This is a genomic window from Mesorhizobium sp. M8A.F.Ca.ET.202.01.1.1 (genome assembly GCF_004791595.1).
In the GTDB taxonomy this organism is placed as follows: domain Bacteria; phylum Pseudomonadota; class Alphaproteobacteria; order Rhizobiales; family Rhizobiaceae; genus Mesorhizobium.
Genome location: NZ_SRUN01000004.1, coordinates 331,874 through 510,145 on the forward strand (window position 1 = coordinate 331,874; position 178,272 = coordinate 510,145).

General features: G+C 62.7%; 158 protein-coding genes, 1 tRNA gene and 2 pseudogenes (1 of these 161 running past the window's edge). 92 read left to right on the top strand and 69 right to left on the bottom strand.

Features of this window, described 5'->3' with window-relative positions; translation table 11 throughout:
* Positions 1-74, bottom strand: partial view of a GNAT family N-acetyltransferase gene (locus tag EN845_RS12235; RefSeq protein WP_127870151.1) — the beginning only. 487 nt of this gene lie to the left of the window's left edge; 74 of the gene's 561 nt are visible here — the first part of the coding sequence; the start codon lies at positions 72-74; the stop codon falls past the left edge of the window.
* Positions 75-257: 183 nt separating this feature from the next.
* Between EN845_RS12235 and EN845_RS12240 the strand changes: the two genes are divergently transcribed.
* Complete coding sequence (locus tag EN845_RS12240; RefSeq protein WP_127870150.1) at positions 258-563, top strand: hypothetical protein; 306 nt, start codon at positions 258-260, stop codon at positions 561-563.
* A 154-nt stretch (positions 564-717) separates the two neighbouring features.
* Here EN845_RS12240 and EN845_RS12245 read toward each other — a convergent pair whose 3' ends face one another.
* Positions 718-1,011 carry a UTRA domain-containing protein gene (locus EN845_RS12245; protein ID WP_127870149.1) on the bottom strand — a complete coding sequence of 98 codons (294 nt, stop codon included), beginning with the start codon at positions 1,009-1,011 and terminating at the stop codon, positions 718-720.
* 267 nt (positions 1,012-1,278) lie between these two features.
* Between EN845_RS12245 and EN845_RS12250 the strand changes: the two genes are divergently transcribed.
* On the top strand, positions 1,279-2,490 hold the full coding sequence (locus EN845_RS12250) for an alpha-D-ribose 1-methylphosphonate 5-triphosphate diphosphatase (protein WP_127870405.1): 1,212 nt from the start codon (positions 1,279-1,281) through the stop codon (positions 2,488-2,490).
* Positions 2,491-2,546: 56 nt separating this feature from the next.
* Here the strand turns inward: EN845_RS12250 and EN845_RS12255 are convergent, their stop codons facing one another.
* Both EN845_RS12255 and EN845_RS35475 read right to left on the bottom strand, forming a co-directional pair.
* Positions 2,547-2,747, bottom strand: a complete 201-nt coding sequence (locus EN845_RS12255) for a hypothetical protein (protein ID WP_127280059.1) — start codon at positions 2,745-2,747, stop codon at positions 2,547-2,549.
* 78 nt (positions 2,748-2,825) lie between these two features.
* Entirely contained in the window at positions 2,826-3,227 is a 402-nt protein-coding gene (locus EN845_RS35475; protein WP_167531336.1) for a hypothetical protein, read from the bottom strand.
* 33 nt (positions 3,228-3,260) lie between these two features.
* Here EN845_RS35475 and EN845_RS12265 point away from each other — a divergent pair, with 33 nt between their 5' ends.
* Positions 3,261-5,285: an amidase gene (locus EN845_RS12265; RefSeq protein WP_127870148.1), complete on the top strand. Its 2,025-nt coding sequence runs from the start codon at positions 3,261-3,263 to the stop codon at positions 5,283-5,285.
* A 98-nt stretch (positions 5,286-5,383) separates the two neighbouring features.
* Here EN845_RS12265 and EN845_RS12270 read toward each other — a convergent pair whose 3' ends face one another.
* Entirely contained in the window at positions 5,384-6,031 is a 648-nt protein-coding gene (locus EN845_RS12270; RefSeq protein WP_127870147.1) for a ThuA domain-containing protein, read from the bottom strand.
* A gap of 54 nt (positions 6,032-6,085) precedes the next feature.
* Positions 6,086-7,108, bottom strand: a complete 1,023-nt coding sequence (locus EN845_RS12275; RefSeq protein ID WP_127870146.1) for an LLM class flavin-dependent oxidoreductase — start codon at positions 7,106-7,108, stop codon at positions 6,086-6,088.
* Between the two features lie 189 nt (positions 7,109-7,297).
* Between EN845_RS12275 and EN845_RS12280 the strand changes: the two are divergent.
* Together EN845_RS12280 and EN845_RS12285 are read left to right on the top strand one after the other, a co-directional pair.
* Positions 7,298-8,319: pseudogene (locus EN845_RS12280) on the top strand (CaiB/BaiF CoA-transferase family protein).
* 78 nt (positions 8,320-8,397) lie between these two features.
* Positions 8,398-8,898 (top strand): peptide deformylase, encoded by a 501-nt coding sequence (locus EN845_RS12285; protein WP_127870145.1) that lies wholly within the window; start codon positions 8,398-8,400, stop codon positions 8,896-8,898.
* Between the two features lie 12 nt (positions 8,899-8,910).
* Here the strand turns inward: EN845_RS12285 and EN845_RS12290 are convergent, their stop codons facing one another.
* From EN845_RS12290 to EN845_RS12300, 3 genes are all read right to left on the bottom strand, one after another.
* Positions 8,911-9,189, bottom strand: a complete 279-nt coding sequence (locus EN845_RS12290) for a hypothetical protein (protein WP_127277247.1) — start codon at positions 9,187-9,189, stop codon at positions 8,911-8,913.
* A 101-nt stretch (positions 9,190-9,290) separates the two neighbouring features.
* Complete coding sequence (locus EN845_RS12295) at positions 9,291-10,787, bottom strand: aldehyde dehydrogenase family protein (RefSeq protein WP_127870144.1); 1,497 nt, start codon at positions 10,785-10,787, stop codon at positions 9,291-9,293.
* Between the two features lie 170 nt (positions 10,788-10,957).
* Positions 10,958-12,094, bottom strand: a complete 1,137-nt coding sequence (locus tag EN845_RS12300) for an FAD-binding oxidoreductase (RefSeq protein WP_127870143.1) — start codon at positions 12,092-12,094, stop codon at positions 10,958-10,960.
* Between the two features lie 145 nt (positions 12,095-12,239).
* On the opposite strand from EN845_RS12300, the gene EN845_RS12305 reads away from it, so the two are divergent.
* The 6 genes from EN845_RS12305 to EN845_RS12330 all read left to right on the top strand — a co-directional run bounded on the left by EN845_RS12305 (position 12,240) and on the right by EN845_RS12330 (position 18,500).
* Complete coding sequence (locus tag EN845_RS12305) at positions 12,240-12,908, top strand: XRE family transcriptional regulator (RefSeq protein ID WP_127870142.1); 669 nt, start codon at positions 12,240-12,242, stop codon at positions 12,906-12,908.
* Between the two features lie 127 nt (positions 12,909-13,035).
* Entirely contained in the window at positions 13,036-14,583 is a 1,548-nt protein-coding gene (locus EN845_RS12310; protein WP_127870141.1) for an ABC transporter substrate-binding protein, read from the top strand.
* 17 nt (positions 14,584-14,600) lie between these two features.
* Complete coding sequence (locus EN845_RS12315; RefSeq protein ID WP_127277257.1) at positions 14,601-15,617, top strand: ABC transporter permease; 1,017 nt, start codon at positions 14,601-14,603, stop codon at positions 15,615-15,617.
* Entirely contained in the window at positions 15,617-16,501 is an 885-nt protein-coding gene (gene ddpC, locus EN845_RS12320; protein WP_127277259.1) for a D,D-dipeptide ABC transporter permease, read from the top strand. Before EN845_RS12315 ends, ddpC begins: the two co-directional genes overlap by 1 nt.
* Positions 16,498-17,493 (top strand): ABC transporter ATP-binding protein, encoded by a 996-nt coding sequence (locus EN845_RS12325; protein ID WP_127870140.1) that lies wholly within the window; start codon positions 16,498-16,500, stop codon positions 17,491-17,493. Before ddpC ends, EN845_RS12325 begins: the two co-directional genes overlap by 4 nt.
* Positions 17,490-18,500 (top strand): ABC transporter ATP-binding protein, encoded by a 1,011-nt coding sequence (locus tag EN845_RS12330; RefSeq protein WP_127870139.1) that lies wholly within the window; start codon positions 17,490-17,492, stop codon positions 18,498-18,500. The genes EN845_RS12325 and EN845_RS12330 overlap by 4 nt, the downstream gene beginning before the upstream one ends.
* A gap of 123 nt (positions 18,501-18,623) precedes the next feature.
* Here EN845_RS12330 and EN845_RS12335 read toward each other — a convergent pair whose 3' ends face one another.
* Positions 18,624-20,093, bottom strand: coding sequence for a M81 family metallopeptidase (locus EN845_RS12335; RefSeq protein ID WP_127870138.1), 1,470 nt, complete (start codon positions 20,091-20,093; stop codon positions 18,624-18,626).
* Between the two features lie 152 nt (positions 20,094-20,245).
* Between EN845_RS12335 and EN845_RS12340 the strand changes: the two genes are divergently transcribed.
* Complete coding sequence (locus EN845_RS12340) at positions 20,246-21,505, top strand: amino acid deaminase (RefSeq protein ID WP_127870137.1); 1,260 nt, start codon at positions 20,246-20,248, stop codon at positions 21,503-21,505.
* A 115-nt stretch (positions 21,506-21,620) separates the two neighbouring features.
* Here EN845_RS12340 and EN845_RS12345 read toward each other — a convergent pair whose 3' ends face one another.
* The 5 genes from EN845_RS12345 to EN845_RS12365 all read right to left on the bottom strand — a co-directional run bounded on the left by EN845_RS12345 (position 21,621) and on the right by EN845_RS12365 (position 28,028).
* Positions 21,621-22,418, bottom strand: coding sequence for a M55 family metallopeptidase (locus tag EN845_RS12345; RefSeq protein ID WP_127870136.1), 798 nt, complete (start codon positions 22,416-22,418; stop codon positions 21,621-21,623).
* A gap of 105 nt (positions 22,419-22,523) precedes the next feature.
* Positions 22,524-24,194, bottom strand: a complete 1,671-nt coding sequence (locus tag EN845_RS12350; RefSeq protein ID WP_127278483.1) for a serine hydrolase domain-containing protein — start codon at positions 24,192-24,194, stop codon at positions 22,524-22,526.
* Positions 24,195-24,211: 17 nt separating this feature from the next.
* Positions 24,212-25,084 (bottom strand): ABC transporter permease, encoded by an 873-nt coding sequence (locus EN845_RS12355; RefSeq protein WP_056570727.1) that lies wholly within the window; start codon positions 25,082-25,084, stop codon positions 24,212-24,214.
* Entirely contained in the window at positions 25,081-26,088 is a 1,008-nt protein-coding gene (locus EN845_RS12360; RefSeq protein WP_245511725.1) for an ABC transporter permease, read from the bottom strand. Before EN845_RS12360 ends, EN845_RS12355 begins: the two co-directional genes overlap by 4 nt.
* Before the next feature lie 101 nt (positions 26,089-26,189).
* Complete coding sequence (locus EN845_RS12365) at positions 26,190-28,028, bottom strand: ABC transporter substrate-binding protein (protein ID WP_245511726.1); 1,839 nt, start codon at positions 28,026-28,028, stop codon at positions 26,190-26,192.
* A 207-nt stretch (positions 28,029-28,235) separates the two neighbouring features.
* Between EN845_RS12365 and EN845_RS12370 the strand changes: the two genes are divergently transcribed.
* The 7 genes from EN845_RS12370 (at position 28,236) to EN845_RS12400 (ending at position 35,888) form a co-directional block, all read left to right on the top strand.
* Positions 28,236-29,201: a LysR substrate-binding domain-containing protein gene (locus EN845_RS12370; RefSeq protein WP_245464375.1), complete on the top strand. Its 966-nt coding sequence runs from the start codon at positions 28,236-28,238 to the stop codon at positions 29,199-29,201.
* A gap of 240 nt (positions 29,202-29,441) precedes the next feature.
* A complete protein-coding gene (locus tag EN845_RS12375; protein WP_245511727.1) occupies positions 29,442-30,368 on the top strand; it encodes an ABC transporter ATP-binding protein in 927 nt (308 codons plus the stop codon).
* Entirely contained in the window at positions 30,365-31,312 is a 948-nt protein-coding gene (locus tag EN845_RS12380; protein WP_127870134.1) for an ATP-binding cassette domain-containing protein, read from the top strand. The genes EN845_RS12375 and EN845_RS12380 overlap by 4 nt, the downstream gene beginning before the upstream one ends.
* Positions 31,313-31,851: 539 nt before the next feature.
* Positions 31,852-32,283 (top strand): hypothetical protein, encoded by a 432-nt coding sequence (locus tag EN845_RS12385; RefSeq protein ID WP_127870133.1) that lies wholly within the window; start codon positions 31,852-31,854, stop codon positions 32,281-32,283.
* Positions 32,280-33,494 (top strand): glycosyltransferase family protein, encoded by a 1,215-nt coding sequence (locus tag EN845_RS12390; RefSeq protein ID WP_127870132.1) that lies wholly within the window; start codon positions 32,280-32,282, stop codon positions 33,492-33,494. The genes EN845_RS12385 and EN845_RS12390 overlap by 4 nt, the downstream gene beginning before the upstream one ends.
* A 1-nt stretch (position 33,495) precedes the next feature.
* Complete coding sequence (locus tag EN845_RS12395; RefSeq protein ID WP_127870131.1) at positions 33,496-34,740, top strand: glycosyltransferase family 4 protein; 1,245 nt, start codon at positions 33,496-33,498, stop codon at positions 34,738-34,740.
* Positions 34,737-35,888 (top strand): glycosyltransferase family protein, encoded by a 1,152-nt coding sequence (locus EN845_RS12400; protein WP_127870130.1) that lies wholly within the window; start codon positions 34,737-34,739, stop codon positions 35,886-35,888. The genes EN845_RS12395 and EN845_RS12400 overlap by 4 nt, the downstream gene beginning before the upstream one ends.
* A 37-nt stretch (positions 35,889-35,925) precedes the next feature.
* Here the strand turns inward: EN845_RS12400 and EN845_RS12405 are convergent, their stop codons facing one another.
* Positions 35,926-36,597, bottom strand: coding sequence for a class I SAM-dependent methyltransferase (locus EN845_RS12405; protein WP_127870129.1), 672 nt, complete (start codon positions 36,595-36,597; stop codon positions 35,926-35,928).
* Positions 36,598-36,778: 181 nt separating this feature from the next.
* Between EN845_RS12405 and EN845_RS12410 the strand changes: the two genes are divergently transcribed.
* From EN845_RS12410 to EN845_RS12420, 3 genes are read left to right on the top strand one after another with little or no spacing between them, the layout of a single operon-like run.
* Entirely contained in the window at positions 36,779-39,493 is a 2,715-nt protein-coding gene (locus EN845_RS12410) for an ABC transporter ATP-binding protein (protein ID WP_127870128.1), read from the top strand.
* A gap of 34 nt (positions 39,494-39,527) precedes the next feature.
* The gene (locus EN845_RS12415; RefSeq protein ID WP_127870127.1) at positions 39,528-39,974 is read left to right on the top strand and encodes a cyclic nucleotide-binding domain-containing protein; all 447 of its coding nucleotides are present in this window, start codon (positions 39,528-39,530) and stop codon (positions 39,972-39,974) included.
* 22 nt (positions 39,975-39,996) lie between these two features.
* Positions 39,997-40,845, top strand: coding sequence for an MBL fold metallo-hydrolase (locus tag EN845_RS12420; protein ID WP_127870126.1), 849 nt, complete (start codon positions 39,997-39,999; stop codon positions 40,843-40,845).
* Position 40,846: 1 nt separating this feature from the next.
* On the opposite strand, the gene EN845_RS12425 is transcribed toward EN845_RS12420, so the two are convergent.
* Positions 40,847-41,626: a polysaccharide deacetylase family protein gene (locus tag EN845_RS12425; protein ID WP_127870125.1), complete on the bottom strand. Its 780-nt coding sequence runs from the start codon at positions 41,624-41,626 to the stop codon at positions 40,847-40,849.
* Complete coding sequence (locus EN845_RS12430) at positions 41,623-42,711, bottom strand: glycosyltransferase family 4 protein (RefSeq protein ID WP_127870124.1); 1,089 nt, start codon at positions 42,709-42,711, stop codon at positions 41,623-41,625. The genes EN845_RS12425 and EN845_RS12430 overlap by 4 nt, the downstream gene beginning before the upstream one ends.
* Positions 42,712-42,785: 74 nt before the next feature.
* Between EN845_RS12430 and EN845_RS12435 the strand changes: the two genes are divergently transcribed.
* The 7 genes from EN845_RS12435 to EN845_RS12465 all read left to right on the top strand — a co-directional run bounded on the left by EN845_RS12435 (position 42,786) and on the right by EN845_RS12465 (position 52,340).
* Positions 42,786-43,964, top strand: coding sequence for a DUF3095 domain-containing protein (locus EN845_RS12435; protein WP_127870123.1), 1,179 nt, complete (start codon positions 42,786-42,788; stop codon positions 43,962-43,964).
* Between the two features lie 281 nt (positions 43,965-44,245).
* Entirely contained in the window at positions 44,246-45,586 is a 1,341-nt protein-coding gene (locus tag EN845_RS12440) for an adenylate/guanylate cyclase domain-containing protein (RefSeq protein ID WP_127275931.1), read from the top strand.
* Between the two features lie 157 nt (positions 45,587-45,743).
* Entirely contained in the window at positions 45,744-47,639 is a 1,896-nt protein-coding gene (locus tag EN845_RS12445) for an ABC transporter ATP-binding protein (RefSeq protein ID WP_127870122.1), read from the top strand.
* On the top strand, positions 47,636-49,534 hold the full coding sequence (locus tag EN845_RS12450; protein WP_127870401.1) for an ABC transporter substrate-binding protein: 1,899 nt from the start codon (positions 47,636-47,638) through the stop codon (positions 49,532-49,534). Before EN845_RS12445 ends, EN845_RS12450 begins: the two co-directional genes overlap by 4 nt.
* Positions 49,535-49,536: 2 nt before the next feature.
* On the top strand, positions 49,537-50,535 hold the full coding sequence (locus tag EN845_RS12455) for an ABC transporter permease (protein ID WP_127870121.1): 999 nt from the start codon (positions 49,537-49,539) through the stop codon (positions 50,533-50,535).
* Complete coding sequence (locus EN845_RS12460; protein WP_127870120.1) at positions 50,532-51,713, top strand: ABC transporter permease; 1,182 nt, start codon at positions 50,532-50,534, stop codon at positions 51,711-51,713. The genes EN845_RS12455 and EN845_RS12460 overlap by 4 nt, the downstream gene beginning before the upstream one ends.
* 147 nt (positions 51,714-51,860) lie before the next feature.
* A complete protein-coding gene (locus tag EN845_RS12465; RefSeq protein ID WP_127870119.1) occupies positions 51,861-52,340 on the top strand; it encodes a class I SAM-dependent methyltransferase in 480 nt (159 codons plus the stop codon).
* 80 nt (positions 52,341-52,420) lie between these two features.
* On the opposite strand, the gene EN845_RS12470 is transcribed toward EN845_RS12465, so the two are convergent.
* The gene (locus EN845_RS12470; protein WP_127870118.1) at positions 52,421-53,836 is read right to left on the bottom strand and encodes an adenylate/guanylate cyclase domain-containing protein; all 1,416 of its coding nucleotides are present in this window, start codon (positions 53,834-53,836) and stop codon (positions 52,421-52,423) included.
* 195 nt (positions 53,837-54,031) lie between these two features.
* On the opposite strand from EN845_RS12470, the gene EN845_RS12475 reads away from it, so the two are divergent.
* The 3 genes from EN845_RS12475 to EN845_RS12485 all read left to right on the top strand — a co-directional run bounded on the left by EN845_RS12475 (position 54,032) and on the right by EN845_RS12485 (position 56,930).
* On the top strand, positions 54,032-54,856 hold the full coding sequence (locus tag EN845_RS12475; RefSeq protein ID WP_127870117.1) for a hypothetical protein: 825 nt from the start codon (positions 54,032-54,034) through the stop codon (positions 54,854-54,856).
* Positions 54,857-55,029: 173 nt separating this feature from the next.
* Positions 55,030-55,551 carry a GNAT family N-acetyltransferase gene (locus EN845_RS12480; protein ID WP_127870116.1) on the top strand — a complete coding sequence of 174 codons (522 nt, stop codon included), beginning with the start codon at positions 55,030-55,032 and terminating at the stop codon, positions 55,549-55,551.
* Complete coding sequence (locus EN845_RS12485) at positions 55,551-56,930, top strand: hypothetical protein (RefSeq protein ID WP_127870115.1); 1,380 nt, start codon at positions 55,551-55,553, stop codon at positions 56,928-56,930. The genes EN845_RS12480 and EN845_RS12485 overlap by 1 nt, the downstream gene beginning before the upstream one ends.
* A gap of 16 nt (positions 56,931-56,946) precedes the next feature.
* Here the strand turns inward: EN845_RS12485 and EN845_RS12490 are convergent, their stop codons facing one another.
* Positions 56,947-58,716: an adenylate/guanylate cyclase domain-containing protein gene (locus tag EN845_RS12490; protein WP_127870114.1), complete on the bottom strand. Its 1,770-nt coding sequence runs from the start codon at positions 58,714-58,716 to the stop codon at positions 56,947-56,949.
* Positions 58,717-58,956: 240 nt separating this feature from the next.
* On the opposite strand from EN845_RS12490, the gene EN845_RS12495 reads away from it, so the two are divergent.
* Both EN845_RS12495 and EN845_RS12500 read left to right on the top strand, forming a co-directional pair.
* A complete protein-coding gene (locus EN845_RS12495) occupies positions 58,957-62,241 on the top strand; it encodes an adenylate/guanylate cyclase domain-containing protein (protein WP_127870113.1) in 3,285 nt (1,094 codons plus the stop codon).
* A 19-nt stretch (positions 62,242-62,260) separates the two neighbouring features.
* On the top strand, positions 62,261-62,941 hold the full coding sequence (locus EN845_RS12500; protein ID WP_127870400.1) for a redoxin domain-containing protein: 681 nt from the start codon (positions 62,261-62,263) through the stop codon (positions 62,939-62,941).
* 60 nt (positions 62,942-63,001) lie between these two features.
* Here the strand turns inward: EN845_RS12500 and EN845_RS12505 are convergent, their stop codons facing one another.
* The 4 genes from EN845_RS12505 to EN845_RS12520 are packed head-to-tail and all read right to left on the bottom strand — an operon-like array spanning position 63,002 to position 68,521.
* Positions 63,002-64,072 carry an adenylate/guanylate cyclase domain-containing protein gene (locus tag EN845_RS12505; RefSeq protein ID WP_127870112.1) on the bottom strand — a complete coding sequence of 357 codons (1,071 nt, stop codon included), beginning with the start codon at positions 64,070-64,072 and terminating at the stop codon, positions 63,002-63,004.
* Between the two features lie 3 nt (positions 64,073-64,075).
* On the bottom strand, positions 64,076-64,570 hold the full coding sequence (locus EN845_RS12510; RefSeq protein ID WP_127279821.1) for a Rab family GTPase: 495 nt from the start codon (positions 64,568-64,570) through the stop codon (positions 64,076-64,078).
* Positions 64,571-64,581: 11 nt separating this feature from the next.
* Positions 64,582-67,641, bottom strand: a complete 3,060-nt coding sequence (locus tag EN845_RS12515) for an OmpA family protein (protein ID WP_127870111.1) — start codon at positions 67,639-67,641, stop codon at positions 64,582-64,584.
* Between the two features lie 7 nt (positions 67,642-67,648).
* On the bottom strand, positions 67,649-68,521 hold the full coding sequence (locus tag EN845_RS12520) for a hypothetical protein (RefSeq protein WP_245464459.1): 873 nt from the start codon (positions 68,519-68,521) through the stop codon (positions 67,649-67,651).
* 650 nt (positions 68,522-69,171) lie between these two features.
* Between EN845_RS12520 and EN845_RS12525 the strand changes: the two genes are divergently transcribed.
* Positions 69,172-72,084, top strand: coding sequence for a trifunctional glycosyltransferase/class I SAM-dependent methyltransferase/polysaccharide deacetylase (locus tag EN845_RS12525; protein ID WP_127870110.1), 2,913 nt, complete (start codon positions 69,172-69,174; stop codon positions 72,082-72,084).
* 308 nt (positions 72,085-72,392) lie between these two features.
* On the opposite strand, the gene EN845_RS36765 is transcribed toward EN845_RS12525, so the two are convergent.
* The gene (locus tag EN845_RS36765) at positions 72,393-73,085 is read right to left on the bottom strand and encodes an AraC family transcriptional regulator (RefSeq protein ID WP_348631096.1); all 693 of its coding nucleotides are present in this window, start codon (positions 73,083-73,085) and stop codon (positions 72,393-72,395) included.
* A 987-nt stretch (positions 73,086-74,072) separates the two neighbouring features.
* Here EN845_RS36765 and EN845_RS12540 point away from each other — a divergent pair.
* The 4 genes from EN845_RS12540 to EN845_RS12555 all read left to right on the top strand — a co-directional run bounded on the left by EN845_RS12540 (position 74,073) and on the right by EN845_RS12555 (position 80,763).
* Positions 74,073-75,512, top strand: a complete 1,440-nt coding sequence (locus tag EN845_RS12540; RefSeq protein ID WP_245464379.1) for an arylsulfatase — start codon at positions 74,073-74,075, stop codon at positions 75,510-75,512.
* A 121-nt stretch (positions 75,513-75,633) separates the two neighbouring features.
* Positions 75,634-76,545 carry a formylglycine-generating enzyme family protein gene (locus EN845_RS12545; RefSeq protein ID WP_127278549.1) on the top strand — a complete coding sequence of 304 codons (912 nt, stop codon included), beginning with the start codon at positions 75,634-75,636 and terminating at the stop codon, positions 76,543-76,545.
* A gap of 168 nt (positions 76,546-76,713) precedes the next feature.
* Entirely contained in the window at positions 76,714-78,936 is a 2,223-nt protein-coding gene (locus EN845_RS12550; protein ID WP_127870108.1) for a mechanosensitive ion channel family protein, read from the top strand.
* A gap of 150 nt (positions 78,937-79,086) precedes the next feature.
* Positions 79,087-80,763, top strand: a complete 1,677-nt coding sequence (locus tag EN845_RS12555; protein ID WP_127870107.1) for a tetratricopeptide repeat-containing sulfotransferase family protein — start codon at positions 79,087-79,089, stop codon at positions 80,761-80,763.
* A 625-nt stretch (positions 80,764-81,388) separates the two neighbouring features.
* Here the strand turns inward: EN845_RS12555 and EN845_RS12560 are convergent.
* Complete coding sequence (locus EN845_RS12560; RefSeq protein ID WP_127870106.1) at positions 81,389-82,549, bottom strand: porin; 1,161 nt, start codon at positions 82,547-82,549, stop codon at positions 81,389-81,391.
* A gap of 420 nt (positions 82,550-82,969) precedes the next feature.
* Here EN845_RS12560 and EN845_RS36085 point away from each other — a divergent pair.
* Positions 82,970-83,250, top strand: a pseudogene (locus EN845_RS36085) (site-specific integrase); the annotation flags it as partial.
* Positions 83,251-83,428: 178 nt separating this feature from the next.
* On the opposite strand, the gene EN845_RS12570 reads toward EN845_RS36085, so the two are convergent.
* Positions 83,429-84,496, bottom strand: a complete 1,068-nt coding sequence (locus EN845_RS12570; RefSeq protein ID WP_127870105.1) for a cyclic nucleotide-gated potassium channel — start codon at positions 84,494-84,496, stop codon at positions 83,429-83,431.
* A 202-nt stretch (positions 84,497-84,698) separates the two neighbouring features.
* Here EN845_RS12570 and EN845_RS12575 point away from each other — a divergent pair, with 202 nt between their 5' ends.
* A complete protein-coding gene (locus EN845_RS12575) occupies positions 84,699-85,751 on the top strand; it encodes a RelA/SpoT domain-containing protein (protein ID WP_167531337.1) in 1,053 nt (350 codons plus the stop codon).
* Here the strand turns inward: EN845_RS12575 and EN845_RS12580 are convergent.
* On the bottom strand, positions 85,748-86,188 hold the full coding sequence (locus EN845_RS12580) for an Lrp/AsnC family transcriptional regulator (RefSeq protein ID WP_095771477.1): 441 nt from the start codon (positions 86,186-86,188) through the stop codon (positions 85,748-85,750). The genes EN845_RS12575 and EN845_RS12580 overlap by 4 nt on opposite strands.
* A 133-nt stretch (positions 86,189-86,321) precedes the next feature.
* On the opposite strand from EN845_RS12580, the gene rocF reads away from it, so the two are divergent.
* The 5 genes from rocF to EN845_RS12605 all read left to right on the top strand — a co-directional run bounded on the left by rocF (position 86,322) and on the right by EN845_RS12605 (position 94,638).
* On the top strand, positions 86,322-87,254 hold the full coding sequence (gene rocF / locus EN845_RS12585) for an arginase (RefSeq protein WP_127870103.1): 933 nt from the start codon (positions 86,322-86,324) through the stop codon (positions 87,252-87,254).
* A gap of 2 nt (positions 87,255-87,256) precedes the next feature.
* The gene (locus tag EN845_RS12590; protein WP_127870102.1) at positions 87,257-88,312 is read left to right on the top strand and encodes an ornithine cyclodeaminase; all 1,056 of its coding nucleotides are present in this window, start codon (positions 87,257-87,259) and stop codon (positions 88,310-88,312) included.
* A 583-nt stretch (positions 88,313-88,895) separates the two neighbouring features.
* Positions 88,896-90,002: an efflux RND transporter periplasmic adaptor subunit gene (locus EN845_RS12595; RefSeq protein ID WP_245511731.1), complete on the top strand. Its 1,107-nt coding sequence runs from the start codon at positions 88,896-88,898 to the stop codon at positions 90,000-90,002.
* Positions 89,999-93,202, top strand: a complete 3,204-nt coding sequence (locus EN845_RS12600; RefSeq protein ID WP_127870100.1) for a multidrug efflux RND transporter permease subunit — start codon at positions 89,999-90,001, stop codon at positions 93,200-93,202. The genes EN845_RS12595 and EN845_RS12600 overlap by 4 nt, the downstream gene beginning before the upstream one ends.
* Positions 93,203-93,552: 350 nt before the next feature.
* Complete coding sequence (locus EN845_RS12605; protein ID WP_127870099.1) at positions 93,553-94,638, top strand: ABC transporter ATP-binding protein; 1,086 nt, start codon at positions 93,553-93,555, stop codon at positions 94,636-94,638.
* 51 nt (positions 94,639-94,689) lie between these two features.
* Here EN845_RS12605 and EN845_RS12610 read toward each other — a convergent pair whose 3' ends face one another.
* The 5 genes from EN845_RS12610 to EN845_RS12630 all read right to left on the bottom strand — a co-directional run bounded on the left by EN845_RS12610 (position 94,690) and on the right by EN845_RS12630 (position 100,397).
* Positions 94,690-95,532 carry a carbohydrate ABC transporter permease gene (locus tag EN845_RS12610; protein ID WP_127870098.1) on the bottom strand — a complete coding sequence of 281 codons (843 nt, stop codon included), beginning with the start codon at positions 95,530-95,532 and terminating at the stop codon, positions 94,690-94,692.
* Entirely contained in the window at positions 95,529-96,413 is an 885-nt protein-coding gene (locus EN845_RS12615; protein ID WP_127870097.1) for a sugar ABC transporter permease, read from the bottom strand. The genes EN845_RS12610 and EN845_RS12615 overlap by 4 nt, the downstream gene beginning before the upstream one ends.
* 58 nt (positions 96,414-96,471) lie before the next feature.
* The gene (locus tag EN845_RS12620) at positions 96,472-97,746 is read right to left on the bottom strand and encodes an extracellular solute-binding protein (protein WP_127870096.1); all 1,275 of its coding nucleotides are present in this window, start codon (positions 97,744-97,746) and stop codon (positions 96,472-96,474) included.
* Between the two features lie 114 nt (positions 97,747-97,860).
* Positions 97,861-99,366: an alpha-N-arabinofuranosidase gene (locus tag EN845_RS12625; RefSeq protein WP_127870095.1), complete on the bottom strand. Its 1,506-nt coding sequence runs from the start codon at positions 99,364-99,366 to the stop codon at positions 97,861-97,863.
* 104 nt (positions 99,367-99,470) lie between these two features.
* Positions 99,471-100,397: a transcriptional regulator gene (locus EN845_RS12630; RefSeq protein WP_127276601.1), complete on the bottom strand. Its 927-nt coding sequence runs from the start codon at positions 100,395-100,397 to the stop codon at positions 99,471-99,473.
* A 910-nt stretch (positions 100,398-101,307) separates the two neighbouring features.
* On the opposite strand from EN845_RS12630, the gene EN845_RS12640 reads away from it, so the two are divergent.
* The 9 genes from EN845_RS12640 (at position 101,308) to EN845_RS12680 (ending at position 109,894) form a co-directional block, all read left to right on the top strand.
* Positions 101,308-101,541, top strand: a complete 234-nt coding sequence (locus EN845_RS12640) for an acylphosphatase (RefSeq protein ID WP_127870094.1) — start codon at positions 101,308-101,310, stop codon at positions 101,539-101,541.
* Between the two features lie 158 nt (positions 101,542-101,699).
* Positions 101,700-102,350 carry a Rieske 2Fe-2S domain-containing protein gene (locus EN845_RS12645; RefSeq protein ID WP_127870093.1) on the top strand — a complete coding sequence of 217 codons (651 nt, stop codon included), beginning with the start codon at positions 101,700-101,702 and terminating at the stop codon, positions 102,348-102,350.
* A complete protein-coding gene (locus tag EN845_RS12650) occupies positions 102,347-103,192 on the top strand; it encodes an aromatic ring-hydroxylating dioxygenase subunit alpha (protein WP_127276593.1) in 846 nt (281 codons plus the stop codon). Before EN845_RS12645 ends, EN845_RS12650 begins: the two co-directional genes overlap by 4 nt.
* Entirely contained in the window at positions 103,189-103,848 is a 660-nt protein-coding gene (locus EN845_RS12655) for a glutathione S-transferase family protein (protein WP_127870092.1), read from the top strand. Before EN845_RS12650 ends, EN845_RS12655 begins: the two co-directional genes overlap by 4 nt.
* Position 103,849: 1 nt before the next feature.
* Positions 103,850-105,229, top strand: a complete 1,380-nt coding sequence (locus EN845_RS12660) for an amidohydrolase (protein WP_127870091.1) — start codon at positions 103,850-103,852, stop codon at positions 105,227-105,229.
* Between the two features lie 39 nt (positions 105,230-105,268).
* Positions 105,269-106,363 carry a BMP family ABC transporter substrate-binding protein gene (locus tag EN845_RS12665; protein WP_189522870.1) on the top strand — a complete coding sequence of 365 codons (1,095 nt, stop codon included), beginning with the start codon at positions 105,269-105,271 and terminating at the stop codon, positions 106,361-106,363.
* 2 nt (positions 106,364-106,365) lie between these two features.
* Positions 106,366-107,889 (top strand): ABC transporter ATP-binding protein, encoded by a 1,524-nt coding sequence (locus tag EN845_RS12670; RefSeq protein WP_127870089.1) that lies wholly within the window; start codon positions 106,366-106,368, stop codon positions 107,887-107,889.
* The gene (locus EN845_RS12675; protein ID WP_127870088.1) at positions 107,886-108,986 is read left to right on the top strand and encodes an ABC transporter permease; all 1,101 of its coding nucleotides are present in this window, start codon (positions 107,886-107,888) and stop codon (positions 108,984-108,986) included. The genes EN845_RS12670 and EN845_RS12675 overlap by 4 nt, the downstream gene beginning before the upstream one ends.
* A complete protein-coding gene (locus EN845_RS12680) occupies positions 108,983-109,894 on the top strand; it encodes an ABC transporter permease (RefSeq protein ID WP_127870087.1) in 912 nt (303 codons plus the stop codon). Before EN845_RS12675 ends, EN845_RS12680 begins: the two co-directional genes overlap by 4 nt.
* A 75-nt stretch (positions 109,895-109,969) precedes the next feature.
* On the opposite strand, the gene EN845_RS12685 is transcribed toward EN845_RS12680, so the two are convergent.
* A complete protein-coding gene (locus tag EN845_RS12685; protein WP_127278478.1) occupies positions 109,970-110,641 on the bottom strand; it encodes a GntR family transcriptional regulator in 672 nt (223 codons plus the stop codon).
* 335 nt (positions 110,642-110,976) lie between these two features.
* On the opposite strand from EN845_RS12685, the gene EN845_RS12690 reads away from it, so the two are divergent.
* From EN845_RS12690 to atzF, 8 genes are read left to right on the top strand one after another with little or no spacing between them, the layout of a single operon-like run.
* Complete coding sequence (locus tag EN845_RS12690; protein ID WP_127870086.1) at positions 110,977-112,104, top strand: BMP family ABC transporter substrate-binding protein; 1,128 nt, start codon at positions 110,977-110,979, stop codon at positions 112,102-112,104.
* Positions 112,105-112,119: 15 nt separating this feature from the next.
* Entirely contained in the window at positions 112,120-113,244 is a 1,125-nt protein-coding gene (locus tag EN845_RS12695; RefSeq protein WP_127870085.1) for an ABC transporter permease, read from the top strand.
* Complete coding sequence (locus EN845_RS12700; protein ID WP_127278475.1) at positions 113,244-114,170, top strand: ABC transporter permease; 927 nt, start codon at positions 113,244-113,246, stop codon at positions 114,168-114,170. Before EN845_RS12695 ends, EN845_RS12700 begins: the two co-directional genes overlap by 1 nt.
* A 31-nt stretch (positions 114,171-114,201) precedes the next feature.
* Positions 114,202-114,903 carry an isochorismatase family cysteine hydrolase gene (locus tag EN845_RS12705; protein WP_127870084.1) on the top strand — a complete coding sequence of 234 codons (702 nt, stop codon included), beginning with the start codon at positions 114,202-114,204 and terminating at the stop codon, positions 114,901-114,903.
* A gap of 10 nt (positions 114,904-114,913) precedes the next feature.
* The gene (locus tag EN845_RS12710; protein WP_127870083.1) at positions 114,914-116,443 is read left to right on the top strand and encodes an ABC transporter ATP-binding protein; all 1,530 of its coding nucleotides are present in this window, start codon (positions 114,914-114,916) and stop codon (positions 116,441-116,443) included.
* A complete protein-coding gene (locus EN845_RS12715; RefSeq protein ID WP_127870082.1) occupies positions 116,443-117,111 on the top strand; it encodes a cysteine hydrolase in 669 nt (222 codons plus the stop codon). The genes EN845_RS12710 and EN845_RS12715 overlap by 1 nt, the downstream gene beginning before the upstream one ends.
* Complete coding sequence (locus EN845_RS12720; protein ID WP_127870081.1) at positions 117,104-117,454, top strand: cupin domain-containing protein; 351 nt, start codon at positions 117,104-117,106, stop codon at positions 117,452-117,454. The genes EN845_RS12715 and EN845_RS12720 overlap by 8 nt, the downstream gene beginning before the upstream one ends.
* Positions 117,451-119,271, top strand: coding sequence for an allophanate hydrolase (gene atzF / locus EN845_RS12725; protein ID WP_127870080.1), 1,821 nt, complete (start codon positions 117,451-117,453; stop codon positions 119,269-119,271). The genes EN845_RS12720 and atzF overlap by 4 nt, the downstream gene beginning before the upstream one ends.
* 179 nt (positions 119,272-119,450) lie before the next feature.
* Here the strand turns inward: atzF and EN845_RS12730 are convergent.
* A tRNA-Ile gene (locus EN845_RS12730) sits at positions 119,451-119,526 on the bottom strand.
* 134 nt (positions 119,527-119,660) lie between these two features.
* Between EN845_RS12730 and EN845_RS12735 the strand changes: the two genes are divergently transcribed.
* Positions 119,661-120,371, top strand: coding sequence for an SIMPL domain-containing protein (locus tag EN845_RS12735; protein WP_127870079.1), 711 nt, complete (start codon positions 119,661-119,663; stop codon positions 120,369-120,371).
* Positions 120,372-120,570: 199 nt separating this feature from the next.
* Here EN845_RS12735 and EN845_RS12740 read toward each other — a convergent pair whose 3' ends face one another.
* Together EN845_RS12740 and EN845_RS12745 are read right to left on the bottom strand one after the other, a co-directional pair.
* Positions 120,571-120,945 (bottom strand): hypothetical protein, encoded by a 375-nt coding sequence (locus EN845_RS12740; RefSeq protein ID WP_127870078.1) that lies wholly within the window; start codon positions 120,943-120,945, stop codon positions 120,571-120,573.
* Between the two features lie 246 nt (positions 120,946-121,191).
* Positions 121,192-121,638 carry a YcgN family cysteine cluster protein gene (locus EN845_RS12745; protein WP_127276920.1) on the bottom strand — a complete coding sequence of 149 codons (447 nt, stop codon included), beginning with the start codon at positions 121,636-121,638 and terminating at the stop codon, positions 121,192-121,194.
* A 193-nt stretch (positions 121,639-121,831) separates the two neighbouring features.
* Here EN845_RS12745 and EN845_RS12750 point away from each other — a divergent pair, with 193 nt between their 5' ends.
* From EN845_RS12750 to EN845_RS12760, 3 genes are all read left to right on the top strand, one after another.
* Complete coding sequence (locus EN845_RS12750) at positions 121,832-124,225, top strand: OmpA family protein (RefSeq protein ID WP_135931257.1); 2,394 nt, start codon at positions 121,832-121,834, stop codon at positions 124,223-124,225.
* Between the two features lie 397 nt (positions 124,226-124,622).
* Positions 124,623-124,862 (top strand): type II toxin-antitoxin system ParD family antitoxin, encoded by a 240-nt coding sequence (locus EN845_RS12755; protein ID WP_245511728.1) that lies wholly within the window; start codon positions 124,623-124,625, stop codon positions 124,860-124,862.
* Complete coding sequence (locus EN845_RS12760) at positions 124,859-125,152, top strand: type II toxin-antitoxin system RelE/ParE family toxin (RefSeq protein ID WP_127870075.1); 294 nt, start codon at positions 124,859-124,861, stop codon at positions 125,150-125,152. Before EN845_RS12755 ends, EN845_RS12760 begins: the two co-directional genes overlap by 4 nt.
* Here EN845_RS12760 and EN845_RS12765 read toward each other — a convergent pair.
* From EN845_RS12765 to EN845_RS12780, 3 genes are all read right to left on the bottom strand, one after another.
* A complete protein-coding gene (locus EN845_RS12765; protein WP_127870074.1) occupies positions 125,149-126,015 on the bottom strand; it encodes an NAD(P)-dependent oxidoreductase in 867 nt (288 codons plus the stop codon). The genes EN845_RS12760 and EN845_RS12765 overlap by 4 nt on opposite strands.
* Positions 126,016-126,335: 320 nt before the next feature.
* Positions 126,336-126,968 (bottom strand): helix-turn-helix transcriptional regulator, encoded by a 633-nt coding sequence (locus EN845_RS12775; RefSeq protein WP_127870073.1) that lies wholly within the window; start codon positions 126,966-126,968, stop codon positions 126,336-126,338.
* Between the two features lie 8 nt (positions 126,969-126,976).
* Positions 126,977-127,849 carry a S1C family serine protease gene (locus tag EN845_RS12780; RefSeq protein WP_127870072.1) on the bottom strand — a complete coding sequence of 291 codons (873 nt, stop codon included), beginning with the start codon at positions 127,847-127,849 and terminating at the stop codon, positions 126,977-126,979.
* Positions 127,850-128,019: 170 nt separating this feature from the next.
* On the opposite strand from EN845_RS12780, the gene EN845_RS12785 reads away from it, so the two are divergent.
* Positions 128,020-128,970, top strand: coding sequence for a trypsin-like peptidase domain-containing protein (locus EN845_RS12785; RefSeq protein WP_127870071.1), 951 nt, complete (start codon positions 128,020-128,022; stop codon positions 128,968-128,970).
* 9 nt (positions 128,971-128,979) lie between these two features.
* Here EN845_RS12785 and EN845_RS12790 read toward each other — a convergent pair whose 3' ends face one another.
* A complete protein-coding gene (locus tag EN845_RS12790; RefSeq protein ID WP_127870070.1) occupies positions 128,980-129,405 on the bottom strand; it encodes a VOC family protein in 426 nt (141 codons plus the stop codon).
* A 66-nt stretch (positions 129,406-129,471) separates the two neighbouring features.
* Here EN845_RS12790 and EN845_RS12795 point away from each other — a divergent pair, with 66 nt between their 5' ends.
* On the top strand, positions 129,472-130,065 hold the full coding sequence (locus EN845_RS12795; protein WP_127870069.1) for a TetR/AcrR family transcriptional regulator: 594 nt from the start codon (positions 129,472-129,474) through the stop codon (positions 130,063-130,065).
* A gap of 44 nt (positions 130,066-130,109) precedes the next feature.
* Here EN845_RS12795 and EN845_RS12800 read toward each other — a convergent pair whose 3' ends face one another.
* From EN845_RS12800 to EN845_RS12810, 3 genes are all read right to left on the bottom strand, one after another.
* Positions 130,110-130,925 (bottom strand): oxidoreductase, encoded by an 816-nt coding sequence (locus tag EN845_RS12800; RefSeq protein WP_127276888.1) that lies wholly within the window; start codon positions 130,923-130,925, stop codon positions 130,110-130,112.
* Between the two features lie 103 nt (positions 130,926-131,028).
* On the bottom strand, positions 131,029-132,297 hold the full coding sequence (gene fabF / locus EN845_RS12805; protein WP_127870068.1) for a beta-ketoacyl-ACP synthase II: 1,269 nt from the start codon (positions 132,295-132,297) through the stop codon (positions 131,029-131,031).
* A gap of 76 nt (positions 132,298-132,373) precedes the next feature.
* Entirely contained in the window at positions 132,374-132,955 is a 582-nt protein-coding gene (locus tag EN845_RS12810; RefSeq protein WP_127870067.1) for a TetR/AcrR family transcriptional regulator, read from the bottom strand.
* A gap of 176 nt (positions 132,956-133,131) precedes the next feature.
* Here EN845_RS12810 and EN845_RS35480 point away from each other — a divergent pair, with 176 nt between their 5' ends.
* The gene (locus EN845_RS35480) at positions 133,132-133,230 is read left to right on the top strand and encodes a putative RiPP precursor (RefSeq protein WP_189343773.1); all 99 of its coding nucleotides are present in this window, start codon (positions 133,132-133,134) and stop codon (positions 133,228-133,230) included.
* A gap of 42 nt (positions 133,231-133,272) precedes the next feature.
* On the opposite strand, the gene EN845_RS12815 is transcribed toward EN845_RS35480, so the two are convergent.
* Positions 133,273-134,235 carry a LysR family transcriptional regulator gene (locus EN845_RS12815; protein WP_127870399.1) on the bottom strand — a complete coding sequence of 321 codons (963 nt, stop codon included), beginning with the start codon at positions 134,233-134,235 and terminating at the stop codon, positions 133,273-133,275.
* A gap of 108 nt (positions 134,236-134,343) precedes the next feature.
* Between EN845_RS12815 and EN845_RS12820 the strand changes: the two genes are divergently transcribed.
* Positions 134,344-134,976 (top strand): FMN-dependent NADH-azoreductase, encoded by a 633-nt coding sequence (locus EN845_RS12820; protein WP_127870066.1) that lies wholly within the window; start codon positions 134,344-134,346, stop codon positions 134,974-134,976.
* Between the two features lie 53 nt (positions 134,977-135,029).
* On the opposite strand, the gene EN845_RS12825 is transcribed toward EN845_RS12820, so the two are convergent.
* Together EN845_RS12825 and EN845_RS12830 are read right to left on the bottom strand one after the other, a co-directional pair.
* Positions 135,030-135,329 carry an AzlD family protein gene (locus tag EN845_RS12825; protein ID WP_127870065.1) on the bottom strand — a complete coding sequence of 100 codons (300 nt, stop codon included), beginning with the start codon at positions 135,327-135,329 and terminating at the stop codon, positions 135,030-135,032.
* On the bottom strand, positions 135,326-136,060 hold the full coding sequence (locus EN845_RS12830; RefSeq protein ID WP_127870064.1) for an AzlC family ABC transporter permease: 735 nt from the start codon (positions 136,058-136,060) through the stop codon (positions 135,326-135,328). The genes EN845_RS12825 and EN845_RS12830 overlap by 4 nt, the downstream gene beginning before the upstream one ends.
* A 171-nt stretch (positions 136,061-136,231) precedes the next feature.
* On the opposite strand from EN845_RS12830, the gene EN845_RS12835 reads away from it, so the two are divergent.
* Together EN845_RS12835 and EN845_RS12840 are read left to right on the top strand one after the other, a co-directional pair.
* The gene (locus EN845_RS12835; RefSeq protein WP_015316228.1) at positions 136,232-136,690 is read left to right on the top strand and encodes an Lrp/AsnC family transcriptional regulator; all 459 of its coding nucleotides are present in this window, start codon (positions 136,232-136,234) and stop codon (positions 136,688-136,690) included.
* Between the two features lie 228 nt (positions 136,691-136,918).
* Positions 136,919-138,121 (top strand): MFS transporter, encoded by a 1,203-nt coding sequence (locus EN845_RS12840; protein ID WP_127870063.1) that lies wholly within the window; start codon positions 136,919-136,921, stop codon positions 138,119-138,121.
* Between the two features lie 73 nt (positions 138,122-138,194).
* Here EN845_RS12840 and EN845_RS12845 read toward each other — a convergent pair whose 3' ends face one another.
* Entirely contained in the window at positions 138,195-140,201 is a 2,007-nt protein-coding gene (locus tag EN845_RS12845) for an EAL domain-containing protein (protein ID WP_127870062.1), read from the bottom strand.
* A gap of 286 nt (positions 140,202-140,487) precedes the next feature.
* Between EN845_RS12845 and EN845_RS12850 the strand changes: the two genes are divergently transcribed.
* Both EN845_RS12850 and EN845_RS12855 read left to right on the top strand, forming a co-directional pair.
* Complete coding sequence (locus EN845_RS12850) at positions 140,488-141,522, top strand: class I SAM-dependent methyltransferase (protein WP_127870061.1); 1,035 nt, start codon at positions 140,488-140,490, stop codon at positions 141,520-141,522.
* Positions 141,523-141,614: 92 nt separating this feature from the next.
* Entirely contained in the window at positions 141,615-142,502 is an 888-nt protein-coding gene (locus EN845_RS12855; RefSeq protein WP_127278826.1) for a hypothetical protein, read from the top strand.
* A 37-nt stretch (positions 142,503-142,539) separates the two neighbouring features.
* Here EN845_RS12855 and EN845_RS12860 read toward each other — a convergent pair whose 3' ends face one another.
* Positions 142,540-142,833 carry an HlyU family transcriptional regulator gene (locus tag EN845_RS12860; RefSeq protein ID WP_127278827.1) on the bottom strand — a complete coding sequence of 98 codons (294 nt, stop codon included), beginning with the start codon at positions 142,831-142,833 and terminating at the stop codon, positions 142,540-142,542.
* A gap of 44 nt (positions 142,834-142,877) precedes the next feature.
* On the bottom strand, positions 142,878-143,519 hold the full coding sequence (locus EN845_RS12865; protein WP_127870060.1) for a TetR/AcrR family transcriptional regulator: 642 nt from the start codon (positions 143,517-143,519) through the stop codon (positions 142,878-142,880).
* A 179-nt stretch (positions 143,520-143,698) separates the two neighbouring features.
* Between EN845_RS12865 and EN845_RS12870 the strand changes: the two genes are divergently transcribed.
* Positions 143,699-144,376 (top strand): PspA/IM30 family protein, encoded by a 678-nt coding sequence (locus tag EN845_RS12870; RefSeq protein ID WP_127870059.1) that lies wholly within the window; start codon positions 143,699-143,701, stop codon positions 144,374-144,376.
* 64 nt (positions 144,377-144,440) lie between these two features.
* Positions 144,441-144,701: a YiaA/YiaB family inner membrane protein gene (locus tag EN845_RS12875; protein ID WP_127280449.1), complete on the top strand. Its 261-nt coding sequence runs from the start codon at positions 144,441-144,443 to the stop codon at positions 144,699-144,701.
* A gap of 81 nt (positions 144,702-144,782) precedes the next feature.
* On the opposite strand, the gene EN845_RS12880 is transcribed toward EN845_RS12875, so the two are convergent.
* The 5 genes from EN845_RS12880 to EN845_RS12900 all read right to left on the bottom strand — a co-directional run bounded on the left by EN845_RS12880 (position 144,783) and on the right by EN845_RS12900 (position 147,839).
* Positions 144,783-145,466 carry a PadR family transcriptional regulator gene (locus tag EN845_RS12880; protein ID WP_127870058.1) on the bottom strand — a complete coding sequence of 228 codons (684 nt, stop codon included), beginning with the start codon at positions 145,464-145,466 and terminating at the stop codon, positions 144,783-144,785.
* A 157-nt stretch (positions 145,467-145,623) separates the two neighbouring features.
* The gene (locus EN845_RS12885; RefSeq protein WP_127870057.1) at positions 145,624-146,004 is read right to left on the bottom strand and encodes a DCC1-like thiol-disulfide oxidoreductase family protein; all 381 of its coding nucleotides are present in this window, start codon (positions 146,002-146,004) and stop codon (positions 145,624-145,626) included.
* Positions 146,005-146,007: 3 nt separating this feature from the next.
* Complete coding sequence (locus tag EN845_RS12890; protein WP_127870056.1) at positions 146,008-147,072, bottom strand: DMT family transporter; 1,065 nt, start codon at positions 147,070-147,072, stop codon at positions 146,008-146,010.
* Between the two features lie 79 nt (positions 147,073-147,151).
* Positions 147,152-147,370, bottom strand: a complete 219-nt coding sequence (locus EN845_RS12895) for a DUF333 domain-containing protein (RefSeq protein WP_245511729.1) — start codon at positions 147,368-147,370, stop codon at positions 147,152-147,154.
* A gap of 175 nt (positions 147,371-147,545) precedes the next feature.
* Positions 147,546-147,839, bottom strand: coding sequence for a GYD domain-containing protein (locus tag EN845_RS12900; protein WP_127280454.1), 294 nt, complete (start codon positions 147,837-147,839; stop codon positions 147,546-147,548).
* 281 nt (positions 147,840-148,120) lie between these two features.
* Here EN845_RS12900 and EN845_RS12905 point away from each other — a divergent pair, with 281 nt between their 5' ends.
* Positions 148,121-149,179 (top strand): TauD/TfdA family dioxygenase, encoded by a 1,059-nt coding sequence (locus tag EN845_RS12905; RefSeq protein ID WP_127870054.1) that lies wholly within the window; start codon positions 148,121-148,123, stop codon positions 149,177-149,179.
* Positions 149,180-149,238: 59 nt separating this feature from the next.
* Here the strand turns inward: EN845_RS12905 and rpoD are convergent, their stop codons facing one another.
* From rpoD to EN845_RS12930, 5 genes are all read right to left on the bottom strand, one after another.
* Complete coding sequence (gene rpoD / locus EN845_RS12910) at positions 149,239-151,263, bottom strand: RNA polymerase sigma factor RpoD (protein ID WP_127278332.1); 2,025 nt, start codon at positions 151,261-151,263, stop codon at positions 149,239-149,241.
* A gap of 427 nt (positions 151,264-151,690) precedes the next feature.
* The gene (gene dnaG, locus EN845_RS12915) at positions 151,691-153,631 is read right to left on the bottom strand and encodes a DNA primase (protein ID WP_127870053.1); all 1,941 of its coding nucleotides are present in this window, start codon (positions 153,629-153,631) and stop codon (positions 151,691-151,693) included.
* 107 nt (positions 153,632-153,738) lie between these two features.
* Complete coding sequence (locus EN845_RS12920; RefSeq protein ID WP_127278334.1) at positions 153,739-154,104, bottom strand: helix-turn-helix transcriptional regulator; 366 nt, start codon at positions 154,102-154,104, stop codon at positions 153,739-153,741.
* Positions 154,105-154,116: 12 nt separating this feature from the next.
* Complete coding sequence (locus EN845_RS12925) at positions 154,117-154,365, bottom strand: type II toxin-antitoxin system RelE/ParE family toxin (RefSeq protein ID WP_127278335.1); 249 nt, start codon at positions 154,363-154,365, stop codon at positions 154,117-154,119.
* A gap of 131 nt (positions 154,366-154,496) precedes the next feature.
* Complete coding sequence (locus EN845_RS12930; RefSeq protein WP_127870052.1) at positions 154,497-154,877, bottom strand: RcnB family protein; 381 nt, start codon at positions 154,875-154,877, stop codon at positions 154,497-154,499.
* A gap of 378 nt (positions 154,878-155,255) precedes the next feature.
* Between EN845_RS12930 and EN845_RS12935 the strand changes: the two genes are divergently transcribed.
* The 3 genes from EN845_RS12935 (at position 155,256) to EN845_RS12945 (ending at position 159,292) form a co-directional block, all read left to right on the top strand.
* The gene (locus EN845_RS12935; RefSeq protein WP_127278337.1) at positions 155,256-156,920 is read left to right on the top strand and encodes a Na/Pi cotransporter family protein; all 1,665 of its coding nucleotides are present in this window, start codon (positions 155,256-155,258) and stop codon (positions 156,918-156,920) included.
* A gap of 148 nt (positions 156,921-157,068) precedes the next feature.
* The gene (locus EN845_RS12940; protein WP_127870050.1) at positions 157,069-158,253 is read left to right on the top strand and encodes an MFS transporter; all 1,185 of its coding nucleotides are present in this window, start codon (positions 157,069-157,071) and stop codon (positions 158,251-158,253) included.
* 1 nt (position 158,254) lies between these two features.
* Positions 158,255-159,292, top strand: a complete 1,038-nt coding sequence (locus EN845_RS12945) for a P1 family peptidase (protein ID WP_127870049.1) — start codon at positions 158,255-158,257, stop codon at positions 159,290-159,292.
* Between the two features lie 2 nt (positions 159,293-159,294).
* Here EN845_RS12945 and EN845_RS12950 read toward each other — a convergent pair whose 3' ends face one another.
* Entirely contained in the window at positions 159,295-159,852 is a 558-nt protein-coding gene (locus tag EN845_RS12950) for a GNAT family N-acetyltransferase (protein WP_127870048.1), read from the bottom strand.
* A 287-nt stretch (positions 159,853-160,139) separates the two neighbouring features.
* Between EN845_RS12950 and EN845_RS12955 the strand changes: the two genes are divergently transcribed.
* Complete coding sequence (locus EN845_RS12955) at positions 160,140-161,123, top strand: hypothetical protein (protein WP_127279696.1); 984 nt, start codon at positions 160,140-160,142, stop codon at positions 161,121-161,123.
* A gap of 28 nt (positions 161,124-161,151) precedes the next feature.
* Here EN845_RS12955 and EN845_RS12960 read toward each other — a convergent pair whose 3' ends face one another.
* Positions 161,152-161,943, bottom strand: a complete 792-nt coding sequence (locus EN845_RS12960) for an alpha/beta fold hydrolase (protein ID WP_127870047.1) — start codon at positions 161,941-161,943, stop codon at positions 161,152-161,154.
* A gap of 100 nt (positions 161,944-162,043) precedes the next feature.
* Between EN845_RS12960 and EN845_RS12965 the strand changes: the two genes are divergently transcribed.
* Positions 162,044-162,970: a LysR family transcriptional regulator gene (locus EN845_RS12965; protein ID WP_127870046.1), complete on the top strand. Its 927-nt coding sequence runs from the start codon at positions 162,044-162,046 to the stop codon at positions 162,968-162,970.
* A gap of 61 nt (positions 162,971-163,031) precedes the next feature.
* Here EN845_RS12965 and EN845_RS12970 read toward each other — a convergent pair whose 3' ends face one another.
* Complete coding sequence (locus EN845_RS12970; protein ID WP_127870045.1) at positions 163,032-163,481, bottom strand: GatB/YqeY domain-containing protein; 450 nt, start codon at positions 163,479-163,481, stop codon at positions 163,032-163,034.
* Between the two features lie 275 nt (positions 163,482-163,756).
* Between EN845_RS12970 and carA the strand changes: the two genes are divergently transcribed.
* From carA to EN845_RS12985, 3 genes are all read left to right on the top strand, one after another.
* Entirely contained in the window at positions 163,757-164,974 is a 1,218-nt protein-coding gene (gene carA, locus EN845_RS12975; protein ID WP_127870044.1) for a glutamine-hydrolyzing carbamoyl-phosphate synthase small subunit, read from the top strand.
* 68 nt (positions 164,975-165,042) lie between these two features.
* Positions 165,043-165,309, top strand: a complete 267-nt coding sequence (locus EN845_RS12980) for a type II toxin-antitoxin system RelE/ParE family toxin (protein WP_127279691.1) — start codon at positions 165,043-165,045, stop codon at positions 165,307-165,309.
* On the top strand, positions 165,306-165,689 hold the full coding sequence (locus EN845_RS12985) for a helix-turn-helix transcriptional regulator (protein WP_127279690.1): 384 nt from the start codon (positions 165,306-165,308) through the stop codon (positions 165,687-165,689). The genes EN845_RS12980 and EN845_RS12985 overlap by 4 nt, the downstream gene beginning before the upstream one ends.
* A gap of 231 nt (positions 165,690-165,920) precedes the next feature.
* On the opposite strand, the gene EN845_RS12995 is transcribed toward EN845_RS12985, so the two are convergent.
* On the bottom strand, positions 165,921-167,186 hold the full coding sequence (locus tag EN845_RS12995; RefSeq protein ID WP_127870043.1) for a TCR/Tet family MFS transporter: 1,266 nt from the start codon (positions 167,184-167,186) through the stop codon (positions 165,921-165,923).
* A gap of 154 nt (positions 167,187-167,340) precedes the next feature.
* Positions 167,341-168,270: a neutral zinc metallopeptidase gene (locus EN845_RS13000; RefSeq protein ID WP_127870042.1), complete on the bottom strand. Its 930-nt coding sequence runs from the start codon at positions 168,268-168,270 to the stop codon at positions 167,341-167,343.
* Between the two features lie 188 nt (positions 168,271-168,458).
* Between EN845_RS13000 and EN845_RS13005 the strand changes: the two genes are divergently transcribed.
* Positions 168,459-170,522, top strand: coding sequence for a hypothetical protein (locus EN845_RS13005; protein ID WP_127870041.1), 2,064 nt, complete (start codon positions 168,459-168,461; stop codon positions 170,520-170,522).
* A 92-nt stretch (positions 170,523-170,614) separates the two neighbouring features.
* Positions 170,615-171,505 (top strand): polysaccharide deacetylase family protein, encoded by an 891-nt coding sequence (locus EN845_RS13010; protein ID WP_127870040.1) that lies wholly within the window; start codon positions 170,615-170,617, stop codon positions 171,503-171,505.
* A 41-nt stretch (positions 171,506-171,546) separates the two neighbouring features.
* Here EN845_RS13010 and EN845_RS13015 read toward each other — a convergent pair whose 3' ends face one another.
* The 3 genes from EN845_RS13015 to mntR all read right to left on the bottom strand — a co-directional run bounded on the left by EN845_RS13015 (position 171,547) and on the right by mntR (position 173,150).
* Positions 171,547-172,380 carry an alpha/beta hydrolase gene (locus EN845_RS13015; protein ID WP_127870039.1) on the bottom strand — a complete coding sequence of 278 codons (834 nt, stop codon included), beginning with the start codon at positions 172,378-172,380 and terminating at the stop codon, positions 171,547-171,549.
* A gap of 27 nt (positions 172,381-172,407) precedes the next feature.
* A complete protein-coding gene (locus EN845_RS13020; RefSeq protein WP_127870038.1) occupies positions 172,408-172,596 on the bottom strand; it encodes a hypothetical protein in 189 nt (62 codons plus the stop codon).
* A 104-nt stretch (positions 172,597-172,700) separates the two neighbouring features.
* On the bottom strand, positions 172,701-173,150 hold the full coding sequence (gene mntR, locus EN845_RS13025) for a manganese-binding transcriptional regulator MntR (RefSeq protein ID WP_127870037.1): 450 nt from the start codon (positions 173,148-173,150) through the stop codon (positions 172,701-172,703).
* A 214-nt stretch (positions 173,151-173,364) separates the two neighbouring features.
* Between mntR and EN845_RS13030 the strand changes: the two genes are divergently transcribed.
* From EN845_RS13030 to EN845_RS13040, 3 genes are all read left to right on the top strand, one after another.
* A complete protein-coding gene (locus tag EN845_RS13030) occupies positions 173,365-174,729 on the top strand; it encodes an Nramp family divalent metal transporter (protein WP_127870036.1) in 1,365 nt (454 codons plus the stop codon).
* Between the two features lie 54 nt (positions 174,730-174,783).
* Positions 174,784-175,626: a protein-L-isoaspartate O-methyltransferase gene (locus EN845_RS13035; protein WP_167531338.1), complete on the top strand. Its 843-nt coding sequence runs from the start codon at positions 174,784-174,786 to the stop codon at positions 175,624-175,626.
* A gap of 93 nt (positions 175,627-175,719) precedes the next feature.
* Entirely contained in the window at positions 175,720-176,370 is a 651-nt protein-coding gene (locus EN845_RS13040) for a dihydrofolate reductase family protein (RefSeq protein WP_127870034.1), read from the top strand.
* 45 nt (positions 176,371-176,415) lie between these two features.
* Here the strand turns inward: EN845_RS13040 and EN845_RS13045 are convergent, their stop codons facing one another.
* Complete coding sequence (locus tag EN845_RS13045) at positions 176,416-177,285, bottom strand: LysR family transcriptional regulator (RefSeq protein ID WP_127870398.1); 870 nt, start codon at positions 177,283-177,285, stop codon at positions 176,416-176,418.
* A 95-nt stretch (positions 177,286-177,380) separates the two neighbouring features.
* On the opposite strand from EN845_RS13045, the gene EN845_RS13050 reads away from it, so the two are divergent.
* Positions 177,381-177,980, top strand: coding sequence for a LysE family translocator (locus tag EN845_RS13050; RefSeq protein ID WP_127870033.1), 600 nt, complete (start codon positions 177,381-177,383; stop codon positions 177,978-177,980).
* Positions 177,981-178,272 lie beyond the last annotated feature (292 nt).

Consider the following 178,272-nt stretch of genomic DNA (forward strand, 5'->3'; position numbering starts at 1 on the left):
CATGCCGGGATATCCCGTTCGCCCGGCGCCCGAAGCACGAGCCTTGGTGTCGTGAGCCTGGGAACTGCTTTCATGGAGGCATTTTCGGCCCGAGGCGGCGCCAATGCAATGGCGCTGGCAGGGCTCGGCTATAGCCAGGCAACGCCGGCCCAATCGCCTCTTCATCAATGCTTCACCATAGCGGCAACGGTGACGGAACCTTCCTGATCGCGACGGACTTCTGGAGGCATTCTGAGCTCGATTGAAGAGGTCCCCGCATGAGAGTCACCGCAGCAGGCATCGACCGCATCAAGATCGGCAATGCGGACGCGAGCGGCCAGGGCGCGCATTTCGTCGTCTGGCTTTATCTTCAGGTCGACGAAGGGGGTACGCAGACCGGTCAGGAACTGGTGGTGTCGGTGCCGTACGATGCGCGGATGACGTTCGACGATCTCGCGACTCAGGCCTTCGAGAAGGCACACGCCATGCTTCGAGCCTGCTGCGAGATAGATGAGGCGATGTGGTGGAAGCAGTTCAACCGCAGCCTGGCGCCGCTGCCCGAATGGACGCCCGGCGCCCAGTAGTTGGCGAACCCGAACCAGGAATGGATGCTGCCTGGCGTGCGGGCGGTAGGCCGGCACCAGATCCGTCTCAGGTCGAACACCGACATTGTTCGCGGCCGCACGCCACCCGAGCCAGACCCGCGCCGATTTCATCCTTGACGCGTAACCCAGCCCCTCACCCCTCCGCGATCACAGCCTGCGCCAGCACGCTGAGCAGCTGGCTCGTATTGTCGATCGAGAACTGCATGCGTTCGCTCGCCCAGACCGTTTCGGAATAGGAGATCGGCGTGCCTTTCATGTCGACATCGACTTTTTTCGTCAGCATCACCGGCTGCGTCTCGGGTTGCGCGAGCCGTCGCGCCTCCTCCTTGGTCGGCAGCCGCACGATGATGTCGGTGCGCAGCCTTATGTAGTCGGTGACGCCGTATTCGGCGAGGATGACGCTGACGCTGTGGCCCTTGCTTCTCAAGGCCGCGGTAACGTCCGTCTCGTACCGTCACATCTTGCGGATATCTCCGGTGGCAGCACGACGGGCCGGCCTGTTTGTCCTACACAACCCTGTCACCAAGCCAAGTTATCCGGTCATCAGAAATGAAACATTCAAATGCACGCCTTGAAACCGCCTGGCCGGAGGGCGATCCGGAAATGCGGAATGTTGTTTTCGGAGACGACCATGCTTGAACGGGCAGACAAGGCCGCACCCCACCGCGGGGACGAACCGATGGAGCGGCGGAACATGTGGCTGAGTGAATTCCAGATTGTCCTGCGCGACCGTGTCATTGCCAATGGCGCCGTCAGGGTCGAAGACGGCCGGATCGCCGAGATCCGCGACCAGCCTGTCGAGAACGCCGACTTCACCGGCGGCGGCCGCCTGCTGCTGCCTGGTTTCATCGACATGCATGGCGACATGGTTGAGCGCGAAGTGGAGCCGCGCAGCGGTGTCCACGTGCCGATGGAAATCGGCATCGCCGAACTCGACAAGCGGCTGGCCTCCTGCGGCGTGACCACCGCCTATGCCGCGCTTTCCTTCATCGGCAACAGCGCCACCGCGGCTTTGCTGCGCTCGGAAGAACACACATCTTCCATCATCGAGACCATCACCGGGCTGAAGGACGACCTTCTGGTCGACCACCGCATCCACGCCCGCTTCGAGGTGACGTTCACCGCGGCCGTCGGCGTGCTGGAAAAACTGATGGATGCCGGCAAGCTGCACCTGGTCTCACTGATGGATCACACGCCCGGACAGGGACAGTACCGCGACGTCGAACTGTATATCGCCCGCCTGGCCAAGGAGCGCGGCATGTCCATTGCCGACGTCTCCGAGGTCGTCGGCAAGCGCATGGCCGATCGCAACGGGCATGGCGGCGTGCTCGGCACGCTGCAGAGCCTGTCGGCGTTTGCCCGCGCCCGCGGCATCGTGCTCGCCTCGCACGATGACGACACATTGGAAAAGGTGGAATTCGTCCACGGCCTGGGAACCGTGCTCAGCGAATTTCCGGTGACCCTGGAGGCGGCGCGGGAAGCCCGCCGGCTGGGCATGTATACGGCCATGGGCGCGCCCAACGCGTTGCGCGGAGAATCCTATTCGGGCAATCTTTCCGCCCGCCAGGCCTATCAGGCCGGGCTGCTCGACATGCTGGCCAGCGACTATCACCCGGCCTCGATCCTGCCCGCCGTGCTCGGCCTGGCGCAGTTGCGCGAGGATGGCCTGGCAGCGGCCGCCGCGCTGACCAGCGCCAACCCGGCCAAGGCATTGGGCCTGGCCGACCGTGGCGCCATCGAGCCTGGACTCCTGGCCGATCTCGTCGTCGCCGATGTCAGCCCCGTGGCCCGCGTGCGGGCCACCTTCCGTGCCGGCCGCATGATTTATGGCGACGGCACGCTGGCGCCGGCGCGCAAGGCGGAACGCTTTCAGGAGGTGGCGACCCACCCGTATCTGCAGGCCTAGAGCAATCGCCAAGAAAGGTGCGGGCTGCTTATCGTTCCCTGAGACGGTGAACCATCCTAAAGATCGAGCGCCACCATCATTCCGCGCACCTCCGCCATTTCCAGCAACAGATCCTGCAGCCTATCGATGGTCAGCGCCGCGCCGGCTGCCGCCGGCAGTTCCGCGATACTCTCCTTCATCGAAATGACGGCGACCCCGGTTCTCTCGGAAAGCAGCCGTGCGATGGCCGTGCGGACAAGCGCGTTCTGGTCAGGCATGATTCCCCTTTCATGCTGTGATGACGGCACCATTTTCTTTCGTGTTATATGCCATTCGCAACTTATGCGAGCATTCATTCACGCTTGCAAGTCGTCTTGTCGATCATTCCGGCAGGATCGGCAGCCACTCAGCAGCGAGAGCGACGGCATCCTGCTGTCATCGGGCTCCATGGCGGCGAGCAGAGCCAGCGGCACTTCGTGCCGGTAAAGACCGATGAAAGCCCTGCCTCCCACGGTTACCGGCAATTCGGTTGATCTGTCGAAAATGGAATACGTGCCTGTCGGCTCGTTCAGTATCTCGAAACGGTACAATGCAAACCTCACCCTCCCCCCGGGAGCCTTGTAACGCGCGTACCCATCAGAGGTTGCAAAAAAAATCGATTTTTTCGAGGACCGCGTGCCGCTGACCTGAAAGGCAGGAACAACAGGCTCGGCAAAGACCTCTGATTGGCTCTTGCCGAAGCCGGCGGCCTCGCTCATCCATGGCGTACGGACAACAGCCTGGGACCCGCGATGACCGACGCCAGCCTTCACCTCGTCGAAGCGACGATCGACGAACTGCGCCAGGCGCTCGACGAGGGCACGGTCACCAGCGTCGAACTCGTCGCGGCCTATGTCAGGCGCATCGCCCATTTCGACCGGCACGGCATCAGCCTCAACGCCGTGCCTGTGCTCAACCCTGATATGTTCGAGGAAGCCGCCGCTTCCGACCAGCGGCGCCGGCAAGGCAAGACGCTCGGCACCCTCGACGGCATCCCCTACACCGCCAAGGACAGCTACAAGGTCAAGGGGCTGACGGTGGCGGCCGGCTCGCCCGCCTTCGAGCATCTCGTCGCCAATGAAGACGCCTTCACCATCGCCCGGCTGCGTGCCGGCGGCGCTGTGCTGATCGGCCTCACCAACATGCCGCCCATGGCCAATGGCGGCATGCAGCGCGGCGTCTATGGCCGCGCCGAAAGCCCGTACAATGCCGACTACCTGACCGCCGCCTTCGCGTCGGGCTCCTCCAATGGCTCGGGCACCGCGACGGCGGCGAGTTTCTGCGCCTTCGGGCTTGGCGAGGAGACCTGGTCGTCCGGCCGCGCGCCGGCCACCAACAACGCGCTGGTCGCCTACACGCCCTCGCGCGGGGTGATTTCGGTGCGCGGCAACTGGCCCTTGGTGCCGACCATGGATGTCGTGGTGCCGCACACGCGCAGCGTGCCCGACATGCTGGAACTGCTCGATGTCATCGTCGCCGATGATCCGGAAACCAGAGGCGATTTCTGGCGCGCCCAGCCCTGGATCAAACTGCCGAAAAGTTCCGAGCTGCGCCCACCGCGTTACACCGATCTGGCGCTGGAGGGGTCGCTCAAGGGCAAACGGCTCGGCGTGCCCAGAATGTATATCGGCCGCGACAGCGAGGCCGACCGGCCGATCGAAACCCGCGCCTCGGTGCTTGATCTATGGGAGCAGGCGGCGACGGATCTGCGTCGGCTCGGCGCTGAGATGGTCGAGGTCGATTTTCCCGTCGTCTCCAACTACGAGCGCGACCGTCCCGGCGCGCGAACCATGGTCGAGCGCGGACTGGTGCCGGCGGACTTCGCCGACCGCGAAATCTGGGACCTCTGCATCTGGGCCTGGGACGATTTCCTGCGCGCCAATGCCGACCCTGCCTTGCCCGATCTCGCCTCTGTCGACGGCCCGAAAATCTTTCCGCAGCCGCCAGGCACCTTGCCGGACCGCTATGAAGGCGGCTTCGACCTGGCGGACTATGTCGAGCGGGCGAAGTCCGGCGTCACGCCCTTCAAGGACATCCCGACCATGGCAGACGGGTTGACGGGACTTGAGGCGACGCGGCGCATCGATTTCGAGGACTGGCTGGACGCCAACCGCCTCGATGCCGTGGTGTTGCCGGCCGCCGCCGATGTCGGCCCGGCCGACGCCGACATCAACGAGGCGTCCGCCGCGCTCGCCTGGCGCAACGGCACCTGGGTCGCCAACGGCAATCTGGTCTGGCGCCATTTCGGCATCCCGACCGTCACCATACCGATGGGCACCATGGCCGACATCGGCATGCCGGTCGGCCTGACCTTCGCCGGCAAGGCTTACGACGACGAAAGGCTGCTGCGCATGGCCGGCGATTACGAACGCTCCACGCAGCGCCGCACGAGCCCGCCGCGCACGCCTGAACTGGCCGATGATGTGTTTTCACGCGGTTCCGCCCAAGCCGGGAATGGCGAAGCGCCCGCGCTCACGATCAAGCTTGCGGCCGAGACGCGGGCTTCGGGCGATCAGGACGAGATCGCCATCACGCTTGATCTGCCCGGCGACGCAGAGGTGCAGAACGCCAGCGTCAAGCTGCATGTCAACGGAGACGCCGTCGCGATGCAACGAAGCGGGACGCGCTTCATCGGGCGTGCGCTCGTTCCGGCCGCCGAGCACCAGCGCCTCCATAGCCCCTGGCGCGGCGCGTATGGCTCGATCGTGACGGCGGTGGTGCGGCTGGAGGATGGACGCACCGCAGGGGCCTATGCGGTTACGGATGGGGTTGGGTAGCGAAGTAGTGAGAAGCGCAACGTCCACCGTCGAGTTCTGTCACGCCCCCCTTTGTCCTGCCGGACAGAGGGGGGCGCCGTAGAGCGCCACCGTTGCCGCTACCCCCGCGCGGCCCACAGCAAGCCGCGCTCGACCATCAGCGCCATTTCCGGCACCGCGAACTCATCCGCGGTGTGACCAAGCGAACTGTAAAAGACCTTGCCCGCGCCATACCGGCGCCTCCAGACGACCGGCATGACGACACCGTCGATGCCGGGGAAATGCGCGTCGGAGAATGTGGTTGTCGCCAGCACTTCGTTGCCCGGGTCGACATGCATGTAATATTGCTCCGACCTATAGGCGAAATCACTGACGCCTTTCGTGATCGGATCGTCCGGCCGGGTGATGACGACGGTATAGTCGATGATGTCGCCGGGGTGCGCGACCCACTGGCCGCCGGTCATGAACTGATAGTCGGGCTCATTGCGAAAGCTGTCGCCCATCGTGCCGTGGAAGCCGCCGAGCCCACTCCCTTGGCGAACGGCCTGCGTCAGGTTCTTCAGCTCGGCCTTTTCGATCGTCGACATGGTGATGACAGGCACGATGAGATCAAATGAGGCAAGGTCCGGGTCGGCGAACATCGCCGTGCCGTGGCCGATCGTCACCGCGAACCCGTTGCGCTCCAGCATGTCGCGCACGACATTGGCGCTGCGCTCAGGCGTGTGGCCTTCCCAGCCGCCCCAGGCAATCAGGGCCTTCTTCGCCATACCGTGATTCTCCGTGAACCGCCCGCAATGGCGGATGGTTACACGGAGCGGCCGTCAGCGCCACCCCAGCGCCGGCGCGACATGGGTGAGGATCGCTTCGATGACATGGGCGTTGTAGTCGACGCCAAGCTGGTTGGGCACGGTGAGCAGCAGCGTGTCGGCCTCGGCGATCGCCTCGTCCTGCGCCAATTCCTTGATCAGCACATCCGGTTCGGCGGCATAGCTGCGGCCGAAGATCGCCCGCGTGTTTTCCTCGATGAAGCCGATCTGGTCGCGGCTCTCATTGCCGCGCCCGAAATAGGCGCGGTCGCGATCATCGACCAGCGCGAAGATGCTGCGGCTGACCGAGACGCGCGGCTCACGCTTGTGCCCGGCCGCCTTCCAGGCCTCGCGATAGACGCGGATCTGCTCGGCCTGCTGGACATGGAACGGCTTGCCGCTCTCGTCGAATTTCAGCGTCGAGCTCTGCAAATTCATGCCGAGCTTGGCCGCCCATTCCGAGGTGGCGTTGGTGGCCGCGCCCCACCAGATGCGCTCGCGCAGGCCCTCCGAATGCGGCTCGAGCCTGAGCAGGCCGGGCGGGTTGGGGAACATCGGCCGTGGATTGGGCTGGCCAAAGCCTTCGCCGCGCAGCGTGTCGAGGAAGACCTCTGCGTGATGCCGCGCCATGTCGGCGTCGGTCTGGCCTTCCTGCGGCTGGTAGCCGAAATAGCGCCAGCCATCGATGACCTGTTCGGGCGAGCCACGGCTGATGCCGAGCTGCAGACGTCCGCCGGCGATGATGTCGGCGGCACCCGCATCCTCGGCCATGTAGAGCGGGTTCTCGTAGCGCATGTCGATGACCGCCGTGCCGATCTCGATACGGCTGGTCTTTGCGCCGACGGCGGCCAGCAGCGGGAATGGCGAGGCGAGCTGGCGGGCGAAGTGATGCACGCGGAAATAGGCGCCGTCCGCGCCAAGCTGCTCGGCGGCGACGGCGAGATCGATGGATTGCAGCAGCGCGTCCGATGCCGAACGCACCTGCGATTGCGACGAGGGCGTCCAATGCCCGAATGACAGGAAACCGATTTTTTTCATGGCCCTGAAGTATATGCCGACGGCACATGCTTCAATGGCGAAAGAGCGGGGTTACGCACCGTCGCCCTCTCGATACCAAACGTTCGCGATAACCAAGGTGCCAAAGGGTCGACCGCTGTGGAGGATGGGATGCTCAGGGGAATCCGCATCGTCGAGATCGAAGCGCTGGGACCGGCGCCCTTCGCCGGCATGCTGCTCGCCGATCTCGGCGCCGATGTCATCGTCGCCCACCGCAAGCACGCGTCCATGCCGGGTGCGCCGGAGCGCTCGCTGCTCGATCGCGGCAAGCGCTCTATCGCGCTCGACCTCAAGGACGCCGGGGACGTGGCCGTGCTGATGCGCCTCATCGCCACCGCCGACGGGCTGATCGAGGGTTCCGGCCCGGCGTGATGGAGCGTCTTGGGCTCGGCCCGGATGCCTGCCTCACGGTCAACCCGCGCCTGGTCTACGGCCGCATGACCGGCTGGGGCCAGGACGGACCGCTGGCCGCCACCGCCGGGCACGACATGAACTATATCGGCCTGTCGGGCGCGCTCTGGTACGCCTCCTTGCCCGGCGAGCCGCCCATGGCGCCGCCGACGCTTGTCGGCGACATAGGCGGCGGCGCGCTCTATCTGGTGGTCGGCATGCTGGCTGGCATCATCAACGCGCGCACCAGAGGTAAAGGCACCGTGGTCGACGCCGCGATCGTCGACGGCTCGGCCCATATGATGAACCTGTTGATGTCGCTCGGCCAGTCCGGCGCGCTCGCAACGGAGCGCGGTCAAAGCCTGCTGGATGGGCCGCATTGGTGCCGCGTCTACCGCACGTCGGAGGGTAGCTTCATCAGCGTCCAGTGCATCGAGCCGAAATTCTACGCGCTCTTCCTCGACAGGCTTGGCCTCGCCGCCGATCCAAACTTCGCCCGGCAGTTCGATCGCGAGCTCTGGCCGGAGCTCGGCGACCGGCTGGCGGCGATCTTTGCCGCGAAACCCCGTGACGAATGGATCAGCCTGTTCGAAGGGTCCGACGCCTGCGTCGGCCCGGTGCTGGGCCCGCATGAATCCGCCCTGCATCCGCATATGGCCGCGCGCGGTACATGGCAGGCGGTGGACGGCGCGCTTCAAGCGGCTGCGGCACCGCGCTTTTCCAGCGCGCGGTGGACGCCGCCCAAATGCCCGGCGCGCGGCGAACACGATGCCGAAATCCGTGCGGACCTGGCGGAGCCGTGATGGCGTCCGTGCTATGCCGGTATTCGCCGGTCGCACGGCCCCACCAGACGAAGATGATTGGCGGATAGGACGAGGTCCATGGCGGTTCGGTCGATCATAAAATTCCCCAATCCCCTCCTCCGTGCCGTGGCCGAGCCCGTAGAGCTGTTCGACGGCGACCTGCACGGTTTGGCCGGCGATCTCATCGACACCATGCACGCGGCGCCAGGGATAGGCATTACCGGCCCGCATGTCGGCATCTTGAAACGCCTGGTCGTGATCCAGCTTCCTTCCGCGGCAAAGCCGGGAATCTATGCAAATCCATCCGTCATCCAGGCCTCGATCGAGATGGTCCGTCACACGGAAGGCAGCGTTTCCATGCCCGGCGTCACCGAGGACATCGAGCGGCACGCCCGCATACGCGTCCGCTATCAGGATCTGGATGGCAATGAGCGGTTCGAGGATGCCGAGGGTCTGCTGGCGGTTTGCCATCAGCATGAGATCGACCAGCTCGACGGGCTGTTCTGGACGCACAGGCTGACGCGCCTCAAGCGCGACCGGCTGATCAAGCGCTACGGCAAGTTGATGCGAGCGTCGTAGGCGCCAGGCCGTCTACTTCCCGCAGTGGTGATCGTTGATCTTGTTTATCGCAAACCCATCCGGGCCTGTCCGCTGGTAGGAGCAGGCCCCCGCGGCCGTCGTGACCAACTGCTGGTCATAATAGCGCGGGCCGCCGAACAGGAAATCGATGAGATCGTCCTCGGCCGGAACATAGCGTTCCTGTTCGCCCTGTTGATTGTGGCGGTGCTTGGCCCCGGCGAATGCCGTGGAAGACATGCAGCAGCCCATTGCGAGGGCAAGAACACAAATCGCCAGCCGTTTGGTCGTCATCGCAAAACACCCTTCTGTTCGGTGTCCATCCTATATCCAAATCCTCAGATGACGAAAAGTTCCTGAACGCGGGCCTTGCCAGCACCTGAATACCAGCACAGCTAGTCGGTCTGGATCCAGACCGACTTGGTCTCCAGATACTCATGCAGATGCTCGATGCCGCCCTCGCGGCCATAGCCGGACATCTTCATGCCGCCGAACGGCACGGCGGGGTCGATGGCATGGTACATGTTGACCCACACCGAGCCTGCCTTGATGCGGCGGGCGAGCTTGTGCGCGGTGCCGAGATGGCTGGTGAAGATGCCGGCGGCCAGCCCGTAGGGCGTCGCATTGGCGCGCGCGACGGCCTCGTCCAGCGTGTCGAACGGCATCGCCGAAATGACCGGCCCGAAGATCTCTTCGCGCGCGATGGTCATGGTGTCCGACACCGCGCCGAAGACGGTCGGCGCGATGAAGTTGCCGCCATCATAGAGCGCGCCCGTCAGCCGCGAGCCGCCGGCGACCAGTTCGGCGCCTTCGTCGCTGCCGGCCTTGATGTAGCCCTCCACCTTGCCGGCCTGCCTGGCATTGATCAGCGGTCCGATTTCGGTTTCCGCCTCGATGCCGTGGCCGACGCGCAGGCTGCCGGCGAACTCGGCGAGCCGCCGCACGAACTCGTCATGGATCTCGCGCGCCACGAACAGGCGCGAGCCGGCAATGCAGATCTGGCCCGAATGCACGAACACCGCCATGGCCGCGATGGGAACAGCCTTGTCGATATCGGCGTCGCGGCAGACGATGATCGGTGACTTGCCGCCAAGCTCGAGCGAGACGCGCTTGAGATTGGTGACGCCCGCCCGCGCGATCGCCTGGCCGGTGAGCGTCGAGCCGGTGAAGACGATCTTGTTGACGTCGGGATGCTCGGCAAGCCGCGCGCCCGCTTCGGCGCCGGTTCCGGTGACGATGTTGACGACGCCGTCGGGCACGCCCGCTTCCTGCATCAGCCGCGCGATCAGCAGCGGCGTCAGCGATGCTTCCTCCGAGGGTTTCAGCACGATGGTGCAGCCCGTGGCGAGCGCCGGCGCGATCTTCCAGATCGAGGCCGCGGTGGGCGCATTCCAGGGGATGATCGCGCCGACGACGCCGACCGGTTCGCGTCGGGTGAAGGTGACGATCTCGCCCGGAATGGAATTGTCTATGGATTCGCCGTGCAGCGCGGTCGCCATGCCGGCGTAGAAGCGCAGCATGCCGATGACGCGGCGCCGGTTGGCCAGCGTGCGCGTGATCGGCAGTCCCATGTCGAGCGTGTCGGAAACGCTGAGTTCTTCCCAATGAGTCTCGAACAGATCGGCGATCCTGAGCAACACGCATTGCCGCTCATAGGGCGAGAAGTTCGACCATGGCCCTTCGAAGGCCGCGCGCGCTGCCGCCACCGCCGCGTCGACATCGGCGGCTCCGCCGCGCGGCACGGTCGCCAGCACATCGCCGGTCGCCGGGTTGAGCGCCCGCATCACCTCGCCGGACTGCGCCGCAACCCACTGGCCGCCGATGAACATCGGCCGGAATTCGCCGTGGTAGAGCGTCGCGGCCTTCGCCCTCGGGTCGAAATTCACCGTCATCTCGTCCTCCTCACGAATTCCATGGCGACTATTACTCCCGGTGGGAGCGACCTCAAGCAAGGAAAGCTGAAAGGGCGTTCTCGACCGGGAGCACGCAGCGCATCGCCCGGGCCCGGCGGTCCTGACGAGGCCACGCGCATGTCCGGCAACATGGGCGCCTCAACAGTCATTCACCTCGGTCGTGGCCCATGAAAGCGGGCCGGCGACAACAGGCTGGGATCGGCGCCTTCGCCAAGAAATGGCTTGGGCAGGTCGCTTCCGGTCACCAGGGCCGCGGTCAGTTGACCGAGCGCGGGTCCGGTCTGGATGCCGTAGCCGCCTTGTCCTGCCAGCCAGAAGAAGCCCTCGACATGGGGGTCCCAACCGACCGCCGGCGTCTTGTCCGCAAAGAACGACCGCAGCCCCGCCCAACTGCGCGACACATGCGTTACCGGCAGCGCGGCGGCCTGTTGAACGCGATCGACTGCGATGGCGATATCGATCTCCTCGGGCTGTGCATCACACGGTTCGCTCGGCGTCTCGTCGGCTGGTGAGAGCAACAGCATTCCCGAGGATGGTTTGAAATAGAACATCTCGTCGGCATCGATCACGCCCGGCCAGTCCTTGGCGTTGATGCCGGGTGGCGTTTCGACAAGCATTGCGGTCCGTCGTTTCGGGACCAGGCCAAGCGGCGTGGCTCCTGCCATGGCGGCCACCTGGTCCGCCCATGCACCCGCCGCGTCGACCAGGACGGGCGCCTCGAAGACGCCGGCCGTGGTCGTCACGGTCCATGTGCCACCAATCCGCTCGATCGCCTCGACCCGAGCATTGGTGACGACCTGCGCGCCCTGGCGGCGTGCGCCCCGCAGAAAGCCCTGGTGAAGGGTGTCGACATCGATGTCCATCGCCGAACGGTCCAGAAACGCGCTCGCCTCGTATTCAGGTCGCAGGATTGGAATGACCGATCGGGAAGCGTCGGGGTCGAGCCATTCGATGGCTGTTGCCGATTCCGCGACCCTCTCGGCAAACAGCGCCTCCAGCCTGGGCCTCTGCGCGGCCGTGCCGATCGACATTGTGCCACGAGGTGTCAGCAAGGGTACGTCGCAGAAGCCGGACGGCGGCTCGAGGAAGAACCGCCGACTGGCGCGCGTAAACGCGCGGATAGCGACGTTGCCGTAACCCTCGATGAAGAGAGCGGCGGACCGTCCCGTTGTGTGCATGCCGCAATGGGCTTCGGCTTCAAGCACGGTCACCTGTCGACCAGCCGCAAGAAAGAAAGCCGCCGAGGCGCCAGCCATGCCGCCGCCGATGATAAGAACGTCCTGCATGGCTTCCCTCTTGCAAGCGCCGGCAACCAAGCAGAATATTTCCGATCGGTCAAACCTCTTTCCTATGATAAAGGCGGCGCCGCTTGCGAGTCGACTTTGTCCAGTCCCAACCCTAGACTGCCGCCAATGTCGAAAAGGGTCCGCCATGAGCGATTCGAAGCCAAGCCTGGGAGAATGCCTCAAACTGCTGCGCCGGGAGCGGGGCTGGACGCTGACGCAGGTCGCCCAGATGTCGGGGCTCGCCATCTCCACCCTGTCGAAGGTCGAGAACAACCAGATGTCGCTGACCTATGACAAGCTGCTGCAGCTTGCCCAAGGGCTCAAGGTCGACATAACCGAGCTCTTCGGCGTGAGAAAGGCCAGCGCCTCCCCCATCGCGCACGGCGCGCGTGCCGTCAGCCGGCTTGAGGACGGGCGGATCGTCGAGACCCCCAACTATGTCTACCGCTTTCTATGCACGGAACTGTCGCGCAAGGAAATGATCCCCATGCTGGGGTCAATCACCCAGCAAAGCATCGAAACGTTCGGCGAGCTCATCCGTCACCCCGGACAGGAGTTCACTTATGTCCTCGAAGGCGAAGTCGAGCTGCACACCGACGTCTACGAGACGCTGAGGCTGAAAACAGGAGAGTCGGTCTACTTCGAAAGCACGATGGGACACGCCTATGTCAGCGTCGGCGACATGCCGGCCCGGATCCTGTGCGTGTGCACGTCGGCATCCGGCCAGTCGGAGCAGACTATCATCAACGGCGCCAAAAGCGTGCGGCCTCATGACGAGCGCGAGACTGTCGACACGGAAATGACACTTGGCTAATTAGAAAAATATCTTTCCTATCAGAAAAATCGGCTTGCCATCCGAAATGCGGGTGTTAGCGTGGGCGAAAGGCATCCCTCGGTCATCCCGTGAGAGATGCAAAACACAAGCTCGAGGGGAGCGCATCATGTTGTTACGTCGCCTGCCGACTTTTGCGGCATTTGCCGCTTTGACAGCCTTGACCTTTGCGGCGCCGAGCTGGGCCACCGACAAGGATGTCCTGGTCATCGCCAAGGCCGAGGATCCGCCCACGGCTGACCCCGGCGTCGAGGTCAGCAACAACGGCTATACGCTGATCTTTCCGGCCTACGAGCGTCTGGTGAAATATGACGGCGCCAAGACCGAGGTGATTCCGGAGCTTGCCGAGAGCTGGACCACTGCGCCCGACAACCTCAGCTGGACTTTCAAGCTGGCGTCGGGACACATGTTCGACGATGGTTCGCCGGTCGATGCTGCAGCGGTCAAATATTCATTCGACCGCGTAAAAAAGCTGGCGGCTGGCCCGGGCGACATGTTCCCGACCATCAAGGATGTCGTCATTGTCGACCCGCAGACCGTGAAGTTCGAATTGTCGGCGCCGTTTGCGCCGTTCCTGTCGGCGCTCGCCACTTCGGCCGGATCGATCGTCAATCCCAAGGCGCAAGAGCACGCGGTCAACGGCGACGACGCGAAGGCCTGGCTCGCCGAGCACAGCGCCGGCAGCGGCGCTTTCAAAATCTCGGGCTGGGAGCGCAACCAGCAGATCACGCTCGATCCCAATCCCCACTATGCCGGCAAGGCGCCGGCTTTCAAGCAGGTCATCTTCAAGATCGTGCGCGAGATGTCATCGCGCCGCCTGCAACTGGAGAACGGAGACGCAGACCTGATCGACCAGGTTCCGGTCGACCAGGCCGAGGCCATGAAATCAAGCGCGGGGGTGGTCATCGAGAGCAATCCCAGCCTCTATGTCGTCTATCTCTATTTGAACAACAAGAAAGCGCCCTTCGACAATCCGAAGGTCCGTCAGGCCATATCCTATGCGGCCGACTACAAGGGGCTGGTCGATGGCGTCATGCAGGGCCAGGCCGAACAGATGCGCGGGGCTGTCCCGGACGGCATGTGGGGCCATGACCCGCAGGGCATGCAGTACAGCTACGATCTGGAGAAGGCCAAGCAACTGCTTGCCGACGCCGGTGTTTCCAATCTGCACATCAGCTTCACCTATTCGCAGGCCGACTCCGCCTGGGAGCCGGTGGGTCTTGCGCTGCAGGCCTCGCTCGCCGAAATCGGCGTCACGATGGATATGAAGAATGTCGCCGACACGACCAAGCGCGAGCTGGTCGCCAAGGGCGACTACGACATCGCGACTGGCGCGTGGACGCCCGATTTCGCCGATCCGTTCATGTTCATGAACATCTGGTTCGACCCGACCAAGATGGGAGCCCCCGGCAACCGAGCCTTCTATGAAAACCCGAAAGTGACAGATTTGATCACCCAGGCGCTCGCGACCGTCGACCAGAAGAAGCGTGAGCAGCTCTATATCGACGCGCAGAAGATCACCAACGAGGATGCACCTTACGTCCTTCTGTTCCAGAAGAACGACATCTTCGCCATGCGATCCTCGGTGAAGGGGTACATCTACAATCCGATGCTGATCCAGGTCTACAACATCGCCGATATGTCTAAGTCCGAATAGAAATCGGCGCCGAAGGCATGTCGCTTATTTCAACAATCCTTCGGCGCCTCGTCTTGCTGGTCTTCGTGGTGGCTGGCGTCGCGGTCATCACCTTCACGATTTCGCATTTGATCCCCGGCGATCCGGCGCAGTTGATCGCCGGTGACAAGGCTTCAGCCGAGACGTTGGCGCATGTGCGCCAGGAGCTTGGTCTGGACAAGCCCGTCACCCAGCAGTTCGTCATATACGTCAAGCAACTCCTGTCGGGCGATCTCGGCCAGTCCTTGCGGACACGGCGCCCGGTGGCCGGCGATATTGCCCTGTTCCTGCCCGCCACGCTCGAGCTCGGCATCGCCGCGCTGGTGACGGCGATCATGATTGGCGTGCCGCTCGGTGTGCTTTCGGCAATCTACAAGGACGGACCGGTCGACCAGGCGGCGCGTGTCGTGTCGGTTGCCGGCATTTCAATGCCGGTATTCTGGTTCGGGCTGGCGCTCATCCTCCTGTTCTATGTCAAGATACCGATCCTGCCGGGCAGCGGCCGCATCACGCTTGGCATCGCCGCGCCGCCGCGCATCACCGGCTTCTTCCTGGTCGACTCGCTGGTCGCCGGCGACCTGAAAGCCTTCTGGTCGTCGCTCTATCACCTCATCCTGCCGGCCTTTGTCCTCGCCTTCGCCAATCTCGGCATCATCACGCGCCAGATTCGGGCCTCGATGCTGGATGTCCTGCAGGAGGATTATGTGCGCACCGCGCGTGCGAATGGTTTGTCGCGATCGGCGGTCATCCTGCGGCACGCCTTGCCCAATGCCCTGATCCCGTCGGTGACGCTGCTTGGCCTCGCCTTCGGTGATCTGCTCTACGGCGCGGTGCTGACCGAAACGATCTTCGCCTGGCCAGGCATGGGGAGTTATGTGGTGTCATCGATCCAGACGCTCGATTTTCCCGCGATCATGGGCTTCACCATCGTCGCCTCGCTGGGGTACGTGCTGATCAATCTCGCGGTCGATCTGACCTATATGGTGCTCGACCCACAGATCAGGGAACTCGGCTGATGGCGGCGGATGGCATCGTCACATCGCCCCGGCCGGCTGCGCGGCTTCGCGCGGGACGGTTGTGGTATCGCGTGAAGGAAAGTCCTCTCACTCTGGTCGGCGCCGCGATCGCGCTGGCGGTGCTGTTTGTGATCATGGCCGCGCCCCTGCTGGCGCCCTACCCGCCCGACAAGATCTCACTTGCAGCACGGCTTGCCGCGCCCAGCCCGCAGCACCTCTTCGGCACCGATGAGGTCGGGCGCGACCTGTTTTCGCGGGTGCTCTTCGGCGCGCGCGCGTCCTGCGGCATCGCCTTTGCCATCGTCATCATCTCGACCTTTATCGGCTCGATCATCGGCTGCCTGTCCGGCGTTGTCGGCGGCATCGTCGACACCGCGATCATGCGTCTGATGGATGTCTTCCTGGCGCTGCCGGCACTCATCCTCGCCATGGCGCTGGCCGCGGCGTTGGGACCGAGCCTGTTCAACGCCATGCTGGCCGTCGCCGTGGTGCGGGTGCCCGCCTATGTGCGGCTGGCGCGTGGGCAGACGCTGTCGCTGCGCAACCGCACCTATGTGAAGGCATCGCGCAGCTTCGGGGCTTCGCCCGCCTATATGCTGCGCTGGCACATACTGCCTAACGCCCTGTCGCCCATCATCGTTCAGGCGACCCTGGATCTTGGTGGCACCATCCTGACGGCGGCGGCTTTGAGCTTCATCGGCCTCGGCGCCCAGCCGCCGACGTCTGAATGGGGCTCCATGGTGTCGAGCGGGCGCAACTATTTCCTCGACCAGTGGTGGTATGTCACATTTCCCGGCCTGGCCATTCTGATCAGCGCCATGGGTTTCAACCTGCTGGGCGACGGATTGCGCGACATGCTCGATCCCAGGCTGGGTGGCCGATGACCGAACCGTCCGGCGATGTCCTGCTCGAAATCTCCGACCTTTCGCTCGAGTTCCGCACCTATCGCGGGCCGATCAAGGCGCTGAACGGGGTCAGCCTCAATGTCCGTGCCGGCGAGATCGTCGGCATCGTGGGAGAATCCGGGTGCGGCAAATCGGTGACCATGATGGCGGCGACGCGGCTTTTGCCCAAGGGCAGCGCGCACATCACCGGCGGCGGCATCCGTCTGTTCGGCAACGATCCGATGACACTCAGCGAGCGTGAACTCCAGCATGTGCGCGGGCGGCTGGTGTCGACCATCTTCCAGGAACCGATGAACGCCCTCAACCCGACCCGACGGATCGGCGAGCAGATCGTCGAAGTCATCCGCCGCCACCAGCGTCTCGACAACGCGGCCGCGACGAGCAAAGCCTCAGGGCTGCTGCGCGACATGCTGATCAGCGAGCCGGAGCGGATCATGCAGGCCTATCCGTTCGAGCTTTCCGGAGGCATGCGACAGCGCGTGCTGATCGCCATGGCCTTCTCCTGCGAACCCAAGCTCATTATCGCCGACGAGCCGACGACGGCACTCGACGTGACGGTGCAGGCGCTGATTCTGGGCCTCATCAAACACAAGGCGATGAGCACGGGAACGGCCGTTGTTTTCATATCGCATGACATGGCCGTGGTGTCGCAGCTTTGCGACCGGCTCTACGTGCTTTACGCGGGACGGGTCGCGGAAGCCGGAACGACCGCGTCGGTGCTGGCAGCGCCAGCCCATCCCTACACGCGCGCCTTGATACGCTGTCTGCCGGGGCTGGCGCCACCCAAGCAGCCGCTGGAGCAGATCCCCGGTACCTTGCCCGACCTGCTTGACCCGCCTGCCGGCTGCCTCTTTCGAGCGCGCTGCCGCGAGGCGAATGATCGTTGCGTCTCGGTACCGCCGCTGGCTGCCATGGAGCCGGCCCGCCGCGCCGCCTGCTGGCGCCGTATCGAGGAGACGCAAGCCGCGTGACCAAGCCTCCGCTCCTCTCCGTCGAAGACCTGGAAGTCCGCTACCGTGTCACCTCGGGCTGGTTCGGAGGCGCCGACGTCCATGCCGTCAACGGCGTGTCGTTCAGCGTGGCCGAAGGCGAGACGGTCGGCATTGTCGGGGAATCCGGCTGCGGAAAGACCACGCTTGGGCAGGCGATCCTCGGCCTGACCGACATTTCCGCCGGTGCCATCAAACTCAGGGGAACTGAACGGGACCGCGCACGGCGCACCCAATTGCAGATCATCTTCCAGGATCCCCAATCGTCGCTCGATCCGCGTCTTCCGGTCTGGCGCCTGATCACCGAACCTCTGCACATTCGCGGCGGCTACACCCGCAAACAACTGATCGGGCGCGCAACCGAACTGGCCGTCTCGGTCGGCTTGCGGCCGGAGCACGTCGATCGCTATCCGCACGAGTTCTCGGGCGGCCAGCGCCAGCGCATCGCGATTGCCAGGGCACTCGCCGTTGAACCGGCGCTGCTGGTCCTCGATGAGCCGACCTCGGCGTTGGACGTGTCGGTGCAGGCGCAGATCGTCAATCTGCTGCTGTCGCTGCAGGCGGAGCGCAAGCTATCCTACGTGCTCATCTCGCATGACGTGTCGCTGGTGCGCCACGTGGCCGATCGTGTCGCCGTCATGTATCTCGGCCAGATCGTCGAGGAAGGCCCGACGCTCGATGTGCTTGACGCTCCCAGGCATCCCTATACCAAGACGCTCCTCGATGCCGTTCCGAGTTTCGACCGTCCACTGACCTCGATCGCACCGCGCGCCGGCGAATTGCCGAGCAACCGAACACTGCCGACCGGCTGCTTCTTCCGCGAGCGCTGCCCTTCCGCGACGACCGGCTGCGAACTGCCGCAGGTTTTGGCACCCGCCGACGGGTTGCGAACAGTCCGCTGTCATCTGGTCACGCGCGCAACCGATACGGCGGTGCCGCGCACGGCGCCGCGACCGGTATTTTCCTCCCCGAATGATGCGATTGCTTAGAGCAATTCCAGGAAAAGTGCGTAGCGGTTTTCCCGGGAGAAGCGCGTAGCGCTTCCCCTTGGGAATTGCGTAAAAACAAGAAGCTAGAGCGGGTCGGGCGATTCTTTCAAACGCTGAACCGCTCTAAGCCGCGTCGGCCGCGAATGGATCTTCCACTTTCGGCCAATAGGGCGTCTTGAGCTTTGTGTAGGGGATCGCGGCGAAGTTGGGCTGGGTCGCACCGGGCGGCGCGCAGAACAGGATGCGCTTGGCGATCGGTGCGAAACCAGCCTGGAAATGGTAATTGGATTTGACGATGACGATGCGCCGCTCGCTTGGATCGAGACCGAGCGCGGTCATGCAGTCGGGATGGAAGACCTGCGTGCGTACCGTGTTGATGATCAGGTCGATGCCGCCGTCGGTGGTAACCCATGCCGCATCCCCGAGCGGCCATGGCATGGTGCCGAACAGCTGCGTCAGCTCGCGACCGAGGCCTTTTACCGTAACGCGCAGATCGACAGGCATACCCGAGAACACGCCACACTTGCCGCCGACCCGCAGGTTTATGGTACCGCCGACCCCGGCCTCGACGCAGAAGCGATAGGCGATCGGGTCCCAGTACATGGCGCTGGCCACGTTCCCGATGCCGCGCTCTGTCAGCCGGCGCAGGATGTAGGTGGAGTCCCCCGGCGCGCCGCCGCCGGCATTGTCCGAAACATCCGCGATGACGACCAGCCCTTGCGGCTCGGCGAGCGCGATATCGAGCGCCTCGTCGATGCCGAGGAATTTCGGGATCAGGTCGTTGCGCAATGCGAAAAGCTGCTTGCCGAACCTTTCGGCTGTGCGCTCGGCAAGCGACTTGTCATCGTTGGTGACGACCAGCATGCGGGCTCCGACATCCTCGACGTCGCCATGCGGAAAACCATGTCCGAGCGAGACTGATAGTATGCCAGGCTCGGCCTCGGCGGCGATCATGCCATCGACGAAGCCGCGCATCGGCTGCTCCTGCACCCGGAAGGTGCTGATCATGCGGCAGTCGAAGAGCGCCATCACCGGCCTGACCTTGCCCTCCACCGCGTCGACGACAATGCGGTAGAGCTCGCCGGCACGGTCCATGATATCGGTGTGCGGATATTCCTTGTAGGCCACGATGGCTGTGGCGTTGTCGACCATCTTCTGGGTTGTGTGGCAGTGCAGATCGAGCTCTGCCCCGATCGGGATCTCGGGCCCGACGACAGCCCTGACATGCGCGAGAAGGTCACCCTCGGTATCGTCATAGCCTTCCGCGACGAAAGCGCCATGCAGCGCCAGAAGCACGCAGTCGACCGGCATGGCGGCCTTGAGCTCGTCGAGGATCTCGTCGCGGAACTGCTCGTAGACATTGCGGATGGTTATGCCTCCGGGCTCGGCGCAGACGCACAGGCTTTCCACGATCTCGTGGCCGTCGGCCTCGCCGCGCTGACGCCACACGAACAGCTGGCAGGACGGCTCGTTCAATGCCTTCGAGGTGGCGTCGCCCCGCGCAATGCCCATTTCCTCGAAACTGCGGTAGCCGGTCGGGATGGGCGCGAACGTGTTGGTCTCCGTGTCCATGCCCGCTATGAAAATGCGCATTCTTTCGTCCTCAACCCAATTTTCGTTTAAGAAAAATCTTTTCTCATCATCAAACTATTATATGATTTCCGCAAGCACCTGGACCATGTAAAGAGCTGCGCCAGACCGCGTTCACGCGGCATCCGGCGGGTGGCACAGAATCGGAAATTCACATGCATCTTCACCCGCTCGACGATCTGGTGCTGGACGAAACCACCAAGGCCATTCCGCCAGGCGTTGCGGTCCGTCTTCATGATGTCGGTTCGATGGGCTGGAACCTCCTGCGCGGTGATGTGCCGCTGCCGGCAGCGGTCATCAGGGAGTCCGCGCTCGACCACAATTCGCGATGGATGCAGCGTTTCCTCGCCAAGCGCAACGCGGTCATCGCGCCGCATGTCAAGACGACGATGTGCCCTCAGATCATGCAGAGGCAATTGCGCGACGGAGCCTGGGGCGTGACCGTCGCCACGCTGCACCAGATGAAGGTTTGCCGTCGGTTCGGCATCGATCGCATCGTGCTCGCCAACCAGCTTGTCGGACGGCTGGAACTGGACGCTCTGGTCGCCGAGCTGAACGCTTCGCCCGGCCTCGACTTCTACATGCTGGTCGACAGCCTCGATGCCGTGCGGCTGGCGAGCGAGGCGGTCGGACGCGCCGGAACGGCCTCGCGGCCGATCCAGGTGCTGGTCGAGCGCGGCTATCCGGGCGGCCGCACCGGTTGCCGCGACAACGACACGGCGCTCGAGGTGGCGCGTGCCGCGCATGCGGCGCCGCAACTGCGGCTCTGCGGCGTCGAGGCTTTCGAGGGACTGATCAAGCCGAAGGACGGTGGCCCGGCACAGGCGGTCGCGGATTTCGTCGACGAGATCGGCGCGCTCTACGAAGCATGCGCCGGCGAGAACCTGTTCGAGCGCGCGCCACCGATCGTGACGGCCGGCGGTTCGTCGTTCTACGACATCGTGCTCGATCGCCTCTCCGGCAGCGGCGCGCAGGTGATGACGCGCAGCGGCTGCTATGTCAGCCATGACAGCGGCGTCTATCAGGCAGAGCAGAAGCGCATCCTTGCCGCGACCGGCGAGAATGAGGGGCTGATCAACGCGCTGGAGGTCTGGACCCATGTGCAGTCCTGCCCGGAACCCGGCCTGGCGATCCTGACCGCCGGCAAGCGAGACTTTGGAACCGACTCCGGACTGCCGGTACCGCTGCTCATTTCGCGCGGCGACGGTTTGCCCGAAACGCTGACGGGCTGTGCGATTTTCGCCAGCAACGACCAGCACGCCTACATGCGCGTCCCGGAGACGGTTTCGGTCAAGGTCGGGGATCGTATCGGGCTCGGCGTATCGCATCCCTGCACAACCTTCGACAAATGGCAGATTCTGTTTCTGGTCAACGACGATTATGACATCGTCGGCGCGCTGAAGACCTATTTCTGACTAACCCACCGACGCAGAACAGTCGCAGCGCGGTTGCGACGGCTCTATCGGGGCAAGTACTTGCCGGGGACGGCCCGTCACGGATCGGGCGGGCCGCGCCTATTCCGCTCAATGGTCAGACGACAAACCGTATCGCGCGCTGAATGTCGAAGAAATTGTCCGCCTCGAAACGAAGCGTGCGCGGGGCGGGATGCTCCATGCCCGGATACCAGCTTCCCCTGTAGGCTTCGATTGGGGTGGTATATTCCACGATGAGTTCGAACCGGTCGGCCAGTCTCAGCCGACATTTCGACAGATCGCGCGAAAGCGAGGCCTCCACGGTCTCGCGTATGGCCTTGACCGAGCCTTGCGGCGAGAGCGACGACGTCGCCGGCCCGAACCCCTCGCTGGTTGCAACGGTTGCGATCTCGGGCACCAGTGCCTTCGCCTCGCCGCACATGCCGGCATCGCCAGACAGAAAGACCGATGGCACGCCGTAACGGGCAGCGCAGTGCGCGTTCAGCGTATATTCGGATGCCACCTCCCCGTTGATCAGCATCCTGGACACGGTGCCGGTCAGCGTGTGTGCCAGCGGATTCGTGTCGGTGCCGGCCTTGTTGTGGTAGCCGGTATAGAGAGCGGCATCGAAGGTGTCATCGATGCCGAACATCATCGCATCCGGATGGCCGCTCCAGCCGCGCACGATGCGGACATAGGCTGGAAGCTTGGAAAGGATCAGGTTGCGCGCCGTCGAATGGGCGTCCTTGACGACAATTTCGGTCGCGCCCGCCGCCTTGGCGCCTTCGCAGGCCGCGACCAGTTCGTCGGTCATATATTCCCGGAACTCAGCATAGTCGGGATTGCCCTTGCGCGCCTCGTCCCAATTGGTGATGCCGGCCGTGCCTTCGATGTCGGCGCTGATAAAGACTTTCATGTGCTTGCCTTTCGATTTCAGAGAAAGTCGCCGCGCACGCGGCTTGAATGGCGTCCGGGCCCGTGCGGTTGACGCGGCCCGCGCGGCGATGGCTGCCCGGGCGTCTTAGGCCGCCATTTCGGCCTGCCGGCGCTCCAGAAACATGGGGCCGACGCGGATGCCGCGGCGTCCATTGTCGTCGATGGCACCCAGCTCGAGAATCTCCTCCTCGTAGAGCAGCCCGTGCATGCGAAACCGGCCCGCATCCACCGGCTCGCAGCTATGGGTGCAGAAATACTCGATCAGGCATTTCAGCTGGCCATGGCTGTAGGTCAGATAGGTGATGTTGAAGTCTGGCCCGTATTCGCCCAGGTGCGGCGCGATCTCCGGCGGCACCTTCTCGACCGGCAGACTATCGACACGTGACCAGGTCGCCCCTTTCCAGTCTAGCTGGTTGGCCTTCGAGAAGGACAGATTCATATGCGCATAGTCGGCGCCGCGACCGTAGATGCGTCCGTCGATGACGAAGTCATTGCCCGAGACCGGGCGGATCTGCAGCGGCACGCCCTCCCCCATCAGATAGAGCTTGCCGTCCTTGTTCTTCACCTCGACGACCTCGCCGCCCGCCTCGTGACGATAGAGGCCGGGCAGGCTTGCGAACTGGTCTTCGGTGATGGGCGGCGGGGCCTGGCCGCGAAGCGGCATGCGTCCCATGCCGCAATCTGCGAGGGCGATGCGCAAGCCATCGCCCGCCAGCCGGGAGGCTATCTGATTGGCGAAATCAAGCGTGGCGAAGATCAGGACGCCGAAGCCGGCCCTCGGCAGGAGCATCATCTGCGACGCATAGCCATAAACCGCGCCGCCATGGCCGACGGAGGTCCACCCGTCCATGTCGCCGACGCCGAAGCACAGCCCATACCCGTTGAGGTCCTTGTTGTGGCCTTCGGGGCGCTTGCCGATCGGGGTCCACATCTTGCGCAGCGATGCGGGGCTGACGATGGCATCGCCGTTGGGCGCGAAGCCGCCCCGCAGCAGGCACCGCGTATAGTTGGCCATATCGGAAGTGGTGGAGAATATGTTGCCGGCGGGCGATCCGCCCAGGTTGAACACCGGCGCGGGGCTATCCCCGTCCAACGTCCACATGTCGGCCGGCGCCAGCCTTTCGCGGATGCCGGGGGCCATGCCTGACGACGTGTCGTTCATGCCCAGCGGCCTCAGAATGTTCTCGGTGATGTAGTCGGCGTAGCTCTTACGCGTCACCCGCTCGATCACCATGCCGACCACGGCGATGCCGGCATTGGAATAATGCATGATGCCGGCGCTGGGATCCTGCTTCAGCGTGGATGTGGCAAGCTCGGCGACGGTGTCGGCCAGCGGCGGCTTGTGTGAATCCAGATAGTGTCCGCTCTTGGGTTCGCGCACGATCCCGGCGGTGTGGCTCATGAGCTTGGCCAGGCTGATCTGCGAGCCGTGGGGTCCGCTTTCACGCCCGGCGAACGGATTGACCGGGTGAAAACCGGGCAGATACTCCGAGACATCGACATCAAGGTCGACCAGCCCCTTCTCCACGAGTTGCATGATGGCAACCGACGTGAAGGTCTTTGTGATCGAGCCGATGCGGAAACAGGTGTCGTCCTTCATGTCGAAATGGCGATCGTGCCGCTGTATGTGGCCGTGCGCCATGAGGCCGTCCCGGTCGATCAGGGCATAGGAGATCGACGGGATCGCCTTGTCCTCCACCTCGTGGCGGATAAGGTCTTCAAGAAGCTCGATGGCGTGGGGGGAAAGCGAAGACACGAGGATACTCCCTGATTTCAATTTGTATGGCGGGGATCGAGAATGTCGCGCAAAGCGTCGCCGACGAGGTTCCACGCCAGCACGAACAGGAAGATCGCGGCTCCCGGGAAGGCAAGCGTGTACCAGTACTGGAACGGGTTGCCGGGCTGGCCGACGATCCAGTTGCGCGCATAGGCGATGAACTGCCCCCAGTCGGCGTAGCCTTCCTCCGTGCCCACTCCGAGGAAGCTCAGGGCGGACGCGGTGAGCACCATCGAACCCGTGGCCATGGTAGCCAGAACCAGCACGGGGAAGAACGCGTTGGGCAGGATGTGGAACACGATCAGCCGGAAATCGCCGGCGCCGTAGCTTCTCGCCGCATTGACGAAATCCATCTCGCGGATCCGCAGAATTTCACTGCGCACCACACGCGCGTAACCCATCCATCCGAACGTCGTCAGCGCGACGGTTATCGGCCCGAGCCCCTTGCCGAGCAGGGCAGTCAGCACCATGGCGGCGATGAGGAAGGGAACCGCCATGAAGACGTCGACGATACGCATCAGCACTTCGTCCACGATGCCGCCGTAAAAGGCCGCGAGCGATCCGATGATCGTGCCGATCAGCACGGAGATGGCGACGACGCCGAGGCCGATCTTGAAGGCCGTGCGGGTGCCCCAGATCACGGCGTAGTAGATGTCGTACTGGCCTTCGGTGGTTCCGAAGATGGCCTCGGGCGACGGCGGTTGCGGCGTTGCCAGGAAGCCCGCTCTCGGCGTGTCGTAGACCGACATCTGGAATTCCTGCGGCGGTGCGAGCACAGGCGCGAAAATCGCGATCAGCACGAATGCCAGCAACAGCAGCACACCAACCAGCGAGATCGGGTTACGCTTCAGATAGCCAAGGGCTCTCATCGCCTCTTCACCCTCGGATCGAGCAGCGGATAGATCAGGTCGACGGCCAGGTTCAGCACCACGAGAACGACCGCGAAGTAGAGGCCGAAGCCCAGCACCGCCGGAAAATCCAGATTGGCGGCAGTCTTGGCCGCGAACTGGCCGAGGCCGGCATAGTCGAAGATGGTTTCGGTGATGACGACGCCACCCATCATGGCGGCCAGCTCCATTCCGGCGATCGTCGTGACCGGAAGCAACGCGTTGCGCCTGGCATGATGCAGTTCCACCACGCGCCGGGACATGCCCTTCGCGCGTGCCGTGCGGACATAGTCCTGGCGCAGCGTTTCCAGCATCGACGTGCGCATGACACGCGTCATGTTGGCAAGATTGACGTAGGTCAGGGTGATGACGGGGGCAGCGAGATGCCTGAGCGTATCCCAGAAAATGGCCAGATTGCCGTTGAGCAGCGCGTCGATCGTGTTCGCGCCGGTGTAGCGGGTGAAGCCGGGCGAGGTGACGGCGGCCTGGGCCCACTGGCTGAGGCGCCCGGGCGGGAACCAGTCGAGCGCGGAGTAGAAGATCAGCAGCATCAGCAGTCCGAAGACATAGACCGGGAACGACCAGCCCAGGATGGTGAAGATGCGGATCACATGGTCCGGCCAGCGGTTGAGATGGATGCCGGCCCGCGAACCCAGGTAGATGGCGAGCAGAAAGCCAGGAATGAACGCCAGCAGGACCAGTTCCAACGTCGCGGGCAGCAGGGAAGCCAGCGCGTGGGCAACAGGCTGGCGCGCGGTCTCGGACCAGCCCAGATTGCCCGTCAGGATGTTGCCGATCCAGCGTCCGTATTGAATGTAGAAGGGATCGTTCAGCCCATACTGCTCGATCATCCTGCGAATGCTGTCCTGGCCGCCCTTGAGGAAGTCCGGGGACGGCGCGTACGCCGCCAGGCGCTGTGTCGGCGACAGCGACATCTGCAGCGCGAAAAGCATCAGCGACAGGGCGAAGAGAACGACGGGCAACATCAGGAGCCGCCGCAAAGCGTAGTTCAGCACATCAGCATCCGCACCATGAGGAATAGCCGTTTCACCGGGCGACGATGGCGCCCGGTGAAACCCGAAGCTCTTTAATCGGCCTTCTTGGTGACGGGATAGAAATCCCAGGCGCCGTAGAGGATCATGTTGTGCACGTAGCCGTCGATGTTGCCGCGGGTGACGATGTACCCGAAGTCCTCCCAGAGGAACTGCGTGGTGGCATAGTCGTAGGACATGTCCTGCAGCTTGGCATAGATCGGCTCGCGCACGGCGGGATCGCTCGAGGCCCAGGCCTGGTCGAGAAGCGGCTTGAACTTCTCCGCCATCAGGTCGCGGTAGCCTTGGCCGAGCATGCCGCCGACAAGACCGGTCGGGGACAGATAGTAGGTCGCGGCACCCAGCGGACCACCCGGGTCGGAATAGTCCGGTCCCCAGCCCATGTAGGTGAGCGGCGAGGCAGGCTTTTCACGGTTGTTGAGCTTGTCCGAGATCGAGGCCCAGGGCAGCGACTGGATCTTCATCTTGAACTTCGGATTGATCCGCTGCAGTCCCTGCTGGAGCGCGGAAAGTGCCGCCGTGCCTTGCGGCGTTCCTTCCTGCACATAGGCCGTGAAGGTGAAGCCGGTATCCCACAGCTTGCCGCCGAAGGCCTTCTTGAAGTGCTCCGCGGCCTTTTTCGGATCGTAACTGTAGATCGGCGAGTCGGCGCGGTAGCCCATGATGCCGCGCACGGTCGGGCCGCGCGCCTGCACGGTCTTGCCGAGCAGGGCCTGCTTTATCAGCGCATCGTAATTTTGGGCGTAGTTGAAGCCCTGGCGGACATCGATATCGGAGAAGAAGTCCGGCGGGATGCCGTTGCCGTCCAGCTTGCCGCTGCCGATGGCGGGGTTGTCGGCATCATCCAGCGGCCACGCGAAATAGAGGCCACGGCTGAACACCTTGGGCAGGCCGTCGATGACCTTGACACCATCCGTCTTGGCGAGCTCGTCCAGGAACTCGACGGGCGTCGTCACGAAGTCGGCATCGCCGGACAGCAACTGCAGCCGACGCGTGGTCCATTCCGGAACCGTGCGCATGACCACGCGCTCGAGCGAGGCCTTGCCCATGAAGTAATTGTCGAAACGCTTCAGCGTGATGCGGCGATCGGTGCGATCCCATTCGTCGAGCATGAACGGACCGGTCCCGTTCTCCTGGGCGAACAGCGGATCGTCGCCGAGTTCGGGACGGTAGTACTTCTTCCAGTTGTCCCCGTTGCCATCCCACCCGCCGACCGAGCCGACCCATTCCTTGTCGACGATCGAAGCACCGAACGGCAGCGCCAGAACGCCAAGCGTGGCGGGGAAGGATTTTGGCAGCTTCAGCGTGACATTGTCACCCTCGACGGTGATCTGCGACGCGAGTTCGTCATAGACCTTGCGTAGCGCTTCGGGGCTGGCATCCTTGATGTCCGATACCTTGCCTTCGGCTTCGACCCATTTGGCGACGTCGGTGTATTTGCTCGCCGTCACCACCTCGGTGATGGCGTTGGACATCCATGACTGGCCCATCAGGATGGCGCGCAGCAGCGAGTAACGCACGTCTTCGGCCGTGATCTCGCCATAGCCGGGCTCGATCTTGGCCTTCTGCTCGTCAGTCAGCCCGTCATAGTACTGCCAGGTGATCTTGCCGTCGTCGCCCTTGACGCCGACCTTGTGGGCGTGGACGCCCTTCCGGATCGGGAAGGTGTAGCTGACCGAACCGTCCGCGTTCTGCTTGATCAGGCCGTTTTCGAGGCTCGGCACTTGCGACGACAATGAAGGCACGAATTCGGAAATCTGGGAGCCGTTGTAGTTCAACAGGCGGCTGTAGACGTTGAGCACGCCGTAGGAGCTCGGCGTGTTTGCAATGTAGGCCGGATCGAACGACTGAACATCGTCAGTCCAAAGAAACACAAACGTTCCGGGATTCTTGGTTTCTGCAACGGCGGACGACGCAAAAGCGCCTATGCCCATGCAGAAGGCTAATGCCAAGGCACGTTTCATTTTCATGAATATGTTCCCACAATTGACTCGAGGTCTTTTTATCGTTGCGTGCGAAAGCTAGGAGCAGGCTTGCGCCACTGTCCAATGCGTAGATAGGATCGGTTATGCGAATAATGCATGAGGTCGACTGTGGAGCTGGCGTGGTTTGAAGACTTCCTCGAGATCGCAGCGACGCGGAATTTCTCGACCGCCGCGGCGTCCCGAAATATCTCGCAGCCGGCCTTCAGCCGGCGCATCAAGGCGCTGGAGGCTTGGGTCGGCGCCGAACTTATCGACCGCAGCACATATCCGGTGCACCTCACCAGCGCGGGCGCCATTTTCGTTCCGCGCTGCCAGGAAATGCTTCGCGACATGTACCGCCTGCGCACGGACTGCCGCAACGCCGCCGGCGCCAGCTCACGGCTTCTCACTTTCGCCGCGCTTCATACGCTGGCTATCTATTTTTTTCCCAAGTGGATCAGCCATCCCGAAATGCCAAATGCGCCGGTCCGCAGCAGCATGCACACGGGCGACTTCCTGGAATGCGTTGAGCACCTGTCGTCCGGCAAATGCGACTTCGCCATCACCTACGATCACCCTGACGGTCCGCCGGTCCTCGAGGGCGGACCCTTCGAATCGCTTCAAATCGGCAGGGATCGCCTCGTTCTGGTGTCTGGTGTCGACCAGACGGGAGCGCCGCTCTTCGATGTCGATGTGCCGGAAGGCACCAGGATTCCCTACCTCGCCTATTCCTGGAGCGACGGCTATCTCGGCAAGCTGATCTCGCTCATCCAGTCGCGCTGGCGGCGTCCTCTCAATCTCAGCATCGTCTACCAGTCCTCGCTTGCCGAAGGCCTGAAGCAGATGGCGATCGCCGGGCAAGGCGTGGTCTGGCTGCCGCAGATCTGCGTTCACAAATCGATCGCCCAGGGCGAACTCATCCAGATTGGCGGACAACAGCTGTCCCTGGAGATCGAGATCAGGATTTTCCGCCGTGTGGGCTCGCGCAGCCGGGACGGCGAAGCGCTGTGGAAATATCTCTCGCGAACCGCCGAGCAGGCGCGCGGACGCACCCTGGTTGATCCGACACTGACCATGCGCTGAGCGGATCGAGGGTCCATTGGCGAGTTAATGCGAAATCCGACAGAGCGATGCAGAGATTGCATAACTTCGGGTGGAGCGCCGGGAAGCCTGACAATCGCAGGGCCGATGCCGTCTGGCGAGGCATTCCGGGCCATTCCAAGGCATGGCTTCCAGGCGACCGGGTGATGGGCCCTATTGACAGCCCACATGCTCGCTGCGTTCGATACCGAGTGTCGCGACCATTGCGCCTGGAGTGCCTTTTTGACCGTCAAGTCCGCCGCCACAGCGAGCCTTCCCGACGATGTGATCCTCTCGGTCGAGGACCTTGAAGTCTGCTTCGGGGCAAGGGGGACAAAGGTGGTGCCGGCTGTTCAGGGCGTATCGTTCCAGATCAAGCGTGGCGAGACGGTGGCATTGGTGGGCGAGTCAGGTTCGGGCAAATCGGTCACCGCCATGACCGTAATGCGCCTGACCGAATATGATGGCGCCAGGATCACGGGCGGCCGCATCCTGATGAGGCTCAAGGACGGCGGCGTAGCCGACCTGACAAGGCTTTCCGAAAAGCGCATGGAGGGGCTCCGCGGCTTTGAGTTCTCGATCGTATTCCAGGACCCGATGTCGAGCCTCAATCCGGTGTTCACCGTCGGCGACCAGATTGCGGAGGTGATCACGAGACACCAGGGCAAGTCGCCGCGCAAGGCGCGCGACATCGCGCTGAACGTGCTCAAGCTCGTGCGCGTGCCCGACGCCGCCCTCAGGCTCGACCAATATCCGCACCAGTTGTCCGGCGGCATGCGCCAGCGCGTCATGATCGCCATTGCACTGGCGTGCCGCCCCTCCTTGATGATCCTCGATGAGCCGACCACCGCGCTCGATGTCACCATCCAGGCGCAGATTTTGGATCTTGTCCGCGCACTGCAGCGCGAGATCGGCATGTCTGTTCTTTTCATCACCCATGACATGGGTGTGGTCGCGGAAATCGCCGATCGCGTCTGTGTCATGCTGAAGGGCGAGATCGTCGAATCGGGCTCGGTGAACCAGATTCTCGTGGATCCCCGACACCGCTATACGCGCGCGCTGATCTCGGCGGTGCCGAGGCTGGGCAGCATGGCCGACAAGGATGGGCCCGAGAAATTCCCGCTCGTCATATTCAATGCCGAAGTCTCGCAGCCGGAGGTTTCGGCATGAGCGTCGCACCGCTCGCAACGGACAGAAAGCCGCTGGTCGAGGTCCGCGAGCTTGTTACGCGTTTCGACCTGCGGGGCGGTATCTTCGGCGGCATAGCCGGCCGGGTCCATGCGGTGGAGGGCGTTTCCTTCGATATTTTCCCGGGTGAGACCCTGGCGTTGGTGGGGGAATCGGGCTGCGGCAAGTCGACCGTGGCGCGCAGCATCATGCAGTTGGACAAGCCCTTGTCCGGCGCCATTCGCTATGACGGCAAGCAGATGATCGGCGCGGGGCGGGCAACCCTTGCGAGCTTCCGGCGCGAGGTGCAGATGGTCTTCCAGGACCCGTTCTCCTCGCTCAATCCGCGGATGACGATCGGGCAGGCCCTGACCGACCCGATGCGCGTCCACCGCATAGCGCGCGGCGGTGAGCTGCGGAATCGGGCGGCGGCCCTGCTGGCAAAAGTGCATCTGCCGCCGGAACATCTCGAACGCTACCCTCATGCCTTCTCGGGCGGTCAACGGCAGCGCATCTGCATTGCCAGGGCTTTGGCGCTCGATCCCCGCCTCCTCATCGCCGATGAGGCGGTCGCCTCGCTCGACGTCACGATCCAGGCTCAGGTCATCAACCTGTTGATGGACCTGCAGCGCGAGATGGGCATCGCCATCCTGTTCATCAGCCATGACATGGCCGTGGTCGAGCGCATCGCGCATCGCGTTGCCGTCATGTACCTGGGCGAGATCGTCGAGATCGGCGACCGCCGATCGGTCTTCGGCAATCCTCAACACCCTTATACACGCAAACTGCTTTCGGCGGTTCCCGTCGCCGATCCGGCGCGACGACCGGTTGGACGCGAACCGATGTCGGATGAGATTCCCAGCGCGGTACGCGGCGTTGATTTTGTTCCGGTCCGTCTACCCATGAATGCCGTTTCGCCGACCCATTTCGTGCGCGAGACGGCCTGATCGGACCGCTGTTGACGGTGCTTGGCGCAAAAAGCCGGCAGCCTTTGAGGCCGGTATATGTATCCGGAATGTTGATTTTACTGAGGTTTTCGTGAGCCAAAATCGGAAATCTTTCCGTGCCCGTATGGTTCCGAGACAGCCTAAAAGTGGCAGGCATAGGCGGACCGCGAAACTGGAATGATGCCCAGCCGATTGTTTCCAGAACATCCAAGCCGTTGATCCAGCTGCATTTTTTGTTTATGGCGCAACGCCAGCCGCCCACCTCGCGCCCAAGTTCGCATAGACGCGCGGATCACGGACCCGGTCATCGAAGGCAGCCGGCGCCGGGTCATCGAACTGCCAGCCCAAGAGAGAATTGGAGGCCATGGCGATCCACAAGCACCTGGTCTTGCACACGCCCTCCCGCGGGCGCTGCGTTGTGAGCGACGGCATCCACTCGATTCTTGCTGAAATTCCAGCTAGCCTAGGCGACAAATGGCTCAGTTCTGGTCGATGAATGACAATCAGACCGCCCGTCAAGAGATTGATGGGCAGCACCTTTGGTCCCCAAGACCGAGAGCAATGGCGCGCGAAATGAGTTCTACAACAAAATGGGCCGTGCGACTTCCGGCGACCGATCAATTGGCTATATGGGCAGGATAATTCGCCTTCACCGCTCCGAAATCAATGGAGTTCGGAGACACCGGAACTTTTTGGAATCAAGAGGGATGATTTCTGCCGATCTTTTGGATACCACGTTCCCCTTCGATCCAGACACCAACAGGGCGTCTCGGCCCGCTCCCGCCGAGGCGATATTCGTCAATCCATCAAGTTTCGGACTCAGGCAATCGGAAAGCCTGCCTGACAGGCACACCACGGAAGCAATACAGATCGAAAATGGCGGCCTCATTTTTCAGAACCAGGATGCTTTCGAAGCCGGCGCGCCGCTCACGGTCCTCAAGGCGAGAATTCTAAGAGACGTTCAACAATGACCCAGCACGCAGAAAACGCTCGAATTCTCATGTACAGCCACGACACGTTCGGGCTCGGCCACTTGCAGCGCTGCCGGACTATCGCGCATTCGCTGGTCGAGGATTTCCGCGGACTTCAGGTGCTTATCATTTCGGGTGCGACCATCGCTGGCGCCTTCGACTACCGGGCCCGTGTCGACTTCGTGAAGATCCCCAGCGTCATCAAGTTGCGCAACGGCGAATACACCTCGCTGGAAAAGGATATCGATCTGCATGAGACGCTCAGGATGCGCCAGTCGATCATCCGCCATACGGCCGAGACCTTCCGGCCGGATATCTTCATCGTCGACAAGGAACCGCTCGGCCTGCGCGGTGAGATTGAGGATACGCTGTCCTACCTCAAGACGCGGGGCACCACGCTGGTGCTTGGCCTGCGCGAGGTGATGGATGCGCCGCACCTGCTCGAGGCAGAGTGGGCGCGCAGGGATGTGATGCGCAAGATAGGCCTTTTCTACGACAAGGTCTGGGCCTATGGCCCGCCGGATTTCTACGATCCGTTGACCGGCTTGGATGTGCCGCCGGCTGTCAGGGCAAAGATGAGGTTCGTCGGCTTCCTGCAACGGAGCCTGCAGCGGAACGAGTTGCCTGGCCACCGGCCCGAGGGCGACTATATCCTCGTTACCACCGGTGGCGGCGGCGACGGTGCCGAATTGATCCACGACGTCATCGATGCCTATCATCAGGATCCGCAGTTGCAGCACAGGGCGCTGATCGTGCTCGGGCCTTACATGCCGGCGCGCAAGCGCAACAAGCTGCTCAGGAAGGGGTCCAAGATCCCCTACATCAAGATCATCGAGTTCGACAATCGCATGGAAGACCTGATTGCCGGCGCCAAGGCGGTAGTGGCGATGGGTGGTTACAACACCTATTGCGAGATACTGTCTTTCGATAAGCCGGCGCTCATCGTGCCGCGCATAGAGCCCCGCCAGGAACAGCTGATCCGCGCTCGGCGCGCAGCCGAACTCGGCCTCATCGAGATGCTTTTGCCGGAGGAAGCCAAGGACTCCCAGCGGTTTGCCGATGCACTGGTGGCGCTGCCGGACCGGTCCCGCCCCTCACAGAGTAATCCGCATCTGACGCTGGAAGGGCTGCCGCATATTTCCGAGATTGTCGCGGAACTGCTGGACCGGCGGGCCGGCCATCACCTTTCGGTTGTTGAAGGAACCATCTGACTTGCAACATCGCAAGATCGTCGTGGTTCTGAAGGGCTATCCACGGCTGTCGGAAACTTTTATCGCGCAGGAACTGCTCGGCCTCGAACGCGCGGGGTTCGACTTGATACTCGTCGCACTCAGGCGGCCCACCGACGCAAAACGCCACCCCGTGCATGACGAGATCAAAGCGCCCGTCCACTACCTGCCGGAATATCTGCACGACGAGCCGCTGCGCGTGCTTCGCTCGCTGTTTGCTTGTTTGCCGCGGCCGGGTTTCTGGCGCGCGCTCCGATCGCTGGCCGCCGATATCCCCCGCGACTTTACGCGCAATCGCGCACGCCGCTTCGGGCAAGCGCTCGTGCTGGCGGCAGAATGGCCGCAAGACGCGGGGTGGTTGCATGCCCATTTCGTGCACACGCCGGCATCGGTGACACGCTATGCCAGCCAGCTTCGTGGCCAGCCGTGGAGCTGCTCGGCCCATGCCAAGGATATCTGGACTTCGGCGGACTGGGATCTGGCCGGCAAGCTTTCCTCGGCGCGTTGGACAGTCACTTGCACGAAAACCGGCTTCGACCACCTGAAAAAACTCGCCAATGGCAACTCGTCCGTGCATTTGAGCTATCATGGGCTCGACCTTGAGCGCTTCGGCAGTTTCAGTGCGGCGCGAAAGCAACATGACGGCTCGGCCCAGAGCGGACCGGTCATCATTCTGAGTGTCGGGCGCGCCGTCGCAAAGAAAGGTTACGACACCTTGCTGGGAGCCCTTGCCCTGTTGCCTGGCGATCTGGACTGGCGTTTCGAGCATATCGGCGGCGGCGAGGAACTGGAACGGCTCAAGGCGCTGGCGAAAAGGCTCGGACTGGATGGTCGCATCTCCTGGAAAGGTGCGCTGGCGCAGAAGGAGGTGCTTGAGCACTACCGCCGCGCCGACATCTTTGCCCTGGCCTGCAGGATCACCGCGGATGGCGACCGGGACGGTCTGCCTAATGTTCTGGTGGAGGCGGCCAGCCAGCGGCTTGCCTGCGTGTCCACCGATATTTCCGGCGTTCCGGAGCTCTTGTCGTCGGATGAAACCGGGCTGCTGGTTCCGACAGAAAACCCGATTGCCCTGGCACAGGCGCTAGAGCGCCTGATCCGTGATCCCGTGCTGCGCGCTCGCCTCGGTGACGCCGCGGAGGCGCGCGTGCGCGGCAATTTCGATCATATGGCGAGCATTGGACAGCTCAAGGAACTGTTCGAGCGCGAGTGGCGGGCCGCCGGTTGAAGCAGCTGCGTGCGTTCCTCTATGTCCAGCACCTGCTCGGTATCGGCCATCTCGCACGCACCAGCCGCGTCGCGGCGGCTCTGGTCGATGACGGGTTTGAGGTAACCGTCGTGACCGGCGGAGCGCCGGTCTCCGGGTTTCCGGGACCGGGGGTAAAGTCCGTAACCCTGCCACCTGTCACCTCCGGTGATGAGGGATTTTCCGGGCTTGTCGACTTGCAGGGCATCCCCATCGACGATGCTTTCAAGAAACGGCGTTCAGAAATGCTGCTGCGGGCATTCCGGGATTGCAGGCCTGATATCGTCATTGTCGAGGCGTTTCCGTTTGGACGCCGGCAGATGCGTTTCGAATTGTTACCGCTGATCGAGGCCATCGCCGCGACTTCGCCCAGACCGCTGCTGGCGACGTCCGTCCGTGATATCCTCCAGGAGCGCGTCAAGCCGGGCCGAAACGAGGAAACAGTCGATCTCATCAACAGGCATTTCGACCTGGTCATGGTCCACGGCGACCCGGCTTTCGCGACCATCGACAAGACATTTCCACTGGCCGGCGCGATCAGGGCTGAGGTCACCTACACAGGGCTCGTCGCGGCGCCGCCATCGCCCGCGGCCTCCGAGCGCTTCGACATTCTGGTGTCGGTTGGCGGCGGGGCTGCGGGAAAGAGCCTTGTTCACTCCACCATCGCAGCGGCGCGGAACGCCAAAAACGGTTGGAAATGGTGTTTGATCACCGGCCCAAACCTGCCGAAAGCCGAGTTTGACACGATCGCACGCGATGCCACGCCTGGCCTGTCCATCTTCCGGTTCAGAGAGGATTTCGCCAGCCTGCTGACCGGCGCCCGCCTGTCGGTCTCGCAGGCGGGTTACAACACGGTCTGCGATGTGCTGCGCGCGGGTTGTCGCTCGCTGCTTGTTCCATTTGCGGCCGGCGGGGAAACCGAACAGACGGTTCGCGCCCTGATGCTCGAAGAACTCGGTCTGGCAACGGTGTTGACCGAAAAGGACCTGACGCCTGAAGGTCTGGCGCAAGCGATCGAACAGGCGTTTGGGGCGCCGACGCCAGCCGCGCACCGTCTCGATCTGGAAGGCGCGCATCGCTCGGCGCAGATTCTGCGTCAGCGGTATCGAACCCGGTCGCCGAAATCCTGACGCGGGCCGCGCCTGGGTTGGATTCGCGCAAAGCGCGTCAAACAGTTCCAATCAGCATGAAGCGCGTATACTTTTTCGTCGGCAGTTCACCGGAGAACCGCACCTCCCGTAGCGCCGCCATTGCTTCGAAGGCTGCCAGTGAAGCCACGCAGTTGATATGCGTCGGCTCGCTGAAATAATCGTTGGATTGCAGCAGTACGTTCGTGCCTCGCGGAAGCAGGGCAAGCCAAGCACCCAGATCAGCTATGTGTTCGCAGCTCGTGTTGACCACCAGGTCGGGCCGCCCGGCCGCATAGTCGAGTGCGTACATATCCTCCGTCAGCGCCCGGAAGCGGTCGCCGGCTTCCCGGTTGAGGGTCCGGGCGACCGGCCCGACTTCAGGATCGATGTCGATGCTGTCGATCGCCGCAATGTCGAAACGGGCGTCGTTGAAAAGCATCGCCGGCAACACGCCGTACCATCCACCCAGAACCCATATGCGCCCGAACCGGCCGCCGCAGCTTTCGAACAGCCCGTCGAGCGCCCACATCTTGCAGGCGACCTGCTTGTGGTTGAAGGCGTTGGCGATATCGGCCTCCGGGTGCTTGGCGATGACGCGCGCCAGCCCTGCCACGAGAGGGCGATCGACATAGGCCGCAATTCCTCGGGTGAGGTCGAAGGCTTGCTCGTGCCAGTCCATGCCGGCATTGCGCGGTTGCGTGACATCCATCATATTCGCCTTGTATGTTGGGATTTCGGGCGACACAACGCAATCTTGCTGAGCGCAGCACTGCCTCCGTGCACTGCAGCTTCGAGCTTGTCATTGGCGACGAAGAAATTGCCGATACGCCATTCGCCAGCAGGTGCTTTTACATCCAGCACCCTTCCAACTGAAGGCTCCACGATCGCATATGGAACCCAGCCTAGCCCGCTACATCTGGAAGCACACCAGGAAGCAGCAGATCTGGATATTGTTGATCGTCTTGCTTTCGATGATCCCGTATTTCATGTCCTTCGACCTGCCGAAGCTGATCGTCAACGGCCCGATCCAGGGCAAGGGGTTCGAGCAACCGGGCGCGACCCTGCCCTTCATGAGGCTGCACTATAACCTGCCGTTCATTGGCGAGGTCCTGTTGTTCTCCGGCTTTCAGCTCGGCCGCAAGGCGACGCTGCTTGCCCTGAGCATTGTGTTCCTCTTGCTGGTCGTCATCAACGGCCTGTTCAAACTCTACATCAACACCTACAAGGGCCGCCTCGGCGAACGCATGTTGCGCCGTATCCGCTTCGATCTGGTCGATCGTGTGCTGCGTTTTCCGCCGATTTACTTCAAGCGGGTGAAATCCGCCGAAGTGGCGACCATGGTTAAGGACGAGGTGGAGCCGCTGGGCGGCTTCATCGGCGATGCCTTCCTGCAGCCGGTGCTGCTCGGCGGCCAGGCGCTGACGGCCATGCTGTTCATCATGGTCCAGAACGTCTGGCTCGGAGCGATAGCCATCGTGATCGTGGTGATCCAGATCGTGCTCATCCCGCGCATGCGACGGCGGCTGCTCGTGCTCGGGCGCCAACGGCAGTTGACGGCACGCGCGCTTTCGGGCCGGGTTGGCGAAATCGTCGACGGCATCGGCGCTGTTCACGTCCACGATACGTCGAACTACGAGCGCGCCGACATAGCTGCCCGGCTCGGGCTCATCTTCAAGATCCGCTTCGATCTTTACCAATGGAAATTCATGGTAAAGTTCCTCAACAATTTTCTGGCGCAGCTCACGCCCTTCCTGTTCTACATGATCGGCGGCTATCTGGTCATTGCGGGCCGGCTGGACGTCGGCCAACTCGTGGCCGTGATCGGCGCCTACAAGGACCTGCCTGGACCGATGAAGGAACTGATCGACTGGGATCAGGATCGGCAGGATGTCCAGGTCAAATACCAGCAGGTCGTCGAACAGTTCACCGTCGAGGATATCATTGCGCCGACGATCGGAGCACTGACGATCGACAATCCCGGTCCGATGACAAACCCGTTGTCGGCGGTCGGTCTGTCAATGGCGGACGATGGCGGTGCAATGCTCCTCAACCGGATCTCCATGCAGGTCAAGCCGGCCGAGACGGTGGCGCTGGTCAGCACCCCGACAGGTGGAGCGGAGGCGCTGGCAGAAGCCTTCGCGCGGCTGAACTGGCCGGAAAGCGGAAAGGTCGCTTCGGGCGCCGATGACCTGCTTGAGCTCCCCGAAGCAGTGACCGGCCGGCGCATGTCCTACGCCTCGTCGGATGTTTTCCTGTTCCAGGCAAGTCTGCGCGATAACCTGCTCTACGGGTTGAAGCATGCACCGCTGACATCGGTGACTTATGACGGCGCCGCGGCGGACCAGCAGCGCTGGAACATCGACGAGGCGCGCCGGTCGGGCAATCCGGATCTCGATATCCACAGCGACTGGATCGACTATGCTTCCGCCGGTGCTACCGGCCCGCACGACCTCTTCGAAGCGGTGCGCCGGGTGCTCGACGCGGTTCTTCTGTCGCGCGACATTCTGGATCTTGGCTTGCGTTCTTCGGCCGACCTAACGCGTCACACGAAGCTTGCCGGGCGTATCGTCGAACTGCGTGCAGCGCTGCGAACCCGGCTCGAACAGGAAGGGCTGCGCGAACTGGTGGTTCCTTTCGAGCCGGGCGCTTACAACACGGAAGCGACGATCGGCCAGAACCTGCTGTTCGGCGCTGCCGCCGGCCCCGAACTGGCCGACAAGGCTCTGGCGGCCAATCCCTATTTCGCTTCCGTGCTGAAGCAAGCCGGCCTCGACCGCACGCTCTACGAAATGGGCATGGAGATCGCCGAACAGGCGATCGAGCTGTTTGCCGACCTGCCGCCCGATCACCAGTTCTTTCAGCAGCTCGCCTTCATGAGCGCCGAGGAGATCCCCGCCTACGAGACCTTGCTGCAGCGGCTCAAGAACCGGTCCTACGAGGCGGTTTCGGAGGCCGACCGCGCCATGATCATCACTTTGAGCTTTGCCTATATCGAGCCCCGGCACCGCTTCGGCCTGCTGACCGACGAGCTGATGCGCAAGATCGTCGCCGCACGCAACCAGTTCTATGAAAACCTGCCGCCCGAGCTGCAAAACGCGATCGAACGGTATGATCCTGCCAAATATATCGCCGCGGCCACCGTCATGGACAATGTCCTGTTCGGGCGTCTGGGCAACAACCATCCCGACGCGCCGGACCGCATACGCTCCATCGTTTATGAAATTCTTGACGAGCTGGGGCTTTATGCCGAGCTTCTGAATGTCGGCTTGGATTTCAACGTCGGTGCCGGCGGCAGGCGGCTGACCGGTGGACAGCGACAGAAGCTCGATGTTGCCCGGGCCCTGCTCAAGCGTCCCGATTTTCTCATCCTCAACCGGCCGCTGTCGGCGCTCGACCAGCGCATTCAGGAAAAGGTGCTGCGAAACGTGCTCGAGGAAGCCAGACGCGACGGCCATTCGCCGGCAATTGTGTGGGTCGTGACGAGTCCGGCAATGGCCACAGGGTTCGATCGCGTTATCGTCTTTGACTCGGGTCAATTGGTGGAAGACGGTACACACGAGACACTTTTGGCAGGAAACGGTATCTTCAAGGAACTTCTGTCATAGTCTGGCAGACGCGAATTTAGGAAGGTTTGCGACAATGCTGCTCAAGGATGAAGTCGGAATGCTGCAACGCGTTCCCTTGTTCTCTGGCATTGAGCCGGCAAAGCTCAAGCTGCTCGCGTTCACATCCGATCGCGTGAAATACAGCGCCGGCCAGATTCTTTTCCGGCAGGGCGACGAGGCGGACGCCGCCTATGTCATCCTTTCAGGCAGCGCGGACATTCTGGTCGATTCCGATAGCGGGCCGATAAAAGTTGCCGAACTGCTGCCAAATTCGATCGTCGGCGAGATCGCCATATTGTGCAACAGCTCCCGCACTGCCGCCGTCAGAGCGGCAACTGATCTGGAGGCCTTGAGAATCCGCAAGGATCATTTCCTGAGGCTTATGAGGGAGTTCCCGGAAATGACGATCGAGATATTGCGGGTTCTTGCCGATCGGCTAAGCCATACGACCGCGGATCTGATCGACGCACGAACCGCCTAGAGCTACGATGGGCGAAAGTAGTATGGACGACGATTTTTTCCTGGTCAGATTTTGGGGCGTGCGCGGCAGCATTGCGGTATCCGGGCCAGAATTCGCTCGCTATGGCGGCAACACAGTCTGCATTGAGATGCGATGCGGCAAGCATACGCTTCTGTTCGACGCGGGCTCTGGCCTGCGGCCTGCCGGCAGGGCGTTTCAGGCGGCGGATATGACCGATTTCGACCTGCTTTTCACCCATTGCCACTACGATCACATCATCGGGCTGCCGGCTTTTGCGCCGATCTTTGACCCGAGCGTCAAGCTTACCATTTGGTCCGGGCATCTTGCCGGGCGCATGACGACCCGGCAGATGATCGATGAGTTCATACGGCCGCCGTGGTTTCCGGTGAAAATGGACGTCTGCAAGGCAAAGCTCGACTGCCGCGATTTCGTGTCCGGAGACGTGCTTCGGCCGCGCGAAGGGGTCGTGGTTCGGACCGGCAGCCTTGCCCATCCGGGCGGCTGCATAGGCTACCGGGTCGAGTGGGGCGGCCGCATCGTGGCGGTGATCACGGACACCGAGCACGAGCCGGGCAAACTCGATCAGTCGGTGCTCGGCCTCATCGACGATGCCGACCTCGTCATTTACGATTGCACCTACACCGAGAAGGAAATGGAACGCCGCCGCGGTAACGGCCACTCGACATGGCAACAGGGCGTCAAGCTCTGTGAGGCGGCCGGCGCGCGGGGGCTCGCGCTATTTCACCACGATCCGGCACGCACCGACGAGCAACTGGACGAGATGGAGAAACTGGCCAAGGACCGGTTTGCCGGCGCGTTTGCCGCGCGGGACGGCCAAACGCTCGAATTTCCAGTGCAGAAAAAGCGCTGAGCTATTTTCCTCCAGAGCCCTGTCCTGATGGATCGCGGCGTTCGATCAATGTGCTGATCGGAAGCCAGGCGCAGGATTCAGCCCGTGCGGTGACCGCGAATAGCCGTTCGAGGAAAAGCCATGCCGATTCATCGTGGACGAGATGGTGCGTGAGCAGGCCGACCGGCTCGCCGCCGTCGAATGCCTGCTGCAATTGCGCGATAATGGCCTGAACCAACAGGCCATGGTCGCGGCAGCCGCGAGTGCCATGCCAGTCCATGATATCGACATTGCTGTTGATGACCGCCAGGGGAGCGGGCTTCGGCGGGCCGAAGACCGACAATGCCGCAAATCCTATAGATCCAAGGACGGATACCACGCCGGCGTCGATCCTGTTCCAGGGCGGGACCAGCATCGGAACGGCACGTGCGCCGTGCAGGCCGGTTACGCGCGACAGCCCGCGGGCCAGATCATCGAGCACCGCCTCGGGTGGGCGATGTGCGCCGAGCTCCTGCTTTTTCTGGTCCTCGGGCGCATGATTTCGGTGCGCCCAGCCATGGATGGCGACCGTGGCATGCGGCGCCTCGTCAAGCCGGACGACAAGTTTCCCATCAGTCAGGGCCGGGATGACGGCCAGCGTGACCGGAACCGCGAATTCACCGGTCAGATCGAGCAGCCGATCAAGCGCCGGCGTCGGATCCACGGCGTCGTCGTCGCGCAGCCAGAACTCCGCCCTGCGGCCCGTCCGTCGCAGGCGCGCCAGCTCTTTCACCAAGGGCTGCCAGATCGGATCAGATGTCATGAGACCGGGATCTTCTCGAGAAGTTCGGCCAGCCGCGCCGCTGCAGTACCGAGGGAACGTTCTTCGAGGATGAAACGTCTGGCTTCCGCGGCCATGAGGGTTCTTTCGTCGTTACGGGCCAGAAGCCTTTCAATGGCGGAAGCGAACGCCGCCACATCGCCCGGCGGGGTGAGAAACCCGGTCTGGCCATCCCGCACGACCTCCGGCACGCCGGCGATGTTCTGGGCCACCACCGGAAGGCCGGCGGCCTGTGCTTCAAGATAGGCCACACCATAGGCCTCGCCGAACCCGGGCCAGACGTAAATTCCCCCTCTGTAAAGGACATCCGGCACGGCTGCCGGCTCGATCGCGCCGAGCCATTCGATACGCTCTGCGGGCAAGCCGGCGAATTGCGCCTTGACCTCGTCACGGGCAGGCCCCTCCCCGACGACCGACATGGTCCAGGGCAGATGGCCGATCGAACCGAGCGCTTGCGCCAGCATGCGATAACTTTCGACTTTGTCGCCCGGGCGCATCATGGCGACTGTAACCAGGCGCGTCGGGCAACCCCGTGCCGGCTTTTCCCGGAATGCCGACGTGTCGATGAAGGGCGACAGTATGCCTAGAGAGGCATCGGGAATGGCATCTGCCAGTCCCTGGCGATCCCTTTGCGTGAAGCAGATGTTCAGCGCTGCCTGTTCGATGGCTCGCACCACCAACGCTTGGCTATCGGCCCACAAACCAGCGTTGCGCCGCCTGGAATAGGAGGCTTCCGCTGTCACATAGGGGACAGCAAAGGCCGACGCCAGCTCGGGTCCGATCAGGTCTGGCGCCTTGTAGTAGGGATGATAGGAGAACCAGAGGTCGGGCTTGCCGTCACGGTGCCAAAGCTTTGTCAGCCGAGTGGCTTCCTCTCGGGCCTCGATCTTGAGCGCATCGAAACTTTTCGACTCCGGTTGGCGTAGATAGAAACGCAATTCGGATGCCAGTTGGACGCTATGCCCTCCATGCTCCAGCGCCTTGACCAGCATCCGCGCCATCTGGCGGTCGCCGGAGACAACGGGATGATTGGGTGACTTCAGCGGCGCATAGAAGGCAATTCGCATCGCGCGACCCTATCATCGCAAAGCCAGGGCAAGTCAATTTCGAAGCACGATCGACTTCACCTTCAAGCAGTGGAATGTGCTATCTGATGCTCATGGAAATAGCTGCCGCTTCCGACCCGTTTGTGGCTTCTTTGCCGGTCTTCGCAAAGTTCGAAAGCGTTGCCGATATCGATAACTATCGACCTCTCCCCGATGGCTGGGCGATCGCCACCGCCGACATCGTCGGCTCGACCAAGGCGATCGAGGCCGGGCGCTATAAAACCGTCAATATGGCCGGCGCCAGCGTCATTTCGGCGCTGCTCAATGCGCTGGGTCGGCAAGACCTTCCCTATGTCTTCGGCGGTGACGGCGCGCTCGTGGCGTTCCCCGGCTCGGCGCTGGAACTCGCCCGCAACGCGCTGGCTGCTGTCCAGAGATGGGTGGCGGACGAACTGGACCTGACCTTGCGTGCGGCAATCGTGCCGATAAAGGATATAAGGGCGCAAGGCCTCGACGTCCGCGTGGCGAGGTTTCAGGCCTCCGAAGCGGCCTTCTATGCCATGTTCGCCGGCGGCGGCGGCAGTTGGGCGGAAGCCGAGATGAAAGCGGGGCGCTACCGCATCGATCCTGCGCCGGCCGGCGCGCGGCCGGATCTGACCGGCCTCTCCTGTCGCTGGAACCCGATCGAAGCCCGGCATGGCGAAATCGTTTCGATCATAGCCGTACCGGGGCCGGCGCGCGACTTGCGCGGTTTTCAGTTTCTGGCTTCCGACATCATCGCCCTCGCCGGCAGGCAGGAACGCGATGGTCACCCGGTGCCGGTGGACGGGCCGGACTACAGTTTGCTGCCCGCCGGCCTCGATGTCGAGGCGCGCGCCGCGGCGCCGCCGGGGCGGCGGTGGTTGGCGAAGCTGTGGGTAATCTTCCTGATGACGCTTACGGCTGTCGCCGACAGGTTTGGCTGGACGATCGGCAAGTTCGATCCGAAGGTCTACAAACGCGACGTGGCCAGTAATTCGGATTTCCGCAAGTTCGACGACGGCTTGAAGATGACCATCGATGTTGAAGCGGATGTGTTGCAACGGATCGAGAACCGGCTGAAACAAGCAGAAGAGGCGGGCATCTGCCGCTATGGCCTGCACCGCCAGCAGTCGGCCTTGATGACATGCCTCGTAATCTCGCCGCTACAGCCCGATCACGTTCATTTCATCGATGGCGCCTCCGGTGGTTATGCGATGGCTGCCGCAAGCCTGAAGGCGAAGGTGCCTGTCTGATGGCGGCTTGCCGAAATCGGTTCTCCGCAATATGCCTTTCTGATCGTCGACACACGCAATGTATTTGGCCGCCTCGGGCTGGGCCGAGATACGGTGGTGAAGGCCTGACGGCGTCTGAGCCGGGCAATTTTTGCCCGATGTCAGGATCGTGATTGCACTCCGCCGGCAGCCTCGCCACATATGTGCGCCAGCAGATAGATGCAGTTATGCCTGCTCCTTCCCTGCTTCGAGGTGTGGCGGATCAAAGGAGAAGGCTCGTCTTCGACGGGTTTCGAGGTAGCATGAGCACAGCGCAAACAGAAATTTCGACCATTCTCATGGACAAGGTTGCCGATTGGCTGACCCAATCGGCTTTGGCCGGCAACGACTTGGAAACATTGGTAAAGGGGTTTTGCGAGCGGCTGGCTGCTGCCGGCCTGCCGCTGAAGCGGGTGCATTTGAGCTTTTCGATGCTTCATCCGCTTTATGACGCGCTTGGTTTCACCTGGATTCGCGGCCAAGGCATGGAGGTGGAAGGCTTCCGCAAACAGGACGGCGTTCATTCTGACAGGTTCCTAACCAGCCCATACTACCATCTGCTCAGCAACAAGCTCGACCATCTGCGGCGTCGGCTCGACCCGGCGGTCCCGTCGGAATTTCCTGTTTTCGATGAACTCAGGCTCATGGGCGTGACCGATTACATGGCTTTCGTCCATCCCTTCAACGGCAATACCAGTCAGGGCATGATCGGGTCCTGGTCCACCGACAGTGCTTCAGGTTTCAGCGACAGCATGATTTCGGCGCTGCTGCGTATCCAAAACCATCTCGCCATCGCAACCAAAATGGCGGTGCTCACCAAGTTGGCCGACAACATGATGACCACTTATCTCGGCGGCGACGCCGGGAGACGCGTGCTGGACGGCCAGATCAAACGCGGCGAGGGCGACACGATCCGGGCCGCACTGGTCATGGCCGATATGCGCGGGTCGACAAAGCTTGCCGAAACTTCCGGCCGCGAAATCTACATCGATACGCTGAACCAGTTTTTCGATGCCATTGCAGCACCTTTCAATCGCAAAGGCGGGCAGATCATGAGTTTCATCGGTGATGGCTTCATTGCCGTCTACCCTTGCGAAAGGCATCGCTCGCAGTCCGAGATCGCCTGCCAGTCTGCTCTGGCGGCAGCGCACAAGGCCACTGCGCGCATGATGGATCTCAATCTGCGAAGGAAGGAAAAAGGCTTGTCCGACATAAAATTTGGCATAGGCCTGCATGTCGGCAACGTGATGTTCGGCAATGTCGGGCTTACCGACCGGCTCACATTCTCTGTCTTCGGCTCGGCTGTAAACGAGGTCCAGCGCCTCCAGACCCTGACCAAGAAATATCCGCACCGCGTTCTCGCCAGCAAGGACTTCGCCAGCTATTGCGGCGCCAACAGCTGGCTGACGCTCGGCAGCGAGGAACTGGCCGGGATCAAGCAGAAGCTGACGGTGCTTTCACCCGATCTGTCGGGCGCTCTCGCACTCGATGAAGACGGTGCGCTGGAGCCGATTTACGACCGGAGATCGGAGGCCGAGCAGGTCATGCTGCTTCATCGCGATGCCGCACGGCTGTCGGCGGGCGACCGCAGGAAGCTCCAGTAGCCAGCCCCAATCTGATCCGAACGCCTTGGTAAGCAGTCCGGTCGCTGGTTCCGCCGCTGGCGATCGTTCGAATCCAAGTTGCTCTAGGCTGGCAATGCGGTAGTCTTGCTTCCAGGGCCTGCCGCCTGGCAGGCCCCAGGGTGGGGCTGGTGTGAGAATGAATGCAGGCGTTGATCTGCTGCGGATCGAGGATGTTGGCATCTCTTTTGCCATTATCGGGGGACCGTTGCATGCCGTCAGACGTGCAAATCTCCGCGTCCTGCCCGGCAAGGTTACCGCGCTTGTGGGCGAGTCCGGTTCCGGAAAATCGGTTCTCAGCCAGGCAGTAATGGGCATTTTGCCGAACACAGCACATGTTCGCGGCCGTATCCTGTTTTCCGATCCTGAAAAGCCCGGCACGACGCAGGATATCCTGCAGATGCCGCGTGACGGGCCCGAAATCCGGGCGTTGAGAGGCAGCCGCATCGGCAAGATCTTTCAGGAGCCTATGACATCGCTGTCGCCGCTGCACACGATCGGCAACCAGGTCAGCGAATCCCTGCAGATTCATACGCCCATGGCGCGGGCGGAGCGAAAGGCGCGGACTGAGGAAATGCTCAGCCTTGTCGGCTTTCCCAATCCCAAGCGCGCCTATGACATGTATCCGTTTGAACTTTCGGGAGGATTGCGTCAGCGCGCCATGATCGCCATGGCGCTGATCTGCCGGCCCGCCTTGTTGATCGCCGACGAGCCGACGACGGCGTTGGACGTCACCATCCAGGCACAAATCCTGCAATTGCTACGCGAGCTTCAGACCAAGCTGAACATGGCGATGCTGCTGATCACGCACGACCTCGGCGTGGTCGCCAATGTTGCCGACGAGGTGGTGGTCATTTACCATGGCGAGATCATGGAAGCGGGACCTGTCGAGGCAATATTCCGCCGGCCAAGTCACCCTTACCTGAAGGGCCTGATGGCAGCCGTTCCGCATTTCGACCTGAAGCCTGGCGAAAGGCTGAAGGCGCTGCGCGAGGTGCCGGTGAATGTCGAGAACCTGCTTGGCAAGCAGACGGCGCCGGCATCGAAGGGGCCGAGCGACATCCTGCTGTCGGTCAGGGACCTGACAAAGACCTTCACCATCCGCAAGTCTGGTTGGTTCGGCGGTGATCATCAAACCTCTGTTCGCGCCGTGGACGGCGTGAGCTTCGACATCAGGCGGGGTGAGTGCCTGGGTCTGGTCGGCGAAAGCGGCTCCGGCAAAACCACCGTCAGCAAGATCCTCATGCGGGCTGTCACGCCTAACGGCGGCTCGGTGATCTTCAATGGCCGCGATGGACCGATCGACGTCTTGGGAGGCGACAGAGACGCCCTGCGCCTGCTGCGCGCGAAAATCCAGATGATCTTTCAAGATCCGGTTTCGTCGCTTTCACCTCGCATGACGGTGGAAAACATCTTGAGCGAGCCGTTGGAAATCCATCAACGGGGCAATGCCGCGTCCCGACTAGCCACGGTCAAGAGCCTTATGCAGGCGATCGGGCTCGATCCGCGCTTCATCAAGCGTTATCCGCACAGTTTCTCCGGCGGGCAGCGTCAGCGTATCGGCATCGCGCGCGCGCTGGCGCTGGGGCCCGAACTCCTGATCTGCGACGAGCCGGTTTCGGCGCTCGATGTCTCTGTCCAGGCGCAGATCCTGAACCTCCTGAAGGACCTGCAGAAGGAACTGGGCCTGACTTACCTATTCATATCCCATAACCTGGCAGTGGTGGACTACATGGCAGACCGCATCGCGGTGATGTGCGGCGGGCGTATCGTCGAGCTTGCCCCGCGCGAAATTCTGCTTAGGAAACCGGTCCACCCCTACACGCGCTCACTGGTCGCCGCTGTACCTTTTCCCGATCTCGACAGGCCGATGGATTTCAAGACGCTGAAGCTCAGCGGCGCTTCCGACAGCAGCGCATGGGGACCGCAATTCCGCGACGAGGGCGACGAGGATGTGCTGTCGCCGCTCGATCTTGGCGGCGGCCACCTCGTGCTGGCCCGACGTTCGGCCGATGTCAGCGAGCTACGCCCTTGATCAGCCGGCGCACCGTCCTTGGACTCATGGCTTCGGCGTTTCTGCCGGGCACGGTACGCGCAGGCGATCTGGAGCCTGAATTTCTTCAGCCGCAGCTGAAGGCCAGGGCGCTGCCGGCACTCACTGAGCGCCTGCCCAAGAGCCCGCGCGTATTGAATCTCGCCGCCATGGGCCGGCAGCCCGGCCAATATGGCGGCACGCTGCGCACGATCATCGGCAGCCAGAAAGATATCCGGATGATGACCATCTATGGGTATGCTCGCCTGGTCGGCTATGACGAAAAGCTTAACATGCAACCCGACATCCTCGAAAGTTTCGACGTAGCACATGATCGTGTCTTCACTTTCAAGATCCGGGAAGGACATAAATGGTCTGACGGCAGCCTGTTGACGCCGGAGGATTTTCGCTATTGCTGGGAAGATGTCTGGCTGAACGATGAGCTTTCGCAAGGCGGGCTTGCTCCGAGCCTGCTGGCAGATGGCAAGCCGCCACGCTTCGAGATCGTCGACCCGTTGACGGTCCGCTACAGTTGGGAGGCGCCAAATCCCGACTTCCTGCCCAAGCTCGCTGCCGCCTCGCCGCTGTCACTTGTTCTGCCGGCCGCCTATCTCAAGCAGTTTCACAAGAAATACCAAGATCCATTCCGGCTCGCCGGCCTAATGACGGAGAACCGGGCAAAGAAATGGACGCTCCTGCATATCCGCATGTCGCGGCAGTATCGCCCGGAAAACCCGGAGCTGCCGACGCTCGATCCCTGGCAGAACCGGACCAAGCCGCCGGCTGAACAGTTCATCTTCGAGCGAAACCCGTTCTTTCATAGAATAGACGAGAATGGCCGGCAGCTGCCCTATGTTGACCAGATTGTCATGAATGTCAGCTCGTCGGCGATCATTTCCGCCAAGACCGGTGCGGGTGAGAGCGACCTGCAAAGCATGGGAATTGACTTCTCCGACTACTCTTTTCTGAAGGATGCGGAGAAGCGTTACCCCGTGAAGATGCATCTCTGGAAACGCACACAGGGTTCGCGGCTGGCGCTCCTGCCCAACCTGAATTGTGCCGATCAGGTTTGGCGTAACCTTTTTCGTGACGTGCGCGTACGCCGCGCGCTTTCCCTCGCTGTGGACAGGCGCGAGATCAATTTGGCTGTATTCTACGGATTGGCGCAGGAAAGTGCCGATACGGTCCTGCCGGAGAGCCCGCTCTACCGGCCGGAATTCGCGAAGGCCTGGGTCGCCCATGATCCCGACCGGGCCAACGCCCTGCTCGACGAGGTCGGGCTTCAAACGCGCGACGATGACGGCCTGCGGGTACTTCCCGATGGGCGCCCGGCGCAGGTCATAGTGGAAACGGCCGGCGAAAGCACGCTGGAAACCGACGCGCTTGAGCTCATCACCGATCACTGGCGCCAGATCGGCATCGCCCTGTTCGTCCGAACTTCGCAGCGCGACATCTTCCGCAGCCGCGCGCTTGGCGGCGAGATCATGATGTCGATGTGGTCGGGCATAGACAATGGCGTGCCTACCCCCGACATGAATCCGTACCAGTTGGCCCCCACCATCGACGACCAACTGCAATGGCCACTCTGGGGCGCTCACTACCTGTCCCATGGCAAGATGGGTGAGGCGCCCGATCTTCCTGAAGTGGTCGAGTTGGTGGCTTTGCTCAAGCGCTGGAACGCTTCGTCTGAGGCCGCGGAGCGCGCCGAGATCTGGAATTCAATGCTGTCGATCTACACCGACCAGGTGTTTTCGATCGGCACTGTGAACGGAACGCATCAGCCGGTTCTGGTGTCCTCACGGCTGCGCAATCTGCCTGACAAGGCGCTCTACGGCTACGACCCGACCGCCTATTTCGGTGTCTACATGCCCGATACCTTCTGGCTTGGAGAGTCCTGAGCGTGTTTCGATATATTGTCTGGCGCATCGCTGTGATGGTTCCAACGCTGCTGATCATATCGGCGCTGGTGTTCACGATCATCGAACTTCCCCCAGGCGACTATTTCGACAGCTATGTTTCGGAGCTTCGGGCTCAGGGTGAAGCGGTAGATTCCGATCGCATCAAAATGATGCGGAAGGAATATGGGTTCGACCAGCCGCCGGTCATTCGCTACTTCTACTGGGTCGGCGGGATGCTGCACGGCGATTTCGGCTATTCCTTCGAGTATGAGCTGCCGGTTCGCGACGTCGTCGGGGACCGAATGTGGCTGACCGTCCTGGTTTCCTTCGTCACGATCATCTTCACCTGGCTCATTGCCTTTCCCATCGGCATGTACTCCGCCACGCATCAATACAGTTGGGGCGACTACGGCCTTACTCTCTTCGGCCTTCTCGGCCTTGCCATTCCCAATTTCATGCTGGCGCTGATCCTGATGTATTTCGCCAATATCTGGTTCGGCACCTCCATCGGCCATCTCATGGACCCGCAATATCTCAGTGAGCCGATGAGCTGGGCCAAGGCGAAGTCGATCCTCGCCCATCTCTGGATCCCGGTCTTGATCATCGGCACCGGCGGCACGGCAAGCATGATCCGGCGGCTGCGCGCCAATCTGCTCGATGAGCTTCACAAGCAATATGTCGTGACCGCGCGCGCCAAAGGCCTTCATCCCTTCAAGGCGCTCGTCAAATATCCGCTGCGCATGGCGCTCAATTTCTTCATTTCCGACATCGGCTCCATCCTGCCGGCCATCATCTCCGGTGCCGAAATCACCGCGATCGTGCTGTCCTTGGAGACGACGGGGCCGATGCTGATCAGAGCGCTGCAAAGCCAGGACATGTATCTGGCAGGGTCTTTCCTGATGTTCCTCGCCTTCCTGACGGTGATCGGTGTCCTGATTTCCGACCTGGCGCTGGCGCTGCTTGATCCACGAATTCGTTTGCAGGGCGGCAGCACCAAATGAACAAGCAATCCCCCCTGCCCGCTCCGGGTGCCCCACTGCAGCACTACGTTTCCATCGCGCCCTTCGACCTGCAATCAGTCGAGGCGATGACGGCGGAGCAGTCGAAGGTCTTCCAGGCATCGCAGTTGCGCCTGATGTGGTGGAAATTCCGACGGCACCGGCTTGCCCTTGTATCCGGCATATTTCTGGCAGCGCTCTATTTCGGGATCCTGATCTGCGAGTTCCTGGCGCCCTACAATCTGCACACGCGCAACATGGACTACATCTATTCGCCGCCGCAGCGGGTACACCTGTTCCATGACGGACAGCTTGTCGGGCCCTTCGTCTATGGTCGCCAGATGACGCTGGATATGGACACACTCAAGCGGAACTACATCGACAACCAGGATGATGTTCAACGGATTCGTTTCTTCTGCAAGGGCGACCGTTACCGGTTCTGGGGCCTGGTCGAAGGTGACAGGCATTTTGTCTGTCCTGCCGAAAACGGCCAGCTCTTTCTGGCCGGCACCGACAGGCTGGGACGCGATGTGCTCTCGCGTATCATCTATGGCGCACGCATTTCACTCACGATCGGCCTTGTCGGCATCAGTTTCAGCTTCCTGCTCGGCATTGTCATAGGTGGACTGGCTGGCTATCACGGCGGCATCTTCGACCTGATCGTCCAACGGATAATCGAAGTTCTGCAATCGATCCCCAGCATTCCGCTATGGCTGGCTCTGGCGGCGATCATGCCGATAACCTGGAGTCCAATCCTGATCTATTTCGGCATCACCGTCATCCTCGGGCTGATCCACTGGACCGGACTGGCGCGGGCCGTGCGTTCAAAGCTTCTGGCCTTGCGCGAGGAGGATTACGTTCTGGCCGCGCAATTGATGGGCGCCAGCAGCAGCCGCATTATCCGTCGGCACCTCATCCCCGGTTTCATGTCGCATCTGATCGCAACGGCGACGATCTCCATACCCGGCATGATCTTGGGCGAGACGGCGCTGAGCTTCCTTGGGCTGGGCCTGAGGCCACCGACAACCAGCTGGGGCATCCTGCTAACCGAGGCGCGCAGCGTCAGCGTCATCGCGTTCTATCCATGGCTGCTTTTGCCGATGCTCCCCGTCATTCTCGTCATCCTGGCGTTCAACTTCCTCGGCGACGGCTTGCGGGACGCCGCAGACCCCTACAAGTGAGATCGCTATTCCGCCGCGCGCCGGGCCGCCGGCAGCCTGTTCGGTTGTTGCAGTGTCCATTGTTGACCTCTATATGCGACGAGACTCGATCGGGTTGATCGCGGGCATTATCGATCGCTTGAACTGGTTCAGGACGCACAAACGCATATGAGTCGCCTCGAGAGTTTCATCCGCAGGATGACCGCACAGCGCGACATTCTCGATCAGATCTGCGCCGAGGTAGCGAAGATTGAGGGTCCCGTGCTCGAGCTCGGCCTCGGCAATGGCCGGACATTCCACCATCTGCGCGAGCGCCTGCCCGGACGCCGGATCGTGGCGTTCGACCGCGCGCTGGCCGCCCACTCCAGCTCGATTCCCGAAGCTGAAAACCTCGTGCTCGGCGAAATACGCGAGACGGCAAGCAGGTTCATCGGCATCGACGCCGCTCTCGTTCATGCCGATATCGGCACGGGCTATGAAGATCTCGATGCAGTGACCTCTACCTGGCTTCCCGATCTGACCGCGCGCCTGCTTCGTGTCGGCGGCATGGCGGTCAGCGGCACGCCGCTCGATCACCCGCAATTGCAGCGCCTCGCGCCGCCGCCTTCAGTGCCCGCCGATCGCTATTTTATCTGCAGGCGCGTGTGAGGGTCCGGAACAACCAAATCTTCGGGCCCGGGTCTTCAGGGGCCAGGTCTTCAGGGGTCAGGTCTTCAGGGGTCAGGTAGTCAGGGGATCGTATACACCGCTACCTCTCGCTCAATGCCGCGCAGCGAGACTTCGTAGGGCACGGGCTTCAGCGCACTCCTGCGCAACAGATCGGCGGTGAGATTGTCGTCGACCACCGAACGGGTGGCGAAGATCGCCTGTGCGTTGGCCAGATTCTGGACCCGTGAAGCAATGTTGACCGTCTGGCCAAAATAGTCCTGCCGCTCGTTCATGGACACGGCGATGCAAGGGCCGGCATGGACGCCGATCTTGAGCAGCAGGTCCTCGCGCCCGCTCTTGTCGTTGAGCGCACGCATGGCTTCGCGCATCCTGAGGGCCGCGGCAATCGCACGATCAGGCGTTGCGAAGGTCGCCATCACCGCATCACCGATCGTCTTGACCACCGCGCCGGCCTCCGCCGCGACGATCTCGTGCAGAACCTGGAAATGTGCGCGCACGAGATCGAAGGCCGCAAGGTCGCCCACCCGTTCGTAAAGGGCGGTCGAACCGCGCAGGTCGGTGAACAGGAAGGTCAGGCTGGTAATTTTCAGCCGCTGGTTGATGTCGAGCGTATCCGTGCGATAGAGATCGCGGAACGTCTGGTTGGTGAGCAGGCGCTTGGCGGTGAGGAAGGGCCGGCGTTTACCCAGGAAATCGTGCAAGGCCTGGCCGGCGATGAAAACCGTCGGCAGCACGCGCGTGTCGGTCCTGTTTTCCAGGGAAATGCGCAACGGGCCGGGTTGCATCTCCAGCGTCTGGTTCTGGACATGGTCGCGGTCGAAGACCAAAGAGAGGCTTCGGCGCTCCTTTGTTGGTTCGCCCTTCACGTCGATGAACTGCGCTGAATGGGTGACCGGCTCGAAGACGATGACGAATTCGGACGGAAGCTGTATGGGCAGAAGCGCCTTTTCACCGGGCGCAAGCTCGATATCTTCCAGCGAAAACGCTTCCAACTTTTTCGCGAAATCCTCATCCGGCACATCAACACCCGAAGCCCAGTAGATCTGGCGGAAATATTCCACCAGCGGCAGTTCGTGTGGATTGTGGGCGGCAATCCTGCGTATGCGCGGACTGACGGTGAATGTCACCTCGACCATCTCGTCGAGGGTTGGCGAATAGCCCTCGGAGCACAGCGCGCAGGTGTATTCATCTTTCTGCAGGGTTTTCAGCGTGGCGTTGGTGTCGAGCACGCCGCCACAGCCTGGGCATAGAACATTCCAGGAAACATCGAAAATGCCCACCCGCGCCGCATGGAGAAATGCGCTTATGGTGCGCTCCTCGTCGAGGCCGTGCTTGCTGGCGAAGGCTGGCGCATTGATGCGGCAAAGTTCGCGGTCGTTGCCGTCCGCGACGGTTCGCTTGATCGCGTCGATTACCAGTGGATCGACATCGGTCGATTGCCGCAGAAGCGAGAACAGATCCTGAGCTTCATTCATCCTGCCGGCTCCAGAAAATGCGCCTCCCAGACGTGTTGATCGGACTGCCCTTGGTGCGAGTGCTGCATTTTACTTCGAAACGGACCATTCGGATAGACAAGCCTGATGATGGTTCAATTTCCATTCGGCGGATTTTCTCCGGCCGCAAGCGGCACTATGATGGTCGATAGGCGTTCATCTTTGGGGTTTTCTCCTGTGCCGACACCCGACAACCCGCCATTTCCCGCCGCCCTGCGCCTTTTCTCGGCGGGGGTCATCATCGTCCTGATCGTCGGCGCCGGCCTGTTTTTCGCGCCTGAGCTGGTCAAGCCGCGGTGGCCTTGGCCTGTCACGCCGTTCAGTGCCCGCTTCCTCGGCGGCTTCTACACCGCCGAAATGGCGGTGATGGCAGCGCTGCTGGTCTGGAATCGCTGGTCGCCCGGCAGGCTCGTCCTCGTCATGGCCTTCATCTTCACCGTCATCGTGTCGGCGGTTTCGTTGATCAATCTCGGCTATTTCAACTTCGAGCGAAAAGCGGCCTGGCTCTGGTTCCTGGTCTATCTTGCCTCGGCCGCGGTATCCGGGCTGTTCCTTTGGCGGACCAGGGCCTATCCCCCAGCAAAAGGCGTGACCCCTAACCCCGCATGGCGCGGCTACATGTTGGCGGAAGCCGCGATCCTTGGCCTCTATGGCATCGGCATGTTGCTATTCCCTCAAAGGGTCAGCAGCACCTGGCCATGGCCGGTCGATCCCTTCCACGCCCAGGTCTACAGCGCCATCTTCCTCGCCGGCGCTGGCGGCGCCTATCTCGTCTGGAAAAACGCGCCGCGCGAGGAACTGCTGGTGCTCGGCCTGGCGCAGTTTCTGGTCGGCCTGCTTGCCATCCTTGGCCTCGTCATCACCGACGCCGCGGTGCACCGGATCGACTGGAGTGCGACCAGGACATTGTGCTGGCTCGCGCTTTTCGGCTGGATCGGCATCAGCGGCGCCTTCAAACTCTACGCCGCCTCCCGGTATTTTGGCTCGCAATCGGCGTCATAGGCTGCAGAGATAGCTGGATTTTCAGGTGCCGCCGGCGCATCGTGCCGGGCCGATTGGGTTCGAGCACTTCACCGTTTCAAGGAAACGGCGAATTGCTCTATCCTTGGTTCTGACGCAATTCCGGGCGGAAAACCGCTCACACTTTTCCTGGAATTGCTGTAGCCGGGAACGCCATGACCAGCACGACCTCGCCATCCGAGAAAATCCGGCCGCAGCTTCGAGCCGTGCGGCCAGGCGATGCGGAGGCGCTTTGCGCTATCTTCAACATGCCGGGTTTCCGCTGGGGCACGCTCAGGATGCCTTTCGAGATGGTGGAGCAGGTGGAGCGGCGCATCGCCAAGTGCGGCCAGGAAACCACCTGGATCGTTGCCGAGTTGGACGGCAGGATCGTCGGCCATGGCAACCTGGTTGTCCAGGGTTCGCCGCGCCGTTCGCATATAGGCGAGATCAATATCGGCCTTGACGATGCCTTTGTCGGCAAGGGCATCGGCTCTGCCATACTTGGCGCACTGCTTGACGTTGCCGACAATTGGCGCGCGCTGAAGCGGGTCGAATTGACCGTCTATGCCGACAACGAGCCGGCCATCCGCCTCTACACCAGCCACGGCTTCGAGGTCGAAGGCCGGCATGTGAAGGCCGGCTTTACCGACGGGCAGTATCACGACCTTCTGAGCATGGCCCGGCTGCGGTTCTGATGACCGCCGTCTTCGCCCCAGCCCCTACGCCTCCGGTGGAAATTCTGGCTGTGCTGTCGCTGCTCTGCCCGGAAGTCGTGCGTGACATCGAGCAGAACTGGAATGCATCGGTTTCCGATTACGCCCGCCATCTGTGGCGGCCGGTAGCAAGGCCTGCATCCGGCCCGGCGATCGCTGCCCGCTCGATCCTGCGCGAAGTCCTGCATCAGCGCCTCGGTGCGATCATGCAGCCTGAGGAGATCGGCAAGATCCTCGAAGAGTTCGAGCACAGACCGGTAATTCAGTCCGGCCTGCACTGCCTGCTTCTGATGGACCGGATCACCTTCGATGCCCTTCTGCTTGCCTGGCTCGGCGCGGTCGAAAACGGGCTGTCGGCCTTCTTCGGCTTCATGGGAACGACGATGACCATGGAGACAATTGGCCGGGAGGGGCCGGGCTGGCTCGATGTCGGCGACGACAAGGTCAACCTGTTTGGCATGGGGCGCCACAAACTGTGCCGCAAAAGCGTTTGCGCGGCCGGTCCCGTCACCCTCAACAGGCGCGCCCTCGAAGCGGTGTGCGACGAAACGGATGCCAGCCGCTGGCTGGGCACACTGCTCGCCAGCCACGACAAGGTGTTTGCAACCGCCGCCGATGCGCTGACAGAACTCAACGAGGATCTGGTCGCTGGTTGGGATCGTTCCGGCATGGCCCTGCCGGTTTTGATCGATGACCGGCTCGCCGCTGCTGCCATGGCGCGGCATCTGGACCATGACGGCGGCCTTCTTTCCAGGCTGCTCTTCGAGCCCGCAAGGCGCCGGCGTCTCGAGCATGCCTTGCAAGAGGCCGCATCGAGCCCATTTGGCAGATTCCTGCCCAATGCCACCGCCTATTTCTGGGGCATCCGCGAGGAGCGCGTGCGCAAGCTCGTCCTCGAGAACGGGCAGCTGATCGAGCCTGACAGGCCGCACGGTCTTTCCATCCAGTTCGAGCGGCCGCAACTGAAGCAGGCGCTGCTGGACGGTGTGCTGCTGCCGGACTTGTTCCTGACGTTCCTCGTCCTTGCCATATTGCCGCGCGTGCGGGTCGTGGGTGGCTTGAGACAGATTGGCTATGTAGCGCTTTTCCACTTGATCCTGTTGGCTGCGCTGGATGAAAACGCGCCGGAAGAGCGCGATCTGGCCGCCGAGTTGCAGGTTCGGGAAAATGCCTGGGGCACCCGGGTCATCGATGAAAAGATCTCGGTCCGCGAGCAGCTTGCCGGCCTCCCGGAAGGGGCGCCCTTCGCGGACCTGCTCCGGCAATACCGTTCGCGGACATTTGCCGAAACGACCGACGACCTGAAACTGGTTCGCGAAAACGCCCGATGGTGCAAGATCGGCCGGGCCTTCGGCCTCTGATCGGGCCGCTACCCGGTCATTGCACCACACCGGCCTTGCGGAGCCCGTCGATCATGAGCTCGAAATCGGCAGGGTTCTTGTAAGGCAAGACTTTGCGACGGTATTCCAGCGAAAAATCGGGATTGACGCGAAGCATCTCCTGCCATGCCGCGCGGGCTTCCTCCAAACGGCCCAGATGGCCGTAGCTGGCGGCCAGGAGCGCGCGCGAGACGTCTGTGACAGCGTTGCGAGCCAGCCGTTGCAGCAGGAGGTCAACGGCCTCGTTGTATCGTCCCAGTTGAAACAACGCCAAAGCCTGGAAGTGCAGAAGCACATCCGCAAAGTACGGGTTCAAGGACTTTCCCCGGGCGAAACTCTCGAGGGCCTCCTGGGATTTGCCTGAATAGTACAGCGTTTCGCCGCGGCAGACGTGCGCTTCGGCGAAGTTCGGATTGAGGACCAGTGCGCGCTCGACCTCGTCGATGGCCTCATCGTGCCGTCGTGTGTACAGCTTGGCTATCGCCAGCGCCCAGTGCGCCCAGGGATCGTTGTCATCGAGCGTTACCGCCCGCGTTGCGGCCTCTTCGGCTTGCGCCATCGATTCCGGCGGCGACGCCCCCCACCTGTTCAGGTAATCGACGCCGTGCGTGAGGGCGAGGAAAGCGTAGGCAGAGGCAAAGTTCGGGTCCAGTTCGGTGGCACGTTGCAAGAGGTCGCGGGCTGCGACGTTCGTCTCCCTCGTCAGCCGGTGCCACAGCTCCCGGCCGCGCAGGAAACAGTCATACGCCTCGGTGTTGCGCGGGTGCTCCGGCGCCAGCCGTTGCCGGGCATCGTCGGTCAGGTTGAGCGCCAGCGCACCGACGATCTGCTGCGTCACGTCGTCCTGCACGGCGAATATGTCGGTCAGGTCGCGATCGAACCGCTCCGCCCAAAGATGGCCGCCTGAAATTGCATCGATGAGCTGCGCGGTGATCCGCACCCTGTTGCCCGACTTGCGTACGCTGCCTTCGAGCACATGCCGCACGCCGAGTTTCGCGCCCACCTCCTGCACATGGACGTTCTGGCCCTTGAAGGTGAACGACGAATTGCGTGCGATGACGAAGAGTTGCGACAGTTTTGACAGCGCCGTGATGATGTCTTCGGAGATGCCGTCGGCGAAGTAGTCCTGTTCGGCGTCACCGCTCATGTTGGCAAACGGTAGCACGGCGATCGACAGCTTCGGCGGCACTGCCGCAGCCGGCCGGCTCGTCGCGGTTTCCGGGGTCGCGGCCGCCTTGGCCCCCGCGCCGACCTGCAGCGAATAGACCCGGACCGGCTCGGCGATGTTCTTAAGCTGTGTGCTGCCGAGATCGCTGACCGAGAGGTCGAGCCTCGCCTTGACCTGGCGATAGGCATCCTCGGACAGGCAGATAGCGCCGGGCGCCGCGACACCCTCCAGACGCGAGGCGATGTTGACGCCGTCGCCCATCAGGTCGCCGTCGCTTTCTTCGACCACATCCCCCAGATGGATGCCGATCCTGAACTCGATGCGGCGGTCCTGCGGCACGCCGGCATTGCGCTCAACCATGCCGTTCTGGATCTCAACGGCGCAGCGCACGGCATCCACCACACTGCGGAACTCAACCAGCGCCCCGTCGCCGGTGCGCTTGATCACCCGCCCGTTGTGGACTGCGATGGTGGGATCAATCAGGTCGCTGCGCAGCGTCCGCAACCTCGCCAAGGTACGCTCTTCGTCCGCGCTCGCGAGCCGGCTGTATCCGACCACATCTGCAGCCAGGATTGCGGCCAGCTTGCGGTTCTCGCTCATGCGTCGGTCTCCTTATCTCCAAGATAGCAGGAAGACAGCGGGTAGAGGGAACTTTCGCAAACGACGGCCGCGCAACCGCCCGGCTCGGCAGCGCTCTGCCGCAGAAACCATCCGATCTCTCGATGGCTATTTGCGCTGCCGCTTGCCGGTTGAGAGCTATCGGTTCATCCTTGTGATTGCCCTGGCCGTGAAATGCGTGGCGAGATCATGCCGTCACGGCCCCTAGTGAGGTCTTGTTCCATGGACTGCTCAGGCTGCGGTTTCGAGATTGAGGGCGGTTACGCCTTCTGTCCGAAGTGTGGCCGGCGCCAGCCCGTGTCATGTGCCAGTTGCGGCTATGTCTGCGCACCTGATTTCGAGTTCTGTCCGAAATGCGGGGCAAGCGTCGGTGCGTCCGCAAAATCCGTCGAACGGCCTGCTCCGACACCAAGCCGGACCTTTGTGCCACCTTCTCGAACTGCGGCGCCGAACATCGAAAGCGAAGAAGGGCCGCATTCTGTCTCTGACGCCGATCGCCGGACGGTCACGGTCCTGTTCGCCGACCTCTGCGGCTTCACGACACTCAGCGAGCAGCTCGACCCCGAGGTCATGCAAACGCTGCAGAACGAACTGTTCAAGGAATTGACGGCGGCCGTGCGAAACTTTGGTGGTTTCGTCGACAAATTCATCGGCGATGCACTGCTCGCCTTGTTCGGTGCGCCGGTCGCGCATGAGGACGATCCGGAACGTGCGCTTCGCGCCGCTCTCGACATGATCGCCCGGACGGCGCGGCTGGGCGAAAGCACCCCCTACTCCGGCTCGCCTCTCCTACTCCACATCGGCATAAACACTGGTCCGGTCGTTACTGGAGGATTGGGCATCGGCGCCGCCAAATCCTATTCGGTGACCGGCGACACGGTGAATACGGCGCAACGCCTGCAATCGCTGGCCGCACCCGGTGAGGTGCTGGTAGGCGAGCTCACGCACAGGCTGACCCGACATGCCTTCTCTTACGAGTCGATGGGTGATGTCGTGCTTCGCGGCAAGGCTGGCAGTGTTCTCGTCCATCGACTCGATGCACCGCTTGCGGCGCCGCGTGCGGCGCGTGGGCTCGAGGCGCTCGGCCTCAGTGCGCCGATAATAGGCCGTGATGCGGAGCTCAACAGAATGCTGGCGAGCCTCGACCAAGCGTGCGGCGGCTCGGCCCAACTTGTCCGCCTCGTCGGAGAAGCCGGTATCGGGAAATCGCGGCTGGTGAGGGAGTTCGTCACCCGGGTCGGCGACGACGATCGTTTTCGCAACGTCGCCGTGCGACAGGCCACGTGCTCACCGCTGGGCGAACAGTCGTTTGGCGCCCTGGGCGCAGTGGTGCGCAGCGCTGCCGGGATGATGCAAAACGACAATGGGGACGAAATGCGGGGCAAGCTCGCAGCCTTGCTGACCGATCTCGGCCTGCAGGGCGACGAGGCGAAGCGGCTGATGCCTTTGCTCTACCATGTGCTCGGCCTTGGCGACCCCGATGCCACCTTGCAGCATGTCGAGCCCGAGCAACTGCGGCGGCAAATTCTCTACGCGGTCCGCACAATCATCGAACGGCGGCTTGTGTTGTCGCCGCTGCTGATCGTCGTCGAAGACCTGCACTGGGCCGACGCCGTATCGCTCGAAGCACTGCGTTTCGTGATGGACAGGCTGGAGCGCACGCGGTTGATGCTGCTGGTTACGCATCGTCCGGCGCCGGACAATGATCAACTCGACTCAAGTCGGGTCAGTCACACAGCGCTCAGGCTTTCGCCGCTCAGCAGCCATGACGGACGTAGCATGGTGGCAGCACTTTTCGGCGATAGCTGGGTAAACTCCGCGGGCGGGCTTCTCGACCAGATCCTTGAGCGCGCCGGCGGCAACCCGCTTTTTATCGAGGAGATCGTTCGCGGCCTTATCGATCGCGGTGTATTGATGCGCGAAGGCCAGCGATGGCGGACGGTGGCGGGCGAAGTCGCAACCGGCATTCCCGCCACCATCCAGGCAATGTTGCTTGCTCGTGTCGACCGGCTGCCCCAGGAGGTGCGCCGGTTAGCCCAGGAAGCCGCGGTAATCGGCCCGCGCTTCGATGCCACGCTTCTGAAAACCGTGACGGCCGATCCCGGCCGGCTGGAGGCCGGCTGCGAACTGCTTTGCGATGCGGAGATCATCGAAGAAGTTGCCGGATCAGGCTCGGTCTCGTCGCAAAGCTACCGCTTTACGCAAACATTGCTGCAGGACGTGATCTACCAGAACCTGCTCCTGCAACGCCGGACCGACATCCACGGCCGTGTCGGTGTCGCCCTGGAGCAACTGTGCGGCGACAAGCCGGAACGGCTCGAGGATTTGGCCGTGCTCGGTCATCATTTCGCACAGAGCGCCGAGCGGGAGAAGGGCGCGCATTACCTTCAGGCGGCGGGAGATCGCGCTCGCATGATATACGCCAATGACGACGCCCTTCGTTTCTACGACCGAGCCCTGACCGCGTTGGGCGCGACCGGGCAAACACCGCTCAAACTGGCAATTGCAGAGCGCATTGCCGATTTGAGCGGCCCGGCAGGCCGCCGCGAGATCGCGCACCGCCACTACGAGGCGGTGTTGCAGGCGTACCGCGGGTCAGCCGACCGCGTCGCGTCGGCGCGCGTTTTGCGCAAGATCGGTCGGCTGCTCTGGGACGTCGGCAAGCGGGACAAAGCGGAATCCCGCTATGCTGAAGCGGCGGCGCTCCTTGATGGAGCGGATGCCCCGATCGAGCAGGCGCATCTCTGGCAGGAACGCGGCCGGCAGGCATTCCGGAGCGGAGATCACGCTCTCGCGGCAAGATGGGCGGACGCGGCGCTCGATTGCGTACGCAGTCTGACAACGGAACAGGTCTCCGATGACGCCACCCTCGTGACCGCCGAGGCACTTAACACCAAGGCCGTTGCGCTGGCCCGCCTCGGCCGAAACCGTGAAGCCGTGGGTCAGGTCGAGCGTAGCATTGAATTGGCCGAGGCCGCCGGTCTGCTGGGCGCGGCGTGTCGCGGCTACACCAATCTCGGCGTGCTTTACACGACCATCGATCCGGCAAAGGCGATGGAGGTCTGCCGGCGCGGTCTGGAGGTGGCGCGCCATATTGGCGATCAGGGTTTTCAGGCGCGCCTCCTCGCCAATCTGGCGGTCGCTTGTTGTACTTTCACGGATCGCTGTCCAACGGAGGGCGTGCCTGCTGCCGAGAAGGCCATCGAGATCGACCGGGCGCTCGACCAGCGCGAGCACCTGCCGGTGCCGTTGATCGTGCTTGGGCAGATCCACCAGTGCAACGGCCGTCCGGAACTGGCGGTCGGCTTGTTCCACGAAGCACTGGACGTCGCCCGCGAAACGGGCGAACCCCAATTGCTGTTTCCGTGCTATGATGGTCTCGCAACGCTTAATCTCGACCTCGACAATCTGGCCGAGGCCGAACGCTACTTTTCCCTGGCGCAGGGTATATGCGCCCAGCACGGGCTCGACCCGGAAGCGCTTGTGGTGCTGCCTTTTCTCGACTAGCCGGGGTTGGAGGTTGGAAATGTCCGCGCCTAGTGACTTGGTGCCGCTTCAACCGGGCGACCGCGCGCCGAACGTGGTACTCGATGCCATTACCCAGGAAGGCAAGATCGCGCTCGACGACTTCCGCGGACAAAGACCGGTTCTGGTCGGCCTGTTTCGAGGTCTGCATTGTGCGTTTTGCCGGCGCCACATCGCCGCCCAGGCGCGGCTTGATCCGGAACTGCGCGAAAAGGGCGTGGAGAGCCTGACGGTGGTCAACACGCCGATCGAACGGGCGCGTCTCTATTTCCGCTACCATCCGATGCCGAATCTGCTGGCGGCCTCCGACCCGGAACGCGCTTCACATCGTGCTTTTGGACTGCCCAATCTCGAATTCACCCAAGACGAGACGAACTGGCCGTACAGGGTCTCGATGGCAGCGGCACAGGATATGCGGGTCGACGTGCCAGGCGAGTTGCCCGGTCCTATGGATCCTTTTTCCGCCAGCGAAATCCTCAACAACAAGGACCATTACGAAGTCACCGAAGCCGACGAGCAGATGATGGCAACCGGACACGGACAACTGATCGGTCAGTTCCTGCTGGACAGGCAGGGGATCGTCCGCTGGAGCTTCACGGAGGTTCCAGAGGGTGGGCGTTACATGTTTGGGGCGCCAAACCCGCAGGAGCTGATGTCAGCCGTGTCCCAAGTCGCCCAATAGACTGTCGGAATATGGGCTTGAGATGCGTGGACTCCAGGGGTCGGCATTGCTAAGCGGCAATCAGGCCGGGAGCCGCCACATTCGCACGCGGCCTGCACCACGCAATTCCGTTTCCTCGAGTGGTTCGCAAGCAAAATTTGGCCCAAGCATTTGGCGAGTTGCATCCGAAATGCGGATTTCATCGGGCTCCGCGGACGTTTGAATACGCGAGGCGAGATTAACGGTCTCGCCCCACAGGTCATAGGCGAACCGCCTCTTGCCTATGACGCCCGCGACGATTGGGCCTGAGTGAATTCCGATTCTGAGTCTCAGCGGTTCTCCTGCGAAGCGTTCGCGCCTAACCGCCTTGCGCAGTTCGAGTGCATAGCGTGTGAGGGCCTTTGCATGGTCGGATCGCGCGGTGGGCAGGCCGGCGACCACCATCACACAATCGCCGATTGTCTTGATCTTTTCGCAGCCATATCGTTCCGAGAGCCGATCCGCGGCCTTGAAGAAGTAATTTAAAATAGCGAGCGTCGTCACGGCTCCGACGCTCCGCGCTCGTTCCGTAAAACCGACTATGTCGGCAAAAAGCACACTCACTTCCGCGTGGTTGTCAGCAATTTTTTTGTGCGCTTTCAACCGCTCCGCGATCGACGCCGGAAGAATGTTGAGGAGCAGGGCTTCGGCGCGCTGGTATTCACGCGCCAATCCCTCCTGGCTCTTCCTCAATGCCTCGTTCGTCGATTGTAATTTCTCGTTGAGTTGACGCTCCCTCTCTTGCAGGAGTGTCATTTCATAAGCCTTTTGTTGAAGCCGCTGCCTATTGTCGCGTTCGGCAGTGGCGTCAAGAAAGAGCAGCCACACGCAGGCATCGTCAGCAAAAAAATGAAGGTCGGCGACACACCCGCTGGGCAGTTCGATCATGGCAATGTGAAACGGAAGCTCCGGGCAAGGCAGCAATCCTTCCATGAATTCAAGCTGCTCGGCAACAGGCTCGCCGATGCGAAGCGATGAGAGCCCGTAATGCTCAACGTTGCCGCCCTTCGCAGCGACGCAAAGCTGAGTGTCGATTTTCAGATATGCGACAGAATGCCCGTTGTAGAAGAAATTGAAAATCCAGTTTCCAACCTCTTTTGGCAATCCATGCATGATCTATTTGGTGACCATTAAAGCAAGTTGACGAAATGCATCATCAACATGTTCACCCGAAAGCGCACTTGTTAGATAGATTTGCCATCCACGTTGCCTCAGTTCGTCAATCTCGCTATCCGATATTGCCCACCGATCGGCCAGATCGGATTTGTTGAACAGCAATACAAACGGCATGGCGCCGAATTCGGCCTCGACCCGTTCGCGCAGCGTGAGCGCCACGGCAAGAGTGGCGGCGCGCGTACCATCGACGACAAGCACAAGCCCGGTTGCACCTCGCACATAGCTGACACGGAATGAGCCGATATCGTCTTCACCGGCTAAATCCCACAAAATCAGATCCACGGTTTTGTCCGGGAGCACGACATTCTTCTTGTCGATCTTCACGCCCACCGTGGTCAGGTAGGTTTCTGAAAAGATGCTCTGCACATACCTGCGCACCAGACTCGTCTTCCCGACAGAGAACCCGCCCAGCATGCAGATTTTCTTTTGCAACATCTTGGGCTCCACTAGTCCAGATTCACAGTAATCGAAACCCGGCGATTGGTGGAGCTCCCGGCCTGACTATTTTCAGGCACCAGCGGCTCAAAAGTGCCCGCGCCCCGAACCTGCAGCAGTTCCGGAGCGACGCCGCGCTTGTTGAGAAGCGCACGAACTGTCTCGGCGCGGGCGGCGCTGATCGATGCGTTGGCCGTCTCACGGCCCGTGGTGTCCGAATGGCCGGTCAACATGAACCGCGCTGTTACGCCTGACTTGCGGGCATTTTGGGCGAATTCCTTTATCTGATCCGCCAACCTGTCGAGAACCGGCAGCTGCTCCGGTCCCGGCACGACTTTGCCGGAAGAGAAGAAAATATCGGTCGTCTGGATGGCGTCTCTCAAAGAATTAAGTTCTGCAAGGTTCAGCTCACGCAGCTGCGAGACATCCAGAACCACTCCGTCCGCCGAAAGCTGTTCGGAGGCGGCTTGCGCCCGGCTGATCCAGCCGGCAGGAGCCTCACCCACGGCGACGATGCGACCCTGGATGATCGAAAGCTGAACCGATTTCGGCGGGGACAGCGACGCCGTCAGCCGCTTCACCACGAACTTCGGATCAAGGCTCTGATAGAATTGCCACTGTGAATGAACGCGGGCAGGATCAACCTGCGTTCCGGACAGCAGAGCTTGCGGGTCGGCGGCAAGCGGGTCTCTCAGGCCGGAAATGTAGAATTGTCCGCCGCTCGTCCGTTGTTGGGCGACGATGATTCCCGATTGGGCCTCAAGTCGCGCCACATAATACTGCCAATGCTCCGCCTCGCGCGCTTCGGGACTCACATCACGAACCTTGGAGATGTCGAATTCCGGTCCGCCTACCGAAAGCTGTCGGGCCGCTGCGCGCGCTCGATCTATCCAGGTGTCGGGAGCCTCACCCTCGGCAACGATGCGATTCTCGACGATCGAAAACCGAACCGATTTCGGCGGATAGAGCGACGCCGTCAGCCGCTTCAACACGAACTCCGGTTCAAGGCTCTGATAGAATTGCCACTGCGAATGAACCAGTGCGGGATCGACCTCGGTTCCCGACAACAGCGACTGCGGGTCGGCGCCAAGCGGGTCTCTCAGGCCGGAAATGTAGAATTGGCCGTCGCGTATCCTTTGTTCGGCAACGATGATGCCCGGCTGGGTGCCCAGTCGCGACACGTAGGCCTGCCAGTGCTCCGCCGCGCGTTCTTCGGGGTCACGGACCCTGGAAATATCGAATACCGGCCCGCCTGCTGAAAGCTGCCGGGCGGCGGCCTGCGCCCGGTCGATCCAGGCGCCGGGAGCCTCGCCCTCGGCAACGATGCGATTCTCGACGATCGAAAGCTGAACCGATTTCGGCGGATAGAGCGACGCCGTCAGCCGCTTCAACACGAACTCCGGCTCAAGGCTTTGATAGGATTGCCACTGCGAATGAACGCGGGCGGGATCGACCTGCGTTCCGGACAGCAGCGACTGTGGGTCGGCGGCAAGCGGGTCTCTCAGGCCGGAAACGTAGAATTGGCCGTCGCGTATATTTTGCTCGGCAACGATGATGCCCGGCTCGGCCGCCAAGCGCGACACATAGGCTTGCCAGCGCTCCGCCGCGCGTGCTTCGGGGCTCACATCACGAACCTTGGAGATGTCGAATTCCGGTCCGCCTGCCGAAAGCCGTCGAGCCGCTGCGCGCGCCTGGTCGATCCAGGTGCCAGTGGCCTCGCCCTCGGCAACGATGCGATCATTGACCACCGAAAGCCGCACCGACTCTGGCGGCACCAGCGACGCCGTCAGCCGCTTCAACACGAACTGAGGCTCGAGACTCTCATAGAACTGCCACTGCGCATGCACGCGCGCGGGATCGACCTCGGTTCCCGACAACAGCGCCTGCGGGTCGGCGGCAAGCGGATCGCGGAGGCCGGCAATATAGAATTGGCCACCGCTTATATTTTGCTCGGCAACGATGATGCCTGGCTCGGCCACCAAGCGCGACACATAGGCCTGCCAGCGCTGCCCGGTTTGCCAGGAAAGAAAGAACCAGGCACCCCCCAGAATCAAAATCAGCGCAACCAGAGCCACCACCAGCCACGGAAATCCCTGGTTTGTATCCTCCTGCTTCAGCTCAACGCAGGTCTGCAGCTGCGCCTCTACGCCGAACAGCTGCGAGGTGTCGCCGTCAAACTGCTCTAAAGCCTCCGAGCTTTGGTCATGGATGCGAAGCAATACGTCGCGAAATATTTCATGCAGTCCCTCCGGCGGATTTCCCCGGATCACCGCAACCAGCGTCGCGAGCGGTCCGACTTCCGACCAGAGACGAAGCTCGCCAAAGCGGATCGTGTCCAGGCCGCCCTGTTCTTTCTCGTTGAATGAATCCTTCACAAAATCTTGAATTGCGCTGAGCATCGAGGAAATGAGCTGAGGATCCTCGCTGGTTGCGTTATCGGCCGTAACATGCGCTATCAAGAGCCCGGAATTGCGGTTGATGAGAAAAACATGCTCTACGCGATAGACGAGAGAATGCTTCAGAACGACTTCCGAGAAGCTGGCACCGGTTCTCCAAGCTTCCACTCTCCACTTGAGACCATGCCAAGTGAATATATGTCGTAGAGTTTCATTTAGCGACTGAAAGGTCTGGTCGATCTTTTCTCCGATCGACTTGCGAATTGCCGGCAGAAACACCGGATACAATATATCCGTCAGAGTACGCGGGCTCTTCTGGATCGAGCGTTGCACGGCCCGCTCGACGGCCGGTGCGAGGGCCTCGCCGAGTTGCGCATGCGGCGCTTGGGCGGCCGCACTGGGGAGAACGCCGCCCACCGCCGTCGCAAGCTGCGCCGGTTCGTCCAGCAGATCCGTGACGCGTGAGAGCTCCGAAATCTCGCGGCCGACCAGCAACTGGCGCAGCGCTTCCATGCGAGGGTCGGCGGTTGGAACCGACTCGAATTGCGCCCGATAGTCCGGATCGACGTTCCGGGCTATTTCGACCAAAAGCTTAGCGAGAGCCTCGCGATCAATCCCTGTATCGTTCGAAGCTGCTTTTTTTGGAAGGCTGATTGGGTCGACGGTTGACGTCAAGTTCCGATCAACTCACTTTCCAGCCACGCTCCGAGTTGGTCTTGCTGCCGACGGGATCCTGATTGAGACATTTTGCGACCTCGACAAACAGGCCGGCCAAAAGATTGCGGTCGGTCTTGACGTTGCTGAGATCGGAAAACACCTTCTCTATCAGCATCTGAACGCTTTCGATCCTTTGCTTGATTTCCTCACGCAGCAAATGATCGTTTCGATTGATCCGGTCTGCAACATCGCGCTCGAGCTCGCTGACTTGATCCGACAATGCGCGCACCTGCTTTTCAAGTGCCTGATTTTGCTCGCGAAGATTCCGGTCGATCTCCTTGTCGCCCTCGGCTCGCGCATCTTTTTCGTTCCGCAATTGCGTCGCGAGCGAATCGACCTGCTTCTTCGCATTTGATTCGTACATTTCAAGATTGCGCTTGGCCTCGGATTCAACATCCTTGAAGCGCTGCAAGACCCGTTCTTCAAGCTTGGAAAAGCGGCGATCGTAGTCCTGCATCTGGTTGCCGAACAGCAGATCCCGTATCTTGTCGACACCTACAGCGTCGCCCGGGGCTCCGCTCTCGCGAGCTTGGCCCGCCATGAAGCTCAGTCCATTTCCCTCTGCATTACCGATCAGATTTGCGTCCGCTTTATTTGCTGAAGACGCGGTACTCGAAGATTCCTTAGCCATCACTATGCCCCAATTGCCAGTGGAAAACCCGGAAACGGGGATTATGTCAGACAAATACCCGGCCCACAAGCCGAAATCCTCTTTGGCTCGAGCCGATTCGCGCGCCTCTTGTTCGATCTCTGAACTAGCAACAGCTGCGCAATCTTCGATGATTTCGCTCTTGTATTTCTTTGATAGCTGAAGCAGTCGGCAAATCCAATTGATCATTCACTGAAACGTACTATCGAAAGCACGTCTAAAATCTATATATACTTTGAATGGAATAAATTATGATTTTTCATTAGATTAATTGCAATCCGCTGATCTAGATGTGCAGATACTTTCTGGCATCGGCCCGCATACTGTAACCGTCACCTTCCAACGCGGACCCAACGCTAGAAGGAAGGTCTTCTCTAGGACAGAGAATGGCTGTTCGAGAATCCAGGTTGAACGGCTGTTATTGCCGCAAGGCGGCCCGCGGCCATTACATTAGCGATGTCTACTTTTAATGAATCGACAGGACCTTGGAAATGACTGCCTTGCGGCGCCCGCCTCAGGACAACCCGTCTGCAAGCCAGGTCAGGCTTGATTTTCAGCGGAATGCCGCGGGGGCTAGATGACCCTCCCGGAGCGGTGAACGAATGTGCGAGCGGAAATGCGCCGGCGCACCGACCTCAGATCTAAGCCGTCGGGCATGAGCGCTTGCCATTCAAGCATGTCTTCAAGTCTTCCTGCTGCCTCTAATGCCCCCCGATCTTGACAGAGCAGTGCTGCCGTCCGATGCCGTATCTCCCGGCGAAAGAAAGCGAAACTCGATGATCCAGGACAAAGCTACCGTAAGCGTTGTGGTACCGACGTCCAGGCGCGGGTAAGATCGCGTGGCGCATAATCCATTGGTTTCAATCGTAATTCCTGCGCACAACACGGAGGCAACGCTGGCGCGCGCGCTCGATTGCCTTCTCGAGCAGGAGGTCGTGGACTGGGAGGCGATCATCGTCGACGACGCCTCCACGGACCGCACCCCCGCGATCATCGCCGGTTATGTGGAACGAGATGCCCGATTTCGGACGTTGAGTTCTTGCGCGCATAGCCCCGCCGGCGCGCGTAATGACGGGATTTCGACGGCGCGCGGCCAGTGGCTGATGTTCTTGGATGCCGACGACTGGGTGGATGCCAGCTTCCTTGCGAAAATGCTGGCCGCACTGAAAACCGCTCCCGATGCAGTGGCCGCCTATTGCGGTTCACGGCGCGTGATGCCCGATGGAGCATTCACCCCCTCGAGCATCGCCCCCGAAGTCGCGATCCAGCCTTTCGAAACGTTCGCCCGCCGATGTGCCATCGCCACTCACGCGGTGCTGGTCGACCGGGAAACAATCGTCGAGTTGGGCGGTTTCGATGCGTCGCTGCGTACCTGCGAAGACTGGGATCTATGGCAGCGCGTCGCACGCCTCGGCAAAAATTGGGTGATGGTCGACGAGCCGCTCGCTTTCCATCGGGCCAGCCCCAACGCGCTCAGCCGCAATTCGACGCAGATGCTGGCGGATGCGGGAATCGTGATCGCCCGCGGCTTTTCTCCTGATCCCAGGGTCAAACGCCCAGGATTGGCTCACGCCAATGGAGCGACCGAGGCGACCGGGCGAACCGCTTCGGAAGCACTCGCGTGGTTCGCGTTGTGGAACGCTGCATCGGATTGCGGCTGCGGCGGCGGCTCGATCGATCCGCAATCCCTGCGCGCGCTCCCGGCAGGACGTAAATGGGCGCGTGAGATCGCCAAGGTGGCCCTCGATGGCCTGATGGTGGGAAGCCTATCGGCGCCAGCGCATTTGGCTGCCCGGTGGGACAGGTTTGGCGGCGCCCTCACCGCGTTGATCATCGAACTCGGCAAGGTCTGGGGCGATCCGGCCGCGGCTCGTCGCGTCCAGTATCATCTCGAGCAAATGCTTCTCGATGCCGACGATCTTGCCGCACCTCGGCGGCTGGCGCGGACACTCGGAATTCGCGTCGACGCTCGAAATCCAACCTCAACCGAGCTTCCGGAGGGAATCGATCAAATCTATGCCTACCTGATGATGGATGGCCATATCGAAGCTGTCGTTCAGTTCGGCGTGCTCGGGAACGTGACAAGGCGTCATTGGATTGAACTCATCCTGAATTTGGCACCGCAAAAGGACGAAGGTGCCGACACGTCGAACACGTTTGCAGCCGAGGTACCGTCGACCACGGCGGAACGCCGGCCTGATCCGGACAGTCACTTCGGCAAACTCGAGCGATTGGTCTCGGAAGCGCGGGAACTGGTTCTGTCGAGCGCCGAAGCCACGCAGCCCCTTCCGGCGCCGCGCCGTTCACCGGCCTCGGATGGACACGACAAGGATCGTACGGCGTTCTGGAACAGCTATTTTGCGACAGAGGATCCCTGGAACTACACCTCGACCTACGAGCAGGAAAAATATGAGCGGCAGCTCGAAATTCTGCCTGCCGGCCCCATTGGACAGGCGCTTGAGCTCGCCTGCGCAGAGGGCCATTTCACGCGGCAGCTGGCGCCGCGAGTGGGTCATTTGACTGCAACTGATATCTCCGCGATAGCGGTTGAGCGGGCGCGCGCGCGATGCAGCGATCAACCGAATGTTGAATTCGGCGTACTGGATTTCATGGCGGACACGCTCCCGGGCGAGATGGATCTGATCTTCTGTTCGGAAGTGCTCTACTATCTCGATGATCTGGCCGAGTTGCAGCGCTTCACCAAAAAAGTCGCTGAGGCGCTGGCGCCTGGCGGCAGTTTCATCAGCGCACACGCATTCGTGCTTCGGGACAATCCCGAAAGGACGGGCTTCGACTGGAACACATTCGGTGGCCAAACGATCTCGGAGACGTTGGCGGCGACCGAAGGCCTCGTCCTCGAGCAATCGATCCAGACCGAACTCTATCGCATAGATCGCTTCCTCCGCCTGTCACCGGACCACACGGCGACGGAGCCGGTGATTGATCATGTGCCGGTCCGCGCATCCATCGGAATCGGGGTCGCGCGAAATATCGTCTGGGGCGGAGCGCGGGCCTTGCGCCGCGACGTCGCGCGTAGCGAGCGGCGGCAGCGTATCCCTGTCCTCATGTATCACGGCGTCGCCGATGAAGGTCCAGCCGCGCTCGCCCGTTTCCGGCTCACGCCTGCCGCATTCGCTGGCCAGATGGCATGGTTGCGGGCCAACGGCTTTCACGCGGTCATGTCCGAGCAACTGGAATGGTCCATCGCCAACCGTCAGCCTTTCGCTGGCCGCCCGGTGCTCATCACCTTCGATGACGGCTTTCAGAACTTTGCCGACCATGCCTGGCCGATCTTGCGCGCGCACGACCTGACCGCGGAAGTGTTCCTGGTGACGGACCTGGTGGGTGAAAGTGCAAAGTGGGACGCCGTCAGCGGTCCGCCGACGCGGCTTATGGATGCCGGAACGGTGCGACGTCTCGCTGCCGAAGGTGCATTCTTCGGAAGCCATCTGGCGACGCATCGCGCCATCGATGGTCTCTCGAGCTCTGACCTTGCGGCCGAGCTCCTGCGCTCTCGGATGTTCGTCGAACGGTGGACCAGTCGGCCAACCTCGGCGTTCGCGGCCCCCTTCTCCGTCACCGACCGGCGGCTTGGCAGGCTGGCCAGGGAGTGCGGCTATCGGATTGGCTTCGGCGGCAGACACGGGCCGGCGGACCTTGACAGCGATCCCATCGACCTTCCGCGCATCGAGATTCGTGGGGATCGCTCGCTCGACGACTTTGTTGCCACCGTCGAGGCCGTGCTCAATTGAACGGCGAACTTCGTCGGTGTCATTATTTCCGCTCACCATGCGCAAGAGCGACGAGACGCTTCGCACCAGTATCGCACATGCCGCCCTAAGGCCCGAGACAGACGAAGGATTTCCATCCATTCGCATCGGGGCAGGATTTTGGTAAGCTGTCGCATCGCAACCGGGTGGAGCTGTCGTTCCTGTGGTCGACGATCGTCTTCTCGAACGCAAGATGACCGAGATCGAGCAAGCGCGAGCTTGGAGCCCGCGCGTCATGTCAAAATTCGAAATGCTTATCAGGAGCGGCGACGACCGCGCGCTGTATCGGGTCAATCCTCTGGCTTTCGCCCGCGAAGCAGTGTTTCTCTGGGGGACTCGCCGAAGAGCTGGCGATAGTTCGCTGCGAAGCGGCCAAGATGGGTGAGCCCAACCTCCATCGCGATGCTTGTGACACTCGAGCCTCTTGCTCCCCGGGCGGTGAGCAGTCGCCTGGCTTCATTGAGACGGAGCGCCCTGATGAATTCCAGCGGGCTTAGAGCAAAGGTGGTGCGAAAGGCGTACTCCAATTGACGGCGGCTGACGCCGATTTCCTTACACAACCGGATGATGGGGATGTCTTCGCGGATATGGGCGCGAATGAAAGCCTCGGCCGCCCATGCCTGCCTGAGATGACGGCTGGAGGACCGATCCAATCCTGCGTTGCTAGGCGCGCCAGCGACGGCGTCAGCCATGCCTCGCAAATATTCCATCAACGCGATCGGAGTATGCTCCGGCAGAGCTGCACCGCTTGCGGCTGCTTCGAAGCGATCTGCCATCGCCTCCATTTGGCTTCGAAACATTTTCGCATCGGTGGTGGTGAGCTGAACGGCGTTTGGGTGGTCTGCAGCTCCAGCCAAGATCGTGCCAGCGGAAAGTGCCTGGATCTCTACCCAGATCGACATCGGGACAACGGCGCCTGTATAGCTAAGGCCGGGCTGGACCGTTGCTGTTACGCTCGTGCCGGCGGGGATTGTCACGATCATGTCGTCTTTGAGCGGACAGATCGTTGAGTCCCGGACCTGCTCTATGGCCACTATCGCCACGGAACCTGGGGCAAAGCCGCCGCTGGCGCGGAAGGCGCAGTTGAATTCGGCCAGATCGAGCGCCCACTTGCCGTGGGACCGGATTTGCCGGAGTCGCGACGGCAGTTGCCCTGGCGAAAGCCTGTCGACCTTCACAGGCAGCCCAGAGGCGGCATCGCCGAGCCCGCCTGGGCCGAGCCGTACGTCCCTGTGCGAAGGCGATGAAGGCCAGGTGCTCAAAAATACGTCCTTTGCGCAAAGTGGATAGCAGGATGATTGTATTAGCTGTAACTTAAATGCAAATTGCGCGAGATCAATCGGCGCAAAGTATCGCCGACTCACGGCCAATGGGGACTGTGGACGAAATAGATCTCTGGGTCAGCCGGATGCGCCGAGAACATCGAGCGCCTTTGCCATGATTATCGGGTGGCGCCGAGACCGGAAGGGCGTATTGCACAGGGTGTTGGTGTGTTAATCTGTCACGTTCCGCTGCATCGCGGCCGAATTGATCTAGCGCAAAGCGAGACTTCATCCAGTCTGAGATGCTGCATCGAATATGACTTGGTCGATGAAGCCGTCTCTTCGTCGCGATTGACGGTCTACGAGGAAGAGAAATGGGGCTATCAAGAACAGGCTTTGTCGGTTATCGGGCCGTGCACGACAACTATAGCCACGATGGCTTCGTGAACAAACTCACTCAGCAGGGGCCGATGTTGGGGTTCACCTATCAATTCGCGGTCGCCCAATAGAGGATTGTTGTGAAGTGGCTGCGTCATGGCGGCCGTGAAGCAGAACGTGGTCCTGAAGCGTCGGCCTTCAGAGTGAGTGACGATGATATCTCAAAAGCATTTACCCCTAAGGGGAGAAGGGTGGGAGAGTATGAGTATCGATCGAGACTTCCCGGCTGAAGCCGGCACAACCAACAGAATAACGCGGCGCGATGCATTGATGGCCGGCACGGCGGCTGCCGTTTCGCGCTTTGCGGTTCCAGCCGGTCTATCAGGCGCGCTTGCCGGCCTTGCCGGTGTTCAGCCCGCGGCGGCTCAAGGGACACCTCCCAACATCGTCTACATCATCTCCGACGACCAGGGCTGGAAGGACGTTGGCTTCCACGGCTCGGACATCAAGACGCCAAACATCGACAAGCTGGCTGCCGAGGGCGCGCGGTTGGAACAGTTCTATGCCCAGCCGATGTGCACGCCCACCCGGGCGGCGCTGATGACGGGACGCTATCCGTTGCGCTATGGGCTGCAGATGGGTGTTATCCCGTCAGGCGGCGGCTACGGCCTAGCCACGGACGAATACATCTTGCCTCAGATGCTCAAGGACGCCGGCTACAAGACGGCGATGGTGGGCAAGTGGCATCTGGGTCACGCGAAGGCCGAATACTGGCCGCGCCAGCGGGGATTCGATTCGTTCTACGGCGCCCTGGTTGGCGAAATCGATCACTTCAAGCACGCTTCCCATGGCGTGATGGACTGGTATCGCAATAACAAGCCGCTAAAGGAGCCCGGATACGATAACACCCTGTTCGGCACGGAAGCCGCCAAGGTGATCGAAAAGCATGACGGGAAGGCGCCGTTATTCTTGTACCTGGCATTCACCGCGCCGCATTCGCCTTATCAGGCACCCGAAGAACATATCAAAAGATATGCTCATGTTGCCGACGACCAGCGCCGGCTCTACTCCGCCATGGTTTCCGCCATGGACGACGAGATCGGCCGGGTCGTTGCCGAGCTGGAGAAGAAGAAAATGCGCGACAATACGATCATCCTCTTCCAGAGCGACAATGGCGGTGTCCGAGATGCAATGTTTGCGGGTGAATCGAAGGTCGGCAACAGCCTACCGGCCGACAATGGGCCGTACCGCAGCGGCAAGGGCACGCTTTACGAGGGCGGCACCCGCGTCTGCGGCCTGGTGAACTGGCCGGGCAAGGTGAAGGCTGGCGACGTGAACGGCCTGATACATGTCACTGATATCTATCCGACACTTGCCGGACTTGCCGGGGCAAAACCGACCAAGAACAAGCCGCTCGATGGCATGGATGTTTGGGAAACCATTAGCGAAGCCAAGCCCTCGCCTCGCACCGAGATGGTCTACAATGTCGACCCGACCGGCGGCGCAATCCGCCAAGGCGATACGAAGCTCGTATGGGCAGCCGGTGTGTTGGAGCGGGTCGAACTGTTCGATCTTGCAGCCGACAAATCCGAAAAGACCAATCTGGCCGACAAGAATCCTGACAAGGTCAAGGAATTGAAAGGAAAAATCGTGGATATCGCCAAGCAAATGGCGCCGCCGCTGTTGATAGGAGAGGCGATCAAGCTGACCTTCGGCGCACCGCCCATTTCGGCTGATCCGGCCACGGCGTTCAATGAGCTTGGAGACTAAACGCGCAGGACCGAAGTCCGTAGCTGCCAAAGCCATGGACGATGTCGCCACGGCTGTGCCACCTGGAGGGGATCTGGAGTCCGTACGCTCCGTTCCCGGGCGCAGCCCGCCATTTCCAAATATGGTGTGGGTGCCAGGCGGCGAATTCCTGATGGGCTCGAACAGCCACTATCCCGAGGAGGCGCCCGCGCACCGCGTCATGGTCGCCGGCTTCTGGATGGATCGCACGACCGTCACGAATGACGAGTTCAGGCGCTTTGTCGAGGCCAGCGGTTACGTTACGCTGGCCGAGCGTCCGGCAAATGCTGCGGACTATCCTGCGGCGGGCGCCGAGTCATTGGCGCCGGCTTCAGCGTTGTTTGTCAGGCCCACGCGCGGCATCGATCGCAGCAATCACTACAACTGGTGGGCCTACGTGCGCGGAGCGAATTGGCGGCATCCGCGCGGCCCGGCCAGCACCCTCAAGGGCCTTGAAACCCATCCAGTCGTCCATATCGCATACGAGGATGCGCAAGCCTATGCGGACTGGGCGGGAAAGGCGCTGCCGACCGAGGCCGAATGGGAGTTTGCCGCGCGCGGCGGACTGAACGGCTCGGAGTTCGTATGGGGCGACGAACTAACCCCGGGTGGCCAGCATATGGCCAACACGTACCAGGGTGAATTTCCATACCGAAATAGCTGCGAGGACGGCTACGAATGGACCGCGCCTGTCGGTTCATTCCCGGCAAACGGCTATGGACTCCACGACATGGCCGGCAACGTTTGGCAGTGGACCACGGACTGGTATCAGGAGCACCGCCGGATCGAGAGCCCATGCTGCACGATGACCAATCCGCGCGGCGGTGAGCGCGAGGCGAGCTATGATCCGCTGACGCCCGATATCACGATCCCACGCAAGGTCACCAAGGGCGGGTCTTTCTTGTGCGCTCCGAGCTATTGCCGCCGTTACCGACCGGCCGCTCGCATGGCGCAGCCCGTGGATACATCCACTTGCCACCTTGGGTTTCGCTGCATCGCTCGCCTGGAACGGTGACGTCTTGCACAGCAACATCGGTTTCTTCAAGGTAGGGGCAACGGCGGGCATAGATGTCGTTGCTTGCCGATTCTATCGGAAGGTCACAGCACGATGCCACTCATGATTCGACGATTGGGAGCCTGGTATCTGGCACGCGCGGCGCGACGTCTCGGAGATTTGACTGCGATGTTCGTCCTGATTGCCAGGCCGCTCGTCTTTGGCATCGCCCTCTTGCTGGCTGGTCAGGCAGAGGCGCAGGCGCCGGCGACCGTGCCGCCTGAAAGGGTCAAGCAGCTGTTCGAGCTTCTCGACGATCCGTCCGTGAAGGCTTGGGTGGCCGAGCAGCGAAATCAGGATGCCGGGTCAACCGAAGCGCCTGCCAAGGCTGGAGCTTCGCCGGCCGACGCATCGTCCGACGCCGTGGCCGCACCAGGCCAGATGAATACGATGGCATCCTCGACGCTCGATCGGATCAAGCATCATATCGAAAGAATCGTACAGACTTTGCCCTTGCTGCCGGGCCAGTTCGCGCACGTTCGCGCAAAGACCATGGAGGATATGTCCGGCAAGAGGCCTGCAGGCGTATTTCTGCTGATTGCGCTGTTCATCGCAGCCGGCCTGGCGCTCACTTGGGCAACGTACAAGTTGACCCGCCCATTCCGCCTTTGGATTATCGCGCAACCGAAGAATACGCCCATGGGGCGAGCCAAGAAGATTGGTGGCCGCCTGCTTTATTCCAGCCTGCTGATCGTCTCGTTCGCACTGGGCAGCGCCGGCGCATTCATGTTGTTCGACTGGCCGATGCTCATCCGCGAGATTGTACTGACATTCCTGATAGCGGCGGTCGTTACATGGGGTGTGCGCATGTACGTCATGGCCACGCTCGTCCCTTCCTTCATGAAGGTCGAGAGCGCCGTCGAGGTTCGTGCTTTGCCGGTCCCCAACGAAGCGGCTGACCATTGGTCCTATTGGCTACCCCGGATCGTCGGCGTCTTCGCCTTCTTCGGCGCCGCGTTCCACCTCTTGCCGGGTCTCGGCATCGATCCGGACGGAATGATGGTCCTGTCGCTGGGCGCCGATTTCGTCCTGCTGTTGCTCTTTCTGTTTGCCGTTTGGCGCCGGCCAAGGAAGCGAGACGGGGCGCCCCAAAGCGGTCACACGGGAGCGACATGGCTATTGACTGCTTATTTCGTCGTTCTGTTCCTGGAGCGCATTGCCGGCTTTAACATAATCTTCTGGTTTACCTTGGCCGCATTCTTCCTGCCTTTGGCAATCGTGCTGACGCAGCGCGGGGTTAATTTCGTGCTGCGGCCGGGTTCGGAAGAGGCCGGCCGGCCGACGATCCCGGCGGTGACGATCGCTGTCATCGATCGCGGTATCAGGATGATTTTCATCCTGGCGGCGGCTTACCTTCTCGCGCGTGTCTGGGGCCTGGACATGCAATCCATGCAGGGCAGCGATACGACGACGATGTTCATATTGCGCGGCTTGATCAATGTCGTGGTCATTGCGCTTGCAGCCGATTTCGGCTGGTCGATCATCAAGGCTTTGATCGAACGAAAGCTGGGCATCGAAGTACCGCACCCTGTGATCAGCGAGGAGGAGGGCCCGATCCTCGATCCGCAGCAGGCGCGGCTGCACACGCTGTTGCCGATCCTTCAGAACATTCTGCTCGCATCGATCATCGTGATGGCCGTGCTGATGATGCTCTCCTCGCTGGGTATCCAGATCGGCCCGCTGATCGCCGGCGCTGGCGTCGTCGGGGTCGCGGTGGGCTTTGGGGCGCAGACCGTCGTCAAGGACATCATTTCGGGCGTGTTTTTTCTGCTCGATGATGCGTTTCGTGTCGGCGAATATATTTCTTCGGGCAATTACAAGGGTACCGTGGAAAGCTTTTCGCTGCGCTCGGTGAAGCTGCGCCACCATCGCGGTCCGCTGTTCACGATACCTTTCGGTGAACTCGGGGCAGTCCAGAACCAGAGCCGTGACTGGGTTATCGACAAATTCAACATCACCGTTGGCTATGACACCGATATCGACTTCGCTCGCAAGCTGATCAAGCGGATCGGCCTCGAACTGGCGGAAGATCCCGAGTTCAAAAACTGGGTGCTCGACCCGATCAAGATGCAAGGCGTGCAGGAGTTCGGCGAGTACGGCATCGTATTGAGAGTCAAGGCCATGACCAGACCGGGAGGCGCCTTCGGTATGAAACGCAAATTCTATGTGCGGCTGCGCCAGGTCTTCAAGGAGCAGGGCATCGAACTCCCATTCCCGACCGTTCACGTCGAGGGGCTACAGACACCACATGAGGCACAGAATGTGCCGTTGGAGATCACACCCGCGTTAAAAATGGCCGCCGCGCAATCGCACACTATTCGTCGCAGAAAAAAAGCTGGCGCAACGGAATAGGAAAGAGCGCCATCACCGGGCCGACTGGAACGGAAACCTATCAGGGTCGAGTTCGGAACACTGGGCAAATCCGTGGGCCACGCCGGCGCTCTGCGCATAACGCGGCTGTTGAGGCTGGATTCTCCAGCCCCCTTTTGCTAGCCAGACAGGATGAGCAACCGATTGCCGCCCGCATGGGCAAAGCACCTCAAGATCCAACCCTCGCCGAAGGCGGCATCGCCGAAGGCTGCGCCACTCAAAGCGCAGTCCAACGCAGGCGCCCACCGCAGCCACGCCGACGACCTGCTTTTACGGCAGGCGCTCGAGTTGCAGCAGGCCGAACGTCTGTCCGAAGCCGAGGAACTGTGCCACAGGGTCCTGGCTCGCACGTCAAACCATCCGCTGGCCCTGTATATCCTGGGAACGCTCGGGCTCGGTTTCGATAACGAAAAGTCACTGCGGTATTTCGCTCGGGCGGTGGCAGAGGATCCGCGGAATCCCTACTACCATCTTAGCCTCGGCGAGACCTATTTGAAGGTCAGCGAATTTACGCCGGCAATCAGGCACATCCAGCACGCCCTCGACCTGAAGCCGGATCTGGTCGAAGCGCTTTGCGCCTTGGGCAATGCCCACAAAGCGTTTGACAAGGGGGAAATGGCGTTGCCGCTCTTTGAGAAGGCGCTCAAGATAAGTCCAGATCATCCTTTGGCCCGGTTGGGGCTGCCCGAGGCACTCGCGAGCCTCGGTCGTATGGGCGAAGCCCGAATTCATCTGAAGTCGGCCATAGAACAGCGCATTTCGGTGCCGGCTGCATACAATGCACTTGTGCACACGCACAAATACACGGAAGAGCCGCCGGAACTCGCGGCAATCCTGGCAGAGCTTCGAGACCCGGACCACGGGTCGAGGGGAATGGCAGCGCTTCATCACGCGGCCGGGAAGGTGCTCAATGACACGCGCCGCTACAAGGAGGCGATTGATCATTTCAAGAAGGGAAATCAAGCCGCCGGTCATAAATTCGATCTGGAAAGCTACCGTCGCTGGGTCGATGCCACGATCGAAACCTTCACGCCCGAGCTGGTGGCGTCTAGGGCCGTCTATGGCAATCCCTCAGAGGTGCCTGTATTCATCGTGGGCATGCCTCGCTCGGGCACGACGCTGACGGAGCAGATCTGTGCCAGCCATCCCGATGTTCATGGTGCGGGCGAGCTCAGCAAGCTTAGACGAATCGCCAGTGGTATCGGTATAGGAAACCGATTCGACGCGAACATCAGCGAGTCGCTAGCGACAATTACTGGCGATCTTGCTGGGGCTTTGGCCGAGGAGCACCTTGCTTATCTGCGTGAGCGGGCTCCAGATGCCCTTCGTATAGTCGACAAGATGCCTCACAATTTCGAATTGATCGGCTTGATCGGAATTCTCTTCCCCAACGCGCGCATCATTCATTGCCGCCGCGATGCCATTGACAATTGCGTCTCCTGTTTCGTTTTGCAATTCAATGAGGCCCACGGCTATAGCGCCGATCTTGAGACACTGGGGCTTTACTACAGGGAGTATGATCGCCTGATGCGGCATTGGGACAAGGTTTTCCCGGGTCGTATTTTCGAAAATCGCTACGAGACGTTGATCGAAAATCAGGAGGAGCAGTCGCGCCGGCTCATAGATTATCTCGGATTGCCGTGGGACGATGCCTGCCTGCGCTTTTTTGACAGGGATGGCTCGGTAAATACCTACAGCCGCTGGCAGGTTCGCCAGCCGATCTACAAGTCGTCCGTCAAGCGCTGGAAGAATTACGAAAGCGAGATTCAGCCGTTGATCGACGCCTTGGGCGATCTTGCCGAGGTTTGAACGCTAGTCTCCAGGGCCGATGTCCCCGGAACCATGTGGTCGGCTCGCGCCGTATCATCATATTTGTTCCTTTCGCTAAGACACCGCGTGCCGGCTCCGAGCCAAGTGGAGAGGCGAGGCGAACTGCGAGCGAGCCTGCCGCCACGCAGTCGTGGAGAACCGGCTTCAATTCGTCCTTGGGCCTAGCGAGACGAAGGGGAGCAAAGACCCGAGGATCCCTTGCCATACAGCACGTCGCCGCGAATAGGATTCACCGACGTGCTGTAAGCTTCTGATTTTATGCATGCCGTTATCCCGGAACCGAGGACACTTCCGGGCGACATGCATTAACTCCCACCGAAAGGTGCAACTGAGCAGAATCCTGCAGAAGTCGCGGCATGGACCCTGGGGTGTTCGGTGCGTGGCTTCGCTCGTTGCTCCGCCCCTGGATGGCGAAGCTGTGAGCCTCTGCAAATCGTGTAATCTTGGCTGACGACATGCCTGCGGCCTGTCGGAATCGGCTCCGCATGCGCGCTGATTCTTTGTAATCGTGCCGAAGACAGCACTGCGCGCATTCAGCACAGCCGGCAAAACAAAAACCCGGCGGTTGCCCGCCGGGTTTTCAATTTCACCGAAGTGAAATCTATCAGAACGAGCGCTGGAAGCGGAGCATACCGCCGACCGCATCCTTCTTCGCGAAGACGGACCTGTCGGTCCAGTTGACGCCTTCTTCGCCCCAGTGGGACCAATCGACTTCGGCCGTGACCGTAAAGCCGGGAACGATGTCGTAAGCGACGTTTGCCGCGACGCTATAGTTCTTTTCGTCGTCACCCGACGCCTGGAGGTTGAACGAGGTCTTCTCGTTGAACTTGTAGGTGCCGCCGCCCCATACTGCCCAGTTGCCGCCCCACTGCTTGTAGAAGCCGCGGCCACCAGCCGGGATTTGCCAGGTCGGATCGCTGAGATTGTCGTCGGTGCCGTAGCCGGCCATGATGAACAGCGACAGCGCATCGGAGACATTGACGTCCAAGCGGACCTTGCCAGCGACTTCTTCGTAGTTGCTGTCGTAAGCCACGACGCCGGAGATGGCGCCCCAACCCTGCGTCCACTTCAAGCCGCCGACGACGTGCGGAACGTAGCTGTCGATGGTGCCGACAACGCCGGAGCCTTCTTCGAGCGAGACCACCGCCGAGAAGCCGTTGCCGGCATCGAAGTAGTACTGCACGACGTTGGTGTCGAAGTCACCGTAGGGGACCAGCGTATCGTTGATGACGCTGCCAGCGTAGCCGATGAACGTATTGAAGGCCGATTCGTCCTTACCGACGCGCAGGCCACCGAGCTGGATCCAGGCGAAGTTCAGCGAAACGCTGCCGTTGCCAGCAGGATTGCCGAGCGTAGTGCCATCGGTGCCATAGCGGCCGTAGCCGTTGTTGTTGCCGAAGTTGAAGCGGGTCTCGGTGTAGGTCTTCAAGGTGCCGAGCTCGGTTTCCTGGCCGGTCCAGGTCTTCAGCGTGAAGCGGGCATGTTTGTAATAGGTGCCCTGCTGTTCGCCGTCCTCGTGATCGTTCGACTTCGCGCCGTCGAACGAGCCGACGTCGCCCACGCCGATGTCGTAACGGACATAGCCGCCGATGCGCAGGCAGGTTTCGGTGCCGGGGATGTAGAAGTAGCCAGCGCCGTAGACGTCGCAGATCTTGACGTATTCAGCGGGTTCCGGCTCGGCGACGACGACGGCGTCGGCGGCGCGCGCACCGGAAACTGCGATCAGGGCCGCAGCGGAGCCGAGAAGCAGGCTCTTGATGTTCATTTTCTGACCTCCAGTCAAAAGTTAAAAAACGGGTCTGGGTATTCTTTGCTGAAGGACAGCGTTCCCTGCCCCATCCCCACTACCGAAAAAGATGCGCACCGCGCCGCTCCTTCGAATTCGACATTACCCATGAGCCGGCGGCGTTCAACAACGATCGTACCGGCGAAAGGGCTGTTCGGCTGCTATCCCCCAGCGTTGTTGCACAAATGACACGATTTGGCCTCACTCAGAAAGCTCTCGTTAACCATCGGGTCCACCGCAACCGCTTATTCCCGGCCGAATCCGGCGATCGGCTGACGGAATCATGGCAAGGCTTGGCGTCAACTGCCAGGAAACTGCCGCGGATCCGCCGCATCCGGGAAAAGGCCCATGTTCGGCGCGTTCACATTTCTTGCTGGTTGACATCGGATGCCTCCTCGACATCGCCTCAGTTTCCGGACCAGCAAATCCGGCCGCAGCCGCACCATTCCGATGACCGGGCGGAAGGAAGTCATCAAGCTGCCTCCGACCGAAAGGCGCCAGCCCAACGAACCGCCACCAGGCTTAGCCAGGCATGGTTCCGAGCCACCTGGAACGATGCCAAGGCGGAAGTCGGCCTCGGCGCCGATGATCAGGTCGTGCCCACATCCTGCGCCACCACCTGTGCTTCACATCTTGTCCAGGGCGGCATCGACATCAGGCGCGTGCGGATGTGCCTCGGCCGTCCGCCGTCTGAATGACGCCCCCCCGAGCGCTCGGCGGCTGCGCCTCTGGCAACTTCCACGTTCCGTCCAGAACCTCCGCGCGTGGCCGATAGAGCCGCCCACATAGTTCCAGTCAGCCATTGTCGACAGGGGCAGCCTTGCCATCGCGTCCTCCCCCTGACGAATAGCGGCACGATCAAGCCATCGGTGCCGCGCCGTGCCGCTCGCGCGCGGTCTTGCGGATGATTTCCGCGATTTCCGGGCTGCTGCTGCACAGCATCTGGAAATCCGCCGCGTGCAGCGACAGGAGTGAGACCGCCGTTGCGGCGCTGACGGTCGCCATGCGCGGTTCGCCGCTCATCAGCGCCATCTCGCCGAAGAAGGCGCCAGGGCCAAGCTCCACCGGGTGTGGCGTCGCGACGCTGACACGCCCCTCCACAACGAAGAACATCCGATCCCCGGTCTCGCCCCTGCGGCAGATCACGGCGCCCGCCGGCAAGTTGCGAGGTCTCAACGCGCGCACGATCTCGACCAGCGCGGCCGGGCCGAGCTTCTGAAACAACGGCACGCCGGCGACCAATTGCCAATTGCGGACGAAATCCTCGCGACGGATTTCTTGATAGAAGCCGGAGGCAAGAATGCCGGCCCAGAGCGCGAAGACGCCGATGCCACACATCATGACCGCCCCGGCAAGGACGCGGCCGGCGAAACTTTGCGGAATGGCGTCGCCATAACCGGTGGTGGACAGAGTGACCACCGCCCACCACATTGCCTGGGGGATGCTGCCGAACTTTTCCGGTTGGATGTCGCGCTCGATGACATAGGCGGCGAGCGCGACACCGAACAGAACGACGCCGAAGAGCGTGGTGACGCCGATCAGGTTGCGCGCTTCGTTGGCCAGCACCCTGCCCAGTACCGGGAAGAATGTCGAGTCGCGCAGCGGCTTCAGCAGCCAGACAGCACAGTAGAGGCTGCGGTCGGGCGTGCCGTCGAGCAGAAATGCAGCGAGCGGAACCAAAACCGCGAGCATATCGATGGCGATTGCCGGCGTCCTGTCCAGAAGGTCTCCCGCCCAGCGCTTGAGCAGCGTCTCGGCCATCTGCAGAAGATAGGCGCCCCAAATGACCGCAAGCACGGCAGTCAGAGCCAGCCTGCTTCGTCCCGACATGTTCGGCATCGTGAGCGCAGCCACCGCCAGCAGCCCAGGCGCGGCCAGCACCGCGTTGAGCGGCGCGTAAATTCTCAGGAAAGGCAGTACCGACATTCTATGCCCACGAGCGGATGCTATTCCTCCAGAATAGGATGCCTTCAAGGCAAGCGCAAAGGTGCTTACTTTCGTCTTTCGCGTACTCAAAGATACGGTCCATGAGATCCGATTCGCTTGCGGTCGTCTCGCCAGTCCAGAATGAGGCGCCCTACCTTGACTTTATGGTCCAATGACTCAGTACCCGCGCCTTGAATACAGCATGAATGCCGTTCGCAAGGCAGGCGAGCGGCTGGCAAAACCCATGCTTTTCGGACCAGACATCACTGCCGGCCAGTACGTGGACGCACTCGAAATCTTCTCGATCGCCAACAGCTGGCGCGCCTCGCACTTTCTGCCGATGCGGAGCGTCCAGTTCTCTGTCGGTCACCACATGAGAGCCCTGCGACTGAAGGGCGACATGGCATCGCGTCCGAAACGCATGGCATCGATTCGTCGGAAGCTTCGAGAGTCCACCACCAATTTGGACACCATGAACGACATCGGCGGTTGCCGAGCGATCATGCCCGACATCAAAAGTGTCCGCTCGCTTCTCGCATCGATGCGAGACAACTTCCCCCATGAGATACACCCTCGGGAATTCAACTATATCGATGAGCCGAAGCCGGACGGCTATCGAAGTCACCACATTGTTTTCCAGTACCGACCCAGAGCTGCCGACACCGAGGCTTTCGAGGGTCGACGCATCGAACTGCAAGTTCGGACCACACTTCAGCACTCATGGGCAACCGCGGTTGAGGCTGTCGGGCTATTCCGGCGCCAGGATTTGAAGCACGGAAAGGGCGAACAAGATTGGCTACGCCTTTTCCAGCTTATGTCGGCGGAATTCGCGCACATTGAGCAGTGCCCCGTTCATATCGGTGCTCCGGATCACAATGACCGAGTGCGAGAATTGCGCGATATCGACAGACGTATAGGGGCGACAAGCATATTGGAAGACATAAAGAATATTACTCTCTCCTCGAAGAACTTCGCACAGTCGACTGGAAAATCCAGATACTACTTTATTCAATACAGCAATGATCATAATGTGACCGTCGAGCCATTCCGAACTCTTATGTCCGGCGCGCGGAAATTGGAAGATATAGAGAAGAAAATCGAGCTAAGGGACAGTGATACAAAAGCGGTCTTGGTCGAGGTAGACAAGGTCGAAAAACTTGTTGAAATGTATCCGAATTACTTTGGGAACGTTTCCCTGTTTGTCCGTAATCTGAAATCCATCTGCACGGGAAAGGCGGCGTCGAATACAGTCTAGGTCAATCGTGCCCGCGTCGTGCGCGGGGTGGCCAGGAGCAGGCTCGTTTCGCTGCCCGTTATGCCGGGAATCAACCGGATACGCCGCAGCACCGCATCGAAATCCGTCAGGGATGCCGTCCCGAGCTCTACCACCAGATCCCAGCGACCATTGGTGGTATGGATGGTCGAGACTTCCGGGAAGCCGCCCAGTGCCCGGACCACGCGGTCGGCGGCATGGCCCTCGATCTCGATGAGCATGATGCCGCGGATGCGCTGATCGACCGCGTCGGCGCGCAACACCACCGTGTAGCCAATAATGTCGCCCGACCGTTCCAGCCGCTCCATGCGTGCCCGAACCGTGGCGCGCGAGACGCCGAGATCGACGGCGAGATCCGATACGCTGCGCCGGGCGTCATGCCGCAGCAAGGTCACGAGCCGTTCGTCCAGTGCATCCATGGGGTACCATTTTGCTCAGTTTCGCTGCCATTATGATAAACTACGCTTTTCGGATTGCCAATTTTACCTGTTCGTATCGCCGGCTCGGCATGGTTCCCTCGCGGCCATCAGAACTTGGAGCGCGGGAGAAACAATGCGTTGCAGAATCGTCGGGGCGCCCGTGCAGGACGGTGCCGGCCGAATGGGATGCGAAATGGGGCCGAGCGCGCTGAGGACCGCCGGGCTTGCTGAGATGCTGTCCGGCCTCGGCCATGCAGTGGAGGATATGGGCGCCGTCCAGCCAATTCCGGTAAGGCGCGTCGTGCATGGCAACCTGGCGCTGAAGGCCCTGCCCGAAATATCGGCCTGGACATCCGCCATTGCCGCCGCGGCCTACGCAGCAAGCGACGACGCCATGCCGATCTTTCTCGGTGGCGACCATTCGATCTCCGCCGGGACCGTGTCGGGCCTCGCCCGCCGTGCCTCGGAGGCCGGTCGCCCCCTATTCGTCCTGTGGCTCGACGCGCATCCCGATTTTCATACGCTCGACACCACCGCCAGCGGCAATCTGCACGGTGTTCCTCTCGCCTACGCCAGCGGCCAGGCGGGTTTCAGCGGCTATTTTCCCGATCTGCCGGCGGCGGTCGATCCCAGGCGTATCTGCACCATGGGCCTGCGCAGTGTCGACCCTGCCGAGCGCAGCGCGCTCAACCAGGCGGGCGTGATCGTGCACGACATGCGCGCCATCGACGAGCATGGCATCGCGCCGCTGCTGCGCGCCTTCCTGGCGCGCGTGTCTGATGAGGACGGGCTGCTGCATGTCAGTCTCGACGTCGACTTCCTCGACCCCTCTATCGCGCCGGCGGTCGGCACCACGGTTCCCGGCGGCGCGACGTTTCGCGAGGCGCATCTGGTGATGGAGATGCTTTCCGACAGCGGGCTCGTCTCCAGCCTGGACCTGGTCGAGTTGAACCCCTTTCTGGACGATCGTGGCCGAACCGCGACACTGATGGTCGACCTGACGGCGAGCCTGATGGGCCGCCGCATCATGGACCGCCCGACTCGCAGCCATTCAGGGAGCTTTTGACCATGACCGCGGCAAAACTGAACATCGTCCCCTTCGTCAGCGTCGATCGCATGATGAAGCTGGTGATCGCAATCGGCGTCGAGCGCTTCCTGACCGAGCTCGCCAGCTACATCGAGGAAGACTTTCGTCGCTGGGATCTTTTCGACAAGACGCCTCGCATCGCCTCGCACAGCCATGACGGGGTCATCGAGCTGATGCCGACAAGCGATGGGCGCCTCTATGGCTTCAAATACGTCAACGGCCATCCCAAGAACATGCGCCAGGGCCTGCAGACGGTCACCGCCTTCGGCGTGCTCGCCGATGTCGGCAGCGGCTACCCGATGCTGCTCACCGAAATGACCATCCTGACCGCGCTGCGCACCGCCGCGACATCCGCGGTTGCGGCCAAGTATCTGGCGCCCAGCGGTGCTCGCACCATGGCCATTATCGGCAATGGCGCACAGTCGGAGTTCCAGGCGATCGCGTTCAAGGCGCTGACCGGTATCGATCGGCTCCGGCTCTACGACATCGACAGATCCGCGTCGCTGAAATGCGCGAAGAACCTGGCTGGCATGGGATTCGACATCACGATCTGCGAAACAGGGCAGGAAGCGGTTGAAGGCGCCGGGATCATCACGACCGTTACCGCCGACAAGCAGAACGCCACCATTCTCACCGACAACATGGTCGGCGCCGGCGTCCACATCAACGCCGTCGGTGGCGACTGCCCGGGCAAGACCGAACTGCACAGGGACATCTTGCTGCGTTCCGACATTTTCGTCGAGTTTCCGCCGCAGACACGCATCGAGGGCGAAATCCAGCAGCTGGATCCCGACCACCCGGTGACCGAGCTCTGGCAAGTGATCGCCGCCAAGACCCAAGGCCGCCGCGAAGCCAAGCAGATCACGCTGTTCGATTCAGTCGGCTTCGCCATCGAGGATTTTTCGGCCCTGCGCTATGTGCGCGACCAACTGCGAGCGACCGGCCTCTATGAGGAGCTCGACCTGCTCGCCGATCCCGACGAGCCACGCGACCTCTTCGGAATGCTGCTGAGGGCGGCCGTGCAAACGGCAGCGTGAGGACCTCGACCAAAACGAGCCCGTGGTTTTCTGGATGCCTGCTTTCGGGCGGACGTAAAGCCGACGTCGACGACCGAATGAGGCGCAAAGCTGCCGCGTCCTGGCAAATCTAGCATTCCCAATGCGGGGAACAACATAACGCTTTTGGTCACCCATCTCGCGTGGCCGAGAGGTTGGCCACAAGCCGGGCCACCGAGGTAACTTCGGCAAACACGCCAGTCCCGCCGGCATGGAAATGCCCATACGGTCTCCTTCGACCAATATGAATCATAAGCCGTCCATCAAGGAATCCTGAATCCATTGAAACGCGACTGGTTTTAGCCCGGTGGCGCGGCAGCCACAGGCTGGACATTTCAGCCCACATGGAAAATGATCATGTTGCCGTGCACAATACTGCAGTGCTCTGATCTCGACGAAAGCCTGAGCGTAGAAGCGGATCAACCGACCCCCCCGGGTCTAGCGAGCGAGGACGCAGATGGACACCCCAGGGAACGGGCAATTGCATCGCGACGCGGGCGGGCGACCCCGTCGATCGGCCGGCTGGCTTGCCCGCGCCGCCCTGTCGGCGGCATTACTGCTCGGCATGGCTTTCAGCGGTACTGCGTTTGCGCAGGAGCAGCAGCTACCCCTGGTGACGGCGGCCAAGCCGGTGGTCCGTGAAATCGTCGAAGACGACGAGTTCGTCGGGCGCTTCGAAGCCGTCGACCAGGTCGCCATCCGTTCGCGCGTCAGCGGCTATCTGGACAAGGTCAGCTTCCAGGACGGCGCACTGGTCAACAAGGGCGACCTGCTCTTCACCATCGACCAGCGTCCGTACCAGGCGGCCTATGATGCCGCCAAATCGCAAGTGGACGTCGCCAAGTCACTGCTCGAATTCTCCAAGATGCAGCTCGATCGCGCCGACGAACTTGCCAAGACCGGCAATATCTCAACCGCGACGGTCGACGACCGCCGGCGGGAATACCTTTCGGCGCAGGCGCAGATGCAGGGCGCGACGGCGGCGCTGACGACGGCCAGCCTGAACATGGAATTCACCGAGATCAAGGCGCCCTTGTCCGGCCGCATCGACCGCCGGCTGGTGTCGGTCGGCAACCTCGTGCAGCCGGATTCCACCTTGCTGACCACCATCGTTACGCGCGATCCGATCGACTTCTATTTCGACGTCGATGAGCGCCTGTATTTCAGCTACGCCCGCGACGCGAAGGCGCGTGGCGGCACCATGCAGGAAGGCGCCGGCGGGCTCGATGTGGAGGTTCGTGTCGCCGACCGCGCGGAGGCGGTATTCAAAGGCAAGCTCGATTTTGCCGAGAACCGGATCGACAATGCGACCGGCACTATGCGGGTGCGTGCGACGTTTCCCAACGCCGACGGCATTCTCCAGCCAGGCATGTTCGGGCGCATCAATGTGCCGGGGTCGCTGCCGCATGGCGGCGTGCTGGTGCCCGACGAGGCGATCGGCGCCGATCAGGATCGCCGCATCGTGCTCCTGGTGGATGAGGCCGGGATGGTGTCTGCGAAGCCTGTGCGCACCGGCCCGCTTCTCGACGGCTACCGGGTGATCCGCTCGGGCCTGACCGGCGGCGAGACGATCATCGTCAACGGGCTGATGCACGCCAGGCCCGGCACCAAGGTGAAGGTCGAGATGGTGACGTTGCCGCCCAAGGCCGAGACCGCCGGGTTGCAGCAATGAGGTTCGCACATTTCTTCGTCGACCGCCCAATCTTCGCGTCGGTCGTTTCGATCGTCCTGCTGATCCTCGGCGGAATTGCCTATACCCAGCTGCCGGTCGCGCAGTATCCCGAGATCGCGCCGCCGACCATCGTCGTACGCGCGCAGTATCCGGGCGCCGACGCCGAGACGGTCGCTGCGACCGTGGCAACGCCGATCGAGCAGGAGATCAACGGCGTCGAGGGTATGCTCTACATGTCGTCCTATTCGTCGGGCGACGGGGCGATGGCGCTGACCATCACCTTCAAGCTGGGCACCGATCTCGACAAGGCGCAGGTGCTGGTGCAGAATCGCGTGTCGGTCGCCGAGCCGCGTCTGCCCGAAGAAGTCCGCCGCCTCGGCATCACCACCACCAAGAGTTCGCCCGACCTGATGATGGTCGTGCACATGCTGTCGCCCGACAATACCTACGACCAGCTCTACGTCTCGAACTACGCCCGCTCGCGGGTGCGCGACATACTGCTCAGACTGGATGGCGTCGGCGACCTCATCATCTTCGGCGAACGCGAATATTCGCTGCGCATCTGGCTCGATCCGGAAAAACTGTCCGCCCTGGGGATGACCTCGGGCGATGTAGTGCAGGCGCTGCGCGACCAGAACGTCCAGGTGTCGGGTGGCTCGATCGGCGCGCCGCCGACCAACACCGGCACGGCGTTCCAGTACACGGTCACCACGCAAGGCCGCTTCAACGATGCACGCGACTTCCGATACGTGATCGTCAAATCGACCGACGACGGCCGCCTGATCTCGCTGCAGGACGTGGCGCGCATCGAGCTCGGCGCCAAGGACTACGTCACCAACTCCTATCTCAACGGCAAACCGGCGGTGGCGCTCGCCATCTTCCAGCGGCCGGGCACCAATGCGCTCGCCGCAGCCGCGGAGATCCAGGACAAGATGAAGGAGCTTTCCCGCGACTTCCCGAAGGGGTTGAGCTACGACATCGTCTACAACCCGACCGAGTTCGTCGCCGAGTCGATCCAGGAGGTCTACAAGACGATCCTCGAGGCGATGCTGCTGGTCATCATCGTCATCATCGTCTTCCTGCAATCGTGGCGCATGGCGATCGTGCCGATCGTGGCGATCCCCGTGTCGCTGATCGGCACGCTGGCGGTGCTTTACGCCGCCGGCTTCTCGCTCAACATGCTGACGCTGTTCGGCCTCGTTCTGGCGATCGGCATCGTCGTCGACGATGCGATCGTCGTGGTCGAGAACGTCGAGCGCAACATCGCCGGTGGGCTGGCGCCCAATCCGGCGTCGCACCTGACCATGAACGAAGTCGGAACGGCCATCATCGCGATCTCGCTGGTGCTGATAGCCGTGTTCGTACCGACAGCCTTCATCCCCGGCATTTCCGGGCAGTTCTACCTGCAGTTTGCGATCACCATCGCGGTGTCGACGGCGATCTCGGCATTCAATTCGCTGACGCTTTCGCCGGCGCTGGCCGCACTGCTGTTCAAGCCGCACCACACCGCAGCGGCGCCGCCGCGCTTTTTCCTGGCGCGGTTCGGACGGGCGCTCGCCGACGGCTTCAACCGCGGCTTCGACAGGGTCGCCCATTGGTATTCGAGCATCATCCGCGTGCTGGTCGGATCGTGGATAGCGATCGCCGCCATGCTGGCTGTTTTCGCGGCTCTCATCTACGCCACGGTCTACATGGTGCAGACGGTGCCGCGCGGTTTCATTCCGTCGCTCGACCAGGGCTATGCGATCGTCGTCGTCCAGTTGCCGGACGGCTCCTCGCTGTCGAGGACCGATGCGGTCATCCAGCAGGCGTCGCAGATCATCCAGAAAACGCCGGGCGTCGACTACGCCGTCGCCTTCGCCGGCTTCTCCGGCGCGACCTTCACCAACGCCAGCAACGCGGGCGTGATCTTCGCCAGGTTCAAGCCATTTGACGAGCGATTGAAAGCCGGCCAGTCGGCGACCCAGGTCATCGGCAATCTGTTCGGCAGCCTGCAAAGCATCAAGGAAGCCTTCATCATCGCACTGCCGCCGCCGCCGATCCGCGGTGTCGGCAATGCCGGCGGCTTCAAGCTGCAGATCCAGGAGCGCAACAGCGCCGACATGCGGCAGATCCTGGCGCTTGCCTACGAAATCGCCGGCAAGGCCAACAAGACGCCGGGGCTGACGGGCGTGTTCACCACTTTCTCGGCGTCGAGCCCGCAATTCTTCCTGGCGATCGATCGCGACAAGGCGCGCATCCTGAACGTGCCGATCCCCAACATCTTCGAGACGCTGTCGATCAATCTGGGGACCGCCTACGTCAACGACTTCAATGCTTTCGGGCGCGTCTACCAGGTGCGGGCGCAGGCCGACCAGGCGTTCCGCCTCGATCGCGCCGACATCTTGAAACTGAAGGTGCGCTCGGCGAGTGGCGCGCTGGTTCCGCTCGGCACGTTGATCGAGATCCGCGACGTCACCGGCCCGGCGCTGGTCCAGCGCTACAACATGTACGTCTCGGTGCCGCTGCAGGGCAACGCCGCGCCCGGCGTTTCCACGGGCGACGCGCTGGCATCGATGGAAAAGATCACCGCCGCGACGCTGCCGGCCGGTACCTCCTATGAATGGACCGAGCTCGCCTACCAGGAGCGCAACACCGGCAATGCCGCTGTCTATATCTTCGGACTGTCGGTGCTGTTCGTGTTCCTGGCGCTGGCGGCGCAATATGAAAGCTGGGTGCTGCCATTCGCCATTGTGCTGGTGGTGCCGCTCGGCGTGCTGGCGGCGTTGCTCGGCGTATCGTTCCGAGGGCTGGACAACAACATCCTCGTGCAGATCGGCCTCATCGTGCTGATCGGGCTTGCCGCCAAGAACGCGATCCTGATCGTCGAATTCGCGCGGCAGGCGCAGGAACGCGGCCTGTCGGCCGCCGAGGCTGCCGTCGAAGCCTGCCGGCTCAGGTTGCGGCCGATCCTGATGACCGCCTTCGCGTTCATCCTCGGCGTCGTGCCGCTGATGATCGCAACGGGCCCGGGCGCGGAAATGCGCCAGTCGCTCGGCACCGCGGTGTTCTCCGGCATGCTCGGCGTCACCTTCGTCGGCCTGTTCCTGACGCCGGTGTTCTACGTCACGCTCAGGTCGCTGTTTTCACGGCGCAAGCCCCGCGCCGAGGCAGAGCCTTCGGGCCCGGCAGAGGTGCCATCGGAGACGGCCGCCGAGTAGGGTTAGGAATTCGCCGCGTCGAGCGCGGCTTATCCCTCCAGGAAATCGGCGCGATGCGCTGCACACGACCCCACCAAACGGTCAAAAATCAGCCACTTACGCGGTCGTTTTGGTGGGCCCGCCGGGTCATCGTTTTCTACAGGAAGTCAATACGTTAGCGGCTGGTTCGCCAATCCATTTCCTTCGTATTCTCTCGTATGGTCTGGCGAACCTCTCAAACCGCCCGCTGTTGGCAGGACAGCTGGCAGCTGTTCCGGGGACCAGGAATGAGCCGCTCATTGTGCCGCAGCCCCACATTCCTTGACATCGGGTATTTATCCGAAATTATGTAGGAAAGAAGGATCGCAAGCATGACGGGAATCGCGCTGTCGGGCGTATCAAAGCACTTTGGCGCTGTCGAAGTGATCCGCGACGTGAGCCTGGACATTGAGCCAGGAGAGCTGGTCGTGTTTCTCGGTCCGTCCGGTTCCGGCAAGACGACGCTGCTCCGGATGATCGCCGGCCTCGAAAGCATTGACCAGGGGACGCTGACGATCGACGGGGTGCGCTCGGAGAACCTTGCGCCTGGCAGGCGCAACGTTGCCATGGTCTTCCAGAACTATGCGCTTTACCCACATATGACCGTCGCGGAGAACATGGCCTTTGGGCTGAGGAACATTCGGGTCGCGCCGGATGTCATACGCCAGCGGATCGCCGAGGCTGCGCGTATCCTGGAGATCGAAGCGCTGCTTCACCGGCGGCCGTCGCAACTCTCCGGCGGGCAGCGCCAGCGCGTGGCCATCGGGCGTGCGATCGTCAAGGAGCCCAAGGCATTCCTGTTCGACGAGCCACTCTCCAATCTGGACGCAGCGCTTCGGGCCCGTACACGCGTCGAGCTTGCCGAACTGCATCAGCGTCTCAAATCGACGATGATCTACGTCACCCACGACCAGGTGGAAGCGATGACGCTCGCCGACCGAATTGTGATCCTCAACGATTGCCGGATAGAGCAGATGGGAAGACCCGTCGATGTCTATGCACGTCCGGCGTCGCGCTTCGTCGCGACCTTCGTCGGGTCGCCGGCGATGAACATCCTGCCTGTCACGGTTTCGGGCTCGGGCGACAGGCTCAATGCGCGCTTGACCGATGGATCGCTCGTCGAACTTCCCGGCGCGCCAATCGACGTGGATTGGCGCGAACTCGGAGTGCGGCCGGAATCGCTGACTGTCGTCGCCGAGGGCAATGAAGCATTCGCCACGGCGACCGTTGTCGAGCGCCTTGGCGAGCGAACGCTCGTCTATGCGCGGCTCGCGGATGGGACGCAGGTGACGGCACAGGATCGCGGGCTTTCGAGCGTCAAACCGGGCGACGCCGTTCGGCTGAAGTTCGACACCACGGCCCTGCATCTCTTCGCCGCGGACGGATCGGCCTGGCACGCACGCGCCGACGGAGCCTGAACCCGCCGAGCGGGTCGTGCCCTCCGGCATTGCGGTGCACCTGCCGGGGCTCTAGCCCTTGATACCTGCCGAGAGCGTTATAGCCTCGGTCACCCGGCGCTGGAAGAAGAGGTAGGCCAGTGCCACCGGCAGGCCGGCCAGTACGGCTGCCGACAGCTGGCGCGCGTAGTAGACACCGAAGGCGTCGTTGACCTGCGTAATGCCGACCGTGATGGTCATCATCTCGGTGCGGGTCACCGAGAGGAACGGCCACAAGAACGCGTTCCACGTCCAGATGAAGCAGACGATCGACAGCGCGGTGGTTACCCCCCAGTTCATAGGCATGTAGATCTTGAAGAGGATCCCGAATTCGGACGCATTGTCCATGACCGCGGCCTCGCGGAAGTCCTTCGGGACCTGATCGAAAAACTGCTTGTACACGATGATGATGACGGGGTGGATAAGCTGCGGCAACATGATTCCGGCCCAGCTGTTGAGCAGGCCGAGGTTGGCGACCAGCACGAAGTGATTGATGATCAGCGCCGAAGTCGGCACCATAAAGGAGGCAAGGATCAGCCACCAAAGCGCGATCCGCCCCGGGAACCGCAACTGCGAGATTGCGTAGCCGCACAGCATCGAGATGAAGATGGTGATGACCGTTACGCCGACCGCGACCGCCACTGAATTGACGTACCAGGCGCCTATCTGCGTGGTGGTCAGGGCGCTGACGTAGTTCTCCAGAGTCGGCGTCTCGGGCCAGAGTTCGATGTAGGGCCGCACGACCTCGTCGTCCGGTTTGAGCGATGAGATCACACCCCAGTAGAGCGGGAACGCCCATAGGATGGCCCAGGCGAGCGTCAGTGCGGTGATGATCCCGCCCCAGAAGTTCCAGCGTTGCGCAGCCACGGCGTTCATCGGCGCCGCCTTTCGGCGAACCGGAGCAGTTGGAATTGCAGGACCGAGACGACCACCACAAGCACGAAGAGGGTCACGGCGACGGCCGCCGCCCTGCCTCCCTGGTTCTGCTGGAAGGCCTTCTGGAAGACGTAGTAGACGAGCACCATATTGTCGTTCGGCCGGCCGCCGATCGAGAACAGATAGACTTGGTCGAAGATCTTAAGCTGCAGGATGAGCTGGATGGTGAACACCAGCGAGGTGATCGGCCACAGCAGCGGCCAGGTGATGCGCCGGAACGTGGTCCATCGCGTCGAGTTGTCGAGCGCCGCGGCTTCGTAGATCTCCGCTGGTATGGACCGCAGTCCGGCGAGGAAGAGGAGGATCGAGAAGCCCGCGGTCCACCAGATCGTCACCCCGGCCACAGCCGGCAAGAACCAGGCGCGCGACTTGAAGACCGGCACGCGCGGGATTCCGAGCCAGTCCAGCACATGCATCGCGATCCCGAACTGGAAATTCAGCGTCCAGTCCCAGATCAGATAGACGACGGACACCGGCAGGATGTAGGGCAGGAAGAACAGCGCCAGCACGATCGACTGGAAGCGGCCCTTGAGCCGCGACACGCCTAGCGCGATCAACAGGGCGATGAGTGTCCCTGGGACGACCGTCATCAGCACGAAATAAGCGGTGTTCCAGAGCGCGCGCCGGAACATCGGGTCGTTGTCGAGCCGCAGGTAGTTGTTCAGACCAACCCACCGACCAGCGCCGATCAGCGGCGCATCGGTGAAGGAGATGCGGAACATCTGGACCGTCGGATAGACGAACGCCAGCAGATAGATCGCCAGGAAGGGAGCGACCAGCACCAGCGCGACAAGACGTTCAGTGCGGGAGTTGCGAAGCATGGCTCTTCCTCGAACACGGCTGGGGCCGCCCTGGGCGGGGCGGCCCCAGCCTTGAGCCTTACATGCTGTTCAACTCTTCCTTGATGGATTTCACCGCCTCGCCGGGGTCCATCTCTCCATTGAGGGTCGGCACAAAATAATTTGACATGATGTCGAAGATCGGCCCGGCGACACCAGCCTTGGGCGACTTCGGATCGAAGATCATGTTGGCCGTCAGCGTCGAGTAGGTCGCATTGGGCTCCATTGCCTTGTATTCAGCGGTTTCGGTGACTGGCTTGTAGGCAGGGATGTGCCCTGCCGTGGCCCAGAACAGCGAGTGCTTGTCCATCCAGGAGATCACCTCGAGAACGGCAGCACGCTTTTCCGGGCTGATTTCCTTGCCCTTGTTCTTCGGGATTGCGAATGAATGGCTGTCCGCATAGGTGCATGGCTTGTCGAAGATCACCGGGATCTCGACGGCGCCCCAGTCGAACAGCTTGCCTTGCTTGGCGAGGTCGGTCATCGTGGGAACTTCCCAGACGCCGTTGATCATCATCGCGGCTTTGCCCGAGGTGAACAGGGCGACGGTCGCGGGATAGTCCGTATAGGTCGACTGCAGCCCGGCCTTCGTCCACCCTTGCAGGACCGCTAACGCTTTCGCCAGCTTTTGAGGATTGTCGCCGGCGAGGAACTCGTTGCCCGTCAGAAGCTCGCCGCCTTGCTGGCACACCAGCGAATAAATGGTGCGGTACATGAAGTTGCCGTCGGCGGTGACGCTGCCCAGCGGGAACTCGACGCCGGCATCCTTCAACTTCTGCAGTGTCGCGGTGAATTCCTCCTTGTTTCTCATACCCACGGGACGGCCGTCGTCGCCGAGCACGCCTGCCTTCTTCAGGAGGACGCGATTGTAGTACAGGACGATCGGATGGGTATCGAGCGGCACCGCGTATTGCTTGCCGTCGACCGTCACGGCGCCCATCGTCGTCTGGGCGAAGTCCGAGGCCGAGAGGCCCATCTTGCTCATATCGTCGGCGGTGATTTCTTCGAGAATGTCCTGGCTCACCGCCAAGGGGATGCGGCTGGCATGATAGGTCATGACGTCAGGCGCCTCACCGACCGCGGCCGAGGTCTGCACCTTCGCGTAGAAGGGCGTGCCCCACTCCAGCGTCGTGGCGTCGATCTTGATCTTGCCGGCGTGGGCGGCGTTGAAGTCGGAGATCATCTGCTTCATGCGCACGCCGTCACCGCCGCCGAGGAAATCCCACCATGCGACGGTTTCTTCGGCCTGGGCCACGACGGCCCAAAATCCTCCGGCCGCAACCACCGCTAGGGCCATCATCTTGCGAAAGTTCATCTCAGCTTCCTCCCGAGTACGGCGGTTAGATCCGCCTTGAACGTTTCAATGCTACACCAAACCACTTCGCCTGCAACGGATTTTACGGTATATATCTGATACTCGGATATTAACTCAAAGTGTCACGCGCACCATCGAGTAGGAGTGCGGCGGCAAGTTCAGCGTCATTCCCTTGCCGCTGAGCGCTGCCCCATTGCCTTTGACCGGTGATACGTTGTCCGGCGCGTCCTTCGTGTTGCAGGCCTCGAGATCGTCATGACGGATGATCGTATGCTCGATGGACTTGGCGGCGAACCGCTCTAGGGCGACGTCGGCCTCTATCGTCTCGGACCCATGCCGGTTGATTGCGAAGAAGGTCAGCGTGCCGGCGTTCGAATTATGCACGCCCGCAATGTCGAGCCATGGCACCTTGTCGGCAGCGGCCGCGTCATAGGTAGGCACCTCGACCGCGAGCTGCAGCGCGGTGCCGCGGCCGTGCTTGGAGGCCAGCATAAAAGGCCAGTAGATCGTCTGCCGCCAGGCGCTGCCGCCGGGATCGGTCATGATCGGCGCGATAACGTTCACCAACTGCGCAATGCAGGCGATGCGAACAATATCCGACCGTCGAATGAAGGTGTTGATGATGCAGCCGACCTGCAGCACGTCCTCGAAATTGTAGATGTCTTCCAGAAGCCTGGGCGCTTCCGGCCAGTCCCAGCCGCGCATACGCTCGGCGTCCCGCTTGCGCTGATGGTACCAGACGTTCCACTCGTCGAAGGAGATCTTCACCTCCCGCTTCGAGCGGGTCTTGGCCTTCACGTAGTCGATGATGCCGGAGACCGTGCCAATGTAGCGGTCGAGCTTCGCCGGAAGAGCGAGATATTCGGCCGTATTCTTCTCGTAGTTTTCGAAATACATGTGGAGAGAGATGTAGTCGACCTGCTCGTAGGTCGCTTCCAACACGGTTGCTTCCCACTGCGGATAGGTCGGCATATTGGAATGCGACGAGCCGCAGACGACCAGTTCCACCGTTGGGTCGAGGCCGCGCAACGCCTTGGCCGTCTCGTTGGCCAGATGGCCGTATTCTTCCGCCGACTTGTGGCCGACCTGCCAGGGACCGTCCATTTCATTGCCGAGACACCAGAGGCGGCAGTTCCAGGGCTGCGCGCGTCCGTTCTTGGCCCTGAGGTCGGACCAGTAGCTGCCGCTCGGGTGGTTGACGTATTCAACGAACGCCCGCGCCTCGTCGAGGCCGCGGGAACCGAGATTGACCGCAAGCATCATCTCGGTGCCGGCCTTTTCGGCCCAGTCGGCGAATTCGTGGATTCCAACCAGGTTCGGCTCCGTCGTGCGCCAGGCAAGATCCAGCCGCCGCGGGCGGTTCTCCTTTGGGCCTATGCCGTCTTCCCAATTGTAGGCGGACACGAAGTTGCCGCCCGGGTAACGGCAGATCGGCGTGTCGAGCGCACGCACCAACTCGATCACGTCCTTGCGCATCCCCTCTGCGTCCGCTTGCGGATGTCCGGGCTCGTAGATGCCCGTATAGACCGCCCGACCAAGATGCTCGAGGAACGAGCCGTAAAGACGTTTGTCGATATCCGCGACGGCATAGGCCGCGTTCGCCGTGACTCTGGCCTTCATGATCCCTCCCACTGCGGATTATCAATCCGACTTTCCGGTCTATATCCGGGTCGCGGGTCAGTTAAGGGCGGAGTTCGTTCGCCCGTCAAGGGCCTAATACGCTCTCAAGCCTTCAGCAGGCGCAGAACGATGTCGTTGCTGTAATTGCCGAAGCCGCTACCGAAGATGTTTATGCCGCCGGGGTGACGCGCATCTTCCTTCACGCCGATTCGTATCCGGATCGAGCGGTGCCGCTCAAGCTCCAGATCAGCCAGCGAGCATTTGGAAACCTTGTTGTTGTTGCGATAGGTGCCGTTGTTCGTGACGCGCCAGTGTGTGAGGTCGCCATATTGCGATCCGGCCAGTTTCCACCAGCCGGGCGTATGCTTGCCGCGCTTGTCGCCATAGTCGGCTGGGGCCGTCCAGGTATCTATCTCGTGTCCGTTGATCGCTACCGTGATGTCCGATGGCCAATCCTTCGATGTGCCCGGGACCTCAGACGAAAGCTCCATCGCCAGTTCCAATCCGCCGACTTTGGCATTGGCAAGCGTCGCATTGTTGGGAAACTGGTATTCGACGAAGCCGCGCGTGAACCACAGCAGCCCTGCCCGCATACGGTCAGGATCGAGGAAGGTGTCGGGCACATCGAGAAGTCCGATGACGCCGTCTTTTGAACACAGGCCGCAGGGAGCGGAAACTTCGCATCTCGTATAGAGTCCAAGCGGCATCGCCACTTCTATGACGCCGAGATCCTGCGCCGGCGGGCGGTCCTTAAAGACGACAACCAACTCGGAGAAGGTCGAATAGCAAACCTTCTGGCTTCCCTTGCGCGCCTTCTGTGATTTCGTCTCGATCAAACCGACATCGACAAGAACCTGGATGTTTGCGGAAATCGTTGATTGCGGAAGACCCAGTTCTTCGGCCACTTGATTGACGTTTTTCGGCCCCTTGCGGTGCAGCAGATCGAGAATCCGGACCCGGACCTCGCTCGCGAGGCTCTTCAACAAGTCAAGCCGCTCAAGCGGATCGACAACCATGATTTCATTCGACATATGGCCCCGCAGTCGTCACACGGGGTTATGTATCAGCAGATCAGATACAAATAAAGACGGTGGCGTTATGAATTGAACCTCCTGGCTGGCATATCTTTCGTAACGACTTCGTCATTCAGTAGTTGACTAGCACGGCCACAACGGCGGCGCGTTGCCTGCGTTGACCAGTCCGGGGGAATGCCTGGCCGTCAGCATGCCCATGCACTTGGCAAAAGCGTCGCGGAACTTCTCATGCGCCGTTTGAAAGGTGAAATGCGCGCCCCAGAACGGCTCGTCTTGCCGACAGAGATCATTGAGCGCGGATCCGTCGGTCTGATCAGGATGAGCGCTAGGTCCTCATGCTCAGCCGATCAGGACTTTCCCAGTCCCATGTTTGAGCGGGGTTGGATGAAGCGCGCACAGCGCGCACTCGATATGTCAATCCCTTGACGCCCTTAGCCCTCAGCAGCCCACCGTAAGGCAACAAAATCAAAGTGATGCGCGGAGGCTCGCCGCCTCCCACTTGGCTAACACGAGGAAGAAAATGGCCATAAAGCATTGATAAATAACGACGATGGTGGGCCCGGAGGGGCGTCGTTTTCCACGGAAAATCAATATGTTAGAGGATGGTTCGCCAACCCATTCCCTTCGTATTCTCTCGTATGGTCTGGCGAACCCAAGGTCGAGCAGCAGGACTAGTTTTAATGCAAGCGGTAAGTCTGTCTTGTCTCACAAAGTGTCGATGGACGCATGTTGACCAGGGATTTTGCGGACGTCATAGACGACTGAGGGGTCACAAGCCCACACTCGACCTTCTCATGGCGCTTGGTTAGATGCATCAGCGATTGAGCACAATGCAGATAGATAGATATCTGTTTCATTGCCGAGGTTTTCTGTGAGCGAGCAATATCGATTCCCCTGGCGGGAGCGCATGACGATCCTCGGCGATGTGGAGGCGGCATCCTTCCTTCCGTGGATCGAGCGTCATGCCGCCAAGCTCGGGCTCGCGCAGGCCATATGGGTTGCCGGTCCCGATCGCATCGAACTCGACATTGTCGGCCCGGCCGAACTCATCGACATGATGGAGATGGGATGCTCGCTTGGACCAATCGATGTCTGGGTCGAGGCCATCCATCGGGCGCCGATTGAGAGCGAATCGGGCTAGTTTCCGGCCTGCGGCTTCTGCCTGCCAAGGTGCCATGCACCTTTTTTGGGCATTATTGCCCGTGAGGAAATGTTGTGCAAACGTGACCCGCCTATTAGCATATGCTTGACCGCGAAGCTGCGCTCAGGAAGATGCTGATGTTGTTTGAAAGTTGATGTATGCCGCCTTATCCGACCGGCTCATGGATACCTGTTGCCCTCTCCGCGGACTTGCCGGCGGGAACCGTAATGCCCGCGCAGTCCCCGGCTGGGCCGGTTGCGCTTTGGCGAAGCCGTTCGGGCCGAGCATCGGCGTTTGCGGACAGATGCCCCCATCGCGGCATGCGCCTTTCCCACGGCTTTGTACGCGGTGAAACCCTGTCCTGCATCTATCACGGCTGGGGCTATGCTCAGGAGGGAAATTGCCTGCGCATTCCCGCTCATCCGGCGCTGACTCCGCCGGACACGATTCGCGTTGCAACGCAGCATGTCGAGGATGGCGACGGTATCATCTGGATTTCCGCCGGCGAACCCGCTGCACGGCCACCGAGATTCGAGGGCTTCGCGCCGCTCCGCTCCATGGTGGCGGAGACAAGCATCGCGGCGCTGGAGGCGGCCACGGGCACGAAGGCCGCTGGAGGTGTGCTCGACTACACCAGCGACGACACGTCCGTCCGGCTGCTGCTTGCTCCCGAAGGGCCCGCGCGCACGCTGATGCATGTCCTGGTCAATAGGGACAGCGATCCGAATCACCTTATCGCCGCGTCGAGGGCCGCCGAGGCGCTGCGGCGGGCGGCCGAGCATATCGAGCGGGGCGGGACAGGCCGATGACCCGCAACGCGATGATCGACGAATGGTATCCCGTCGGCCTTGCGAGCCAGCTCGACGCGCATGGGCGCGGCACGGCCCTGATGGGCGAGCCCATCGAGGTGAGATGCGGCGAAGACGGAACCGCCAAGGTCACAGGCGGCAACGGACGTGTCCTCCCAACCTGCATCCGCTATGGCCATGTCTGGTCATCGCTCGGCGATCCGAAAAAGCCGCTGTTTGCGATCCCCGAGGCCGATCAGCCTGGCCGCCGGCTCGTCGATGTCGGCGTGGTTCGCGTGCGCTGTTCGCCATTGCGCGCGGTGGAAAACTTCCTGGACATTGCGCATTTTCCATTCGTCCACACCGACATATTGGGCTCCGAACCGCACACGGAGGTCCAGAACTACAAGGTCGAAATCCGCGAGGACGAAGACGAGGTTTGGGCTACCCAGGTGAAGTTCTACCAGCCGCAGGCCGCGAAGTCGGCGGAGGGCGGCATAACGACGGAGTACATGTATCGCGTGCCCGCGCCGACATGCTCGATCCTCTACAAGACCTGCCCGCCGCGTCCCGGCGAATGGGACGTCATTACGCTGTTCGTGCAGCCGCTTGCCGAAGACCTGTGTGACGTGTGGCCCTGGATGGCGCTGTTCGACGACGAGACGCCGATGACGGACCTGATCCATTTCCAGCAGACGATCTTCGTCCAGGACCGGTCGATCCTCGAAAACCAGATCCCGAGGTTGCTGCCGCTCGACCCCGGCATGGAGATTCCCACGCGAGCCGACCTGACTTCGGTTGCCTACCGGCGCTGGCTGAAGCGCCATGGCTACACCTACGGCGCGCAACTGGTGGCGCAATGAAGCTCTACGACTACGTGCTGTCGCCGAGCTGTTACAAGGTGCGCCTGATGGCGGCGCTGGCAGGGGTGAAGCTCAGCATCCGGCCCGTCGACTTCCATCCCGGTGCCGAGCATCGCGGTCCGGAACTCATGGCGCTCAACCCGGCGGGTTCGATCCCGATCCTTGAGGACGGCGACCTCGTCCTGACCGAATCCTCGGCCATGCTTGTCTACCTCGCTACAAAGGCGGCACCGCAATGGCTGGGCAACGATACGGCCGTGCAAGCGGCGCGTGTCCAACAATGGCTTTCGTTCTCGCATCGACTGACAGCAAGCCTGGGGGCGGCGCGCCTGCACGAGATGCTGCTGCGCCCGGGCAACATCGATGCCCTTAAGGGACAGGGGACGGCAGCCCTGCGGGAATTGGAAGCTGGTCTCGTAGAACAGAGTATCCGCGGCCAGCGCTTCCTCGCATCGGACCGGCCGACGGTCGCGGACATCGCCTGTTTCCCCTATGTGGCGCTGGCGCCGGACGGCGGGGTCTCGCTCGATCCTTATCCCACGATCCGTCTATGGTCGCGGGCCATCCGCGGTCTCGACGGCTTCATCGAGATGCCTGGCATCCACCGGCTGCATGAGCTCAAACCCGAGCCCGTCCCAGAAGTAGGCGAGGCCTGAAATGGCGGGTTATCTGTTGAAGAACTGTGCCGCGGTCATCGTCGACGATGGCGACGGTCCGCGCGTCCGCCGCAACGTCGATGTGTTGACCGACGGCCCGGCGATACGGGCCATCGGCGAAGCCCTGGATAAGGGTGAGTTGCCTGTGGGGACCGTCACGCAGGACGCCGCCGGTTGGTTCGTCTATCCCGGCCTCGTCAACACCCATCACCACTTCTTTCAGTGCTTCGTGCGCAACCGCGCCGATCTGGACTGGACGAAGCTGTCGGTCATCGAATGGCTCGACCGCATCTATCCCATGTTCTCACGGCTGACCGAGGAGTGCTTCTATCACTCATCGGTCACGGCCATGGCGGAATTGATAAAGCACGGCTGCACGACGGCATTCGATCATCAATACTGCTTTCCGCGGCATGCCGGCAAAAGGCTGATCGACCGACAGTTCGAGGCGGCCGAACTGCTCGGCATGCGCTTCCATGCCGGACGTGGCGGCAACACGCTGCCGAAATCGGAAGGCTCGACCATCCCCGACGCCATGCTGGAAACGACGGACGAGTTCATCGCCGACTGCGCCCGGCTGATCGACACCTACCATGATGACGGCAAGTTCAGCATGCGTCAGGTCGTGGTCGCGCCCTGCCAGCCGGTCAACTGCTATCGCGAGACATTCGTGGAATCGGTAGCGCTGGCGCGCGACCGCAAGGTGCGCATGCACACCCATGTCGGCGAAGGCGAAAGTCCGGTCATGCAAGCCCGCCACGGCCTGCGCACGGTGGATTATTGCGCGGAGATCGGTTTCTCCGGGACGGATGCCTTCTATGCCCATTGCTGGGAACTGACCCACGACGAACTGCGCAAGATGGCCGCTATCGGCACCGGCGTGGCGCACTGCCCGGAGCCGGTCTATCTCGTCGGCGCCGAAATCACCGACATACCGGCGATGTCGGCCCTCGGGCTGAGTGTAGGACTGGGTTGCGACGGCGCCGCCTCGAATGACAATTCCAACCTGATGCACTGCATCCATTCAGCCTACATGCTGCAATGCCTTGCGGCGTCGACACGCGACCACCCGGTTCCGCCGCCGGTCGATTTCCTCGGCTATGCGACGACAGGTGGCGCGGCGCTGCTCGGGCGCGGCGATATCGGCAGGCTGTCGCCCGGCATGGCCGCCGACCTGTTCGCGATCGACACGCGGCGCATGGACTATGTCGGCACGCGGCATGATCCGCTGAGCCTGCTGGCCAAGGTGGGCATCGGCACGCCGACCGACATGACGATGATCAACGGCCGCATCGTCTGGGCCAAGGGAGAATTCCCGGGGCTCGACGAGGCAAGGCTGTTCGCGCAAGCCGAGGCGGCGCTCGCCACCGTGGAATTCTAGCAACCAAAACCAAAACCAAAAGCAAGGGGAACCGACATGCTGACAAATCTTACCCGCAGAACCTTGATGAAGGGCGCCGCCGCTACCGGGCTCGTCGCCGCGGTGGGCAGCCGCGTGCTCGCCGCCGACGGACCGCTGGGCATCGTGCTGGTGGTCCCCTCGCCGGTCGGCGACGTCGGCTGGGGCCGTGCGCTGGCCGACGGGCTCGAGCCGGTCAAGGCCGCCTATGGCGACAAGGTGAAGGTCACCATCCTCGAAAACATTCAGGAAGGCCCCGACGCCGACCGCATCATGAACAAGGCGGTCGCGGACGGGAACAAAGTGCTCATCGCCGGCTCCTTCGGCTATCAGAACGGCGCCCTGCAGATCGCGCGCCGCAATCCCGATGTCACCGTGCTGCACGCGTCCGGTTTCGAGGTGGCGCCAAACTTCTCACCCTTCGCTGCACAATATTCCCAGGGCACCTATCTGATGGGCATGGCGGCGGCCGCGCTTTCGAAGACGGGCAAGCTCGGCTCGGTGTCGGCCTTCGCCATCCCCGAGCTGATAACCTCCATCAACGCGTTCACGCTGGGTGCGCAGGCTGTGAAGCCCGATGTCGAGGTTTCCGTCGTATGGGTGAATTCCTGGTTCGACCCGGCCAAGGAGCAGGAAGCCGCCAAGGCGCTGCTGGCGCAGAAATGCGACGTCATCTTCTCCAACGCGCAGGACACGCCTTCCGTCGTCGCGGCTTGCGAAGAGGCAGGCATCCCCGCCTTCAACCTCAACTCGTCAATGAAGAAATACGCGCCCAAGACCTATCTCGGCTGCGTGGCGACCGATTGGTCGCCCTTCTTCAAAGCCTCGGTCGACGCCCACTTTGCTGGTACCTTCAAGGGCGCCAGCGCCTTCCTGGGGGTCGGCGACAAGGTCGTCGAGGTCGTCGACTGGAACCCGGGCATCCCGGCAGACATCATGACCAAGATCAAGGAAGTCGAAGCCAAGATCGCCGACGGCAGCTTCTCGCCCTTTGCCGGTCCGATCGCCAAGGCCGACGGCAGCGAAGGCGTCCCCGCCGGCAAGACTATGGCCGTGGCCGAGATCGTCGCCATGGACTGGCACGTCAAGGGCGTCACCACGCCGCTGCCCAAGTAACCATGACCGCCCCGCTCCTGTCGCTGCGCGGCATCTCCAAGAGCTACGGCCAGATCCATGCCAATCGCGACATCGATCTGGACGTGGCTCCGCGCTCTATCCACGCGATCCTCGGAGAGAACGGTGCGGGCAAATCGACGCTGATGAAGCTCATATACGGCGTCGAGCAGCCGGACGCCGGAACAGCGACCTGGAAAGGAGACCCCCTGGCGCTCGCGTCCCCGGCGGATGCGAGGCGCAAGGGGATCGGCATGGTCTTCCAGCATTTCTCGTTGTTCGAGACGCTGACGGTGGTGGAGAACGTCCGGCTGGTCGTGCCCGGGAGGAAATCGGACCTTGCGCAAGGCATCTGCAAGCTCGGCCGCGACTTCGGCCTGGAAGTCGATCCGCTCGCCCATGTGCACGCGCTCTCGGTTGGAGAGCGGCAGCGGGTGGAAATCATCCGCTGCCTGATGACCGAACCGCAGCTCCTGATCCTCGACGAACCGACCTCCGTCCTGCCGCCGCAATCGGTGGAGAAGCTTTTCGAGACATTGCGGCGGCTGCGCGACGGCGGCGTGTCCATCCTTTTCATCTCGCACAAGCTGGAGGAAATCCGTGCGGTCTGCGACCGCGCGACCATCCTGCGCGGCGGTCGCATCACCGGCAATGTGGATCCCCGCGACCACGACGCGCACGACCTCGCCCGCATGATGATCGGCCGCGACATGCCGCAGCCCATGCCGGCAGTCGCACATTCCGGCGGGGAAAAGCGCCTTGAAATCGTCGGCCTCGACCATCGACCCGACGATCCCTTCGCCGCGGCGCTTTCCGATGTCAGCCTGACGGTCCGGGCGGGCGAGATCCTCGGCATCGCCGGCATCTCGGGTAACGGGCAGAGCGAACTCGCCGCGCTGATCTCGGGCGAGACGATGCTGCCGCGCGAACAGTCACAGCGTATCTTCATCATGGGAAAGGATGTCGGCGCGCTCGATGCGGCTGCCCGCCGGCGGCTGGGCTTCGCCTTCGTTCCGGAGGAACGGCTGGGCCGTGGCGCGGTGCCCGAAATGTCGCTCGTCCTCAACAGCCTGCTGACCGCACATCCCTCCGGCCTCTTGAAACGCGGCCTTGTCGACACGGCCCGTGCGAAGGCCTTCACAGAAGACTGCGTGCGGCAGTACGACGTGCGTACACCGGGTCCCGAGGCCGAGGCGGGGGCGCTTTCGGGAGGCAATCTCCAGAAATTCATCGTTGGCCGCGAGATTATGTTATCCCCTAAATTGCTGTTTGTGGCGCAGCCCACCTGGGGCGTGGACGTCGGCGCGGCATCCGCCATCCGCCAGCGCCTTGTCGCCCTGCGCAACGAAGGCATGGCCATTCTGGTCATCTCGGAGGAACTGGAGGAACTGTTCGAGCTTTGCGATGCGATCCAGGTGATCCATCAGGGTCAGCTGAGCGCGCCGCTAGTGACGCGCGACACCAGGCCCGAGGAGATCGGCCGTTACATGATCGGCGCGCATTCGACGGCCGAAAAGATCCCCGCATGAGCGCTTCGTTCCGACCCTCCCTTCCCGTGCTGATTCGACGTGAACACGCCTCGCCAGCAATCAAGCTGGCCGCACCGGCCGCGGCACTCGGCGCGGCGACGCTGCTCAATCTCGGGCTCTACCTCCTGATGGGCCGCGATCCGGTCGCCGTTTTCCAAGCGATGCTTCTTGAGCCCTTCCTGTCCTGGGCCTCGTTTTCGGAAGTCCTGCTCAAGATGGGGCCGCTGTTGCTGATTGCGCAGGGGCTTGCCATCGGCTTTCGCGCAAAGATCTTCAACATCGGCGCCGAGGGCCAGTTCATCCTCGGCGCGATCTTCGCGTCGGCCATTCCCATTTGGCTCCCGCAGGCAACAGGTCAGTGGATCTGGCCCGCCATGCTCGTCCTCGGCGCGCTGGGCGGCGCGCTTTGGGCCTCGCTCACGGCGTTCTGGCGCGTGCGGCTCAACGCAAACGAGATTCTCGTGTCGCTCATGCTGGCGCTCGTTGCGGCGCAACTTCTCAACTATCTGCTTCTTGGCCCCTGGAAGGACCCGGCCGGCTTCAACTTCCCGCAGTCGGTGATGTTCCAGTACGACGCGATGGTACCGATCCTGATCCCCGGCACCCGCGTCAACGTCTCGCTGCTTATCGCCTTCGCGTTCTCCCTCGCGGCCTGGGTCTTCATGCAAAGGAGTTTCGCCGGCTACAAGCTGCAGGTCGGCGGTCTTGCTCCGCGCGCGGCCGGATACGCCGGCTTCAACGAAGGACGCGCGATCTGGCTTTCGCTCCTCATCGGTGGCTTAGCGGCTGGCCTCGCCGGGGCTGCCGAGGTGGCCGGGCCGCTCGGCCAGTTGCAGCGCTCCATCTCGACCGGCTACGGCTACGCCGCCATCATCGTGGCCTATCTCGGTGGCCTTCACCCGATAGGCATCGTTTTTTCCGCGCTGCTCATGGCGGCCCTCTATATCGGCGGCGACAACGCCATGGTCTCGGCAAATCTGCCGATCGCCGCTGTCCGGGTCTTCCAGGGTAGCCTGCTGCTCGCCTATCTCGTCGCCATGGCCTTCGTCCGCTACCGGCTCGAATGGCGCCATGCCGCTCACGGAAGCACTCCATGAATGCCGTCGAGTTCATCGTCGCCGGAATGCTGGCGGCGGCCACGCCGTTCCTTTTGGCCGCGCTGGGCGAAATGGTGGCCGAGCGGGCCGGCGTCCTCAATCTCGGCGTGGAGGGAATGATGGCCATGGGAGCGGTCGTCGCCTTCATTATCGTCTATCACGGCGGCGGTCACCTCCTGGGTTTCCTCGCCGCGGGCCTCGCCAGCGCGGCTCTTTCCCTTGTCTTTGCCATCATCGCGCTGGGGTTCCGCGCCAACCAGGTCGCGGTGGGACTCGCTATAGGCATACTCGGCCAGGGCCTCTCGGCATTGTTCGGCAAGAGCTATGAGAGCCTTACGGTCAAGGGCCTGCCGAAGCTTTCATTGCCCTGGCTTTCAGATATCCCGGTCATCGGCGGCCTCTTCGCTCAGGACGTCATCGTGTGGCTCTCGCTGGCCGTGACCGTCGCCATCTGGGCGATATTCGCCTACACCAAGACCGGCCTTGTCGTGCGCGCCGTCGGCGAGAATCCCAAGGCGGCCCATGCGCTGGGCTATCCGGTGATTGCCGTGCGCTTCGCCGCTGTCGCTTTCGGCGGCGCGTTTGCGGGTTTCGCCGGTGCCTACGCGGCCGTGGTTTACACGCCGCTCTGGGCCGACGGCATGATCGCCGGGCGCGGCTGGATCGCGATCGCGCTCGTGGTCTTCGGCACTTGGCTCACCAGCCGTATCTTCCTCGGCGCCTGCCTCTTCGGCGCCGTCTCCCTCGCAAGCCTCGCGGCCCAGGCGACCGGGCTCGACGTTTCCTCGCAACTTCTGTCGAGCCTGCCTTATCTCGTGACAATCGTCGTGCTGGGCGTCATTTCCTCGAACCGGCGCCTGCTCAAGCTCAACGGCGTGGCTTCGCTGGGAGAGCCATTCGAACACTGAGCAATTCCAATGCCGCTTGTGAGCAGGCCTCAGGGGCCAACATACTCGAAAGTGGATGAGCCTCAGAAGCTCAGGTCATTTGCCTGATAAGGTGGCGGCGAATGGCGTTGCTGCTCTTGGGCCACTTGGCTGCTCACCGACGGCAAAAACTGCGCTTGCCACGCTGACGATTGCGACATGGTCCTTTGCGGCCGCCCCCGCAGCGGCACTGTCGCCACGCAGGATCGCGGTGACTATGGCGTCATGCTCCTGCCAGGATTTGGCAAGGCGTCCGGCCAACCTGAACTGGGCACGCCGGAAAGGGGCAAGACGGCTGCGCGTCGTCGCTGTCAGCTCATAGATGTGCGTGCTGTGAGCGCCGCGATAGAGCCGGCTGTGAAACTCGGTGTTGAAATATTCATAGTCTTCCTCGGCGCCCAGCCGCACCAGCCGTGCCGAGGCCTCGTGCTCGGCCTCGAGCGCGCGGCGCTCGCTGACGGTCATGCGCTCGGCGCAGAAGCGCGCACATATGCCTTCAAGTTCAGCCATGCTTTCGAACATCGAGGTGAGATATTCCTGGGTGACGACGGCGACGATGGCGCCTCTGTTCGGTCGCCTTTCAACCAGACCCATGGCGCTTAGCTGTCCGAGCGCCTCGCGCACAGGGGTGCGCGACACCTCGAAGCGGGCGGCAAGCGAGGTTTCGTCGAGCTTTTCACCAGGGCGCAGTACGCCGGTGACGATGCGGTCGCCGATGGCCCTCACCATCTGATCAACGGTCGTTCCCAATCGGACCAAGCTGCGCTTTCCCGACACGCCTCCTCCAAGCCTCCGTTTTCATTTCCAGACCATGAACCGGCCGAACGAAAGTCCGCTTCCGACTCAGTCGTACCCTGTATGCCTATGTTTTAATCTTCCTGTCAAATTGTCTGATTTCAAGGCAAAAAGTGCATGCAGTTGCCTTTCGATTGTGCAATGCCAACAGATATTATTACTGATTTTATTGGGTAAATTTTAATTTCTGGATTGGCATAGCAATTGCATGCACTTTGTTGAGAAGGCGTTAACCGACCCGGAAAGGGTCCTATAGGGGAGCATAAGAGATGACCGACCGATTCATGCTTAGCCGCCGCCAGCTGCTCAAGACCTCCGCCGCCGGAGCGGCACTCGGGCTTGCGTCCGCGGCCTTTCCCGTCAGCAGGGCCTTTGCCGCCAGCGCCACCGTCGGCTTCATCTATGTCGGGCCGAAGGATGACTATGGTTACAACCAGGCGCATGCCGAAGGTGCGGCGACGCTGAAGGCCATCGAGGGCATAACTGTCGTGGAGGAGGAGAACGTACCGGAGACGGTCGACGTCCAGAAGACGATGGAATCGATGATCAATCTCGACGGCGCCTCGCTGATCTTCCCGACCTCTTTCGGCTACTTCGACCCCCACATGCTGGCCATGTGCGCGAAATTCCCCAACGTGCAGTTCCGCCATTGCGGCGGCATGTGGGACAAGGCGAAGCACCCGATGAATGCCGGCTCCTATTTCGGCTATATCGGCATGGGCCAGTATCTCAACGGCGTTGTCGCCGGCCACACCTCAAAGACCAAGAAGCTCGGCTTCGTCGCGGCCAAGCCCATTCCGCAGGTGCTGCTCAACATCAACTCCTTCCTGCTCGGCGCGCGCTCGGTCGATCCGACCATCACTTGCCAGGTCATCTTCACCGGCGAGTGGTCTCTGGCGGTTAAGGAAGCAGAAGCCACCAATGCGCTGGTCGACCAAGGCGCCGACGTCATCACTTGCCATGTCGACAGCCCGAAAGTGGTGGTCGAGACGGCGGCCGGACGCGGCGCTTTCGTCTGCGGCTATCACGCCAACCAGAGCCCGCTGGCGCCTGAAAAATATCTCACCGGCGCAGAGTGGAACTGGGCCAAGGTCTACAAGATGTTCGTCGACGACCTGACGATCGGCACGCCGCTGCCCAACTTCACGCGTGGCGGCCTTGCCGACGGCTTCGTCAAGATGAGCCCGCTAGGGCCCGCCGTCGGCGAAGCAGGCCGCAAGCAGTTCGACGCCACCCTGGCTGAAATGATGAAGGGCGGCTTCGCCGTCATCAAGGGACCGCTGAAGAGCAACAAGGGCGCCGTCGTCGCCACTGCGGGGCAGGCTTTCCCGGAGACAGCGATCGAGCTCGAAAGCATGGACTATCTGGTCGAGGGCGTCGTCGGCTCGACCGCCTGATCTGGGGGTGGGACGATGGTGGACACGGTGACAGGGGCCGGCATGCCGGCACTCTTCGGCGCCAGGGGATATCCTCCGGTGCTGGAATGGATCGCGCGGCGGGCGGAAGCCTTCGTCATTCCGCTCGCAGCACTTGTCGTCGGCATGGCGCTGTTCAGCCTGTTCATCGCACTGGTCGGCAAGTCGCCGATCCTGCTCTACGAGACCATGTGGCGGGGCGGCTTCGGCTCCTGGTTCTCGATCCAGAACTCGCTGTCGCGGGCCGCACCGCTGCTTCTGGCGGCGCTCTGCGTGGCACTCCCGGCGCGGCTTGGCCTCGTCGTCATAGGCGGTGAGGGCGCCATCGTGCTGGGCGGCGTTGGTGCTGCTGCCATCGGCGTGGCGCTCAGCGGCTCGCCATCGTCAATCGTCATTCTTGCCATGGGCGTGGCGGGCATGGCCGCCGGCGGCATCTGGATCGGTGCCGTCGGCGCGCTGCGCCACTACCGGGCCGTCAACGAAACCATCTCCAGCCTGCTGATGGCCTACATCGCCATCGCGCTGATGAACCAGTTGGTGGAAGGGCCGCTGCGCGACCCGGCCTCGCTCAACAAACCTTCGACCCAGCCGCTGGCGGACATCTACCGCATCGGCAACATTCCGGGCATGGACGTGCATTGGGGGCTGGTCGTTGGCGTGGTCGCCTGCGTTCTCTCCTGGGTGCTCATCGAAAAGACCCGCTGGGGTTTCGCCGCGCGCATCGCCGGCGGCAATGTGCGCGCGGCACAGGTGCAGGGGCTGGCCGTCGGGCCGCTCATCATCGGCTTCACGGCACTGGCGGGCGGCTTCGCCGGGCTTGCCGGCATGCTGGAGGTCGCCGCCGTGCAAGGCAGCGCCAATGCCTCGCTCGCCGCCGGCTATGGTTACACCGGCATCCTCGTCGCCTTCCTCGCCCGCCACAACCCGCTGGCCATCATTCCGGTCGCCATCCTGCTTGGCGGCATCGACGCCTCGGGCGGGTTGATCCAGCGCCGCATGGACCTGCCCGACGCCACGGTGCTGGTGCTGCAAGGCATGGTCTTCATCGTCATCCTGTTCAGCGAAACCTTTTACGGCCGCTTCAAGGCCTTCAATCCCGACCTCTGGAAAAGGGCCTCCTGATGGACGCGACCGAGATCGGCCTCTGGGGCGTGCCGCTGGCCATTCTGGGCGGCGCCATCCGCGTGTCGACGCCCTTCATCTTCGTCTCGCTGGGCGAGGCGATCACCGAGCGTTCCGGCCGCATCAATCTGGGGCTGGAAGGCACGCTCGTCTTCGGCGCCATGACCGCCTATGCGGTCGCGGTGATGACCAACTCGCCGTGGCTCGGCCTGCTTGCCGCAGCTTTCGCCGGCCTGTTTTTCGGCCTGTTCCATGGCTGGATCTGCAAATTTCGTGGGGTCAACGACATTGCCATCGGCATCGCGCTGATGCTGTTCGGCTCGGGCCTCGCCTTCTTCTTCGGCAAGCCGTTCATCAAGCCGAAGGCGCCCAACCTGCCGGCCATTCCGTTCGGCGGTTGGTCCGATATCCCGCAGGTGCAGGCGGCGCTCGACGTCAACGTGCTATTCCTGATCGGCGCGGTGCTTTCCGTCATCCTGTGGTGGGCGTTCCGCAACACGCGCGCCGGCCTCATAGTGCGTGTCGTCGGTGACAGTTCCGATGCAGCACGCGCCATGGGCCTCAACCCCGACACGGTGCGGCTGCTCGCCACCGGCGTCGGCGGCGCGCTGGCCGGCATCGGCGGCGCCTACCTATCGCTCTACTATCCCGGCAGTTGGACCGAGCGCATCTCGTCAGGCCAGGGTCTGATGGCGGTGGCGCTGGTCATCTTCGCGCGCTGGAACCCGCTCGGCTGCTTTGCCGCGGCCCTTTTGTTCGGCGGAGCCGGCGCGCTCGGCCCGGCGCTGCAATCGGTCGGCGTCACGCAAGGCTACTACCTGTTTTACGCCGCTCCCTACATCCTCACCCTCATCATCATGATCGTCACCTCCTCGCCGACACGAACGCTTGCCGGCGCGCCAGGCGAATTGTCGATCACCAAATGAGACTTGGCACCAAATGACTGGAGTTTTGCCTATGAACGCCAGAGCCGAGATTGCCCAACACACCATCGATGCCGAGCCCTATCCGTGGCCCTACAATGGTGACCTGCGGCCCGACAACACGGCGCTGATCATCATCGACATGCAAACCGATTTCTGCGGGCCTGGCGGCTATGTCGACCATATGGGTTACGACCTCTCGCTGGTGCGGGCGCCGATCGAACCGATCAAGGCGGTGCTGTCGGCGATGCGGGCCAAGGGGTATACCATCATCCACACGCGCGAGGGGCACCGGCCCGATCTCGCCGACCTGCCGGCCAACAAGCGCTGGCGTTCGCGCCGCATCAATGCCGGTATCGGCGATGCCGGCCCGTGCGGGCGCATCCTGGTGCGCGGCGAGCCTGGCTGGGACATCATCCCCGACCTCTACCCGATCGAGGGGGAGCCGATCATCGACAAGCCTGGCAAAGGCTCGTTCTGCGCCACCGACCTGGAGCTGATCCTCAACCAGCGCCGCATCGAGAACATCGTACTGACCGGCATCACCACGGATGTCTGCGTGCACACCACAATGCGCGAAGCCAATGACCGCGGCTATGAATGCATGATGCTGGAGGATTGCTGCGGGGCGACCGACCACGGCAACCATCTGGCGGCGATCAAGATGATCAAGATGCAAGGCGGCGTCTTCGGCACGGTGTCGAATTCGACGGCGCTTGTGGCTCAGTTGCCATGAGGAGGCCGCGATGAGCGACAGCGTCCGAAAAGCCGTCGGCGTCGAAACCATCGGCATGACCATGCGCTTCGGCGGCTTCACCGCGCTGGACGCCGTGTCGGTGAAAGTGCCGGCAGGTTCCTTTCACGCGCTGCTTGGCGAGAATGGCGCCGGCAAGTCGACGCTGGTCAAATGCATGATGGGTTTTTATCACCCGACATCAGGCGACATGATGGTCGACGGCCGCGAGGTGGCAATCGCCAGTCCGCGTGACGCTTCGGCGCTTGGGCTCGGCATGGTCTACCAGCATTTCACCCTAGTGCCGTCGCTGACAGGGGCGGAAAACCTCGTCATCTCGCGCGAGAAGGTTCCTGGCATCATCGACTGGCGCAAGGAGCGCAGCGACCTTGCCGTGTTCATGGAGCGCATGCCGTTCAAGCTGCCGCTCGACGTCAAGGTGGCGGAGCTTGCTGCTGGCGAAAAGCAGAAGCTCGAAATCATCAAGCAGCTTTATCTTGGCCGCTCCTTCCTGGTGCTGGACGAGCCAACCTCGGTGCTGACGCCCGGCGAGGCGCAAGAGGTGCTGGGGCTTGTGCGCGACATGACGAAAGCCGGCGACCTCACCGTGCTGATGATCTCGCACAAATTCCATGAGGTGACCGCCTTCGCCGACGATGTCAGCGTGCTGCGCAAGGGCAGGCTGACGGGAACGGGCCGCGTCGCCGACCTCGGACACAAGGCGATGGCCGCGATGATGATCGGCGACCAGCCGATCGCCGCCCTTGACAGCCGTGCGGCGCCAAAACCCGATGCCGAGATCGTGCTCAAGGTCAGATCGCTGAAGGCGCCGGATCGAACCGGGCTGAAGTCGATCCGCATCGAGGATCTCGGTGTGCGATCGGGCGAGATCGTCGGCATCGCCGGTATTTCCGGCAACGGCCAGAAGGAGTTTCTGGAAGTGCTGGCCGGTCAGCGCCCGCGCGAGGCCGGCGAGGTGCTTGTGCGCGGCGCCACCTACGCAGCGACGCGGGCCGAGGCGCGCGCGCTCAATGTCCGGCTCATTCCCGAGGAGCCGCTGAAGAATGCTTGCGCGCCGAAAATGACCGTGGCCGAGAACATCTCCTTTCGCACCTTCGACATGGACGGCAATGGCAGACCGGTGAGCTGGATCAATGCCAGTGCGATCCGTGCTTTCAGCGCCAGGCTAGTCGAACAGTTCAAGGTCAAGACCGCATCGCTGTCGTCGCCCATCGCCTCGCTGTCAGGCGGCAATGTGCAGCGCGCGGTGCTGGCGCGCGAACTGACCGGCGGGGTCGATCTGCTGATCGTCTCCAACCCATGCTTCGGCCTCGACTTCTCGGCGGTGGCCGAGATCCGCGCCCGTATCATGAAGGCGCGCAATGCCGGGGCCGCCGTGCTGCTGATGTCGGAGGACCTCGACGAACTGCTGGAACTGTCGGACCGCATCTTCGTCATGTCGGACGGCGCGCTGGTCTACGAAACGCCGATCGCGCAGGCGAGCGTGCAGACCATCGGCGAACATATGGCGGGACATCATTGATGGCTGAAATCGATGCGCAGCCGTTTGCATTTGCATTCAAGTCCGACACGATGGCGCTGGTGGTCATCGACATGCAGCGCGATTTCGCCGAGCCGGGCGGCTTCGGCGCCAGCCTCGGCAACGATGTCAGCCGGGTCACCGCGATCGTGCCGACGGTGAAGAGACTGATCGAGGGGTTCCGCGCCGCCGGCCTGCCGGTGATCCACACCATGGAGTGCCACCGGGCTGACCTCTCCGACCTGCCGCCTGCCAAGCGCGACCGCGGCAATCCGTCGATCCGCATCGGCGATGTCGGGCCGATGGGCCGCGTGCTGATCGTTGGCGAGCCGGGAACGGCGATCCTCGACGAGCTGGCGCCGCTGCCCGGCGAGGTCGTCATCGAGAAGCCGGGCAAAGGCGCCTTCTACGCGACCAGTTTTGATGAGGAACTGAAGCGGCTCGGCGCGCGGCAACTGGTTTTCGCCGGCGTCACCACCGAAGTCTGCGTCCAGACGACGATGCGCGAGGCCAATGATCGCGGCTATGAGTGCCTGCTCGCCGAAGATGCGACGGAAAGCTATTTTCCCGAGTTCAAGGCGGCGGCCATCGCCATGATCCGGGCGCAAGGCGCCATTGTCGGCTGGACGGCGACGACCGACCAGGTGCTGCAAGGACTTGCCGATGGCTAATCTGAGTTTTGCCGGCCTCGTCGGTGGCGGCTGGCGCGAGCTGGCATTCGAGCCTTTTCGCGAAGGCATCACGGTGCACTGGCTGCTCAAGGGCGGACCGGTCGAGCCGTCGGTGGCGATCCTCGACTACCGGCCCGGCGCCGGCGTACCGCGCCACCGCCATGTCGGGCTTGAAACCATCGTCGTGCTCGAGGGTACGCAGAGCGACGAGAATGGCGACTATCCCACGGGAAGCGTCATCCTGAACCCGGTCGGGACCGAGCATTCGGTGTGGACCAAGGACGGCTGCGTCGTGCTGATCCAATGGGACCTGCCGGTGATCATTCTGGGGGAGGCCACATGAGCGAGATCCACTTCGACATTGGCAGCCTGCACGCCGCCTATGCGGCCGGCGTCAGCGTCGCTGACATGGTCGATACAGTTCACGCCCGCATCGAGGCGGCTGACGATCCCGGCATCTTCATTCATCTCGCCGCCAAGGCAGAGATGCTGGCGCAGGCGAAACAGCTCGGGCCGTTCGATCCGGTGGCCAAGCCTCTGTGGGGCGTGCCGTTCGCGGTCAAGGACAACATCGATGTCGCCGGCATGCCGACAACCGCCGCCTGCGCCGAATATGCCTACATACCAGACAAGGACGCAACCGTGGTGGCGCGGCTGAAGGCTGTCGGGGCGCTGGTGGTCGGCAAGACCAATCTCGACCAGTTCGCCACCGGTCTGGTCGGTGTGCGCACGCCCTATCCGATCCCGAGGAACGCTGTCGATGCCAGCCTGGTGCCCGGCGGCTCCTCTTCGGGATCCGCCGTTGCGACGGCGCGCGGCATCGTCTCCTTCGCGCTAGGCACCGACACGGCCGGGTCCGGCCGCATCCCCGCCGGTCTCAACAACATCGTCGGGCTGAAGCCGACGGTCGGCGCGCTTTCGGCCGCCGGCGTTGTGCCAGCCTGCCGTACGCTCGACTGCATCTCGGTATTCGCGCTCACCGTAGACGATGCCTACGCAGTGTACGGCGTGGCGGCGGCCAAGGACCCGGCCGATGCCTATTCGCGCGCCATCAAGGTGCCGGCGCTTTCCGCTCGCCCACCCGTGCTGACGGTCGGCGTGCCGCAGAAGGCGGATTTGAAATTCTTCGGCGACGCATCGATGCAGACGGGCTTTGAGGCGGCGCTTGGCTTGCTGGAAAAGCTTGGTTGCCGGCTGGTCGAAATTCCGTTCGCCGATTTCTACGCCACCGCAAATCTTCTCTATGAAGGAGCCTGGGTTGCCGAACGCTACGCGGCGATCCGCGACTTCATGGACGCCAACGAAGCCGCAATGCATCCGGTAACGCGCAAAATCATTGGCGGCGCGCGCGGCCTGTCAGCGGCCGATGCCTTCAACGGCCTCTATGCGCTTCAGGCCTACAAGGCCAGGCTCGCCCCGATCATCGCCTCTGTCGACCTGTTCTGTGTGCCGACGGCACCAACGCATTACGCTCTCCAGGCGGTGCTTGCCGATCCGATCACCACCAACAGTCGGCTCGGTACCTATACAAATTTCGTCAATCTGCTCGATATGTGCGGCATCGCCGTGCCGACCGGCAAGCGCGACGATGGGCTGCCGATGAGCGTGACCCTGCTGGGTATGGTGGGCAAGGATTGGCTCACGGCGTCGCTCGCGCGCGACGTTCATGCCATGAGCGCTCTTCCGCTCGGCGCGACCGGCTGGGCGCAGCCGGGGAGTGCCTTGCCTGGCAACGTTGCACAGGACCAGACGATTGATCTGGTGGTGGTCGGCGCGCATCTGTCGGGGATGCCGCTCAACGGTCAGCTAAGAGACCTAGGCGCCCAATTCTCGAGAGTAACGAAAACCACACCTGCCTACCGGCTCTACGCGCTTGCCGGCCAATCCGTGCCCAAGCCGGGCCTTGTCCGGGTCTCCAGGGATGGAATGCGAATAGACGTCGAGGTCTGGCGGCTGGGTCCGGAGGCGTTCGGACGATTCGTCGCCGCCATCCCCCCACCGCTGGGCGTAGGAACGATCGAACTCGAGGATGGCAGCGCAGCCAAGGGGTTTTTGGTGGAAACCGCCGGCCTGACTGACGCCGCCGATATCTCCGCCTATGGCGGGTGGCGCAGTTTTGTAAGACGCGACCAAGAAAGGGCCAACATTCTCGCGACCTAGAAACGCAGTCTCCGACGATGTCTGCTTCAGGAAACGGCGAAGGTGAACTTAATGACCAAGCGATTCCAAGATCGCAAGGAAAATCGCCGGGGTAGTTCTGGTCAGAAAGAGGGGTTCGAGTCCACGTTGTGGGGCGCCTCTGAAATATCTATCAAAATCAACTACTTGAGTGAGACTTTTGGTGGGCCCGGAGGGACTCGAACCCCCAACCAAGCGGTTATGAGCCGCCGGCTCTAACCATTGAGCTACAGGCCCCACGCGGGCTGGATTAATGTTTTTCGCATCGCCGCACAAGGCTTTACCGGCGGGCTTTCGCAGATCGCCCAAATCAACCCATAATCGCGCTCTACGCGACCCTTGCGACCTGATCGCAGACCAAGGAGATTTTCATGACCAAACATCTTTTGCCCCTCGCGCTCGCCGCTGCAATCGCCTTTCCGGCGATGGCTGGAGCCACCGACCTGCCGACGCCGCCCCGCATCATCGTGTCCGGCGAGGGCGAAGCAACCGTGGCTCCCGATCTGGCGATCCTGACGCTCAGCGTCATGCGCGAAGCCAAGACGGCGCGCGCCGCGCTCGACGCCAACAATGACGCCATGGCCGCCGTGATCGCCGCGATGAAGGCCGCAGGCATCAAGGATCGCGACCTGCAGACCGCGGGCATCCAGATCAACCCCCGCTACAACTACACCAACAAGCCCGACGGCAGCCAGGAGGCCGAACTCGTCGCCTATCAGGTGACCAATACGCTTTCGGTGCGCGTGCGCGACGTCGACAAGACAGGCGAAATCCTCGACAAGGCGGTGTCGCTCGGCGTCAACCAGGGCGGCGGCATCGCCTTCACCAATGACAATCCGGCGGCCACCGTCACCGAGGCGCGCAAGAAGGCTGTCGCCGACGCCACGGCCAAGGCCAGGACGCTGGCCGAGGCGGCCGGCGTCAGCCTCGGCCGGGTGCTCGAGATCACGGATCAGAACATCAGGCCGGCGCCGATGCCGATCAACGCCAAGGCCTTCGACGCCGCGGCCGGGGCAGCGCCGGTGCAGGCCGGCGAGAACGCCTACAATGTCCAGGTCACCGTTACCTTCGAACTGAAGTAACCGGTTGAGTGGATGGCCGCCCTGCCGGCCATCGTCCGCCCCTTGGCCCGCATGAAAAACCCCGCGGGATCGCTCCCGCGGGGTTTTTTCGAGCCGCACCCGCCCGATAGACAGGGGCTCCGCTAGTCCAGACCGACCTTCATGGAAGGTCGTGTCTCCAGGCTGGTCTTCGCAGAAGATCAGCCTCCAGGCCTAAGCCTCAGCGATAGATGACCGGGCAACCGCGCTCGTTGGCGAACACGATGACGACACGGTCGCCGTCCTGACGGCCCATCACCTTGACCACGCGACGGTTGGCATCGACGATGCGGGCTCGGTAGAGGCCCATGCGCTCGGCCTTGTCGAGGGCGCGATCCGGCGAGCAGCCGCGGCGCCAGCCGTCGCGGCGCCAGCCGTCGCGGCGCCAGTCGTCGCGGCGATGCCGATAGCCGTCGTCGCCGGCATAGACACCGAAGCGCGGATCCTGGTTGTTGCCGAAGCCGAGATAGAGGCTGTCGGCATGGGCGGGGATGGCCGTCAGCGCGCCGAGGCCGACCAGAGCCGAAAGCGCTGCCGTCTTGATGGTGGTGTACATGGTTCTCTCTCCTTGTTGCGGGCTTGCGCCCGTCCTCGTGAAACCGATGGCGGGAGAATGCACTGGCCTGCCTGAACTGTTTACGAACTGCCCGTTCATCTGCGGTTCATCTGGCGCCGGCGGCAAGGCCCCGGTCATTTGCAAATCCCTTGCCGGCCAAATCCCTTGCCGGCATTCAAACAATATCCGAGCCAAACGCCGCCTCGTCCTTGTTCCCGACAGGCAAACTCCAGCGATGTCCGCGCGTCAGGGCTCGTCGTCGAGCATATAGTCAAAATAGTCTTCCGGCTCGGCAAGGTCGGTCTCGCTGGCCTTGACCCGGCCGCGCATCGAGATGCCGGCCTCATGCACGGTCTCGGCACTGCCCGATACCAACCGGTGCCACCAGTAGAGGTCGCGGCCCTCGGCCACCAGCCGGTAGGCGCAGGTGCTGGGCAGCCAGCTGATGGTGCGCACATTCTGCGGCGTCAGCCCGACGCAATCGGGAACGCGCGCCAGTCGGTTGGCATAGTCGGCACAGCGGCAGCTTTCGGCGTCGAACAGCCGGCAGCCGACGCTGGTCCAGTAGATTTCGCCGGTGTCTTCGTCCTCGAGCTTCGACAGGCAGCACTTGCCGCAGCCGTCGCAGAGCGATTCCCACTCCGTGGGGCTCATCTCTTCCAGCGTCTTGGTTTTCCAGAACGGCGTTTCCATATCCGGCATGTGGCCCCAGCCGCCGCCGAGGTCAAGCGAGAGCGGGAAATGGCGCGGTAACTCGTTCGAATGACACGAATTTGCCTTCAAAAGGTCGGCCAATAGCCCCGTACGGCCCCTAACGATGCGCCGCTGGAACCAATTTCGTTAAAAGCGGTTTCGGCAAGGATGGGACCCCACAAGGAGAATTTCGATGAAACGCCAACCACGGATTCTGGCAGGCACAGCCCTTGGCCTGTTGATGGCATCCGCGCCGTTAGGCGCGTCCCCGCTCCAGGGGACAGCCGCGTTCGGCCCCATGCAGCGCGGCGCGACGCCGCTGATCATCCTGGCGCAGGACACGCCCACCGATCAGGGGCAGAGCGACCAGGAACAACTGCGCAAGAAGAAGCGCGAGCAGCAGCAGCAGACGGAGTCCGCTCCCGCCGCCGAGAAGCCCGCCCCCGCGGCCGAAGAACAGCAGCCGCGCAAGAAGAAGCGCGACCAGCAGCAGCAGGCTGAGCAGGCACCGGCCGGCGAGGCAGCGCCGGCGACGGACGAGCAGCAGCCGCGCAGGAAGAAGCGCGACCAGCAGCAGCAGGCCGAGCAGGCGCCCGCCGGCGAGGCAGCGCCCGCCACCGACGAGCAGCAGCCGCGCAGGAAGAAGCGCGACCAGCAGCAGCAGACCCAACAGGCGCCCGCCGGCGAGGCAGCGCCCGCCACCGACGAGCAGCAGCCGCGCAGGAAGAAGCGCGACCAGCAGCAGCAGACCCAACAGGCGCCCGCCGGCGAGGCAGCGCCCGCCACCGACGAGCAGCAGCCGCGCAGGAAGAAGCGCGACCAGCAGCAGCAGACCCAACAGGCGCCCGCCGGCGAGGCAGCGCCCGCCACCGACGAGCAGCAGCCGCGCAGGAAGAAGCGCGACCAGCAGCAGCAGACCCAACAGGCGCCCGCCGGCGAGGCAGCGCCCGCCACCGACGAGCAGCAGCCGCGCAAGAAGAAGCGCGACCAGCAGCAGCAGACCGAACAGGCGCCCGCCGGCGAGGCAGCGCCCGCCAACGACAACCAGCCGGTCAAGCCCGGCAGGAAACACAAGCAGGATCAGCAGAAAGAGGCGCCGGCCGCCGTGCCGGAGACCGCCCCGACGCCCAAGGAAGCTCCTGCCGGCGAAGCGACGCCGAAGGTTGAACCGGCCCCCGCCGGCGAGCAGCCTGCCGCCCAGGGCGAGCAGTCGCAGGACAAGACGAAGAAACACGGCAGGAAACCGGCTGGCGAACCGCCGGCGACCGGTGAGCAGCCTGCGACCGGCGAACAGCCCGCCACCGGCGAACAGCCGGCGACGGGAGAGCAGCCCGCCACCGGCGGGAAGGCCGCGCCTGTCCAGGGCGAAAACCCCGTTCAGGGGGAAGCACCCGCCGACAAGAACGCCGCCCCCATCCTCGACAGCCAGAAGGATGCCAAGCGCAAGGGTCGCGGCGAGAATGGCCAGGGCGGCCGCAAGCCTGCCAACCAGAATGGCGAAGAGCAGAATGGTGGGCAGCAAAATGGCGGGCAGAATGCCCAGCAGGGCGGTGACCAGGGCCGCAAGCCGGTAGTGGCGCCGGTGGATCAGGGTCCGCCCCCAACGGACGATAGGACCGCCCAGGAGGCGATCAGGCCCGAAAAGATCGTGCCTGTGACTCAGGAGCAGGGCAAGCGCCTCGAGCGCGCGCCTGACGAGGACATTCGTGATCGCCGCCGGCCCAAGGGCGTCGACGTGCTCAAGGAGATCGGTGACCGGGTCATCATCCAGTTCAACGATCAGACGTTCGTCCAGAGCAATGATCGCCCGCGCCTGACCCGCGGCGCCAAGGACGTCTACTACGAGGACCTGCCGCAGGGCCGCACGCGCGAGACGGTCGAGCGCGACAATGGCTTCCGGATCGTCACCATCCGCAACCGCTACGGCGACATTCTGCAGCGGTCGCGCATCGCGCCCGACGGTCGCGAATATGTGCTGAGCTATGTCGACGAGCGCAGCTACCAGGACGAAAACGACTGGCGCGATCCCGGCGATGACCTGCCGCCGATCCGGCTGACCATCCCGCGCCGGGATTACATTCTCGATTCCGAGGATGTCGAAAGCGACGACGACTACTATACCTTCCTCGAACAGCCGCCGGTGGAGAAGGTGCAGCGCCTCTATTCGATCAACGAGGTCAAGCGTTCGGCCCGCGTGCGTGACATTGCTCGGCGCATTGACCTCGACACGCTGAACTTCGAATTCGGCTCTTCTTCGATCTCCGACACCGAGGTGCAGAAACTGGAGGGCGTCGCCAACGCCATGGAGAAACTGCTGAAGAAGAACCCAGCCGAGACCTTCCTGATCGAGGGCCATACCGACGCCGTCGGAACGCCGGAGGCGAACCTTGCACTGTCGGATCGCCGTGCCGAAGCGGTTGCGGAAGCGCTGACCAATGCCTTCGGCATCCCGCCCGAGAATCTGACGACACAGGGTTATGGCGAGGAGTATCTGAAGGTCGACACCTCGGCGCCCAACCGCGAGAACAGGCGCGTCGCAATCCGTCGCATCACCTCGCTGGTGGCGCCGGTGGCGAGCAACAATTGACCTGCGTTTCCAGCGCCTTGCGGTGATTTCTGGAATCAGGTCGGCAATAGCAGCTCATCCCGGTCACCGGGATGGGCTGGAACTGGCAGCAGCGCTGCCGGGTCAACAAGAATTGTACAGCCCTTGGAGCCGGCTCATTGAATCACCGGGCTTCGCACCCCAGATTCTGCAGTGGGCGTTCCCTGCCCCGTCCCGACTCCAGCGGGACGCATCGAGCCCCGCCGGCCCTCTCCGGCGGGGTTTTTTGCTTCAAGCCCATCTAACGATGGTCTGGTGGCCGAATACGCTGCCAACGCCGGCTGAGGGGCCTGAGCAAGGCAGGCGTGAATGAGAGACCGCGCTCCAATGCTTGTCAACTTTCCGACGAATTGATACCATCTATTGGTATCGGAGATTGATGATGCCCAAGAACACGTCCATCACATTGGGTGATCAGTACGACGCCTTTATCCAGCGACAGATCGCGAGCGGCCGCTTCGGCTCAGCCAGCGAAGCCGTTCGCGCAGGCCTGCGTCTTTTGGAAGAACAGGAACTGAAGCTTGAGCAGCTTCGGGCTGCTATTGATGAGGGGGACAAGTCTGGCGATCCCGAGCCATTCGACATCGAGGCTTTTCTCAAGTCCAAGAAACACCGGTGAAGCGGACCGTCCGGTTTTCGCCGAAGGCGAAAGCAGACCTGGACGCCATATGGGACCATTCCTTAGGTGAATGGGGCGCGGAGCGAGCGGAGGCGTATATCCGCACCATCCACTCCGTGGTCAAACTTATAGATCAATTCCCGACGATCGCGAGAAGCGCCTCGAATATCCGTCCGGATTTGTTGAAGTATGCCGTCGGGTCACACGTGGTGTTTCTGCGAATGGGCGAGGGATCCATCAACGTCGTACGCATTTTGCATCAGCGCATGGACTATCCCAGGCATTTCTAGAAGGCTGTCCTGATCTTCGTATCGGAATTCGCAAACACCTCGTCCGGCACAAAGAAATCTCCCGCCAGCGGTCCGGTAGCCCCGGGCGCATAGACCGAGAAATCGTTGACGCCCTCGGCGCGCAGCACCTCCTCGTCGATGTAGAAATTGCCTGTTGCCTCGCGCGACGGCCGCATGAAGATCGCATGCGCGGCGTCGGCCATGATATCGGGCGAGCGGCTCATCGCCGCCACGGTCGCCCCGCCCAGGAGATTGCGCACCGCCGCCGTGTCGATGGTCGAGATCGGCCACAGCGAATTGACCGCGATGCCATCCCTGGCGAATTCCGCGCTCATGCCCAACGTGCACATCGACATGCCGAACTTGGCCATGGTGTAGGCGACGTGGTTCTTGAACCATTTCGCCTTCATGTCGAGCGGCGGCGCCAGATTCAGGATGTGAGGGTTTTTAGCCAACTTCAGGTGCGGAATGCACATTTTGGACACGAGGAAGGTGCCGCGCGCGTTGATCTGATGCATCAGATCATAGCGCTTCATGTCGGTTTCCAGCGTGCCGGTGAGCTGGATGGCACTGGCATTGTTGACGCAGATATCGATGCCGCCGAATTTCTCGACGGTTTTGGCGACCGCGTCGGCCACCTGCGCTTCCTCGCGAATGTCGCACAGCACCGGGAGCGCCTTGCCGCCCGCCTGCTCGATCTCTTGCGCCGCGCTGTAAATCGTGCCCGGCAGCTTCGGATGCGGCTCGGCGGTCTTGGCCGCGATCGTCACATTGGCGCCATCGCGCGCGGCCCGCAGCGCGATCGCCAGCCCGATGCCGCGCGACCCGCCGGAGATAAACAGCGTCTTTCCCTCGAGCGACATATTCTTCGCCTCCCTGCAACTTTTCGTCGGCGCGATCCTTGCCCGCGGCGAACCCGGATACAAGAGGCTGGAGGGGGGACTGATGATGACGCTACGGAGGGTCCGTCTAGCATAGTGGAGCCGCTCCTCATTGCCCTGCCGGGCATTTCTCCCCGTATAGTGACGGCGACAAAGATGCCGTGGTCGCCGCCTTCGCCAATCATTGACGTTGCAAAGTATAGCGCCGAGGTGGCTGCCAATTCCCTTCTCCCCGTCACTATACGGGGAGAAGGTGCCGGCAGGCGGATGAGGGGCAGCGCTGACCTTGGTGATGATTACCGCTAAACCAGCACCAGCCCCTGACGCATCGCAATGGCGATGGCATCCGTACGATTGGCGGCGCCGAGCTTGATCAGGATCGCGGCGACATGGAACTTCGCCGTGTGCACGGAAATGTTGAGCCGCCGCGCGATCACCTTGTTGGGCGCCCCTTCGGCAAGCAGCGCCAGCACTTCCGCCTCGCGTGGCGACAGCGCTGGCCGGGCGGCGTGCTCGTCCAAAACTTCATCCTCGAACGGCTCGCCTGCGTGGAAATCCTCGCGATGTCCGGGCGCGCGGCCATTGCCCGATATGCTGTAGCCAGCGGCGGCCAATCGAGCCGCCGCTGCGATCAGCAGGTCGTCCGCGCCAGCGGGCATGACGGCAAACACCTCGCCGGCAGGCCGCTCCGCGCTGGCGCGCGCCGAGAGCAGCACCCGTGGCACCGAGGCCGGCACGGCATCACCGCTCCTGTCGTCAACGACCGCAACGTCGGCCCTGCCGCCGCCAACGACCACCGGCAGCAGGTCGTCGCTTGCGGCAAGCGAAGCCGCCAGGCGCTCGGCGCGCCCGGCATCGGCAAGCGCAATCAGCACCACCAGCCGCCGCGAAGCCGCGCTGTCGGTCCCGATCCGGTCGCGGGCGAGCGTTTCCATCGGTCCTCTCAGCTCAGCGGCTTTTCGCCGATAGTCAGCACGACGTCGCGCTGCTCGCCGCCGCGCACGACACCCAACGTCACCGAAGCGCCCGCGCTGTCGGGCCCGAGCCGGCGGATAAGGTCGCGCGGACCATGCACGGCCTCGCCGTTCCACACCACGATGATGTCACCGAGCGACAGGCCGGCGGCCTTGGCCGGGCCATTGTCGTCGAGGCTCATCACCATTGCGCCATGCGCGTCGCGGTCGCGAACCGGATGCAGGCCGGCGCCGAGATAGCCGCGCGCGACATGGCCCTTTTCGCGCAAGGTGGCGACGGCCCGTTCGATCGTCTCGTACGGCATGACCAGCGCGCGCCCGCGCGGCCCGAACAGCAGCATGCCGATCAGCGCGCCCTTGGCGTCGAGCACCGGGCCGCCCTCGAAGCGGCCGCCGGCGCCGACGGCCAGATTGATGCGCCGGTCGATGGCGCCGCCGCGCATCGAGCGCCAGGCCGGACCAACCTCGCCGACCGAGCCGGACACAGCCAGCGCCGAACCCTGGCTGTTGCCGATGGCAATGGCGATGTTGCCCGGCCGAACGGCATCGGCCTTGGCAAGGGCAGGCGCGTTGGCCGCATCCGCCGGCTTCATCAGGGCGACGCCCGTCGAAGGATCGCGACCGACCAGCTCGGCCTTCACTGTCTCGCCCGAAGCCAGCGTCAGTTCGATCTCCTCGCCGGCCTCGACGGCTTCCTCGGCGGTGACGAAATAACCGTCCCTCCAATGGAAGGCGCTGGCCGTGCGGTGGTGATGGGTGGTGAAGCTCGCCGTTGCGGGGGCGGCCTTGGCGGCCAGATCGGCGATGGCGTCTGAAAACGCGCTCAGATTGAAGTCGCTCATAAGGGTCTCCTGGGTTTCTTGCATGTCCCAGATATCGCTCGACGGCGCGCCTGCAGGTACTCGCCTGACGGCTAGTTACGGGTTCGACTGGCCATCTGGTCAGGTCGCGGCGGTTCGGGCCGCTCCGCACATATAGTCACGAAAAAGCCTGAAAACACGGAACCCAACCGATGGCCCTCGCCGCCCCCAAAATCCAATCCGATGACACCTTGCTCGACGCCTATTCCGAAACAGTAGCCGACGCCGTCGACCGCATCGGCCCGGCGGTCTGCCGCATCGAGCGCATCGGCGGCCCGGGCGGCCATGGCTCGGGCTTCGTCATCGCGCCGGACGGCTTGGTCGTCACCAATTTCCATGTCGTCGGCGATGCAAAGACGGTGCGCGTTTCGATGCCGGACGGCGCCTCCAGCGAGGGCCGCGTGCTCGGCCGCGATCCCGATACCGACATCGCCCTGGTGCGCGCCGACGGCAGCTTCGCCGATGTGGCGCCGCTCGGCGATTCCAAGCGGCTGCGGCGCGGCCAGATCGCGATTGCCATCGGCAATCCGCTCGGCTTCGAGTGGACGGTCACCTCTGGCGTCGTCTCGGCGCTCGGCCGCTCGATGCGCGCTTCGACCGGCAGGCTGATCGACGACGTCATCCAGACCGATGCGGCGCTCAACTCCGGCAATTCCGGTGGGCCGCTGGTGTCGTCGGCGGGCGAAGTGATCGGCGTCAACACCGCCATGATCCACGGCGCGCAAGGCATCGCCTTCGCCGTCGCTTCCAACACCGCAAGATTCGTCATCTCCGAGATCATCCGCTTCGGCCGGGTGCGCCGCGCCTTCATCGGCATCTCCGCCGACACCGTCAATTTGCCGCGCCGCGCAGCACTCTTGTCGCAGGTCTCGACCAGCACGGCCGTACGGCTGCGCAGTGTCGAGAAGGACGGCCCGGCGGCCAAGGCGGGTCTCAAGGAAGGCGACATCATCGCCGCCATTGACGGACGACCGGTCACCGGCGTCGACGACCTCGTGCGCATGCTCGACGCCGAGCGCATCGGCCGCGAGACCCAGTGCACCGTGGTGCGCCGCACCGGCGTCAGCCATGTGGCGGTGACACCGGTGGCAAGGGCGAGCTGAGGCGGCCGCTCAAACCCCCGCCGCGCCTTCCGCATACTGCGCCAGGAACTCCTCGCTGGGCGGGATCGGCTTGATGACGTCGATCAGCACGCCGTTGGGGTCTTTGGTGATGAAATGGCGCTGGCCGAAGGGCTCGTCGCGCAGCGTGCGCAGGATCGGCAGGCCGGCAGCAAGGATCCGCTCATAGACCGCATCGGGATCCCTGACCTCGAAATTGATCAGCAGGCCCGAGGTCCGCCCTCGCCCCTCCTCCGGGATCGTCTCGTGGTTGCCCTGGACGATGCCGAGGTTCACCCTGCTGTTGTCCACCGATCGCAGGTGCACGTACCAGTCGCTCGTAAACAGGGCCCGGAAGTCGAAATGCTCGACATAGAAGGCCGCCGTGCCGGCGACATCGCCGGTCATCAGCACCGGATAGTAGCTCGTCGTCTTCATCTTTCCTTCTCCCGTCAATTAACATACAGTCTGCATGTAAAGTGGATTAACATACAGGCTGCATGTATGCAACAGGAATCCGGACGCCGCTCGAACCGCGACCGCACCGAGGCGACACGCGCCGACCTGATCGCGGCGGCACGCAAACTGTTTACGGAGAAGTCCTATGCCGAGACCGGCACGCCGGAGATCGTCGCCGCCGCCGGCGTGACGCGCGGCGCGCTCTACCACCACTTTGCCGACAAGCAGGCGCTATTCGCCGCCGTGGTTGAACAGGAGGCCGCGGCGGTGGCGAAAGAGATCGACCGCGCCTCCCCGCCTTCGTTCAGCCCCCGCGATGCGCTGATTGCCGGGTCAGAAGCCTATCTCACCGCCATGCGCGCGCCCGGCCGCACGCGGCTCTTGCTGCTCGACGGCCCGGCCGTACTCGGCCGTGCCGCCATGGATGCCATCGATAACCGCCACGGCAACCGCTCGCTGCGTGAAGGCCTTGTCGCGGCCATGCGCGCACGATCGATGACAAAGCTGCCGGCGGAGGCGCTGACAGCCCTGCTCGGCTCGGCTTTCGATCGGGCGGCGCTCGCCATCGAGGCGGGCGCATCAGCCGAGGACTACCGCGCCGTCCTTATGGCGCTGATCGACGGACTGTCGCGCGCCTGAAGTTGGTTCCTGGTCAGCTCGGTGTTCGCGAGTAAAGCCCCCTCTCAGACCGGCAACCCGAGCTGCTTTCGCAGGCTCTTGTCGAATGCGGTCGCGGGGACGAAACGGCGCAGGAGACTGACCTGGCGCGCCATCTTTCCCGCCGTATAGCGCCTCTTCGGAGCGGGATCGGTGGCCGCTTTCAAGACCGTCGCCGCCACCGCTTCGGGCGCATCGCCGTTTTCCATCGATTTCCGCACGGCTAGGGTCATGCCGGCGCGCGCGGAGTCATAGATATCAAGCACCTGATCGGGAGCAGCGAGATTCTCCTCGAACGAGGTGCGTGTATAGGCGGGCTCGACCAATGCAACGCGAATGCCGAACGGGCGCAGTTCGTGGTCGAGTGATTCGGAATAGCCCTCGATGGCATGTTTGGTCGACGCATAAAGCGCGAAATAGGGAGCCGGGATGAACCCTTGTACCGAACTCAAATTGACGATCCTGCCCTTTCCCTGGCGCCGCATTGCCGGCAGCACCGCATTGGTCACGCGCAACACGCCGAAGACGTTCACGTCGAACAGTGCCTGGGCCTGCGCAGTCGAGGACTCCTCCGCGCCGCCAAACAGACCCATCCCGGCATTGTTGACAAGCAGGTCGATGCGTCCGGCCTTGGCCAGAACGTCATCGACCAGTTTCGCCACGGACGCGTCATCGGTCACGTCGCAGGTCAGCATGGTGACGCCGTCGGTCCTCTCGCCCGCCTCGCGACGGCTGGTTCCGAACACGCGAAAGCCCGCCTCGAGCAGGGCCTTGGCCGTTGCGTGCCCGATGCCGGAGGACGCCCCGGTGACCAGGGCGACGCCGAGATTGGTTTTGTTCATGGAAATTCTTTCTTAGGCCAGGGTTGCGTTTCGAAAATGTGGCCCGCTGGTCGTCCAGGGCCGGCGGCTTATCAGCGGCCGCTCCGGCGCTCGTACCGGCTGGCTAGTCCGTCCAGCGCCGGAACAACGCACTGGCGTTAACCCCGCCAAAGCCGAAGCCATTGGAGATCGCGTAGTCCATCTCCATTGGCCGGGCGTGGTTTGCGACGAAGTCGATCCCGTCGCCGGCCGGATCGGGGGCGCTCAGATTGAGCGTCGGCGGTGCGACCTGGTCCCTGAGCGCCAGCACCGTGAAGATGGCCCCCAGCCCGCCGGCGGCTCCGAGCAGATGTCCGGTCGCCGACTTCGTTGCGCTGACCGCTATGCCGAAGTCCGTGCCGAAGACCCTTTTGATCGCCGCGATCTCTCCCGCATCGCCGACCGGCGTGGAGGTCGCGTGCGCGTTGAGATGGCGGACTTCCCGTGCCGAAATGCCGGCTTGGGCGATCGCGATCTCCATGGCTCGGCGCGCACCGTCGCCATCCTCGGGTCCGGACGTGATGTGATAAGCATCCGCCGTCGTGCCGTAGCCGACGAGCTCGGCCAGCGGCTTGGCGCCGCGCGCAAGCGCATGGCTCAAGGACTCGACGACCAGGATTCCGGCTCCTTCGCCCATGACGAAGCCGTCTCGCAGCATGTCGAACGGACGGGACGCCTGATCGGGACGGTGATTGAAGGAGGTCGAAAGGGAGCGTGCCGCGGCAAAGCCGCCGAGGCTGACCGCATTCATGCAGGCTTCCGTTCCGCCGCAGACCGCGATGTCGGCCTCATTGGCGCGGATGAGACGCGCCGCATCGCCGATCGCCTGGATGCCGGCCGCGCAGGCCGTCACCGGAGCGCCGAGCGGACCCTTGAACCCGTGTCGGATCGAAATTTGTCCCGCTGCCATGTTCACCAGGAAAGATGGCACGGTGAACGGCGAGAGACGCCGAACACCGCGCTGGTCGACGGTTCGCACGGCTTCGGTTATCGCGGGAAATCCTCCGACACCCGAAGCGATGATCGTCGCGGTGCGGGCCCTGTCATCGTCCGAGACCGGCTTCCACCCCGCCTGGGCCAGCGCCTCTTCCGCCGCCGCCAGTGCAAAGACAATGAAGCGGTCCGCCCTGCGCTGTTCCTTCGGAGCCAGGACGGTGTCTGGATCGAAGCCGGCTTCGGGGTCTTCCTGCAACGAGGGAACCGTTCCGCCGACCTTCGCCGGCAGGTCTCCCACCATTTCGGCCGGCAGGCTCCTTATGCCCGAGCGGCCAGCCAGGAGCCGGGACCAGGACGTCGCCACGCTGGCCCCAAGAGGGCTGACTGCTCCCATGCCTGTAATAACGATCCGACGCATCTCTACTCCAGCTGTCATTCTGCTTGATCCGTTCGCGTGATGGCGCAGCGCGGGCGCCCGGTCGCGATAACCGCCTCTATTCCTGCGCGGCCGCAATTCGCCTGACTTCGCCGGCGGCGGCATCGAGAAAACCCTGCGACATCTCTTCATCCTTGAGGATACGGGAGATCGTCACGGCACCTACCATCAGAGACAGCATCGCCATGGCCTTGCGATGGGTTTTTGGACCTTTTGCCGCCGGCATCAATTCGTCGAGAACCTCGAGGTGGGCTGCAATGCCATCCTGGAATGGCGCCCTGACCTCCTCGCCTTGGCGCGCCGCGTCCGAACCAAGCGCCACGATCGGACAACCGTCGCTCTTCTCTTCGCGATGCCCTGTTGAAAGGTAGAGCCCGATAAGGGCTTCAAGGGGGTCGGGGCTTCCGGCAGCAACAGCCGACCATCTGCGGGTCGCGTGTTCCATCGCTCGCCGCGATGCCTGCGCTGCCAGATCCTCCTTGGAGTCGAACTGCTTGTAAAAGGCGCCTTGGGTCAGCCCGGCACCCTTCATCAGATCCTTCAGCCCGATACCGTCAAAGCCGTGCTCTCGAAAAAGCCGGCTCGCCGCGTTGATCACCGCGTCGCGATTTGCTTCCGCCTGTGTGCGACTGACTCGCATCTCGACTCCCAATTTAGATTTCGTTCGACATCTATAACAAGGATAGAGTTTGAACGCAATCTAATTTGAATCCCTCCCACCTCGGCAGAGGATGGAATGGCGACGCAACCGGAACGCTCGTATCTCGTTATGTCAGGGCTCAACTCATCCCTCGAGGCTTACATTGGGACCGACAGATGAAAAAGACCTATGAAAAACCGACGCTACGCAGACGTGGGAGATTGACGGCCCGCACGGCGCAGATCGTGGTTTCCGGGGTGACGGTGATCCGGTGATGTCCGCGGCGGGACCTGGAAGTTCGGCTGCGAGTTGCCAGGTCAGATACCGGAACCAGAAGCGCCATGGGTCTCCGGCTCGTCCTCGGGCACCTCGCCGGGCTCGAATTCGTTGAAGCAGCCGAGCCCGCGCTTGAAGCGGTCGATCAGCCACGCGGCCGCCGGCTTCGGGCTGCGGTCGTTGCGGTGCATGGCAAACAAGGGCGAGCTCGTTTCCTTGTAGGGTTCGAGATCAAGTTCCACCAGGCGGCCACTGGCCAGATCGTCGGCGATCAGCCAGCGCGGCAGCCCGCCCCAACCCAGCCCCTCGCGCATCAATATGTGCTTGGTGCGCATGTCGGTCAGTCGCCAGGTGCGATAGGCGAAGACGCCGTAATCGCGTCCCTTGGTGCGCTCGGACTGGTCAATGACGACGAGCTGCGTGTGCTCGCGCACATCCTCGAGCGCCACCGGCTTCGGCAGCAGCGCCAGTGGATGGTTGGGTGCGGCCGCCGGCACCAGGGACATGAAGCCGATGCGCACGAGGTGCACGTCGACATCGCCCAGCAAGCCGCCAATGCCGAGATCCGCCTGGCCGCTGACGACGAGATCGGGAATGAGGCCGAGCGTGCCGATATGCAGGCGCAGCGTCACGGTCGGGAACTGCTTCTCGAACGCCTTCAGCACCCGCACCAGCACGGGTGAAGGCAATGCCACGTCGACCGCCAGCGCCACCTCGGCCTCCAGCCCATGATGGTGGCCGTCGGCGCGTGAGCGGATGCGCTGCAGCACGCTCACCATGCGCCGCGCGTCTTCCAGCATGGCCCGGCCGATCCCGGTCAGTTGCGGCTCGCGCGTGCCCTCGCGCTCGAACAGCTTCAGCCCAAGCTGCGCCTCGAGATTGGCGATGCCGTAGCTGATGACGGATTGCGCCCGGTTGAGCTTGCGGCCTGCGGCCGAGAAACTGCCGGTGTCGGCAACGGCGACAAGGATCTGGAGCTGGTCGAGGGTCGGGTTCGGCTGCATCATCCTATCCATTCCATAGATGGATCATATAGAAAATATACCAGTTTATCAGATGGATCGATAGCCCCATATGGAGCGGGACAATTCATTCCACTGGAGAGACCCGCTATGTCCATTCTTCTTGTTACCTCGAGCCCGCGCGGCGCTGCCTCGCACTCGACCCGCATCGCCACCGAATTCGCCCAGAAGCTTCTCGCCGCCGACCCGTCGAACACGCTGGTCGTGCGCGATCTCGTCGCCAACCCGCTGCCGCATATCGATGCCGATTATGCCACCGGCATCTACACCCCGGTTGAAGCGCGCACCCCGCGCCAGGCCGAAGTGGTGGGCGTTTCCGACGTCGTGCTCGACGAGTTGTTCGCCGCCGACACGGTGATCCTTGCCACCGGCTTCATCAACTTCAACATCTCCTCGACGCTGAAGTCCTGGGTCGACCACATCGCCCGCTCCGGCCGGAGCTTTGCCTATGGCGAGAACGGCCCCAAGGGCCTCGTCACCGGCAAGAAGGTCTATATCGTGCTGGCTTCGGGCGGCATCTATTCCGAGGGCGCGGCCGTGCAGTTCGATCACGCCATTCCCTATCTGCGCGGCGTGCTCGGCTTCCTCGGCATGACCGATGTCGATGTCATCCGCATCGAAGGCGTCGGCATGGGCCCCGACGCGGTCACCGCGGCGCTCGCCAAGGCGACCGCCAAGGTCGATGCCGTGGTGGCCGGCCAGCAGGCCGCTGCCGCCGCGTAAGGCTCTCGATCATCTGAACTCGAAAGGCAGGCGTTCGCGCCTGCCTTTTTCGTTTAGCCAATGAAATGCCTGAGCAGGCCCGCCGAAGCGACGCCGATCAGCACGGTCGGCAGCATGGAAAGCCGCGTCGCGGCGATGAAGGTGATGGCCAGCGCCAGAAGGTCGGCGGGATTGCGCGACACGAAGGCCGGCGCGATGACCGAGATCAGCACGCAGCCGGGTGCCGCTTCCATCACCGCGGTCGCCCGCGCGCTCAGCACACGGTTGCGCAGCACCACATAGCCGCCGATCCGTGTGAGATAGGTGACGCTGGCCATCAGCACGATGGTGAGAAGCGTGGGCACGTCGATCATGCATCACCTGCCATCAACCAGGCAGCAAGCAGCCCCGACACCGCACCCGCCGCGACATACCAGGCGCCGGGAATGAAGAGATAGACAAGGGCCGCGACGACTAGGCTGACCAGCCAGGGCCGCGCCGCCGCCACGCTCTTCCACATGCCGCGCATCAGCACCAGGAAGACGGCCGGAAACGCCATGTCGAAACCATAGGTCCCGACATCGCCCAGCATCGGGCCGAGCAAGGCGCCGAGCGAGGTGAAAGCCACCCAGGTGAGATACATCGCCAGCGCGGCGCCCATATAGTAGCGCGGGCTGAAGGCCGGGCCGATGCCCGCGGCGGCGCGCTGCTTGGCGTCGGCCAGGCCCAGCGCCCAGCTTTCGTCGCACATGAGGAACAGCGCCGGGAAAACCTTGCGCCGCGGCAGTTCGCGCAGGAATGGCGCCAGCGCCGCTCCCATCAGCAAATGACGGCTGTTGACCAGGAAGGTGATGGCGACGATGAGGAGGATATGCGGCGGCGACGTCCACAGCTGGATCGCCGCGAATTCCGAGCCGCCGGCGAAGTTCAACCCGGTCATCATCGATAACTCGACCGTGCTCAGCCCCTTCTGCGTGGCCTGGGCGCCAAGCACCAGCGCGTAGGGAATGGTGCCAACCAGCACCGGCGCGCAGGACGTCACACCACGACGGAACTCGGATTGCGAACCATTGCCGGCCGCTTCGACTGCCTGTGAAATGCTCATGGTCTGCCATAGGCCAGCCTCACAGCCGCCCTGCCCTGCGTTTGAAATTTCTTGGGTGTCAGGAGCAAAACATACCCACACTTCTCGGCAATTTGGTTGCGAAGATTGTTGTCCTTGAGCCAATTTTGGCATTCAATGTCACATATTGCCAGGAAAATGGAATTCAACACCATGAAGCTCGACGACATCGACAAGCGCATCCTGCGGGCGCTGCAGCGCGACGGCCGCATGGCCAACAATGATCTGGCAAATGAGGTCGGCCTGTCGCCCTCGCCTTGCCTGCGGCGCGTCAAGCTGCTGGAGGAAGCCGGCATCATCGACCGCTATGTCGCCGTGATCAATCCGGCCAGCATCGGCAAGGGCCTCACCTTCTTCACCCGCATCTGGCTGAAGGCGCAGGACGAGGACACGATCGAACATTTCGCCACCGAGGTGGCCAAGCTGCCGCAAGTGATGGAATGCTATCTCATGCTGGGCGACTGCGACGCCATGGTGCGCGTGGTGGCAGCCGGCATCGACGACTACCGCCGCTTCCAGTCGGAACATCTCAGCCGCATCAAGGGCGTGCAGAACGTCAAGACCGACGTGCCGAGCCAGACGATCAAATACACGTCGGAACTGCCGATCTAGGACAGGCCAGGAATGCAGCAGCTTGCAACTCGAAAGCACGATCGAAAATGGAGGTCAAATCCAGGGAGCCAGTATTTCGGGGCACCGCCGCAATCCGGGCATCCAGACTGGATAAAAAATGCAACCGGATTGTAGGATGAACGCCGATGCCGGCGTCCTACGGACGCAAGGGCACGGCGAAGCTGGACCGTGCCGCCTCAAGACTGCGTTCCGGCATGGGAGAAAACCATGAACCTTTCCTACCGTTGGGTCATCGTCGCGGCTGGCGCGCTGATGTCCTGCGTCGCCATCGGCACCATGTTCTCGCTGGCGATCTTCCTCGAACCCATGGCGCTCGATACCAACTGGTCGCGCGCGGGCATTTCGAGCGCCATGACACTCAACTTCCTGGTGATGGGGCTCGGCGGATTCGCCTGGGGCGCCCTGTCCGACCGGTTCGGCGCCCGCATCGTCGTGACGATCGGCGCCGTGCTGCTCGGGCTGGCGCTGGTGCTGGCAAGCCGCGCCGGTTCGCTTCTCACCTTCCAGATCACCTATGGCGTGCTCGTCGGGCTTGCGGCCAGCGCCTTCTTCGCGCCCATGATCGCGCTGACCTCAGGCTGGTTCGACACCAATCGCGGGCTGGCGGTATCGCTGGTCTCGGCCGGCATGGGCGTGGCGCCGATGACGATCTCGCCCTTGGCCCGCTGGCTGATTTCGGCCTATGAATGGCGCACCGCCATGTTCGACATCGGCCTCTTGGCCTGGGTGCTCCTGCTGCCCGCCGTCCTTCTGGTGCGCCAGCCGCCGAAGCCCGCCGCCTCCGATGCGGCCGCGGCGCCAGTCGCCGAAGGCGCCGGCCTGACGGTCGGGCAGGCGCTGCGCTCGCCGCAATTCATCGTGCTGGGGCTGACCTTCTTCGCCTGCTGCGCGGCCCATTCCGGCCCGATCTTTCACATGGTCAGTTACGCCATGCTGTGCGGCGTCGCCCCGATGGCCGCTGTCTCGATCTACAGTGTCGAGGGTCTGGCTGGCCTCGGCGGCAGGCTGCTCTACGGCGTGCTTGCCGACAGGCTGGGCGTCAAGCCGGTGCTGATCGCCGGGCTGGCGATCCAGGCGATCGTCATTGCCGCCTATCTCTCGATCAGCCAGCTCGACCAGTTCTATATGCTGGCCGTCATCTTCGGCGCCACCTATGGCGGCGTCATGCCGCTCTACGCGGTGCTGGCGCGTGAATATTTCGGCCAGCGCATCCTCGGCACCGTGTTCGGCGCCGCCACCATGCTCTCCAGCCTCGGCATGGCGCTGGGGCCGCTTGCCGGCGGCATGATCTTCGACGCCTATGCCAGCTACCATTGGCTGTTCATCGGCTCGGCTCTCATCGGTCTGGGCGCCGCGGGCATAGCCATCGCCTTCCCGCCGCTGCCACGCGGGGCGCTGCAGACAGCATAGGCACGGCAATCGCGGCCAGAAACAAGCGGGCTTGACGGGCCAATGGCCGGTCAAGCCACCGCCTGCTTCGGCGTCACGCCGACTTGAGGACCGTGAAAGGCCGTTTTTGAATGGCCCGTTTGGCCTGGAAATTCGCGGCCGGAGCCGGGCGGCCGACATGAAAGCCCTGGACCTTGTCTATGCCGAACTGGCGCATGAGGAGCATCTGCTCCTCGGTCTCCACCCCTTCGACCAGGATTTTGTGGCCGCGATTTCTGACCAGCGCGATGATGTCCTGCAGCATCGCCATGCCCTTGGGGGTGCCGCAGTCGTGGAGAAACGAGCGGTCGATCTTGACCGTATCGAAATCGATGAGACGAAGCCACGAAAGGCCGGCAAAGCCCGTCCCGAAATCATCGAGCCAAATCCTGATCCCGAGCAGCTTCAGGTCGCTGATGCAGCGCAGGATGTCGGAGTGCATCTCCATCTCCAGCCCTTCGGTGATCTCGAAGGCCAGCCTGTTGCCGGTCACGCCGGTCTCGCCCAGAATGGTCGCGACCGATGTCGCGAAGCCGGGCGTCTTGAGCTGGATCGGCGAGACGTTGACGCTGACGACGCGCACGTGATCCTGCGCCAGGAGCTCGGCGCACACCGTCCTTATTGCCCAACGCCCGAGCTCGAGGATGGCGCCGGTCCGCTCCGCGACGGGAATGAACAGGCTCGGCGGAACCAGGGTGCCGTCCAGCATCTTGAGGCGCATCAGCGCCTCCACGGCCTCGACCCTGCCCGACGCGACGTCCTGGATGGGCTGATAGACGAGCGAAACGAGATCCTGGCCGATCGCGATCTTCAGCAAAGCCGCCAGGTTCTCGCTCTCGTCGCTGCTCTGGGGATCGGTCGGATCGAACAGCCGGACACAGTTTCGGCCGCTGGCTTTTGCCAGATAGAGCGCTCGATCGGCCTCGTGGATGATCTTTTCCAGCTTGGCGGCGGTCTGCTTCCTGGTGAATGCGGCGCCCACGCTCGCCGTCACGATCGCGATGCCGTCCCGCCGCAACTCGTGCGCGATCGCCAGGTTCTCGACCGTGCGGCAAATGGCTTCCGCGAGATCCGCGACCTGGTCTTTCCTGCCCATGCGGGCCAGGACGATGAATTCCTCACCGCCATAGCGGCCGATGGAGCCGTCATATTGCTTGATCAGCTCGCTGAGCGCATTGGCGACCTGGATCAGGCAACGATCGCCTTCCTGATGGCCATAGCAGTCGTTGAACTTCTTGAAGAAGTCGACGTCGATGAGGATCGCCGCAAAACCATGGCCAAGCTTTTGCCAGTCATTCCAGTAGTCGCGCAGTTTCTCGTCGATCGCGCGCCGGTTCTCCAGACCTGTAAGCGGATCCGTCCGTGACAGCCTGAGCAGGGCCTTGCCGCGCTCGGTGGCCTCATTGTGCTGGATCTTGGCTTCCAGCGCGTTGAGGAAGACGTTGTAGCGCTCTTCGTTCAGCTTCCAGTTCACATAGGACGTGAACGTGAAGCACGAAACGTAGAAAGTGCCAAATACCATCTTGTATGTCAGCGACGCCGGCAGAAAGTAGTTCACCACATACAAGATACACAAAATTATGGTCGACGTTATGATCGACACTTTGAACCGGAACGTGAAGAAAAGATTGGCACTCATCATGAAGATGGTGCCGAAGACCATGTAATAGGCGACGCTTTCCTTGTTCGCGCCCATGGAGGCAGGGCCAAGCCAGCCGAGATAACCGAAGATGATGGCCCCGGCGCAGGTCACGTCAAGCCAGTCCGTGGCGACTCCCCGGCGAAGCTGTGCTTCCAGAACCAACAGTGCGGTCAGTCCGACAGCGAAGCGGGCCGTGATCGTAAGGGCCGCGACATCCGGTATCAGCAGCAGATCCGATACCGAAAACAAGACATAGATGACGACGGCGATCCAAAGGCCCGGCCTGGCCTCCTTTCTTCGCTTCGCCTGGGCTTCCGTCCGGTAAAGGATGCGAAGTTCAGCGGCCCCCAGTTCCTGGCGCGGGTCGTGCGGTTCCGAATCCACCGCATCTGCCACTCTGGACGACGCGCGTTCGTTCACGACGAATCCCGGCTGAAGGGCATCTCGCGTTCCGAATTCTTTTGCAGCTTCTGCCCCCAACGCAGACCGACTCCTTGGGCACGACACGTCTTGCCGCGCGATCAAATGCAATGATGCAGGACAAGTTTCCGTTAACTCGAACCCGGAATCCCCTCCTTAAAAACCTCAAAGAATTGACATGGTTAGCGGGAAATTAATCATACCGATAAAATGCCCGCGAGCCGACATTGGCAAATCGAGTATTCTAAGCAATAAGTTAACTGACTGTTAACTATGGAGCCTTGGTGTGCAAACTGTCTTTGACGGCCAGAGTCTGATTACCGCGGAGGCGATCGCCGGCGGTCTCCGTCGCGGAAAGCCCGAGCATCACGGCGAAGCGTTCGAAACCGCTCGCGCGGAGCTGGCGCTCATCCTCCAGACGACACAGCAACAGGTCGAGCAGCAAAAATTTCCCGCCGAGATCGTTCGCCGCCTGCTGTCGCTCCTCAACGCGCTGCGTGCCAAGGTCCATCCCGACGTGTGGCAAGCCTTGATACCGCTGGTGCAGAACCACCCGCTCCAGAAGTACTTTCTCGAGGATCCGCTGACGCATTGGTCCTTCACCAAGCCCAGGGGGTATTCCGGCGACGCGCAGTTGCTCGACTACATCTATTGTGACCCGCACGTGGCCGAGAGCGTGGCAAGCGCCTCGGAGATCGGCAAGGCGCTTTACAGCCATACCCAGAACGTTCCGTCATGCGTCGCGGCACGGGAACGCCGCGATCTGCTGACCCGCTATGTCGATGAAACCGCGGCCAAGAATGGACCCGAAACCGAAGTCCTGGCGATCGCGGCCGGCCATCTGCGCGAAGCGAACCGTTCGACCGCATTGGCCGAGGGCCGCCTCAAGCGCTGGGTCGCGCTCGACCAGGATCCCCAGAGCGTCGGACTGATCGCGCGCGACTTCCAGGGCACCGCGGTCGAGGCCATCGACGGCTCGGTACGCACCGTGCTCACCAGGAGCCAAAAGCTTGGCAAGTTCGATCTCATCTATGCGTCGGGCCTTTACGACTACCTCCAGCACAATGTCGCCGTGAAACTCACCAAGACATGCCTGCAGATGCTGAAGCCGAACGGGACATTCCTGTTTGCGAACTATGCCGAGGGCACTCCGGACGCCGGCTACCGGGAAACGTTCATGGACTGGGTGCTGCTGCTGCGGTCGGAGGTCGACATGTGGAACATCATCAATGCCAGCGTCGACCGCAACACCGTCGAGGCGCAGGTGTACTTCGGCGAGAACCGCAACGTGCTCTACGGCGTCATCCAAAAGCGCGGATGATACCCTGACGGCACACCGGCTGATATGGGGACCTCGAGCGCTTCAAACGGAGTGCTCGAGGGTTCTTCTTTTGTTTGTGGGGGTTTTCCATCATGGCAACTCGCCTGGGCTTGCGGGCAGTCTTTCGCTTGATTGTCGCAGGTTTCCTTGCGTCCCTGACCTTGGTTGGCACCTCGTCGGGCGCCGCAAAGCAGAAAGCGCCCGAAGAATGGCCTATGAATTTCATTTTGGTTCGGAACGGCGATTGCAATGTAAGCTGCATTCAATGGATATCCGCAGAAGGTATCATTAAACCTGATACAGATAGACAATTTGAGAAGTTTCTGCGGAGTCTGAAGGGCCAGAGACTTCCGATCGTGTTTCAGTCCGGCGGCGGAAACGTGGATGCGGCGCTTGCGATCGGGCACATGATCCGGGACGCCAACCTCGAAACCGCGATAGGCAGGACGCAGTTGAATGGCTGCCCGATGCTGGTTCCGCGCTGTCCGGAAAAGATCGTTAGGGACGGCTGGTCGGAAGGGGAAGTTCATTCTGGCGGGGCGTACTGTTTCTCGGCTTGCCCATGGGCCTTGGCCGGAGGCCGGGTTCGCGCCGCGGCTGCCACTGCCCGTATCGCCGTCCATCAGATAACGAACGGCCGGAACAAACCCCGAATGCACAACGGCAGAAGAAATCTCGATGAAATTTCGACCGTGGCTGATCCGGCGCTGAAGCAGATGATGTCAGATTATTTCGACCAAATGGGCCTCAACAGCGCCGATGTGTTCGCCATGATGGGGCTGGCAACACCGCAGGGCCTATATAACGTCTGGGACGCTGAAGCGCTCAAATCAGGCATCGTAACGAAGGTCTATTCGTACTCGGAAGAGCCGGGCTATGTCATTGGTGGATCTGAGGCCAAGGCCACTCCCCCGGCGACGGCCGCACCGACGCCGACGGTTGCTCCCGCGCCGGCGGTCACTCAATCCCGGACGAACTGATGCATCTGCTTCGGTAAGGTATGGCGCGTCTTGTGCCCTAGCCGAAAATTCGCTCGCCCTGCTCGTCGACGAGCTGGATGCCCTTCTTGATCGAGATGTCGACGGCATCGTCCAGCCCGGCAAAGCGGTCGGCGCGGATGAATTTGTGCTCCTTCACCACGCCATCGACCTCCTTGGAGACGACGCCGCAGGTCTGGTACTGGCCCTCGGTCTTGTAGGGCGTGGCGCTGATCGTGAACCCCTTGTGTTCGACCTGCTTGGCGGGCGCGGCACTTGCAGGCTCGGCGGCTTCGCCGCCACCGCCGCCGAAAAGACGTTTCAGAAAAGACATCGCTCAAATCTCCTTGTCGCCTGCGATCGCCGTCGGTGTGCGATTCACGACGTTGTTTTCCCAGCATGCGCGAATGTGCCGCCTCGTTCCAGCCCCCTGATGAAGACACAGACGAGGAGCGCGATCTGCTGGTCGATCTCGTCCGCCTGCCGGCGCACGGACCTGGCAGCATAACCGCTGGTGACGATGCCATGCACGCTTGACCAGAGGGTTCGCGCGGCGATCCGGCGCGTGTCCTCGTCGAGATCGAAGCCGCCATCGGCAAGGACACTGGCGATGATCTCGAACAACTGGTCGAGCCGCGCCTCATAGACATCGGGCTCGGTCAGCACCGGACGCCGCCTGTTGAAGGCAAGCAGCGCCGGCCAGCTGCCGGGATGAGCCTCGACGAAGCGCACATAGGCGCCGGCCAGTGCCATCAGCCGTTGGCGTACGTCGGTGATGCCGCGCCTGCCAAGATCGGCCATCGCCGCCGCCCCCGCGACACCCAGCCGGTCGAGCAGCCGCATGTTGACGGCGCGGTGCACACCGTCGAGATCGGAAAACAGATTGTAGACCGAGCCGACCGAGATGCCCGCCTGCTCGGCGATGGTCCTGGCCTTCAGATTGTCCATGCCGCCTTCGTCGAGCAGCGTCTCGGCAATGACCAGCACCCGCTCGCCCGCCTCTTCCTTGTCCAGTGCCATGCTTTTCCTTCTGAATGAGCGCGCCTTGCGGATGGCCTGCTGTTCGCGACCCGATGCCGCTTCGTTTACCATATGCCGCGCATCGTGAACAGCGTTCAAAAAAGCTCTTGAACAGTGTTCATTTCCTGTTACGTTGGCATCGTGAACATTGTTCACAAAACTTCGAAGGGAGAAGAACCATGCTTAGCCTGATCAGAACATTGCTCGACGGCGCGAGCGCAGGGGCCGAGGACGGCCTGAAGGATCGCTTCGCCATCGACCTTCTGGCACAGCGCATTCGCGATGCCGAGACGGGACTTGCCGCCGCCAAGCAGACGCTTGCCTCACTGATCGTGCGCCAACGTGCCGAGCAGGCCGGCCTCGACCATCTCGACCGCCGCCACGCCGACTTGGAGACACGCACGATCAGCGCACTGGCTGCCGGCAACAACGGGCTGGCCGAAAGCGGTGCCGCGGCCATCGCCGAACTGGAAAATGAACGCGAGGTCCGCCGTGCCACGGTTCATAGCCTCAGCGAAAAGACCTTGCGGATGCGCGTTTCGGTGGAGCGGGCGCACCGCCGCATCATCGACCTCAACCAAGGCATGATCTCGGCCCGGGCCATCGATGCCGAGCGCAAGGCGCAGTCGCGTCTCGTCAGGTCGATCGGTCATTCGGCGAGCCTAAACGACGCCGAGGAGCTTTTGGCCCGCATCAAGGGAGCCAGCGATCCGTTCGAGGAGGCCGGCATTCTCGACGAGATCGACGGCGAGCTGCGTCATGACGCGATCCGCGACCGCCTTGCCGACGCCGGGCACGGTCCGGCGGTGAAAGTGCGCGCCTGGGACGTGCTGGAACGCCTGAAGACCATCAACTGAATATCTCGGACCTGACCATAACCTTGTCAAACCCAACTTCGATCCAGTCAAAGGAAACACGACCATGAACAGCAACCAGACCTACATCATGTTCAACACCGTCTCCGTCGGCGCCGCCTACTTCATGCTTGGCCTGTCGCTGTGGCTGGCGCCCGTCGACCTGTCGACCAAGGGCTACTGGGGCATGGGCATCCTGCTGCTCACCGGCAGCCTGGTGAACCTGGTCAAGTATCGCACCGACGAGCGTATCTCCGCCGAGACCACCGCCAAGATCGAAAAGGCGCGCAACGAAAAGCTGATCAGCGAATATGTCGGCAAGGAATGATGCCGGCATGGCCCCACGACAAAAGCCCGGGTCTCCCCGGGCTTTTTTGCGGTCTAACTGGCAAGATCCGGTCTTGCTGGCTCAGCGGTGTGTAAGCGCTTCCAGCGCTTCGGCGGCGGCTTCGAGAATGGCGATCGCCTCGGCCTGCTTTTCGGCAGGCGCATCGACGATGTCGCCGAGCGCCGCGCGCAGCCGGTGGCGGATGGCGCGGAATTCGTCACGCGTTTCCGAGCGTTCGCCACGACCGCCACGGCCGCCGCGACGGTCCTCGCCGTCGTCGTTCCAGCCGAACCAGTCGCGCGCCTTGGCCATCTTGCGGCCGAAGCGTTCGAGGTGTTCGAGCACGCCGTCGATCATCTCGCGGTTGTCGGCCAGATGCGCCTGCCCGGCCTCGGTGATCGAAAACACCTTCTTGTTGCCTTCGCTCGACGAGACGGCATAACCGGCCTCTTCCAGGAAGGTCAGCGTCGGGTAGACCACGCCAGGGCTCGGGCTGTAGATGCCGCTGGTGCGCTCCTCCAGCGCCTTGATGATGTCGTAGCCATGGCGCGGCGCCTCGGCCAGCAGCGAGAGAGTGATCAGCTTGAGGTCGCCATCGGCGAGCATGCGCCCGGCGCGAAAGAAGTCGCCCGGGCCGCCGCGCCCGCCGCCCCTGCCGCCGAACGGACCGAAGCCGCCGCCGCCTCTGCCACCGAACTTGCCGGCCATGTGCATGAACATGCGCTCGCCGAAATGATGATGGTCGGAATGATTGTGTCTGTGCATTTGATTGCTCCTTGAGTTCTATCTTACGATATATCTTAATTAGGCACACCAAACTGCTGAGTCAAGATATATCTTACGATGTATCTGGCCATGAGCCAAGCGACATCCATGGCGTCGACGCGTCAGGCCCGGCTGGGTTGGATAGTGTGGAGGGAGGCTACCAGCGGGCCTTGCGCCGATTCCAGGCGTAGAGCAGATCGGCGAAGCGATCATAGGCAAGGCGGGTCAGCGGCAGCACGAGCCGATTGCCGAACAGGCTCGCCAGCCAGCCCTCGCCCGGCGTTGCCAGCCAGACCGCGATCGCGACGTCGGCGCCAACGAGCAATCCACCCTCGGCATCGGTCGCATGCAGCCGTCGGCGGATATCCTCCAGCGAGGCGCCATGCGACGACAGCGCATCGGGCTCCAGGTTGATGTCGCGAAACGCGATCCGCCCGGCCTTGACCGCCTCGATTAGCCGCCGCTTCTGCCGGCTGATGCCGGCATCGCAGACCGGGCAGCGCGTGTTGTACCAGACGGTCAGCGCTGGCCCTGGCATCGGTCAGCCGTGATCGTGCCGATGATGCAGGTCGGGATAGTGCGGATGCTTGTGACGCAGCGGCGCATGCCGGTGCCAGTGCGAATGCGGCTCGCTGACCGGCCCGTCATGATGATGCTGGTGATGCTCGTCATGCACATGGCTGTGCTCGTGTTCCAGCGCTTCGTGGTCGTGCTCGTGATCATGACGCTCGGACAGATGCAGCCACAGGCCAACCCCCATCAGCAGGCCGGCAATGCCGAGCTTGAGCGTGACGGCATCGCCCAGCATCAGGATCGCCAGCAACGCGCCGATGAAGGGAGCGAGCGAATAATAGGCTCCCGTGCGTGCCGTGCCGAGATGCCGCAGCGCGAGGATGAACATGACGAGGCTGACGCCGATGCCGAAGAAACCGACGGCGGCCGTGGCCATCACCGTGGTCGCGGCCGGAAACGCCGCGCCGGAGGCGAGCGCCAGCCCGACATTGGCGGCGCCCGCCACCAACCCCTTCAGCATGGCGATGGCCACCGGATCGGCCGCCGATATCTTGCGGGTGAAATTGTTGTCCAGGCCCCATGCCAGGCAGGCACCCGCGACAAGCAATGCGCCAAGATTGAAGGCAACGCCTTGCCCCGCCCAGGACAGCAGCAGCGCGCCCGCCAGGATGGCGAAGGCGCCGAAAAGCAGGCGCCGGTCGACATTCTCGCGATAGACGAGCCAGGCAATGGCCATCGTCGCCAGCCCCTCCAGATTGAGCAGCAGGGCGGAACTGGACGCCGTGTTGAGGGTGAGGCCGAACATCAGGAGAACCGGTCCGACGATGCCGCCCATGCCGATCGCCAACGCCAGCCACGGAATATCCGCGGCGGCCAGGCGCGCCTCGCCGGCGCCGGCCTGCCGGCCACGCAAGAGCCGGTAGAGCGCCAGGCCAATGCCGGCGCCGAGATACAGCAGACCCGCCAGCATGAACGGGCTGACGCTGCCGAGCAGCAGCTTGGACAGCGGCGGCGTCGCGCCGAACAAGGCGGCCGAGCCAAGGGCAAGCGGCACGCCTGGCCACAGATGCGAATGGGACTGTGCTTCGGACATGGCTCACCCTATCACGGCGGCGCGCCATGTCATCGACGGGACCGCACGACACGGCTTGCGCCGCTGTCCAACCGATGCGTCAGCTCCGATGCATCGCCGCCTTCGGCCCGACGCATTTGTTGTCGCGAAACAGCGCCCACTCCTCGCACAGGCGACCATTGGGCAAGCGGCAAAACCCGTATTCGTTGCCGGCCTTGTCCTTCCTGACCACGAAGCGGCCGCCGATCGCACCGCAATGGACCGATGCCGGATTGGCCATGGCGACCGTTTTTTGCGCGGCGTCGGCAGCGACGAGCATCAACGACATCCAAGGCAAGACCGACGGCCAGCATCAAAAAATTGTTCGTGCGGTCTCTCCTTGGCGGCATCTCTACCACGGCGAGGCGTCCTGTCCCGAGGCTAGATGTCAAATTTGTCGGAACGCCGGATCAGGTGCCGTTGAGGCGGTACCTGATCCGGCGCCGGAAACCTCATTATCCAAGTGAGGTGATGATCTCGCGATAGGCGAATTCGGGGAAGGCCTTCATCGTCCGCGTCCTGATGTTGCCGGCTGCCGCCAGCATCAGCGAGAAACGCGCCAGGATCGCGTCGTCGGGCGCCTCGACCACCGCCACCATGTCGTACTCGCCCATGGTCAGGTAGAACGCCTTGAACGATCCACCCATCTCACCCAATTGCTTCCTGGCGGCGTCGAGCCGCTTCGGTGACTCGCGCAAATTTTTGGCGCCCTGCTCGGTCCAGTTCATCAGCACGATGTAGCTTGTCATGGCACACCTCCCTCCGGGGCCACGGAGCACGGCAACGAGGCCGTTGGTCTGTCGACACGGTCTCGACCGGGGCGGGCTTCCGGGGTTGTCGCCCGAAAAATGCATCCGACGTCGGATTATCCTCCCGCTGCCGACGTCCTGCAAGCACTACCGCGCCGGCCCCATTGCAGTGGGCGCGGCCAGTTGAAGCCCTGTTTGAAAACCCGCTTGATTGCGGCAATCTCCGTCGTGGCGTCAGCCCGGCAAAACGTCCGAGGCCCGTCCAGCCGCCGGAGAGCTTCATGCGCGAGACAACAGACCTGCCACCGGTACAGATCGACATTCCCGCCGCGTGGATCGGCGAGGATATGGCCAGGCATCCCGAGACATGGCTCGTCGAACTGGAGCCGCAGGACGTGGCGGAGTTGGAAGCCGCCGCAACCAGCTTCCTTGCCGGCTCGCATGATATCGGCGGCCTGACCAAGGCGGTTTTCCCCTTGCCTCGTCTGGGCGGCCATCTTGCCGCCCTTCGGGAAAAACTGATCGCAGGCATCGGCTTCGAGGTGCTGCGCGGTCTCCCGGTCGAAAGATATTCCGCCGAGATGGCGGCAACGATCTTCTGCGGGGTTGGCGCCCATCTGGGCAGCGCGCGGTCCCAGAATGCCCAGGGCCACATCCTCGGCCATGTCCGCGACATCGGCGCCGACGCCAGGGACACCAGGACGCGCATCTACCAGACGGCGGAGCGCCAGACATTTCACACCGATTCCGCCGATGTCGTCGGCCTGCTTTGCCTGCAAGACGCCATGCAAGGCGGCGAGTCCCTGCTGGTCAGCACGGTGACGATCTACAACGAGATGCGAAAAAGACGGCCTGATCTCGTCCGCATGCTGTTTGATCCGATCGCCACCGACCGGCGCGGCGAAATACCGGAAGGGCAAAAGCCCTATTTCGAAATCCCGGTGCTCAACTGGCATGCCGGACTGCTGACCGGCATCTATCAGCGCCAGTACATCGACAGCGCGCAACGCTTTCCCGATGCCATGCGCCTCACCGCCGCCCATATCGAGGCGCTGGATCTCTTCGACAGCCTCGCCAATGATCCCCGGTTGAACCTGTCGATGCGGCTACGGCCCGGCGACATGCAGTTCGTCTACAATCATTCGCTGCTTCACGACCGCATGGGCTTTCGCGATTGGCCGGATCCGGCCAAGCGGCGTCATATGCTGCGCCTGTGGCTGTCGGTCCCCGGCGACCGTCCGCTGCCTGAATGCTTCAGGCAGCGTTATGGCTCCATCGAGATCGGCAACCGGGGCGGCATCATCGTCAAGGGCGCTCGGCTGAACGTGCCGTTGCTTTGACGCCTGAAACGAAAAAGGGCGCCAACCGGCGCCCTTAACTCTTCGCGACAAAAATGAACTCAGCTGTCCAGGAAGCTGCGCAGCTTGCGGCTGCGGCTCGGATGCTTGAGCTTGCGCAGCGCCTTGGCTTCGATCTGGCGGATACGCTCGCGGGTGACCGAGAACTGCTGGCCGACTTCTTCCAGCGTGTGGTCGGTGTTCATGCCGATGCCGAAGCGCATTCTGAGCACGCGCTCCTCGCGCGGCGTCAGCGAGGCCAGGACCCGTGTCGTCGTCTCGCGCAGATTGGCCTGGATCGCCGCGTCGATCGGCAGGATCGCCATCTTGTCCTCGATGAAATCGCCCAGATGCGAATCCTCCTCGTCGCCGACAGGCGTTTCGAGCGAGATCGGCTCCTTGGCGATCTTCAACACCTTGCGCACTTTTTCGAGCGGCATGGCAAGCTTTTCGGCCAGTTCCTCTGGCGTCGGCTCGCGGCCGATCTCGTGCAGCATCTGGCGCGAGGTGCGCACGATCTTGTTGATCGTCTCGATCATGTGCACCGGAATGCGGATGGTGCGGGCCTGGTCGGCGATCGAACGCGTGATCGCCTGCCGGATCCACCATGTCGCGTAGGTCGAGAACTTGTAGCCGCGGCGGTATTCGAACTTATCGACCGCCTTCATCAGGCCGATATTGCCTTCCTGGATCAGGTCGAGGAACTGCAGGCCGCGATTGGTGTATTTCTTGGCGATGGAGATGACGAGGCGCAGATTGGCCTCGACCATTTCCTTCTTGGCGATCGCGGCTTCGCGCTCGCCCTTCTGCACCTGGTTGACGATCTTGCGGAATTCCAGGATCGAGATCGCCGTTTCGGTGGCCAGGTGCTGGATCTCGGCACGCAGGTCCTTGATCGCATCCTTCTCGTTCTTGGTGAATTCCTTCCAGCCGCGCGAGGTCAGATTGGCGATCGAACGCGTCCAGTTGGGGTCGAGCTCGGAGCCCTGATATTCCTTCAGGAATTCCTCGCGGCGCACGCCATAGCTTTCGGCGAGGCGCAAAAGCTTGCCCTCGTTCTGCACCAGGCGCTTGTTGATGTCGTAGAGCTGCTCGACCAGCGCCTCGATGCGCGCGGTGTTGAGCGAGAGCGACTTCACCGCCTTGATCAGCTGGTCCTTCAGTTCCTTCAGCCGGCGGTCCTGGCTGGGCGACAAAGTACCGGCGGCGGCCAGACGGTTCTCGACCTGCTGGTCCTGCAGCTTGCGCAGCTTCTTGTAGGTGTCGGCGATGACGTCGAGCGTCTCCATCACCTGCGGGCGCAGTTCCGCTTCCATCGCCGCCAGCGACAGGCTCGCCTCGTCCTCGTCTTCCTCGTCGTCGTCGCCGATGCCGCGCGTGTCGGCGCCGACGTTGGTGACGTCGTCTTCATCGTCGCGTCCGCGGCGCGGCTTTTCCTCGGCCTTGGGCGCTTCCTCGATGCGTTCGACAACGGGGGCCTGCTTGGCTTCGGGGCCGGCATAGGTGGCTTCGAGATCGATGATCTCGCGCAGCAGGATCTTGGATTCGTTGAGCTCGTCGCGCCAGATGATGATGGCCTGGAAGGTCAGCGGGCTTTCGCACAACCCCGCGATCATGGTCTCGCGGCCGGCCTCGATGCGCTTGGCGATGGCGATTTCGCCTTCGCGCGACAGGAGCTCGACCGAACCCATTTCGCGCAGATACATGCGCACCGGATCGTCGGTGCGGTCGGTCGGCTCTTTCTTGGTCGTGGTGGCGGCGACGGCGGTGCCAGTCTGCTCGGCCAGCTCGTTGGCGTCTTCCTCGGCATCGGCGGCCGTGTCGCCCGCCTCGGCCTCTTCGCCCTGCTCGTCATCCTCGACGACGTTGATGCCCATGTCGGACAGCATCGCCATCGTGTCCTCGATTTGCTCGGAGGTCACTTCCTCGGAAGGCAGCACCGAATTCAGCTCGTCCATGGTGACATAGCCGCGCTTCTTGGCGGCCTTGATCATCTTCTTGACAGCATCATCGGAAAGGTCGAGCAAGGGCCCATCGGTGGCGCCTTCGCGTTCGGTCTCGACCTCTTCCTTTTCCTTTGTCGCCATAGTCTTTATCTTCTCCTAGCGGCTGGCCATCGGGGCCGCGTAAGCTGTCGGACCAGTCAAATCGGATACGCCCGTTTTTCTAAACGCGCTTTACCCGGCCCATGAGCTGCATCCACTCTTTTGTTTGGTGCATGCCGTTGCCCCAAAACCGGGTTCCACTCTTGGGCGGCATACATTAAGTCCAGATTAACCCTAATATCTGTGGCAGGCGGGCCGCCTGTCCAGTGATCAAGTACCTTGCATCGCTTGTTTCCCGTCGATGCGGGTGCGGGTTAACGTTTCGAATCGTCCTGATTCCGCCATTCTGTCCGAAGGTCAAGCGCCTCTGGCATGATTCGCATGAAAAAAGCGAATCAATTACCCGACTTAGCGCGCCTCGCCCCCAAGGGAAGCGTGGCCGCGCCTTCATTCCCGCACTCAGCTGCACTTAGGCTCGCCCAGCTCTGCCCGACGAAACGCCGAATCCTTCGATCAGCGCTTCCGTCGCTTGTACATCCTGAAATTGCGCCTGAATTTCGATCAGATGGCGGAAGTTTTCGTCCGAAGGATCCGCTTCGAGGGCCGCTTCCGCCTGTTTCAGCTCCTTATGTAAGGTGCGCGCGCTGCGCTGCAAGTGCAACGCCTGGTTCAGAGCGTCGCGGGCATCCTCGAGGGCCGCCGTCTCCAGCGCCGGCCATTGCCGCGCCCGCTTGATCAGGCCGACGGCGCGCTCCCAGATCTCGGCGCAGCCGGCGCGTTCGATCGTCGCCACCACGGCGTGGCGGTCATTGGCCATGTCATGCGCCATCGCGTCGAGAATGGCGGCGTGCAGCCGCGTCAGGTCGGAATTGGCGAGGTCGAGGAACTCGACATGGGCGAAATTCTCGTCGATCAGTGCCGGGTGGTTGACCAGTGCCACGATGATCGTCGCCTCGCGCACCGACATCCCCTCGCCGCGCCTGACCAGCGCCGACTGGCCGAGGCTTTCGGTGATCGGCATGCGGCCGCCACCGGCCTTGGCGAATTGGCCGCCGGGCGCGGGCTTGCCCTGGCCGCGTTGACCGGGCCGGCCGCCATCCTGACGACCTTGCCGCGCATTGCGCTGGGAGCCGAAGAAGCTCAGCACCCGCTCGCGCATCTCCTGCTGGTAGTGGTAGCGCAGGCTTTCGTCGCGGATGCGGCTGGTCAGTTCGCGCAGCGTCTTCTCGAGTTCGGCCCGCCGCTCCGGCGTGTCGAAGACGCCGCCGGCCGTTTCGCGCATCCACAACAGGTCGACCAGCGGCCGCGCATCGGCCAGCACGGCGCGGAAGGCGTCAGGCCCCTCGGCCTTGACCAGATCGTCGGGATCCTTGCCTTCCGGCAGCAGCGCGAAGCGCGCCGAGCGTCCGGCCTGCACTGAGGGCAGCGCCATGTCGGCTGCCCGCCATGCCGCCTTCAGCCCGGCCTTGTCGCCGTCGAAGCACAGCATCGGCTCCGGCGCCATGCGCCACAACAATTCGAGCTGGTTTTCCGTGAGCGCGGTGCCGAGCGGCGCCACGACATTCTCGAACCCCGCCTGCGCCAGCGCGATCACGTCCATATAGCCTTCGACGGCGATGACCGTGCCGCCTTTCGCCAAGGCCTTGCGGGCGCGGGCGAAATTGTAGAGCACATTGCCCTTGTGGAAGAGCTCGGTGTCGGGCGAGTTCATGTATTTGGCGAGCGCATCGGGGGCCAGGGCGCGGCCGCCGAAGGCGATGATCTTGCCGCGCGAATCCGGGATCGGGAACATGATGCGGTCGCGGAACCAGTCATAGGAGACCGGAATGTCGTCGCCATGGCGCACCAGCCCGCAGGCCTCGATATCGGCTTTCGGCACACCCTTGGCCGCCAGATGCTCCTTCAGCGCATTGCGGCTGTCGGGCGCGAAGCCGAGCCGGAACGACTGCTGTGTCGCCGGCGTCAGCCCACGATCCCTGAGATAGGCGCGGGCCTTGGCGCCCTCCGGCCCTTGCAGGCGCTCCTGGAAGAAGGCGGTCGCCATCTCCATGACATCGGTCAGGCTGGCGCGTTCCTTCTCGCGCTGTTCCTCCCGTTCGTCGCGGACCGGCATCGGCACGCCGGCCATGTCGGCGATCTTCTCGACCGCCTCGGGAAAACTCAGTCCTTCGAGTTCGGTGAGAAACTTGAAATGGTCACCCGAGACCGAGCAGCCGAAACAGTGATAGCGCCCCTTCTTGTCCTCGCAGTGGAAGGACGGGCTCTTCTCGCCATGGAACGGACAGCACGCCCAATAGTCGCCGCGCGATGCGTTGGTCTTCTTGCGATCCCACGCCACGCGCTGGCCGATAAGCTGTGAAATCGGCACGCGGTCGCGTATCTCGTCGAGGAAGGCAGGCGGAAATCGCATCGGGGAACTCGTTTCGCCACCATATAATCATGCCCGCGATTTCAGACGACCCCCAATAGAGGCCATACCCGGTTTCCACAGGGCAAGGCCACTCCGCGGTCCGCTGATCAGTCGCCGTCGTCGACCAAACTCTCGATCGGCAATTCGAGAGCACGGGCAATCCGCAGCCAAAGCGTGACGTCCCCACCGCGCTTTCCGTTCTCGATATCCGAAAGATAGTTCTGGGTCACGCCCACGGAGGCAGCGAGAACGGCCTGGGTCTGCTTGCGGTATCTGCGCCAGAAGGCCAGCGGAGAGACCGCGCCAACAAGTGCTCGTGCTTCATCGGGCGTAAGACCGGGAAGCTGCCCGGCACGAAACCCGCCAAGCGCCTGCGCATGCTCCAGCGATTCACGAAGGGCTTCCAGTTCGCTGCGCGGCAGGATGGCCAGTTCCTCGCCACCTGGCGTCGTGACATAGGCGATGTTGTTCATCCCGGCATTCCTTCAATCATATACCGATCCACGCGGTCCGATCTTGGTCACGATGATCTCTTGATCCGTCTCTTCGAAGATCACGCGATAGTCGCCGACCCTTAAGCGCAGCGCCGACGATCCCTGCAAGGCCTTGACGCTGTTGGCAAGCGTACTCGCGTCCCTGGCATAGGTTTCGATCTTCGATAAAATCCTCTCGGCATCGACCCGATGCTTTCGCAACGCTTTTGCCGCCAAGGGCAGAAGTATGACCCTCTTCACCGTTTAAATATCGCATATTGTGATATTTTCAGCAAGGCGGGTCGGCATGAGACCGGATAGTCAAAAAGAAGGCGACCCTCGCGGGCCGCCTTCTATCGAAGGGCCGGCGAGATGCCGGCCATCGTCAATGATTATTGCGCGGCGAGCGCGCCGAAGATGACGCCGGAGAGGACGCCGACCAGCACATAGTCATTGCCGACGCGGATCCATTCCTGGCCGCGGCCGGGACGATGCAGGCCATAGCGGCCATAGTCGCGGATCGGCTGGTGCCGCCTCCAGCCAGAATATTTCTGGCCATTGCGCCAGTTGTTCCGCTTCACGACGACCTTCTTCTGGACGAACCGCTTCTGGATGACGCGCTTCTTGGCGTCCCGGTGGGTAGGCTTCTGCCAGTCGACCTTGGTGTAGTTCGACTGCGGCGCCACTGGCGCGTTCATCGGCGCTGCCTGGCCGGCAAGCGAGGTGGCGGCCAGAATCGAGAAAGCGAGGGCGGAAAGAACAATGCGTTTCATCAGAGGTCTCCTTGGTTGTCGATGCCGGGAGGGATAACGGCCAGGGGATGAACCGAAACTGAACGGCAGCATTACAATTGTGTAATGAATTCCTCTGCTTACAAAAAAGATTTGAACATCATCACAAAGATCGGCGCCAAAACATCGCAGATCCGGCCGATCCCCGCTCAAGCCGGTGCAACCCCTAGCGGACCCGTCCATTTTCCGACACCGGCTGTCGCCTCGCGGCGGCCCCTTGAAATCGACAAATTTTTATTATTCGGCTAAAATATTCCGGCTATATTCCAAGGCTGTCATGACCATGATTCGTACCCTCGCCTTCTCCCCCCGTCGCCATGCCGGCCGCGGCGAGCGCCATGCACGCATGCAGGCGCCGCGATGAGCGGCTCCGTCGTCCTCCTGCATCTGGCCGGCGCCGTCGCGCTGATGCTGTTTGCCACCCGCATGGTCAAGACCGGCGTCGAGCGCGCCTATGGCGACGTGCTGCGTCATCGCCTGCGCGCCACCATGCGCAACCCGATCATGGCGGTGCTGGCCGGCACCGGCCTCGCGATCGCGCTGCAAAGCTCGACCGCGGTCACGCTGCTGGTCGGCTCTTTCGCCGGTTCCGGCATCGTCTCGGGCGCCGCCGGCCAGTTGGCCGTGCGTGGCGCCGAGATCGGCTCTGCTCTGGTGGTCAAGCTGCTGACCTTCGATCTCACGCTGTTGGTGCCGCTCTGCCTGATATCGGGCACGGTGATGTTCATGGCCACCGAGCGGCGCGACTGGCGACAGACCGGCCGCATCCTGGTCGGCATCGGCCTCTTGATCCTGTCCCTGGAAATGATCGGCCAGGCGTCCGAGCCGCTGCGCAACAGCCAGTTGCTGCCGGTCATCCTCAATTATTTCTCCAGCGATTCCATCACCGCCTACCTGTTGGCGGCAATGATCACCTGGCTGTTCCAGTCGAGCATCGCGGCGGTGCTGTTGATGGCGACGCTGGCCGGCCGCGGCCTGATCAGCCCTGAACTCGGCCTCGTCCTTATCCTCGGGGTCAATCTCGGTTCGTCGCTGATCGCGCCGATGCTGACACGCTCGGCCAGCCCCGAAGTCCGTGTGGTGCCGGTCGGCAACCTCCTGATGCGCGGGCTTGGCTCGCTGGTCATGCTGATCCTGTTCATGATCTTCCGGCCGCATGTCGCCTTCCTCGGCTCGACGGCGGCCGATCAGATCGTCAACGCCCATATCCTGTTCAATGTGATCATCCTGCTCGCCGGCCTGCCGCTGGCCGGTTTGGTCTACCGAGCCTCCGAAAGGATCGTGGCCCTCGGCGCCAAGCCGGCGCCTGCCGCCACGCTCGAGGTCGTCGAACTGTCGGCGCTCAACGAAAGCGCGCTCGATGTGCCGAGCCAGGCTCTGGCCAACGCCACACGCGAGGTGGTGCGGGTCTGCGAGACGGTCGAGATCATGCTCAAGCGCATCATCGAACTCTATGAGGACGCCGACTCGGACAAGATCAAGGCGCTGGCGGCCCTCGACGACCGTGTCGACCGCAGGCACGCGGCCATAAAGCTCTACCTCGCAAAGGTGACCAGGAACCCGATGACCGAAGACGAGGCGCTGCGCTGCCAGGAGCTGATCGGCGCCTGTGTCAAGCTCGAGCAGGTCGGCGACATCATCGTGCGGAACATGCTGGTGCATGTGAAGAAGAAATTCGAGCGCGGCCTGGAATTCACCGACGAAGGCTGGAGCGAGTTGTGCGCCTTCCATGGCTCGGTGCTGGCCAATGCCCGTCTTGCCTTCAACGTGCTGGTGTCGCGAGACCCCGAGACCGCTCGCCAGCTTGTGCTGGAGAAGGACCGGTTGCGTGACCGCGAGAAGGAAACCAGCGCCAGCCATTTCCTGCGCCTGCGCGAAGGCACCGCCAGAAGCGTCGAAACCAGCTCGATCCACCTCGATACCATCCGCGACCTGAAGCAGATCAACTCGCTGCTGGCGTCGATGGCCTATCCCGTGCTGGAAGAGCGCGGCCTGCTTTTTGGATCCAGACTGAAGGCGAGCTGACAAAGTTGCCAATTTCCCCCTCGAGGGGGAGTTTGGCGCTTCATCGCCGCACCCCGCTCAAGAAAACCTAAACCGGCGACAAAAATTTCTGGATTGCCCGCCACGGCCATCCATGGTTTGAGCCTTCCATTTCGAGGGTTTGTTTTTCATGTCGCTGCCGCTCATCGCCCTGTTCATCGCCGCTTTCGCTTTCGGCACCACCGAATTCGTCATCGCCGGCGTGCTGCCGCAGGTGGCGCAAGGGCTTGGCGTTTCGGTTCCTTCCGCCGGCTACCTCGTCTCCGGCTATGCCTGCGGCATCGCCATCGGCGGTCCGCTGCTGGCGCTCGCCACCAAGAGCCTGTCGCGCAAGGCCTTGCTGCTCGGCCTCGCTGTCGCCTTCACGCTCGGCCAGGTGGCCTGTGCGCTGGCGCCCGACTTCACCTCCATGCTGTTGTTGCGCATTGCCGTGGCCGTCGCGCATGGCGCCTATTTCGGCGTTGCCATGGTGGTTGCCGTCGGCCTGGTGCGCGAGGATCAGCGCGGCATGGCGGTGGCCGTCATCCTGTCGGGCCTCACCGTCTCCAACGTCATCGGTGTGCCGGCGGGCACCGCCATCGGCAACATCTGCGGCTGGCGCGCGACATTCTGGGTGATGGGCGCACTGGGCGTGGCGGCAACTCTTGCCATGGCGGCTTTGTTGCCGCGCGCTACCGGATATCAGGCCAAGTCGGCGAGCCTTGCCAGCGAGGTCCGCGTGCTGGCGCGCCAGCAGGTCTGGACCTCGCTGATCCTGATGCTGATGCTGATGCTCGGCCAGTTCTGCCTGTTCACCTACATCACCCCAACGCTGCTGGAGGTCACAGGGCTCGACGAAAACCTGGTGCCCTGGGTGCTGCTGCTCAACGGCGTCGGCGCCACGCTTGGCGTCTTCCTCGGCGGCAAACTGTCCGACTGGAAACTGATGCCGTCGCTGATCTCCATGCTCGCCCTGCAGGCGGTGACGCTGGCCATCATCTATCTCGTCAGCCCCTACCCCCTGCCGATGGTTGTCGCGATCATCGTCTGGGGCGGTCTCAACTTCGCCATCGGCACCCCCATCCAGACCCGCATCCTGGCCTGGACGGCGGATGCCTCCGGTCTCGCCGCTTCGCTCATCCCGTCCGGCTTCAATATCGGCATCGCTTTGGCCGCGTCGCTCGGAGCAGCCATGCTCAATGCCGGCTACGGCTATCGCAGCCTGCCGGTTGTTGGCGCCTTCGCGATGGCGGTTGCCGTCATCGTGGCTGTCATTTCCCATCTCTGGGAACGGCGCAGCGACATCAGCCCGCCGGTACCGGTGGCCGCCGAATAACATGGCAAGGACTGTCGCTGATTTCGGCCTGACCTGCGGCACCTTGCCGACGGGCACGCACAATGCGATCACCGATGTGCCTGGCGTGCGCGTCGGTCACTGCACGCTGCGCGACGGCGACATCAACACCGGCGTGACCGCGGTCCTGCCGCATGGCGGAAATCTGTTCCGCAAAAAGGTGACGGCGGCAAGCCATGTCATCAACGGCTTCGGCAAGACCATCGGGCTGATGCAGGTGCAGGAACTCGGCACCATCGAGACGCCTGTTCTCCTGACCAACACGCTCTCGGTCGGCATCTGCGCCACGGCGCTGATCCGTGACGCCATCCGCCAGAACCCCGATATCGGCCGCACCACCGGAACCGTCAATCCGGTGGTCGGTGAGTGCAATGACGGCCCGCTGAACGACATCCAAGCCCTGGCGATATCGGAGGAGCATGCCCTTGCCGCGCTCGCCGATGCGCGTGAGGGCGCCGTCGAACAGGGCAATGTCGGCGCCGGAACGGGAATGAGCTGCTTCGGCTTCAAGGGCGGCATCGGCTCGGCCTCCAGGAAGATCGCGCTTGGCGGCGGACATCATCTTGGCGTTCTGGTCCTGTCGAATTTCGGCAGGCCCGGCGACCTCGTCCTGCCCGACGGGCGCCGGCCCGATCCCAGGCGGCACGCCGAGCCCGAACGCGGCTCGATCATGATCGTTCTGGCGACGGATGTGCCGCTCGAACACCGCCAGCTCGAGCGCGTGGCGCGCCGCACCGGGGCCGGCATCGCCAGGCTTGGCTCCTTCTGGGGCAATGGCAGCGGGGACATCGCCATCGCCTTCAGCACCGGCAGCCTGATCGACCATGATGAAAACCGCGATCTGGTGCCGCTGCTCGCGCTCAACGAAGCGCGCATCGACATTCTTTTCAGGGCGGCGGCGGAAGCGACGCAGGAGGCGGTGCTGAACTCCATGCTTTCCGCCGACGCTTTCACCGGCCGGGCCGGCACGCACCGCGCATCGCTCGCCGACTGGTTCGGCGATCAGGTTGAAAGGCGATAGGCTTACAAATCGATCCGGAACCGCAGGCTCTCTACCCCGCCATAGGCGGCGTCCTCGAAGAAGCGCTCGACGAGTCTGCCGCCATTGGCCAGGATCACCTTGTGCGAGGCCGGATTGCCCGGCTTGGCAGTGAGCTCGACATAGGGCAGGCGGACCGCCCTCGCCTCGTCCAGCATCAGCCTCACCGCCTCGGTGGCGTAGCCGCGCTTTCGCTTCCACGGCACCACGGCATAACCGATATGGCCAAGCACGTGCGGCGGCAGTTCCGCCGTGCCCTTCTGCCAGCGAAAGCCGATCGAGCCCGACGCCTCGCCGTCCCAGATCCAGCGGCGGAAACCCGGCAGGCGTGGCACTTGTGTGCCGTCTGGCAAGGCGATGGGCGGCCCCTTGGCCTCGGGATCGTCGAGGCTGGCGAGGAATGCCATGGGGTCCTCGTCGATCGCCGCAAGCTCCGCGCGTGTTGCCTCCATGAGCCGCACATTGTCCGGCGACCAGCCGCGTTCGAGCGCCGCCTTGTAGGACGGCAGATGTTCGAGCGCGGGTTTGACGATCTCGATCATGGTCGATGCTTCCTGAAAAACGAAGCAGGCATACCCTTGGACAGCAGAGCGCTCAAGCCGCCTGAAAGCGGATCTCGGCGGATCGAAAATCGGGGGGACGTTTTTCAGGCTTCCACAGCCGCCTTGGGCCGGCATGGCTGGTTGCGCGTCTCCCTCGGCTTTTCGCGCATACTTGCCGGCGCGCTAAACAAGATGTGTTTCGCCTGATGGCGCGCGGCGTTTTATGATTGTGCTTGGGTGATTCATCGTGGGGAATCACGAACGGCTTCGACAGGAGAATGGGTCCGGTGCGGTTGAGATCTGTCCCGTTGGGTGTCGTTACGCTCCTCGGCCTCCTCGTCGTCGTCATTGCCCTGACGGCATCGGCCCGATCCTTTGCCGCGCCATCGGCCGTTCCCGCCTGGCTGCAGGCCCACGTCGGCAACGCCGACGGCCAGATTTCACAAGTGGTGCTGGAGCGGGCGCGCTCGCTTTACCTGCAGAAGGTGGCGCAGGGCGCCGTCCGGAACCCCTGCTATTTCGCCATGGACGCCACCCGTCCCGGCGATCTCGGCAATGGCGTGCTGGGACGCCGCTACTATGTCGTGTGCGAAGCCAGCCAGTCGTTTCGCGCGATTTCGGCGGGCCATGGCGGCGGCCGGAACCTGAAAGGCACCGTGAACTTTTCGAACGGCAGGCGCTGCGCCAAGAACTTCGGCAACGCCATGGATTCGGAACTGACCGCCGGCGGCGCCTACATGACCCGCGAAGCGAAAACCTCGTTCAAGGGCTTTTATCGCACCGGCGCGAAACAGGACGTGGCTTTCCAGCGCACTTTCATCCAGTTCGACGGCGAAGGCGAGGCCGCCAACGCCAGGCAGCGCGTGATCGGCGGCCACGCGGCGCAGGTGCTGCGCACCATGTGCATGCGCAAGACCCCGAACAGCGCCTATGCCGACCACGACGGCATGGTGCCGTTCGGCAAGCTGGTGGACTATGCCGGCGGCCGCAGCAATGGCTGCACCAGTTGGTCCCCGGCCGATGCCAGGCAACTCATCTCGATGGTGAAGGACAATCCGACGACGCTCTACATCTACCCGGAATCGCGCGACATCGCCGCCATTGCGAGCGGCCATTCCGCTTCGGGCACCTACTGGAACGCATCCTGCCTGAAGGAGATCGGTACGCCGAAATTCTGGCCGCGAAAAACCCTCGAGCCTGTCATCGCCCAATATAAGCAGGATCATCCCGCGCCACCTGCGCAGCCACTGCCGATCTGCAAGGAGCCGTGAGACGGTACCCACGGCGCCCTGCACCGGCTTAGTGCAGGAAATCGAGCACGGCCTTCATGAACTCAGCGGGGTATTCCACGTTCGACAAGTGGACCGCGGGCAGCACGACGAGCTTCGCGCCGGGCACCGCGGCCGCGATCAGCTCGCTATGGCTCGCCGCCGTCACCGTGTCGTGCTCGCCGGCGATCACCAGCGTCGGCCGGGAGATCAGCGCGATGGTGCGGCGAAGATCGGCATCACGAACCGCCGCGAACAGGCCGGCCAGGCCTTGCCGGTCGATCGCAAGCAGCATGGCGCGAAAGTCCTCGATGACGGGTTCGTTGGCCGCCACCATTTGCGCGGGGAACCAGTTGTTGAGGAACAGTTCGGCGGTTTCCGACATGTCCGGGGCCTGCCGCACGACGGCAATCCGCTCGTCGAAATAGCTCGCCGGCGCGAGGTGAGACGAGGTGTTGCTCAAGATCAGCCGGTCGATCCGCTCGGGCGCGTGGATGCCGAGCCACTGTCCGACGAAGCCGCCCAGCGATAGGCCGAGGAAATGCACGCGTCCAAGGCCAAGCGCATCGATGAGTTCGATCACGTCGCGGCCAAGCCGGTCGAGCGAATAGGCGCCGGCTGGCGCGCTCGAGCAGCCATGGCCGCGAAAATCGTAACGCAGAACGCGGAAATGCCTGGACAGTTCGCCGACCTGCTGATCCCACATATGCAGCGTGGTGGCGATGGAGTTGGACAGCACCAGCACCGGCTTTCCGGCGTCGCCGTCGAAGCGGTAGGCGATGCGCGTGCCGTCGCCGACAGTCACGAAATTCAGCTCGCTCATGTTGAAGATCCTTTTGGAACGTTGAATGAGGCAAAGCGTAGCCGTGGTCTGGTTTTGGTGATATTACAAAGATAGGACAATCTCTGTAATCAAAGCTGACATGGCCGAATTCACCTTGCACGACCTTCAGTGCTTCGACGCCGTGATCCGCACCGGCGGCTTTCAGCCGGCCGCGGCCATGCTGCACCGCTCGCACCCGGCGGTGTTCGCCGCTGTCGCCAAGCTCGAACGGCAGCTCGATCTGGTTCTTCTTGACCGCAGCGGCTATCGCGTTCGTGCGACGGAAGCGGGGCTGTCGTTCCAGCGGCGCGCGCAGCAGCTGCTGCGCGAACTGGACGGCCTGCGCGTCCATGCCGCCCAGCTTTCGATGGGCGAGGAAAGCGAAATCCATGTCGTGATCGGCGACCTCTGCCCGCGCCCGCGGGTGCTGGGCATGCTCGGACGGTTCTTCGCCCAATGCCCTGGCACCCGGCTGCATCTCCATTTCGAAGCCGTCGGCGGCCCGTCGGAGCGTCTTTTCGACGACAAAGCCGATCTGATCCTGCACTGGATCGACAAGGGCGACGCACGGATCGAATGGATCGACCTCAGCAAGGTGCCCTTCATTCCCGTGGTGGCGCCGGGCTTCCTGCCCGAGCGCATCGAACGACCGATCACACTGGAGAAGATGCAGGCATTCACCCAATGCGTGATGCGCGACACCGCCCTGCATTCACCACGACAGGACTACTTCGTGGTCGAAGGCGCGCCGCAATGTCTGGTCCCCGATCAAGCCATGAAGAAGGAAATCATCCTCCAAGGCCTCGGCTGGGGCCACCTGCCGCATTTCCTGATCGCGGAAGAGCTGCGCGACGGGCAGCTCCTGTCCATTACCGGCAGTCATCTGCCGGGCCGCACCGACGACTTGGTCGTGGCGCGCCGCCGCGACCGGCCGCACGGGCCGGTCGCCAACCGTCTGTGGAACCATATCCAGCAGGAAGCGCCGGCTTTGCGCCGTGCGTTGGAGCCTGGGAAATCAACCCAATAGCAAGCTACGGCTTTGCCGTGAGTGGCCGTGTTGGACGCCTGCCGACGCGCGGGTAAAAGCCCTACTGCAGCAGCCCCTTGACGATGCCGCTTGCCTTGCCGAAATCCATCTGGCCGGCATATTTCTGCTTGAGCGCGGCGATCACCTTGCCCATGTCCTTCTGGCTGGCCGCACCGGTCGCGGCAATCGCCTCGCGCGCCGCCGCGGTGACCGCCGCATCGTCAAGCTGTGTCGGCAGGAAGGCGCGGATGATCTCCATCTCGCCGCGCTCCTGAGCCGCCAGTTCCGGCCGCTTGCCGTCCTCGAAGGCCTTGGCCGATTCCTCGCGCTGCTTCACCATCTTGGCCAGGATCTGCAGGATTTCCTCGTCGCTGGCAGGGTCCTTGCCGGCACCGCGATTGGCGATGTCGCGATCGTGGATGGCGGCCTGGATCAGCCGCAATGTCGGCAGCCGGTGCTTGTCCTGCGCCTTCATCGCGGTCTTCAGGGATTCGGCGATTTTCGCGCGCATTGATCTCTCTCCTTCGGTCGGCGCGGACAATAGCGCCGGGGACAGGCCAACGCAAACCCTCATATGCCAGGGCAAGCCTATGATATTCCTCAATGAAATAAATCGCGGCGGCGTTTCGCATGATCATTGACCGCCCTGCCCCCTTCCCCTATGTACTGGGCCTTGCATGAACTGAACCTTGACTGCGTGGAGGCTGCGAAATCGCTGCTTCGCGCCCTTTGCCGCGCAGATGGCCCGCCGGGCTCGTTGCAGCGCGGCCTGATAGGAGTGCCGCCATGGCCGAGATGACGCCCGCGCTGACCCCACCCTGGGCCACTGAAAAGCCGACCGCCCTTCTGGTGCTGGCAGACGGCACCGTCATCGAGGGTCGCGGCCTCGGCGCCACCGGCTCGGCGGTGGCCGAAGTCTGCTTCAACACGGCACTCACCGGCTACCAGGAAATCCTCACCGACCCTTCCTATGCCGGCCAGATCGTCACCTTCACCTTCCCGCATATCGGCAACATCGGCACCAATGGCGAGGACATCGAAGACCTCAACCCGGCCGCCCGCGCCGGCGCCGTCGGCGCCGTGTTCAAGGCCGATGTCACCAACCCGTCCAATTACCGCGCCGCCGGCGATCTCGATCAATGGCTGAAGAAGCGCGGCATCGTCGCGCTCTCGGGCATCGACACCCGCGCGCTCACCGCGCTGATCCGCGAAAAAGGCATGCCCAACGCCGTCATCGCGCACGCGCCCGACGGCGTCTTCGACCTCGCCGACCTGAAGCGGCGCGCCGCCGCATGGTCGGGCCTGATCGGGCTCGATCTCGCCAAGGAGGTCACGTCGGGCCAGTCCTCGGTCTGGCGCGAGACGCCCTGGGTCTGGAACGAAGGCTTTGGCGAGCAGGACGAGCCTTCGTTGCACGTCGTGGCCATCGACTACGGCGTCAAGCGCAACATATTGCGCCTGCTCGCCGGCCTCGGCGCCAAGGTGACGGTGGTTCCGGCCAGCACCGGTTCGGAGGAAATCCTCGCCATGCAGCCCGACGGCATCTTCCTCTCCAATGGCCCCGGCGATCCGGAAGCCACGGGCGACTATGCCGTGCCGGTCATCCAGGACCTGCTCAAGACCGACATCCCCGTGTTCGGCATCTGCCTCGGCCATCAGATGCTGGCGCTGGCGCTGGGCGGTAAGACCGCCAAGATGCATCAGGGCCATCACGGCGCCAACCACCCGGTCAAGGATCACACAACCGGCAAGGTCGAGATCGTCTCGATGAACCATGGCTTTGCCGTCGATGCCGACTCGCTGCCCGCGGGTGTCGAGGAAACCCATGTCTCGCTGTTCGACGGCTCGAATTGCGGCATCGCGCTCACCGGCCGTCCGGTATTTTCCGTCCAGCACCACCCCGAGGCTTCGCCCGGCCCGCAGGATTCGCACTATCTGTTCCGCCGCTTCGTCAACCTGATCCGCCAGAAGCGTGGTGAGGAATTGCTGGCCGAGCGGGCCTGATCCCGCAAAATCGGTGGCTGCGATAATATCGCTCAACAAAGAGCGATATTTATGCGATATTTGTACTCGTGAAGACGATCGTTCTTTCGGCACCGGCGGCTCGCGATCTCGACAACCTGCCGGCTGATGTCCGCGAGCAGGTTTCCGAGGGTTTGATCGCTTACGCGGCCAGCGGCCGTGGAGATGTAAAGCGCCTTTCCGGCAGGGACGGCTATAGGCTCCGGATTGGCCGCTACCGCGTCATATTCGATGAAGATCGCACCACGATCCTTGCGATCTATATCGGCAAGCGTGAAACGACGACCTACAGCAGGCCATGGGACAGGACATCATGAACGCCCCTCAAATCATAAGGACCTCGACCGGCGAAGAACTGGTCGTTATCCCGAAGGCGGATTACGAGGCATTGCTGCATGCGGCCGAAGAAGCCCAGGAAGACGCTGCGGATGTGGCTATCTACGATGAGCGGAAGTCTGAGTTCAAAGCTGAAAAGGCCCTGCCCGCCGAGGTGACCATGGATATTTTGCGAGGTTCCAGCCGCCTCAAGGCGCTGCGCAACTGGCGCAAGCTGACGCAAGCCGACCTGGCGCGGACCATTGGGGTCAGTCAGGGCTTCCTGTCGGACATTGAATCCAATCGCCGCAAACCCTCCGCGCAAACCAGCACGATGCTGGCAAAGGCGTTGGATGTCCCCGGCGAATGGATTGAAGCCTGATCCCCAACCTCACGCCACCGGCCGGCCTTCGCTGGCTTCCAGGATAGTGAACCATTGCTGGCGGTCGAGCACGATATTCAGTGCTTTGGCCATGGAAGCCAGACGTTCCGGCTTCATCGAACCGAGCACCGGCGTCCGGGCGCACGCCACCATCCAGCAGGCGCCACGCGCCAAAGACCAGGCGCGACAGCGACAGCCCGTCACTGGTCAGCGCGATGCGGCCGTCATGGCTCATGCCTGTGCTCCGTCTTCAGCCACATCGGCGGCGGCGTTTCCGATTGTCGCCGGTCTCGTCACCTTGGTGACGAAGACGATGACCGCCAGCACCAGGAAGCACGCGCCGACCAGATAGGGCGCGCCGCCGAAGGTGACGGGCGCGCTGGGTCCGGTGAACCAGGAAAAGATCGCGGTATAGAGCAGCGGCGTGATGATCGAGGTGATCGAGAAGATCGAGGTCATCGCGCCCTGCAGCTCGCCTTGTGCCGAAGGCGGCACCTTGGCGGCGGCGAGGCTTCTGAGCGGCGGATCGGCCAGCGCCTCCAGGCAACCGACGACGATCACCGCATAGACCATCCAGCCTTGCGAGGCGAAGGCATAGCCGAAGGCGCTGGCCGCGGTGAAGGTCAGGCCGATGACCGCCGTTCTCCACTCGCCGAGCCTGGGGATGACACGCGGCAGCACCGTGCCCATGACGATCGCGCCGCACAGGCCGAAGGCGCCGAGCGAGAAGCCGATCTGCTGCTCGCTCCAGCCATAGCGGTAGTTGGAGACGAACGACCACACCGCCGGATACATCATGTGGCCGAGCGTCATCAGGAAGAAGACCAGTCCGATCCAGCCTATGCCTTGGTACTGGCGCATCTGCAGGAGCGTGCCGACCGGATTGGCGCGTTTCCACTCGAAGCGGCGGCGATGCTTTTCATCGAGCGTCTCGGGCAGGAAGAACATCGCGATCAGGAAGTTCACGAAGGCGAGCCCGGCGGCGAAAAAGAACGGCACGCGCGGGCCGAACGTGCCGAGCAGGCCGCCCAGCACCGGCCCGATGACGAAGCCGACGCCGAAGGCAATGCCGAGCAGGCCGAAATTCTTCGCCCGGTTCTCGTCGTTCGAAATGTCGGCGATGAAGGCCGACGTCGTCGAATAGCTGGCGCCCGAAATGCCGGCCAGCACACGTCCGATGAACAGCATCGGATAGGACCAGGCAATGGCGCAGATCAGATTGTCGATGGAGAAGGTCAGCACCGAGGCGAGCAGGATCGGCCGCCGTCCGAACCGGTCGCTCAGGCCGCCCATGATGGGCGCGAAGAAGAACTGCATGGCCGCATAGACGAAGAACAGCCAACCGCCCTCGATCGCCGCTTCGCTGATGCCGACGCCGGTCAACTCCCTGAGAAAGGCCGGCAGCACAGGCATGATCATGCCGAAGCCGATAATGTCGAGCAGCAGCGTCGTGAAGACGAGCGCGAGGCCCCGCCTGGCGGTTTTGGGGTCGATCATGATGGTCAAGCTCCTCTGGCCGTCCTGGGGCGCGGGCGGACGCACCTTATAGGCGAGCAAGCAAAAAGGAACAGTGAGGGAACAGGCAGGAAGCTTTGATCCTGACACTCCCTGACGGCGTCTCGCCGTCACGTCTTTTTCCGAAAACGACTGCTTAGAGCGGCCCGCTCATCGTATTGCAGTCCGACAGCTTGCCGCTCTTGTAGCCGCGCGTCAGCCAGGTCTGACGCTGCTGCGAGGTGCCGTGGTTGAAGCTTTCCGGCACGACATAGCCCTGCATCTTCTTCTGCAGCGTGTCGTCGCCGATCTGCTTGGCCGCGTTCAGCGCGCTTTCGAAGTCGCCCTGCTCCAATATGCCCTTCTGCCCGGTGTAGTGCGCCCACACGCCGGCGAAGCAGTCGGCCTGCAGTTCGATGCGCACCGACAGCTGATTGGCATCGGCTTCGCTCATGCCTTGGCGCATCTGGTCGAACTTGCCCATGATGCCGGTGAGGTTCTGTACGTGGTGGCCGACCTCATGCGCGATGACGTAAGCACGGGCGAACTCGCCGGAAGCGCCGAACTGCTGGTCGAGCTGCCGGAAGAAGGTCATGTCGAGATAGACCTTGTGATCTCCAGGACAATAGAACGGTCCGGCCGCGGCGGAAGCAAAACCGCAGGCGGAGCGGACCTGGCCGGAAAACAGCACCAGCTTGGGGTCCTCATAGGTCAGGCCTTGCGACTTGAAGATGCCCGTCCAGGTGTCCTCGGTCTCGGCGAGCACGGTCGCCACGAACTGTTTCATCTCGTCATTGGCCGGGCTACCCGCGCTGCTATCCTGACCACCGCCGCTGTTGTCCGTGATCTGGCCACCGCCGCCCGGCAGCAGGCCGCCGTCGCCACCGCCCAGGATCGCCGAGGGATCGAAGCCGAAATACCAGCCGGCGATGACGACAAGGATGACGAGGATGATACTGCCGCCGCCACCCGTCCGGCCGCCGATGGGCAGTTGGAACTGACCGCCGCCGCCACCGATCCCGCCGCCGCCACTGTCGCTGCGGTCGTCCTCGATATTGTCACTCTGACGACGGCCTCTCCAGAGCATGGCAACTCCTCGCTGCAAACTTTCCCGTTGTTCCGGCAGGCCGGCTCAATCCAACAAACAATTATCGTAATGGTTGCGCCAAGTCACAGCATTTTTCGTGAGGGCGGCAGCGCTGGGTGGCCGTTTCACCGCACTGGCCGGGAGCGCGCAAGGCCTGTAGCATCGCCGGGATCGGAGGGGTTCGAGGCTTGAGGACGATCGCAGGTTTCCTGTCGCTGCTGGTGCTGTGCCTTGGGCTTGCAAATGCCGGCGCGGTGACGCTCGATTCCAGCGTCGCGGTCACCGATCCCGCCACCTTGCAAGCGCTGGAGCGTGGCGGCCTGTCGATCAGCCGCCTGCTCGGCCCCGCCCTCGGCCTCACCCGCGACGTCGACAATCGCGGCCTGTTTTCGGTGCCGGCGCTGGCCACGGTGCGCGACACGGTCAAGCGCGAGATATCAGACGAGCCCAAGACCAGCCCCGACCCCTATGTCGCGGCCATGGCGAAATCGAACGACACCAGCCAGAAATTCAATCCCAGATACATCGATGACGACGGCTCGACGCTCGACCTCACCGGCGTCGTCAACCGCATGGACCGAGGCTATCTCGGCCACACCGAATGCGGCGAGATCCGGCTGATCTACCGCTTCCACTATTCGGTCCAGGAAAAACCGGCGAACGGCAAGCCCGGCCAGCGCATTTCATCGCGCCTGCCGCTGACCATGAGCCTGGTCTTCAACGCCAAGCCTGGGAAGGCGCAGGCCCGCGCTTCTAAGGACCTTCCCAGCGCCACCGACGCGTCCTGCGCGGACGTCGCCCGGCGCTGGCTGGCCGCCGGTCGAAAGGACTTGCCACCCGAGCAATTGGCCGCCTGGCTGCGCTCCGACGAAGGCCCGCTGTCCGGCGCCATGCTGAATTCCTCGCAGATGATGCGGCTCGAACTCAACATGCAGGTGCTCAGGCTGTCGGCGTCGACGCGGCGCGATTTCGGCGGCCATGCCGAGTATCTCCTGAAGATCTTCAAATGGGATCCGGCCATTTCGAGCTTCTATGAAGCCAGGATGGAAAACGAGATCGACCGGGCGACGGTGCTGGCTGACAGGCCCGCCTTCGCCAAATGGCTGCTTACTGACCGCAACATCTACGATCTCGATCACGGACGGCTGATCGTCGACGAGAAATTCCTGGCCAAGAGCGCCGTCTCGGTGGCACCCGGCGGCTTGAGCCGCTCGCAGAACAACATCGTCCATGGGCTGGTCGATGACGCCGACATCGACAAGGCGCTGAAGGACTATGTCGCCAGGGGCAACACGCTTGCCACCATCAAGTCGGTCGCCGGCTTCAACCTGCGCCTCAACGAGATGTCCTGCACCGGCTGCCACCAGACGCATGGCATTGCCGGCTTCCACTATACCGGCGCCGACCCGGCCAGCGAGCCGCGCCGCAATGCCGTCTTCGTGCCGGGCTCGGCCGTCTTCTTCGCCGACCTGCCGCGCCGCCGCGCCATCGTCGAGGAATTCGCCGCCGGCGGCCATCCCGATTTCACCAGGGGTTTCGCTGCCCGTCCCGACCGGAAATACGCTGACGCGCTGAAAGGCACCGATCTCTACAATGGCTGGGGCTCGATCTGCTATCGCGGCGAGGATGAAAGCTTCAAGGACTGGACCTGCGGCACCGGCCTGCGCTGCGCCGGGGTCCACGAAAGCGCCATCCATCCTGGTTTCGGCACCTGCGTCAGCGAGAAAGGCACCGCGGTCGGCGACCCCGTGGAATTCGGCGAAATCAGGATGTCGACCTGGGGCAGCGACCGGTATTGCCGCCTGTCGCCGGCAACCGCCAAGGATTGCGCCATCGATCCGGCACGCGACAGGAAGCCGGCGGTCAAGCTCGCCGGCTATGGCGCCGCGCGCCAGCGCTACGACAACCCCGAGCAGAAGACCGGCGGCTTTCCCGGCGGCATGCTGCGCAAGGCGAGCTGCGACAAACTTCCAGAAGAGGCAAGTTGCGGCCGCCTCGCCAAGACGGGCTTCAACGACTGTATCGCGTCCGGCAAGGACCATAAATTCTGCACGAAGGAATTCACCAAGACCGCCGGCCTGCGCGCCTGCGACAAGGCGCATCCCTGCCGCGAGGACTATATCTGCACCGCCGGATATGACGAGCTGCCCGAGGCCAAGCCTGGCGAGGGCACCTGCATCCCGCCCTATTTCATCTTCCAGTTCCGCGTCGACGGCCACCCGCGCAGCTGGAAGCAGGATGTTAGCGAGTGAGCTGTCCGCTGACTGCGCAACAGCCCGAAGTAAAACCTTCATTAACCATAAGCGGACTAAAAGCGTAAGCGATTCAAAGGGATCCTTCCGCCATGGCTTTTGTGTCCGGGCGCCGTCTGGCGCAGCTGTTTGGCATTGTCGCCTTGGGCGCGTTGGCCACCGGTTGCACGACGGCGAAACCTGCGACCGACGCCAAGGGTGGCAAGCTCGCCTATGCGACAGAGCCGAAGGAGACCGGCGCCGGCGGCTTCTTCTCCTCGCATTCCTTCAGCGGTCTTGCCGGCCGCAGCGTCACCGTCAACAGCATCGCCGACCTCAGGCTGCGCAACCACGAGGTGGTGCTGACCTTCGATGACGGCCCGATGCCCGACCGCACAGAAAGCATCCTGAAAGTGCTCGACAATGCCGGCGTCAAGGCGACCTTCATGATGGTCGGCCAGATGGCCCGCTCCTACCCTGCCCTGGTGCGCGAGGTCGCCGCGCACGGCCACACGATCGGCACCCATACCCAGAACCATGCCAACCTGACGCATATGAGTGCCACGGGGGCGCAAGCGCAGATCGACGGTGGCATCAAGAGCGTGTCTGCGGCACTGGTGCCGTCCATGCACAGCGTCGCGCCCTTCTTCCGCTTCCCCTATCTCGCCTCGACGGCGACGCTGCGCCGTGAACTCGCGGCGCGCGGCATCGTAGTCATCGACGCCGATATCGATTCCAAGGATTATTTCCCGTCGACGCCGGACCAGTTGCGCAAGCGCACCATGGCCCGCATCGAGCAGCGCGGCTCCGGCATCATCCTGATGCACGACATCCACCCGCGCACCGCGCAAATGCTGCCGCACCTGCTGGCCGACCTCAGAGCCAAGGGCTACAAGGTGGTGCGGCTGGTGCCCGGCCACCGCGGCCGCGAACCGCTGGTGTCATCGCTGACGACAGGCACCGTGACGACGGTCCAGCAGACGGCCTACGCGGAGACCCGATAGGAGCACGGGAATTACGCCAAAACAAAGGGTTGATCGGTCCCCTAGCCGGCTTCCATGCTCCGCCAGAACTGAAGGACCGTAGCGGCGATCGCTTCTGGCGCGTCTTCCGGGACGAGATGCTTCGCATCAGGGACTGTCTGAAACGTCGCGCCGGGAATGCGCCGCGCCAGTTCCCGGCCGTCCTTTACCGGGATCCAATCGTCATTGTCGCCCCAGAGGATGGTGACCGGGCATCGAACCTCGCGATATCGCCACTCCACCTCCTCGCTGTACTTGTCATCCATCTGCGCGACTTGCCTCCAGAATGCCTTCTGGCCTTCGTCGCCAAGCCATGGACGCAGATAGGCCTGCATCTCGTCTTCGCGTAACGGATTGTACGTCGCGCCATCGATGTAGGCGCGTAGGATCGCTTCGTGAACATACGCTGGCAGCTCGGCAAAAACCTTCTCGTTCTGTTTGGCTGCCTGGACCAGCGGCGAACCTTGCGGGCTGATCGCCACCGGATCGATCAACACCAGCGAGCGGAACTCCAACCCATTGAGCAGATGACCGCGCAGAGCGGTCGATCCGCCGAAATCATGCGCGACCACGTCGGGCCGTTCCAGCTTCCAGTGGGCATAGAGCGCCGCGAACAATTCGTTCTGGATGCCGCGCGACACGTCGCCGTCAGGCTTGTCCGACCAGCCATAGCCAAGCATGTCGAAATAGTGGACGCGCCGCTGCTTCGCGAGCCATGGCGCGATGCGGCGCCACTCCACCGAGGAGAATGGGGTACCGTGAAGAACGACGGCGGGCGGTCCTTCTCCCATTACGCCCCAGGCAATTGAATGTCCTTGAAAGACAAAGCGTTCGGGCGGGCGCCACTCGATCGTCATCAGCATCGATCCAGAATTGCTGCCGGCCTACTCTTTCTGCTTGGCGCCGGCGCTCTTGCCGTCCGAGCTTTTCGAGCGTTCCTCGAAACGATCGGCGCCTTTCTTCAGCGGATGGCCCATTTCGGCCTCGGTCTTGCGCTCATCCCTGGCCGCCGCCTGTTTCAGTCCTGTGGCTGCCTGCTTGCCTTTCGCGGTCGGTGCCTGCTCGACGCCCATTGCTTCCTCCCTGGCGCGCAACAAGCGCGCGATGAGAAGCAACGCGCATAAGCGGCGGCGGTTCCAGCGGCTAACGCTGTCGGGCAACCCGGCAATGACGCGCCTCAGCGCGCCGTCATCGCCTTGCGGAACGCGTCCAGCGTCTCGGCGCTGACATGGTGCTCGATGCCCTCGGCGTCGATGCGCGCCGTCTCGGCACTGACGCCGAGCGAGCGCAGGAAGGCTTCCACCGTCTGGTGGCGGATGCGGCTTTCCTGTGCGACCTTGCGGCCGGCTTCGGTGAGGAACACGCCGCGATAGGGTTTTCGCGACACCAGCCCGTCGGCGCACAGCCGCGTCAGCATCTTGGCCACCGTCGGCTGGGCGACACCGAGCCGCGCGGCGATGTCGACCTGGCGCGCCTCGTTGCCATCCTCGATCAGATCGGCGATGAGCTCGACATAATCCTCGACCAGCGCGCTGCGGCGCGCTTCGCGGGTCTGCCGGAACCCTTCCGAATGGATATCGGCATCGAGCAACGGCTCACGCGGGACCGGTCTGTTCTTCAGCGCCAAGCGCACTCCTCCTCGGAAGTTTAGCCGTCGCTGCTTTTATAGCACAGGCTCTGATTCTTCAGGCCGTTTATTTGCATTCCGCGAGAGGTGCAACCGGCGTCTCCGGCTGCCCGCCCGTCACAACAAGCACCGACAATGAAATATAGCCTATTGCATAATGTTGAGCCATGGCATAGCTTATGGGCATTCTCCGGAACCTGCGGAAAGCCTTTTCATGTCAGAAGCAGACGTCACAGCCCCCCGGTCCGCATGGCGGTTCGCCAAACGGGAGGAGGACGATCAGCCCAGTCTGCGCGAGGTCAATTCCAGCGTCGCGGTGCCGAGTTCGGGCGTCTGGTTCCGCCGGCTGTTCGCCTTCATGGGCCCCGGCTACATGGTCTCGGTCGGCTATATGGACCCGGGCAACTGGGCGACCGACCTCGCCGGCGGCGCCCAGTTCGGCTACACATTGCTGTTCATCATCATGCTGTCCAACCTGATGGCGATCCTGCTGCAGGCGCTGGCGGCGCGGCTTGGCATCGCCACCGGCCGCGACCTCGCCCAGGCCTGCCGCGCTTACTACCCGCGCCCGGTCAACTTCGTGCTGTGGATCGCCTGCGAGCTCGCCATCATCGCCTGTGACCTCGCCGAGGTGATCGGCACCGCGATCGCGCTGCAACTCTTGTTCGGCATCCCGCTTATCGGAGGCGCCATACTCACCGCGCTCGACGCTTTCCTCGTGCTGCTCTTGATGAACAAGGGGTTCCGCTATCTCGAAGCCTTCGTCGTCGCGCTTCTGATCATCATTTTCAGCTGCTTTGCCATCCAGATCTTCGTTGCCGCCCCGCCGGCCGGCACGATCCTGCATTCGATGTTCGTGCCGTCTTCCGAGATCGTCACCAACCCGGCGATGCTCTACATCGCCATCGGCATCATCGGCGCCACGGTCATGCCGCACAATCTCTATCTGCACTCCTCGATCGTGCAGACCCGCGCCTATGAACGCACCGACGCGGGCAAGCGCGATGCCATCAAATGGGCGACGGCGGACTCCACCATCGCCTTGATGCTGGCTCTGTTCGTCAACGCCGCCATCCTGATCGTCGCGGCGGTCGCCTTCCACGACACCGGCCACCAGGATGTCGCCGAGATCGACCAGGCCTTCAAGCTCCTGTCGCCGCTGCTTGGCCTGGGCATCGCCTCGATCCTGTTTGCCGTGGCACTGCTCGCCTCGGGCCTCAACTCGACGGTGACGGCAACGCTCGCCGGCCAGATCATCATGGAAGGCTTTCTGCGGCTGCGCATCCCTAACTGGGCACGGCGGCTGCTGACGCGCGGCCTCGCTATCGTCCCTGTGGTGGTAGTCACCGCGCTCTATGGCGAGAAGGGCACCGGCCAGCTGCTGGTGTTCAGCCAGGTGGTGTTGTCAATGCAACTGCCCTTCGCTGTCATCCCGCTGGTGCAGTTCGTCTCCGACAAGAAGAAGATGGGCAACCTTGCCATCCCGCGCGGCGTGGCGGCGTTGGCCTGGGTTGTCGCGGCCGTCATCCTGGTGCTCAATTTCAAGCTGCTCTACGACACCATGTCCGGGGTTGGTTGAAGCTCCGTCTAATCCCGGGACAAACCGCCAGATCGCTCTATCTTTCCCGATGCCATGAGCAACATCGAAGACATCAGGAGATTCTACGCGCGGCTGATGGCGGCCAACGCCGCTTCATCGGATCCCCGCCTGGAAGAGGTGTTCGCCAGCGTGCCGCGCGAAGCCTTTCTCGGTCCGGGGCCATGGACGGTCATTGCCGGCAACGCCAAGATCACGACGCCGAGCGCCGACCCGGCCCATATCTACCAGAATGTGCTGGTGACGCTCGACGCCGAAAAGGGCATCAACAATGGCGAGCCGTTCCTGCACGCCATGTGGATCGGAAAGCTGGCGCCAAGACCCGGCGAGGCCGTCACGCATATCGGCGCCGGCAGCGGTTACTACACGGCTTTGCTGGCCACGCTGGTTTCGCCGGGCGGCACCGTCGCCGCTTTCGAGGTCGACGACCAGATGGCCGAACTGGCGCGCAGAAATCTCGAAGCCTATGGCAATGCGACTGTTGTCCATGGCGATGCCGTGACGTCGCCCCTGCCGCCATCCGACATCATCTATGTCAATGCCGGCGTCGTGGCTCCTCCCGCCGGATGGCTGAGGGCGCTGCGCCCCGGTGGCCGCATGATCTTCCCGTGGCGTCCGGCCGAGAGCATTCCGTTCGCGGTGATGGTGACCCACAGCGAAAAGGGCTTTGCCTGCCATCCTTTCATGCGCTCGTGGTTCATCCCTTGCGTCGGCGCCTCGGCGATCCCTCCTGAGGCGAAGATCCCGACACGCGAAGAAGCCACGCGCAGCCGTTCTGTCTGGCTGATTGAGGACAGGCAGCCAGACAGCACCGCCACGGCAATCCTCGGCGAAGTCTGGTTCTCCTCCGACCCGGTTCACGCCGGCGACAACGGCTAGAAATTTGTCGTCGCGTGTCGAAAAGGAAGCCTGCCGTTCGTCATAAGGTTGAACCCGGCCGTGACGGCGCGGATCGCAAAAAGGAGAAGACGGATGAGAAAAATCATCGCCGCGACCTTCGTCAGTCTCGATGGCGTCATGCAGGCGCCGGGCGGACCGGAAGAAGATCCGGTCGGCGGCTTCAAATTCGGCGGCTGGACATTCCACTACTTCGACGAGGTGGCGGGCTCGGCAATGGAGGACCTGTTCTCCAAGCCCTTCGCCCTGCTGCTCGGCCGCAGAACCTACGACATCTTCGCCGCGTACTGGCCGTATCAGAAAGATCCGATCGCGGATGCCTTCAACCGCGCGACCAAATATGTGGCGACGCATCGGCCGGATACCTTGGCCTGGCGGAGCACGCACGCGCTCGGGCCTGATATCATCGCGACTTTGCGCCGCCTCAGCCAAGAAGATGGACCTGACCTGCTCATCCAGGGATCGGGCAATCTGATCCAGACCTTGCTCGCCAACGGGCTGATCGACGAGATCCGGCTGATGACCTTCCCGCTGTTGCTGGGCAAGGGCAAGCGGTTGTTCGGCGATGCCGCGATGCCGGCCGCCTTCAAGCTTGTCAAATCGCAGGCTTCCACCACCGGCGTCATCATGGCGACCTATGAGCGCGCGGGCGAAATCGAAGTCGGCTCCTTTGTCACGGGCGAGCCATCCGACGCCGAACTCGAGCGCCGCAAGAACTGGAAGTGAGTGGTTCTTTCTCCCCGTCCCTATACGGGGAGAAGGGGCGCACCATCAAGCCGCCTGCGCCCGCCGCCCCAGCCCCTCACGGATATGCCGCGCGAACTCCCGCGCAGCCGTACCCACGCCATGCCCCGGCAGATGCAGGTTGATGGCAAAATTCGGCAGCGGCGGCAGGCCGGCGTCGAACGGCAATATGTCGAGATCCGCCGGCACGGTGGAAGCCAGCCATGTGGTGACGGCCAGGTCCGAGCGCACCGTCGCCGTGGTCGCGTCGATATTGCCGTTCTCGAACACGCTGCGCCATTCCAGCCCATACGCGTTGAGTGCAGACAGCACCACCGGCCGGAAGGCGCAGGTGTCGGCAACGATCGAGACCGGCAATGGCCGCTTGGCGCGGGCCGCCCCGCCCCTCGCCCCGACCCAGACCAGCCGGTCGACGGCCAGGCATTCGCCCGAGGTCGGGCCGACCCGCTCCTCGATCACCGCGAGGTCGATGGTTCCCGCCGCAAGCGCCGCCGCCAGTTCCGGCGAGGAGGCGCAGAGCAGCGATATCTCGACCTGCGGATAGGCTTCGGCATAGGCTTTCAAGACGGGCGCCAGCAAGGTGCCGACAAGGTCATAGGGCACGCCGAGCCGCACCTGGCCGGCGACAGCACTCCCTACCATCTCGGTCCAGATCTCGTCATTGAGGCTGAGCAGGCGCCTAGCCTTGTCGAACAGCCGCTCGCCGGAATGGGTCAGGCGCAGACCGCGCCGGTCGCGCTCGAACAGGCTGCAACCGAGCGTCTCCTCCAGCCGCTTGACCTGCTGGCTGACCGCGCCCTGCGTCAGGTGGAGCGCGTTGGCCGCCGCCGTCATGCTGGCCTTGTCGGCGACGGTGACGAAGGTGCGCACGAGGTTGGTGTCGAGATTGCGGATCATGTCTTCATTATAGATACTAATGCAGACCATCGCAAACATTGCATTTACTGATGCAAGCCGGCGTCTACCATGGACCTTCCGACAAAGGACGCCCCATGCTCCAGCCCATCCTGCCGCTGATCCTGTTTGCCTTCGTGGCCACCGCCACGCCGGGCATCGCCACCACCCTGTCGACCGCTTCCGGGGCCCGGTTCGGCTTCCGCCGCTCCGTTCCGCTGCTGGTCGGAAGTGCGACCGGCCTCGCAACGGTGACGGGCGCGGCCGGCGCTGGACTGGCCGGCCTGCTGCTGGCCATGCCGTCGCTACAGGTGGCGATGAAAATCATCGGTTCGCTCTATCTTGTCTGGCTGGCGATCAAGATCGGCCGCGCCGGGCCACCCAATCTCGACGTGACCATGGCCAGGCCGAACAGCTTCTTCGGCGGCGCCGGCATCCAGTGGATGAACCCGAAGGGTTGGGCGATGGGGCTGGGCGCGGCCGCCTCCTTCGCCGCGCTTGCCGACGGGCCAGGACAACTGGCGCTGCTGCTCGGCTCGACCTTCGGCCTTGCCGCGGCCATCTCGCTGTCTGCCTGGTGCGCGGCCGGCATGGTGCTGGCACGGCTGTTGAAGACCGAATGGCAATGGCGCGCGCTCAACATCGTGCTGGCGCTGGTGCTGGCCGCCTCGATCATTCCGATGTGGCAGCCGCATTAGAAGCGTCGGCCTTCCAGGAGTTGGGTTTCTTGCCCCGCCATAGCGCTACGGGACGCGTGCATTTCCAGGCGGCTGGTAGCGGCGATCGCGTGGCATGACGGCTTAGCGCGTGAATTGTCTTGTGCCGCGCTGGTCGACCCCCACTCCGTCTCGGCTTCGCCGAGCCACCTTGTATCTACACGAGAGAGATTTCGTGGGATTGAAGCGATTGAGCCAAGGTCCGGGCGGCCGCCCGGACCTTGGCTTGGCGAAGTCGCCCGTACCACCTGAGGTTACAGCCGCGGGAGAGCTT

What these genes read in the sequence shown, in the direction of transcription:
- EN845_RS12240 (WP_127870150.1), top strand. Translation starts at nt 258, where the DNA reads ATGAGAGTCACCGCAGCAGGCATCGACCGCATCAAGATCGGCAATGCG.
- EN845_RS12250 (WP_127870405.1), top strand. Translation starts at nt 1,279, where the DNA reads ATGTGGCTGAGTGAATTCCAGATTGTCCTGCGCGACCGTGTCATTGCC.
- EN845_RS12255 (WP_127280059.1), bottom strand. Translation starts at nt 2,747, where the DNA reads ATGCCTGACCAGAACGCGCTTGTCCGCACGGCCATCGCACGGCTGCTT.
- EN845_RS35475 (WP_167531336.1), bottom strand. Translation starts at nt 3,227, where the DNA reads ATGAGCGAGGCCGCCGGCTTCGGCAAGAGCCAATCAGAGGTCTTTGCC.
- EN845_RS12265 (WP_127870148.1), top strand. Translation starts at nt 3,261, where the DNA reads ATGACCGACGCCAGCCTTCACCTCGTCGAAGCGACGATCGACGAACTG.
- EN845_RS12270 (WP_127870147.1), bottom strand. Translation starts at nt 6,031, where the DNA reads ATGGCGAAGAAGGCCCTGATTGCCTGGGGCGGCTGGGAAGGCCACACG.
- EN845_RS12275 (WP_127870146.1), bottom strand. Translation starts at nt 7,108, where the DNA reads ATGAAAAAAATCGGTTTCCTGTCATTCGGGCATTGGACGCCCTCGTCG.
- EN845_RS12285 (WP_127870145.1), top strand. Translation starts at nt 8,398, where the DNA reads ATGGCGGTTCGGTCGATCATAAAATTCCCCAATCCCCTCCTCCGTGCC.
- EN845_RS12290 (WP_127277247.1), bottom strand. Translation starts at nt 9,189, where the DNA reads ATGACGACCAAACGGCTGGCGATTTGTGTTCTTGCCCTCGCAATGGGC.
- EN845_RS12295 (WP_127870144.1), bottom strand. Translation starts at nt 10,787, where the DNA reads ATGACGGTGAATTTCGACCCGAGGGCGAAGGCCGCGACGCTCTACCAC.
- EN845_RS12300 (WP_127870143.1), bottom strand. Translation starts at nt 12,094, where the DNA reads ATGCAGGACGTTCTTATCATCGGCGGCGGCATGGCTGGCGCCTCGGCG.
- EN845_RS12305 (WP_127870142.1), top strand. Translation starts at nt 12,240, where the DNA reads ATGAGCGATTCGAAGCCAAGCCTGGGAGAATGCCTCAAACTGCTGCGC.
- EN845_RS12310 (WP_127870141.1), top strand. Translation starts at nt 13,036, where the DNA reads ATGTTGTTACGTCGCCTGCCGACTTTTGCGGCATTTGCCGCTTTGACA.
- EN845_RS12315 (WP_127277257.1), top strand. Translation starts at nt 14,601, where the DNA reads ATGTCGCTTATTTCAACAATCCTTCGGCGCCTCGTCTTGCTGGTCTTC.
- ddpC (WP_127277259.1), top strand. Translation starts at nt 15,617, where the DNA reads ATGGCGGCGGATGGCATCGTCACATCGCCCCGGCCGGCTGCGCGGCTT.
- EN845_RS12325 (WP_127870140.1), top strand. Translation starts at nt 16,498, where the DNA reads ATGACCGAACCGTCCGGCGATGTCCTGCTCGAAATCTCCGACCTTTCG.
- EN845_RS12335 (WP_127870138.1), bottom strand. Translation starts at nt 20,093, where the DNA reads ATGCGCATTTTCATAGCGGGCATGGACACGGAGACCAACACGTTCGCG.
- EN845_RS12340 (WP_127870137.1), top strand. Translation starts at nt 20,246, where the DNA reads ATGCATCTTCACCCGCTCGACGATCTGGTGCTGGACGAAACCACCAAG.
- EN845_RS12345 (WP_127870136.1), bottom strand. Translation starts at nt 22,418, where the DNA reads ATGAAAGTCTTTATCAGCGCCGACATCGAAGGCACGGCCGGCATCACC.
- EN845_RS12355 (WP_056570727.1), bottom strand. Translation starts at nt 25,084, where the DNA reads ATGAGAGCCCTTGGCTATCTGAAGCGTAACCCGATCTCGCTGGTTGGT.
- EN845_RS12360 (WP_245511725.1), bottom strand. Translation starts at nt 26,088, where the DNA reads ATGTTGCCCGTCGTTCTCTTCGCCCTGTCGCTGATGCTTTTCGCGCTG.
- EN845_RS12370 (WP_245464375.1), top strand. Translation starts at nt 28,236, where the DNA reads ATGAGGTCGACTGTGGAGCTGGCGTGGTTTGAAGACTTCCTCGAGATC.
- EN845_RS12380 (WP_127870134.1), top strand. Translation starts at nt 30,365, where the DNA reads ATGAGCGTCGCACCGCTCGCAACGGACAGAAAGCCGCTGGTCGAGGTC.
- EN845_RS12390 (WP_127870132.1), top strand. Translation starts at nt 32,280, where the DNA reads ATGACCCAGCACGCAGAAAACGCTCGAATTCTCATGTACAGCCACGAC.
- EN845_RS12405 (WP_127870129.1), bottom strand. Translation starts at nt 36,597, where the DNA reads ATGGATGTCACGCAACCGCGCAATGCCGGCATGGACTGGCACGAGCAA.
- EN845_RS12410 (WP_127870128.1), top strand. Translation starts at nt 36,779, where the DNA reads ATGGAACCCAGCCTAGCCCGCTACATCTGGAAGCACACCAGGAAGCAG.
- EN845_RS12415 (WP_127870127.1), top strand. Translation starts at nt 39,528, where the DNA reads ATGCTGCTCAAGGATGAAGTCGGAATGCTGCAACGCGTTCCCTTGTTC.
- EN845_RS12420 (WP_127870126.1), top strand. Translation starts at nt 39,997, where the DNA reads ATGGACGACGATTTTTTCCTGGTCAGATTTTGGGGCGTGCGCGGCAGC.
- EN845_RS12425 (WP_127870125.1), bottom strand. Translation starts at nt 41,626, where the DNA reads ATGACATCTGATCCGATCTGGCAGCCCTTGGTGAAAGAGCTGGCGCGC.
- EN845_RS12430 (WP_127870124.1), bottom strand. Translation starts at nt 42,711, where the DNA reads ATGCGAATTGCCTTCTATGCGCCGCTGAAGTCACCCAATCATCCCGTT.
- EN845_RS12435 (WP_127870123.1), top strand. Translation starts at nt 42,786, where the DNA reads ATGTGCTATCTGATGCTCATGGAAATAGCTGCCGCTTCCGACCCGTTT.
- EN845_RS12440 (WP_127275931.1), top strand. Translation starts at nt 44,246, where the DNA reads ATGAGCACAGCGCAAACAGAAATTTCGACCATTCTCATGGACAAGGTT.
- EN845_RS12445 (WP_127870122.1), top strand. Translation starts at nt 45,744, where the DNA reads ATGAATGCAGGCGTTGATCTGCTGCGGATCGAGGATGTTGGCATCTCT.
- EN845_RS12460 (WP_127870120.1), top strand. Translation starts at nt 50,532, where the DNA reads ATGAACAAGCAATCCCCCCTGCCCGCTCCGGGTGCCCCACTGCAGCAC.
- EN845_RS12465 (WP_127870119.1), top strand. Translation starts at nt 51,861, where the DNA reads ATGAGTCGCCTCGAGAGTTTCATCCGCAGGATGACCGCACAGCGCGAC.
- EN845_RS12470 (WP_127870118.1), bottom strand. Translation starts at nt 53,836, where the DNA reads ATGAATGAAGCTCAGGATCTGTTCTCGCTTCTGCGGCAATCGACCGAT.
- EN845_RS12480 (WP_127870116.1), top strand. Translation starts at nt 55,030, where the DNA reads ATGACCAGCACGACCTCGCCATCCGAGAAAATCCGGCCGCAGCTTCGA.
- EN845_RS12485 (WP_127870115.1), top strand. Translation starts at nt 55,551, where the DNA reads ATGACCGCCGTCTTCGCCCCAGCCCCTACGCCTCCGGTGGAAATTCTG.
- EN845_RS12490 (WP_127870114.1), bottom strand. Translation starts at nt 58,716, where the DNA reads ATGAGCGAGAACCGCAAGCTGGCCGCAATCCTGGCTGCAGATGTGGTC.
- EN845_RS12495 (WP_127870113.1), top strand. Translation starts at nt 58,957, where the DNA reads ATGGACTGCTCAGGCTGCGGTTTCGAGATTGAGGGCGGTTACGCCTTC.
- EN845_RS12500 (WP_127870400.1), top strand. Translation starts at nt 62,261, where the DNA reads ATGTCCGCGCCTAGTGACTTGGTGCCGCTTCAACCGGGCGACCGCGCG.
- EN845_RS12505 (WP_127870112.1), bottom strand. Translation starts at nt 64,072, where the DNA reads ATGCATGGATTGCCAAAAGAGGTTGGAAACTGGATTTTCAATTTCTTC.
- EN845_RS12510 (WP_127279821.1), bottom strand. Translation starts at nt 64,570, where the DNA reads ATGTTGCAAAAGAAAATCTGCATGCTGGGCGGGTTCTCTGTCGGGAAG.
- EN845_RS12520 (WP_245464459.1), bottom strand. Translation starts at nt 68,521, where the DNA reads ATGATCAATTGGATTTGCCGACTGCTTCAGCTATCAAAGAAATACAAG.
- EN845_RS36765 (WP_348631096.1), bottom strand. Translation starts at nt 73,085, where the DNA reads ATGATCGTGACAATCCCCGCCGGCACGAGCGTAACAGCAACGGTCCAG.
- EN845_RS12540 (WP_245464379.1), top strand. Translation starts at nt 74,073, where the DNA reads ATGGCCGGCACGGCGGCTGCCGTTTCGCGCTTTGCGGTTCCAGCCGGT.
- EN845_RS12545 (WP_127278549.1), top strand. Translation starts at nt 75,634, where the DNA reads ATGGTGTGGGTGCCAGGCGGCGAATTCCTGATGGGCTCGAACAGCCAC.
- EN845_RS12550 (WP_127870108.1), top strand. Translation starts at nt 76,714, where the DNA reads ATGTTCGTCCTGATTGCCAGGCCGCTCGTCTTTGGCATCGCCCTCTTG.
- EN845_RS12555 (WP_127870107.1), top strand. Translation starts at nt 79,087, where the DNA reads ATGAGCAACCGATTGCCGCCCGCATGGGCAAAGCACCTCAAGATCCAA.
- EN845_RS12560 (WP_127870106.1), bottom strand. Translation starts at nt 82,549, where the DNA reads ATGAACATCAAGAGCCTGCTTCTCGGCTCCGCTGCGGCCCTGATCGCA.
- EN845_RS12570 (WP_127870105.1), bottom strand. Translation starts at nt 84,496, where the DNA reads ATGTCGGTACTGCCTTTCCTGAGAATTTACGCGCCGCTCAACGCGGTG.
- EN845_RS12575 (WP_167531337.1), top strand. Translation starts at nt 84,699, where the DNA reads ATGAATGCCGTTCGCAAGGCAGGCGAGCGGCTGGCAAAACCCATGCTT.
- EN845_RS12580 (WP_095771477.1), bottom strand. Translation starts at nt 86,188, where the DNA reads ATGGATGCACTGGACGAACGGCTCGTGACCTTGCTGCGGCATGACGCC.
- rocF (WP_127870103.1), top strand. Translation starts at nt 86,322, where the DNA reads ATGCGTTGCAGAATCGTCGGGGCGCCCGTGCAGGACGGTGCCGGCCGA.
- EN845_RS12590 (WP_127870102.1), top strand. Translation starts at nt 87,257, where the DNA reads ATGACCGCGGCAAAACTGAACATCGTCCCCTTCGTCAGCGTCGATCGC.
- EN845_RS12595 (WP_245511731.1), top strand. Translation starts at nt 88,896, where the DNA reads ATGGCTTTCAGCGGTACTGCGTTTGCGCAGGAGCAGCAGCTACCCCTG.
- EN845_RS12600 (WP_127870100.1), top strand. Translation starts at nt 89,999, where the DNA reads ATGAGGTTCGCACATTTCTTCGTCGACCGCCCAATCTTCGCGTCGGTC.
- EN845_RS12605 (WP_127870099.1), top strand. Translation starts at nt 93,553, where the DNA reads ATGACGGGAATCGCGCTGTCGGGCGTATCAAAGCACTTTGGCGCTGTC.
- EN845_RS12610 (WP_127870098.1), bottom strand. Translation starts at nt 95,532, where the DNA reads ATGAACGCCGTGGCTGCGCAACGCTGGAACTTCTGGGGCGGGATCATC.
- EN845_RS12615 (WP_127870097.1), bottom strand. Translation starts at nt 96,413, where the DNA reads ATGCTTCGCAACTCCCGCACTGAACGTCTTGTCGCGCTGGTGCTGGTC.
- EN845_RS12620 (WP_127870096.1), bottom strand. Translation starts at nt 97,746, where the DNA reads ATGAACTTTCGCAAGATGATGGCCCTAGCGGTGGTTGCGGCCGGAGGA.
- EN845_RS12625 (WP_127870095.1), bottom strand. Translation starts at nt 99,366, where the DNA reads ATGAAGGCCAGAGTCACGGCGAACGCGGCCTATGCCGTCGCGGATATC.
- EN845_RS12630 (WP_127276601.1), bottom strand. Translation starts at nt 100,397, where the DNA reads ATGTCGAATGAAATCATGGTTGTCGATCCGCTTGAGCGGCTTGACTTG.
- EN845_RS12640 (WP_127870094.1), top strand. Translation starts at nt 101,308, where the DNA reads ATGACGATCCTCGGCGATGTGGAGGCGGCATCCTTCCTTCCGTGGATC.
- EN845_RS12645 (WP_127870093.1), top strand. Translation starts at nt 101,700, where the DNA reads ATGCCGCCTTATCCGACCGGCTCATGGATACCTGTTGCCCTCTCCGCG.
- EN845_RS12650 (WP_127276593.1), top strand. Translation starts at nt 102,347, where the DNA reads ATGACCCGCAACGCGATGATCGACGAATGGTATCCCGTCGGCCTTGCG.
- EN845_RS12655 (WP_127870092.1), top strand. Translation starts at nt 103,189, where the DNA reads ATGAAGCTCTACGACTACGTGCTGTCGCCGAGCTGTTACAAGGTGCGC.
- EN845_RS12660 (WP_127870091.1), top strand. Translation starts at nt 103,850, where the DNA reads ATGGCGGGTTATCTGTTGAAGAACTGTGCCGCGGTCATCGTCGACGAT.
- EN845_RS12670 (WP_127870089.1), top strand. Translation starts at nt 106,366, where the DNA reads ATGACCGCCCCGCTCCTGTCGCTGCGCGGCATCTCCAAGAGCTACGGC.
- EN845_RS12675 (WP_127870088.1), top strand. Translation starts at nt 107,886, where the DNA reads ATGAGCGCTTCGTTCCGACCCTCCCTTCCCGTGCTGATTCGACGTGAA.
- EN845_RS12680 (WP_127870087.1), top strand. Translation starts at nt 108,983, where the DNA reads ATGAATGCCGTCGAGTTCATCGTCGCCGGAATGCTGGCGGCGGCCACG.
- EN845_RS12685 (WP_127278478.1), bottom strand. Translation starts at nt 110,641, where the DNA reads ATGGTGAGGGCCATCGGCGACCGCATCGTCACCGGCGTACTGCGCCCT.
- EN845_RS12690 (WP_127870086.1), top strand. Translation starts at nt 110,977, where the DNA reads ATGACCGACCGATTCATGCTTAGCCGCCGCCAGCTGCTCAAGACCTCC.
- EN845_RS12695 (WP_127870085.1), top strand. Translation starts at nt 112,120, where the DNA reads ATGGTGGACACGGTGACAGGGGCCGGCATGCCGGCACTCTTCGGCGCC.
- EN845_RS12700 (WP_127278475.1), top strand. Translation starts at nt 113,244, where the DNA reads ATGGACGCGACCGAGATCGGCCTCTGGGGCGTGCCGCTGGCCATTCTG.
- EN845_RS12705 (WP_127870084.1), top strand. Translation starts at nt 114,202, where the DNA reads ATGAACGCCAGAGCCGAGATTGCCCAACACACCATCGATGCCGAGCCC.
- EN845_RS12710 (WP_127870083.1), top strand. Translation starts at nt 114,914, where the DNA reads ATGAGCGACAGCGTCCGAAAAGCCGTCGGCGTCGAAACCATCGGCATG.
- EN845_RS12715 (WP_127870082.1), top strand. Translation starts at nt 116,443, where the DNA reads ATGGCTGAAATCGATGCGCAGCCGTTTGCATTTGCATTCAAGTCCGAC.
- EN845_RS12720 (WP_127870081.1), top strand. Translation starts at nt 117,104, where the DNA reads ATGGCTAATCTGAGTTTTGCCGGCCTCGTCGGTGGCGGCTGGCGCGAG.
- atzF (WP_127870080.1), top strand. Translation starts at nt 117,451, where the DNA reads ATGAGCGAGATCCACTTCGACATTGGCAGCCTGCACGCCGCCTATGCG.
- EN845_RS12735 (WP_127870079.1), top strand. Translation starts at nt 119,661, where the DNA reads ATGACCAAACATCTTTTGCCCCTCGCGCTCGCCGCTGCAATCGCCTTT.
- EN845_RS12740 (WP_127870078.1), bottom strand. Translation starts at nt 120,945, where the DNA reads ATGTACACCACCATCAAGACGGCAGCGCTTTCGGCTCTGGTCGGCCTC.
- EN845_RS12745 (WP_127276920.1), bottom strand. Translation starts at nt 121,638, where the DNA reads ATGGAAACGCCGTTCTGGAAAACCAAGACGCTGGAAGAGATGAGCCCC.
- EN845_RS12750 (WP_135931257.1), top strand. Translation starts at nt 121,832, where the DNA reads ATGAAACGCCAACCACGGATTCTGGCAGGCACAGCCCTTGGCCTGTTG.
- EN845_RS12755 (WP_245511728.1), top strand. Translation starts at nt 124,623, where the DNA reads ATGATGCCCAAGAACACGTCCATCACATTGGGTGATCAGTACGACGCC.
- EN845_RS12765 (WP_127870074.1), bottom strand. Translation starts at nt 126,015, where the DNA reads ATGTCGCTCGAGGGAAAGACGCTGTTTATCTCCGGCGGGTCGCGCGGC.
- EN845_RS12775 (WP_127870073.1), bottom strand. Translation starts at nt 126,968, where the DNA reads ATGGAAACGCTCGCCCGCGACCGGATCGGGACCGACAGCGCGGCTTCG.
- EN845_RS12780 (WP_127870072.1), bottom strand. Translation starts at nt 127,849, where the DNA reads ATGAGCGACTTCAATCTGAGCGCGTTTTCAGACGCCATCGCCGATCTG.
- EN845_RS12785 (WP_127870071.1), top strand. Translation starts at nt 128,020, where the DNA reads ATGGCCCTCGCCGCCCCCAAAATCCAATCCGATGACACCTTGCTCGAC.
- EN845_RS12790 (WP_127870070.1), bottom strand. Translation starts at nt 129,405, where the DNA reads ATGAAGACGACGAGCTACTATCCGGTGCTGATGACCGGCGATGTCGCC.
- EN845_RS12795 (WP_127870069.1), top strand. Translation starts at nt 129,472, where the DNA reads ATGCAACAGGAATCCGGACGCCGCTCGAACCGCGACCGCACCGAGGCG.
- EN845_RS12800 (WP_127276888.1), bottom strand. Translation starts at nt 130,925, where the DNA reads ATGAACAAAACCAATCTCGGCGTCGCCCTGGTCACCGGGGCGTCCTCC.
- fabF (WP_127870068.1), bottom strand. Translation starts at nt 132,297, where the DNA reads ATGCGTCGGATCGTTATTACAGGCATGGGAGCAGTCAGCCCTCTTGGG.
- EN845_RS12810 (WP_127870067.1), bottom strand. Translation starts at nt 132,955, where the DNA reads ATGCGAGTCAGTCGCACACAGGCGGAAGCAAATCGCGACGCGGTGATC.
- EN845_RS35480 (WP_189343773.1), top strand. Translation starts at nt 133,132, where the DNA reads ATGAAAAAGACCTATGAAAAACCGACGCTACGCAGACGTGGGAGATTG.
- EN845_RS12815 (WP_127870399.1), bottom strand. Translation starts at nt 134,235, where the DNA reads ATGCAGCCGAACCCGACCCTCGACCAGCTCCAGATCCTTGTCGCCGTT.
- EN845_RS12820 (WP_127870066.1), top strand. Translation starts at nt 134,344, where the DNA reads ATGTCCATTCTTCTTGTTACCTCGAGCCCGCGCGGCGCTGCCTCGCAC.
- EN845_RS12825 (WP_127870065.1), bottom strand. Translation starts at nt 135,329, where the DNA reads ATGATCGACGTGCCCACGCTTCTCACCATCGTGCTGATGGCCAGCGTC.
- EN845_RS12830 (WP_127870064.1), bottom strand. Translation starts at nt 136,060, where the DNA reads ATGAGCATTTCACAGGCAGTCGAAGCGGCCGGCAATGGTTCGCAATCC.
- EN845_RS12835 (WP_015316228.1), top strand. Translation starts at nt 136,232, where the DNA reads ATGAAGCTCGACGACATCGACAAGCGCATCCTGCGGGCGCTGCAGCGC.
- EN845_RS12840 (WP_127870063.1), top strand. Translation starts at nt 136,919, where the DNA reads ATGAACCTTTCCTACCGTTGGGTCATCGTCGCGGCTGGCGCGCTGATG.
- EN845_RS12855 (WP_127278826.1), top strand. Translation starts at nt 141,615, where the DNA reads ATGGCAACTCGCCTGGGCTTGCGGGCAGTCTTTCGCTTGATTGTCGCA.
- EN845_RS12860 (WP_127278827.1), bottom strand. Translation starts at nt 142,833, where the DNA reads ATGTCTTTTCTGAAACGTCTTTTCGGCGGCGGTGGCGGCGAAGCCGCC.
- EN845_RS12865 (WP_127870060.1), bottom strand. Translation starts at nt 143,519, where the DNA reads ATGGCACTGGACAAGGAAGAGGCGGGCGAGCGGGTGCTGGTCATTGCC.
- EN845_RS12870 (WP_127870059.1), top strand. Translation starts at nt 143,699, where the DNA reads ATGCTTAGCCTGATCAGAACATTGCTCGACGGCGCGAGCGCAGGGGCC.
- EN845_RS12875 (WP_127280449.1), top strand. Translation starts at nt 144,441, where the DNA reads ATGAACAGCAACCAGACCTACATCATGTTCAACACCGTCTCCGTCGGC.
- EN845_RS12880 (WP_127870058.1), bottom strand. Translation starts at nt 145,466, where the DNA reads ATGCACAGACACAATCATTCCGACCATCATCATTTCGGCGAGCGCATG.
- EN845_RS12885 (WP_127870057.1), bottom strand. Translation starts at nt 146,004, where the DNA reads ATGCCAGGGCCAGCGCTGACCGTCTGGTACAACACGCGCTGCCCGGTC.
- EN845_RS12890 (WP_127870056.1), bottom strand. Translation starts at nt 147,072, where the DNA reads ATGTCCGAAGCACAGTCCCATTCGCATCTGTGGCCAGGCGTGCCGCTT.
- EN845_RS12895 (WP_245511729.1), bottom strand. Translation starts at nt 147,370, where the DNA reads ATGCTCGTCGCTGCCGACGCCGCGCAAAAAACGGTCGCCATGGCCAAT.
- EN845_RS12900 (WP_127280454.1), bottom strand. Translation starts at nt 147,839, where the DNA reads ATGACAAGCTACATCGTGCTGATGAACTGGACCGAGCAGGGCGCCAAA.
- EN845_RS12905 (WP_127870054.1), top strand. Translation starts at nt 148,121, where the DNA reads ATGCGCGAGACAACAGACCTGCCACCGGTACAGATCGACATTCCCGCC.
- rpoD (WP_127278332.1), bottom strand. Translation starts at nt 151,263, where the DNA reads ATGGCGACAAAGGAAAAGGAAGAGGTCGAGACCGAACGCGAAGGCGCC.
- dnaG (WP_127870053.1), bottom strand. Translation starts at nt 153,631, where the DNA reads ATGCGATTTCCGCCTGCCTTCCTCGACGAGATACGCGACCGCGTGCCG.
- EN845_RS12920 (WP_127278334.1), bottom strand. Translation starts at nt 154,104, where the DNA reads ATGAACAACATCGCCTATGTCACGACGCCAGGTGGCGAGGAACTGGCC.
- EN845_RS12930 (WP_127870052.1), bottom strand. Translation starts at nt 154,877, where the DNA reads ATGAAACGCATTGTTCTTTCCGCCCTCGCTTTCTCGATTCTGGCCGCC.
- EN845_RS12935 (WP_127278337.1), top strand. Translation starts at nt 155,256, where the DNA reads ATGAGCGGCTCCGTCGTCCTCCTGCATCTGGCCGGCGCCGTCGCGCTG.
- EN845_RS12940 (WP_127870050.1), top strand. Translation starts at nt 157,069, where the DNA reads ATGTCGCTGCCGCTCATCGCCCTGTTCATCGCCGCTTTCGCTTTCGGC.
- EN845_RS12945 (WP_127870049.1), top strand. Translation starts at nt 158,255, where the DNA reads ATGGCAAGGACTGTCGCTGATTTCGGCCTGACCTGCGGCACCTTGCCG.
- EN845_RS12950 (WP_127870048.1), bottom strand. Translation starts at nt 159,852, where the DNA reads ATGATCGAGATCGTCAAACCCGCGCTCGAACATCTGCCGTCCTACAAG.
- EN845_RS12960 (WP_127870047.1), bottom strand. Translation starts at nt 161,943, where the DNA reads ATGAGCGAGCTGAATTTCGTGACTGTCGGCGACGGCACGCGCATCGCC.
- EN845_RS12965 (WP_127870046.1), top strand. Translation starts at nt 162,044, where the DNA reads ATGGCCGAATTCACCTTGCACGACCTTCAGTGCTTCGACGCCGTGATC.
- EN845_RS12970 (WP_127870045.1), bottom strand. Translation starts at nt 163,481, where the DNA reads ATGCGCGCGAAAATCGCCGAATCCCTGAAGACCGCGATGAAGGCGCAG.
- carA (WP_127870044.1), top strand. Translation starts at nt 163,757, where the DNA reads ATGGCCGAGATGACGCCCGCGCTGACCCCACCCTGGGCCACTGAAAAG.
- EN845_RS12985 (WP_127279690.1), top strand. Translation starts at nt 165,306, where the DNA reads ATGAACGCCCCTCAAATCATAAGGACCTCGACCGGCGAAGAACTGGTC.
- EN845_RS12995 (WP_127870043.1), bottom strand. Translation starts at nt 167,186, where the DNA reads ATGATCGACCCCAAAACCGCCAGGCGGGGCCTCGCGCTCGTCTTCACG.
- EN845_RS13000 (WP_127870042.1), bottom strand. Translation starts at nt 168,270, where the DNA reads ATGCTCTGGAGAGGCCGTCGTCAGAGTGACAATATCGAGGACGACCGC.
- EN845_RS13010 (WP_127870040.1), top strand. Translation starts at nt 170,615, where the DNA reads ATGGCTTTTGTGTCCGGGCGCCGTCTGGCGCAGCTGTTTGGCATTGTC.
- EN845_RS13015 (WP_127870039.1), bottom strand. Translation starts at nt 172,380, where the DNA reads ATGACGATCGAGTGGCGCCCGCCCGAACGCTTTGTCTTTCAAGGACAT.
- EN845_RS13020 (WP_127870038.1), bottom strand. Translation starts at nt 172,596, where the DNA reads ATGGGCGTCGAGCAGGCACCGACCGCGAAAGGCAAGCAGGCAGCCACA.
- EN845_RS13030 (WP_127870036.1), top strand. Translation starts at nt 173,365, where the DNA reads ATGTCAGAAGCAGACGTCACAGCCCCCCGGTCCGCATGGCGGTTCGCC.
- EN845_RS13035 (WP_167531338.1), top strand. Translation starts at nt 174,784, where the DNA reads ATGAGCAACATCGAAGACATCAGGAGATTCTACGCGCGGCTGATGGCG.
- EN845_RS13040 (WP_127870034.1), top strand. Translation starts at nt 175,720, where the DNA reads ATGAGAAAAATCATCGCCGCGACCTTCGTCAGTCTCGATGGCGTCATG.
- EN845_RS13045 (WP_127870398.1), bottom strand. Translation starts at nt 177,285, where the DNA reads ATGATCCGCAATCTCGACACCAACCTCGTGCGCACCTTCGTCACCGTC.
- EN845_RS13050 (WP_127870033.1), top strand. Translation starts at nt 177,381, where the DNA reads ATGCTCCAGCCCATCCTGCCGCTGATCCTGTTTGCCTTCGTGGCCACC.